201 protein-coding genes, 2 tRNA genes and 4 pseudogenes (2 of these 207 only partly in view) are annotated in these 230,686 nt (G+C 33.7%); 89 read left to right on the top strand and 118 right to left on the bottom strand.

The features are described 5' to 3' along the window. From Anndu_RS13420 to psb27, 3 genes are all read right to left on the bottom strand, one after another. A protein-coding gene (locus Anndu_RS13420; RefSeq protein WP_464101687.1) for an SPFH domain-containing protein crosses the window boundary here: on the bottom strand, positions 1–184 show its beginning. The gene continues 1,271 nt to the left of window position 1, outside the view; only the first 184 of its 1,455 coding nucleotides appear in the window; its start codon is at positions 182–184; its stop codon lies beyond the left edge, outside the window. Positions 185–373: 189 nt separating this feature from the next. Further along, the gene (locus Anndu_RS13415) at positions 374–1,879 is read right to left on the bottom strand and encodes a family 10 glycosylhydrolase (RefSeq protein WP_464101686.1); all 1,506 of its coding nucleotides are present in this window, start codon (positions 1,877–1,879) and stop codon (positions 374–376) included. Between the two features lie 125 nt (positions 1,880–2,004). Then, positions 2,005–2,409, bottom strand: a complete 405-nt coding sequence (gene psb27 / locus Anndu_RS13410) for a photosystem II protein Psb27 (protein ID WP_464101685.1) — start codon at positions 2,407–2,409, stop codon at positions 2,005–2,007. A 159-nt stretch (positions 2,410–2,568) separates the two neighbouring features. On the opposite strand from psb27, the gene Anndu_RS13405 reads away from it, so the two are divergent. Continuing rightward, complete coding sequence (locus Anndu_RS13405; protein WP_464101684.1) at positions 2,569–3,189, top strand: vWA domain-containing protein; 621 nt, start codon at positions 2,569–2,571, stop codon at positions 3,187–3,189. A gap of 133 nt (positions 3,190–3,322) precedes the next feature. After that, on the top strand, positions 3,323–3,910 hold the full coding sequence (locus Anndu_RS13400) for a DUF3038 domain-containing protein (RefSeq protein WP_464101683.1): 588 nt from the start codon (positions 3,323–3,325) through the stop codon (positions 3,908–3,910). A 38-nt stretch (positions 3,911–3,948) separates the two neighbouring features. On the opposite strand, the gene Anndu_RS13395 is transcribed toward Anndu_RS13400, so the two are convergent. From Anndu_RS13395 to Anndu_RS13365, 7 genes and pseudogenes are all read right to left on the bottom strand, one after another. Next, positions 3,949–4,296, bottom strand: a complete 348-nt coding sequence (locus Anndu_RS13395; RefSeq protein ID WP_464101682.1) for a hypothetical protein — start codon at positions 4,294–4,296, stop codon at positions 3,949–3,951. A gap of 75 nt (positions 4,297–4,371) precedes the next feature. After that, complete coding sequence (locus Anndu_RS13390; protein ID WP_464101681.1) at positions 4,372–4,896, bottom strand: hypothetical protein; 525 nt, start codon at positions 4,894–4,896, stop codon at positions 4,372–4,374. A gap of 87 nt (positions 4,897–4,983) precedes the next feature. Then, a complete protein-coding gene (locus Anndu_RS13385; protein WP_464101680.1) occupies positions 4,984–6,705 on the bottom strand; it encodes a DUF3685 domain-containing protein in 1,722 nt (573 codons plus the stop codon). 334 nt (positions 6,706–7,039) lie between these two features. After that, positions 7,040–7,990, bottom strand: coding sequence for a tRNA epoxyqueuosine(34) reductase QueG (gene queG, locus Anndu_RS13380; RefSeq protein WP_464101679.1), 951 nt, complete (start codon positions 7,988–7,990; stop codon positions 7,040–7,042). A gap of 172 nt (positions 7,991–8,162) precedes the next feature. Beyond that, complete coding sequence (locus Anndu_RS13375) at positions 8,163–9,776, bottom strand: CTP synthase (protein ID WP_464101678.1); 1,614 nt, start codon at positions 9,774–9,776, stop codon at positions 8,163–8,165. A gap of 240 nt (positions 9,777–10,016) precedes the next feature. Next, positions 10,017–11,510 carry a WD40 repeat domain-containing protein gene (locus tag Anndu_RS13370; RefSeq protein ID WP_464101677.1) on the bottom strand — a complete coding sequence of 498 codons (1,494 nt, stop codon included), beginning with the start codon at positions 11,508–11,510 and terminating at the stop codon, positions 10,017–10,019. A gap of 22 nt (positions 11,511–11,532) precedes the next feature. Further along, positions 11,533–12,557, bottom strand: a pseudogene (locus Anndu_RS13365) (IS630 family transposase). Between the two features lie 185 nt (positions 12,558–12,742). Here Anndu_RS13365 and Anndu_RS13360 point away from each other — a divergent pair. Next, positions 12,743–13,803: pseudogene (locus tag Anndu_RS13360) on the top strand (IS630 family transposase). A 104-nt stretch (positions 13,804–13,907) separates the two neighbouring features. On the opposite strand, the gene folD reads toward Anndu_RS13360, so the two are convergent. Beyond that, positions 13,908–14,795, bottom strand: a complete 888-nt coding sequence (gene folD, locus Anndu_RS13355) for a bifunctional methylenetetrahydrofolate dehydrogenase/methenyltetrahydrofolate cyclohydrolase FolD (protein ID WP_464101676.1) — start codon at positions 14,793–14,795, stop codon at positions 13,908–13,910. 111 nt (positions 14,796–14,906) lie between these two features. Between folD and Anndu_RS13350 the strand changes: the two genes are divergently transcribed. Next, a complete protein-coding gene (locus Anndu_RS13350; RefSeq protein ID WP_464101675.1) occupies positions 14,907–15,548 on the top strand; it encodes a hypothetical protein in 642 nt (213 codons plus the stop codon). Positions 15,549–15,687: 139 nt separating this feature from the next. Here the strand turns inward: Anndu_RS13350 and Anndu_RS13345 are convergent, their stop codons facing one another. Continuing rightward, positions 15,688–18,384 (bottom strand): TIGR03960 family B12-binding radical SAM protein, encoded by a 2,697-nt coding sequence (locus Anndu_RS13345; protein WP_464101674.1) that lies wholly within the window; start codon positions 18,382–18,384, stop codon positions 15,688–15,690. A 45-nt stretch (positions 18,385–18,429) separates the two neighbouring features. Then, positions 18,430–19,212: an ABC transporter permease gene (locus tag Anndu_RS13340; protein WP_464101673.1), complete on the bottom strand. Its 783-nt coding sequence runs from the start codon at positions 19,210–19,212 to the stop codon at positions 18,430–18,432. A gap of 327 nt (positions 19,213–19,539) precedes the next feature. Between Anndu_RS13340 and Anndu_RS13335 the strand changes: the two genes are divergently transcribed. Together Anndu_RS13335 and Anndu_RS13330 are read left to right on the top strand one after the other, a co-directional pair. Then, complete coding sequence (locus tag Anndu_RS13335; RefSeq protein ID WP_464104099.1) at positions 19,540–20,286, top strand: M15 family metallopeptidase; 747 nt, start codon at positions 19,540–19,542, stop codon at positions 20,284–20,286. Positions 20,287–20,346: 60 nt separating this feature from the next. After that, positions 20,347–21,153 carry an SWIM zinc finger family protein gene (locus Anndu_RS13330; RefSeq protein ID WP_464101672.1) on the top strand — a complete coding sequence of 269 codons (807 nt, stop codon included), beginning with the start codon at positions 20,347–20,349 and terminating at the stop codon, positions 21,151–21,153. A 13-nt stretch (positions 21,154–21,166) separates the two neighbouring features. On the opposite strand, the gene Anndu_RS13325 is transcribed toward Anndu_RS13330, so the two are convergent. Then, positions 21,167–22,120 (bottom strand): formylglycine-generating enzyme family protein, encoded by a 954-nt coding sequence (locus tag Anndu_RS13325; RefSeq protein ID WP_464101671.1) that lies wholly within the window; start codon positions 22,118–22,120, stop codon positions 21,167–21,169. A gap of 249 nt (positions 22,121–22,369) precedes the next feature. Next, the gene (locus tag Anndu_RS13320) at positions 22,370–22,837 is read right to left on the bottom strand and encodes an HAD domain-containing protein (RefSeq protein WP_464101670.1); all 468 of its coding nucleotides are present in this window, start codon (positions 22,835–22,837) and stop codon (positions 22,370–22,372) included. A gap of 193 nt (positions 22,838–23,030) precedes the next feature. Between Anndu_RS13320 and Anndu_RS13315 the strand changes: the two genes are divergently transcribed. Beyond that, positions 23,031–24,536 carry a DEAD/DEAH box helicase gene (locus tag Anndu_RS13315; protein ID WP_464101669.1) on the top strand — a complete coding sequence of 502 codons (1,506 nt, stop codon included), beginning with the start codon at positions 23,031–23,033 and terminating at the stop codon, positions 24,534–24,536. Positions 24,537–24,688: 152 nt separating this feature from the next. Then, a complete protein-coding gene (locus Anndu_RS13310; RefSeq protein WP_464104098.1) occupies positions 24,689–25,516 on the top strand; it encodes an ABC transporter permease in 828 nt (275 codons plus the stop codon). 115 nt (positions 25,517–25,631) lie between these two features. On the opposite strand, the gene Anndu_RS13305 is transcribed toward Anndu_RS13310, so the two are convergent. After that, positions 25,632–26,096, bottom strand: coding sequence for a hypothetical protein (locus tag Anndu_RS13305; protein WP_464101668.1), 465 nt, complete (start codon positions 26,094–26,096; stop codon positions 25,632–25,634). 138 nt (positions 26,097–26,234) lie between these two features. Here Anndu_RS13305 and Anndu_RS13300 point away from each other — a divergent pair, with 138 nt between their 5' ends. Together Anndu_RS13300 and Anndu_RS13295 are read left to right on the top strand one after the other, a co-directional pair. Next, the gene (locus Anndu_RS13300; protein ID WP_464101667.1) at positions 26,235–27,455 is read left to right on the top strand and encodes an SGNH/GDSL hydrolase family protein; all 1,221 of its coding nucleotides are present in this window, start codon (positions 26,235–26,237) and stop codon (positions 27,453–27,455) included. 133 nt (positions 27,456–27,588) lie between these two features. Beyond that, positions 27,589–28,092, top strand: a complete 504-nt coding sequence (locus Anndu_RS13295; protein WP_464101666.1) for a hypothetical protein — start codon at positions 27,589–27,591, stop codon at positions 28,090–28,092. Here the strand turns inward: Anndu_RS13295 and Anndu_RS13290 are convergent. The 3 genes from Anndu_RS13290 to Anndu_RS13280 form a co-directional block, all read right to left on the bottom strand. After that, a complete protein-coding gene (locus Anndu_RS13290; RefSeq protein WP_464101665.1) occupies positions 28,089–29,840 on the bottom strand; it encodes an adenylate/guanylate cyclase domain-containing protein in 1,752 nt (583 codons plus the stop codon). The genes Anndu_RS13295 and Anndu_RS13290 overlap by 4 nt on opposite strands. A 167-nt stretch (positions 29,841–30,007) precedes the next feature. Next, positions 30,008–30,571, bottom strand: a complete 564-nt coding sequence (locus Anndu_RS13285; RefSeq protein WP_464101664.1) for a Uma2 family endonuclease — start codon at positions 30,569–30,571, stop codon at positions 30,008–30,010. 114 nt (positions 30,572–30,685) lie between these two features. After that, positions 30,686–32,362 (bottom strand): HD-GYP domain-containing protein, encoded by a 1,677-nt coding sequence (locus tag Anndu_RS13280; RefSeq protein WP_464101663.1) that lies wholly within the window; start codon positions 32,360–32,362, stop codon positions 30,686–30,688. A 138-nt stretch (positions 32,363–32,500) separates the two neighbouring features. On the opposite strand from Anndu_RS13280, the gene Anndu_RS13275 reads away from it, so the two are divergent. Continuing rightward, positions 32,501–32,815: a YkvA family protein gene (locus tag Anndu_RS13275; RefSeq protein ID WP_464101662.1), complete on the top strand. Its 315-nt coding sequence runs from the start codon at positions 32,501–32,503 to the stop codon at positions 32,813–32,815. 155 nt (positions 32,816–32,970) lie between these two features. Here Anndu_RS13275 and ispD read toward each other — a convergent pair whose 3' ends face one another. Continuing rightward, the gene (gene ispD, locus Anndu_RS13270; RefSeq protein ID WP_464101661.1) at positions 32,971–33,678 is read right to left on the bottom strand and encodes a 2-C-methyl-D-erythritol 4-phosphate cytidylyltransferase; all 708 of its coding nucleotides are present in this window, start codon (positions 33,676–33,678) and stop codon (positions 32,971–32,973) included. A gap of 93 nt (positions 33,679–33,771) precedes the next feature. Here ispD and Anndu_RS13265 point away from each other — a divergent pair, with 93 nt between their 5' ends. From Anndu_RS13265 to Anndu_RS13255, 3 genes are all read left to right on the top strand, one after another. Then, positions 33,772–34,731: a glycosyltransferase family 9 protein gene (locus Anndu_RS13265; RefSeq protein ID WP_464101660.1), complete on the top strand. Its 960-nt coding sequence runs from the start codon at positions 33,772–33,774 to the stop codon at positions 34,729–34,731. Then, positions 34,724–35,311 (top strand): D-glycero-alpha-D-manno-heptose-1,7-bisphosphate 7-phosphatase, encoded by a 588-nt coding sequence (locus Anndu_RS13260; protein WP_464101659.1) that lies wholly within the window; start codon positions 34,724–34,726, stop codon positions 35,309–35,311. The genes Anndu_RS13265 and Anndu_RS13260 overlap by 8 nt, the downstream gene beginning before the upstream one ends. A gap of 183 nt (positions 35,312–35,494) precedes the next feature. Next, positions 35,495–37,015 (top strand): hypothetical protein, encoded by a 1,521-nt coding sequence (locus tag Anndu_RS13255; protein WP_464101658.1) that lies wholly within the window; start codon positions 35,495–35,497, stop codon positions 37,013–37,015. A 10-nt stretch (positions 37,016–37,025) separates the two neighbouring features. On the opposite strand, the gene Anndu_RS13250 is transcribed toward Anndu_RS13255, so the two are convergent. From Anndu_RS13250 to ilvB, 3 genes are all read right to left on the bottom strand, one after another. Then, positions 37,026–39,533: an ATP-binding protein gene (locus Anndu_RS13250; protein WP_464101657.1), complete on the bottom strand. Its 2,508-nt coding sequence runs from the start codon at positions 39,531–39,533 to the stop codon at positions 37,026–37,028. 3 nt (positions 39,534–39,536) lie between these two features. Further along, positions 39,537–39,818, bottom strand: a complete 282-nt coding sequence (locus Anndu_RS13245) for a DUF427 domain-containing protein (protein WP_464101656.1) — start codon at positions 39,816–39,818, stop codon at positions 39,537–39,539. Between the two features lie 105 nt (positions 39,819–39,923). Continuing rightward, positions 39,924–41,786 carry a biosynthetic-type acetolactate synthase large subunit gene (gene ilvB / locus Anndu_RS13240; RefSeq protein ID WP_464101655.1) on the bottom strand — a complete coding sequence of 621 codons (1,863 nt, stop codon included), beginning with the start codon at positions 41,784–41,786 and terminating at the stop codon, positions 39,924–39,926. Positions 41,787–42,461: 675 nt separating this feature from the next. Here ilvB and Anndu_RS13235 point away from each other — a divergent pair. From Anndu_RS13235 to atpC, 6 genes are all read left to right on the top strand, one after another. Then, the gene (locus Anndu_RS13235) at positions 42,462–43,340 is read left to right on the top strand and encodes a DUF928 domain-containing protein (protein ID WP_464101654.1); all 879 of its coding nucleotides are present in this window, start codon (positions 42,462–42,464) and stop codon (positions 43,338–43,340) included. Between the two features lie 204 nt (positions 43,341–43,544). Further along, a complete protein-coding gene (locus Anndu_RS13230; RefSeq protein WP_464101653.1) occupies positions 43,545–44,546 on the top strand; it encodes a DUF928 domain-containing protein in 1,002 nt (333 codons plus the stop codon). Positions 44,547–44,654: 108 nt separating this feature from the next. Continuing rightward, positions 44,655–44,909 carry a glutaredoxin family protein gene (locus tag Anndu_RS13225; protein ID WP_464101652.1) on the top strand — a complete coding sequence of 85 codons (255 nt, stop codon included), beginning with the start codon at positions 44,655–44,657 and terminating at the stop codon, positions 44,907–44,909. Positions 44,910–44,954: 45 nt separating this feature from the next. Further along, positions 44,955–46,151 carry a DNA double-strand break repair nuclease NurA gene (locus Anndu_RS13220; protein ID WP_464101651.1) on the top strand — a complete coding sequence of 399 codons (1,197 nt, stop codon included), beginning with the start codon at positions 44,955–44,957 and terminating at the stop codon, positions 46,149–46,151. A gap of 207 nt (positions 46,152–46,358) precedes the next feature. Next, the gene (gene atpD / locus Anndu_RS13215) at positions 46,359–47,807 is read left to right on the top strand and encodes a F0F1 ATP synthase subunit beta (protein WP_464101650.1); all 1,449 of its coding nucleotides are present in this window, start codon (positions 46,359–46,361) and stop codon (positions 47,805–47,807) included. Between the two features lie 108 nt (positions 47,808–47,915). After that, on the top strand, positions 47,916–48,332 hold the full coding sequence (gene atpC / locus Anndu_RS13210; protein WP_464101649.1) for an ATP synthase F1 subunit epsilon: 417 nt from the start codon (positions 47,916–47,918) through the stop codon (positions 48,330–48,332). A 132-nt stretch (positions 48,333–48,464) separates the two neighbouring features. Here atpC and Anndu_RS13205 read toward each other — a convergent pair whose 3' ends face one another. The 5 genes from Anndu_RS13205 to Anndu_RS13185 form a co-directional block, all read right to left on the bottom strand. Next, positions 48,465–51,650, bottom strand: a complete 3,186-nt coding sequence (locus tag Anndu_RS13205) for a type ISP restriction/modification enzyme (RefSeq protein ID WP_464101648.1) — start codon at positions 51,648–51,650, stop codon at positions 48,465–48,467. A gap of 172 nt (positions 51,651–51,822) precedes the next feature. Beyond that, positions 51,823–52,023 carry a type II toxin-antitoxin system HicB family antitoxin gene (locus Anndu_RS13200; RefSeq protein ID WP_464101647.1) on the bottom strand — a complete coding sequence of 67 codons (201 nt, stop codon included), beginning with the start codon at positions 52,021–52,023 and terminating at the stop codon, positions 51,823–51,825. 139 nt (positions 52,024–52,162) lie between these two features. Beyond that, positions 52,163–52,372: a type II toxin-antitoxin system HicA family toxin gene (locus Anndu_RS13195; protein ID WP_464101646.1), complete on the bottom strand. Its 210-nt coding sequence runs from the start codon at positions 52,370–52,372 to the stop codon at positions 52,163–52,165. Further along, positions 52,369–52,572, bottom strand: a complete 204-nt coding sequence (locus Anndu_RS13190) for a type II toxin-antitoxin system HicB family antitoxin (protein WP_464101645.1) — start codon at positions 52,570–52,572, stop codon at positions 52,369–52,371. Before Anndu_RS13190 ends, Anndu_RS13195 begins: the two co-directional genes overlap by 4 nt. Positions 52,573–52,684: 112 nt before the next feature. Beyond that, positions 52,685–53,428: an RDD family protein gene (locus Anndu_RS13185; RefSeq protein ID WP_464101644.1), complete on the bottom strand. Its 744-nt coding sequence runs from the start codon at positions 53,426–53,428 to the stop codon at positions 52,685–52,687. 69 nt (positions 53,429–53,497) lie between these two features. On the opposite strand from Anndu_RS13185, the pseudogene Anndu_RS13180 reads away from it, so the two are divergent. Together Anndu_RS13180 and Anndu_RS13175 are read left to right on the top strand one after the other, a co-directional pair. Then, positions 53,498–54,303, top strand: a pseudogene (locus Anndu_RS13180) (transposase); the annotation flags it as partial. Between the two features lie 57 nt (positions 54,304–54,360). Then, a complete protein-coding gene (locus Anndu_RS13175) occupies positions 54,361–54,486 on the top strand; it encodes a hypothetical protein (protein ID WP_464104144.1) in 126 nt (41 codons plus the stop codon). Between the two features lie 67 nt (positions 54,487–54,553). Here Anndu_RS13175 and Anndu_RS13170 read toward each other — a convergent pair whose 3' ends face one another. From Anndu_RS13170 to Anndu_RS13155, 4 genes are all read right to left on the bottom strand, one after another. Beyond that, on the bottom strand, positions 54,554–55,021 hold the full coding sequence (locus Anndu_RS13170) for a 4-Cys prefix domain-containing protein (protein WP_464101643.1): 468 nt from the start codon (positions 55,019–55,021) through the stop codon (positions 54,554–54,556). A 63-nt stretch (positions 55,022–55,084) separates the two neighbouring features. Then, the gene (locus tag Anndu_RS13165; RefSeq protein WP_464101642.1) at positions 55,085–55,285 is read right to left on the bottom strand and encodes a hypothetical protein; all 201 of its coding nucleotides are present in this window, start codon (positions 55,283–55,285) and stop codon (positions 55,085–55,087) included. A 33-nt stretch (positions 55,286–55,318) separates the two neighbouring features. After that, complete coding sequence (locus Anndu_RS13160) at positions 55,319–55,606, bottom strand: type II toxin-antitoxin system RelE/ParE family toxin (protein WP_464101641.1); 288 nt, start codon at positions 55,604–55,606, stop codon at positions 55,319–55,321. Continuing rightward, positions 55,606–55,791: a hypothetical protein gene (locus Anndu_RS13155; protein WP_464101640.1), complete on the bottom strand. Its 186-nt coding sequence runs from the start codon at positions 55,789–55,791 to the stop codon at positions 55,606–55,608. Before Anndu_RS13155 ends, Anndu_RS13160 begins: the two co-directional genes overlap by 1 nt. A 291-nt stretch (positions 55,792–56,082) precedes the next feature. Between Anndu_RS13155 and Anndu_RS13150 the strand changes: the two genes are divergently transcribed. The 6 genes from Anndu_RS13150 to Anndu_RS13125 all read left to right on the top strand — a co-directional run bounded on the left by Anndu_RS13150 (position 56,083) and on the right by Anndu_RS13125 (position 62,913). Further along, entirely contained in the window at positions 56,083–60,081 is a 3,999-nt protein-coding gene (locus Anndu_RS13150; protein WP_464101639.1) for a magnesium chelatase subunit H, read from the top strand. An 83-nt stretch (positions 60,082–60,164) separates the two neighbouring features. Beyond that, a complete protein-coding gene (locus tag Anndu_RS13145; RefSeq protein ID WP_464101638.1) occupies positions 60,165–60,419 on the top strand; it encodes a type II toxin-antitoxin system HicA family toxin in 255 nt (84 codons plus the stop codon). Beyond that, positions 60,406–60,660, top strand: coding sequence for a type II toxin-antitoxin system HicB family antitoxin (locus Anndu_RS13140; protein WP_464101637.1), 255 nt, complete (start codon positions 60,406–60,408; stop codon positions 60,658–60,660). The genes Anndu_RS13145 and Anndu_RS13140 overlap by 14 nt, the downstream gene beginning before the upstream one ends. A gap of 15 nt (positions 60,661–60,675) precedes the next feature. After that, entirely contained in the window at positions 60,676–60,897 is a 222-nt protein-coding gene (locus Anndu_RS13135) for a hypothetical protein (protein ID WP_464101636.1), read from the top strand. 75 nt (positions 60,898–60,972) lie between these two features. Next, on the top strand, positions 60,973–61,935 hold the full coding sequence (locus Anndu_RS13130; RefSeq protein WP_464101635.1) for a restriction endonuclease: 963 nt from the start codon (positions 60,973–60,975) through the stop codon (positions 61,933–61,935). Positions 61,936–62,001: 66 nt separating this feature from the next. Beyond that, the gene (locus Anndu_RS13125) at positions 62,002–62,913 is read left to right on the top strand and encodes a hypothetical protein (protein WP_464101634.1); all 912 of its coding nucleotides are present in this window, start codon (positions 62,002–62,004) and stop codon (positions 62,911–62,913) included. Between the two features lie 133 nt (positions 62,914–63,046). Here Anndu_RS13125 and Anndu_RS13120 read toward each other — a convergent pair whose 3' ends face one another. The 6 genes from Anndu_RS13120 to Anndu_RS13095 all read right to left on the bottom strand — a co-directional run bounded on the left by Anndu_RS13120 (position 63,047) and on the right by Anndu_RS13095 (position 64,476). Beyond that, on the bottom strand, positions 63,047–63,259 hold the full coding sequence (locus tag Anndu_RS13120; RefSeq protein WP_464101633.1) for a type II toxin-antitoxin system HicA family toxin: 213 nt from the start codon (positions 63,257–63,259) through the stop codon (positions 63,047–63,049). After that, positions 63,259–63,513: a type II toxin-antitoxin system HicB family antitoxin gene (locus Anndu_RS13115; RefSeq protein WP_464101632.1), complete on the bottom strand. Its 255-nt coding sequence runs from the start codon at positions 63,511–63,513 to the stop codon at positions 63,259–63,261. The genes Anndu_RS13120 and Anndu_RS13115 overlap by 1 nt, the downstream gene beginning before the upstream one ends. A gap of 36 nt (positions 63,514–63,549) precedes the next feature. After that, complete coding sequence (locus tag Anndu_RS13110) at positions 63,550–63,708, bottom strand: type II toxin-antitoxin system HicA family toxin (protein WP_464101631.1); 159 nt, start codon at positions 63,706–63,708, stop codon at positions 63,550–63,552. Positions 63,709–63,719: 11 nt separating this feature from the next. After that, a complete protein-coding gene (locus Anndu_RS13105; protein ID WP_464101630.1) occupies positions 63,720–63,929 on the bottom strand; it encodes a type II toxin-antitoxin system HicB family antitoxin in 210 nt (69 codons plus the stop codon). A gap of 101 nt (positions 63,930–64,030) precedes the next feature. Continuing rightward, positions 64,031–64,222: a type II toxin-antitoxin system HicA family toxin gene (locus Anndu_RS13100; protein WP_464101629.1), complete on the bottom strand. Its 192-nt coding sequence runs from the start codon at positions 64,220–64,222 to the stop codon at positions 64,031–64,033. Beyond that, positions 64,222–64,476 (bottom strand): type II toxin-antitoxin system HicB family antitoxin, encoded by a 255-nt coding sequence (locus Anndu_RS13095; RefSeq protein WP_464101628.1) that lies wholly within the window; start codon positions 64,474–64,476, stop codon positions 64,222–64,224. Before Anndu_RS13095 ends, Anndu_RS13100 begins: the two co-directional genes overlap by 1 nt. Positions 64,477–64,687: 211 nt before the next feature. On the opposite strand from Anndu_RS13095, the gene Anndu_RS13090 reads away from it, so the two are divergent. The 3 genes from Anndu_RS13090 (at position 64,688) to Anndu_RS13080 (ending at position 67,076) form a co-directional block, all read left to right on the top strand. Then, positions 64,688–65,887 carry an argininosuccinate synthase gene (locus tag Anndu_RS13090; protein ID WP_464101627.1) on the top strand — a complete coding sequence of 400 codons (1,200 nt, stop codon included), beginning with the start codon at positions 64,688–64,690 and terminating at the stop codon, positions 65,885–65,887. A gap of 113 nt (positions 65,888–66,000) precedes the next feature. Beyond that, the gene (locus Anndu_RS13085; protein ID WP_464101626.1) at positions 66,001–66,171 is read left to right on the top strand and encodes a hypothetical protein; all 171 of its coding nucleotides are present in this window, start codon (positions 66,001–66,003) and stop codon (positions 66,169–66,171) included. A 95-nt stretch (positions 66,172–66,266) separates the two neighbouring features. Then, positions 66,267–67,076 carry a TlyA family RNA methyltransferase gene (locus tag Anndu_RS13080; protein WP_464101625.1) on the top strand — a complete coding sequence of 270 codons (810 nt, stop codon included), beginning with the start codon at positions 66,267–66,269 and terminating at the stop codon, positions 67,074–67,076. Between the two features lie 3 nt (positions 67,077–67,079). Here Anndu_RS13080 and Anndu_RS13075 read toward each other — a convergent pair whose 3' ends face one another. Beyond that, positions 67,080–67,463 carry an FHA domain-containing protein gene (locus Anndu_RS13075; RefSeq protein WP_464101624.1) on the bottom strand — a complete coding sequence of 128 codons (384 nt, stop codon included), beginning with the start codon at positions 67,461–67,463 and terminating at the stop codon, positions 67,080–67,082. A 462-nt stretch (positions 67,464–67,925) separates the two neighbouring features. Further along, on the bottom strand, positions 67,926–68,972 hold the full coding sequence (locus Anndu_RS13070; protein ID WP_464101623.1) for a cysteine hydrolase family protein: 1,047 nt from the start codon (positions 68,970–68,972) through the stop codon (positions 67,926–67,928). 317 nt (positions 68,973–69,289) lie between these two features. Between Anndu_RS13070 and Anndu_RS13065 the strand changes: the two genes are divergently transcribed. Beyond that, positions 69,290–70,549 (top strand): SufS family cysteine desulfurase, encoded by a 1,260-nt coding sequence (locus Anndu_RS13065; RefSeq protein WP_464101622.1) that lies wholly within the window; start codon positions 69,290–69,292, stop codon positions 70,547–70,549. A gap of 126 nt (positions 70,550–70,675) precedes the next feature. On the opposite strand, the gene trxA is transcribed toward Anndu_RS13065, so the two are convergent. The 7 genes from trxA to Anndu_RS13030 all read right to left on the bottom strand — a co-directional run bounded on the left by trxA (position 70,676) and on the right by Anndu_RS13030 (position 79,125). Further along, positions 70,676–71,011 (bottom strand): thioredoxin, encoded by a 336-nt coding sequence (trxA, locus tag Anndu_RS13060; protein WP_464101621.1) that lies wholly within the window; start codon positions 71,009–71,011, stop codon positions 70,676–70,678. Positions 71,012–71,116: 105 nt separating this feature from the next. Further along, a complete protein-coding gene (locus Anndu_RS13055) occupies positions 71,117–73,522 on the bottom strand; it encodes an endonuclease MutS2 (RefSeq protein ID WP_464101620.1) in 2,406 nt (801 codons plus the stop codon). Positions 73,523–73,622: 100 nt separating this feature from the next. Continuing rightward, positions 73,623–74,168, bottom strand: a complete 546-nt coding sequence (gene rfbC, locus Anndu_RS13050; protein ID WP_464101619.1) for a dTDP-4-dehydrorhamnose 3,5-epimerase — start codon at positions 74,166–74,168, stop codon at positions 73,623–73,625. A gap of 74 nt (positions 74,169–74,242) precedes the next feature. Then, positions 74,243–74,812 carry a molecular chaperone GrpE gene (locus Anndu_RS13045; protein ID WP_464101618.1) on the bottom strand — a complete coding sequence of 190 codons (570 nt, stop codon included), beginning with the start codon at positions 74,810–74,812 and terminating at the stop codon, positions 74,243–74,245. Positions 74,813–74,997: 185 nt separating this feature from the next. Next, on the bottom strand, positions 74,998–77,931 hold the full coding sequence (locus Anndu_RS13040) for a DNA methyltransferase (RefSeq protein ID WP_464101617.1): 2,934 nt from the start codon (positions 77,929–77,931) through the stop codon (positions 74,998–75,000). A 54-nt stretch (positions 77,932–77,985) separates the two neighbouring features. After that, on the bottom strand, positions 77,986–78,198 hold the full coding sequence (locus Anndu_RS13035) for a DUF2997 domain-containing protein (RefSeq protein ID WP_464101616.1): 213 nt from the start codon (positions 78,196–78,198) through the stop codon (positions 77,986–77,988). A gap of 336 nt (positions 78,199–78,534) precedes the next feature. Beyond that, entirely contained in the window at positions 78,535–79,125 is a 591-nt protein-coding gene (locus Anndu_RS13030) for a thylakoid membrane photosystem I accumulation factor (protein ID WP_464101615.1), read from the bottom strand. Between the two features lie 242 nt (positions 79,126–79,367). Between Anndu_RS13030 and purH the strand changes: the two genes are divergently transcribed. Beyond that, positions 79,368–80,906: a bifunctional phosphoribosylaminoimidazolecarboxamide formyltransferase/IMP cyclohydrolase gene (gene purH, locus Anndu_RS13025; protein WP_464101614.1), complete on the top strand. Its 1,539-nt coding sequence runs from the start codon at positions 79,368–79,370 to the stop codon at positions 80,904–80,906. A gap of 187 nt (positions 80,907–81,093) precedes the next feature. Here the strand turns inward: purH and dacB are convergent, their stop codons facing one another. Next, positions 81,094–82,599 carry a D-alanyl-D-alanine carboxypeptidase/D-alanyl-D-alanine endopeptidase gene (gene dacB, locus Anndu_RS13020; RefSeq protein ID WP_464101613.1) on the bottom strand — a complete coding sequence of 502 codons (1,506 nt, stop codon included), beginning with the start codon at positions 82,597–82,599 and terminating at the stop codon, positions 81,094–81,096. 73 nt (positions 82,600–82,672) lie between these two features. Then, entirely contained in the window at positions 82,673–83,539 is an 867-nt protein-coding gene (locus Anndu_RS13015; protein ID WP_464101612.1) for a glycoside hydrolase family 19 protein, read from the bottom strand. Between the two features lie 201 nt (positions 83,540–83,740). Here Anndu_RS13015 and Anndu_RS13010 point away from each other — a divergent pair, with 201 nt between their 5' ends. Both Anndu_RS13010 and gltB read left to right on the top strand, forming a co-directional pair. Further along, positions 83,741–84,475, top strand: a complete 735-nt coding sequence (locus Anndu_RS13010) for a 4'-phosphopantetheinyl transferase family protein (RefSeq protein WP_464101611.1) — start codon at positions 83,741–83,743, stop codon at positions 84,473–84,475. A gap of 195 nt (positions 84,476–84,670) precedes the next feature. Then, the gene (gene gltB, locus Anndu_RS13005; protein ID WP_464101610.1) at positions 84,671–89,254 is read left to right on the top strand and encodes a glutamate synthase large subunit; all 4,584 of its coding nucleotides are present in this window, start codon (positions 84,671–84,673) and stop codon (positions 89,252–89,254) included. Positions 89,255–89,440: 186 nt separating this feature from the next. Here gltB and Anndu_RS13000 read toward each other — a convergent pair whose 3' ends face one another. After that, positions 89,441–90,049, bottom strand: a complete 609-nt coding sequence (locus Anndu_RS13000; protein ID WP_464101609.1) for a DUF6391 domain-containing protein — start codon at positions 90,047–90,049, stop codon at positions 89,441–89,443. Positions 90,050–90,184: 135 nt separating this feature from the next. On the opposite strand from Anndu_RS13000, the gene Anndu_RS12995 reads away from it, so the two are divergent. From Anndu_RS12995 to folP, 3 genes are all read left to right on the top strand, one after another. Next, positions 90,185–92,158, top strand: coding sequence for an N-6 DNA methylase (locus Anndu_RS12995; protein ID WP_464101608.1), 1,974 nt, complete (start codon positions 90,185–90,187; stop codon positions 92,156–92,158). A 74-nt stretch (positions 92,159–92,232) separates the two neighbouring features. Further along, entirely contained in the window at positions 92,233–92,880 is a 648-nt protein-coding gene (locus tag Anndu_RS12990; RefSeq protein ID WP_464101607.1) for a chromophore lyase CpcT/CpeT, read from the top strand. Between the two features lie 47 nt (positions 92,881–92,927). Then, entirely contained in the window at positions 92,928–93,773 is an 846-nt protein-coding gene (gene folP, locus Anndu_RS12985) for a dihydropteroate synthase (protein ID WP_464101606.1), read from the top strand. A gap of 8 nt (positions 93,774–93,781) precedes the next feature. On the opposite strand, the gene Anndu_RS12980 is transcribed toward folP, so the two are convergent. From Anndu_RS12980 to Anndu_RS12970, 3 genes are read right to left on the bottom strand one after another with little or no spacing between them, the layout of a single operon-like run. After that, positions 93,782–94,567, bottom strand: a complete 786-nt coding sequence (locus Anndu_RS12980; RefSeq protein WP_464101605.1) for an MlaE family lipid ABC transporter permease subunit — start codon at positions 94,565–94,567, stop codon at positions 93,782–93,784. A 19-nt stretch (positions 94,568–94,586) separates the two neighbouring features. Continuing rightward, positions 94,587–96,089 carry an ArnT family glycosyltransferase gene (locus tag Anndu_RS12975; RefSeq protein ID WP_464101604.1) on the bottom strand — a complete coding sequence of 501 codons (1,503 nt, stop codon included), beginning with the start codon at positions 96,087–96,089 and terminating at the stop codon, positions 94,587–94,589. A gap of 18 nt (positions 96,090–96,107) precedes the next feature. Then, entirely contained in the window at positions 96,108–96,683 is a 576-nt protein-coding gene (locus Anndu_RS12970; RefSeq protein ID WP_464101603.1) for a Uma2 family endonuclease, read from the bottom strand. 98 nt (positions 96,684–96,781) lie between these two features. Here Anndu_RS12970 and Anndu_RS12965 point away from each other — a divergent pair, with 98 nt between their 5' ends. Both Anndu_RS12965 and Anndu_RS12960 read left to right on the top strand, forming a co-directional pair. Next, the gene (locus Anndu_RS12965) at positions 96,782–97,525 is read left to right on the top strand and encodes a dienelactone hydrolase family protein (protein WP_464101602.1); all 744 of its coding nucleotides are present in this window, start codon (positions 96,782–96,784) and stop codon (positions 97,523–97,525) included. Between the two features lie 90 nt (positions 97,526–97,615). Further along, entirely contained in the window at positions 97,616–98,608 is a 993-nt protein-coding gene (locus tag Anndu_RS12960) for a S1 RNA-binding domain-containing protein (protein WP_464101601.1), read from the top strand. A 45-nt stretch (positions 98,609–98,653) separates the two neighbouring features. Here the strand turns inward: Anndu_RS12960 and murI are convergent, their stop codons facing one another. The 12 genes from murI to map form a co-directional block, all read right to left on the bottom strand. Continuing rightward, a complete protein-coding gene (gene murI / locus Anndu_RS12955) occupies positions 98,654–99,520 on the bottom strand; it encodes a glutamate racemase (RefSeq protein ID WP_464104097.1) in 867 nt (288 codons plus the stop codon). A gap of 116 nt (positions 99,521–99,636) precedes the next feature. Then, positions 99,637–101,502 (bottom strand): N-acetylmuramoyl-L-alanine amidase, encoded by a 1,866-nt coding sequence (locus Anndu_RS12950; RefSeq protein WP_464101600.1) that lies wholly within the window; start codon positions 101,500–101,502, stop codon positions 99,637–99,639. Between the two features lie 209 nt (positions 101,503–101,711). Then, positions 101,712–103,097 carry a cation:proton antiporter gene (locus Anndu_RS12945; RefSeq protein WP_464101599.1) on the bottom strand — a complete coding sequence of 462 codons (1,386 nt, stop codon included), beginning with the start codon at positions 103,095–103,097 and terminating at the stop codon, positions 101,712–101,714. A 90-nt stretch (positions 103,098–103,187) separates the two neighbouring features. Further along, positions 103,188–106,082, bottom strand: coding sequence for a DNA methyltransferase (locus Anndu_RS12940; protein ID WP_464101598.1), 2,895 nt, complete (start codon positions 106,080–106,082; stop codon positions 103,188–103,190). A gap of 147 nt (positions 106,083–106,229) precedes the next feature. After that, on the bottom strand, positions 106,230–107,312 hold the full coding sequence (psbA, locus tag Anndu_RS12935) for a photosystem II q(b) protein (protein ID WP_464101562.1): 1,083 nt from the start codon (positions 107,310–107,312) through the stop codon (positions 106,230–106,232). Positions 107,313–107,454: 142 nt separating this feature from the next. Then, entirely contained in the window at positions 107,455–107,811 is a 357-nt protein-coding gene (locus Anndu_RS12930; protein WP_464101597.1) for an ArsR/SmtB family transcription factor, read from the bottom strand. Between the two features lie 93 nt (positions 107,812–107,904). Beyond that, on the bottom strand, positions 107,905–108,858 hold the full coding sequence (locus tag Anndu_RS12925; protein WP_464101596.1) for an asparaginase: 954 nt from the start codon (positions 108,856–108,858) through the stop codon (positions 107,905–107,907). A gap of 66 nt (positions 108,859–108,924) precedes the next feature. Beyond that, positions 108,925–109,434: a CGLD27 family protein gene (locus Anndu_RS12920; protein ID WP_464101595.1), complete on the bottom strand. Its 510-nt coding sequence runs from the start codon at positions 109,432–109,434 to the stop codon at positions 108,925–108,927. A gap of 283 nt (positions 109,435–109,717) precedes the next feature. Further along, the gene (gene rsfS, locus Anndu_RS12915) at positions 109,718–110,143 is read right to left on the bottom strand and encodes a ribosome silencing factor (protein WP_464101594.1); all 426 of its coding nucleotides are present in this window, start codon (positions 110,141–110,143) and stop codon (positions 109,718–109,720) included. 112 nt (positions 110,144–110,255) lie between these two features. Then, the gene (locus Anndu_RS12910; protein ID WP_464101593.1) at positions 110,256–112,061 is read right to left on the bottom strand and encodes an aspartate kinase; all 1,806 of its coding nucleotides are present in this window, start codon (positions 112,059–112,061) and stop codon (positions 110,256–110,258) included. A gap of 87 nt (positions 112,062–112,148) precedes the next feature. Continuing rightward, a complete protein-coding gene (gene gcvH / locus Anndu_RS12905) occupies positions 112,149–112,544 on the bottom strand; it encodes a glycine cleavage system protein GcvH (RefSeq protein ID WP_464101592.1) in 396 nt (131 codons plus the stop codon). A 134-nt stretch (positions 112,545–112,678) separates the two neighbouring features. After that, a complete protein-coding gene (gene map, locus Anndu_RS12900) occupies positions 112,679–113,452 on the bottom strand; it encodes a type I methionyl aminopeptidase (RefSeq protein WP_464101591.1) in 774 nt (257 codons plus the stop codon). Between the two features lie 260 nt (positions 113,453–113,712). On the opposite strand from map, the gene pyrR reads away from it, so the two are divergent. Then, positions 113,713–114,270 carry a bifunctional pyr operon transcriptional regulator/uracil phosphoribosyltransferase PyrR gene (gene pyrR, locus Anndu_RS12895; RefSeq protein WP_464101590.1) on the top strand — a complete coding sequence of 186 codons (558 nt, stop codon included), beginning with the start codon at positions 113,713–113,715 and terminating at the stop codon, positions 114,268–114,270. A 71-nt stretch (positions 114,271–114,341) separates the two neighbouring features. Here pyrR and Anndu_RS12890 read toward each other — a convergent pair whose 3' ends face one another. The 6 genes from Anndu_RS12890 to Anndu_RS12865 form a co-directional block, all read right to left on the bottom strand. Continuing rightward, positions 114,342–115,640 (bottom strand): agenet domain-containing protein, encoded by a 1,299-nt coding sequence (locus Anndu_RS12890; protein WP_464101589.1) that lies wholly within the window; start codon positions 115,638–115,640, stop codon positions 114,342–114,344. Positions 115,641–116,060: 420 nt separating this feature from the next. Further along, positions 116,061–116,888: a 4-hydroxy-tetrahydrodipicolinate reductase gene (dapB, locus tag Anndu_RS12885; RefSeq protein ID WP_464101588.1), complete on the bottom strand. Its 828-nt coding sequence runs from the start codon at positions 116,886–116,888 to the stop codon at positions 116,061–116,063. 125 nt (positions 116,889–117,013) lie between these two features. Continuing rightward, positions 117,014–118,045, bottom strand: coding sequence for a polysaccharide pyruvyl transferase CsaB (gene csaB, locus Anndu_RS12880; protein ID WP_464101587.1), 1,032 nt, complete (start codon positions 118,043–118,045; stop codon positions 117,014–117,016). A gap of 53 nt (positions 118,046–118,098) precedes the next feature. After that, the gene (locus Anndu_RS12875; RefSeq protein ID WP_464101586.1) at positions 118,099–119,175 is read right to left on the bottom strand and encodes a chemotaxis protein CheW; all 1,077 of its coding nucleotides are present in this window, start codon (positions 119,173–119,175) and stop codon (positions 118,099–118,101) included. Positions 119,176–119,181: 6 nt separating this feature from the next. Beyond that, on the bottom strand, positions 119,182–120,681 hold the full coding sequence (locus Anndu_RS12870; RefSeq protein WP_464101585.1) for a CheR family methyltransferase: 1,500 nt from the start codon (positions 120,679–120,681) through the stop codon (positions 119,182–119,184). A gap of 41 nt (positions 120,682–120,722) precedes the next feature. Continuing rightward, on the bottom strand, positions 120,723–123,128 hold the full coding sequence (locus Anndu_RS12865; protein WP_464101584.1) for an ATP-binding protein: 2,406 nt from the start codon (positions 123,126–123,128) through the stop codon (positions 120,723–120,725). A gap of 207 nt (positions 123,129–123,335) precedes the next feature. Between Anndu_RS12865 and Anndu_RS12860 the strand changes: the two genes are divergently transcribed. From Anndu_RS12860 to Anndu_RS12850, 3 genes are all read left to right on the top strand, one after another. Continuing rightward, entirely contained in the window at positions 123,336–123,701 is a 366-nt protein-coding gene (locus Anndu_RS12860; protein ID WP_464101583.1) for a response regulator, read from the top strand. Between the two features lie 171 nt (positions 123,702–123,872). Then, the gene (pap, locus tag Anndu_RS12855) at positions 123,873–125,351 is read left to right on the top strand and encodes a polyphosphate:AMP phosphotransferase (RefSeq protein ID WP_464101582.1); all 1,479 of its coding nucleotides are present in this window, start codon (positions 123,873–123,875) and stop codon (positions 125,349–125,351) included. A 164-nt stretch (positions 125,352–125,515) separates the two neighbouring features. Further along, positions 125,516–125,719 (top strand): hypothetical protein, encoded by a 204-nt coding sequence (locus Anndu_RS12850; protein ID WP_464101581.1) that lies wholly within the window; start codon positions 125,516–125,518, stop codon positions 125,717–125,719. Between the two features lie 469 nt (positions 125,720–126,188). On the opposite strand, the gene Anndu_RS12845 is transcribed toward Anndu_RS12850, so the two are convergent. Continuing rightward, positions 126,189–128,129: a transglycosylase domain-containing protein gene (locus tag Anndu_RS12845; RefSeq protein ID WP_464101580.1), complete on the bottom strand. Its 1,941-nt coding sequence runs from the start codon at positions 128,127–128,129 to the stop codon at positions 126,189–126,191. A gap of 363 nt (positions 128,130–128,492) precedes the next feature. Between Anndu_RS12845 and clpS the strand changes: the two genes are divergently transcribed. After that, positions 128,493–128,786 (top strand): ATP-dependent Clp protease adapter ClpS, encoded by a 294-nt coding sequence (clpS, locus tag Anndu_RS12840; RefSeq protein WP_464101579.1) that lies wholly within the window; start codon positions 128,493–128,495, stop codon positions 128,784–128,786. A gap of 66 nt (positions 128,787–128,852) precedes the next feature. Here the strand turns inward: clpS and Anndu_RS12835 are convergent, their stop codons facing one another. After that, positions 128,853–129,632 (bottom strand): MinD/ParA family ATP-binding protein, encoded by a 780-nt coding sequence (locus tag Anndu_RS12835; RefSeq protein WP_464101578.1) that lies wholly within the window; start codon positions 129,630–129,632, stop codon positions 128,853–128,855. Between the two features lie 64 nt (positions 129,633–129,696). After that, positions 129,697–130,407 carry a Crp/Fnr family transcriptional regulator gene (locus tag Anndu_RS12830; protein WP_464101577.1) on the bottom strand — a complete coding sequence of 237 codons (711 nt, stop codon included), beginning with the start codon at positions 130,405–130,407 and terminating at the stop codon, positions 129,697–129,699. A gap of 302 nt (positions 130,408–130,709) precedes the next feature. Here Anndu_RS12830 and Anndu_RS12825 point away from each other — a divergent pair, with 302 nt between their 5' ends. Next, entirely contained in the window at positions 130,710–132,299 is a 1,590-nt protein-coding gene (locus Anndu_RS12825) for a YcjF family protein (protein ID WP_464101576.1), read from the top strand. 274 nt (positions 132,300–132,573) lie between these two features. Here the strand turns inward: Anndu_RS12825 and Anndu_RS12820 are convergent, their stop codons facing one another. Beyond that, positions 132,574–133,077 carry a hypothetical protein gene (locus tag Anndu_RS12820; RefSeq protein WP_464101575.1) on the bottom strand — a complete coding sequence of 168 codons (504 nt, stop codon included), beginning with the start codon at positions 133,075–133,077 and terminating at the stop codon, positions 132,574–132,576. A 173-nt stretch (positions 133,078–133,250) separates the two neighbouring features. On the opposite strand from Anndu_RS12820, the gene Anndu_RS12815 reads away from it, so the two are divergent. The 3 genes from Anndu_RS12815 to Anndu_RS12805 are packed head-to-tail and all read left to right on the top strand — an operon-like array spanning position 133,251 to position 134,821. Beyond that, positions 133,251–133,430, top strand: coding sequence for a hypothetical protein (locus Anndu_RS12815; RefSeq protein WP_464101574.1), 180 nt, complete (start codon positions 133,251–133,253; stop codon positions 133,428–133,430). Between the two features lie 37 nt (positions 133,431–133,467). Further along, positions 133,468–133,710 (top strand): hypothetical protein, encoded by a 243-nt coding sequence (locus Anndu_RS12810; protein ID WP_464101573.1) that lies wholly within the window; start codon positions 133,468–133,470, stop codon positions 133,708–133,710. 22 nt (positions 133,711–133,732) lie between these two features. Beyond that, positions 133,733–134,821 (top strand): tetratricopeptide repeat protein, encoded by a 1,089-nt coding sequence (locus tag Anndu_RS12805; protein WP_464101572.1) that lies wholly within the window; start codon positions 133,733–133,735, stop codon positions 134,819–134,821. 110 nt (positions 134,822–134,931) lie between these two features. On the opposite strand, the gene Anndu_RS12800 is transcribed toward Anndu_RS12805, so the two are convergent. From Anndu_RS12800 to hslO, 3 genes are all read right to left on the bottom strand, one after another. Further along, entirely contained in the window at positions 134,932–135,246 is a 315-nt protein-coding gene (locus Anndu_RS12800; protein WP_464101571.1) for a DUF1825 family protein, read from the bottom strand. Between the two features lie 123 nt (positions 135,247–135,369). Then, positions 135,370–136,863, bottom strand: coding sequence for a peptidoglycan-binding domain-containing protein (locus Anndu_RS12795; RefSeq protein ID WP_464101570.1), 1,494 nt, complete (start codon positions 136,861–136,863; stop codon positions 135,370–135,372). 320 nt (positions 136,864–137,183) lie between these two features. After that, on the bottom strand, positions 137,184–138,086 hold the full coding sequence (gene hslO / locus Anndu_RS12790) for an Hsp33 family molecular chaperone HslO (protein ID WP_464101569.1): 903 nt from the start codon (positions 138,084–138,086) through the stop codon (positions 137,184–137,186). Between the two features lie 110 nt (positions 138,087–138,196). Here hslO and Anndu_RS12785 point away from each other — a divergent pair, with 110 nt between their 5' ends. Together Anndu_RS12785 and Anndu_RS12780 are read left to right on the top strand one after the other, a co-directional pair. Continuing rightward, complete coding sequence (locus Anndu_RS12785; RefSeq protein ID WP_464101568.1) at positions 138,197–138,982, top strand: hypothetical protein; 786 nt, start codon at positions 138,197–138,199, stop codon at positions 138,980–138,982. Positions 138,983–139,084: 102 nt separating this feature from the next. Then, complete coding sequence (locus Anndu_RS12780) at positions 139,085–139,873, top strand: hypothetical protein (RefSeq protein WP_464101567.1); 789 nt, start codon at positions 139,085–139,087, stop codon at positions 139,871–139,873. A gap of 209 nt (positions 139,874–140,082) precedes the next feature. On the opposite strand, the gene Anndu_RS12775 is transcribed toward Anndu_RS12780, so the two are convergent. Beyond that, positions 140,083–141,003: a carbohydrate ABC transporter permease gene (locus Anndu_RS12775; RefSeq protein ID WP_464101566.1), complete on the bottom strand. Its 921-nt coding sequence runs from the start codon at positions 141,001–141,003 to the stop codon at positions 140,083–140,085. Positions 141,004–141,384: 381 nt separating this feature from the next. Between Anndu_RS12775 and ndhI the strand changes: the two genes are divergently transcribed. From ndhI to Anndu_RS12755, 4 genes are all read left to right on the top strand, one after another. Further along, positions 141,385–141,978 carry an NAD(P)H-quinone oxidoreductase subunit I gene (gene ndhI / locus Anndu_RS12770; RefSeq protein WP_464101565.1) on the top strand — a complete coding sequence of 198 codons (594 nt, stop codon included), beginning with the start codon at positions 141,385–141,387 and terminating at the stop codon, positions 141,976–141,978. A 105-nt stretch (positions 141,979–142,083) separates the two neighbouring features. After that, positions 142,084–142,674: an NADH-quinone oxidoreductase subunit J gene (locus tag Anndu_RS12765; protein WP_464101564.1), complete on the top strand. Its 591-nt coding sequence runs from the start codon at positions 142,084–142,086 to the stop codon at positions 142,672–142,674. Between the two features lie 65 nt (positions 142,675–142,739). Beyond that, positions 142,740–143,045: an NADH-quinone oxidoreductase subunit NuoK gene (gene nuoK, locus Anndu_RS12760; RefSeq protein ID WP_464104096.1), complete on the top strand. Its 306-nt coding sequence runs from the start codon at positions 142,740–142,742 to the stop codon at positions 143,043–143,045. A 90-nt stretch (positions 143,046–143,135) separates the two neighbouring features. After that, on the top strand, positions 143,136–143,558 hold the full coding sequence (locus Anndu_RS12755) for a 23S rRNA (pseudouridine(1915)-N(3))-methyltransferase RlmH (protein WP_464101563.1): 423 nt from the start codon (positions 143,136–143,138) through the stop codon (positions 143,556–143,558). 89 nt (positions 143,559–143,647) lie between these two features. Here Anndu_RS12755 and psbA (Anndu_RS12750) read toward each other — a convergent pair whose 3' ends face one another. Continuing rightward, positions 143,648–144,730, bottom strand: a complete 1,083-nt coding sequence (psbA, locus tag Anndu_RS12750) for a photosystem II q(b) protein (RefSeq protein WP_464101562.1) — start codon at positions 144,728–144,730, stop codon at positions 143,648–143,650. Between the two features lie 440 nt (positions 144,731–145,170). Between psbA (Anndu_RS12750) and corA the strand changes: the two genes are divergently transcribed. Then, positions 145,171–146,346: a magnesium/cobalt transporter CorA gene (gene corA / locus Anndu_RS12745; protein ID WP_464104095.1), complete on the top strand. Its 1,176-nt coding sequence runs from the start codon at positions 145,171–145,173 to the stop codon at positions 146,344–146,346. A 111-nt stretch (positions 146,347–146,457) separates the two neighbouring features. Here corA and Anndu_RS12740 read toward each other — a convergent pair whose 3' ends face one another. Beyond that, entirely contained in the window at positions 146,458–147,483 is a 1,026-nt protein-coding gene (locus Anndu_RS12740; RefSeq protein ID WP_464104094.1) for a hypothetical protein, read from the bottom strand. Positions 147,484–147,647: 164 nt separating this feature from the next. On the opposite strand from Anndu_RS12740, the gene lexA reads away from it, so the two are divergent. The 3 genes and pseudogenes from lexA to Anndu_RS12725 all read left to right on the top strand — a co-directional run bounded on the left by lexA (position 147,648) and on the right by Anndu_RS12725 (position 149,637). Further along, the gene (gene lexA, locus Anndu_RS12735) at positions 147,648–148,265 is read left to right on the top strand and encodes a transcriptional repressor LexA (protein ID WP_464101561.1); all 618 of its coding nucleotides are present in this window, start codon (positions 147,648–147,650) and stop codon (positions 148,263–148,265) included. Positions 148,266–148,425: 160 nt separating this feature from the next. Then, positions 148,426–148,560, top strand: a complete 135-nt coding sequence (locus Anndu_RS12730) for a hypothetical protein (protein WP_464101560.1) — start codon at positions 148,426–148,428, stop codon at positions 148,558–148,560. Positions 148,561–148,611: 51 nt separating this feature from the next. After that, positions 148,612–149,637 (top strand): annotated as a pseudogene (locus Anndu_RS12725) (IS630 family transposase). A gap of 187 nt (positions 149,638–149,824) precedes the next feature. Here the strand turns inward: Anndu_RS12725 and Anndu_RS12720 are convergent. From Anndu_RS12720 to Anndu_RS12710, 3 genes are all read right to left on the bottom strand, one after another. Next, entirely contained in the window at positions 149,825–150,847 is a 1,023-nt protein-coding gene (locus Anndu_RS12720; RefSeq protein ID WP_464101559.1) for an ABC transporter ATP-binding protein, read from the bottom strand. 110 nt (positions 150,848–150,957) lie between these two features. Further along, positions 150,958–151,653 carry a DevA family ABC transporter ATP-binding protein gene (locus tag Anndu_RS12715; RefSeq protein ID WP_464101558.1) on the bottom strand — a complete coding sequence of 232 codons (696 nt, stop codon included), beginning with the start codon at positions 151,651–151,653 and terminating at the stop codon, positions 150,958–150,960. A 25-nt stretch (positions 151,654–151,678) separates the two neighbouring features. Next, the gene (locus tag Anndu_RS12710; RefSeq protein WP_464101557.1) at positions 151,679–151,969 is read right to left on the bottom strand and encodes a Nif11-like leader peptide family natural product precursor; all 291 of its coding nucleotides are present in this window, start codon (positions 151,967–151,969) and stop codon (positions 151,679–151,681) included. A 73-nt stretch (positions 151,970–152,042) separates the two neighbouring features. On the opposite strand from Anndu_RS12710, the gene Anndu_RS12705 reads away from it, so the two are divergent. Next, a complete protein-coding gene (locus tag Anndu_RS12705; protein WP_464101556.1) occupies positions 152,043–152,441 on the top strand; it encodes a hypothetical protein in 399 nt (132 codons plus the stop codon). Between the two features lie 210 nt (positions 152,442–152,651). Here Anndu_RS12705 and Anndu_RS12700 read toward each other — a convergent pair whose 3' ends face one another. Then, positions 152,652–154,001: a GTP-binding protein gene (locus tag Anndu_RS12700; protein WP_464101555.1), complete on the bottom strand. Its 1,350-nt coding sequence runs from the start codon at positions 153,999–154,001 to the stop codon at positions 152,652–152,654. Between the two features lie 57 nt (positions 154,002–154,058). Between Anndu_RS12700 and Anndu_RS12695 the strand changes: the two genes are divergently transcribed. Further along, a complete protein-coding gene (locus Anndu_RS12695) occupies positions 154,059–154,925 on the top strand; it encodes a lysophospholipid acyltransferase family protein (RefSeq protein WP_464101554.1) in 867 nt (288 codons plus the stop codon). Between the two features lie 58 nt (positions 154,926–154,983). Here Anndu_RS12695 and Anndu_RS12690 read toward each other — a convergent pair whose 3' ends face one another. From Anndu_RS12690 to Anndu_RS12680, 3 genes are all read right to left on the bottom strand, one after another. After that, the gene (locus tag Anndu_RS12690) at positions 154,984–155,439 is read right to left on the bottom strand and encodes an LptA/OstA family protein (protein ID WP_464104093.1); all 456 of its coding nucleotides are present in this window, start codon (positions 155,437–155,439) and stop codon (positions 154,984–154,986) included. A gap of 273 nt (positions 155,440–155,712) precedes the next feature. After that, complete coding sequence (locus Anndu_RS12685) at positions 155,713–156,138, bottom strand: DUF309 domain-containing protein (protein WP_464101553.1); 426 nt, start codon at positions 156,136–156,138, stop codon at positions 155,713–155,715. Between the two features lie 2 nt (positions 156,139–156,140). After that, a complete protein-coding gene (locus tag Anndu_RS12680) occupies positions 156,141–156,491 on the bottom strand; it encodes a ferredoxin-thioredoxin reductase catalytic domain-containing protein (protein ID WP_464101552.1) in 351 nt (116 codons plus the stop codon). A gap of 234 nt (positions 156,492–156,725) precedes the next feature. Between Anndu_RS12680 and Anndu_RS12675 the strand changes: the two genes are divergently transcribed. Next, positions 156,726–157,382 (top strand): ComF family protein, encoded by a 657-nt coding sequence (locus tag Anndu_RS12675; protein WP_464101551.1) that lies wholly within the window; start codon positions 156,726–156,728, stop codon positions 157,380–157,382. A 98-nt stretch (positions 157,383–157,480) separates the two neighbouring features. Here the strand turns inward: Anndu_RS12675 and phoU are convergent, their stop codons facing one another. Beyond that, positions 157,481–158,065 (bottom strand): phosphate signaling complex protein PhoU, encoded by a 585-nt coding sequence (gene phoU / locus Anndu_RS12670; protein WP_464104092.1) that lies wholly within the window; start codon positions 158,063–158,065, stop codon positions 157,481–157,483. 237 nt (positions 158,066–158,302) lie between these two features. Here phoU and argC point away from each other — a divergent pair, with 237 nt between their 5' ends. Then, entirely contained in the window at positions 158,303–159,355 is a 1,053-nt protein-coding gene (gene argC, locus Anndu_RS12665; protein WP_464101550.1) for an N-acetyl-gamma-glutamyl-phosphate reductase, read from the top strand. 58 nt (positions 159,356–159,413) lie between these two features. On the opposite strand, the gene Anndu_RS12660 is transcribed toward argC, so the two are convergent. Continuing rightward, a complete protein-coding gene (locus Anndu_RS12660) occupies positions 159,414–159,818 on the bottom strand; it encodes a hypothetical protein (protein ID WP_464101549.1) in 405 nt (134 codons plus the stop codon). Positions 159,819–160,082: 264 nt separating this feature from the next. Between Anndu_RS12660 and mfd the strand changes: the two genes are divergently transcribed. Further along, positions 160,083–163,691, top strand: a complete 3,609-nt coding sequence (mfd, locus tag Anndu_RS12655; protein ID WP_464101548.1) for a transcription-repair coupling factor — start codon at positions 160,083–160,085, stop codon at positions 163,689–163,691. Between the two features lie 45 nt (positions 163,692–163,736). Here the strand turns inward: mfd and Anndu_RS12650 are convergent, their stop codons facing one another. Continuing rightward, positions 163,737–164,867, bottom strand: a complete 1,131-nt coding sequence (locus Anndu_RS12650; protein ID WP_464101547.1) for a DUF1972 domain-containing protein — start codon at positions 164,865–164,867, stop codon at positions 163,737–163,739. Positions 164,868–164,907: 40 nt separating this feature from the next. Then, complete coding sequence (locus Anndu_RS12645) at positions 164,908–165,642, bottom strand: sugar transferase (RefSeq protein WP_464101546.1); 735 nt, start codon at positions 165,640–165,642, stop codon at positions 164,908–164,910. A 394-nt stretch (positions 165,643–166,036) separates the two neighbouring features. Between Anndu_RS12645 and Anndu_RS12640 the strand changes: the two genes are divergently transcribed. After that, entirely contained in the window at positions 166,037–167,260 is a 1,224-nt protein-coding gene (locus Anndu_RS12640) for a polysaccharide biosynthesis/export family protein (protein WP_464101545.1), read from the top strand. Between the two features lie 84 nt (positions 167,261–167,344). After that, on the top strand, positions 167,345–168,802 hold the full coding sequence (locus Anndu_RS12635) for a GumC family protein (RefSeq protein WP_464101544.1): 1,458 nt from the start codon (positions 167,345–167,347) through the stop codon (positions 168,800–168,802). A gap of 106 nt (positions 168,803–168,908) precedes the next feature. On the opposite strand, the gene Anndu_RS12630 is transcribed toward Anndu_RS12635, so the two are convergent. Beyond that, a complete protein-coding gene (locus Anndu_RS12630; RefSeq protein WP_464101543.1) occupies positions 168,909–170,525 on the bottom strand; it encodes an adenylate/guanylate cyclase domain-containing protein in 1,617 nt (538 codons plus the stop codon). Positions 170,526–170,820: 295 nt separating this feature from the next. On the opposite strand from Anndu_RS12630, the gene Anndu_RS12625 reads away from it, so the two are divergent. Together Anndu_RS12625 and Anndu_RS12620 are read left to right on the top strand one after the other, a co-directional pair. Further along, the gene (locus Anndu_RS12625; protein ID WP_464101542.1) at positions 170,821–171,213 is read left to right on the top strand and encodes a phasin family protein; all 393 of its coding nucleotides are present in this window, start codon (positions 170,821–170,823) and stop codon (positions 171,211–171,213) included. A gap of 6 nt (positions 171,214–171,219) precedes the next feature. Further along, positions 171,220–171,753: a hypothetical protein gene (locus Anndu_RS12620; RefSeq protein WP_464101541.1), complete on the top strand. Its 534-nt coding sequence runs from the start codon at positions 171,220–171,222 to the stop codon at positions 171,751–171,753. A 96-nt stretch (positions 171,754–171,849) separates the two neighbouring features. Here Anndu_RS12620 and Anndu_RS12615 read toward each other — a convergent pair whose 3' ends face one another. Both Anndu_RS12615 and Anndu_RS12610 read right to left on the bottom strand, forming a co-directional pair. Continuing rightward, positions 171,850–172,224 (bottom strand): hypothetical protein, encoded by a 375-nt coding sequence (locus Anndu_RS12615; protein ID WP_464101540.1) that lies wholly within the window; start codon positions 172,222–172,224, stop codon positions 171,850–171,852. A gap of 148 nt (positions 172,225–172,372) precedes the next feature. Next, complete coding sequence (locus Anndu_RS12610) at positions 172,373–174,472, bottom strand: S8 family serine peptidase (RefSeq protein ID WP_464101539.1); 2,100 nt, start codon at positions 174,470–174,472, stop codon at positions 172,373–172,375. A 168-nt stretch (positions 174,473–174,640) separates the two neighbouring features. Here Anndu_RS12610 and Anndu_RS12605 point away from each other — a divergent pair. Beyond that, positions 174,641–174,712: transfer RNA gene (locus tag Anndu_RS12605), tRNA-Gly, on the top strand. 501 nt (positions 174,713–175,213) lie between these two features. Here the strand turns inward: Anndu_RS12605 and hypB are convergent. Then, entirely contained in the window at positions 175,214–176,014 is an 801-nt protein-coding gene (hypB, locus tag Anndu_RS12600) for a hydrogenase nickel incorporation protein HypB (RefSeq protein WP_464101538.1), read from the bottom strand. A gap of 537 nt (positions 176,015–176,551) precedes the next feature. On the opposite strand from hypB, the gene Anndu_RS12595 reads away from it, so the two are divergent. Beyond that, positions 176,552–177,355 carry a type 1 glutamine amidotransferase gene (locus Anndu_RS12595; protein WP_464101537.1) on the top strand — a complete coding sequence of 268 codons (804 nt, stop codon included), beginning with the start codon at positions 176,552–176,554 and terminating at the stop codon, positions 177,353–177,355. 92 nt (positions 177,356–177,447) lie between these two features. Then, positions 177,448–178,440 (top strand): hypothetical protein, encoded by a 993-nt coding sequence (locus tag Anndu_RS12590; RefSeq protein ID WP_464101536.1) that lies wholly within the window; start codon positions 177,448–177,450, stop codon positions 178,438–178,440. A 110-nt stretch (positions 178,441–178,550) separates the two neighbouring features. Here the strand turns inward: Anndu_RS12590 and Anndu_RS12585 are convergent, their stop codons facing one another. Beyond that, entirely contained in the window at positions 178,551–180,776 is a 2,226-nt protein-coding gene (locus Anndu_RS12585; protein ID WP_464101535.1) for a CHAT domain-containing protein, read from the bottom strand. Between the two features lie 285 nt (positions 180,777–181,061). Here Anndu_RS12585 and Anndu_RS12580 point away from each other — a divergent pair, with 285 nt between their 5' ends. Both Anndu_RS12580 and Anndu_RS12575 read left to right on the top strand, forming a co-directional pair. Further along, positions 181,062–181,217, top strand: coding sequence for a PCP reductase family protein (locus Anndu_RS12580; RefSeq protein WP_464101534.1), 156 nt, complete (start codon positions 181,062–181,064; stop codon positions 181,215–181,217). Positions 181,218–181,335: 118 nt separating this feature from the next. After that, entirely contained in the window at positions 181,336–182,682 is a 1,347-nt protein-coding gene (locus Anndu_RS12575; protein WP_464101533.1) for a histidine phosphatase family protein, read from the top strand. A gap of 223 nt (positions 182,683–182,905) precedes the next feature. Here the strand turns inward: Anndu_RS12575 and Anndu_RS12570 are convergent. The 3 genes from Anndu_RS12570 to trmD form a co-directional block, all read right to left on the bottom strand. Further along, a tRNA-Glu gene (locus tag Anndu_RS12570) sits at positions 182,906–182,978 on the bottom strand. 255 nt (positions 182,979–183,233) lie between these two features. Beyond that, a complete protein-coding gene (locus Anndu_RS12565) occupies positions 183,234–183,773 on the bottom strand; it encodes an NYN domain-containing protein (RefSeq protein ID WP_464101532.1) in 540 nt (179 codons plus the stop codon). A gap of 126 nt (positions 183,774–183,899) precedes the next feature. Further along, complete coding sequence (trmD, locus tag Anndu_RS12560) at positions 183,900–184,595, bottom strand: tRNA (guanosine(37)-N1)-methyltransferase TrmD (RefSeq protein WP_464101531.1); 696 nt, start codon at positions 184,593–184,595, stop codon at positions 183,900–183,902. 115 nt (positions 184,596–184,710) lie between these two features. On the opposite strand from trmD, the gene Anndu_RS12555 reads away from it, so the two are divergent. The 4 genes from Anndu_RS12555 (at position 184,711) to Anndu_RS12540 (ending at position 189,726) form a co-directional block, all read left to right on the top strand. Next, positions 184,711–185,580 (top strand): cyanophycinase, encoded by an 870-nt coding sequence (locus Anndu_RS12555; RefSeq protein WP_464101530.1) that lies wholly within the window; start codon positions 184,711–184,713, stop codon positions 185,578–185,580. A 222-nt stretch (positions 185,581–185,802) separates the two neighbouring features. After that, positions 185,803–188,418: a cyanophycin synthetase gene (gene cphA, locus Anndu_RS12550; protein ID WP_464101529.1), complete on the top strand. Its 2,616-nt coding sequence runs from the start codon at positions 185,803–185,805 to the stop codon at positions 188,416–188,418. A 189-nt stretch (positions 188,419–188,607) separates the two neighbouring features. After that, positions 188,608–189,240: a hypothetical protein gene (locus Anndu_RS12545; protein WP_464101528.1), complete on the top strand. Its 633-nt coding sequence runs from the start codon at positions 188,608–188,610 to the stop codon at positions 189,238–189,240. Positions 189,241–189,279: 39 nt separating this feature from the next. Further along, positions 189,280–189,726, top strand: coding sequence for a thiol-disulfide oxidoreductase DCC family protein (locus tag Anndu_RS12540; RefSeq protein WP_464101527.1), 447 nt, complete (start codon positions 189,280–189,282; stop codon positions 189,724–189,726). A 70-nt stretch (positions 189,727–189,796) separates the two neighbouring features. Here Anndu_RS12540 and Anndu_RS12535 read toward each other — a convergent pair whose 3' ends face one another. After that, complete coding sequence (locus Anndu_RS12535) at positions 189,797–193,081, bottom strand: bifunctional diguanylate cyclase/phosphodiesterase (RefSeq protein WP_464101526.1); 3,285 nt, start codon at positions 193,079–193,081, stop codon at positions 189,797–189,799. Positions 193,082–193,176: 95 nt separating this feature from the next. On the opposite strand from Anndu_RS12535, the gene Anndu_RS12530 reads away from it, so the two are divergent. Continuing rightward, positions 193,177–194,865 carry an adenylate/guanylate cyclase domain-containing protein gene (locus tag Anndu_RS12530; protein ID WP_464101525.1) on the top strand — a complete coding sequence of 563 codons (1,689 nt, stop codon included), beginning with the start codon at positions 193,177–193,179 and terminating at the stop codon, positions 194,863–194,865. A gap of 107 nt (positions 194,866–194,972) precedes the next feature. Here Anndu_RS12530 and Anndu_RS12525 read toward each other — a convergent pair whose 3' ends face one another. Then, entirely contained in the window at positions 194,973–196,328 is a 1,356-nt protein-coding gene (locus Anndu_RS12525; protein WP_464101524.1) for an SGNH/GDSL hydrolase family protein, read from the bottom strand. Positions 196,329–196,421: 93 nt separating this feature from the next. Between Anndu_RS12525 and Anndu_RS12520 the strand changes: the two genes are divergently transcribed. Continuing rightward, the gene (locus Anndu_RS12520; RefSeq protein ID WP_464101523.1) at positions 196,422–196,889 is read left to right on the top strand and encodes a low molecular weight protein-tyrosine-phosphatase; all 468 of its coding nucleotides are present in this window, start codon (positions 196,422–196,424) and stop codon (positions 196,887–196,889) included. A gap of 46 nt (positions 196,890–196,935) precedes the next feature. On the opposite strand, the gene Anndu_RS12515 is transcribed toward Anndu_RS12520, so the two are convergent. Next, positions 196,936–197,355, bottom strand: a complete 420-nt coding sequence (locus Anndu_RS12515) for a tetratricopeptide repeat protein (protein ID WP_464101522.1) — start codon at positions 197,353–197,355, stop codon at positions 196,936–196,938. Positions 197,356–197,751: 396 nt separating this feature from the next. Here Anndu_RS12515 and Anndu_RS12510 point away from each other — a divergent pair, with 396 nt between their 5' ends. The 6 genes from Anndu_RS12510 (at position 197,752) to pdhA (ending at position 205,396) form a co-directional block, all read left to right on the top strand. Next, the gene (locus tag Anndu_RS12510; RefSeq protein WP_464101521.1) at positions 197,752–199,467 is read left to right on the top strand and encodes a helicase HerA domain-containing protein; all 1,716 of its coding nucleotides are present in this window, start codon (positions 197,752–197,754) and stop codon (positions 199,465–199,467) included. A 202-nt stretch (positions 199,468–199,669) separates the two neighbouring features. Continuing rightward, complete coding sequence (locus tag Anndu_RS12505; RefSeq protein ID WP_464101520.1) at positions 199,670–200,137, top strand: hypothetical protein; 468 nt, start codon at positions 199,670–199,672, stop codon at positions 200,135–200,137. Between the two features lie 68 nt (positions 200,138–200,205). Next, positions 200,206–200,670, top strand: coding sequence for a hypothetical protein (locus tag Anndu_RS12500; protein ID WP_464101519.1), 465 nt, complete (start codon positions 200,206–200,208; stop codon positions 200,668–200,670). Positions 200,671–200,782: 112 nt separating this feature from the next. Beyond that, complete coding sequence (locus Anndu_RS12495) at positions 200,783–203,062, top strand: phospholipase effector Tle1 domain-containing protein (RefSeq protein ID WP_464101518.1); 2,280 nt, start codon at positions 200,783–200,785, stop codon at positions 203,060–203,062. 148 nt (positions 203,063–203,210) lie between these two features. After that, entirely contained in the window at positions 203,211–204,257 is a 1,047-nt protein-coding gene (gene fni / locus Anndu_RS12490) for a type 2 isopentenyl-diphosphate Delta-isomerase (RefSeq protein ID WP_464104091.1), read from the top strand. A gap of 104 nt (positions 204,258–204,361) precedes the next feature. Further along, positions 204,362–205,396: a pyruvate dehydrogenase (acetyl-transferring) E1 component subunit alpha gene (gene pdhA, locus Anndu_RS12485; RefSeq protein ID WP_464101517.1), complete on the top strand. Its 1,035-nt coding sequence runs from the start codon at positions 204,362–204,364 to the stop codon at positions 205,394–205,396. A gap of 84 nt (positions 205,397–205,480) precedes the next feature. Here the strand turns inward: pdhA and Anndu_RS12480 are convergent, their stop codons facing one another. The 10 genes from Anndu_RS12480 to nifJ all read right to left on the bottom strand — a co-directional run bounded on the left by Anndu_RS12480 (position 205,481) and on the right by nifJ (position 216,058). Further along, positions 205,481–206,491, bottom strand: a complete 1,011-nt coding sequence (locus Anndu_RS12480; protein WP_464101516.1) for a dihydroorotate dehydrogenase-like protein — start codon at positions 206,489–206,491, stop codon at positions 205,481–205,483. Between the two features lie 178 nt (positions 206,492–206,669). Next, positions 206,670–206,840, bottom strand: a complete 171-nt coding sequence (locus Anndu_RS12475; protein WP_464101515.1) for a DUF2281 domain-containing protein — start codon at positions 206,838–206,840, stop codon at positions 206,670–206,672. Between the two features lie 54 nt (positions 206,841–206,894). Continuing rightward, complete coding sequence (locus Anndu_RS12470) at positions 206,895–207,206, bottom strand: hypothetical protein (RefSeq protein ID WP_464101514.1); 312 nt, start codon at positions 207,204–207,206, stop codon at positions 206,895–206,897. Further along, positions 207,181–207,522: a type II toxin-antitoxin system RelE/ParE family toxin gene (locus Anndu_RS12465; RefSeq protein WP_464101513.1), complete on the bottom strand. Its 342-nt coding sequence runs from the start codon at positions 207,520–207,522 to the stop codon at positions 207,181–207,183. Before Anndu_RS12465 ends, Anndu_RS12470 begins: the two co-directional genes overlap by 26 nt. Before the next feature lie 85 nt (positions 207,523–207,607). Next, the gene (locus Anndu_RS12460) at positions 207,608–207,940 is read right to left on the bottom strand and encodes a HigA family addiction module antitoxin (RefSeq protein ID WP_464101512.1); all 333 of its coding nucleotides are present in this window, start codon (positions 207,938–207,940) and stop codon (positions 207,608–207,610) included. 224 nt (positions 207,941–208,164) lie between these two features. After that, positions 208,165–211,356, bottom strand: a complete 3,192-nt coding sequence (locus Anndu_RS12455; RefSeq protein ID WP_464101511.1) for a type ISP restriction/modification enzyme — start codon at positions 211,354–211,356, stop codon at positions 208,165–208,167. 288 nt (positions 211,357–211,644) lie between these two features. After that, a complete protein-coding gene (locus Anndu_RS12450; RefSeq protein ID WP_464101510.1) occupies positions 211,645–211,926 on the bottom strand; it encodes a type II toxin-antitoxin system RelE/ParE family toxin in 282 nt (93 codons plus the stop codon). Then, on the bottom strand, positions 211,923–212,150 hold the full coding sequence (locus tag Anndu_RS12445; protein WP_464101509.1) for a hypothetical protein: 228 nt from the start codon (positions 212,148–212,150) through the stop codon (positions 211,923–211,925). Before Anndu_RS12445 ends, Anndu_RS12450 begins: the two co-directional genes overlap by 4 nt. Before the next feature lie 52 nt (positions 212,151–212,202). Further along, complete coding sequence (gene vapB, locus Anndu_RS12440; RefSeq protein ID WP_464104090.1) at positions 212,203–212,430, bottom strand: type II toxin-antitoxin system VapB family antitoxin; 228 nt, start codon at positions 212,428–212,430, stop codon at positions 212,203–212,205. 79 nt (positions 212,431–212,509) lie between these two features. Beyond that, complete coding sequence (nifJ, locus tag Anndu_RS12435; protein WP_464101508.1) at positions 212,510–216,058, bottom strand: pyruvate:ferredoxin (flavodoxin) oxidoreductase; 3,549 nt, start codon at positions 216,056–216,058, stop codon at positions 212,510–212,512. A gap of 581 nt (positions 216,059–216,639) precedes the next feature. On the opposite strand from nifJ, the gene Anndu_RS12430 reads away from it, so the two are divergent. Both Anndu_RS12430 and Anndu_RS12425 read left to right on the top strand, forming a co-directional pair. Then, positions 216,640–217,518, top strand: a complete 879-nt coding sequence (locus tag Anndu_RS12430) for a mechanosensitive ion channel family protein (RefSeq protein ID WP_464101507.1) — start codon at positions 216,640–216,642, stop codon at positions 217,516–217,518. A gap of 326 nt (positions 217,519–217,844) precedes the next feature. Beyond that, a complete protein-coding gene (locus tag Anndu_RS12425; protein WP_464101506.1) occupies positions 217,845–219,278 on the top strand; it encodes an NF041680 family putative transposase in 1,434 nt (477 codons plus the stop codon). Between the two features lie 50 nt (positions 219,279–219,328). Here the strand turns inward: Anndu_RS12425 and Anndu_RS12420 are convergent, their stop codons facing one another. From Anndu_RS12420 to Anndu_RS12405, 4 genes are all read right to left on the bottom strand, one after another. After that, positions 219,329–219,727 (bottom strand): competence protein CoiA family protein, encoded by a 399-nt coding sequence (locus tag Anndu_RS12420; RefSeq protein ID WP_464101505.1) that lies wholly within the window; start codon positions 219,725–219,727, stop codon positions 219,329–219,331. A gap of 83 nt (positions 219,728–219,810) precedes the next feature. After that, positions 219,811–220,725 carry a hypothetical protein gene (locus Anndu_RS12415; RefSeq protein ID WP_464101504.1) on the bottom strand — a complete coding sequence of 305 codons (915 nt, stop codon included), beginning with the start codon at positions 220,723–220,725 and terminating at the stop codon, positions 219,811–219,813. A 66-nt stretch (positions 220,726–220,791) separates the two neighbouring features. After that, positions 220,792–226,530, bottom strand: a complete 5,739-nt coding sequence (locus tag Anndu_RS12410; protein ID WP_464101503.1) for a translocation/assembly module TamB domain-containing protein — start codon at positions 226,528–226,530, stop codon at positions 220,792–220,794. Between the two features lie 434 nt (positions 226,531–226,964). After that, positions 226,965–228,575, bottom strand: coding sequence for a mechanosensitive ion channel family protein (locus tag Anndu_RS12405; RefSeq protein ID WP_464101502.1), 1,611 nt, complete (start codon positions 228,573–228,575; stop codon positions 226,965–226,967). 259 nt (positions 228,576–228,834) lie between these two features. On the opposite strand from Anndu_RS12405, the gene Anndu_RS12400 reads away from it, so the two are divergent. After that, positions 228,835–229,668 carry a squalene/phytoene synthase family protein gene (locus tag Anndu_RS12400; protein ID WP_464101501.1) on the top strand — a complete coding sequence of 278 codons (834 nt, stop codon included), beginning with the start codon at positions 228,835–228,837 and terminating at the stop codon, positions 229,666–229,668. Positions 229,669–229,784: 116 nt separating this feature from the next. Further along, positions 229,785–230,432 (top strand): response regulator, encoded by a 648-nt coding sequence (locus Anndu_RS12395; RefSeq protein ID WP_464101500.1) that lies wholly within the window; start codon positions 229,785–229,787, stop codon positions 230,430–230,432. Here Anndu_RS12395 and Anndu_RS12390 read toward each other — a convergent pair. After that, positions 230,429–230,686, bottom strand: the end of a protein-coding gene (locus Anndu_RS12390; protein ID WP_464101499.1) for a M48 family metallopeptidase. It continues 549 nt past the right edge of the window; the window shows 258 of its 807 coding nt (coding positions 550–807); its start codon lies off the right edge, out of view — the gene reads right to left on this strand; the stop codon is at positions 230,429–230,431. The genes Anndu_RS12395 and Anndu_RS12390 overlap by 4 nt on opposite strands.

Here is a 230,686-nt window from a genome sequence, read left to right as displayed (position 1 = left end):
GAATAGGAGGAGGGGAAATAATATCATTAGAAACGCCCCCCATCATTTGAAAATTACTTGAAACCATCGGTGCAGGTGCTGATGCTTGGGGGATAGAACGTCTTTTTTGTAATTTATTACTAACTTCTTCCTGTTCCTGTAAAACTTGTTGTAAATAGGTATTTTCGGGAGGTTTTCTTTCCATAAATTTAACCTCATTTTAATTAAAATTAATGGTGATTGATGATTATTTATATCTTAAACAAAAAAGTGGAGATTTTACCAAAAATGAAGTTATTGATCCCATTAGTTAATAATAAGAAGTCGCACAACTATTAAATCCCCGACTTTTCCTATTAGCAATGATTCGATTATTTCCACAAATAATCAATAACTATAAACTACAAAATCTTCTTTGACGATCTAAGTCTGGTTCTTGCCAAGAATAGGCAAAATGACTGATAGAATTAATTTGAGGTAAGGTGCGGCGAATTGAGTCCATTTGATTTTCTAAAGAAGGACGATTATTGACAGATTGACTCCACCCACCAGCTAAGGCCGGAGTGATACTAGCCCCATTTCGAGACATATTAACTACTCGTCTGACTAATTCCACAATACAACCGGAATGGCCACAAACACCGTAAGACATGGGATGATATTCCATATTAACGGGAAAGCGATCCCAAGGTTGTAAACGGGAATCAAAGCCAAGTTGGCCGACCGTTTGATTTCCGTCTGGGAAGAAGACTGCTCCTGTTTGAATACCTTGACGTTGGGCGGGGGTGGAAGCGACCGCTAAAAAGTCAATCACACCTTGGGCGGCATGGGCTACGGTTAGATACCATAGATCCAATTGTAATTTTTGATGTAGTTGTTGAGGGGAGGCCGAATATTCCCATTCTAAAGGTACACGCCCCTGCCACATCGGGATTTGTTCATTGGGATAACCTTCCTGTACACTTAAAATATCTTGGGGGGTGATAAAACCGTTGCGAATATAACGATCGATCAAAGCTCGGCCTTGACGATTTTGCGCCCTTTGATAGAGGGCTTGCCGAGAAGCATTACTATAGATCCATAGGTCTTCAACTTCACTGGCTACGGAGTTTGAGCCTGTTCCCCTTGGATAACGGATATAATCAAATAAAATTCCATCGGGGCGACGTTTAGCCACTTCAGATACTAATCCATAATAATCGCCCCTAGCGATTTCATTATAGGGGTCTACAAAGGCTTGAGAACCATCACTAACGTAGGATAAACTACTTTGCCCTCGGCCGTTAATAGCTAAAACTCCTTGGCGATCCCTTCTTTGACTATAGGCATAACCAAAATTCATGGTAAATAGCCAAGCATAGACTTTTAAACCCCTTTCACGACCTTTTTGAATGGCTTGAGCTAGTAGATCCACATTATTAGCTTTAGGATCATCAATCACAGATCGCCAAGGTGTGGGATTATCATTGGGGGGTAATAGGACTTGACTATCGTAAAAAACCTCAACATATACTTGGTTATAACCTTTATTAATCAATTGATCAAAAATATCATCTAAAGCTCCGGGTTTAACGTCACAGGGGTAAAGACGAAGCCAGATCGCTTGATTTTTTAACCAATTTTGATTACGACAAGTTTGTAAAAGATTACGATGTTCATTGAGTGTATTTTGATAGGCTTGACGTGCTTCGAGATTACCTTGTAAAAAACTTTTGCGTAAATTATTTTTCTGGGTGATTAGATCTTGACTAAAATGACAATAACGATTATCAATAGCGGCTTGGGCGGGATTAAACCAAGCATTTTGAGCGAAAAAAGTTGTTGAAGAAATAAAACCGATCATTGCCCTTCGGCAAAAAGTTTGTAATTTTTTGGTGACAAGATTAGGATTAACTTTCATATTTCGTTATTGGTTATTCGTTATTAGTTATTGTTTATTTGTTATTGGTCACTGGTCATTGGTCATTGGTCACTGGTCATTGGTCACTGGTCACTGGTCATTGGTCACTGATAACTGGTAAAATTTTATAAACCACGTTTAATGGCAATTTCTACCTGTTTAAATTCATCATTCAAGCGATTTTTTAGCTTTTCAGGAATGGGACGACTACCATAAGCGGTATAATATCCGGCCAAGGAATTTAAAGCGGTTTGCATGGTGGTAAAAGAGCGTAAAGTCGCCCGTTTTGTGTCTCGGCGATAGCGAGAAGCATAGTCATTGATCTGTTGATGGGCTAAAGCGGAAATTTCTGCTTTATTTTCAGCATCGGAGGGTAAATTAATGGCTGTAGTTAAAGTTTCAATAACTTTAAGGGTATCATCAGCATAATTACCTGTAATACCTCCGGGAGTAGCAGAACAACCCATTAAGCCGATCATAACGACTAAAACTAAAGCTAAACAACGAGAGAAAAAAGTTTTAAGTGACATACAATTCAATAAACAACTTTGGTGCAATAAATTTAATCCTAACAAGTAATTGTTCAATTAACTATGTCCAAATTTTAAATTAAATTTCAAATTTGGCATTTTTGGGAAATTTTCGTTACCCTCATATTAGTTATAGTTCTTGATGGAGTTTTGAAGATTATGGAAGGAGGCACTCTCTTGCAAGATCGTGATTACACTCTGATTATTGATAAAAGTGGTAGTATGTCGATCGCTGATCAACCAGGTGGGAAAACCCGTTGGGATGCGGCGCAAGAATCAACTCTAGCTTTAGCTCGAAAATGTGAACAGTTTGATCCTGATGGCATTACCATTTATCTATTTTCTGGTCGTTTCAGACGTTATGATAATGTTACCTCTAATAAAGTTTCTCAAATTTATTTAGAAAATGATCCTATGGGGCGCACTGATCTAGCTTCGGTGTTAAAAGATGCTTGTGATGATTATTTTCTTCGTAAAGGGGAGGGTAAAACTAAGTCTAATGGTGAAACTATTTTGGTTATTACTGATGGTGAGCCTGACGATCGCAAAGCGGTGATGCGAGTTATTATTGAAGCGGCCAATAAAATTGAGCGTGATGAGGAGTTAGCTATTTCTCTGATCCAAGTGGGCAATGATAAGACTGCTACTCAATTTTTAAAAGCTCTTGATGATGAACTTCAAGGGGTGGGAGCAAAATTTGATATTGTTGATACTATTACAATTGAAGATATGGAAGAAATGTCTTTAGTTGAAATTTTACTTAATGCGATCAATGATTAGATTTATTCCACAAGTTGAGTAATAAGTAATCGGTAATAAGTAATAAGTAATAATGGGAACTATTCACTTTTAATTACCATCAAATAATCACATATAAAGAATAACAAACAATCAATAATTAATCACAAAAATTATGTATTCAAGTTTAACATTATCTTCTGTTCCTGAATGGGAAGTATTTGCCCTTGATGCGTCACCTAATGTTGAGCAACTTGATAATATTAAGGCTCATTTAGATTTAATCTTATTAGCTTTAGAAGCATTAACGGGTATTACTTCAGAAGAAATGTTACAAGTGGCTACTCAATTAAATTTGGAAAAATTTATCGCTGATCGCATCGGTTTATGGCGTTTACGTCAATCAAATCCTTTGCGCAAAAGTTCGGGCGGACGTAAAAAATTAGATGTGGATGAGGCCAGATCTTTAGTGTTAATTATTTGTACTTTAGCCTATCGTTATCAAGAATTAATCCGTAGGGCTGTGGCTTTATTGGAACAAATGACTCAACAAAATCAAGAGCCTCACCGTAGTGCTTTATTAGGGGATTATTTAGATAATTTTAATAATACTTATTTACAAAGAATGGATGAAGAAAAGAGTCTTTCTAGTCGTCAATTATCCCAATTAGCTTTTAAATTATTAATAGATTTATTATTTTATAGTGATAAAAATGGCCATCGCCGTTTATGGTTAGCTTTAATTGATTATTCTAATAATTAAAGGTCATTTTTCGTTTGTAAAGTATTAATTATTAATTGTTAATTATCTATTGTTAATACACCAGCAAAAATATTTCTCACAGCCCTACAAATTCGGTTAATATCTTCTTTTAATAAGGGTGGCCAAGCAATATTAGTTTTCTCTCCTATTTCAAAAGCTAAACGACTATCAAAAGATAATAAATGTAGGGCATAAACTAATTCTCGATCTAAATGACTGGTGCCGTGTAAGCCGTCAAACACTATTTTTAAGGCTAATAAAATATTGGTTACTTGTCCGGGTATAGGGGCTTTTCCTTGTTTTAAATGATTAAGAAAAGTCTTACTATTTTCTTCTGAAATATCTACTTGAGAAATTAAAAATTTACGCGCTGTTTTATAATCCATACTAATTTAATAATTGATAATTGATAGTTGATAATTTACAAATAACAAATAACTAATAACCAATAACCAATAACATTAAAATCTTAAACCTAAGCCTGTTTGCACGGAAAAAGCCGTACCTCCACCATTGCGGTAGGCATCAAAGGCGACCACTGCATTACCAAATAGTGCTAAGTTACTATTGGGCATCATGTAATCAATGCCGGGTTGTAAGGCAAAAGCGGTCTGATCCCCTGTGGGAGAAGGCCCTCCGTTGGCAAAAGATACCCCAGCGCCCAGATAAAGATCCGTAGTCCAACTAATGGGTACATCGTATGAAATAGTGGGAATAATGGCTGTGCCTTGACCGATCAGGGCTTGAGTGCGAAAAGAAACGGGGGTTTCTAAAAATTTATAACGCAGGGAGATCACTCCTCCTACTTGTTGGCCGTCGCTTTGACTGTCATTGGTGATGCCAAAAGTTGGGCCTACCCCAATATAACTGCCATAAGCGGCTTGTGCTGTGGTTGGTTTGGTTGAATAGTTAAAACTGACTGCGATCGCAGTAGTTGCCAATAATAGATGAAACCAAGAAGATTTAAGTTGGGCTTTGAGTTGCATCGTGGACTCCTCACAGGTCAATAATCAATTTTAATCGCATTATAAACTAAAAGTTTTAAAAATAAAAAAAGAAAATAAAGTAAATTTTTATTTTTTATGATCTTGTAAACTATAGCCCACTCCTTGTAAAATTCCTTTGCCAACTAAGCCGATCCCTTTTCCAATAATTTGGGTTAAAATAAAGACCAAACCTTTACCTAAAAAAGTAATTATTGTCTGTAAAATTGGAGTTATGGCATCTTTAAATTCAAGGATAATTGTTACTAACCAAGGAAAACCTGTTAATTTTTCTAATTCTTTTTGGCGGGGATAATAAATAAAAAGTGATTGAATTTTACACTGATTAAAATAAAAGAATTGATATTTACTTTCAAAAATTGCTTGGGGTTCAATTAATAATTTATGATGGCGATATTGACTGGAAACAATATTTCTAAATTTGGCCATTTCCCTTGATGAATAATAGAGATTTATTAAAAGTTTATCTTTGATTTGTTCCTGTTCAGAAAAGTGATTTAATAATAATTGAATGACCGAATTGGCCAATAAAATAATTAAGTTTTGTAAAATTATTTCTGCTCTTTGATTAGCTTCAAAAGTATTAAAACTATAGGAAATTTGATCAATTAAAATTGATTTTTCTAAAATCCAATAATTCAATAGATCTGAGGTTAAAGGTATTTTATTTAAAAGTTGTTGTTGAATGTTAAAAGTATCTTGAATAATCAAATTTTTTAATTGTTCTTGATTCAAGAGGGGGGCATTTTGTAAAATAAATTCAAAGGTTACTTCTTGCCAAATTTGAGTTAAAATTAATAGATTTTGCTCCGATAATTTTTGACTATCAATTTTCAGTAATTTTAGGGCTTCTAATTTTTGATAAATTTTATTTAAAATTAAATAGATTAAAACTTTTTTTGGTTGACTTTTTAAAATGTCTATTTCTAAAATTAAACCTGTTTGATTAATAATTTCTGAGTCAATTTTAATTAAATTAAAAGTAGTTTCTAAAATGGGTTTAATCTTGGATTTTTGCTCACCTAAATTAATTAAATCAGGAAATATTAACATTGGTTCACTTGAACTATTAATATTAAGAGTTTTAGAATTATTGTTATTAGTTAATTGCTCTTGTTTTACTGATTTTTCTTGATTTAATAATTGTTGAAAGTCTTGGGGAAAAAGATGATTAATTAACCAACGTGCTGTTAATAATTCTCTTTTTCTACCCAATAAAAATTGGTAATTAAAATTGGAAAGATGATCAATTTTTAGTTGAGATTCTATTTCTTGAAGATTAAGATTAACTTCTGTTAAACCAGTTTGATAAAATTTTAATAACCAATTTTGATTGATTATTTTTGGTAAATTTGTCTGATTATTTTTAGATGAATTAAATTGTAAATTAGGCCAATAATTTTCCCCTTGGGTTATTTTACTTAAAATTAAAGTTAATTGATCTAAAGAAATGCCCTTTTGAGAATAACCATTAATGCCGATTTTTTTTGCTTCAAGTAACTGTGGATGAGTAAAATTATTACTCAATAAAAAAACTTTAATTTTGGGGTATTTTTTGGTTATTTGCTGATAATAATTTAAAAATTCTTGTTCTTGACTATGATTAGTTAAAATCAAATCTATAATAATTAAATCGGGTAATTCTTTTTGACAAATTGGCAAAATTTCCGAGATTGAATTAATATTTCCAATCAAATTAAATTGAGAAAAAGCTTTAATTGCTGTGGCAAAACCTAAAGCAAAAATTGGATCGGCATCTAACAATAAAATTTTAATAGCAACTTGATTCATAAATGAAAAACTTAATTAATTTTTATTAACAATTTGGATGTCTAATCAAATATTAGTATCAAGCAAATAAGAATAAGATCTAATTATAAATCAATATTATCTAATGGGAATAAATCTTGATTAACTGTTATTATTTTTAATAATTCTAGCATCATAACATATAGTTTTATTTTTTTTGTATACAATGATAATAATTTTTGGTTATATCTTAACAAAATTTTTCTGATTTTATTAAGGGCTTCAAAAATAGGGAAATTAGTTAAAAAATTATTATTTAATATGATTAAATTTCTTAAGTTTTTAATTAATTTAACTGTCAATTTTCACCGATCAATTATTCATTGATCAAGTTAGCTTGAGCGTTACGTCTCCACATTTGGGGCTTTATTCTTCTTAAGGCCGAAGCCTTAAACTGTTGATCCCATTTTTCTTGGGAAATTTGCGCTAAATCTGTTAATTTTGGAGCAATATTGTCGGGATAGGGGCGAAAGTCTGTGACATCCGTTTCCTGTGCAAAACGCTCATTCCAAGGGCAAACATCCTGACAAATATCACACCCAGCCACCCAGCCCTGTAAATTTTCTTTAATATTCTGAGGTAAATCAGAGCTACGGTTTTCGATTGTATGGTAGGCTATACAGAGGTTAGCATCCACTACGAAGGGTTTAACGATCGCTTGGGTGGGACAAGCCGTAATACAACGATTACAAGTACCACAATGGGAAGTATGGGGGCGATCGGGAGTTAAGTTTAAATTAGTGATAATTTCCCCTAAAAACACCCAACTGCCGTAGTTTCTGGTGATTAAATTGCTATTTTTGCCGATCCAACCTAATCCTGCTCTTTGCGCCCAAACTTTATCCTGTATGGGAGCAGTATCGGCATAATAACGGGTTGTAATCTGAGGATGTTGAGATTCTAACCAGAGGGAAAAAGCTTTTAATTTTTTTGTCATGACTTTATGATAATCCCGCCCCCAACCATAGCGTGAAATTTTACCATATTCAGAGCTATTAGGACGTTGATCGGGAGTATAATAATTTAGAGCTAGGGAAATTATAGAGCTTACATCTTCCATTAACTCATAAATATTTTGTCTTTTTGGGTTTTTCATCCAATCTAAATCTGCATAATAACCTTGATTTAACCAAGTCAGTAAATTTTTATTAGCTAAATCCTCATAATTAATTTCGGCAGAGGCAATTCCTACTAAATGGAAACCAAAATTGAGGGCTTTTTCTTTGATCAAATTAGAGTTAAGGGAAGTAAGATTAAGGCTAGGCATTGAGATTTAAGGTATTAATATTTAATGATAAAAGTTCTAATTGTTTTAATTCTTAAAGTTAATAAATAATCCCCCTTTGCTTTTATTTTAAAGCTTTAGGGGGTAAGGTCTAACAAATTTAGTTTAACAATTGACAATTATTTTACACATTGAATTAAACAATTATTAAATATTAATTATCAATTGTTGATTGATAATTTAAACTGGCTTGAATCAAGCCCACAAATAAAGGATGGGCTTTATTGGGGCGGGAATTAAATTCGGGGTGAAATTGGGTGGCAATAAAGAAAAGATGTCTTTTTAACTCGATAATTTCTACCAATCTACCATCGGGAGATGTGCCACTAATTACATAATCTTTTTCTAAAAAATGATTACGATAAGCATTATTAAACTCATAACGATGGCGGTGACGCTCATAAACTACCTCTTGTTGATAAAGTTGATAGGTGAGGGTGTCCGGTGTTAAACGGCAAGGGTATAAGCCTAAACGCATTGTTCCTCCAAGGTCTACCACGTCTTCCTGTTCAGGTAATAAATTAATCACAGGATTAACTGTATCGGGGACAAATTCGGCACTGTGAGCATTTTCTAACTGTGCTACGTTGCGCGCCCATTCAATAATTGAGCATTGCATCCCTAAACATAACCCTAAAAACGGAAGATTGTGAGTTCGTGCATATTCGATCGCCTTAACTTTGCCATCCACGCCCCGAATACCAAAGCCTCCGGGTACAACTACCCCGCTCACGCCTTGTAAATATTCCGCCGCTCCATTAATCTCGAGATCCTCTGCGTTCACCCATTTTAACTCGATCTCACTCTCACAGGCGATCGCCGCATGGCCGAGGGCTTCCACCACCGATAAATAGGCATCACTTAACTGGATATATTTACCCACGATCGCTATCGTGACTTTATGATGGGGGTTTTTCATTTTGTCGACCAAATTTTGCCACTGACTCAGATTAGGCTCTCTTTGTTCAAGACGTAATAACTCTAAAACTTGGGTGGCTAAACCCTCTTTTTCCAAATTCAGAGGTACTTCATAAATACTACTAGCATCGGCTGAGGTAATTACTGATTCTACCGGAACATCACAAAACTCAGCTAATTTTTCTTTCATTCCTTGTTTTAAGGGCTTTTCACAGCGACAAACTAACACATCCGGTTGAATGCCAATGGATCTAAGCTCTTTAACGGAATGTTGAGTGGGTTTTGTTTTCATTTCTCCGGCCGCCTTGATCCAAGGAATTAAGGTAACGTGCATATATAGCACATTATCGCGCCCCACATCCTTCCTAAATTGACGAATTGCCTCTAAAAAGGGTAAAGACTCAATATCTCCTACCGTTCCACCAATTTCTGTAATGACTACATCAGAGTTTGTATTACGGGCTACTCGTTGTATCCTCTCTTTAATTTCGTTAGTAATGTGAGGAATAACTTGAACCGTAGCACCATCATAAGCGCCCCTACGCTCTTTATTAATCACAGATTGATAGATTAAGCCTGTGGTGACGCTATTTAAACGAGACATGGAAGTATCGGTGAATCTTTCATAATGCCCTAGATCCAAGTCAGTTTCCGCCCCGTCTTCCGTGACGAATACTTCCCCATGTTGAAAAGGGCTTAAAGTGCCGGGATCTACGTTAATATAGGGATCAAGTTTGAGGATCGAGACGGAATAATTACGAGACTTAAATAAACGCCCTAAACTAGCCGCCACAATGCCTTTACCAATACTGGAAACCACACCACCTGTAACAAATACAAATTTACTCATATAATTTAATTTAGTGAACTGACATCATTTTAATCAAACTATCAAATTTAACATTTTTTACCATCAATTAATCTGAAATTTTAACAAGCAGATAGCAAACAAGCACGAAAAACCTTAATCTTTAAGCTCGATCGCACTTCAAACTTCTTTAATATCAATTAAATAATTTTTAATACGAATATAAAAGTAATTATTTTTCCAATTCAGAATAATTAAATTACTGATTTATCATAATCAAACTCACAGAGCTTTAAATTTTTTCCAAATATTAATAATTCCCGGCTGACTTCCAGTAACTAAAAATTGTCCATCTGGACTAAAAATAATTGGGTTTTCTCCTTGTATTATTGTTAATAATTCTAGTGTCGAAATATCCCATAATTTGACTTCTTGAGCGGAGGCTGTGGCTAAAATTTTACCATTAGGATGTAAAGCCATTGATAAAATAGGGGATGAATGGGGTGTAAATGAAAACATTAATTCTCCTGTTTTTAGCTCCCATTTTTTGACGGAATAATCTAAACTACTACTAAATAAAGTTTGATGATCTGGACAAATAACTAAATCTGTAATAGTGGATAAATGTCCTTTAAGATGATAATTTTGATATTGTTTTTTAACTTGCCAAACTATAATTTGATCATCTAAATCACCACTTACTAAATAATTACAATCCCTACTTAAAGCTAAACAAGTAATTCCACTTTGATGCCCTTTTAAAGTAGTAATATGTCTTCTGTTTAATACTTCCCAAACATTAATCATTTGATCTGAACTTCCACTGAATAAATATTTTCCGGTTGGGCTAAATAATAAGGAAGTTATTGAGCCTTGATGACTATGATTAATACGAGGTTTAATAAATGTTTGGGCAAAACTTTTAGTATCTATTTTCCAACAAGAAATATTTTGATCAAAACTGCCTCCCACTAGGAAATTATCTTGTAGATCAAGGGCATAACATCCGCTTTTTAATCCGAAAAATTGAGTGATTTTTTCTCCTGTATAAATATTTCTTAAGGTAATAGTTTGATCATCACAGCCACTAGCTAAAATTTGACCATTTTTATTAAAAGCAAAGGCGTTAATTTTTTGATTATGTCCTTTAAATGTATAGTGATGTTGCCAAGAATTTTGATTAATTATGGTGGGTTTTTGAACAGTTTTAGTAGTGGCTGAATTAACTTGATAGGATTGATTAATTTGGTTTTGTTTTTGCTTAACTTTTAATTTAAGATATTCTAATTCATCTTCTAATTCTAAGTTTTGCCACATCTTATTTTCTTCATATTCTTGAGTTATTTTTCCTAAAAGATAAGCATTTTCATAATAATTTTGTGCGGAATTTCCCACCCCAACCATTTTGGCAATGCCGTACACTCCTAAACCGATGATTCCTCCGGCCATGGCCATTGTTCCCATGCCAATGCCCACGGCCGTGCCTCCCATGCTTAAGCCCATTCCCCCTACTACTGCATAGGTGGCCATTCCACCGATCGCACCTACTCCGGTAAAACCTAAAGCACTATGATCACCATCTTCTATTGCTTTGATCCCACCATAAAGAGCAGATCCAGCGATCGCTCCTGTTCCCATCATCGCACCTAAACCCAAACCCAAACCTCCAAAACCGCCCACAATACCTGCACCGCCTACGGTGGAATAAACCGTTGCACCTACCATTGAGCCACTAAGAGGTAAAATTACACTGTCGGATGTATTTATATTTTTCATAATCTTAAGTTATATAGCAATCCTAAATAGGTTGTGGCAAAATTCCATATTGATAAAGTTTGGGGAAATCAAATATTTGACCATGCGCAAAAAACTTAAATAGCCACTTTACTATTTTAAATGATTTACATAAATGATAGAATTGTCTAATAAAATTTTTCACTTGTAGCCAAATATCTTCTACCGGATTTTGTTCTGGAGCATTAGGGGCAAATTTATGACAAGTAATTAACCATTCTTCTTCCAATAAATCTTGATTTATTATAGTTAAATACTCCCTAAATTCTTTTGAGTCATGATAGGTTGCTCCATCCCAAAATATTGCTAATCTTTTTCCTTTTCTTTTTGATAGTAAATACTTGATAAATTTGATCGTATTTTCTGTATTTCCACTTTCATATTCTTTGACAATAAATTCTTTAGTTTGATAGTCTAATGCCCCATAATAAGTTTGTCGGCTTTTTCATTTTTAATGGGAATTTCTATTCTTTGATCTGTTCTTCCCCAAACATAACCTAAAATGTCTCCCCAAAGTAAATGACATTCATCAATCATAAACACTACAAGCTCTCCACTCTCTATTTCTTCTTTCCAAATCTCTAATTTTTCACTGATTTCTTTTTTTTTAGCTTCGACTAATTCGTCATTTTTAGCCGGATTCTTTTTTGAGTTTTTTCCAACTTATTTTCGCTTCTTTGAGCAAACTATAATAACTTTGATTGGATTTATAAATAATATTATATTCTCGCTCTAAATAAATTTTTAAATCTGATAATCTTAAATATTCTTGCTCTCTTAACCAATTAATAACTTGGTCTTTTCTTCTAGTTTTAATTCACTTTTAGTTCCTTTAAACTGTAATTTCAAGCTTTCTACTCCACAAAAAAGAGCTTGATTTTTCCACATACTAATAAAGCTATGAGAAACTTGTAATAATTCTTTTACTTCATGGTATGATTTTCCTTCTAAAATCATTTTGACAGCTAAAGCCCTTTTTATTTCTTTAGCCTCTTTTGTTTGATTGATAAAATCATTTAACTCAGAAATAATGTTCATTTTTTTTTCCTTGAATTTAGATTATAATTAATATTATATCTGTTATGACCTATTTAGGATTGCTATAGGTAAATAGTTAAGACTTAGTAAGTTTTTTTAAGCTAAATTATAACTTATACCATTTACAAAAAGTAAGTTCAGGGTTAGTATAGGAATAAATTAACAGGAGCAATAGTATGTCAGGAATATCAAAAATAGAAGTAATTGAATCAGCAGATACACTAAAAAATCTCATGAAACAACAAAAAACAGCTTTGAATTTTGCCAAAGTTCAAGCTTTATATCTTTGGAAAATTCAAGTGGCTGAAACGATCAGATACTTAGCGGTAATGATGGGGCGTAGTGAGAGAACAATTTACGAATGGTTTCACTTATATAAGACGGAAGGATTAGACGCATTATTACAAGAACATAATAAAACAGGAAGACCAAAAAAACTAGAGCTAGAAACAGTTGCTCTGGTCAAAAAGAATTAAGTGAGCCTCAAGGATTTAACAGTTACCAAGAAATAAAAATATGGTTATTTACTTGTCAAGATATTGAGATAAGTTATACCACAATACATCAATTAGTGAGATACGAATTAGGGGCAAAATTAAAAGTACCACGTCCTTATCATGAGTATCAAAATGAAGGGGTAATATCCGTATTTAAAGAGTATTTACCCATAAGATTAAAAGGCATAATAGCTCAAATAAAAGAGAAATGGGGTGATACTAAAAATATTTGTTACTGGTGTCAAGATGAAACTAGATTAGGTTTTAGAACAGAATTAGGAAGGAAAATAACTTTAAAAGGAGTCAAACCAGAACAAGAATTACAATGGCATTATGACTATTATTATCTTTATGGATTAATCGAAGTAGAAAATGGCAAAAGTTTTTTCTATGAACTATCTCATTTTAATAGTGAATGCTTTGGTAAATATTTAACAGAATTTAGTAAAGAATATCCCGATGAGGTTCATATAATACAGTTAGATAATGCACCCTGTCATACTGCCAAAAAGTTAGAAGTACCTGAGAATATAATTTTGTTATTTCAACCACCTTATTGTCCAGAAGTAAATCCGATTGAAAGACTGTGGTTATATATCAAACAACAGTTAAAAAATATCTGGTTTAAGAACTTAGATGATGTCAAAAATAAAGTAGCTAATATCTTAAATAATTTACAAGAAGATTTTATCCTGTCTTTAGCAGGTTGGGATTATATTGTTAATGCTTTATCTGTGTAGCTACTTTTTGTAAATGGTATTAATTTAAAGACAAAAAATTTTTATTTGTGCAAAAAAAACACTTCTCTTAATTGAGAAGTATTTTTTTTAGACTTGATTTAGAATTAATTAGATGAAAGTTTTAGTTTATTTTCATAACTTAAAACGGTATTTTGTAATAACATGGCTACGGTCATGGGGCCAACACCTCCGGGTACTGGGGTAATATATTTGGCAATTTTGGCTACGGACTCAAAATGCACATCCCCGACAATTTTTGATTTTCCGTCTGATATTTCAAGACGGTTGATCCCCACATCTATTACCACTGCACCTTTTTTGACCAGATCGGCCGTTATAAATTCCGGTTTTCCCACCGCTCCAATTAAAATATCCGCATTAGCGGTAATTTCGGCTAAGTTTTGAGTGCGAGAATGGGCGATCGTGACGGTGGCATTTCTTTCTAATAACATTAAGGCTAAGGGTTTTCCTACTAAAATACTACGGCCTACAACCACCGCATTTTTCCCTTCCAATTCAATGTTATATTCATCTAATAAAGCCATTACTCCGGCTGGGGTACAACTTCTTAAGCCTTGTTCTGATCGCACTAAATGGCCTAAATTAACGGGGTGTAAACCGTCTGCATCTTTTTCGGGTGCAATTTTATGTAATAAAGCCACAGCATCAAATTGAGGAGGGAGGGGAAGTTGAATTAAAATACCATCTACTTGATCATCATGGTTTAATTGTTCAATTACATTTTCTAATTCTTGTGTGCTAATATCGGCGGGAAAATGTTTTCCAAAAGAAGCAATTCCAACTTTTTTACAGGAATGTTCTTTATTTCTAACATAAACTGCACTAGCTGGATTATCTCCTATCATTAAGACGGCTAAACCCGGAGGCCTGCCTATTTTGGGTTGTAAGGTTGCAATTTTCTCTTTTAATTCTTGCTGAATTTTATGAGCGAGGGCTTTGCCATCTAAAATTTGTGCTGTTTGTTCTAACATAGAATAATCTCAATAAGCGTGATAATTTAATATAATTATAATTGACCATTTGCAGATTACATGATCACAAGTAAGATTGCTATTTCACCAACTATGAATAATTAATTACCAATGATTAAAAAAGTTTTGATTTTTAAATTTAGTTTAGCTTCTTTATTATTCTGTGGAATAATTGGTCTTAATTATTCTACACAAAAGTTACAAAGTTTAACAGTTTTAGCACAAGAAACTATTACCGTAACAAAAATTGATCATATTACTCAAGAAATTTCTCCTAATTCAATTTATTTAACGGGAGAAGTAACGGAAATTGCGCCTTTATTGGGGCAAGGAGCTTATGCGTTAAGGGATCAAAGTGGTATTATTTGGGTATTAACAGAACAAAATTTACCTAATATTGGCGAAATTGTTTTAATTCAAGGTGAAATTCAATATCAAAGTATTCCGGTAGATGGTCAGGATATTGGGGAATTTTATATCAAACAAACTCAAAATTTAGCTCTTAATCAGTATATTGTAGCAATTGCAGAGGATACTACGGTTGTAGAAACTCCCATTACCCCCACTCCCGAAGAAACGGCGGTAGTGCCAACTCCCGTTACCCCCACTCCAGAAGAAACGGCGGTAATACTAACTCCCGTTACCCCCACTCCAGAAGAAACGGCGGTAATACCAACGGCTGATAATATTATTATCGAAAACCCCCAACCTAGAAAATTACCTTTTGAGCCTCAATTTATGCCTCATAAATAGTAAAGTATTTTCAAAGTTGGGGAAAAATGCCATTTTTATAAAGTTATGATCTACATAATTGATCGAGCAAATGCCCCTTAAAAAGGGGCATTTAAGGGAAACTTAAGTTAATCAGAATTGGCTCAAAATGATTGGTTTTTTAATCATTTTTGCTTTGATCTAAAATCAATTTTTCTCGGTGAATATGTACTAAATTAAATTCAAAATTAGTCACTTTATTTAACATATAAACCACATGATCCCCCGTTAATAATGTACCATCATTACGACAACTTCCCACATAACGCAAAATACTTTGATGTTGATCAATCACTTTTTCTAATGATAAAGAAAAGAGGCGATCACACAAATTAACTGCATTAATTTTACCCGATTTTGTTTTCTTTTCTAACAGTATTTCTTGACTATTATTGACTAAATTTAGATAATTTTGCCAGTCTTCAAAATTAGCTTCATCTGTTAGTTTTTCTACCGTAATTAAATATTCGGCTTTATTTAATAATTGGGTGGCCGCCTCACTTTTAACTCCGATTTCTTCTACTTGATAAACAGGTAAATCTTCCGATAATTGTTCTTTTAATCGGGCGGTAAAATCATCAAGATCTAAGCGTTTTCTTAACTCAAAATCAATAATTTCTCCGCTACTGGTAGCCCCCAAACTTAAGGCGTTAGCGATGGAAATACGGGGGCTAGGATGAAAACCATTAGTAAAAGCGATGGGAAGGGAAGCCCTGCGCACAACTCTTTCAAATAATCTGACCAAATCTAAATGACTCACAAACCTCATATCTCCCAACTTACCAAACCAGACTCGGAAACGCTGTACCCTTTCCTGATCTCTGGGAAATTCTCCGGCAAACTGAGGAATGGGAGGTGCAGGATAAACCACATTATGGCCAAAATCGTTGCCACAAACCCCACAGTGGGAACAACCATCAAAAGCACAGTCTGGAATAGTCGCCGCCTCTAATGCCCGTTGTAAGTCGTCTTTGAGCCATTGTTTATCAATACCCGTATTAATGTGATCCCAAGGTAAAGGAGCATCTAAAAGCTCAGAATACTCTGAATTGGTAATAACAGGCATCTTGCCTGTTTGCTCATCAGACACAGCCAAGATGGCTGTTTGATCATCAGACACAGGCAAGATGCCTGTACTACGGGAAACTTGATCAAAAACATTCCATTCTCCCTTTTCTACCTGCCGATATTTCCATGTTAAGTCAGACTCATCAATGGCTTGTTCCCATGCTTTAAAGGCTTTGTCCACACTTTCCCACCATGAGTCCATCCCAGCACCTAACTCCCACGCCCTACGGATCACTTTCGAGAGTCTTCTGTCGCCTCGGCCTAAAAAGTCTTCCATTGCTGATATTCTCACATCAGTATAGTTAACTTTTACCCCTCTTAATTTATAAAATTCCGTTTTTAATAGCTCTTGTTTGCGAATAAACTCATCTGTAGAAACAGAATGCCACTGAAAAGGAGTGTGAGGTTTAGGGGTAAAGTTAGAAATAGTAATATTAAAATCTAATCTTTTACGCCCTTTCATGCGACATTCTTGGCGTAACCATTCAATAGTTTCTACAATTCCTAACACATCTAAATCAGTTTCTCCGGGTAAACCAATCATAAAATAAAGTTTAACTTTTTCCCAACCCTGTTCAACGGCGGTTTTCACCCCTCTTAATAATTCTTCATTGGTTAAACCTTTATTGATCACGTCTCTTAAGCGTTGTGTACCTGCTTCGGGGGCAAAGGTTAAGCCCGTTTTACGGATCCCGCCAATAATATTAGCGATATTTTCGTCAAAACGGTCAACCCTTTGGCTAGGTAAGGAGAGGGAGATATTTTCATCCCTTAAACGGTTGCGGATCTCCATGCCTACGGCCGGCAATGCCAAATAGTCGGAACAACTGAGGGATAGGAGGGAAAACTCATTATAACCTGTGGCTCTCATTCCTTTTTCGATCGCCTCGATCACCTGATCGGGTTCAACGTCCGTGGCCGGGCGGGTTAACATTCCGGGCTGACAGAAACGACACCCCCTTGTACAGCCTCGGCGGATCTCCACTGTCAGGCGATCGTGGACGGTTTGCACATAAGGCACTAAACCGATGGAATAGGCGGGAATAGGGGTGGCTACCCTTCTTAAAATTTGGGGTGGAACGTCTGGATGGTTCGGATGTACTGAGCCATCGGCGGCCATGTCATAAAAACATGGTACATAAACTCCCGGAACTTGTGCTAAATCTAAGAGGATTTCTTCTTTTGTTAAATTATTTTTTTTGCCCTGATCGATAATAAAACCGATTTCAGGGAGTAATTCTTCTCCGTCTCCAAGAGCTATAAAATCAAAAAAATCAGAGTATGGCTCTGGATTAGAGGTTGCAGTTTGACCTCCTGCAAAAATAAAAGGATAATTTCCCTCTTTTCTCTCCTGCCATGTGAGGGGAATCTGAGCTAAATTTAACATTTCTAAAATATTAGTTGCCCCTAATTCATAGCTTAAACTGAATCCTAATATATCAAATTCTTTTAAATCTCTTTTTGATTCTAAGGCAAACAGAGGATTATCTGTTTGTCTTAATTTTTGGGCTAAGTCGGGAGCGGGTAAATAGGTGCGATCGCATAACTGTCTCGGTTGAGCATTGATAATATTATAGAGGATAATGTGACCCAAGTTAGATGCTCCTACCTCATAAACCTCTGGATAGGTTAAAACCCAACGCACATTAGCACTCTCCCAGTCTTTATGCACTGCGCCCACCTCATTACCTAAATAACGGGCGGGTTTAAGAATTTCTGTATTAATTAATTCTTCAATTTTTAATTTCATATTTGTTACTTTTGACTGTTTTTTATTTATTATAGCCTTAAAACTTTAACTTGATGCACTGGTATAATATTTGAGGGCAAATTTCCAAAAATAACTAGAAAAAGTTAATAAACAAAAAGCTAAAATTCCCGATAAGAAAATCGTTAAAAATGAACTTCTCCCCAGTAAAGTTTCCGCAGGAATTGTTGTTAAAAAAGTTACGGGAATAATAAAGGTAAAAAATAACCGATAAACCGCAGGATAAGCGATAATAGGATACCTTCCCGCCTCTAATAATCCTTTTAAAACTTCGGTAATATTATAAATTTTTACAAACCAAATACTGGTTGCTCCCATCATAAACCAAATACTATATAATATAATCACTCCAAAACTAATGGGGATTAAACTGATGAGATAAGAACTTAAAGTAATTTTAAGTTTAATTCCGGCATAAAAAATTAATAAAATGCCAAAAATAATATCAGTAATTCCCCATAAAGAAATAGCCCGAAATGATAACCAAAATTGACTACTAATGGGCTTTAATAAGACAAAATCTAATGTTCCTAATTGTACTTGTCTAACGATCCTACTCAAGTTAGGAATTAAAAAAGTAGCGGATATTCCTTGTAATAAAGTGAATATTCCTAAGACAATTAAAGCCTGTTCCCAACTCCAACCATTGAATTGATAATTGTTATTATAAAATAAAAATAAACCGAAAATACTACCAATTAAATTTAAAATACTGGTTAAAGCGGCGATCGCAAAATTTAACCGATATTCTAACTCCCCTAAAATGGCAGTTTGCCAAAACAAAATTAAAACTTTAAAGTATTTTTGCAAAATTTTTAAATGAAAACTCTTTAATAATTTGACAACAGTTTTAATTATATAGTATTTTTGTTATCAAGTTCGAGAACCAAACATTTAATTAATCTTAAATCATTAAATAAATCAAGATTCAAAAATTAGTATCCTAATTAATTTTTGTAGTTTGACTAATCTTTAAAATGTTGATCATTAAAGCTAAAGAATATGTTAAGATTTAGATTACAATAAAATTAATTATCAATCTAATTTTCATTATCCCATTGATCGGTAGGAGTAATACTTTTGAATAACGAAACCCAATTTGAACCGGAGCTTGAAATTGAGTCTTTAGGGGAAACAATGGATGATCTGCCACAAGCTTTGCGCAGTGGTGTAATTTCCGTCAGAAAAACTAGAAATAATAATCTGCAAAAATCAAAACTGCTATTAGGGAGTTCTTTACTTTTAATTTTAGTTTCGATTATTTCAATTATTTTTATGAATCGCCCTTCTATTTCTTCTCAAGAAAATTCTAATTCTAATAATAATTCAGCTAATATTAACAATAATAATCCTGATAATCAGCAAGAATTATTAGGACATTTAAAATATGAAGAAGCCCCTCAATCAGAGTTAAAAGCGATTTCTTCCGATGGAAATTTTAAATTAAGAGAATCGGCCGCCGATAAATTTTTAGCAATGGAAGAAGCCGCTCGAAAAGACGGAGTAAATTTAACTTTGATTTCTGCTTTTCGCACCGTTGAAGAACAGAATCAACTCTTTTTTAAAGTGAAAGAGCAAAGGGGGCAAGTAGTCACCAAAAGGGCAGAAGTCAGTGCGCCTCCTGGTTACAGTGAGCATCATACAGGCTATGCGGTTGATCTTGGTGATGGTGACGCACCTGCCACCAATTTAAACCAAGATTTTGAAAATACGGAAGCCTTCCAATGGTTAGAAAAAAATGCGTCTAGTTATAGTTTTGAGTTGTCTTTTCCCAAAGGAAATGCCCAAGGAGTCAATTATGAGCCTTGGCATTGGCGTTTTGTGGGAGATCGCCATAGTTTAGAAACTTTTTATCAAGCTAAAAATTTACAAAAATCAAATTAATTTTGTTATTTTTGATTTGTTATGTGAAAGTTATTTAATAATTATTAAAATTAATTTTTTATGGAAAATTATCAAACAGAAAATCGTCAATGGTGGGTAGAAAAATGGTTAGAATTATTAGATTCTTACCGTTTTAAAAAACGCTTAGAAAGAGCTAGAATTTATGCTAGAGAAGGTCATATTTTATCCATTGAATTTGTGGAATCTCAAGTTTTAGCCAAGGTTCAAGGTAGCGATCCCGAACCCTATCAAGTAAAGTTATCATTAGAACATTTTAGCGATGAAGATTGGCAATTTGTGATTGAAAGTTTAAGTAAAAAAGCCATTTTTTCCGCCCAACTTTTAGCAGGGGAAATGCCCGATCAAATTGAAAAAGTTTTTACGCAAAATGGTTTAAATATTTTCCCTTTTACCCTATCAGATATTCGTTCCCGTTGTAGTTGTCCTGATAAAGCTAATCCTTGTAAACATATCGGTGCAATTTATTATCAATTAGCCGATCGTTTTAGTGAGGATCCTTTCATTTTATTTCAGTTAAGAGGACGCACTAAAGAGCAAATTTTATTAGCATTACGTCAATACCGTAGTGAAGTTAAAATTACAGAAGAAAACCCTAAAATTAATCAGGAAATTACCACAGCAAAAAGTCAAGAAGTTAACTTAAATTTAAGAGAATTTTGGCAATATCAAGAAAATCTTGATCCCTCATTAGTAGTAATTTCACCCGCCCCTGAAGCCCAAAAAACTGTTAATATTTTAGGTGCTATTCCCTTACCTTATAAAGAAGCAAAAATAGTGAAACAATACCTTAATCAAGCTTATCAAACTGCTTCTAATTATGGGGTACAATCAGCTTTAAATAGTTAAATTTTGTTCAAGATTAACCGGAACAAACAATGCGAAAACCAACATTTTTAACACAACTATTTCGATTGATTGAACCCCGATAAGCACAACGACAACAATCATTAAAATTACAATATGAGCCACCTCTAATTACTTTCATTTCATTTGTAATCAAAACAATTTTTTCCATTGAAAGTAAGATACCTTCATAATTAGTAATTGCCAAATTCTTTTGCTCATCATCTGACATTTTTTCATGATTAATTTTATAATAATAATCATTATAATCATAATGCCAATCATCTAAACACCATTCCCAAACATTACCAGATAAATCATATAAACCAAAATTGTTAGGTTTTTTTAAGCCCACTGGCTGAGTTTTTTCTCCTGAATTTTCTTGATACCAAGCATAGTTTTCTAACAGACTTTCTTCATTCCCAAAATAATAATTATTAACACAATTTAATTGATTAATTGAACCTTGACAAGCATATTCCCATTGAGTCTCCGATGGTAGGGTATAAAGTTTACTTGTATATTGGGAAATTCTTTGACAAAATTCCATCGCCTGATCCCAGTTTACCATTTCCACAGGGCGATCCCATTGGTTTTTAATAATATCTTGATCCTCGCAAGATCCTTGGGGAATTTTACTTGTAAAATAAGAAGGTTTTGGTTTTAAAGTAAGATTAATTTTTGGTAAATTCGCCACAACTCGCCATTGGGCTTGAGTGATGGGATATTTACTCATAAAAAAGGGGGCAACTGTCACTTGATGTTGGGGTTTTTCCGTCTGTCTGGCTTTTGGATTATGATCGGCGGAACCCATCAAAAATGAGCCTTCGGGGATAGCGATCATTTCAAAATTAGCCCGATCTATTTTTTTGCCAAAACTAAAAAAAGAGGAATTGACAGTTTCAATTTTAAAACTAAAATCATCTGATTGAGAATCAGAATTTTTAGCATATTTATTAATTAAAATCATATTAACTCGCCTCAATAATTTTGTGTGATAATTATATGAGTTAGAATTTTGGCATTTAATGATCAAAACAATTTTTTAAGCCTATTTTAACTAACTTATTCTGATTTATTTTTCCTTAAATGCAAAATTTCCTATCATCATCATAACATATAATATTAATTAATTGTTAAGATCAAAGTCTTAAAATTGAAAAGATTAATGATAATAATTTTTTATTGATTAATCATATTGTTAAAATTAAAATTATGATTAATCCAAATGGTTTAATTTACGCAATAAATCTATTAATTTAGCACCATCAATAAAATGAAAACCTTGATAACAGTCAGTATGAATTAAATTATGGGCGATCGAGGGGGGATAATGTTCTTTAATATCATCAATTGCAATCCATTGGGATTGAGTTAGGTTATGATCTTCAAGATATTGTAAAATTTCTTGATAACGGAAATATTTAACATCAGCATAAAACTCAAGAAAAGGCGTTACTCCTACAATATTTTGGGCAATATCTGGCGAAAATTTTGACTTAATAAAATCAAGATCAAAAATTTCTTTCCATGCGGAAGAAATCACTATTTTATAATAGTTATGAAAGGAACGTAAAGCCATTTCAAAAATAGTAAGACATTTAGGATCTAAAACTGCATAATTTTCAATTGAAATATTACCTTCCTTGACTAAAACTCCATCAATATCTAAAAATATATAAATCATAATGTTTGATTGTTTAAGAAAAATCTTGTAACAATTGACAATGAACAATGAAAAATGGACAATTGACAATTATCTTTACTTAAAAGTAGAAGATTCTGCTAAGGTTAAAATAAATCTTGAGATTAATGTCAAATTATACCTTTTTTTCATCTCATTCAGTCTAAAATCATTTAAAACTTAATTTTAATTTTTCATGAGTAGAACTCCTAAATTAAAATATGATCGAGGTACATTAATTTTACATCCCCCCCCAAAAGGGAAGGCTTGGATCGAATATGCAACGTGGGACGATCGCATCGAAAAATTTAGGATCCCCGCTATTGATTATCCTTTAGTCGTTGAAGCCTTAAAATCCGCCGAGGTGACTTTTATTGATGAGGCTTCAGAGTTTTTTGAGCTTGAGCTTAAGTCCAGTTTTGAGATGACTCCCTATCCTCATCAAGAGGAGGCCTTATTAGCATGGAAACAAGCACAAAGGCAGGGAGTGGTAGTATTGCCCACGGCCGCCGGAAAAACCTATTTAGCACAGTTAGCGATGGAATGCACCCCCCGCACCACCTTAATTTTAGTGCCTACTTTAGACTTAATGCACCAGTGGTATGCCCAAATGAAGGCGGCCTTTCCCGATGTGGAGGTGGGCTTATTAGGAGGAGGATCGAAGGATTTATCCCCTATTTTAGTCTCCACTTATGACAGTGCGGCCATCCATGCCGAGACTTTAGGCAATCGTTATGCCTTCATTGTGTTTGATGAATGTCATCATTTACCAACGGAGTTTTATCGAGTGATTGCTGAATATGCGATCGCTCCTTATCGTCTAGGCTTAACTGCTACTCCTGAACGCACTGACGGCAAACATCGAGAGTTAGAAACCTTGATCGGGAAAGTAGTCTATCGTAAAACGCCAGAATCATTATCTGGTAAAGCTTTAGCCGATCATAAAGTGGTAACAATCAAAGTTAAACTTTCCCCCCATGAACATCAGCGTTATACTGAGGCTATCAAAATTCGCAATAATTTTCTGCGTCAAGCGAGGATTAATTTAGGTAGTTTACAAGGATGGCAAAACTTTATACAAGCTAGTGCCAGAAGTTCAGAAGGGCGTAGAGCGATGTTAGCCCATCGTGAATCTAAAGAAATTTCGGCCTGTACCGATGGAAAATTAAGAGTTTTAACGGAAATTATTACGGAGCATTACCCCGAAGGGATCCTAATTTTCACCAATGATAATGCGACAGTTTACCGAATTTCACAGGAATTTTTAATCCCTGCTATCACCCATCAAACTCCTGTTAAAGAGCGTCATGAAATTTTAACCTACTTTAAAGAAGGAATTTATCGTTTATTAGTGGCCTCCCATGTGTTAAATGAAGGGGTAGACGTGCCTGATGCGAGAATAGCGGTTATTTTATCCGGTACAAGTTCCACAAGGGAATATATCCAGCGTTTGGGCAGGATTTTGCGCAAAGGAAGCACTCAAAATAAACAAGCAATTTTATATGAAATAATTGCAGAAAATACCAGTGAAGAAGGTGTTGCTCAACGGAGAAAAGGCGATGATATGAATTATTTTCAGCCAAAACAAAACAATAAAACACCTGAAAAACAAACACAATTAGAAATATTACCCTCTTATTATTCGGAAAATATTAATTTTCCCAAAGCGGCCGAGGATTGCGCTCCTTGGGGGGAAAATTAAATAATAAGTAATAAATAATAAGTAATAATAGCAATTATTAAAAATTAAGTATTATGTCAATTTATAAAAACCGAAAAAATAGCTTAATTCCCATTAAAAATTTATCTAAAAATTTTGGGCAGGAAATATGGCACAGATTAAAAAAAGATAAAATGGCACTATTAGGAATAATTCTTTTATTATTAATAATAATAAGTGTATTTTTTTTGCCTTTTATTTATCAAGTACCCCCCGATAAAATTGATTTTAGTCAAGCTACTAAAGCCCCCAGTTTACAACATTTATTTGGCACAAATGATCTAGGTCAAGATCAGTTAGCTAGAGTATTATTAGGGGGGAGAATTTCCTTAACAGTTGGCATTACCTCCATGTTAGTAGCGGTTTTGTTAGGTACATTAATCGGGGCGATCGCTGGATTTTTTGGGGGAATAATTGAAGGAATTTTAATGAGAATTACCGATTTATTTTTATCATTACCACAACTGCCCCTTTTATTATTAATTGTTTATTTATTCCGAGATTCTTTAAAAAAATTTGTTGGAATGCAGTCTGGTATTTTTCTATTAATTGTAATTGTAATTGGCAGTTTAAATTGGATGTCAGTGGCTCGTTTAGTTAGGGCAAATTTTTTAAAATTAAAAGAAATGGATTTTGTAGAATCTGCTAGAGCATTGGGGGCATCACCTTGGCGTTTAATCTTAATTCATCTGTTACCGAATGTGTTAGGAATTATCATTGTGGCCGCAACTTTAGCCGTAGGAAATGCCATTATTACCGAGTCAACTTTAAGCTTTTTAGGCCTAGGTTTTCCGCCGGATATTCCCACATGGGGAAGAATGTTATATGATGCTCAAAATTATTTAACTTCTGCCCCCTATTTAGCTATTTTTCCGGGTTTAGGTATCTTTTTAACAGTATTAAGTATTAACTATATTGGTGATGGTTTAAGAGATGCTTTTGATCCAAAAAGTAAAAAATAAACTTTAAAAATAGAGCTTATTAATTAATAGTTGATCATTGATAATTAATAATTGTTAAAAGTAGGGACATAGTAGGGCTATGTCCACACTTTTTAATAATCACAAATAATCACAATTATCGCTCATAAACAAATTCCGTTCCCACTGACATCGGTAAACTCGCCCTACGATAACTGCGCACCTGATCACTGCGTAAAGAAGTGCTAAAAGGGTTGGGCAGATCAGGCACTCTGATCACGGGATCGCTTTGGGTTTGCTGTTGCATCATATCCGTATAAATATGATTAATTAACTCCGCATCCCATGAAATCTCGTTTTCAGGGTAATTTCCTTCAGGGAAACTTTCATAGCCAAAAAAGAAATCAAATTGACGATCGATCATCAAATTTTTAAAATAACGATTAGAGTCGAAATAATATGCGTTTTCTATGACTTGATTATGAGTTTCAAGGGGTATTAACTCTGTTTCTACATACATATTTTGAACGGAAGGGGTTTGCGCGATCGCCATAGAAGTCATACTACTAGCCGCCGCCCCTAAAACGAAGGCAGTCATAAAATTAAGAAATTGCTTAGACATAGTTTTCTTCTTATTAAATACTGTGATGATTTAATGATTTGTCATTATCAATTGTCCATTGTTAAAGGAGAAATACTATCAATTATAATTGAAATAATTAAGATTTTCCTTAATTATGAATCAATTTAATTTAATTGTATGAAAAATTTAAAAAAATTATTATTAATTTTAACAATTTGTTTAGGGCTATCAAATTGTCAGCAACAACAATCAAGGGTTTTTATTGTTAATATGGGAGATTCCTACACTTCAGGAGATGGTAGCAAAAAACAGGGCGAAACATGGCAACAAGTGGCGATCGGGGATACTCCAACCCATCAAACTAGCCAAAGATGTCATCGCACCAAATATAATCGCACCGCCGTGGCCGTAGCAAATCTAAAACAAAATTATCATCATCTTGAATATCTTGATGTATCCTGTAGTGGGGCTACTATTTTTAATGGAATTTTAGGAACTTTTGCCGGCCATCAAATCGAAAAAACACCACAATTAACGATTAAAAATGAAGATAAATTACCCTTAGATTCTCAAATTGATCAAGTCAAAGAACAGTTAATTAATAATTTTAATCCCGATCGAGATCAATTAATTATTGTGTTATCTATAGGCGGTAATGATATAGGTTTTTCTTCAATTATAGCGGCCTGTTCCTTTCAATTTTTAGAGGGATTATTTAAACCTTTAACTAAAGGATGTGAAGAAAATATTAATCTTAAAAATAATTTAAAAACAGGTATTAAAAATAGTACGGCAGTTATCGGTTTAAATTTATTACCGGCCGCCTATGGAAAATTAGCAGAAAAATTAGAACAAGAATTAAACCCCGATCACGTTTTAATTACCCAATATCCCGATCCCACTAGAGACAGTCAAAGTAACTTTTGTGGCGGTTGTAAATCAAATTTAATTAATCAAATTACAGGTCAAAAAAATAATCAAAATGAATGTATAAACGATCAAGATTTTCAATTAAGTAATTTACAATGGGGCAATACAGAATTAATCAAAAGTGCAGGGGATTTTGTGTTTAATTGGGGTACAATTCCCAAACCAGAATTAATTGAATTTTCGTTACAAGCCATGACAAAAAAAGAAATGGAATTTGCCTATTATGAAGTATTAATTCCCCTCAATCAAACTATAAAAAAAGCGGCTGAAGATCATAATTGGATCTTAGTTAGTGGATTAGATCAACTATCAGTTAATCATGGTGTTTGTAGTCAAGAAAGTTGGTTTAATACCTTTGAACAATCATGGCAAAATCAAGATACGATTACAGGGGTTTTACATCCTAATGCAAAAGGTCATGAAGCTTTTAGTAAAATTTTAGAAATGGAACTAAAAAAACTATTATGAGTTGACAATTAATAATTAATAATTAATAATTAATTATTAATTAGTTAATTAAATTTAAAACCTTTTTTTTAGAGGAAAAATTAACAAAAATCAATTTTATTTTATTTATCTTAATACAAAAAAAGTTAATAAAATGTTATATAAATTTCAGGATCAAATTAATAATTTACAAATTCATTTATATCTTACTTTTCCGACACCATATATTATTAACAATTATCAAAAATTGTTACCCCATTGGCAAAAACCCCCAGAACAATTAATTATTTTTTTATTACAAAGTCAATTAGAATTAATAGAAAGTACCGATTTAGTTCAAAGAGAAAAAGACAGATTAAAAACTAAATTTTTTCAATTAGCAATTGATTTTCAACAACAATTTAATGAGAAATTAGAAATTATTTGTCCTCAAACGGGCAAACCAATTAATTCTAATTTTGCTCAAGATAATTTCGATATAATTGCAGTAATTCATCAAGTTTTAGGTATTGAATTTAAAACAACCAATGATCATTGTAAAGTTTTAAATTATAATAATTGGAAAAGTGCCGTTTATCCCTGTTTAATAGTTGCTCAAAATGAAATTATTTTAGATGAAAATAAATTAAATTCTTTCATCAAACTGATCAATAATTAACAACTTAAAGTTCTTTTTTGTGCAGTTTTACGGCCTAATAACCAATAGGTTTTCATCTCACCTTTACCTTTAACTTTAATCATACCACGATGATCTAAATTATATTTATCTTTTAAATGTAAATAGGTACTTTCTGTTACTTGAATTTGGCCAGGCTCTCCCGAAGATTCCATACGGGAAGCCACATTTACCGCATCTCCCCACAGATCATAAATGAATTTTTTAGTGCCAATAACTCCCGCTATAACAACACCCGTATTAATGCCAATTCTAATTTGTACATTCTCACCCCTTTCCGCACGAAAACGGGCTAAAGCAGACTGCATTTCTAAAGCCATTTCCGCCATCGCTTCCGCATGATCTTCCCTTTCAATGGGTAAGCCAGATGCCACCATATAAGCATCACCAATTGTCTTAATTTTTTCTAATCCTAATTGATCGGCCAAAGTATCAAAAGCAGAGAAAATTTCATTTAAAAGATTGACTAATTGAATTGGTTTTAAACGTGAAGAAAGGGGAGTAAAACCAACAATATCAGCAAATAAAATTGTTACTTCATCGAAATTTTCAGCGATAGATTCATGACTTTGTTTTAATTGATTTGCAATGGGTTCTGGCAAAATATTTAAAAGTAATCTTTCCGCTTTTTCCTGTTCTTCTGCAATAATTTTTCTGCCATCTTCAATAATTTCTAACATTTCATTAATCGCTGTTCCCAAATTACTTAATTCATCTTGGCCGCTAACTTCTACTCTTAATGATAAATCACTATTAGCTCCCACTTGTTTAACATCACTACTAAGATTACTTAATCTTAATAAAACCAATCTTTCTAATAATAATAAGGTACTAATACAAAAGATAATACTCACCACTAATAAAGAGCCAAGTAGATAAATTAAACTGGCTTGACCTTGTTTATAAATATCTCTTTTTAAAGTAATTTCTAATAATAAAGCTGGTTCTTTATTAATATCACTAATTAAAGTATAACCTGAGATGCGATCATTATTTAAGGGGCGAGTAATAATGGCCGGTTCTGCTTTAGAATTATGATTTTTTGTTAAATCTTCTAATTGATGTTTAATCATTTTTAAATTAGCATCTAAACTCTTATCATCTAATAAGAAAATATCAAGATCAAGCTTTGTTCTTTTCGCTAATTCTTGTTTTTTAAACTCGTCAAGATACCTCCCCATGACTAAACTACCTTGAATTGGGCCTTTATTTTCTCCAGTTAAAATAGGTTGGGAGGCAATAATTAAAATCTTTTGATCTAATAATAAAATACCACTAACTTCACTATTAACATCTTTATGACTAACTAATAAACCCCCTTTTCTAACCTGTTTTTGTAAGTTTTCAGGAATAGGAATATCTTGCTCTTTATTAATATCAAAACCCCTAGCAAAAATTTGTTTAGTCTGATTATTTAAAATTAAAAAAAAGTTAAGTTTTCGATCAATAAAGGTACTATCAATTAAATTAATAGACTTAAATGGAGGATTTTTACCCTGTACATAATTATAAGTATCATCCCAATGAGACCAATCAGTTACAGTTTCATTTAAGTTATTAACTTCCTCATCTATAGCCTCCCTAACTCGTTGAACATTTCTCTGGGTATCTTCTTCTTCTAAACGGGTAAAACTTCCTAATAAAATAAAAGAAAGGCTCACACTTAATACACTAATTAAGCCTACTAATAAAATGGTAATTAATAATAATGTTTTTTTGCGTAAACTCATTTAGTTCTCCCTAAGCAATTGACAATGAACAATTGACAATAAATAATAATTAAAAATAATTACGGCAGATTAGATCCAAATAAATTATAAATCATGATGAGATATTTTCAATCAATAATTTGCGAAATTTGACTAAAATAATAGTTCAAGACTAAATAAATTGATTTTTAATCTAATAACCAATTAAATAATTGTTGAATTGTTAATTCAAATTTTTCAGCAAAAGAAGGCACAGGAATTTTACGATCGGGCTGATCTAATACTTGTATTTCCTGTTTAGAAAGATAAATAAAAACTGTTTCTTCCTCTGGATCAATTAACCAGCCCATTTGCGTCCCATTTTTGAGACAATGAAGAATATTTTTTATTACTTTTGTTTGATTTTGTTCAGGGGATAAAATTTCAATTGTCCAGTCAGGCGCAATATTAAAACGATTGATGATTTTTCCTGTTTGATCACGGGGTATTTTTTGATTGGTATAAACAGAAACATCTGGCACAATTGATCTTCCGTCAAATGTACACCTTAATTCGGGAAATGATCGAGCAATTTTTTGACTTTTAAGTATACCATTAATGGCGGTGCATAATTCACCTTGAATAACGCTATGTTTTCCTTGGGGCATAGGTTTCTGAATAATTTGATGATTAATAAATTCACTGGCCGGTTTTGTTTCAGGTAGTTCTAAAAACTCCTCTAATGTTAAAGATTTAGTTGATATTTGTAGCATATTTTAATAATTATTTAAAAGTAATTTTGTTATTTGTTATTTGTTATTTGTTATTTGTTATTTGTTATTTGTTATTTGTTATTTGTTAACTTCCCACTTCCCACTTCCCACTTTTTACTGACGACTTTCTAAACCATGACCTAAAGCAGTAAAAACTTGACGATGTTCAAATAATTCTACTAAGTCTTGATTAATTTTATTTTTGTCCGCTTCTTCTTTTAAAATTTTGATCACAATATCCACCGTCAAAGGTTTTTTATAGGGGCGATCGGTGGCCGTCAAAGCATCATAAATATCGGCTACGGTAATCATTTGGGTTTGAATGGGTATTTTTTCCTGAGTTAAGCCTAAAGGATAGCCCGTGCCGTCTAATTTTTCGTGATGACCGTAGGCAATAATGGGTATATCCTCTAAATGTTTCGTCCAAGGAATTTGTTTTAAAAATTCGTAGGAATGAGTCACATGAGACTCGATCGCCAGACGTTCAGCCGCCGTTAAATTGCCCCTTGGTAACATCAACTGTTCCATTTCTTGAGGTGTAACCAAATATTGAGTTTTTCCCTCCAAATCACGGTAAGTATACTGAGAAAGAGTAGTAATTTTTAAGAATAATTCCTCAGATAAAGCCTCAAATTTTTTATTTTGAACTGCTTCAGGCTCATTAAATTCCTCTACAATTTCACGATATTCTTTTAATTGTTCAATAAATTCCCGTAAATCTTGATCCAATTTTGCCAATCTTTGACAATGGGGGCAATTATTAACCTCTTTATGCACATGGGAGGAGTGTTCCATCAAATAACGGAATTTATTTTGAGCGCATTCCATTTCCGCCGTGCGTTGTGCCACCACAAACCGTTGTCTAATCACCTCTAACTGTTCAGGATAAAGCTTTTGTCGTTTATTTAAAATCGCTTCAGGTACGCCAATTTTACCAAAATCATGCAATAAAGAAGCATAGCGAATTTCTTGAATTTGACGCTCATTAAAACGCATTAATCTTAAAGGCCCTTTCTTGACACTATTAACTTCTTGTGCTAAACGTACCGTTAAGGCCGCCACCCTTTCCGAATGTCCAGAGGTGGTGGGATCCCGAGATTCAATCGCTTGGACGGAAGCAGTCACAAAGCCTTCAAATAAATTCTCAATACTCTCTTGTAAATTATTTCTTTCAATGGAGATGGCCGCCTGTGAAGCAAGGGATTTAACAATTCTTTCCTCCCAATCCGTATAACATTTAGTTAATTGAGTCGCATTTTCAGGAGTAATAACATCAGTAAGATTAATTTTACGATTAATTAATTGTAATACGCCAATAATTTCCCCTTCCTGATCTTGCATGGGTAAAACCAAGACTGAGCGAGTACGATAGGAAAAATCTCGATCGAAACTTCGTTCTAATTTATAGGGAAGATGGGGTAATAACTCATAAGCATCTGGAATATTTAAACTTTGCCCAGTTAAAGCTACATATCCGGCTAAACTTTTCGGAGTTAAAGGCACAGCAAACTCCTTAAAAGAAATATTAGGAATAGAATCATTTTGAGCCGCTTTAAATAATAATTTAGACATTGGCTCCTCTTTATCAACTAAATAGACACTTCCCGCATCACTACAAGTAATTTCCCGACTTTTCGATAAAATAAGATTAAGTAACTCACTTAAATCCCTACTACTTGATAAAGCCGTACCAATAGATAATAATTTTTCTAAAAGGTCTGTGGGTTCATTACTATTTTTAATAAACTCAGCATTATCTATAGTTAAAGACTGAGGATTATAAATTGTCATATTAATAATTTTCTAATAAAGGTAATTAATGATTCAAAAATATGCTCTATCCTAATGGTTACTATTGTAATATATCTCTATAGATTTAAGATAAATTAACAAAATTTTACTTTTAAATCCTATCTTACTTAAATATTTATGAAATTCTCAATTAAATCTCTTTATAAGTTATATAGTAGTGCTTTGCGTCATCCTCAATACCGTTGGCTGGTGATTTTTGGTACTTTAATTTATTTTTTAAGTCCGATCGATCTATCACCGGATCTATTTCCCATTGTGGGACAATTTGATGATGTAGTTATTTTAGGTTTATTTTTTACGGAATTATTTAAAGCGGCCATAGAATTTTTCCAAGTAAAAGAAATTCCCGTCACACCAATCAAAAATGATCACGATCCCAATCTTAAAACCATAGATATTGATGCAGTTTCTATCAATGATCAATCAAAATAAAGGTTTTTTGAATAGAGCAATTCTCAATTATTTCTAGCAAATAAAGTTAAAGCTTTTGTTATTTTTAACAAAACTTTAACACTTTTTTTTAAACAAATTAATTAGCTACAATCTATTTAGAATTGCTCTATTTATTACCTATTACTTATTACTGATTACTGATTAGTTGACTTGTGCAAAAAGTCTAATCTTTGTTTTAAAATAAATTCAGCGATCGCCAAATCAACAGGAGTCGTAACTTTTAAATTAGTTTCTTCTCCTTCCACAATTTTGACAGGTAAATTACATTTTTCAAATAAGGCCGCATCGTCCGTTACTTCCCAAGCCAACTTTTTGCCCCGCTCATGGCATTCTTTTAATAAATTAACATTAAAACCTTGGGGAGTCTGTGCCGCCCATAACTTAGAGCGATCAGGCGTATCCACAATTAAACCTTGATCATCCACAATTTTAATCGTATCTTTAACCGCAATGGCCGCAATTAAACCTTGACAAGTATTTAAAGCCTCCCCACAGCGATCGAATAAGTCAGGGGTAGCTAAACACCTTGCCCCATCGTGAATTAACACATTTTGAGCCGATGGGGGTAAAGCCTGTAAACCATTATAAACCGACTCTTGACGGGTTGCCCCCCCTTCAATTAATTTAACAGGTTTAGTCAGGTTTAAATCCCTTAAAATCCCCTCAAAATCAGGAAAATCCGTTAACTGTCCCATGATCCCGATCCATTGGATTTTATGACTAGCATCCGCCGCCAATAACGTCCATGCTAGTAGAGGTTTACCCAATAAAGTTAATAATAATTTGTTGCGATCGCTTCCCATTCGGCGACCCATTCCGGCCGCAGGAATTAATAAATTCATGAAATTAAGGTAAAGTAAACTTAAGCAATAATATTTTAAACTTATTTTCTATTACAATTAAATTTGATCTATCTGGAGTAGAATCTCGTAACCATGCGTATACTGGCACTTGTCCCCGGTGGAATAGGCGACCAAATTTTATTTTTTCCAACCCTTGCTGACCTTAAACAACAATACCCTGACGCTTTAATTGATGTTATGGTAGAACCAAGGTCAAAAGGTGCTTATCGAGTTTGTCCTTACGTTCATGAAGTTTTAGTTTTTGACTATAAAGATCGAAATGGTTTAGCAGATTATCTTAATCTTTTAGGGGTAATCCGAGATCGGGAATATGAAATAGCCATCGCTTTAGGTCAAAGATGGGCTGTAGGGCTGTTATTATGGTTAAATGGTATCCCCAAACGAATCGGTTATCAAACTAATAGTTCTTGGTTTTTCTCTGATACTGTCCCCTTAAATCAAAATCAATATGCGGCGGCCATGTATCATAATCTCCTCAAGGGCTTAAATATTAATACACCTTGTCCCCCCTTAAAGGTGGTTTTACCGAAAAAGGATATTGAATGGGCTGAAGGTACTCAAAAACGCCTTGAAATTAAAGATACTGGTTATATTTTAATTCATGGTGGCTCTAGTAAATTAGCCATTAGAAAGGGCATTGATAAGGTTTATCCGGTGGCCAAATGGCAGGAAATCATTAATGATCTTCAGTCTAAACAGCCTAACTTGCCGATCGTCCTGTTGGAAGGGCCTGAAGATGGACAATGGGTAAGCGAGTTAACCAGTCTTTGCCCTAATCTTAAAACTGTTTCGCCTTCTGATATTGGGAAGTTAGCGGCCATCATTGGGGGTGCTAGTTTAATGTTATGTACGGATAGCGCTCCGATGCACTTATCCGTAGCGGTTGGTACTTATACCATTGCTTTATTTGGCCCCACTTCTGTGCAAAAATTATTACCCCAAAGTGATCAATGTGTGGGTATTCAGTCTCCCACAGGCTCGATCGCTGATATTAAACCTGAAGAAGTGCTATCTCAAGTGTGGCGTGGCTAAAAGAGCAGTATTTTTAGATCGGGACGGTGTACTCAACATTGAAGCCGGATACATCCACAATGTTGAGGATCTACACCTGATCCCCGGTGTGGCAGAAGCCATCAGAAAACTTAATGATCTTAAGATTTTTTGTTGCTTAGTTTCCAATCAATCAGGTCCGGCTAGAAATTATTATCCAGTTTCCCATGTGGAAGCCCTCCACGATCGCCTTCAACATTTATTATTGGCCCAGGGCGGGGCAAAACTTGACGCTTTATATTACTGCCCCTATTTGAGTCAATCCGCTGGAGGTATCAATCCAGAGTTTACCCTGTGGGGTACATGGCGTAAACCTAATACGGGAATGTTAGTGGCGGCCGCATGGGAACATGATTTAGACTTAAAACAAAGTTTTATGGTGGGAGATAAGGCCACCGATGTTGATTTAGCTCATAATGCAGGATTAAAGGGTATTCTAGTTAAAACAGGTTTCGGTGAACAGGTTTTAAAAGGAGATTATCAACATTTTACTCGTCCCGATTATATTGCGGAAAATTTACTAGATGGGGTAAATTGGATTTGTAATATAATTGATTATTAGTTGTTTGTTATTTGTTATTCGTTATTGGTAATAATCTTAAATGTACCTCATGAATGTGAGAAATGCTATCTTACAAAATCAAGATTTAGGATTATAATTTAATCATCAATAACTAATAACCAATAACTAATAACTAATAAGCAATAACTAATAACCAATCACAAGTTTAAAAAGAGTTTTATCGTGAATTTTAGCAATCAACATCTATTTCTCATTGCTGACATTGATCGGGTTTTAGCTTTAACACAAAACCCTGAAGAATTTAGTCATCAAACGCCAAATGTACTGCATAAAGTGCGCTCTTTTTTAGCTGAATATCAAGCTCCCTCTCCCCCTATTTCCAACGAGATCGCCCAACAGATCGCTCAAGTTGTCGTTACAGAAATTGAGGTAAAAAAATCCCAATGGTTACAACCTTTACAGTTAGAAATTAACGAATTAAATCAACGCCGTCAAGAAATTTTAAAGGATATTCGTCAACTAGAAATTCAACGTCAAGAAATGATGTCGGAATTTTTAGAAATTTTAATGGAGCGTTTTAATCAAGTTTTAGAAAATAAAATTAATCGAACTTTAAAAGATGCAACCTATCAATTATTAAGTCAAAATGAAAATTTAGCTAATACGGGAGATCTGCCCTCTTTTGCTGATATTTCTACAACTTATTTAGATCAATTACAACATTTTCAACAGGAATCTGATCAAATTATTCAATCTTTAGATTTAACTTTTAGAACGGTTTTTGATAGTTTAAAACAGGATCTTAATAGTTATGAAATTGCTTTAACTCAAGGTTTACAAAGAATTTATGATTTAGGGGAACAAAGTGAAACCATCGCTCAAGATTATCTTGGTAATATTAATCCTAATTTATCCGAACCTTTCTTACTTGAATCAACGGAAAATTTAAGTAATTTTGAAACAGTATCCCAAGGGAAAAATCAAGATTTAGAAGTAAAAAAAAATCTAAAAATAGCCCCTGATGATCAATGGTTAGAGCCAATTTTAGACACATCTATTTTAAGGGAAGAACCGGAAATTAGACCATTTTTAGAAATAGATCTTAACCATCCTAAATCTTTAGTTGAAACTGCTAATTTTCAGAGTAACTTATCACAAGAAAATCAGTTATTACCATCAGAAGAATTGGAAAAACAATCTGTTATTAATTCTGATTTAACTTTTGCAAAAGAAGTTAATAAGCCTGATAGCACAGTTGAAAGTATTTTATTTGGTGAAAAAGCTTTTGAAAATGAACAACCTTTAAGTTATAAATCTTTAGAAGAAATTTTAGCTCAAGAGTTTTCTTCTAAAGAAAAATTAGAACAAAATACCTCAGAAAATTCTCATCAGAATGAGGCGATTAAATCGGTTAATTCTCTTTCAGAATCGGAAGATATTAGAATTATTGATAGTATTAAATTATTAACTGATTTATTAGAAGAAGGAGCTTTAGATAATATTGAAAATGAAATTAATCTTGATGAAGATCAGGAAAATATTATTGTAGAAAATGAAAATCTTTTGCCTAATACACAACAGGAATCGCTCCAAAATCCAGAAATTGAAAATCAATTAACTCCTGATAAATTACAAAAATTAGCTCAAGATCTAGCCACTTTTGGAGGTGAAGTTCCCCCTCAAGAATCTAATTTAAAAATGCTTGATTTTCCTTCACCTTGGGATGATTTGGAACAGTCATAAATAACAGTTGCTACTCATCCCCCTTATCAATTGTTGAATGGATAATTTCATCAATAAAAATTTTAATTTGTTTCATCATTTCCGCTAATTCTTCCACTAAAATTTCCACATTATTAATATTATTATGATTGGCATTAATTTCAATTTGTTTTGTAATTTCTGGAATATCTTTGACGGCTACGGTGGCCGCAATTCCCCTTAATTTATGTGTCATGTGAGCTAAACTGATTAAATCTTTTTTAGTTAAAGCCATTTTAATTTCTTCAAACATTTGTTGAGAATCTTCGAGAAATGTGGTTAAAAGTAAATTGGTAAAATCTTTATTTCCTGATGTTAATTGTTGTAATCGATCTAAATCAATTAAAGCATAATTATAGAGATTAAATAAGCTTTTTTGATTTTGATTAATGAGGAGATTTTCTAAAGAAATATAGTTTTGTGCTTGATCTATTTCTGGAGTATTTAAACCTAATTTATCAGCCCAATAATTAAGAGTTAAAGCTAAAGTTTTTAATTCAACAGGCTTACTAATATAATCATTCATTCCCACTTTAAAACATTTTTCCCTCGCTTCTTGTAAGACATTAGCTGTTAAAGCCACAACGATTATTTTATTACTTAAATTTTCAAGTTTGCGGATCTGTTTAGTGGTTTCATAACCATCTAAAACGGGCATTAAACAATCCATTAAAATTAAATCATAACTTTGAGTTTTTAAATATTCTAAGGCTTCCTGTCCATTATTAACACAATCGGCCTCAATTTTAAGCACTTTTAATTGATTTAAAATAACTTGTTGATTAATCAATGTATCTTCAACTAATAAAACTTTTAATTTTGATAATTTTTCGAGATTAATCTTATTATCTTGAGATTTTGAAGATACTAAATAATTGGCAATAGTTGAATTTTCAAAAGTTGCGGTAAACCAAAAAGTAGAGCCTTGATTTAATTTACTTGTTACCCCAATTTCCCCATTCATTAATTTAATAATTTGTTGACAAATTGCCAACCCTAAGCCCGTGCCTCCATATTTTCTAGTAGTAGAAGCATCCACTTGGGAAAAAGGCTGAAATAATTTATCAATATCTTTTTGATTAATACCAATTCCCGTATCTTTAACTTCAAATAAGATCTTAATATAATGGGGATAATTTGCCTGATTTTGTGCCTGATCTTCTACTAAAGAAATATTTAAAAAAACCTCTCCTTGCTCAGTAAATTTAATAGCATTGCCCGTTAAATTTAAGAGAATTTGACGTAATCTTAAAGAATCACCCTTTAATAATAAAGGCACATTTTGGGCGATTTGATGTGATAAAGATAAGCCTTTATTTTTCGCTTGAAATGTTAAAATATTAATGACTTCTTTGAGACAAGTTTCTAAATTAAAATCTAAGATTTCTAACTCCATTTCTCTAGCTTCAAGTTTAGAAATATCAAGAATTTCTGAAATAATATGAATTAAAGTTTCACCACTACTTTTTAAAGTATTAACAAATTCTTTTTGTTGACTATTTAAAGGTGTGCGCAATAATAAATCAGTAATGCCAATTACCCCATTAATAGGAGTGCGAATTTCATGACTCATATTAGCTAAAAATGTACTTTTAGTTTGATTAGCTAAATCGGCCGCTTCCTTGGCTTTTTCTAATTCTAAAGTGCGTTGTTTTACCCTTTCTTCTAATTCTTTATTTTTCATTTTTTCCGCTTCTAATTGACTTTCATGCAATAGGATATTTTCAATAGCGGCGGCGGATTGGGATGCTAAAACATTGAATAATTTTAAATCTTGTGCGGTATAAACAATGGGATCACTATGGCCAATATTAATTACACCAATTACTCCATTTTGTGTCATTAAAGGCGCACAAATTAGGGAATAAATATTACTAGCACCCGCAATAAAACGGGAATCATTTTTAACATCATTAATAATTTCTGCCTTGCCAGATTGAAAAATATAACCAGCGATCCCCTCACCAGACTTCATTTTTAAATGTTTTCCTTGATAATGTATCTCCTCTAAACTATCTACTACTTCTAATAATTGATTTTTATGATTAAATAACATTACACAAATACCTGTGGAACGAATCATTTGATGAGATTCATTAATAATTAATGTGGTAATATCTTTTAAGGTTAAACAGTTGGAAATTTTATTAGCAATATCATATAAAAAATTAATTTCTTCATACTTTTCTAATATTTCGATCGCCAAGGCTTTTTTATCAATTTCTCGATTAGCAATACAAGTTAAAACTTGAGCCACTATTTTAACTGTTGATAATCCCTCTACCCAACCAATAATAAATTCTCTGGCTTTAATGGGATATTTGTTTTCAATTGTTTCCGTTAATTCTTGTTGTAATTCTTCTTTAAATAATTCTTTTTTTAAAAAATTACCATCTAGATCCTCAATCACCACATTAGTATTTAAACTGTTAATTAATTGATTAATTACAGTTGCAATATCTTTTTTTTGTAAAAGTTTTTTCAGGGTGATTGAGATCATGGATTAATTAACTTTTACTCCTTTCCAAAAGCCAATATAACCTTCAATTTGTTTGGCTTTTTCTTTAGTTTCAGGGTAATACCAAGCGGCATCTTTATTTTCTTGTCCATCAACCACAATCGTATAATAACTAGCCGTACCTTTCCAACCACAAACGCTATGGGTATCACTTTCTTTAAAATATTCTCGATTGATCGAATCTGGAGGAAAATATTGATTTCCCTCCACCACAATACAGTTATCACTTTGAGCTAAAATTGCTCCATTCCATGTTGCAGTTGTCATTTTTTACTCCTGATTGGTTATTAGTTATTAGTAATAAATTATCAATTACTTATTACTTGTTACTTATCAATTATTACTTATTATTTATTACTTATTATTTATAAATTATGAAAGTTTAGTTCCGCATTCGGGACAGAATTTATTATTAATATTATTCTGCGCTCCACAATTACCACAAGTAATTAAATCTAAACCATGATAGGGTTTATCTTTAGGTAAACCTAACATTTGGGCGTTAGTGCTACCTGGGGCGATCATGGGATAACAATTTTCATCTTTTTTGACGTGAACATCTAAAAGCACTGCCCCTTGATGCGCTAACATCTGAGCGATCGCACCTTCAAGTTCACAGCGATCATTAACCGTAATACCTTTAATGCCAAAAGCCTCTGCTAATTTTTCAAAATTAGGCATTCCTTTTTGCATATTAGAAGCACTATAACGCTCCTCATAAAAGGTTTCCTGCCATTGACGTACCATTCCTTGCCAACCATTGTTAATGATCACAACTTTAATCCCAATATCATACTGAGCGATGGTGGCTAATTCTTGTAAATTCATTTGAAAACTAGCATCACCACTAATACAGATTACCTGTTCATTGGGAAGGGCGGTTTTAGCACCCATAGCGGCAGGAACACCATAACCCATTGTACCCAAACCCGCACTGGAAATCCAACGGCGAGGCCCATTTTTCAAAAATTGAGCCGCCCACATTTGATGTTGTCCCACATCGGTGGTGTAATAAGCATGGGGGGCTTGTTCCCCGATGGCCGCAATCACTTCTTGGGGCGATAATTTTTCTTCAGGATGGGGTACAACTAAGGGATAATCTTCACGCCATTGATTGATGCGTTGTAACCATGCTTTAGTCTGATGGCGATCGGTGGGATAACCTAACTCTCTGGTTTTTTGTAACATCTGTTCTAACACTTGACGCACATCACCCACGATCGGCACATTAGGAATGCGATTTTTGCCCACTTCAGCCGGATCAATATCAATATGAATCACTTTAGCTCTTGAGGCAAATTCATCTAATTTTCCGGTAACTCGATCGTCAAATCTTGCTCCTACGGCGATGAGTAAATCACATTCAGTCACCGCAAAATTAGCATAGGCCGTGCCGTGCATTCCCAACATCCCAACGGAAAGGGGATGATATTCGTCAAAAGCGCCAATTCCCATTAAGGTGGTGGTAACGGGAATTTGGAATAATTCGGCTAATTCTTCAATTTGAGCATGGGCATTAGAGGCGATCGCACCCCCACCAATATATAATAAGGGGCGTTCAGCCTTTTCCATTAAATCTAAAGCGGCGTGGATCTGGCGAATATTACCTTTAACGGTGGGACGATAACCGGGTAAATGAACGGCGCCTGGCTCAACAGGAATATACTCACATTCTTCTAAACCTACATCTTTAGGAATATCAATTAATACAGGCCCGGGACGACCACTAGCGGCAATATGGAAAGCTTCCGCCACCACTCTGGCCATATCGGTAGCATGACGCACAACGTAAGAATGTTTAACAATGGGCAAAGTAATGCCATAAATATCCGTTTCTTGGAACGCATCAGTGCCGATCACATTACGGGGTACTTGACCTGTAATAACCACCATTGGGATGGAGTCCATTTGAGCCGTAGCAATACCCGTGACAAGGTTAGTAGCGCCAGGCCCGGATGTGCCAAAACAAACCCCCACTTTACCTGTGGCTCTAGCATAACCATCGGCCGCATGGGAAGCGCCTTGTTCATGTCGAACCAGAAAATGTTTAATTTCTCCTCTGGCTTCGGCACGATAAACTTCATCATAAATGGGTAAAATTGACCCGCCCGGATAGCCAAAAATATGTTTTACCCCATGACGCACAAGACTATCAATCAGAATATAAGCACCACTACAACGCTTGATGGGGGTAGTTTGGGCGACAGACAGATTTTGAGAAAGACTAGAAACCATAAAATTTACCTAAGAAAGTTACAAAAATATTAGATTTGAAATGAAAGAAATTACGTTTTTAACCTTCTGACAATGATTGTTCATGATCTTGACTGTTGGTTAACTAGGGTAAGTTCTTATTTAATTTAATTGTAAATTTTGTTTTTTCTGATGCAACATCACGATCGAGATAATGATAAGGGATAAATTTTTAGTTTATCGGAAATTGAGATCTATGTCGAGGGGTAAAATCCTTTTTTCAGAAGGAAAAACAAGCTTTTTCCCTCAAAAAAAATCATAATACTATTGCCACTACGTCTGGAAAAATTTTGATCTTTTCTTAACAAATTTGGCTGAAATTGTTACATTTCTACATAAACTGACCATTTTTTGATCAAGGAACTTTATCAGTTAATTAAACGTCACGAGGACAAGAATTGACAGTAAAAACAATGGACAGTAGAAACTAGAGAATAAACTTTATTTAAAAGTAGGGGATTGAACATAAAGATAAATATAGTAATTGTTACTCTTTTAATGGTTCTAATTCTGTTTAATCAAATGTTAATTATTAATTGATCAAACCTGTTAAATATTTGATGTTTTTTATTAATTCTTATTACTTTTTTAGTTTCTCTAGTGGATTTTTCTATTACCATAACTTTGAAGTTTTATTTTTGATCTTAAATTAATTTTATGCTTGATTCTTACCCTCAAAAAATAATTGTTTTAATGGCGATTCTTCTGACTTCAACTACCGCTTTACCAAGTTGGGGTATAACCCAAAGGGGCAATCTTAACTCCGATGGCAAGGTATTATTGGCACAGAAAGAATTTCGGGGTTTTAGTCAACGCTATGGAGTCGCTCCCCGTCGTCGTAGTAAGCCTTTTAGAAGGGGTAGTTGTCTGGCCTCGGAAACTGAAATGACCGCTTTATTTCCGAGGGAAGATGTAATTACAGAGTCTGATAATCAGGAAAATTTAGGTAAAGATCGTACTTGGTTTACGAGTGAAGCCTACCCTACTCTTTATTTTCATATTCCCGAAAATTCTGCTTTAATAGCGGAGGTGGTGATTGAAGACAGCGATCGCAATATTGTTTATTCTGCCCTCGTTTCATTACCCGATCAACAAATCAGCCAAACTAATCCACGCCAACAAGGTTTTATCGGGATTGATTTTAGTCAAAAAGCACAGGAATTAAATATTCCGGCTTTAGAGCCTAATCAAAATTATTTATGGGAAGTACAATTAATTTGTAATAATCTTGATCGCTCTGGTAATCCTCTGGTAACAGGGTGGATTACTCGGATTAATCAGGATGAAAATGAGCGAATTAATCAATTAATTACTCAGGAAAATTCAAGGGGAATTCCTTGGATTTATGCCCAAGAAGGAATCTGGTATTCCACCTTAAATGCTTTAGCTCATAATTATATCATTAATTCTGATACTGAGCAATGGGCAACATTTTTAGACTTTATGGGTTATCATGGAATTGCCAATGATCCTTTGATCGGAATGGGTGAGGTTCAAGAAATTTTTTTAGGAGATTTGCCGGAAGTTGAATTTTAACAAAAAAGTATTAATTAAATTCCTGATTAAAAACTTACTATTTTTCGCTAAAATCTCACAATAATGATCTTGTTTTCAACTACAATTTAATGATAAGTTCTAAGTTAAGGGAACAATCATTTGTCTATTTAATCTATATAGATAAGTTTTGATTTTAAATGTTTATGGAGATTTTATTTAACTATTAATGGACGGTAAAAAATTATGAAATCAACAAAAAAATTATCATTTTTGGCTTTGGGATTTTCCTCGTTTTTAATAATTGGTAATGGCCTTCCAATTTTAGCGGCCAATACTTTAAATCAAAAACCAAATAATAATCTTAATGGGTCAGAAATTTCAACGGATCAAACTTTATTAGCACAATTTAATTTTAATGGAGTTTATGGATCAACTTCTAATCGCCGTACCACAGGATTTAGACGAGGCGGATGTTTTAATGCAAATCAACAAGTAGTAGCAATTCTTCCTTCTGAAAAAAATAAAGTTTCTAATTCCCCTTCGGTTGATGTAGAATCAGTTGAAATTCAAGATGATCAAGAAAATCCACTTGTTAATATTGAAAAACAAGAAGAATCTAATCAAATTGAAGAAAATAATGCTTCGGAAAATAAACCAGAAGATACTGCTCCAGCTTGGTTTACTGCTTCTGAATATCCTACAGTTTATTTTTATTTACCTGAAAATTGGGCAAATAAAGCCAGATTTGTTTTATATGATGAGGAAAAAGAAGTTGTTTATTCTGCTAGTATAGATTTACCCGGAGAAGCAACCCAAGAATCACCTCGTGGGGCTGGAGTGGTTGAAGTTGATCTTAATTCTCAAGCGGATCAAATTTCGCCTTTAGTAGCAGGAAATAATTATTTATGGGAAATAGAAATTGTCTGTAGTGATATTGATTATTCTGGGAATCCTTTGATTAATGGTTGGATTCAAAAAATTGATGATGATAGTTTGAATGCTTTAAATCAAGACTTAGAAAATGTGACAGATTCTGCTCAAAAAAATCAGATTTATGCACAAAAAGGACTTTGGTATGATTTAGTTTCTAATATTTATCATAATTATAATGCTAATGATTGGGAATTGATCTTAAATGAAGTGGGATCGGCTGATATTTTGAATGGTCAAATTTTAGGTTCAGCTACGATTACTCAAACGGCTGAGGGTGATATTCTTCCCCTGATGGAAAACCTTGATGAATAATTAAGTTTGATTCCATCAATCCCCCTTTAAAGGGGGATTTCTAGTTTATTTACTATTAGGAATAAACTCAATTAATCTAAGTTGTTAATAATTATATTTACTAAAAAAATGGATTTAATTTTATATACCAAACCCGGATGTCATCTGTGTGAAGGATTACAGGAGAAATTAGAACAAATTACTGCTTTCAAAGTAGAATTAGAGTTAAGAGATATTACCACTAATGAAAATTGGTTTAATCTCTATCAGTATGAAGTGCCTGTATTGTTTTGGAAAAATCAAGATCGAGAAGTTGCGATCGCGCGGCCTTCACCCCGTGCCACCGTAACACAATTGGAAAAAATATTAGTTAATCTTAAGTAACAGGCTTAAATGGCTATTTAAAGATTTTTAAAGTACAAAAAAACTATGCTTGATTTGGCTAAGTTAGCTCAACAAATACCCGAAATGGGGCAACATTTTAATCAAGAGGCGATCGCTTCTCATCAGCGTTTAGAAAAGGCTCAACTTTTACTCTCCCAAAGTCAGGAAAGATTAGATCGTTTAAAACGCCTACAGGAAGACTGGAGCGATCGCTTTATCTTTGCGGCGGCTATTCCCGTTGAAGACTTAGACACAGCCATAAAAATTGAGCCTCCCCCCCAAAGCCATACGGTTTTTGCCACCGATGGCTCACAAATTGCTCCTTCCCACCATGAAATTGCCTACTGTTATTTAATCAATATAGGCAGAATTATGTTACATTATGGTCAGAGTTTACATCCTTTATTAGATACTTTACCAGAGGTTTTTTACCGTCCAGAAGACTTATATATCTCAAAACAATGGGGTATTCGTACAGAAGAATGGATGGGTTATCGGCGGGGAGTTTCTGAGGTGGAGAGTTTAGCCGATATGGCTTGTCGTTGGGTTTTACCCCCCGGAAGTCATGCACATACCCCCAACTTAGCTTTAATGGATGGCTCATTAATTTATTGGTTTTTAGAGGGTTTACCCTCAGAAGCAAAGGAGAAAATTTTACCGCCGATTCTCCAAGCATGGGAGAAAATGCAACAAACAAACATCCCTTATGTAGGTTATTTGAGTGCGCCCCGTAGTGTAGAGGCCGTTAATTTTTTACGTCTTCAGGCTTGTCCTTATAATTTTCCTAATTGTGTGGTAGAATGCTCACAACAAGAGCATAAAACCCCATGTCAGGTGATTGATCCCTTAAGGGATGCAACTTTATGGGGAATGTTCTTACAACCCGGACAGCGTGGGGCTTTGTGGAAAAGTTCTTCCCATATTTTAAATTTATATCCAGACACTCAAAAAGTTTATTTTTGTTATATTAATGTTGGTACGGAGATCGCAAGGGTAGAATTTCCAGCGTGGTTAGTGGAAAATAAAGCTTTATTTAATCAGTCTTTAAGTATTATTTTAGGACAAGTTAATAAGGGTTATGGTTATCCCGTTGCTTTATCAGAGGCACACAACCAAGCGGTTATTAGGGGAGGCGATCGCCGCAGATTTTTTGCATTTTTAGAACAAGAAATGATCAAAGCAGGTTTAAAAAATGTGGCTATTTCCTATAAAGAAAGTAGAAAAAGAGGCAGTATTGCTTAACTATCAATACAATAAGGGTTTTTTTAAAAAAATTATTGGCATCCTAGTCAGATCAAATTGGCATTTTTCAGAAATTTAACGAATTACTTTAGATCTAGATCATTAAGATGAGGTCAATTAATGATAATCTAAGAATTGGCAATTTTTACAAAAACTTAACATTTAGCTTAAGCTATATAATACAAAAAAACCAATAAACAATAAATTATGGTAGCGACAACAGAAAAAACCAGCGTTGGTAAAATTACTCAAATTATCGGGCCTGTAATTGATGCTCAGTTTGCTAGTGGTAAACTACCCCGCATCTATAATGCTTTAAAAGTTGAAGGCACTAACGCCGCCGGCCAAAAAGTAGCTGTAACTTGTGAAGTTCAACAACTTTTAGGTGACAACCAAGTTCGTGCCGTTGCGATGAGTAGCACTGATGGTTTAGTGCGTGGCATGGATGTTATTGATACTGGTGCGCCCATCAGTGTACCCGTAGGTAAAGCTACTTTAGGTCGTATTTTTAATATTTTAGGTGAGCCTGTAGACGAAAAAGGGCCTGTTAATGTTACTGAAACTTTCCCTATTCACCGTCCCGCTCCTAAATTAATTGATCTTGAAACTGCTCCTAAAGTTTTTGAAACTGGGATCAAAGTTGTTGACTTATTAACTCCTTACCGTCAAGGTGGCAAAATCGGTTTATTCGGTGGTGCTGGTGTTGGTAAAACCGTTATTATGATGGAATTAATCAACAACATCGCTATTCAACACGGTGGTGTATCTGTGTTCGGTGGTGTGGGTGAGCGTACCCGTGAGGGTAATGACCTTTACAATGAAATGATCGAGTCTAAAGTTATTAACCCTGATAACCCTGAAGAATCGAAAATTGCTCTAGTTTATGGTCAGATGAACGAACCCCCCGGAGCTAGAATGCGGGTAGGTTTATCTGCTTTAACCATGGCGGAATATTTCCGTGATGTGAATAAGCAAGACGTATTATTGTTTATTGATAATATTTTCCGTTTCGTTCAAGCGGGTTCTGAGGTATCGGCACTTTTAGGTCGTATGCCTTCTGCGGTAGGTTATCAGCCTACTTTAGGTACTGACGTGGGTGATCTTCAAGAGCGTATTACCTCTACTAAAGAGGGTTCTATCACCTCTATTCAAGCGGTATATGTACCTGCGGACGATTTAACTGACCCCGCTCCTGCTACTACCTTTGCTCACTTAGATGGTACTACCGTATTATCTCGTAACTTAGCGGCTAAAGGTATTTATCCTGCGGTTGATCCTTTAGATTCTACCAGTACCATGTTACAGCCTAGCATTGTAGGTGAAGAACATTACGGTGTGGCTCGTGCGGTTCAATCTACTTTACAACGCTATAAAGAGCTTCAAGATATTATTGCCATCTTAGGTTTAGATGAATTATCTGAAGAAGATCGTTTAGTGGTAGACCGTGCGCGTAAGATCGAGCGTTTCTTATCTCAACCTTTCTTCGTAGCTGAAGTGTTCACTGGTAGCCCCGGTAAATATGTATCTTTAAAAGATACTATTTCTGGTTTCCAAAAAATCTTAGGTGGTGAGTTAGATCATTTACCTGAACAAGCTTTCTACATGGTAGGAAATATTGACGAGGCGATCGCTAAAGGCGAAAAACTCAAAGGCTAAAAACAGTTAACAGTTACCAGTTACCAGTTACCAGTGAATAGTAATAACTAAACACTGATAGCTGATAGCTCAAAAATTAACCATTAAAATTAAAACAATAGATCTAAAATGACTTTAACTGTGCGTGTAATAGCCCCAGATAAAATTGTCTGGGATGATCAGGCAGAAGAAATTATTTTGCCCAGTGCCACAGGTCAACTAGGTATTTTAACTAACCACGCTCCTTTATTAACTGCTCTTGGTATGGGTGTAATGCGCATTAGAGACGGCAAAAATTGGAAGGCGATCGCCCTGTTAGGGGGTTTTGCTGAGGTGGAAAATAACGAGGTTAAAATCTTAGTTAATGGTGCTGAACTTGGCGATAATATTGATAAAGCTGAAGCTAGTACGGCTTTTGAGGAAGCTCAAAGAAAATTAGATGCGGCCAACCAAAGCGGCGATCGACAAAAACAAATTCAAGCTGAAAATGCTTTCAAAAGAGCAAGAGTACGTTATCAGGCCGCAGGTGGCGTAGTTAACCTTTAAGAAGAATAATCATCTTATTTGATTAATAACAATGGGTTTTAACCTGTTGTTATTTTTTTAGGTGTTGCTGAATAAAGTATCAGCAATTTTCATTTCAACAAATGATCTTCTAAAGCATTAAATTAAATAAATTTATAGAATAGGAAAATGAGGAATAATCTCATCAATTTCTGTCATAATTGTTATTGTTTCTTTTAAAATTACAATTATTTTTTGATAGTAAATCAAATCTTGTTGTGATAAAAGTTTTTGCTCACTTTTTCGATCTTTTAACCATTTATCTAATACTTGATAACCTCCAATTTTAAATAGCCAAACTTCTTCAGAAATACCCTGAATATAACAATTTTTATTAATAGTTAATTTTTCTTCTTTAGCATTATATTTAATTTGAGTAATTAAAGTTTCTGGATCACCTTGATAAGTTGTGATTAAATTATCTAATTTTGGCGATTTCATTAAATGTAAATTAACTAAGTCTTCCCCTTTTTTAGCTAAATTATTAAATAATTGATCATCACTGGTTAAGGGAATACGAGGAAAATCTATCTTTAAAAATTCGGCATATCTTTCTCGATAATTTGATGAATGTAAAACACCATAAATATAATAAAATATTTTTTCAGGTATGGGTAAATAACCTAACTTTTCGGTTATTGCTGTTAAAAATTCAGCCGAAAAATTAGCATTTTTTTCTTTAATTAAATTACTTTGTCCATTTTCTGTATTAGGATAAGTATAAAGAGGAAAAAATGTATCTATACTTTGATTATCAGAACGAATAACTCCATTACTAATAATGTATTGACTAATGAAAAAATAATTAAAATCACTCATAGGGGGGGCTTTTCTAACAGTAATTAATCCTAAATTATCACCTAATAACATATTTCTCATAACCTCATTTCTAGGCATACAAAGAAAACCTCTTGAATTACCTGTATAGTAAGTATATCTAAGATCAAAAGGACGATATAAAATAGGTTTAATTAAATCCTGATTAATTTTATTTTCAATAAAACTATCTTTAATATCTTTTTGTGCCAAAGTAACTTTCCAATCTCTTGTATCTTGTCTTAAATTATATTTTTCTCTTGCTTCTTTTTCAGATAAAGAAACAAAATCATTAACAGTTTTTTCAACATCTTCATGAGAATTTTTAATGGTTAAATTATCCCTTGCTGTAACAATACCTACAGAATTAACAGGCATAATTTCAGTTATTTTCCAATAATTATTATATTCATCTCTTAAATTATTATTTTGAGGAATAAATAAATAAAAAGGAGAAATAGGCTCAACTTTTTGCCATTCTATCTGATGAAAATTAGCTGTATTTAAAAAGTTATATTTAGCCTCTCTTTTACCCCAAACATCATAATAAAAAATACCTTTTTCGGGAATTTGATAATCATAATTAAACTGTTGAATAAACTTTAAACTTTCTGGATTATGATCTTTAATGCCAATTAAAATTGACACGCCTTGCTGAATATCAAAGACATTTTCATCCTTACTACCATCAGGAGAAACTTCTTTTTTCTTCGCATTTCCATGTAAATTAATAATATAAATACGGCTGAAACTTGTCATTAAACTTTGACGCATTCCTCGAAAAGTTGGATTATCCAAATAACCATGATTAGTAATAAAAGCCACAATTCCTAAATCAATTTGCTCAAGTTTTTGTTGAGCAAAACGAATAAATTTTACATAATCATCTTGTAACCATTTAGTATTTTTTTCCTCTAAAGATAAACCATCAACTTGATAATATTCTCTCACATCAATCCAACTATTTTTATTAGCAGAATGCCCCGCATAGGGAGGATTACCTAAAATCACTAAAATTGGAGTTTCATTTTTAATTTTAGCCGCCTCATTTCCTTCCTGTGCAATATATTCCCCTAATAAATATTCACTCTTTTTAATACCTTGATCTAAAGTATTAGTTAAAAAGATATTTAATCTTTCATTTTCCGTAAATTTATAACCTAAATTTTCTAATAATAACTGTAATTTTAAATGAGCAATTGTATAGGGAGTCATTAATAATTCAAACCCATATAATCTATTTAAAACTTTACGATCTTTTAAATATTTATCCCAATTTTGTTTCCATTGTTGTTCACTATATTGAGAATAATTATTACAAATTTGTTTAATTACTTGATACAAAAAAGTCCCTGTACCCGTTGCAGGATCAAGAATATCAATATTTCTACCTGCTAAACCATCTTGAACATCGAAATCATGATCTAAAATATCATTAACAACTTTTACCATAAAAATTACTACAGGTTCAGGAGTATAATAAACACCTCTACCCTTTCTTAAAGAAACTTCATAACTTGCTAAAAATGTTTCATAAAAATGAACTACAATATCTTCTTTTCCTCTATTTTGACCAAAATTTTCCAAGATATGATCCATATCAACTTGAGCAAAAAGTTCGATTAAATTATCAATTGCCCAGTCAATTTGACTATCAATATCTTTTCTAATTATGATATTAAAAACCCCTTGCAAAAAGGGAATTTTATTACTAATATAAAAACTAGCATTTTGACGATTAAATTGTGATTGATCTTGATTTAAAGAGTGATTTATAGGCAAGATGCCTGTACTACTGAGGGTATTTTGAGCATGATAAAATCTAGCTGTAAACAAACCATAAGCAATGGTTTGAGCATACATATCAGCAAAATTATGATAATCAAGATCAGGTAATAATAAATCCGTAAAAACTGATTTTAATTGAGTTAATTCTCCCGTTTCATCTTCTGATTTTAACCCCTCGGTGATCGCATATTTAATAGATTTAGTATAAATTGCCATTTGTTGAGCAAGATCTAAATAATTATTAATAGTTTTCCCTTGAAAATTAACAAAATTATTAATTAAATTTGTTAATTTTGTAAGATCTTGATCAACAACAATTTGATTATTATTAAATTCTCCTAAAATTGCATTAAAATATAACTTTCCATCCCTATATAAACGAAATTCTAAGAAATTAGTTAAAATTAAATTTTGAGCGATCGCCGAATCAAAATATCGTTGTAATTGTTCAGAACTTTCAATTTTATCTAAATTTTCACCGATTTTTTTGGCTTCAATATAACCAATTAAATTATCATTTCTTCTCACCGTAAAATCTGGGATTCCTGCTTTATTTCCTTTTTCTTCAATTACAGCATTAATCCCAGTGGATGGAAGGGCATTATCAATTAATTTTTTTAGTGCAGAATAGTGACTTCTTTCACTACCTTTTGTTAAATTTTGTTTAAGTTCTTGTGAGTAATATTCAAAATTCATTTATTTAAGTTAAAGTCAATTAATTTAAAATTACAATTTTATTTTACCTTAAAAATAATTTAACTATCAACAAATCCGTAGGGAATGACAAAATTAAATTTAATCATTCCCTACAATTTTAACAATTAAAATAAATCATTTTCTGTTAAATTAGCTTTTTTCATAAGACTTTTTAAAATTCCAAAATTAAAGATTTTTGATCTAAGTTTTCTTCAGGAATACTCATCGCATCAAGCCAACCCTCTATCGCTTCTTTTAACATTTCTGTTAATTCTTCTAAAGTTTCAGCTTGAGTAAAACATCCGGGTAAAGCAGGAACTTCCGCCCAATAACCGCCTTCTTCAGCCTCATGTATAATTGCTTGTATTTTCATAATCACTTAATATTTAAAATTACAATTTTATTTTACCTTAAAAATAATTTAACTATCAATAAATCTGTAGGGCATGACTTCTTTAACTTATATTCTAAACCATTAAATTCAATTTAATTATGCCCTACAATTTTAATAATTAAAGTAAATCATTTTCCGTTAAATTAGCATCTTTCATAATACTTTTTAGTGTACCAATTGGTAAATCTCTATTACTATGAACAGGAATAGATAAAATTACATCTGATCCCTCCTTTTCAAAAATGTGATGACTTCCGACAATTCGAGACAATATCCAACCATGTTTTTTTACTATTTTACAGAGGTTTTTTCCTGAGATTGATTTCATAACGCTAATTCAAGTTCTTTAATATTATTAGCTTCTATATTTTTGCGTTCATTGGCTACTTCTAACCAACCTTCAGCCGCTTCTGTGATCATGGTGATCGCTTCCTCATAAGTTTCACCCCAAGAATGACAGCCCGGAAAAGCCGGAACACTTGCACACCAAACATCTTCTTCTTGCCAAACTATTACTTTAATTTTCATAATCACTTAATATTTAAAATTACATTTTTATTGTACCTTAAAAATTATTTAACCATCAACATTATAGGGTGTACCAATGAATTAAATCATAAATTTCATTGATCAATTATTGTTAAGTTTTTCTAACAACGATAGTATTTGACATTTTATCATGTAAAGAGCGTTTATCTTTCGTAAACCAAATAGGAATAAAATTAATTAATCCTATTCCCCATAATATAGATAAAACAAAAAAGATAACAAATAAAATGAATTTCCATGTGCTTTGCCAAAATCCAATTTTACAACCTTGTAAGTTAGTAACTTTTATTTTTAAAGCTCTTTGTCCTAAAGTTGATTGATATTTTGAGATTTGATTTAATACAACATATAAACATGGTAAACTGAAAAAACAAATAAGAGATAAAATAATAACTACCAAAATAATAGGATCAGGCTCAGAACTTGAACTAATAATGCCAGAAAGGTAAGGATTAAAAAAGATCATACCAACAAACATAGAGAAAGCAAAGAAAAATAAACAATCAATAAGCAAAGCTAAAAAGCGTCTCCATAGAGGTGCAGGTTGAAGTGAATTTGAGGTAGAAGCTTTAACTTGTGATGTTTTGTTATATTGATAATTAACTGGAGTAGTAGGTGTAGTTTGTTTATAAGAATTTGGTTGAGAAGATTGATTTTTATTAGAATAAGAAGAATCTGTTTTTTGATTAATTTGAGATAATTTTGTTAATATTTCATCTACAGTTTGAGGACGATTACCCGGAAAAGGTTTCATTAAATCATCAATTAAATCCAGTAATTTTGCTGAAATTCTTTGAGCATCTTGTCGCCAAATTAATTCCCCTGTATTAGACATCTCTATAATATAATAGAAATAAAAAAATTAAGCTATCATCAACAAAAATTTTAAGGAGAAATAGCCAAAATGAGTAATTATACTTGGCAATATATTCAAGATCACAAACAAGCAACTAAAAGATTATTGGGAATTAATTATGAACAATTAGAACTGCTAATCGCACATCTTTTGATCTTGGAGAAACAAGCAAAAGAAGAATCCGAAAAACAAAAAACTAGAATTATCAATTCCGGTGGTGGTAGAGAGAGTAAACTTTCAAAAGAAAACCAGATTATTTTGACTTTAATTTATTTAAGACATCACCTGAGTTTTCAACTATTAGGTATCGTCTTTCAAGTAAGTGAATCAACGGCGAATAATTTGTTTGATTATTGGCAAAAAATTATGAGAGAAGCTTTGCCATGCTCTTTACTAGAACAAGTAAAAAAGTCCCCAGAAAAAATAGAAGAAATGTTGGAAAAGTTGAAGGAAAATGAATTGTTAGTAGATAGTGAAGAACAGCCAAGACAGAGACCTTTAGACTATGAAGAACAGAAAAAATATTATAGTGGAAAAAAATGTGAACATACTTTTAAAAATCAATTAATTAGTCTTCCAAAAGGCCGAGATATTGTGGATGTGGTGGCGGGAAAACCAGGGCCTTCAAGTGATATTAACATTTGTCGTCAAAATCTCAAGAAGTTTGGGATGGATCAAAGGTTTAAAGGGGATAAAGCTTATGTGGGAGAGCCACAAATTATCACCCCAAAGAAAAAACCGAAAAAAGGAGTATTAACTCAGGAAGAAAAAAAGAAAATAAAAAGATTTCATCGGTTAGAATATTTATAGAACATTTAATTAGAATCATAAAAATATGGCGAGTAGCAAGAGAAAGATTTAGATTAAGAAAAGATAAATATCAGTCAGTATTTTTAACAGTTTGTGGGTTAGTGAGATTAAGAATTGAGAGTTTAGTTTTAGAAATAGTGAAATCATCGTCATCAAATGAAGTAATTGATGTTTTAATTAGTCATACTTTTGGGACGAAATTAGATTTAGAGGAAATTTTGACGTGAAATTAACTTTACAGGGATTGATTGCTGAGTGCTGATTAAAGATGAAACTGTTACCATATAAGCTTTATCAGTTATTGGAGATGTCTAATATATCTAATACTTGTTTTAACCATTGTAGGGCGGCACGTTCAGAAATTGGCTCATAGTTTTGATGTTGTAAATATTCCTCTAAATTCATTCCTTCAATTTTTTCCATAACTAAACAATGTAATGGAAAAGCATAACCTTTTGGTTGATAAGTAAAATAACCATCTTGATCCACATGAGGAATACCCTGATGATTGAGTTGTTGAAGCACAGTTGCTTCTTGTTTAAATAATTCGATCGCATGGGGTTGGGTATAATGTAAAACCTTGAGAACTTTTTTTACACCACAATCATCTATTTCATAAGTTTTACCAAAACCACCACCACCTAAGAATTTGATCACCCGATAAACGTCTTGTAATAATAATTTTGAACCGCAAGATTGACAGAATAAAGGTAATCCTACATTTTGCGGTTGAGAACAATTAGGGTTAATACATAGACTCATAATTTCTATAGGAAAAAAATTTTTTGATTAATTTAATGAGTCATTTTAGCATCAAAAAATATATTATCTGACAGTTCTTTCCTCCCTAGAAGGAATAATATTATCAGTTAAAGTGTATTGATTTTGTTCACACCACTTCAATAAATTATCAATTTTTTCTTTTTTTGATACTTTAATATCTACGGATGAAAAATGCAAAAATCCGATCAAAGATTGAGCCTGTTTTAATTCTTGATCATTGTCAACTTCAATAATTAATCTCATTTTGATTCCTCTTTGAAAAAATAGTGATTAGTTTTAATCTATAGAGTCAAGTTTTTGAGAACCATGAATAACCGCAATAATATCAATTTGCTCTGATTTTATATGATAAATAATGCGATAAGAGCCTTCGATAACTTCTCTAATTTGAGTTGTTTCAAATTCGGGTACAATTCTACCAGATAAAGGAAATTTAGCAATTTGTTCAGAACGATTAGTTAATTTTTCAATAATTCTCTGGGCATATTGAGTAGATTGTGACCCAATATAATTATAAATTGAAGATAAATGATTTACGGCTGTTTCTGTCCAAAAAACTTTCATTATTTTAATCCAAATTTAGCTCTAACTTCTTCCACAGAAATAACATTCCCTGCTTCGCTATCTTTTAATCCTGACTCAATTGCTTGTCTAACATATATTTGATACATTAGATCATCCCAAGTAGAATTATCAGGTAAATTATCAATTAATTTTTGTGCTTCTTGTTTAAGATTTTGGGTTTTCATAGCTTTATTTTCTTTGTTTAAAGAATAAATACTGAAATTATAGCAAACAAATTTATCTATCCAATAAATTATAGCAAAAACAAGTTTTTACTGCACAACCTTAATATTTTGTCAACCCCTCAAACTGTAAAGAAATCTAAACCCACGTTAGGAGTAAATACTTAACAATTTTGAGATAAAATCCCTCAATCTTGATCCCTAAGTTGCTAAAATTATTTAAAATATCCTATTTAAGCTATTTAATAGCAACCTTTAGCAATCATCTATTTATAACTTGAGGAGAAACTCGATTTGTTTACAAATGTAAAATCTGCCATCCGTCATATCGCCCCCGATGAAATCAACGGACGGGCTTTAATGAAGGTGGTCTATGTGGTGTTAGAATCACAGTATCAAAGTGCGATCTCTAGTGCCGTACGCATGATCAATAATAACCATCCTAACCTTGCGATCGAGATTAGTGGTTATTTAATTGAGGAGTTGAGAGACCCTGAGAACTATAATCAGTTTAAGCAGGATCTATCTGTGGCTAATATCTTCATCGCTTCTTTAATTTTTATTGAAGACTTAGCTGATAAAGTGGTTGATGCTGTTGCACCCTATAAGGATCAGCTTGATGTGGCGGTGGTTTTCCCTTCCATGCCCCAAGTGATGCGCCTTAATAAAATGGGTACTTTTAGCATGGCTCAGTTAGGGCAGTCTAAGAGTATGATCGGCGATTTCATGAAGAAACGCAAGAAAAACTCTAGCGCTGGTTTCCAAGATGCTATGTTAAAGCTTTTGCGCACCCTTCCCAGTGTTTTAAAATATCTCCCCGTAGATAAGGCTCAAGATGCGCGCAATTTCATGTTAAGTTTTCAATATTGGTTAGGTGGCTCTCCCGAAAACCTTGAAAACTTTTTCTTGATGTTGGCTGATAAATATGTCTTTCAAGGTAAAGACTTACATCAAGGGGAAAATGTGCAATATGCCGAGCCGGTAGTCTATCCTGATATGGGTATTTGGCATCCTTTAGCCCCTAAAATGTTTGAGGATATTAAGGAATATTTGACATGGTATAATAACCGTGAAGATATTAGTGAAGATTTAAAGGATCCCCTTGCTCCCTGTGTGGGGTTGGTATTACAACGCACTCACCTTGTAACTGGTGATGATGCCCATTATGTGGCGATGTTACAGGAGTTAGAATATCGTGGTGCTAAGGTGATACCTGTATTCGCTGGTGGCTTAGATTTTTCTAAACCTGTGGATGCCTATTTCTGGGATAATACGGTTAAAGGTATTGAACCGATCCCCTTAGTTGATACCATCATCTCATTAACTGGTTTTGCGTTGGTGGGAGGCCCCGCAAGACAGGATCATCCCAAGGCGATCGAGTCGTTAAAACGGTTAAACCGCCCCTATATGGTGGCTTTACCTCTAGTTTTCCAAACTACGGAAGAATGGGAAGAAAGTGATCTCGGTTTACACCCCATTCAGGTGGCTTTACAAATAGCTATCCCTGAGTTAGACGGCGCGATCGAGCCGATTATTTTATCAGGGCGTGATGGTGCTACAGGAAGATCGATCACCCTACAGGATCGGGTAGAAGCGATCGCCACCAGAGCGTTAAAATGGTCAAACCTACGCAAAAAACCCAAACTTGACAAGAAAGTTGCTATCACGATCTTTAGTTTCCCCCCAGACAAAGGTAATATCGGTACAGCCGCCTATTTAGACGTATTTGGCTCAATCTTTGAGGTATTAAAAGCCTTAAAAGGTAATGGTTACGATGTGGAAGAATTGCCGGAAAATGCGCAAGAATTGATGAATTTAGTGATTCATGATGCACAGGCGCAATATGCTTCCCCTGAGTTAAATATTGCCTATCGCATGAGTGTGCCTGAATATGAGCGTTTAACCCCATATTACGAGAAATTAAAAGAAAATTGGGGTGATCCCCCCGGCCATCTCAATACCGATGGACAAAATTTATTAATCTATGGGAAACAGTTTGGTAATGTGTTCATTGGGGTACAACCTACCTTCGGTTATGAGGGTGATCCCATGCGCCTCTTATTCTCCCGCTCTGCCTCACCTCATCACGGTTTTGCCGCTTTCTATACCTATTTAGAAAAAATTTGGGGCGCTGATGCGGTATTACATTTTGGCACACATGGATCATTAGAGTTTATGCCGGGTAAACAAATGGGTATGTCTGGCGACTGTTACCCCGATAGTTTAATCGGTAATATTCCCAACCTATATTACTATGCGGCCAATAACCCTAGTGAAGCCACTATTGCCAAACGCCGTAGTTATGCGGAAACAATATCATATCTTACCCCTCCGGCGGAAAATGCAGGTTTATATAAGGGTTTGAAAGAGTTAAGCGAGTTGATCGGCTCCTATCAAACCTTAAAAGATAGTGGGCGCGGTATTCAGATCGTTGATACCATTATGGATCAAGCCCGGCTCTGTAACTTAGACAAGGATATTGAGTTTCCTCAAACCCCTGCTAAAGACTTGAGCAAAGATGAGCGGGATAATATCGTTGGTTTAGTTTACCGTAAATTAATGGAAATTGAATCTCGTTTATTACCCTGTGGGCTTCATGTCATCGGTAAACCCCCCAGTGCAGAAGAAGCGATCGCCACCTTAGTTAATATTGCCTCTTTAGATCGGGAAGATGAAGGTTTATTATCCTTACCCCGTATTATTGCCAATAGCGTCTATCGTGATATTAACGAAATTTACGCTAATAGTGATAAAGGAGTCTTAAAAGACGTTGAACTTTTACAGAATATTACTTTAGCTTGTCGTGAGGCCGTATCAGCTTTAGTGAAAGAACAAGTTAACGCTGAAGGGCGAGTTAACTTAGTTTCTAAGCTTAACTTCTTCAATATCGGGAAAAAAGCACCTTGGGTAGAAAAACTCCATGAGTTAGGCTACAAAAATGTTGACACAGACTCTTTAAAAACCCTCTTTGAATATCTGGAATATTGTTTAGAGCAAGTTTGTGCCGATCAGGAGTTAGGAGGCTTATTAAAGGCTTTAGAGGGTGAATATATTTTACCCGGCCCGGGCGGTGATCCCATTCGTAACCCCAACGTATTACCCACAGGTAAGAATATTCACGCTTTAGATCCCCAATCTATTCCCACGATGGCGGCCGTACAATCTGCTAAAATCGTGGTAGATCGCCTCTTAGAGCGTCAAAAATTAGATAACGGCGGTAAATATCCTGAGACGATCGCCTGTGTTTTATGGGGTACAGACAATATTAAGACATACGGTGAGTCTTTAGCTCAGATTATGTGGATGGTAGGTGCAAAGCCCGTTCCAGACGCATTAGGACGAGTTAATAAACTTGAACTAATCCCCTTAAGCGAATTAGGTCGCCCCCGTATTGACGTTGTAGTGAACTGTTCCGGCGTATTCCGTGATCTATTCATTAACCAGATGAACTTATTAGATCAAGCGGTGAAAATGGCCGCCGAAGCCGATGAACCCTTAGAAATGAACTTTGTGAGGAAACACGCCTTAGAACAGGCTGAGGAATTAGGGATCAATCTCCGTCAGGCTGCCACCCGTGTCTTTTCCAATGCTTCAGGTAGCTATTCCAGTAATGTGAATTTAGCAGTGGAAAATAGCAGTTGGGAAGAAGAAAGAGAATTACAGGATATGTATTTAAACCGTAAATCTTTTGCATTTAACTCAGATAATCCCGGAGTAATGGACGAAAATCGAGCAATATTTGAGAAATCCTTAAAAACCGCCGATGTTACCTTCCAAAACTTAGATTCCTCTGAAATCAGTTTAACAGACGTATCCCACTATTTCGACTCCGATCCCACCAAAGTGGTTGCATCCTTGCGCGATGACGGTAAAAAACCCACCGCCTTTATTGCCGATACCACAACCGCTAATGCACAGGTGCGCACCCTATCGGAAACAGTGCGTTTAGATGCGCGAACCAAACTATTAAACCCCAAATGGTATGAAGGGATGCTATCACACGGTTATGAGGGAGTGCGGGAGATTTCCAAACGCCTTGTTAACACAATGGGCTGGAGTGCCACTGCTGACGCTGTGGACAACTGGGTTTATGAGGATACTAACGACACCTTTATTAACGATCCTGAGATGTGTAAACGGTTAATGGACTTAAACCCCAATTCTTTCCGCCGTTTAGTAGGCACATTATTAGAGGTTAATGGGCGTGGATATTGGGAGACTTCCCAAGACAATATCGATCGTTTACAACAGTTATATCAAGAAGTGGAGGATCGTATTGAAGGAATTGAGTAATTAATTTTAAAAGTCGGGGATTTTTATTTATTAATAAATCTTCGACTTTTTCTATTAACTAATTTCCATATTTCTAAATTAAAATGGGTAAAATAGATAAATTAGTCAAAAAATTATTATTACGTCCTCCTGAAATAAAGTTTGATGATATTCGCTATGTTTTAATAGAATTTGGCTATCAAGAAATTCGATCTAAAGGTAGCCATCACTCTTTTAAAAATGAACAAGGCGAAGTTATTATTATTCCGAAAAAGGGTGGTCAAAAAGTCAAAAGAACTTATATTGAAGAATTAATTAGATTATTAGACTTGGAGCATTGGCAAAATGACACAAAATAAACAATTAGAACGTCCCTCTTTAGAATATTATCTTTCCCTTAAATATCCAATGTCTGTATATCCAGAGGCAGAAGGTGGTTATACAATTATAATTCCTGATTTGCCCGGATGTATGAGTCAAGGGGAAACTTTAGAGGAAGCAATGAATAATATTAATGAAGCTAGAGAATTATGGTTAGAAACGGTTTATTTAAACAATAAAAAGGAAATTCCTTTACCATCAAAATTAATTAACACTTAACATAAGGTTAAATTTATGACACAAGAACAATTTACCCCAGATATTGAGAAAATTAAAGCTACTTCTGCTAAAGTTAAAGCTCTTTGTGAGAGAATGGATGCAGAAATTTTAATTTTAGATGATATTATTGCTCAATTAGATGAACAAAATCGAGCTTCTCCTTTATATCTTTATCGTTTAAATAAAGCGAAAAGATTATTAAATTATAAACCTTTTTTATTAGAAGAAAAGGTTTAACTTTTTACATATACAAACTCTAATTCATTTAAAACAAGAAAACAAAATAATTCTAATTCAAAATTTTTATTAATTATGTATAGTCAAGTTTATCATTATCCCCCCGATTTATTGAATCTCCTTATAGACACAATTCCTAAACTTTGTAAAAGTAAGAAAGATGTTATTGTCTTTTTTTCAAGTGCTGGAGTGAAACAAAGATTTCTAAAAGATATTGATGAAAAAGTTGAGAAAAATAAAGAGAGTATAAACAAGTATGAAATTGCTAGAACAATATTAATTAGACTTAATGAAGCTGGTGATGTTGCTCTTACTGAAAGGAGAGAAATCATTAAACGAGTTGTTGAGTTTGAAGATTTTTCAAGATGCTGGTCTAATGATCAAATACAGGCTATGGGATTAGTAGCTAAAGTTAGAGAATTAGTAAATAAAAAAGATTATTTTACAAGATTACAACAAATTAATCAATCAAAAATTGAAGAAGAAAATAAAAAACGTCAAAAAGAAGAAGAAGAAAGAATAAAATATCTCCAACAAAAAAGGCAAATAAGACAAAAGCTAAAATGTGATTTGATTGATCTTTATAAAGAAAATAATCCCCAAAAAAGAGGAAAAGTATTAGAAGGAATATTAAATCGTTTTTTTGAAAGTGAAAGAATTTTACTAAGAGAATCTTTTACAATAAAAGGTGACAATAATGAGGGTATAATTCAACAAATTGATGGTGCAATTGAAGTTAATACTGATCTGTATCTGGTTGAAATGAAATGGTTGAAAGAACCGTTAAGTCCTTCGGATATAGCACAACATATAATGCGACTTTTTGAAAGATCTGATGTTAGAGGTATTTTTATTTCAGAATCAGGGTACACTGATGCAGCAATTATTAATATACAGAAAGCACTTAATCAAAAAATTATTGTACTTTTCACTTTAAAAGAAATAATTTTTTTATTAGAAAGTGAAAATACATTTGAATCTCTCTTGAAATCTAAGGTTGATGTTATTCAGCTTGAAGGAAAATTGATATATGATTGATCTTTGATATAAAAATCAATTTCTTGAGTTTCCAAATCATTTATAACATAAAATTAAGGAATAATTATGACTGGAGATGTTATCTTTTTTGTGTTCAGTGGAATACTTGCTCTTTATGCTATTACAATCTTATTGAGCAATTGTTTTAATTGCTTCGAGAACAAAAGTATTATTGGTACGATGAAAAATAAATACAAAAAACAAAATTGTCAAATACAAATATCTCTAATCAATGAGAAGAAAGAATTTTTATTTTTTACTATTGAAGAAAAAAACTTAATTCAATTACAAGGATATGATAATAATAATAAACTCATAGTTATTAATTTTGATTGTGAAAAAGAAATATTAAATTTTTTGTCACAAAAACTCCCAGAACAAATGAATCATTTTTCTTGGCAATTAAACCTTATCAAGACTTTAAGTAACCAAATAAGAACTAATACTAATATTGTTGGTACTTCTCTAAAAGAACAATTTTATTCTATAGATAATTTATGTTGGAAAATAATTAGGTTAATTGAAAAAGATTTTTATCTGAAAAATACTATAATTAATAAAGAAATAACTTCATCAATTATTAAATTTTCCGATAAAGCTCTAATTAGCTTTTATTATATTTCAATTCATGGTAATAATGTTAATTTGATTAATGAAATCAAAGCTGAACTAAATAGAGTTGAACATTTATTACAAATAACACAAAATCCTAATGAAAAAGAACATTTATTATTTTTAAATAAAACTCACATGATGAGATTAGAAGAACAATTACAAATCAATGAAAATTTAGGTATTCTTAATAGGGAATTAGAATTATTAAATGTCAATTTAATATATATGATTGAAAAAATAACGGCTTCAATTTCTCAGTATAATTTGAATAAAAGACCTAATTTATTTATTTATGATGAAATTTTATCATCTTTTAAACTTCCACTAATGGATCAATTATTTACATCACAATCTAAATTATAATGGTGGGCAATGAATATCATTGATAAATGAAAATCAAAATTTAACCCACTTGCCCACCCTACAGATTTTTTTATGTGTAGGTTTTTAGGGGCGATCGCTTTTTAAGGAAGGGATGTTTTCGGGGCGATCGCTCTTATAAATTATTAAACTGTTGCCAATCAAGACCAAGTTGACGGATAATTTGTCTTAAAGTACCTAATTTTAAATCTTTATTACCCCAGTCGGGAATTGGCACAACTACATTATTATGAGGATTATACCATTTACGATGTGAACCCCCACCCTTGCGAGGAATTTCTTGACAACCCATTTGTTTTAGTTTTTTAACTACTTCTTTATATTTCACTATACACCGATGGGAATTAAACTTTCTGTCCACATAATTGTCTGATCACCAATGGGTTGTAAAATTGAAGGTAAAGGCTGATTTAAGTCTTGATAAGCTTCAATTAATGCTGATAAAGCATCAGATACATTAGGAATTATATCTTCTAAACTATCAGCTTCAGTAATTAAATTAGGTAACAATGGACAAGTAATGGTATAGCCGCCTTCGGGTTGAGGTTCTAAGATTAATGGTATTTTATAAATATTTTGCATTGTAGTTATTAACAAATTTATGTCAATTTTATTTTATCACTGTTTACAAATATGAATAGGTACAACAGTAGAGCGTTTTGTTTCTGGATTAAATAATTTTAAATGTGAGCCTGTTTGTGTTACTTCAACAAAACCAAAACTTTGAAGTTGTTTGATTACTTGTTTTGCTGTTAAACGTGGTGATTTTGGCGACATAAATCTTTATTTTATAAAGTTAATTCTACAACTTCTGATTGATTTTTTTGATTAAGAAATTCATCAGGAATAGGCTCAAGCATTAAATTAATAGCATCTTTTAAATATTCAATTGCCTCTTGTTTTGTCTCACCAAAAGACGAAACAAAATTTAATTCTGGACAAGTAGCCGAATAACTTTGTGCTTCTTCATCCCATTCAATAATTGCTCTAATAATCATAATTCGATTTTACCTAAACAAAAATAAATTATCTTTTTTCTTATTATATATCTTAAAGGGAGTTTTAGGGGCGATCGCTCTTATAAATTATTAAACTCCTGTCAATCAAGACCAAGTTGACGGATAATTTGTCTTAAAGTACCTAATTTTAAATCTTTATTACCCCAGTCGGGAATTGGCACAACTACATTATTTTGAGGATTATACCATTTACGATGTGAACCCCCACCCTTGCGAGGAATTTCTTGACAACCCATTTGTTTTAGTTTTTTAACTACTTCTTTATATTTCACTATACACCGATGGGAATTAAACTTTCTGTCCACATAATTGTCTGATCACCAATGGGTTGTAAAATTGAAGGTAAAGGCTGATTTAAGTCTTGATAAGCTTCAATTAATGCCTCTAGGGCATCAGATACATTAGGAATTATATCTTCTAAACTATCAGCTTCAGTAATTAAATTAGGTAACAATGGACAAGTAATGGTATAGCCGCCTTCGGGTTGAGGTTCTAAGATTAATGGTATTTTATAAATATTTTGCATTGTAGTTATTAACAAATTTATGTCAATTTTATTTTATCACTGTTTACAAAAGTGATCGCTTTTTAAGGGGGATTGAGGGGGATCATAGTAGGGAGACAATGCCCACCCAACAAAGTCATTAAATTTTGATTTTGTATCAATAAGATCCTTCTTGATCCACATAAACCGCTAAAATAACGGATTAGTTGTTTTTTTATAGGAAATTATATCTATGGGTCGTGCTAAAAAAGTTGTCTTAGCCTATTCCGGTGGTGTTGATACCTCCGTTTGTATTCCCTATCTTAAAGAAGAATGGGGCGTAGAAGAAGTTATTACCCTCGCCGCCGATCTGGGGCAAGGTGAAGAACTTAAACCTATTCAAGAAAAAGCCCTTAACTCCGGCGCAGTGGAGTCTTTAGTGGTAGATGGCAAAGAAGCCTTTGTGACTCAGTTCGCTTTTCCCGCTATTCAAGCCAATGCCCTCTATGAAAACCGTTATCCCCTTTTAACCGCCCTTGCTCGTCCTTTAATTGCTAAAATGTTAGTGGAAGCGGCCGAAAAATATGGTGCTGATGCGGTAGCACACGGATGTACCGGAAAAGGTAACGATCAGGTGCGTTTTGATGTGGGTATTATGGCTCTTAATCCTCACTTAAAAGTCCTCGCTCCGGCACGGGAATGGGGCATGAGTCGGGAAGAAACCATCGCCTACGGTGAAAAATTTGGTATTCCCTCCCCCGTTAAAAAATCCTCTCCCTACAGTATCGATCGCAATCTTTTAGGCCGTAGTATTGAGGCAGGTATCCTTGAGGATCCAATGGCTGAACCCCCTGAAGAAGTATTCGTTTTAACCCGTGCGATCGCTGATACTCCTGACGAACCGGAATATATTGAAATCGGTTTTGAAAAGGGTGTACCCGTAAGCTTAAACGGAAATGCCCTTGATCCTGTTACCCTTATTACCCAATTAAATGAGACAGTAGGAAAACATGGGATCGGCCGCATTGATATGATTGAAAACAGAGTAGTTGGGATTAAATCAAGAGAAATTTATGAGTCCCCCGCTTTATTAGTTTTAATTGATGCCCACCGTGATCTGGAAAGTTTAACCTTAACAGGAGATTTAACTCAGTATAAACGAGGAATTGAAGAAACTTACAGCCATTTAATTTATAAAGGTTTATGGTATTCTCCCTTAAAAGAAGCTTTAGACGCTTTTATTAAAACTACCCAAGAGCAAGTAAGCGGAGTAGTAAGGGTTAAACTCTTTAAAGGTAGTGCTAAAGTAGTAGGCAGACGCTCTGAAAACTCAATTTATGCGGCCGATTTAGCTACTTATGGTGCAGATGATCAGTTTGATCATAAAGCGGCCGAAGGCTTCATTTATATTTGGGGTTTACCTACCAAAGTTTGGAGTTTAAAACACCGTTAACAGTAATCAGTTATCAGTAATCAGTTATCAGTAATCAGTGACAAGTAGTACAGGCATCCTGCCTGTTACCAGTTAGCTAATAACCAATAACCAATAACCAATAACAAAAATTTATGGAAAAAACACAATTAAAAGAAAGAATAAAATTAATTACTAATAAGCGTGAATCTTTAGTAAAATTATTAGATAAACCCGATCTAGGTTCATTAAAAACTGATGTAGTTCAAGCATTAGAAGAACTGGATGAATTAATTGAAGAATTTAATTTAACTTTTTCTGATTAAAATATTAACAATAAAATGTTAGATCAAAAGTCGGGGATTTTTAAAATACCCGACTTTTAAAACCTAAGATTAATTAGTATAATTAAAATTATTAAATGCCCAAACAACGTCTTGATAAATTATTAGTTGAATTAAATTATTGTACTACCCGTCAACAGGCGCAAAAAGTGATCAGGGCGGGGGAAGTTAAAGTTAACGATCGCATTTTTGATAAACCCGGCACCGAAGTTGATCTGACTGCAAAAATTGAAGTTAAAGAAAAACCCCCTTATGTCTCTCGTGGCGGTGAAAAGCTCAAAAAAGCCCTAGATACCTTTCAAATTAGCTTAGAAGGGCGTATCTGCCTCGATGGTGGCATTTCTACGGGGGGGTTCACCGATTGTTTATTACAACATGGGGCTAGTTTAGTTTATGGGGTAGATGTGGGTTATGGTCAAGTAGACTGGAAAATTCGCACGGATCCCCGTGTAATTTTGAAAGAAAGAACTAATTTTCGTTATTTAAAACCTGAAGATCTCTATGGTGAAAACGCCTATCCCACTTTAGGAGTAATGGATCTATCTTTTATTTCTTTAACTAAAGTATTAGAAAATCTTTGGTTATTATTAGCTGATCCCAGAGAAGTTATTTTATTAGTAAAACCTCAATTTGAAGTAGGCCGATCGCTAGTAGGGAAAAATGGAGTGGTGAAAAACCCTCAACATCAGGCACAAGCAATTTTTCAAGTATTAGAAAAAGCCCAAACTCTGGGCTGGAATTTTCAAGGTTTAACCCCTTCTCCCATCAAAGGGCCGGCGGGTAACACGGAATTTTTATTATGGTTAAGCCTTGATCCCACCAAAACTTTAATAACCTTAGACGGCATTACACAGTTGACAATAAACTGTTACCAAATGTCAAATTAGTAATTAAGTAATTAAAGTATCTTTAGAGCGATCGCCACTTCTTAAAGTGGAAGATCGTCTTTGACTACCATCATCATTTTCTTCAGTTGAACCTAAATTAATTTGAATTTTAGGCCCAGAACTAGCCAGACGGATAATCATACCATCTTGAGCTTCCAGTTGAGTTATTTTTTTACCATTAATATAAGTGCCATTCGCCCCTAAGTTAACTACTTCCCAAGTAGAACCATTAGGTCTAATTTCCACATGGTGACGGGAAACAACTGCACTGTAGAGAACAACCTCATTGTCAGTTGAACGTCCGATCCGAATAGGGGATGTGGGTTCAAAAGTCCAATGTTGAACGGGAACTGATTGGAGGGGATGTAAAAGAGTTAATGTAATCACCGATTTTTAATTATTAAAAGGGATTATTTTGTTTATAATGTCCCTGTGTTTGGGGAAGTCCATTGATAAGTATTATACTTTACACAAGCAATTATTATCAATTTCAATTTGATTTGTCAACTAAAGTGTTAGACTTTTAAAATGCTTACTGCGAAAAAAAGCCGTCTCACCCATAACAAAAGAGCTTTGTTAGACATCACATTATTGAAATGTCTTTTAGTATATTTTAAGATCAATTGATTTAATCGTCAAATCAATAGACTTCTTGAAAAAGTAAAAATAATTAAGAACATCAATTATACTTACTATTTCCTATTCTGTGACCATTAAATTAAGATTTAATTAATTTTAAAAATTAATAACAAATTAAATTCAATCAATTATTTAACAGTTTTCGTGAATTATTCTTACTTTTCCCTTTCCCCTTTTTCCTGATTTTTGCTAAAAGTTTGATCATGAAAATTAAATTTTTAAATCAGGAAAATCGGCGATCGCTGTGGAAGATTGAACAATGTGCATTCCCGCCTTAGCAAAGCGTTCAAAAGTCTCATTAGCCTGTTCGGTAAAATCAATAATTCCGGGGACAACCACCGCCGAAGTACAATCTTCTAATAAATAAACTTTTCGCGCTAAAGCCGGATCAACTGCCATAATTTCTGTTAATAAATCATCGATCGTCCATGCTACACAATGACTTTTCGCTTGTCCTGCAATGATCACCCCATCAAAATCTAATAGTCTTTGAATAAAACGGGTATTTTTTTGGGCGATGGGATGGCCTCCAGCCCCTTCTAAAACTTCTGGGCGTAACACGGAATAGTTCTCCGTGAGGGGATTTCCCCCTTTAATCTCAAAATTAGTCTGACTGTGACGAGCGATATTATGGACAAAAATCGCCTCCTCTACCGAGGATACTAAACTATGGCCGATCCCCCCTAACATGGCATGATAAGGCCAAATAGTTAATAAATATTTCCCGTTTTCAATCAGTTTTTTAGCATAATGTAAAGCGTGTTGTTGTAGACCAATATAATTACCTTTAGCCACACTATAGGCGATTGCCGGATTAACTTTCCAGATTCCCCTTTGAATTTCCTCTAAACTAATCATCGTATGGGGTAAGGGATTTTCCCCCCCATCATTGATCCAAAATAAAGGATGAAAAATTTGCATGGCCGTGTGGGTGTCCATTGTGGGGGCAATTTCTGTAATTACGTTTAAATTACGATAAATAAACTCACATAAACGGATATTATCATCAATTGCACCCGTACCCGATCGCCCCCCGACAAATAGCTCAAAATCCGGCAAACAGAAGGTATTTTGCACATCAATGACCATTAAACAAATGCGGGTTTTATCACTGGCGGCCGGTTTTATTTGCCATTTTTTCGCCCAATTGTGAGCGTCTGATGCCCTGTCTTGATAGGGTACTCGCCAAAGCTGTTTAACTTTATGAGGCTCGAAAAAACTCGGAATTGGCAATTGTTTTACTGTTGTAGTGTTCATGATTACTCCTTGCTTATTGGCATAGTGTTTAACCTACACTTATAGTATAGTGTTAATTTTACACAATGTCAAGGGAGGCCATGGCTTTAATCAATTGTCAACTGATCATGTTATCTATAATGAAAATGTTGGCATTGATCATTAATTAATTTCAAAAATAATCAGGGTATGACATTTTGAAAATCAATTATTTCTATCCTAAATTAAAGGTGTTATGCTCTATAATATTCAATTTTTGAACAAATTTACAATCAAAATGCTAGATAATCAATTATAATAAATGATTATTGAATTTTAATTTTTTAATAACTAAAATTATGCTAACCACAGAAAAAACGATCGCCGATCAAGTTCGCTCTGATTTTCCGATTTTAAATCAAAAAATTCATGGTAAATCTTTAATTTATTTTGATAGTGCGGCCAGTTCTCAAAAACCCACTTTTGTCTTAGATAAATTAAAGTATTATTATGAACATGATCATGCCAATGTTCATAGGGGAATCCATACTTTAAGTAACAGGGCAACAGAAGGTTATGAGGGGGCTAGAGATAAAATTGCTCAATTTATTAATGCTCGTTTTAGGGAGGAAATTGTCTATACGAGAAATGCCTCAGAAGCTATTAATTTAGTGGCTAATACTTATGGTGTTCAAAACTTAAAAGAAGGGGATGAAATTATCTTATCAGTAATGGAACATCATAGTAATATTGTACCTTGGCAAATGATCGCCCAAAAAACGGGAGCGATTATTAAATATGTGGGTTTAACACAAGAAGAAACCTTTAATTTTGAGGAGTATAAATCCTTACTTTCTGAACAAACAAAGTTAGTTTCGATTGTTCATGTTTCTAATATGTTAGGTAATATTAATCCAGTTGAAGATATTATTAAATTGGCACATCAAAAGGGGGCAAAAGTATTAATTGATGCTTGTCAAAGTGCGCCCCATTTACCTATTAATGTACAAGAAATGAATTGTGATTGGTTAGTTGCTTCTGGTCATAAAATGTGCGCCCCCACTGGCATTGGTTTTTTATACGGAAAAAAAGAAATTTTAGAGCAAATGCCCCCCTTTTTAGGTGGTGGTGAAATGATTGATGAAGTATTTTTAGATCACTTTACATACGGTGAATTACCTCATAAATTTGAAGCGGGAACTCCGGCGATTGGTGAGGCGATCGCCCTTGGTGCGGCCATAGATTATTTAACTAATATTGGGATGGATAAAATTCATCAATATGAGGAACAATTAACGGCTTATTTATATGAAAAATTAACTAAAATTGAAAACTTAAAAATCTACGGAATTAAACCTGATAAAGAAGGAAAAGGAAGATCGGCCTTAGCCGCTTTTAATGTTAATAATATTCATGGTAATGACTTAGCAACCTTATTAGATCAAGAAGGTATTGCTATCCGTTCAGGCCATCATTGTACCCAACCTTTACACCGTTATTTTAATGTTTCGGGTAGTGCAAGGGCAAGTTTATATTTTTATAATACTTTTGCTGAAATTGATCGTTTTATTGAAGTTTTACGAGAAACAATTGACTTTTTCACCTCCATGATGGACTAATTTTGAAGTAATAAATAAATTTTGTTTAAAGTACGATGTTAGCACAAAGGGCGCTTAAGTTTTAAACTTAAACGCCCTTTGTTAATATGGGAAATAAAAATACTAACTTTAGAAAGAAATATTTTTCTAAAGTTTTGGTGAGACAACTTTGTCTAAAGTTGTGGCTAATGTGCTTTTAGGAACGGCACCAACTACCATATCCACCTTCTCCCCATCTTTAAAAATCATTAAAGTGGGAATACTGCGGATCCCGTATTTACTAGCCGTCAGTGGGTTTTCGTCAGTATTCAACTTGACTACTTTTAACTGTTCTCCGTATTGTTGAGCGATTTCTTCAACAACAGGAGCGACCATACGGCATGGCCCACACCAAGGCGCCCAAAAATCCACTAAGACAGGAATCGGACATTCTAAAACATCTACCTGAAAACTAGAATCTGTAACTGAGGCGGTTGCTGACATTGATCTAAAATCCTTTTACTACTAATAAGTTACTGTTTAATCATACATTATGAAATCTAGCATAACAAAAATTGACACCTTAAAATAAAAATTTTTGTTTCAATTTTATTTTAAATAGGCGATCGTTACACCAGCCCCCCCTTCATTTTGGGGAGCAATCTCAAATTTTTCAATCTGAGTATGGCTTTTAAGGTAGTTATGCACCCCTTCTTTCAGTTTGCCAGTACCTTTGCCATGAATGATCCATAAGACGTTTAAACCCTTTAAAATAGCGTTAGAAATAGCCTCATCAATTTTCATTTCCCCATCTGTTACCCTTGCCCCCCTCAAGTCAAGGGTATTTTGGGAAGTTCTCACCGTAATTTTTTCTTTTGTGACCGGAGTTTGAGGCTGATTTTTAAGGGGATTTTGAGTTTTTGCTTTTGATTTAGCTTCAACTTTTTTCCCATCTAAAGATTCAATTTCTGTTACTTCAATATTCATTTTCATTAAACCAAATCTTACCATTAGATCCCCAGTTTCTTCATTAATTTCTAATACTTCGGCCGTTTGTCCTAAACGGGGAATTTTAATTTTTTCCCCCACTTTGGGATAATAAGTTGGTTTAGCTTTTTTTGGTTCAATTTTAGGCAAATTTCTGTCAGCAATTTGATTTAATTTATTAGTAGCTTTTTGGGCATTTTGTGCCGTTTTAACTCCTCTTTGTAAATCTCGAATCACTTGAGCTACCTCTGATTTAGCCTGATTAATTGCTGAAATTACCGCCTGTTCTTGAGAAATTTTTAACTCCGTTTCCCTTGCTTGTAAAGATTGAGCTTTAGCCGAAACTTCCGCATAAAATTTTTCAGTTTCTTGTAATAATTGACGCGCTTCTTCTGCTTTTCTTTCCTGTTCCTTTCTTTGAGCTTCTAATCCTGCAATTACCTCATTAACATCCTCTGAATAATTCCCAACTTTTGTTTTAGCATTTTCAATAATTTCTAATTGTAATCCTAATCTTTGGGCAATACTCAAAGCATTCGATCGCCCCGGTATCCCCCATAATAGGCGGTAAGTTGGCTTTAAAGATTGATCATCAAATTCAACGGAAGCATTTTCAAATCGTGGATCCTGATATTTTAAAGCCTTTAACTCCCCATAGTGGGTAGTGGCAATGGTTAAATGGGCATGATCCGCCAAATATTTTAACAGAGCAATAGCCAAAGCACTACCCTCAGCCGGATCCGTACCTGCTCCCACCTCATCTAATAAAACTAAGGATTTATCCTCACATTGCATCAGAGCATCAATAATCCTGATAATCCTACTAATATGACCAGAAAAAGTAGACAAACTTTGTTCTAAGGATTGTTCATCCCCAATATCGGCTAAAACCTGCTCAAACCAAGGTATTTCCACGGGAACTTTAGCAGGAATAAACAAACCTACCTTGGCCATCAGGGAAACTAAACCCAGAGTTTTCAGAGTCACGGTTTTTCCTCCGGTATTAGGCCCCGTAATAGCCACCACTTTAATCTGAGGATTCACCGTAACATCAATCGGGACAACTTCTGAGCCTTGTTCATGGTGATGTTGCCATAATAACAAAGGATGTTTTAATTGACGGAGGGTTATTTGTTCCTGTTCATCAATGAAACGGGGAGCATTTCCCCCTAACCAAAAACTATAACGGGCTTTAGCGGTGGCTAAATCTAATTGGGTAGCAATCGCCAATAATTGTTCTATATCTTCGTAAACATTAGCAATTTTTTCGCTTAATGCTCCTAAAATCTTTTCTTCTTCTCTTTTGGCTTGACTCAGATATTGGCGTAATTGATTACCTTGTTGTATGATTGATTTTGGTTCAATATACAAAGTTGATCCCGTACTAGATAGATCATGCACAATGCCCGGAATTTGGTCTTTTTGGGGGGCTTTAACAGGGATCACAAAGCGATCGCCCCGTTGGGTAATAACTGGCTCTTGGATCGCCCCGCCTTGACGTTGGATAATGCCCTGAAGTATCTTATAAATGTTGTCCCTTAAGCCTTTGATTTTGCCCCGCAATTGACTCAATAACTCACTAGCTCGATCGCAAATTTCCCCTCGATCGTCAATACAATGGTGAATTTCCTGTTCTAACTCAGGATAAGTGCGTAATTGAGAAATAATATCTAATAAAGTTGGAATATCCTCATATTCTTCAATTTGTCTTCTTAATTTGCGCATTCCAGACAGAGTAGTCGCAATTTCTAATAACTCTTTACCTGATAAAATACCGCCTATTCTAGCCCTTTCTAAACTATCACCAATATCATAAATACCATCAAAATTAAGACCACTTTCTAAACGCTGTTCTAATAAATAAATTTCTTCAGTTTGTTTTAATAAAAATAAACTTTCAGCTTGAGTTTTAGGAATAGTTAAATTAGTAGAAGCAATAACACCTAATTTAGTGGCCGCAAAAGTTGATAAATGGCGACAAAGACGAGACCATTCTAATAATTCTAAAGTTGTATTTTGTATTTCCATGTTTAAGTTTAACTTAATTTTGATTAAAATTGACTTTCTTATAAAGCTCTTTTCATTTCAGATTGATCTTCTAACTTAAGATATTCTTCAAGAGTTTAATTTAGGGAAAAAGATCCGCATCTTTTAATAATTTTCCAGCTTGATCTTTAGGGGATAAAATTGGTTGTGTTTCTAAATTCCAATTAATATTAAGTTCGGGATCATTCCAGATAATACAGCGATCTCCTTGGGGATAGTAATAATCAGTGGTTTTATATAAAAATTCGGCGGTTTCTGATAATACTAAAAAACCATGAGCAAAACAGGGAGGGATCCATAATTGGCGTTTATTTTCTGCACTTAATTCTACCGTTGTCCACTGTTTAAAAGTAGGGGAAGATTGACGAAGATCTACGGCTACATCTAGGACTTTACCTTGGGTAACTCTCACTAATTTACCTTGGGGATGTTCAATTTGATAATGTAAACCCCTTAAGACATTTTGAATTGATTTAGAGTGATTATCTTGCACAAAATTTAAAGTTACTCCTGTTTTTTCTTCAAATAATTGTTGATTAAAACTTTCAAAGAAAAACCCTCGATCGTCACCAAAAACTTTTGGCTCAATGATTAAAACATCTGGAATTTTTGTTCGTATAATATTCATAATTAAGATTGACTGATTTTAGTTAATTTAATTTAATTTATTTAGGTTTAATATTAAAGTATTTTAACCAGTTTTTAAATAAGATTGATGGGTAAATTTTTACTAACTTTAGCTGGAACTAAAATTAGTTCTTGATTTTTATAGCCCACAAAGCGAATATAAACTTTTTCTCCCTGTTTAATTTCATCATTATCAGGTTGATGAAATTGAGGATCAAAACTTACTTTTTCCCAAGGTTTACCAATGGTTTCTAAACCCCAATTTTTAATTAAATTATCTAATGAAGTAAATAAAGAAATTAAATTTTTAGCAGGTAAATCTGTTTTTTGTTCAGCCATTTTTGTGGCGGTGGGATAGTTAATTAATAAACTATTAATTAATTCAAATGTTTCAGTTTGAAAGTCTTGTTTTAATTGTTGTGATTGTTGTTTTAATTCTAATTTTAATTGTTGACATTGTTGTTTTAAATTAGCAATTTCTTGATTTTTTTCTCGTTCTAGTTGGGTTAATTTTTGATTATTTAATGTTTGATTTGATGGTATTTTTGTCTTACTTTTACCATCGGAATATAAACTAAATAAAAATAGGGTTACTCCTAACCAAAGTAAAATTGCAAAGAGAAAATCGTTAAAATTGTTAATCATAATTAGTAAAATCAGAGTAGTAAAAAATTGTCAAATATTAATATACCCCAAACCCTGAAGGGTTGGGCTATCGAAACAAAGTCTGCCTACGCAGACTTTATTCTAGCCTGTGGTGACAGGCTTTGTTTTTGTAGCATTAAGGCCTTAGCCTTAATCAAATCTAATTCGATCTAAACATTTTTTAATTATTTCATTTTAACACAATCATTAGTAATAAACAATTGTTGATAATTAGTAATAGTTAAATTTTCCGTTTCTGGTGATTGAATTAAATCAAATGGGGGTAAACCGGGGGGAATTACTATTTCTCCTTTACTTTCTTTTTCTGCTACTTCTAAGTTAAGATTGAGCAAAAATTCTAAAATATTTTGATCTTTTTTGATGCCATAAGTTAACTTGACTGCTTCATTTAATTCTGTTTGTGCATCAATCAATTTTTTAACAGTTTTACTGTTATTATTTGCTTCTATTTGTTGATAAAGTTCCCTTAAACTCCATTGATTTTCTGTCATGGCTTGAAGTCGTATTTTTCTTAATTCTACCGCCTTACTTGCCACTAATGCAATATTATTAAATGTGGGCTGTTGGGGAAAGGGAAATGTATCAAAAACTGTGCTAGAAGTGTAACGAAAACCACTTCCTAAAGTTGAACATCTTTGGGTAAACCATAACCAATGAATATTAGATTGTAATATACCAAAAGAATAATCATCAGCTAAACAAAATACTTGAACAACATCACTAGGTCTAATGTTACTATTTATAAATTCAAATATAGATCTTTTAGCTACTCTACTACAACCAATATAACGAGGTAAAGCAGTAATTTTTTCTATTAATTCTTGACGAGCATAAGAAAGTAACCACCATTTATTTAAAAAGTTTTGATGATGACGATTAACTTTAGCTTTTTTATTTTTCTTTGTCGCTTCATTATTTCTTTCTAATTCTTGTTGAGCGGCCTCTTTTCTAGTAGGTAAAACTAAATTTTTAATATGTTTAAATAAAACATGATATTGTTTAGCTGAATCTTCATCTAAGGGGTGAAAATCAATGACATATCTTTGGGGTAAAGGAGGAAAATTTGCTAATAAATCATTACCCGTTAAATAAGGAAAAAGTACCTTATTTAAAATTTTTTGAGGCTTAGATAAAGCAATTATTTCTTCCGTTTCATCAGGTTTTAATAAAAAACCTTCATGACCATGGGTTTGACCTTGATAACATAAATTAGCATTGATATTAGTTTGAATTATTTTAGCACCACTAACATCAATTTCCGCCGAAAGAGACGAATTAATATAATCTAATTCTAACTTTTCCCAAGGACTATTAATATTATCTCCTAACTGAGTATAGAGTATTTTTTGACCATTAAAATCCCCTTTGACCCAGTTAACAATTGATACATTTACCACCGCATCACCCGACCAAACTTGTTTAGAAACTGCCTCTGTAATCGTACCATTATTATTAACAATAAAATCTAAACCTCCTTGACGGGAATTAGTTTGACTGATGGTATTTGTTCCTATTAAACCCGCCCTACCATTGAGGGGTAAATTTTCATGGGCTTTACGAAACCAATACACACAATAATCAGCTAAACCAGAAACTTCAGGATATTGATTTCTCACTTTATTAACATAGTCTCGCCCTAATTCCTGTTGCATTTTATTTTTTGATTGAAAGGGGGGATTGCCTATAATTGCATCGGCTTTTTCCCAGTCACAAAATAAAGCATCATCATGAATAATATTACAATCTAAAGTATCTAAAGGTAAATATTGTTCATCGTGTAAACCTAATTTATCTATGGCAACTTTACGAGCAATAATCATTGTCACCCTTGCTAATTCTACTGCAAAATCATTAAAATCAATCCCGTAAAATTGCATCGGACTGACAAACTTATCTTTTTTAGTAATCTTAAAATCTGGAAATTGAGCTAATTTATCTAATAATAATTGTTCATTTTGCTTTAACTCTTGATAGGCCATGTATAAAAAATTACCTGAGCCACAAGCCGGATCTAAAACCTTATAATTAACAATTTCATCTCTTAAGATTAATAATTCTGCCAAACTATCAGCAGATTCGATCTTTTTCTCCCAAAAATTACTAATTGTCGGCCGTACAATTTTCATAATATCTGTTTCTGAAGTGTAGTGAATACCCATTTCATGACGTAATTTATCATCTACAGTGCTTTGAAAAATACTACCAAAAATCGCTGGCCGAATTTGACTCCAATCTGCTTCGGCGGCCTTTTCTAATAGGTTTAATTCTGACCATGTTAACTCAATTTCTGGTAATTTGGCAAATAAACCTCCATTAAAATAATCAACACCTTTAAACTTACCATAAGGGGTAATTCCTTTCTTATTCATCTGATAGAATAAACCTGCTGAAATTAAATCATAACTGCTTTCTTTTCCTTCCTTACAAACTTTAATAATATTAGTAAAAAGCTCAAGGGGTAACATCCCTTTATATTGGGCAAACATGGTAATAACACATTGTAAAATAAACCTTTGCACATCTAATTTACTAAAGCCATTTTTCTTACTTCTTTGCTCAAGAGAAATATATAAATCACTCATTCGAGTAGCGATAGTTTTAGTAAGCGCAACTTGCTCATTTCTAAACTGAGGAATTACGGCGGAAAATTCCATAAAAGCAAACTTTTCAATTTGACTTTCTAACTCAGTTAATTTAATTTTTTCTAAAGGAGTATCAACTTGAATACTAAAATCATAAATCCAAAATTCATCAAAATTACATAAAATTACAAACTTAGGATGGGGATAAATATTGATATAATAATCCCATGATTGGGCGTAATGTTTATTAAGATTTTCCCCTCTTGATTTCATTTCAATTAAGATTGAAGGTAGCCTTTGACGATCCCAATAAAGATCCGCATAACCAATATTTCCCGCACGACTAGCTTTAGCAACAGGTAACTCAAAAGTTGCTCCCACTTCTAGCACCCCTTGATGTCCAAAAAGTTGAAAAAATTTAGTCAAAAAAGTTTGTGACTCTTGCCTTTCTTTTCCTTTAATATGTTGATCACAAAACTCAAGAAATTGATAAATTGCTTCACGTTTTACTTTCATAATTCAATTTGATTGATGTTCACCAATAACCAATAACTAATAACCAATAACTAATTAAAATTGACTTAAAGATTGGGTTTCTTCAATGAAATTTTGCTCATTATTTTCATAATATTCGGGTAATAATTCTTGTTTTTCAATATTACCTAAAGCCTTTTCAATTTCGGCGGTTGTTTGGGTACAAGTTTTACCTTGGCCATTGATAACTTTTTCGGTAATTTTACCATCTTTACCGATATAATATTCAACTCTTTGATATTCACTCATGATTTTTAACTTAAATTTTTTAAATGTTAAATGTTTACAATTGATGTTTTGCCCTCACCCCAGCCCCTCTCCCACAGGGAGAGGGGAGTGTTTTTTCTAAGATTAAATAATCTTAAATAATCTTAAATCAATTATGTTTAAATAGTTTCCCTCTTTCTAATAAAAAGAAGGGTTAGGTGATGGCGGAAAATTAAAATTTAGGTTCTACCGAATAAAATGATTTCATTAAGGCTAAAGCCTTATGCTACAAAAACGAAGCCTGTCTGCACAGGCTTTGTTTATATAGGGCAAAAATGTTTATAGTTTTACATAGTAAGTTCGGTAGAAAATCAAAATTTATTTCTTTTCTTCAACTAATTCTGAATTAAATTCATTAAATGTTTTTAACTTTAATTCTACAGATTCAGAGCGCGGAAGTAAATTAAAAACTTCCCTAAATTTATCATCAATTTGTTCAAAATTAGCTTGACCAGTTTGATCAAAAATGACTTTTCCTTTTTGATCTAAAAGCACAGTTTGAGGGATTAAACCTTTATAATAATAGCCTACCTCATCTTTATTATACTTGGATTTTTGCTCAATTGAATCAACAGCTACCGGAACAATATTGGCCGCTCTGCCATAAAATTCTTGAAGTCGAGAAATAACAATTGAATATTGTTTACAATCACTACTATCATCAACATAATAGACTAATAAAGTGGGCATTTCCCTTGCTAAAGATTCTTTTAAACTTAAACGGGGCGGTACAAGTGAGCCATTTCCCGCATAAAGAATGAAGATATTACCATCATAAGTATCATCATTAATACTGGCAAAAACAGGGTTATTTGTTACGAGGAAAAAGCTACTTATTACCGTTAATAATAATAAGCAAAAACTTTTAATTAATTTATGAGAAGATTGAAAATTAAGGTTTAATTTCACAGGTTTAAATTAGATTTAGATCAAATAAATGTTTACTTAAAAAAATTAGGTTTAAAACCTAATTAATTAATTTAATTAATTGTCAATTGTTAACTGTCAATTAATTAACTGCATTAAGCCATTATAGCAATGATTAACAATTTATAAAACTAAATCTTAATTTAATCATTCTCAAATTAACAAAAAAATGTATGATAGATTTGATTGAATCAAAATTTTAGCTTAAAGGAGCAATTTTAAACATGAAACGTCTAGCTTTACTCAGTGTATCTGATAAAACGGGCATTGTGGATTTAGCCCGTCAATTAGTTGATCAATTTAATTTTGAGTTGCTTAGTAGTGGTGGCACGGCGAAAACTCTCAAAGATGCGGGTATTCCTGTGCAAAAAGTGAGCGAATACACCGGATCACCGGAAATTTTAGGGGGGCGGGTGAAAACTCTCCATCCTAAAATTCACGGCGGTATCCTCGCTAGACGTGATTTAGAGCAGGATTTAACGGATTTAACTAATAATAATATTCGTCCTTTAGATTTAGTAGTAGTTAATCTTTATCCCTTTGAAGAAACCATTGCTAAAGAGGGTGTAACTTTAGCTGATGCGGTGGAAAATATTGATATTGGAGGCCCTGCTATGTTACGGGCAAGTGCTAAAAATTTCGCCCATGTAACGGTTATTTCTAATCCTAAATATTATGATCTTTACTTACAGGAATTAAAAGAAAATAATGGAGAAACTTCTTTAAAATTCCGTCAAAAAATGGCCGGTGAAACTTTTGCTTTAACCAATAGTTATGATCAGGCGATCGCTAATTATTTAATGAGTTTAGAAGATGAACAACCGAGTCGTTTTAGTATTTCTGGCCAATTAATGCAAGAATTACGCTATGGTGAAAACCCCCATCAAAGTGCTTCTTGGTATTATACCGGAACAAAAAAAAGCGGTTGGGCTACGGCCGAAAAATTACAAGGTAAGGAGTTAAGCTATAATAATTTAGTTGATTTAGAGTCAGCTAGACGTATTATTTCTGAATTTTCCTCTGATCAACCAGCGGCCGCTATTTTAAAACATACAAATCCCTGCGGTGTAGCCATCGGAAACACTCTGATTAATGCTTATGAAAAAGCTTTTAATGCTGATTCTACCTCTGCTTTTGGGGGAATTGTGGCCTTAAATCAAAAAATTGATGATGAGACAGCAAAAGCTTTAACTAAAACCTTTTTAGAATGTGTGGTCGCCCCCGGATGTGAGGATTCTGCCAGAGAAATTTTAACCAAAAAAGCCAATGTGAGGGTGTTATTATTCCCTGAGTTAACCAAAGGGGAAGCCCAAACGGTGAAAATTATTGCAGGAGGCTTTTTAACTCAGGCCAGTGATGATCTACAGGAAAATACGGAGCAATGGCAAGTGGTGACGGAAAAACAGCCCACGGCCGAACAGTTAGCGGAATTATTATTTGCGTGGAAGGTGTGTAAGCACGTTAAGTCTAATGCCATTGTGGTGACGAAGGATCGGGCTACTTTGGGTGTGGGTGCAGGGCAGATGAACCGAGTTGGCTCAACCAAAATTGCCTTAGATCAGGCCGCAGATCAGGCTCAGGGAGCTTATTTAGCCAGTGATGGCTTTTTCCCCTTTGATGATACCGTCAGAATTGCCTCACAATCCGGTATAATTGCGATCGTTCAGCCGGGGGGATCCATTAAGGATAAAGACTCGATCAAGGCGGCCAATGAGTTAGGTTTAATTATGGTGTTAACAGGGAGTCGTCATTTTTTACATTAAACTTCTTTGCACAAGTCAAAAAAAAAGGGAAAAGTAATAAAAATTGATCAAAACTATTAAATAATTGATTAAATTTGATTTTTTTATTACTTTCCTAAAAGGGCTATTAATTAAAGATTAATTCTTAGTTTGATCGGGGTAGGGTATTTTAAAAGTTGGGGGCAAAATTGTTGCACCCTCAACTATTTTAGGGGGAATTATGTTGAGTTAAATGACAATTTTTAGTTTGGGAAAATAACAACGCAATTTGATCAATTCCCTCTCGTAAAATTGCAATATTTTGATTAGAATTATTGACAATAATACTAAATACTAAATCTTCTCCTGTTTGGGTTTTTAAATACCCTGATAATGCAGAAGTACCGGAGGCTGTTCCTGTTTTTGCTCTTAAATTATTAGTTAAATAACTATTAGTAAATCTATTTTTTAATGTGCCAGTAACTCCGGCGATCGGTAAAGAATTTTTATAAACTTGATCAAGGGGACTTTTTGAGATTAATTCTAAGAGATTAACTAAGGTTTGTGGAGTTACTAAATCATGACGGGATAAGCCTGAACCATCTATTAAATCATAACTTTTTGGTGCAATTCCTAATTGATTTAAGGTTTCTATTAAAATGCTCAAACTATCATCATTAATAATCTGATTATCTTCAAAATAAGATTGGATTCCTAATAATTGAAACAGTGCTTGAGCATATAAATTATTACTTTCTTGATTAGTTTTAAAAACTAATTGTGATAATGGTTCAGATTGAATCGTCATTAATAATTTTTCATTTGCTAAATTAGAACTAATGGAATTATTGAGTATAGTTTGATTGACTTTAATCTGATTTTGTTTGAGTAAATTATTTAAACTATCTAAGAAATATTGACTGGGATTAAGAATAGCTAAACGGTAACTATCTTCAGGTGAATTAATGGGAATTTGACCTGTTATTTCTAAAGTATTTGTGCCAAAAATTCCCTTAAGATTAATATAATAGTTACTATTTTCTTGCGAAGTGGTAGCACTATTAATAATATTCCATTGATTTTGAGCGAGAGGATCAGACCAATTTAAGCGAATTTTTTCCCCTAAATTTTGAGGTGAAATCGTTAACTTTACCACATTTTCATTTAAAATTAAATGATTAACATTAACGGCATAATAATAAAATAAATCTCCCCATTCCCAAGTAGAATTAATCCCTAAATTTTGATGATAATTTTCTTCAACTATTAATTGATCTATGTGATTAATATTTTCGGCTTTTAATTTGTCTGCTATTAGTTGTAAACTTTGACTATTTAAACTTGGATCACCTTGGCCAACTATCCTTAAAATAGTAAGATTATCCCGATTTTTTGAAATAAAAATTGGGGTTTGAAAACGATAATTTTCACCAAATTTTAATAAAACGGCCGCCGTTGTTAAAAGTTTAACATTAGAGGCGGGATAAAAATATTTTTCCCCATTTAAACTATAAATTAAATCATCTGAATTTAATTTTTTAACCACAATTCCCCAACTTGCTCTTTGATAGGGGGGAAGGTTAATTATTTGATTAATTTCTCGATCGAGATCATCGTAACAAATTTGATTAATAGTTAAATTAGAATCAGTTTGAGCGACTATTTTGTGTTGATCAAATAGAGAAAAATTAACTATAAAAATTAAAGATAAACTGAGATATTTTTTTATTTTCATAGATTAAATTAAGTTAAAAATAGATTCAGTAGAGGTCAACGGCCGTTGACCTCCATCATGAGATTAAATAATTTTACCCAGGTAAGATGTTTCTTCCCTTGTTAAAAGCCTCTTTAAAAGCGTCTAAGCCGTGACTTCCACCGTTAACGGCTCGTCTGGCTAAAGCTAAATCATTAACGGCGATCGCATTTCTAATGGCCGATTCTTTATTTTTGAGAAAACGAGCTAAAATTTTGGCGGCAACGAGGGATTCATTAGCTAATTGAGGATTATTAATCAAATCAACTCCTATTTGTCTTCCTATTCTATCGTAATTATCTCGCCCTGTTAATTGAACAAAGCCCCGCCCTTTAAAGTTTGCACCATCGGGACGACCACGATTACCTAAAACCGTTCTATTATCATATTTATTGAAGGGATGTTGGCCCGGATCCGTATTATATTTCGATTGAAACTCACTAATCGGCATAAAACCCGCCGTTTCTGCTCGGATGGTGGACAAGGCCATATTGATCATGGTTTTATCCCCTAAGCCTAACTCCCTCAAAGCCAAGAGGACGTTGGGAAGGTGGGTGGCAATATTACTGCGTGAAGCCCCCGGAAACATCGGTGCGACTAGACCGGCCGTAATAGTGGCGGTGGGGCTAACAATGGTAGTATTAGAGGGGGAAGCAAAATCTAACAATCTTTGGGCAAAAGTTCTGCCAAATTGTCCAGTTTGCATACAATTAATCAGTACAGCCTCACAAAATAGGGATAAAGCGGCTCTGGTTTTTTCCCCCAAGTCCCCATCAACACTGGATGTTCCCTTACTATCTCGATCGGGAAGATAGCCCCCATTAACCAGAATTTGTTGAATTTGGGCTACTAATTGTGGGTCACTTTTTAATTGGTCAAAACTTAGAACCGTATTTGTTCTGACAATATCTTCTAATCTCATTTTTTGATCTCTACTTTTTAAGAAATATACTCTTAATCTTAAAAGAAAAAATTTAATTACTTTAATTTTTTTAGAAAAAAATAAGATTTCTGTTATCTTTATTCAAATTAATTTACAATTTGTAATATGATCTAAAATCTAATTTAGATCGTGACTTTTGCCCCTTAAAGACAGAACATTTATTCTTTATTATTTTTGATTATGAATTATTGGCATAAACCACCGGAATTTTTAACTTTAAATGAACAAGAAATACATCTTTGGCGTACTAATTTAGCTCTATCTTTTAAGGAAATTCAATTCTTAAAACAATATTTATCTTCTGATGAAATTATCAGGAGCGATCGCTTTAAATTTGATCTGCATCGTCATCGTTATATTGTCAGTAGAGCAGTTTTAAGAATTATTTTAGGAAAATACTTAAAACTTGAGCCATCCAAGTTAAAATTTCAATATAATAGTAAAGGAAAACCCCAAATAAATCCCGATCAAAATCAGATTCAATTACAATTTAATCATTCCCATTCTGAAGACATAAGTTTATATGGAATTACCACAAAATATCCGATTGGTATTGATATAGAATATAGGCGTTCAATAGCTGATTTAGAACAGATTGCTCACCGTTTTTTTACCCCTAGAGAATGTCAATTATTAGCTAAATTTCCCCCATCAGAAAAAATTAATATTTTCTTTCAATTATGGACAGGAAAAGAAGCTTATTTAAAATGTACAGGGGAAGGAATAGCCGGAGGTTTAGATAAATTTGAAATAAGATTTAATCATAATCAATCAATCGGTTTATCAGGAATCAATGATAATTTATCTCAAATTTATCAATGGTTTTTTCGGTCTTTTCTGACACAAGAAAATTATCAAAGTACGGTAATAGTTAATAGTGAAAAGCAATTTAGATTAAACTATTTTGAGTATTAATTATCAAGTTTGACCGATCTTACCAGTGGAGAAATACCTCTACTTTTAAGAAAAAACTTTGCTCTACACATAGCAAAAAAATCAAAAAAGGAATAATATTATACAACACAGTTATAGAATAAAAGAGACAATTGAGGAATCATCAACTTGTTTCTATCAGTGCGAACACAGTTAAAACTATATCAACGTATCTCCATGAATCAAAATACATTACCAAAAAAACAGGGTTTATATGATCCCGCTTTTGAGCATGATGCTTGTGGTGTGGGCTTTATTGTCCATCAAAAAGGACAAAAATCCCATGATATTGTGCAAAATGCTTTAACGATATTAGTTAACCTCGATCATCGTGGTGCTTGTGGCTGTGAACCAAATACGGGAGACGGTGCAGGTATTTTAATGCAAGTTCCCCATAAATTTTTACAAAAAGTCGCTTCTGCTGAAAATATCACCTTACCCGAGGCCGGGCAATATGGGGTGGCGATGGTGTTTTGTTCCCCGAATGAAGCCACCCGAAAAGAGCGTTTTGCTGAGTTTGAAAAAATTGTGACAGAGGAAGGTTGTAAGGTTTTAGGGTGGCGCAAAGTTCCCACTAATAACGAACCTTTGGGCGATACGGCTAAAGCCTCTGAACCTAATGTTTATCAGGTTTTTATTGAAAAAAGTGCTAATATCACCGATGATCTGGCTTTCGATCGCAAGTTATTTATTATTCGTAAACGAAGCGGGGCAAACTTCCGTAAACAAGACCCTTTCTGGTATATTCCCAGTATTTCTTGCCGTACTTTAATTTATAAGGGGATGTTAACCCCTCTGCAAGTGGGGCAATATTACCCCGATCTGCAAGACCCAGACCTTGAAAGTGCTTTGGCTCTAGTGCATTCCCGTTTTAGTACCAATACTTTCCCCAGTTGGGAACGCTCTCACCCTTACCGCTATATCGCCCATAACGGTGAGATCAATACTTTAAGGGGTAATATTAACTGGATGTATGCCCGTCAAGCCCTATTCGAGTCTGAGTTATTCGGCGATGATCTCAAAAAAGTTCAGCCCGTTATTAACCCCAATGGTAGTGACTCCAGTATTTTTGACAATGCTTTAGAAATTTTAACCCTGTCTGGGCGCTCTTTACCCGAAGCGGTCATGATGATGATACCTGAGCCTTGGACTGGTCATGAGTCCATGAGTCCAGAGAAAAAGGCTTTTTATCAATATCACTCCTGTGTGATGGAGCCTTGGGATGGGCCTGCCTCCATCGCCTTTACCGATGGGACGATGATGGGGGCGATCTTAGATCGTAATGGTTTACGTCCTTCCCGATATTACGTTACCAAAGATGATCTGGTGATCATGGCGTCTGAGGCGGGAGTTTTACCCGTAGCGCCGGAAAATGTAGCCTTTAAAGGGCGTTTAGAACCGGGTAAAATGTTCTTAGTTGATATGGAACAGGGTAGAATTATCGCAGATGAGGAAATTAAGCAAAAAATCGCTACTTCTAAGCCCTATCAAACTTGGTTAGATCAAAATTTAGTCAATATTGATCAACTGCCTGAAAGTGATACGGTGGCTAAGTCTGACAAAGATACCTTAGTTAACCGTCAAAGTGCCTTCGGCTATACCTTTGAAGATGTGAGAATGTTACTTGCTCCCATGGCTCAAAATGGTGTGGAGGCCGTTGGCGCAATGGGTACGGATACGCCTTTAGCGGTATTGTCCGATCGCCCCAAATTATTATATGATTATTTTCAACAATTATTCGCACAGGTTACAAATCCTCCCATTGATTCTATCAGGGAAGCGATTATTACCTCTGCTACAACTACGATTGGCTCTGAAAGAAATTTATTAAAACCTGAGCCAGAAAGTTGTCATTTAATTGAATTAAACAGTCCTATTTTAACTAATGAACAGTTAGCTAAATTAAAAAGCGTAAATAATAACGGTTTTAAATCAGTAACAATTCCCATTTTATTTAATCCTCAAGAGGGGGTTAAAGGTTTAGAAGCCGTGATGCAGAGTATTTTTACTCAGGCTGATCGCGCGATCGCTGATGGTGTGAATATTCTGATTTTATCCGATCGTGATCTCAATGGAGATCAAGCACCGATCCCCGCCTTACTAGCTGTCTCAGGTTTACATCACCATTTGATCCGCACAGGTACACGCACTAAAGTGGGTTTAGTGTTAGAGTCAGGAGAACCCCGTGAAGTCCATCACCACGCCGTTTTAATCGGTTATGGTTGCGGTGCGATCAACCCCTATTTAGTCTATGAAACCATAGACTCCATGATTGAGCAGAAATTACTCTTAAATATTGACTCAAAAACTGCTTATAAAAACTATATTAAAGCAGTGACAAAAGGAGTAATTAAGATTGCTTCTAAGATTGGTATTTCTACCATTCAGAGTTATCGAGGCGCTCAAATTTTCGAGGCCATCGGTTTAAATCAGAATGTAATTAATCAATATTTCACTTGGACGGCTTCTCGCCTTGAAGGTGTAGACCTTGATGTGATTACCCAAGAAGCGATTTTAAGACATCATAATGGTTTTCCCGATCGCTCTGTAAAAGTTCCCGTGTTAGATGTGGGGGGTGAATATCAATGGCGTAAAGAAGGTGAGCGTCACCTCTTTAGCCCTGAAACTATCCACACTTTACAACAGGCTACATGGAACAATGATTATGAGTTATATAAGAAGTATGCAAACTTAGTCAATGACCAAACGAAAGAGCATTATACTTTAAGAGGCTTATTAGAGTTTAAAGAGCGTACTCCCATCCCCATTGAAGAAGTCGAGCCGATTGAGAGTATTATGAAGCGCTTTAAAACTGGGGCGATGAGTTATGGCTCTATTTCTAAAGAGGCTCATGAGGCTTTAGCCATTGCCATGAACCGTATTGGCGGAAAATCTAATACAGGTGAAGGTGGAGAGGATCCGGAGCGTTTCACATGGACTAACGAACAGGGCGACTCTAAAAATAGTGCCATTAAACAGGTGGCTTCTGGGCGTTTCGGGGTGACAACCCAATATCTATCCCAAGCTAAGGAAATTCAAATTAAAATGGCTCAAGGGGCTAAACCGGGGGAAGGTGGACAACTTCCGGGCTTAAAAGTCTATCCTTGGATCGCTAAAGTGCGCCATTCAACTCCCGGAGTGGGTTTAATCTCACCTCCGCCCCACCATGATATTTACTCGATCGAAGACTTAGCGGAGTTGATCCATGACCTCAAAAATGCTAACCGCAAGGCTCGAATTAATGTTAAATTAGTGTCTGAGGTGGGTGTAGGCACGATCGCCACTGGAGTAGCCAAAGCACACGCCGATGTGATCTTAATATCGGGTTTTGATGGTGGTACAGGTGCATCACCCCAAACCTCGATCAAACACGCAGGTTTACCTTGGGAGTTAGGTTTAGCGGAAACCCATCAAACCCTTGTGTTAAACAACTTGCGCAGTCGGGTAGTGGTTGAAACCGATGGCCAGATGAAAACAGGGCGAGATGTGGTGATCGCCGCCTTACTTGGTGCAGAGGAATATGGCTTCTCCACCGCTCCCCTCGTGACTTTAGGCTGTATCATGATGCGGGTATGTCATAAAAATACTTGCCCCGTTGGTATTGCCACCCAAAACCCCGCCTTACGGGATAAATTTACCGGAGATCCCGCCTATACGGTTAATTTCATGCGTTTTATCGCGCAAGAAATACGGGAGATCATGGCTGAGTTAGGCTTCCGCAGTATCAATGAAATGATCGGCCGCACCGATATTTTAGAGTCAAGAAAAGCGATCGATCACTGGAAAGCCAAAGGTTTAGACTTTTCTAAGATTTTATATCAGCCTGAAGTGGGCGAAAATGTAGGCCGATATTGCCAAATGGCTCAAGATCACGGCTTAGAAAAATCCTTAGATATTACTACCCTCTTAGATCTGTGTCAACCTGCGATCGCCAAGGGCGAAAAAGTCAAAGCCACCCTACCCATTCAAAATATTAACCGTGTGGTGGGTACAATTTTAGGGAATGAAATTGTGAAAAAACACTGGGAAGGCTTACCAGAAGACACGATCCACCTCCATTTCCAAGGTAGTGCCGGCCAAAGTTTTGGCGCATTTATTCCCAAAGGAGTCACATTAGAGTTAGAAGGTGACGGTAATGACTACGTTGGAAAAGGCTTAAGCGGCGGTAAAATTATCGTTTATCCTGATCAAAAAGCCACCTTTAAAGCCCAAGAAAATATCATTATTGGTAACGTAGCCTTATATGGTGCTACCAGTGGCGAGGCTTACTTTAACGGTATTGCAGGGGAGCGTTTTGGTGTGCGTAACTCAGGTGTAAGTGCCGTTGTGGAAGCGGTTGGCGATCACGGTTGTGAATATATGACTGGTGGTAAAGTGGTGATATTGGGATCAACTGGCCGAAACTTTGGCGCGGGAATGAGTGGCGGTGTGGCCTATATTCTCGATGAAAAAGGAGATTTTGCCACTAAATTTAATGCGGAAATGGCCGACTTAGAAAAGTTAGCAGATCCGGAAGAAATTGCTGATCTTAAACAGTTAATTTCTAACCATGCTAACTATACAGGTAGTGAAAAAGCGAAAACAATTTTAAATAATTGGGAGCAATATTTACCCCAATTTGTGAAAGTAATGCCTCGTGATTATAAACGGGTATTACAAGCAATTAAAAACGCTTTAGAGAAAGGTTTAAGCGGTGATGAAGCCTTAAGTGATGCTTTTGAACAAAACGCTAAAGACTTAGCCAGAATAGGCGGAAGTTAAGTTTTAATTCATAGTTAATCTTTAAAATTCGGGGTTAATTTTTATAAACTCACCCCAAAACCCTCTCACTACGAGAGGGTTTTTTTTGTAGATTTTCACTATTTTTTACTGGGTTAAATAATCTCTTGAAAAAATGATTAAATGTCAATGATCAACTATTAATTAATAATCAAAGTAAAGTAATAGTTAATCTTGCCATTTTAACTCGACAAAATGAGCAGTTTTTCCCCATAGATCCGCACTTTGACTAATCTTGACAATTTCTAAATTAAAAGGAATACTGGTTGTAATATATTTTTGTGCTAATTTGCCGACTTCCGGCGCAATTTCTAAAGCAGTAACTCCGGCTAAACTAACCACAGCAAGTTGAGTTAAAGGATTTTTTGGGGCGATCAAAGAAGTTCCAGCCATCATCCCCGTAGCTAATAACAAAGTTACGGTAAGATTAGTGCCACAATGGGGATGAAGGGCTAAACTCCACTCCCCACCTTTTAAACGAGTCAAAGCCTGATCCACAGCTTGACGCAAATGTTGAAAATCTAAATCTCCATATAAATAAAAGCCTTTTTCCGTAGAAATTCCTCCGATATTATTCATATAAGAATTACCCATTTTTTCCCCTAAAATCCACACCGTAGCGTGTTCTAATCCATGAACTTGACGGATCATTAATAACTCTTTTAATCCCGGAATAAAACCAATTTGCGTTAATAAATCACGATCTTGAGTAGATACGGGGTTAAAAAAATCAAAATCCCAAAAATTACCAGTTGCCGAAGTATTACTATTAGTCATTGTTTTATGATGATTAATCTTTTATTTCCACTTTAGCAAGTTTTTGCAAAGTCGGGGGTATAATTATTTAAAATTACCTCAGTTTTAAGGAGATTTTTTCTTAATTTTTGATTGATTAATCTTAAAATTAACTCTATGAATTTATTATCACAATTAACACTTTTTCAAGAAGAAAATTTACTAAAATTATTTTCACAAATCCATAATTATATTTATAGTAATGATGGACTTTCACCACAACAAACCTTAGAAGAAATAGTTAAAATTTTATTTATTAAAATCTTTGCTGAAAATTCTAATTATGATCATTTATTTTACATTTCAGATCAAGAATTAACTAACTTAAATCATGATCAAAAAAACTTAGATTTTCTTCAAAATCTTAATCATTTATTTACTCAAACTAAACAAATTTATCCCGATCTATTTGAAAATAATGAGCAAATTCGTCTGTCATTAATAACTTTAGGTTTTATCGTTCATCAGTTACAAAATATTAAATTTTTAGATAATAGACAGGATGCCAAAGGCCTCGCCTTTCAAAAGTTTTTATCCCATCAAGAAAAAGATGGGAGAGGTCAATTTTTTACCCCCGATCCTATCATTAATTTTTGTGTAGAAATGCTCCAACCAAAATTAAATCAAACGATTATTGATCCTGCTTGTGGCAGTGGTGGCTTTTTAATTTCTGCTTTTAATTATCTTAAAAATAATTATACAAAAGTTAACATTCAAGATATTATTAATAATTTATATGGGATAGATATTAATAAAAATATTGCCAGAATTGCCAAAATGAAACTATTATTAGAAGTTAATGTTAACAATAATATTTTTTGTTTTAATACCTTAGAAAAGCTCGAAAATCTTTTAAAATTACAGCCACAAGGCTTTGATCTGGTATTAACTAATCCTCCTTTTGGCACGGTGGGCAAAATTAAAAATAATCAAATTTTACAACAATTTGATTTAGGTTATAAGTGGTTAAAAATAGGGGATCAATATCAAAAATCGAATCAAATTATTAATAGCCAAACAGTAGAAATTTTATTTATCGAAACTTGTTTAAAATTATTAAAAGAAGGGGGTAAAATGGCCATCGTTTTACCTAATGGAATTTTAGAAAATCCCTCTTTAGCCTATTTAAGATTTTATCTTAAACAAAAAGCTAAAATATTGGCTATTATTAATTTACCACAGGAAACTTTTATTCCTTTTGGTACGGGGATCAAAACATCTTTATTATTTTTAGAAAAAGAAACTTTCAAGAAAAATAATAATTATCAAATATTCTTTAGCAAAATCAAAAAAATAGGCTATCAAGGCAATAAAAATGCTACTCCTATTTATCAAAAAAATGAATCAGGCCAAATTATTAAAGATTCTACGGGTAAAGCCATTATAGATCAAGATTTTAGTTTAGTGATTGATGATTATTATAGATTTTTAGAAACTAAGACGGTTAAAAATAATAATTCATTTAACCTTAATTTTACCGAATTAAATGGCCGTTTTGATTATGATTTTTATAGCCCCGAAAATCGAATTTTAATAACAAACAATGGTCAAAAATCGGTTAAACTTTCCGAGATTTGCCAAATCATTAAAACTAAAAGTAATCAACTTAAAAATCCTAATTTAATGGTTAAATATATCGAACTTTCTGATATTAATACCTCAAATTTTGAAATTATTAATAGTACCAATTATTTAGTTCATCAATTACCCAGTCGGGCTAGTTATGAATTAAAAACAGGGGATCTGATCATAGCGATCGCAGGTAATTCTGTGGGTACAAAAAAACAAGCAACTGCCTTAGTAACCTCAGAATTTAATGGTGCAATTTGCTCAAATGGTTTGCGAATTTTAAGAAATTTTACCATAGATATTTATTTTATTTTATACTTTTTTAAAACCGATCAATTTTTAAAGCAAATGTTTAAATATCGCACTGGATCAGCCATTCCTAATATTTGTGATCATGATTTAAACAATATTATTATTTATTTACCAAATGATGATAAAATTAAAGAAATTAGTCAAAAAATGAAACGAGTTTTTGAATTGAGAAACTTAGCAAAAGAAGAATTAAATAATATTAATTACTAAGTAATAAGAGTATAGTATAAGATTAAAAATTATTAGCAATTTGTAATCAAATTTAATTATTTTTTCTCTCAAATATGAACAAAATCTTAAGAAAATTGTGGATAATTCCTTTGACGATCGCCATTTTTCCCATTGTGTCTACCAGCGCACAGGAAATTGATCCTCAAGTTAATGATATTATTAATCATTTAGTGGGCAGAATGGATACCAGCGCCCAAAATTTAGCCAATCCCTCCGCCCCTAATGTGCGGATGACAACCTGTGTGGTTGAAGTTTCGGGAATTGAAAATGAAGTTAATTCTATTTATTTATACCAAGAACAGGCTTTAAGTAATCAGTTAAATCAACCTTATCGTCAGCGTTTTTTAGAGATTAGGCCTGTTGCAACGGAGGAAAAAGTCGAATCTACCGCTTTTAAGCCGATTAATCCTCAAAAATGGGTTAATTTGTGCGATCGCCCCGAAACTCAACGCAATGTTAATTCATTTGATCTAGGGGAAGCCGTTTGTACGGTTTCTTTGAGGCCTTTAATGACGATTTACATTGGAGAAACTCCGCCAGAAGGCTGTCCCACCAATGTTAGGGGGGCAGTAAGAATTACAAATACGGTGATTTTACATTCTCAAGGGATGGATACATTCGATCGAGGTTTTGATGCCCAAGGAAATCAAGTTTGGGGGGCGGAAAATCAAGGTTATCAATTTCGTTGGATCACACAATAATCATTTTAGAATTTAGTTTTTTATCATAAAAAATAGATCAATTAAACATGACAAAATTACCATTAAAAATTAATCAAACTGAATTTAATTGGGGTCAAAAAACCTATTTAATGGGTATATTAAATATCACTCCTGATAGTTTTAGTGATGGGGGACAATTTAATAATATAGATAAAGCCTTAAATCAAGCTCAATTAATGACAGAAAATGGGGCTGATTTAATTGATATTGGCGGACAATCAACTCGCCCCGCAAGTAAGCAAATTTCCCTTGAAGAAGAATTAAATCGAGTGATTCCAATTATCAAAATTTTACGTCAACAATTATCTATTCCCATTTCTATTGATACCACTAGGGCGATCGTAGCACAAAAAGCGATCGAGGCCGGAGCAAATATTGTTAATGATATTTCCGCCGGAATATTTGATCCTGATATGTTAAAAACCGTTGCCCAACTAGATGTTCCCTATATTTTAATGCACATTAAAGGCACACCTGAAACTATGCAAAATTTAACTCAATATGATGATTTAATCGGGGAAATTTATCAATTTTTTGTAACAAGAATTAATCTAGCCATAGAAACAGGAATTAAACAAGATCATTTAATAATTGATCCGGGGATTGGTTTCGCTAAAAATTTTCAACAAAATCTGGAAATTTTACGAAATTTATCAACTTTTCAATCATTAAATCTTCCCATTTTATTGGGGGCTTCCCGTAAAAGTTTTATCGGTCAAATTTTAAATAAAAATAATCCCCAAGAGCGCATTTGGGGAACGGCCAGTGCCTGTTGTGGGGCGATCGCATCGGGGGTAGATATTTTAAGAGTCCATGATGTGCCTCAAATGTATGATGTTTGTCGAGTAGCCGATCAAATTTGGCGAAATTAATAGGTAAATTAACTAACCGTAATACTACCCGTACCCTGAAACATTATCCAAGATAAAAAGAAATTAGTGATAAAAATGGCTAATAATGCAGTTACCACCGCCGTAGTTGTGGACTGGCCAACACCTTTCGCGCCTCCAGTGGTAGTTAAACCCCAACTACAACCAATAATAGCAATTAAAGCCCCAAAAACCACCGATTTTATCATGGCACTAAAAACATCCCATAATTCTAAAAAATTGCGAATTGAATTTAAAAACACAATTTGAGGAATACTATATAAATTAGTTGCAATTAATAAGCCTCCTAATAATCCCATAATTAAGCCTAAAACCGTTAATAAAGGTAACATGGTACAACAGGCAATTAAACGGGGGATCACTAAATAATCAATGGGATCAGTTTTGAGCATATAGAGGGCATCTAACTGCTCTGTCACTCGCATTGTACCAATTTCGGCGGCAAAAGCCGAACCCACTCTCCCGGCCAAAACTACCGCCGTTAAAACTGGTGCTAGTTCTCTGGCTAAAGATAAAGCTAAAACGCCACCTACGGCACTGGTAGCCCCAAAATAAATAAATTCCCTTGCCACTTGAATGGTAAAAACCATGCCCACAAAACTAGATGTTATTAAAGCAATTAAAAGGGAGGCCGGGCCTACTACCGTCATCTGTTCAAGGGTATTACGAGTATTAATTTTGTGAGGACTTAAATGTAATACGACTTGACCGCCCAAAAAAATGGCTTCAATTAAACGATTAACCCAAAGTTGTAAACTATTTTTAGTTTTAGTCATTATAACTCCAAAAAAAAGATTATTTTAAATTTTGAATTAAATAATGTTGTGTTTTTTCATCTTCATAAATTTTACGATAATGGGTATCAAGATAGGGTTTAATTAATTCTATAATAACCGGAAATCTGGCGATTAAAATTTGTTCAGGTTGGTATTTTTCTAAAACATTTAATAAAATTTCTTGATTAATATTGCCTGAAATTAATCTTTTAGCAGGAAAAACGGCAATTTCAGGGGGAATTTTTAGGTTACTATAAAAACCATACATGGCAATGTCAGTAAATAACCAATTAGTTTGATTTTGATAAGCATTAATTCTTTGAAGATTAATCAATCTGGGTTGAGATTCTCTAATTAATAAATTATTATTCCAGTTAATTACTCCTAATTTTACAGGTATTACGATTAAACTAAATATAACAGTAAAAGCGATCAATTTATTTTTAAATATTTGATAAATTTTGAATTGATGATTTTTGAGTAAAATAATAATTTCTTTAAGGCCATAACTACCTAACCATAATAAAGGCACGGATATTAAAATTAAATAATGATACCAAACAGGTTTATGATTAAGTAATAATAAAGTAATGCTAATTAACCACAATAAAGGTAATAAATATAAATGATTATCTTTGATTTTGCGAAAATTAAAATTAATAAATTTAAGGCTAACAATAGTTAATAATAAAAAATCTAAATTTTGTAAATAGATTAAGGTTACATTTTGCAAACTATTATAATTATGATAAGCTTTCTTTAAATCACCAGAAATATGAAATAAAAATATTTTTTGTAAATCTAAAGATTTAGTTAACAAACCAATTATAATAAAACTTATAGTTAAGGGAATTACAAAGGCAAAAATTGAGCTTATTTTTTGTTTTAAATTAGGTATTATTAAAAATAAATAAAGAATGATTACAGGTACTAAAAAAATAGTAATCATTTTTAATTGTAGAGAAATTCCTAAACTAATTCCCGTTAAACTTAATAAAATCAAGTTAATATTATTACCTTGATTTATTTCATTTTTTTTAGTAAATAAAACCAGAAAATAAATAGCTAAAATTGCTAAAGTTAAACAAGGGATGGCCTGCATTACAGAAACACTTAATCTTAAAAAATTAACGGAAATTATTAATAAAAAAGTGCTAATAACTGCGATCAAATTGCCAACAGATAATTTAATAATTTGACTAAAACACCAAACTAACAAAGTAGCAAATATTAAAGTAAAAACTCTGGCTGTGATAATAGAAAAACCGAAAATTTGAAGATATTTACCAACAAGAATATTAAATAAAAGGGGTTGAGGATCCCAAAAATCGTGATTAAATAATAAATTTTGACTAAATAAACTGGCTTTTGCTAATTCTATTCCTTCATCTGTATCAAAATAAAATATTTGATCAATGGGCATTAAAATTAAGGCAAATGTAATAAAAAAGATTGGTATAATTAAATTAAATATATAAAAATCTTTGTGTTTGTCAACTAAAATTGAGTTAATAAATTTCATGTTATAAATTTTATCAAATTAAATACTTAACCAATCAAATATTTCTTTAGCTGTTAATTGCCAATTTTCTAAATTTTCTAAATTTTCTAAAACTGGTAAAATTTCATCGTCTGTTTTAATATCAGGTAATTGATCCGGTTTAAAAATCATCACAGACTCATCTTGAGGATCAATTAACCAACTGATTTTTGTACCTTGTTTTAAACAGAAAATTATTTTTTTTATTACTTTGTTAGTTGACTGTTCAGGTGATAAAATTTCAATAATCCAATCAGGTTGAATATTAAATTTATTGGCAATTTTCCCCGTTTCTGTTTTAGGAAGACGATCATAATTAAATACCGCAATATCAGGTACTATTGAACACCCCCTAAATGTACAACGTAATTCTGGTAAAGCATAGACTAATTTTTTAGCTTTACCTTTTTGATTGATAGCAGATGCTAATTCAATTTGTAATGTACTATGTTCTCCTTGGGGCATAATTTTTGGTTCAATTTCTCCATTAATATATTCAGAATAGGGTTTAGTTTCAGGAAGTTCTAAAAATTCCTCTAATGTTATTTTTTTTTGATGATAATTAACAGCAACCATGAGCTAATACTCCAATAATTTAATTGATTTTATGATAAGATTATTCCTTAACTAAAGTTAACGATTATTATAAAATAAATTGCCAATTTTTAATCCTTATGTCAGAATCTTCAATTAAAACTCAAAAGGTTCAATTTTTCAGTGGCGATGTTAAGATTGATGCTTATTTAGCAACGCCCGATCGCCAAGGTATTTTTCCCGCCGTGATCGTTATTCAAGAAATTTTTGGAGTTAACTCCCATATTAGAGACGTGACGGAAAGAATAGCGAAAGAAGGTTATGTGGCGATCTCCCCGGCCATTTATCAAAGACTCGCCCCCGACTTTGAAACAGGCTACACTCCTGAGAGCATCGAAATAGGCCGACAATACAAAAATCAAACCAAAGCCACCGAATTATTACAGGATCTTCAAGGCTGTATAGATTATCTTTATAGCCTACCAGAAGTGAGTAAAACGGGCGTGGGCAGTATGGGCTTTTGTTTTGGCGGCCATGTGGCCTATTTGGGGGCAACCTTACCAGATATTAAAGCCACCGCCTCCTTTTATGGAGCAGGTATTACCAACTGGTGTCCGGGGGAAACTAGCCCCACTATTGAAAGAACAAATCAAATTAAAGGCACAATTTACACCTTTTTTGGCATGGAAGATGCTAGTATTCCCATAGAACAAGTAGACCAGATAGAAGAAACTTTACAAAAGTATAAAATTGATCATAAAGTTTTTCGTTATCAAGAAGCCGATCATGGCTTCTTTTGTGACCAAAGAAACAGTTATAATAAAAATTCAGCTATGGATGCTTGGAAAAAAGTGTTAACACTATTCAAAGACAGATTAAACTAGAAAAGAGATCTATTTTGATCTAGTCTCAGAATAAAAATTTCAAGCTTGATCACATAGCTCACTAACCATTTTAATCTTGTTAATAAATTTATGAATCCAGAAGCAACCCGTTCCGAAAAACAAAATCTTTCTTTTTCCTCTGATGATTTTGCCAAAGCCTTAGATAATCATGATTATCAATTTGATAAGGGACAAGTAGTTAAAGGGAAAGTCTTTAAATATGAGTCTGATGGGGCTTATGTTGACTTTGGGGGGAAAGCACCAGGGTTTATCCCGAATGATGAAGTGTCAGTAGGACGGGTGGCTGATATCAGCCAAATTTTACCCCTAGATGAAGAACTAGAATTTTTAGTCATTAGTTACCCTGACTCCGATGGACAACTCAAACTTTCCCGCCGTCTTTTAGAAATTAAGAAAACTTGGGATCAACTGGCAGAAACGGCTGAACAAGGTAAAGCCGTACAGTTTCGAGTCACTGGTATTAATAAAGGTGGTGTTTTAGGCGAAGTAGAAGGTTTAAGAGGTTTTATCCCTCGATCGCACCTAGCACAACAAAACAATATGGACTCATTAATGGGTCAACTTTTAACAGCAACCTTTTTAGAAGTAGATCGGGAACGCAAAAGACTGGTTTTATCACAAAGGGAAGCCTCCCGTGCTGATGCCATCCGGGATCTACAATTAGGTGCTTTAATGGAAGGAAAAGTCGTTAACTTTAAACAATATGGCGTATTTATAGATATTGAAGGTTTAACAGGCCTACTCCATATTAAAGAAATTAGTGATAAAACCATTACTTCACTACCAAATGTGTTCCAGATCGGACAATTAATTAAAGTAATGGTCATTAATATTGATGAATATAAAAACCGTATTTCTCTGTCCACTAAAATTTTAGAAAATTACCCCGGCGAATTATTAGAAAACTTTAGTGAGGTTATGACTAATGCCGAGGAAAGGGCGGAAAAAGTCAGGGAAAAACTCTTAAGCGGTGAATATTTCGCTAAACAGAAAAAAGAAGAAAAAACCCCTGTTTCTGTTGATTCACAATCCACTGAAACCTCTGAAACTACGGAATCTTAATGATCCCACACCTCCCCCTGCCCTCAAGGGCAGAGGGTTTTTCTCTTAATTATGAATTGAAATTTGAGAAAAAGCAGATAAATCAACCTTTTCAACCTGAGGCATTCTCCCTAACCATTGTTTAGATAACTGGGCAAATTGTTCCGGTGAACCACTCACACAGAAACGAGTGGGGAAGGGGGTTGAAGTATTTTTTAAACCCATCGCTTCTAATTCTTTTTCCGCCGCTTCCACCACAAAAGTGGCCGGATCAATAAACTTCACAAAGGAAGGTAAAATTGCCTTTAACACATGGGCAATATGACGATAATGGGTACAACCATAAACTAATGTATCAATATTAGCCTCCATTAAAGGGGTTAAATATTGTTTCGCTACCTCATAAGTATAAACATCATGAAGACGATTTTGCTCAATTAAAGGCACAAACTCAGGACATCCAATCTGCCAAACGGGGATCTGGGGATTAATTTCGGCGATCGCCTTGCCATAGGCGTTACTTTTGGCCGTGGCAGGGGTGGAAATAATCCCGATCCGGCGGCCATGTTGGAGCGCACCTCTCGCACCGGGTAAAATTAATCCTAAAATGGGAATTTTAAATTCCCGTTGTACTTGTTCTAAAGCTAAGGCCGAACTGGTATTACAGGCCATGATAACCATTTTCACCCCTTGATCAATCATCCAAGGGATAATTTCGCGCACAAATTGTAAAATTTCCTCGGCGCAACGATTACCATAAGGGAGTCTAGCCGTATCCCCAAAATATAAAATAGACTCATTGGGTAGTTGGCGGTAAAGTTCCCTTAACACGGTTAACCCCCCTACACCACTGTCAAAAACGCCGATGGGAAGACGTTGTTGATCTTGATCGGCCGAAGCTCGAGAAGATAAATCAGATTGGGAAAAATACAGGTTTTTCAATATTAATTACCGATGTACTAAAGATTTTTTATAAAAAGCAAAAATTTAATTAGCATTATATAGTAAATATACTTAGATTGAGACCAAGGACGAAGGCCAAAGGACTGTTAAAGTCCACTTTGTTGGATATATTCTAAAATGCCAAGGGCGATGGCCTCGGCCATTTGTTGACGAAAAGTAGGATTAGCTAAATTGGGGGCATCATCCCTACCTGTGACAAAACCTGTTTCCACCAAGACTGAGGGCATATTAGAATTACGCAAAACGTAAAATCGTGCGGTGCGTACCCCCCGATCCCTAATATTGATCCGTCTGAGAATGCTATTATGAATCATTTGGGCTAATCTCTGGCCACTTTGATAATAATAGGTTTCCACTCCGTTAACTTCAGGGCGACTCATGCTGATGGCATTAGCATGGATACTGACAAATAAATCCGCCCCAGCCCGATTGGCCATGGTGGTTCTACCGTCTAAACTGACGAAAAAATCACTATCACGGGTTAAACTTACTTGGATGCCCTGTTGTTCTAAGTATTGTTTAACCATGATCGAAATTGGCAGAATTACATCTTTTTCCTGAAGGCCACCTATGCCGATCGCCCCTGGATCCTGTCCGCCATGGCCAGGATCAATCATGACTAATACTCTACTTTGAGAAGGATCCCGAGGTGGGAAGGTAAGGGGGGGAACGGTATTATCACTGGGATTGATGGGGGGCGTTGTATCGCCATTAATGGGCAGTGGCACATCAATGGAAATTTGAGAAGGAAAGTTTATTATATTATCGGTACTTTGACGTAATTGTAAGGCCAAAGTTTGTCCCGTAGGTTGACTGAGGGTTTCAATCTGAGTACCCTGTACGGGTTGTACTAAAATTAAAACTGTTTGAGCGTCTTCCTGTCTTAAACGGACTCTGGTAATTAGATTATTTCCATTGAGATCAGGCCCTCTGAGTTGACTGCCTAGTTGGGCATTGCGCACCCTAATTTCATAAACTCCCGAACTATTATTCCATTGGCCAAAGCCTTGAATAGAGCGATCGGCGGTGATTAATAATTGATTATTATTGACGAAATCAATACTATTAATGGTGGCTAAACCTGAGGAAGTTGTGCTGGTGGTGGTAGAGACGGTAATTGAGATGGGATTATTAGGATTATTACCTTGATCTGAATTACCGAATCCCCCCTTTGGGAATAGAACTAAATCCCCCCCACGAGTGAATTGACCTAGCCAGTCTGGACTGTCAGGATTAACTTTTAAACTAATTAAGGCGATCGCCGGAGAACGGGAAGTTTGACTAAAGGTAATTTCTTCCACTCCATAACTATTTAAAATATCAGTTGGCGTGGCTAAAAGATTCTCCGATAAGGTAATATTGGTTAATTCCACATCAATGCGACTACGATCCCGACTACGGCGAATATTTAACTCTCCATTATTTTGGTTATTTAATCGGATAAATAACCCATTTTGAGTTAGCTGTAAATCTGAAGATTCATTATTAGAACTACTTGGAGGATTAGGTTCGGGATTATTATTGGTTGGTGGCTCATTATTTGGAGTGGTATTTTGTGCCGAAATTAGTTCAGGGTTAGGAAGATCCACTGTCCATTGAGTGGGACTTGTGCCTCTGACTCTGACTTGATTAGGATCAAGGGTATAACCGGAGGCTAATTCCACCACAATGCGAGTCGTATTTTCATCAAATTGAGCCACCCTAACTTCTCTAATCATACTACCCACTGATTGATTCACTCTGGGACGGCCAAGTTGAGTGCCGGGTAAATCAATCACTAAACGGGTGGGATTAGGTACAAGCATCGCCCTTGGCTGTACCCCTTCATTGGTTGAAAAGGTTAAACGATTGGATGAAGGGTTAAAATTCCAATTGGTTAACTGACCTGCTTCAGCGGCCGAAGCATATAAAAAGAAACTAAATGCACTAAGCAAAAACCAACGTAATTTCACAAATTTTACTCCCAATAACAAAATTTAATTAATAATATTGACGATTGACAATTGAACATATTTAAGCACAAAGACGTAGCAATTTTACTCAAGTTTCCTTTTTCCTTTGACTATGACTGAGCAGAGGGTTTTAATGTTCAAAATTTAGATAATCTGTGGAATAGGCACACTTTGACAGGCTAGGCGACAAGCCCATCCCACATTTTAGTTTAATTCGCTTCTGAAGTAGTTTTTACCGGAGATTTTTCTCTTTCAAAGACGATTCTTAATAGGGGCGGTGCCACAAATGTGGTTAAAATTACCATCATAATAATAGCGGCTGTGGTAGATTCGGATAAGACTCCACTACTAGCCCCCACTCCGGCAAAAACCAAGCCTACTTCCCCTCTGGGGATCATGCCCACACCAATGGCTAATTTATTTAATTCTGGTTGATTAAAGAGGGTAAAACCTGTTATTACTTTACCGATAATTGCTACCACAACTAAAAAGGCGGCAATAATTAAACCTTCTCTATTACTAGGAATAGCAGGGTTTAACACGCTTAAATCGGTTTTAGCTCCCACACACACAAAGAAGATCGGGACAAATAGATCCGCAACGGGTATAATTTGTTTTTCTAATTCATGGCGTTTTTCCGTTTCTGCTAAGACTAAGCCGGCCGCAAATGATCCTAAAATTGCTTCTAAATGAATTATATTGGCAATATAAGCGAGGATAAAAGCAAAAATGATCGCTGTTAAAAGTAATTCTCCTCTGGTTTTCATTTGCTTAACTAAGGCCATTAAATAACCGCCTAAAAAGCGGCCAATTAAGATAACTCCCACTAAAAAGGTAGTGGCGCTAATAATTAAAAAGAGAATATTACTAATTTGAATTTCCCCTGTTTTAGCTAAGGAAGCTACTACTGCTAAAACAATAATTCCTAAAATATCATCTAAAACGGCCGCGCCGATGATAATTTGGCCTTCTTTGGTGCTTATTCTGCCTATTTCGGCTAATACTTTGGCGGTAATGCCGATACTGGTGGCAGTTAAGGCCGCCCCTGCAAAAATGGCCGGGATCGCCCCAATATGAAAGAAATAAATTAGGCCTAATGTTCCCATGGTAAAGGGTGCGACTACTCCCACTATCGCCACGATCGCCGCCTGTGGGCCTACTCTGATTAAATCCTGTAATTCTGATTCTAAACCGATTTCAAATAATAAAATTACTACCCCTAATTCTGATAAAACTTCAATCACCTCACTTTGAGAGGCAAAAATTGATTGAGTGGTTTCGGGGGAAATATGGGCGGTATTGGCTAATAATTGCATCAGTAAGGAATTATCAGCGATCGCGCCACTTTCGGGAAAAACTAACAGATGTAAGACTGACACACCTACCACGACACCCCCTACTAACTCCCCTAAAACTGGGGGAAAATTGAGGCGTACACATATTTCGCCACCTAACTTACTGGCAAAATAAACAACGACTAAACTTAATAATACTGCTGAGAGAATTAAAGAGCCTTCTTCTGCCTTGGTTTCTGTTACAGCCAGAAGCACTGATGACGGATTAAGATTAGAAGTAATAATTGAATTAAAACTCATTTTTAGATCTAGTTTAAAATTATTATTTTAACTTGATTTTGACTAATTGTTAAATTTTTATTAATTTGTGTTGGGGTTATTGCCTAATGGTCAATTGATTAAGGGATCCCAACATCCTATAATTTTCTCACCTTTGGCTTCTTTTTGGGCTAATTCTAAGTTTAATTCTAATAGTTTGGCTAAGAGATCATCTTCTTCTTTAAAACCATAAGCTTCCATCACTAATTGATCTAATTCTTGATGTAATTTGTATAATTGACTGCTTTTTTCTTCAAAAAATTTGTTATAAAGTTGGGTAATTCCCCATTGTTTTTTCTCCATTTGTTCACTGCGATATTGATGTAATTTAATCATTGTTTGTCTAATTTTTTTGATTATTTCTGATGGGTTTTTATCCCCCCAACCCCCCTTTGTAAGGGGGGGCAGGGGGGGATCAAACTGCGGAAATGGGAAGGTTTCAAAACAAGTTGTATTAGTATATCTTGTACGATCTTCTAAAGTTGAACTTTGAGCTTTTACCCAAATTCGATGAATTTTTGAAGTTAAAATTCCTAAGATATAAAAATCATCAGATGCTATCACCATATTAGCTTCACAGGGTAATATTGAAATATCTACAGGCTGAAAAATAGTATATTTAACAATCTTTGGAATAGCAAAATAATAAGATAAACCAATTAAGGCTTTTTTCATTGCTGGTCTACTTCTGCCATGTTTCCACCAATTTTCACGGCGTAATTTTTCTTTATTTTGATCTCTTTCTGGTTTAACTTTTTCTCTAACTCTTTCAAAGGGTAATTCATATTCAGAAGCATCCTCAATAGATAGATCATTAAAATCAATAACCCAGTCTTTTTGTTGATATAAATTAATTAAACTTTTGCCATCAAGCATCGGTTTTAAAACTTCTTTATTTTTAGTATCTTTTTTGATCCAATCTTGTGCTTCTTCTTCTGTAATTATAAATCCTTTACCAGACAATTCACAAGCTTGAAAAGAAAAGTTTTTATTTGCTTTTAAAATCTCAGCATTATTAACAGCAATTTCAGTTTTTAAAGAGGTAGAAATGCTTGTAACTTCTTGATCATCTAAAAATAATTTATCAGGTTTTTCTTTAGAAAAATTAACAATACTAACATGAACATTAGCATCTCCTGACCATATTTGAGTAGATACTGCTTCATAAATAAAACCACCATTTTCTACTATATAATCTAAACTTGCTTGACGACTAACATTTTGAGAAATAGAATTACTAGCAACTAAACCAACCTTTCCTTTTTCCTTTAAATTATCAATTGCTTTTCTAAACCAAAAAACACAAAAATCAGGTTGACCTTTAACATCTTTAAATTTTTGATATAATTTTTCTGCATAATCATTCCCTAATTCTTTGCGTAATTTTTTACCTCCTAAAAAGGGAGGATTACCGATAATTGCGTCGGCTTCAATCCAATCAGAAAATAAAGCATCTTGACATTTAATATTATGATCTAAACTATCTAAAGGTAAGGGATTTTCAGTTAAATTTAACTTATCGATCGCCACCTTTCTAGCAATCATTAAAGTTACCTTTGCTAATTCTACCGCAAAAGGATTAATGTCCATCCCATAAAATTGAGCAGGGGTAACGATCGCCATAGATAACTGTTGACTTTCCCCCTTACTTTTTTCCTTAATCTTATTAAATAATAACTGTTCAATGCGCTTTAATTCCTGATAGGCAACATATAAAAAATTACCACTCCCACAAGCCGGATCAAGTACCTTATAATTAGCTAATTCTAATTTTAATTGTTCTAACTCTTTTAAACTATTTGCTTGATTGATTTTATCTTCCCAAAAACGGCTGATAGTCGGGCGTACAATTTTCATAATATCCGCTTCAGAAGTGTAGTGCATACCATAGGCGTGACGCTCATCACTATTACTTGAACCCTCAAAAATATTACCAAAAATTGCCGGCCTCACCTTGCTCCAATCTTGACGGGAAGCCACATCTAAAATTTCTAATTCCTTTTTATTAAGCTCGATCGGGTGAATTTCAGAGAATAAACCACCGTTAAAATAATCAACCCCTTCATATTTACCTGCGGGGGTTTTTCCTAACATATTCATCTCCCGAAATAGACCCCCTATTATATCATAGGAACTGCTACCATTTAAACATTCTTGCACACAGGAAACGAAAAGATCACGGGGTAATAAACCTCGATCTTCAGCGAACATTGCTAACACACATTGTAAGATAAAACGCTGGGCGATTAGGGTTTGATCCCCCCAACCCCCCTTAAAAAGGGGGGCTTTTTGATTAAGATTTTCTCCCTTTTCTAAAGGTGGCAAGGTGGGATCATTATCTATAGAAACTAAGGCTTTTTCTACGCTATCCTCCCCCCTTTTTAAGGGGGGCAGGGGGGGATCATTATCTTTTTTTGAAAGACTTAATCTTTTCACCAACATTTGATATAATTCACCCATTCTTTTACCCGCCTTTTCTGTTACTTCCGCCTGATTATTTTTAAATACCGGAGTGCGGTTTCCTAACTCCATAAAAGCGAAAGCACCAAGCCTATTTTTTAACTCAGTTACTGTTACAATATCTACAGGTTCATCTAATTGAATATTAAAATCAAAAATCCAAAATTCATCAAAATTACATAACAACACATAACGGGGGCGATCGGGAACTAATCTTGTCCAATATTCAAAAGCTTGGGGATAATGTTTATTAAGATCCTCCCCTCTTTTTTTCATTTCAATTAATAATTTAGGTTTCCAAACTAGATCAGCAAAACCAGTTTTTCCCTTTTGACTACCTTTTTTAATAGCTTCCTCATACTTAGCCCCCGCCTCTAAAGCCCCATCATAACCAAAAGCCTGAAAAAAGCGATCGAGAAAAATTTGAGCCTCTTTGCGCTCCTTGCCCGTAATATGTTGCTGACAAAAATTAATAAAATTGTCTATTTTTTCGAGATTAATAGTCATAAAAAAATTACATCTTTTCTCAAATTTGGGGTTACAATTTTTATTTTATCAGTTATTTTGAACATCAGAAAAATAAACAAACACAAAAAGCACCCCTAAAAATAGGAGTGCTTTTTGTTAATATTCAATTGTTAAATCAAGCAATGATTAACCATTGATCGCAGGAGCAGTTAATGCTACAGGTGCAGACTCTCCAGAAGCTAAGTCTAAGGGGAAGTTGTGTGCATTTCTTTCGTGCATTACTTCAAAACCTAAGTTTGCTCTGTTTAAAATGTCCGCCCAAGTGTTGATTACACGACCTTGAGAGTCCATGATAGACTGGTTGAAGTTAAATCCGTTTAAGTTGAATGCCATGGTGCTTACACCTAAAGCAGTGAACCAAATACAGATTACAGGCCATGCTCCTAAGAAGAAGTGTAAAGAACGGCTATTGTTGAAAGAAGCATATTGGAAGATTAAACGTCCAAAGTATCCGTGAGCCGCTACGATGTTGTAGGTTTCTTCTTCTTGACCGAATTTGTAACCGTAGTTTTGAGATTCAACTTCGGTGGTTTCACGAACTAAAGAAGAAGTTACTAGAGAACCGTGCATTGCACTGAATAAGCTTCCGCCAAATACACCAGCTACGCCTAACATATGGAAGGGGTGCATTAAGATGTTGTGTTCTGCTTGGAAAACGATCATGAAGTTGAAAGTTCCAGAGATACCTAAAGGCATACCATCAGAGAAAGAACCTTGACCTAAAGGATATACTAAGAATACTGCAGTTGCCGCCGCTACAGGAGCAGAGTAAGCAACACAAATCCAAGGACGCATACCTAAACGGTAGGATAATTCCCACTGACGACCCATGTAGCAGAAAATTCCAATTAAGAAATGGAAAATTACTAACTGGTAAGGGCCACCATTGTAAAGCCACTCATCTAAAGAAGCCGCTTCCCAAATAGGATAGAAGTGTAAACCGATCGCATTAGAGCTAGGAATTACAGCACCGGAAATAATGTTGTTTCCGTATAATAAAGAACCCGCTACAGGCTCACGAATCCCGTCAATATCAACAGGAGGAGCGGCGATAAATGCAATAATGAAGCAAGTGGTCGCTGTTAGTAAGCAGGGGATCATTAAGGTACCGAACCAACCTACATATAAACGGTTGTTGGTGCTGGTGATCCAATTACAAAACTGTTCCCAAGAAGAAACGCTTTCACGTTGACGTAAAGTAGTTGTCATGGTTATAATTGCCTATTTATTAAGTTTTCGAGGTACGAATGAATAAATGATGTTGTTACTCGATGTTTTTATTATGACACATAGGTAAAGATTTGTAAAGACTTTTTTATAAAATTTTTATATTTTTTTTGAAAAAATAGATTTAACTGTCAAAGGCTAAGTCGTCAAAGTATTGTACCTGCTGAACTATACGCTCTTTGACCTGACCACAAACTAATTCGCATAAATCAAAAATAATCGGATCTGCTATTTCGTAGTAAACACTCACTCCTATGGGTTGTCTTCTTAACAATCCCGCTTGAGTTAACACTTTGAGGTGTTTTGATAAATTAGCCTGACCTAAACCTGTGACTTCACCGATTTCTTTGACATTCATTTGTCCCGAACTTCTGAGGGTATCTAAAATAGTTAAACGACTGACCTCAGAGAGGACTTTAAAATATTCTGCAACGGAATTTAATAATTCCGGTGAACTTGAGCTAACGGAAAACTTAGGCATATCAATAGGATAAAATTTGAGTTTATAACGATAAAGTTATATATACTCTAATCTAAAATTGACAATTTTTACCAATTTTTTGTTATTTATTCCTTAGATCATTTGTAATTCTCCGATTACTTCTAAGCGTTGATAATTATTGATATTGAGGAATTTTTCCGCTAAAGTTTCCGCTACACTGGGGGTAATCCAGCCCATTTGTTTTAAAAGTTGAATAGCGGTGGCATATTTGGCACGTTTAGCCCCATCTATCACTTTGATGGCCATTCCCATGCGATCGCCAATTTTCGCAATACATTGTACACCCTCAGCCCCCGATTTACTGACTAATTCACCTTCGGTTAACTGCATTAATTCTGTATCAAATGCTCCATCCCCTGCGATCATACGGGGATAATAACTCATTGCCCTCACAATGCGTTCTAAATCTAAGGAATCTCCTGAGGCCAAATGGGCGTATAAAGTGGCGATCTGTCTCAGTTGCATGAGATAAGTGGGAGCGCCACAATCATCTTTAGCCATGATAAATTCATCAGAGGGCATTTTTAATAATTCAGCGATTTTTTGTAAAATTAATTTTTGAACAGGATTACTACGATGTAAGTAGGTATCTAAAGGCCAATTTTGTTTTTGACAGACGGCCAACATTCCGGCGTGTTTACCAGAACAGTTATGTTGTAAGGGATTGGGCTTGGCCTCGCTAGTGGGACATTGTAAATAACTAGCATCAAGATCCGCTTTCCAGAGAATATTAAAAACTTGGCGTGACTGTTCCACCGTGCCTTGATGGGAACTGCACATAATAGCGAGATCCTTATCAGTTAATTCAAAATGCTGAAGTGTTCCCGTACTGGTAACAGCTAGGGCTTGAAATGGTTTAAGGGATGAGCGGATAAAGCTTGATGTTTCAGGATTTCCGGCCGCTAATAAAATTCGACCTTTATCATCACAGATTGTAGCTTGTACTTGATGAATTGACTCAATAATTCCTTGTCTGAGCAGATGAACTTCAATTGCAGGTGTTGTTTTACGGTTTCCCCTAGTCATAAATTTATCAATTAATATGTCAATTATTTATTATATAATTCATTGGTCATTTGTTATTGATTATGATCAAATAAGTTGGCTCAAGCTAGTTATTAATAATGATAAAATAATTATTAAGATTAAAAAAGTTTTTTTGAGACGTTGAGAAATTGGATTAATTTTTTGTTCAATAATTAATTGATCTCGTCTGATCATATCCTCGGTTTTTTGCCACCGTTGTCCATCATACCAGCCTGATTTTTCAAAAAGAATTGTTGATTCTTGAAGGCGATCGCCGATATAACGCCATCCTAAATAATGTTGAATGATAATCAAACTGGTAATAATCAAACTAACAATCATTAAAGATAGACTGAACAAAAGGGGATATTTTTGAGGAGAAAAAAGAGCATAAATTAAAGGGCTAAAAATTAAACTTATCCAAAAATTAGCCCAAATTAACTTTTTAAAATAGCTAATTAAATCTAAAGTAGCCCAACTAAAAAACCAAGAATCTTTCAGTTGTTCATATTCATAAATAGGTTGTTGTTCAAGGGGAACAGGACAAGTTTTTGACTTAAAATAAGGCTCTTTCATCAATGGTAAATTTTAATCTTGATCTCTTTTTAATTATTAGTTAATTCTTAAACAATTGACAATAGACTCCTTGCAAAAGTCGGGTAAAAGTTATAAAAATTGATCAAGACTATTCAAGAATTGACTGTATTTTCTTTTATTATTACTTTCGCAAGAGTTCTCATAAATATTAGATAGTAAAAAATGATTTTTCCTTAAAAATAGAGCATTAAAAATACAAAATTTTTTTTATTTTTATCCTTCAAAAAGCAAGTTTTACTAGCTATTAAATCATAGTCAATCTTTAATTATCAACTGTCAATTGATAACGAATTTGTTGAGCGTGTCCCCAAAAAGACTCAATTTTATAATAATCCCGATCTTGGGGTAACATAATATGAACAATTACATCACCATAATCTAATAAAATCCAAGTTCCCTCTGATTGTCCTTCCACTCTTAAGGGAGATCGGCCATATTTTTCTTTAACTAGGTCTTCGATCGAATGATAAATTGCTCTAACTTGAGTGCGAGAAAATCCGGTAATAATCACAAAATAATCAGCTAAATAGGAAACTTCCGCCACATTAAGTAATAAAATATCATCTCCTTTTTTATTGTCTGCCCCCTCAGCAATGGTTAAAGCAAGTTCTTCACTGGTAAATTGAGCGCAAAAAGTAGGGTTATTAATAGTTAAGTCGGGTAAAATTGTTTCTTGTTGATAGGTCATTTGAATACTTTAGGAAAGTAAGGCATTAAAAAGATTAATTATTTTAATTATATAACATTTTTCAAGTAGATTTAAGATTCGTAGGGGTTAACGGCCATTAACCCCTAAAAATTTATTTTCCCTCTACATTAATTTGGGTTTCTCCCCCTAAGTCAAAGGCTTCATGAACAACTTTTAAAGCAGTTTCCCCTTGATCCTGTGCCACCACACAGCTAATTTTAATTTCCGAAGTGGCGATCATTTGAATATTAATTTTATGTTTGGCTAGGGCTTCAAAAAATTTGGCCGCAACTCCGGGTTGGCCGATCATTCCTGCCCCCACAATGCTAACTTTTGCAATGTTGGGATCTACTAAAATTTCCCCATCTATTAACAAAGGCTCAATTTCCTCTAAAACCGTTTTGGCTGTGATGGCATCATCTTGAGCCACCGTAAAAGCTAGATCACGGGTAGCAATGCCATTAACCACCCGACAGCGTTGGGATTGAATGATCATATCCACACTAATATTTTTCTGGGCTAATAAACTAAAAATTTTCGCCGCCATCCCAGGGCTATCGGGAATATGCCGAATGGCTAAACGGGCTTGATCCGGATCTAAAGCCACCCCACGCACGGCCGGATGATGGGAGTTAACCCCTTTTTGACTGGATACGGGAGAATTATCAATTTCAAAAGCTTGACATAAAGCGGCGATCGCCGTTTCCATTTGCGCTTGTTCGATCACACAACTAACTTTAACTTCTGAGGTGGAAATCATCTCTAAATTAACATTAGCATCGGCCAAAGTTTGGAACATTTTGGCCGCAATGCCCGGTCTACCAATCATTCCTGCCCCTTCAATGCTAACTTTAGCAATCTTTTGATCCACGATCACTTCCGCCTGATCACTATTGGCATCTTGACGTAAAATCGGTGCGATCGCCTCGGCCACGGCTTGGGCTTGGTTTAAAGTACCTTTAGCAACGGTAAAGGCAATATCATTAGTATTTTCTTCATGGATAGACTGGATAATTAAATCCACATCTAAGCTTTGACGGGCGATCTCCCCAAATAAACGGGAAGCTACCCCCGGATAGTCAGGCACTCTTAATAAAGCCACTTTGGCCTGATCAAGATCAAATTCAACCGCATCAACCGCTTTAGTAATTTCTAAGCCTTCAATAGATAAGGGTTTAGCCGGAGGAGTTAGAACAATTGTACCGGGTTCATCTGTCCAACTAGAACGCACCACCAAAGAAACACCGTAATTTTTAGCAATTTCCACCGCGCGCGGATGTAAAACTTTAGCCCCTAAACTAGCCAATTCTAACATTTCTTCCGAGGTAATTTCTCCCATTAACTGGGCTTGAGGCACAAGACGGGGATCGGTGCTTAAAATTCCGGGTACATCGGTATAAATTTCACATTTACCAGCACCAAGGGCGGCACTCAAGGCTACGGCGGAAGTATCGGATCCCCCACGCCCCAAAGTGGTAATTTCTAAATCTTCTTTATTACTAACTCCTTGAAAACCTGCTACTACAACCACTTCCCCCTGATCAAGATGTTTTTTGAGGCGATCGGTTTTAATTTCTAAAATACGGGCGCGACTATATTCAGCTTCCGTCACAATGCCAACTTGAGCGCCCGTTAAAGAAATGGCACTTTGACCTATTTCTTGTAATGCCATACTCATTAAAGAAATAGTCACCTGTTCTCCAGTTGATAGTAACATATCCATTTCCCGCCGACTGGGATTAGTCGAAATGGCATTGGCCAGATCAACAAGGGTATCAGTGGTTTTACCCATAGCTGAAACCACCACCACCACCTGATTACCCTCTTTGACGGTGTTGACTATTCTTTGTGCTACTTTTTGAATGCGCTCTACTGTGCCAACGGATGTTCCACCATATTTTTGAACGATTAGTGCCATAATATTTTTCAGTAATAATTAATAGTTATTCAACAATTGACAATGAACAAATAACACAATTATCAATTGTCCATTGTCAATTGTCAATTAATCTTCTTCCCATTGGACTAAGCCTTCATATTGATCAGCAGTTAATGTTTCCGCTAAAGATGCTTCGGGATCATCCATTCTGACTTTTAAAAACCAACCGTCACCGTAGGGATCTTCGCAGATCAGATCTGGAGAATCCATCGCTGCGTCATTTCGCTCGATCACCGTACCAGAAACCGGAGAAATTAAGCTTTCAACCGCTTTAACTGATTCGATCGTGCCAAAATTATCTCCACTTTTGATCGCATCGCCAACTTCAGGTAATTCGACAAACACAATATCTCCCAGTTGATCTAAAGCAAAAGAACTTAGGCCGATGGTAGCGATTTCACCCTCTAAGCGTACATATTCATGGGTATCAAGATATCTCAAATCCTGTGGATAATTAAGCATTTCCATTAATTTTTCCTTATTTATAAGTAAAATATTTAATCTTAAATTTAATCTTACTGAATAATTGTTAATTTTTGATCAATTGGGTTAAGATTTGATCAAAACAAAAAAAGACTTAGTTTTATTTTTAACAATTAATCACTTAAAGTTAAAATTTCTACGCCTTCATGTGTTACGGCAATGGTATGTTCAAATTGAGCGGAAAGTTTACGATCTTTTGTTACGGCCGTCCAGCCATCATCTAACATTTCAGCTTCATAAGTGCCTTCATTAATCATTGGTTCAATGGTAAAAACCATGCCCGGCCGTATTTTTTTACCCGTACCTTTTTCTCCAAAATGGGGGACTTGGGGCGCAGTATGGAAAACTCGGTTAATGCCATGGCCGACAAAATCCCTAACTACGGAAAAACCATAACCTTCGGCGTGTTCTTGAATGGCCGCTCCAATATCTCCGATGCGGCCATTGGGTTTGACGGCTTCAATCCCTCTATATAAACATTCTTGTGTGATTTTAACTAATTTTTGCGCGATCGCTGATGTTTCTCCCACGAAAAAGGTACGGGAGGTATCACCATGATAGCCGTCCACAATGGGAGTTACATCAATATTAATAATATCACCCTCCTTCAAAATAACTTTAGGGCTTGGAATACCATGACAAATTACTTCATTAATACTGGTGCAAATGGATTTAGGAAAGTGATTTTTCCCTACTTTATAACCTAAAGGTGCGCTAACCGCTCCATGAGCTTTAGTCCATTTTTCGGCTTCATCATTTAATTCTTGGGTGGTAACTCCGGGTTGTACCATTGGCGCAAGATGATCTAATAATTGGGAAGCTAAACGTCCGGCTTGACGCATTTTGTCAATTTCTCGTTTTGAGAGTAGGGTGATTCGATCTGACATAGATTAGAATAATCTTTGATTGATAAAGTATATTTATAATTAATTTTACCAGTAAGAGGCAACAGATAAATTAAAACCTAATTAATTATTAATTATCAATTAATATTATGGATGCGCAAACATTTTTAAAACAATATTCTGTTCATAAACGTCAATTTCCTTGGATTAATTTAATTAATGTCAATTTAACAGAGGCTTAATCTTTAGTGGCATAATAGAATTATTATTTTAATCAATTTTTATTAACATAAAGTCAAGAAATGTCAAATCAAGTTATTGAAATTTTGTCAGCCGAAGAAATCCGTAGAATGATTAATCGTTTGGCTTCTCAAGTGATTGAAAAAGTACAAGATTTATCTAAATTAGTTTTAATTGGTATTCATACTAGGGGTTTTCCTTTGGCTAAATTAATTGCCAGTCAAATTGAACTTTTAGAAGGCATAAAAGTACCTGTGGGAGCATTAGATATTACTTTTTATCGAGATGATTTAGATCAGATTGCAACACGCACTCCTCATCAGACTAATATTCCTTTAGATTTAACTGGTAAAGTGGTTATTTTAGTGGATGATGTTATCTATAAAGGAAGAACGATCCGAGCGGCCTTAAATGCAGTCAGCGATCATGGACGACCTCAAGTTATTCGTCTTTTAGTATTAGTTGATCGTGGTCATCGGGAGTTACCAATTCGGCCTGATTTTACTGGCAAAAAATTGCCCACCGCACAGGAAGAAAATGTGAAATTTTATATTCAAGAAATTGACGCAAAAGATTGTGTTGAATTAATCCCCCGTCAATTTACTGAAACTACTTTTTGACGGAAAAATTGTTTACCTTTACCCCCTACCCCTCTCCCACAGGGAGAGAGGAGGCTTTTTACTAATATTAATTAATCTTCAATACAAATACGTTGCCAAGCTACCCATTCAGTTTCTTCATCATCATCTTCATCATCATAAAATTCTTCGTCAGTATATTCAACTAAATAGGTATCACCGTCAATTTCTAAAATTTCTGCTTCATACCATTCCCCATCACTATATAAAACTTCCACTTCATCCCCTACCTCATATTTACTTCTGGCTACCCTGATATTTTTACTCTTAATCCACTCATCTTCACTCGGATCATTATCATAAAGATAACGTACTAAATACAAATCTCCTTGGATTTCTCGAATGGTGACAGCATACCAATAGTCTTCACTTAAGGCTTCTGCCTGATCTCCTACTTTAAATGCACCACTACCGCCTTGAGCAGAGGGAGAGGAAGCGTCAGCAGTGGGCTGAGGTTCATTTTTGACGGCTTCATAAGCTTTTAAAATTAAACTTCTGGCCACAGTTTGAATGCCCGTATGTTCATAATAATTAGTAGTTTGATCAATAAAAGCGGCCACAAAATCTAAATTATCATCTACTACTTGAATAAAACTACCTATTTTTTGAAAAATCGCATTAGGTGTTACTCCAGTTTTGCTAATTAACCCATTCATCCAAGTTTGAACTGCGTTAAAACTTTGGGTAATAAAACCAAATTTACTACTGTTATTATCACCGGGTAAACTATTACTAATTGAGTTAAAAATGGCGTTATCTTTAACTAAAGAATCATCTCCTCCATCAATAATTGAATGAATTTTAGTCAAAAAATCAGGGCCTAAAGGTAATAGGCCATCTAAACAAACTAAAGCACCCATTCTTAACAAAGAAGCATCGGTATAATTATTAGTTAAAGACTCAACAAAAGCTTGGGGATTAGGTTCGGGCATTCCATTAATTTTACAAAAAGCAATAATTTCAATCACTACTTTTAATAATAAATCAATAGTTTGAGTCGTGTCAGCTTTAGGGGTAATGTTATTCAAAAAAGAAAGAAATGCTATTTTTTCTCCTACTTTATTCGCTAAGGCCGCAGTCGCCATAGCAGTATCAGCTTTATCTACTATTCGATAGAGAGAAACAGCACTTTTATAACCGTTTTTATCATCTTCATAAAGTGCCAACGCTTTTTCTTTAATCCGTTGAATTTTAGCAGGATCATGTTCTCCTGTAACTACTCGAATTGTTTGATCAAAACCAATCGTATTTGTCCATTGTCCGGGAGCAACAAAATCTAATGCTTTGAGAACTTTAACTGTAATGTTATCGCTAGGAAGTTGGTCAACAAGTTGAATAATTGATTGAGTCATAATTAATTAATGTTGAGATTTGTTAATAATTTGTTAGGTTTAGAATTGATTGTTGGTAGATTCAAAAAGTTTTTTATTTTTTAAATACAACTAAGGGTAGATGATCAATTTAATTATTATAAATCAATTTTTCATTTTTCAAGAAAATGTAACATTTTGTTAATTATAAATAATTACATATTTTCCTATTAATTGTTGAGGTTTTAAACTTAATTAACTAATGGTCAATTATTAATTGTCAACGCATAAATTAGTTTTTACCCAAAAAATTAACGTTTTTTTTATTACTTTTATAATATGTCTAATTTGTTAAACTTAAATTTAACTTCAATTTTAATTTTAATTTTCTTTTTATCCTGACTTTTTTAAGAAGTTTAATCACCCCTCTGCCTACTCAAGAGAGGGGTTTAGGGAGGGTGGTTAAATAATTTTTTCTAAACCATAAACCAAATTTTGTAACTCGGTAATTTTTCTAATACATAATAAAACTCCGGGCATATAACAGGTGCGATCGCTGGTATCATGGCGCAAAGTATAAATTTCCCCCATAGAGCCAAAAATCACCTCTTGATGAGCAATTAACCCAGGTAATCTAATACTATGGATCCTGATATTATCATCCCCTAGACAGCCCCTCGCCCCCGTTAAATGCTCTTTTTCCTCCACTAAAGGCTGATTATAAGTTTTACCCAGATTAGCTAACATTTGAGCGGTTTTAATGGCTGTACCGCTTGGTGCGTCTGCTTTTTGATTATGATGTAATTCAATAATCTCCACATTGTCAAAATATTTTGAGGCTTGGATCGCCGCCTGTTGTAATAACACCATGCCAATGGAAAAATTAGGAATAATTAATACTCCCGTACTAGCTTTTTGGGCAAATTCCCCCAGATCATTAATTTGATCATTGCTTAAGCCTGTTGTGCCTACCACTGGCCGCACACCGTAGGCGATGGCCGCACGCACATTTTCGTAGACGCTACTAGGATGGGTAAAATCAACCATTACCCCTTGGATTTTCTCTTGAGTAGCCAAAACAAGGGTACTTTGGAGATCATTGACGATCGGCACTTCCACCGCCCCACAACCGGCCACTTCTCCCGCATCTTGCCCTAATAAAGCTGGATTTTTGTCCACCGCGCCCACTAAAATCATGTCAGAAGCCCCTGCAACGGCTTTGATCACTTCACGCCCCATTTTGCCACCTGCGCCGTTGACGACTACAGGTATTTTATTTTCATTGCTCATTTTTTTTAGTAATATTGTTTAAATTATCATTCAAAATTATATATCCTGCATTCCGCACTTGAAAACGTAGCATATAAGTAATATCAATAATATTCAGCTTAGTCAAAAAGTTGGATGCTCCCTTTTTAAGTAGTTAATAATTGTTGATGTAATAAAGCTTGATCAATGATTGATTGTAATTTTAAATCGCTTAAAATTTGGGGTTTTTCATAATAGTTTAACCATGTTTCATAAATAATGTTAGCATCATCGGGTATTTGCGCTAATTCCCAACCAAATAAATCCAATTCTTTCATTAATTGACTAACTTTTGGATCATAACTTAAGGGAAAACAAGCACATTGATGAGCTAAAGCCATAATTAGACTATGATAGCGCATTCCAATGGTAAAATCTACTTGTTTAAATATGCCTTTTAACTGTCTTGGATCGGTTATATTTAATATTTGGTAATTATGTTCTAATTGAGATGCAATTATCTGAGCGATCGCTCCATCTTGAGACTTTTGAAAAGGTAATAATAAAATAAAACTATCCGTAGTTTTTTGTAATAATTTTAAAGCGGAAATAAGTAAATTTAATTTATTATTTGTTAATAAAGGATGGGGGCGTAAATTAACAGCAATAATTGGCTTTTTAATATTAGTTAAATCATCAATATTTGTTTCTGTTAAAGCCCAAACCGGATCGGGGGCTACAAGGGGAGAAAAACCCCAATTTTTAAGCATTTGTGCTGAAGAATTATCCCTGACACTAATTTTTTCACAGCCTAATAATACTGTTTTCGTTAACCAACGGGCAAAAGAGGTTTTTAAAGGACCTATTCCTTGACTCCAAGCAATAGTTTTTAAGCCATTTTTTTGAGCATAGGCCATCAATCCGGCGTAATAAATAGGGCTAGTAAAACTCGTTACATCCTGCATTAAACTCCCACCACCCCAAATAAAATAATCGGCTTTTTTGATGGCTTCATTAATCGCAAAAGCATCTTTTCTATTAATAGTTAATACTTGATAAGTTTGGCTAGTTTCTGTTGGATTACCTGATAAAACAATGGGTTGAATATTAGGGGGTAACATTTGTAATAAGGATAATAATAAAGCCTCATCTCCGGCATTTCCTAATCCATAATAACCGCATAAAATTGCTTTTTTCATAATTAATTTTTTTCGTTGTTGATTATTTGTTATTGGTTACTGATGACTGAAATTTAGATAGATTCATCTACCGTTAAACCTCCTTTTAAAAAGATTTTTGGTAAATTTAAAATACTCATCATTTTACCATGATTATAATTAGCCGCACCCAATAAATATTCATCATTAATTGAATGAATGGCCGTAGGTACGGATGTAATTTCGGCGGGATTTAAAAACATCACATCACAAACTTGTTTAACCATTAATCCTGCTACAATTCCTTCAACATTTACCACAATTGCCTTTGGATTGTCACTGATTCCTCCTAAGTTTAAATTTAATAACTCCCGAATATCAATTAAAGTTAAAATTTCTCCTCTTAAATTCATATTTCCAATAATATGAGGTGGACAACAAGGGATTGGAGTTACTTTTTTTATATCAGTAAATTCCTGTACAATATTAAGATCAATTCCAAAAAATTCATCGTTTAACATGATTACCGCTAAGGGTTTTAAGCCTGTTAAATCTTCACTTTCTACTGATAGTCTTAAATTTTCGGCTCGTTGATGGAAAATTGCTTTTTCTTCGGCCGTTGCATGGGGACAAAAAACTCTTTTTTCTGATAATTTATCTAAATTAAAATTATCAATTAATACCTCATTTTTTTCGGTTAAATTATCAGTAGAAATTGCACTTTGTACATAAGTAATTAATTTATCTACTTCTAATAAAAAGATAATATCATCGTCATATTTAGCTACTCCTTGAAGAAAAATATTCTTTTTGCCTTGATAATTTGCTTTGACATAATCTCGCCCATAATTAAGATCAGAAGTAATATTTTCACTTGTTAAATTTCTAACTTCATGAACTTGATTAACAATAATCCCAATGGTAAAATTACCAACTTTTAAAACTATCACACTATCTGTTAATTGATAATCTTGTGAATGAAAACCAAAACGCAAATTAAGATCCATAATTGGCAAAATTTGACCTCTTAAATTTACGACTCCTACTATATCTAAAGGTGATTCTGGAATGGTAGTTAATTCAGGTAAGAAAAAGATTTCTTCTACTACAAAAGTATCAATTCCATAGAGAGATTGATTTAAAGTAAATGTTAAATAAGGATGATTTTTCATAATGTTTTAAGCTCCCAATAATGATAATTCTTTTTCAATTTGTAAACAAAGTTCGGTAGATGTTAAATGATGCCCTTCTATGGGGAGACTAGGCTTCATTTTTTTGAGAATTGATAGGGCAGTTTGATACATTTTTTTACTTTTTTCTAAGTTAGATTCTTGACGATAAAGATAGGCCATTCCTAAATAGGCAGTAATGGCACTATTATCTAAATAAATAATCTTTTTAAAATAGGTTTTAGCCGATTCAATATCTTGAGTTTCCTCGGCTATTTCTGCTAATAAATAATAAACTTTAAGATAAAATGGGTCAAGATTAATTATTTTTTGACAATATTTTTTGGCTTCATGATATTGTGCCATATTTGCTAATATTTTGGCTTTTAAATAATAACCTTTTAATGATTTTGAGTTAATTTTGAGGGCTTGATCTACCATTTTCAGGGATAGGGTATATTGTTTATGATTAAACTGTTCTTGTGCTAAATTTAATAAATTTGATTCTGATAATTTAGATAAATTAGGATCGCTTGTTTGGGAATTAAAGGTTGGATTTGTTTTTGGGATTTTAGGTTCTATTGTAGGAGAATTAACTTCAAGATTAACGGGGTTTAATGGATAATTAGGTAAAGGGTAATTGTCAGTTTTAAAAATAGTTTCTGGCTTTTGATAAACAATTGATTCTTGAAAAATTTTTGTTTCCAAATCGCTTAAATTTTGTCCATATAATTCAGCATGACCTGTTAATAAATAGCCTAAATTATTTAAAGTTTTAATAAATTTTTCTAAAATTAATCCAATGGTTTCTTTACTAAAATAAATAAAAACATTGCGACAAATAATTAAATCAAAATTGTTAATTAAACCGTGTGTTTGAGGAAAATAATCGGTTTTTAAATTTAAAATTTCAAATTGGGTCATGTGACGAATATTAGCATTAATTTGATAATTATGATTAATTTTATGGAAGTATTTTTTAATAATTTTTTCATCTAAACTACGAAAAGACCAAGGGCTATAGATCCCTTGTTTCGCTTTTTCAATTGCATTTTGATTTAAGTCTGTGGCTAATAAATTAAGATTCCATTGATCAATATCTTCAATTAATTCTTGTAATAAAATAGCTAAAGAATAGGGTTCTTCTCCAGTGGAACATCCCGCGCTCCAAATTCTGAGATGTTTCTGGGCTTTTTTGCGTTTAATTAAATCAGGTAATAGGTGATTTTTGAGGAGTAAAAATTGACCTTGATCCCGAAAAAAATAACTTTCAGTATTAGTAATAATTGTGGCTAATTCTTTCCATTCATTTTGACTGATAAAGTCCAATTTATTTAATAAATAATAATATTCTTCGGCTGAATTGAGATGGAGAATTTTAAGACGATCTTGAATTTTTTTGACAAAACTTTCTTCTTCAGACATTCTAATTTTTAAGCCTGTCTGTTTTTCAATTAAATTGATTAATATTTGTTTAATTTGTTCGGGGATAGGGGGGGGGTTAAACACTCTTTTAAATTCTCCTTCAAAATGTTTTTATTTATTAGTAATTATTCTTCACTTTGGGTCAGGAAAGGAATAGAAATAACAAATTCTGTTCCCTGTCCCATTTGAGAAAAACATTCAATATTACCTTTATGGCGATCGACAATAATTTGATAACTAATAGATAAGCCTAAACCTGTTCCTTTACCAACGGGTTTAGTTGTAAAAAATGGGTCAAAAATGTGTTTTAAATTTTCTGGTTCAATTCCTTCTCCATTATCTTTAATTTTTATAATGACATATTTTTCAGAATTATTTTTAATTTCAATACTACTAGAAATGATCATACAAGGTTTGGGATGATTTTGCATAGCATCAATACTATTGCTAATAATATTCATAAAGACTTGATTTAATTGCCCTGGATAACATTCAATTTTAGGAATTTCTTGATAATTTTTAATAATTTCGATCGCAGGTTGATCGGCTTTAGCTTTTAAACGATTTTGTAAAATTAATAAAGTGCTGTCAATGCCTTCATGAATATCCGCAAATTTCATATCAGCTTCATCTAAACGGGAAAAATTGCGTAAAGATAAAACAATTTCCCTAATTCTATTCGCTCCAACCTGCATAGAAACAACCGTTTTTGGTAAATCTTCCATGATAAATTCTAAATCTATTTCTTCTTCTAATTGTTGAATTTCTGTATCATTTTCCGGTATTTTTGAACGATAAATTTCTACCAATTGTAATAAATCAAAAATATATTCATTTGTATAGTTTAAATTCCCCGTAATAAAGTTAACTGGATTATTAATTTCATGGGCAATTCCTGCTACCATTTGCCCTAAAGAAGACATTTTTTCTGTTTGAATTAATTGGGTTTGTGCCTGTTTTAATTCATGTAAAGCTAACTGTAATTGTTGGGCTTGAGTTTGGGCGGCCAAAGCGGTGGCACTGGCTTGAGCAAAGGCTTCAGCCTGATCAATTGCTAAAGCTAATTGATCCACTACTCCCTGTAATAATTCTATTTCTAAAGCATTCCATTGTCTAGCTGACTGAGAACTACAAGCGATCGCCCCCAAATTTTCAGAACGAGTTTTTAAAGGAATTAATAAAATTGCTTTTAACTTTAAATCAGACATTAATTGAATAAATTTTTCTTGTTTTTCCCCCCGCTCAAAAGGTAATAAATCATGGTCAATATTATCAATTCTAATATTATGTAATTGTTCAATTTTTTCACCGATAATTTCTAATTGTTCAGGGGAACATTGACTAATTGGTTTAATTTCTGGTTTTTCAAGTCTTGATTCATGGGAGATCATCACACTATTTAATCCCCCCTGACTCCAACACCATAAATAATAACAATAATCTACATCTAATAAACTGCGAATTTCACTCACGGCATTTTTTAAAATAGTATCTAAATCTAAAGAATTACGAATTTCATTAGCTAACTTAAATAATAAAGCTTCCCTTCTTGATAATAAAGCAGTTTTAATTTTAGCTCGATCGATAGCCAAAGCTATCATTTGAGCGATCGCTTTTAAAGAATGATCTAATTCTATACTAACAGGAATAGGAAACCATAAAGCAAAAATTCCAATCAATTCTTGATCTATAATTAAAGGATAACCCTGAAAATAAATCAAAGATTGCTCCCCATCAACTGATAATAAATTATCATCCCTTTCCATCATTAAAGACTGCAAACCTTCAGCAAAATTTACCTCAAATTGAGATAATAAACTCCATTTTAAAAAATTAGAATTTAACTTAAGATTAGATAAAAATTGACCAGTTTGAGCCAATAAACCTACCAAAGAATGTTCTAAAGATAAATAACGAAGATTAAAAATATTTTGTCCATTTTCCCCATTAGATTCTAAATTAACCTTAGTAGGTAATAACTCAGGATAATTTTCCTTAAAATCACAACTAATAGACATCCCTTGTAATTCTAATTGTTTTAATTGATGACTATAAATCCAAATTCCACTTAATAAAATATCCAATTGTGAAACTAATATCTCAATACATTTTTGTAAACTAATTTCCAGTTGATTTTCCTGAGCCAAAATAGTTGTTATTTTAGGAAAAAGTTTCATTAATTTTTCAAAATATTGAGATTGTTCAAGATCACGAAAAAAAATAAAAACACCCTCACCCCAAGGAGAAATTTCCACCCCCCACCACTTTTGTTTTTGAGGATCAAAAACTTCAAAACAACTTTGCTCCCCCTCCTTGATCACCCGCCGTGACTCTTGTTGTAAAACTCCATCTTCCTCCTGCCATAAAGTACAAACTTTCGAGATCAACTGTCCTAATAATGGCTCTTGAGATGGCAAAAAAAGCTCCTGAGCCTTCTGATTAAAATAAATAACACGCCACTGTTGATCCAAGGCAAAACAGATTTGGGTGGTGTGATCTAAAAAATTAAATTCTGTCAGTTGAATCACCATTCTTGTTTTTTCCTCACAATTTGCCTTGAAATTTGCGATCGTAATGATTTAAGAATAAAATCCTACCCTTATCTTATCTCTAATTATCTCCTTTTGTAAAAGTCTTATGGCCTGATTTTTTTTGATAATATGATAAAATGGATAAAAAACAATCAATTCCTGATCTTGATCATCTTGAATCTTGACTAATCTATAATCTTTAACCTAATGGACAAGCCTACAATTTTAGCCGTTGATGATAGCAAAATTATGCAAGTTGAAATCAAACGAGCTTTAGAAAATAAATATCATGTGTTAGTTGCCGACAATGCCGTTGATGCTTTGTCCATTATTTATCATCAAAAGATTACCGCTTTATTATTAGATGTTTCAATGCCGGGAGTTGATGGCTTAGAATTATGTCGCACCGTGCGCAACCTTCCCCAATTTCATAGTTTACCCATCATCATGTTAACGGCTAGAGATGGCGCTTTTGATAAAGTTCAAGGGCGACTGGCCGGGGCTACGGAATATTTAACCAAACCTTTTGAGGAAGCAAATTTAATTGAAGTAATTAGTAAATTTGTACTATAAAATCCCGTGATCAACAGGGAACAGGCAACGGGAAAAAGTGACCAATAACCTTTAGTTTAACAATTGTCAATTGATCAGTTTCTTGATTTTTCGTTAAGTTTCCAATTAGATCAGATGATTGTCTCTACAATATTAATCAATCAATAATTATATAATTAGTAATTTGAAATTATGTTAGATACTCTAGATCTGGATTTATCTTTAGATAAAGAAACCTATCAGAACCAAATTGAAGATTTAATGAGTCAGTTGCGATCGCTACAAAATGCCTGTTGGCAACATCATTTACCCGTAACTGTCGTTTTAGAAGGCTGGGCGGCCGCCGGAAAAGGGGCTTTAGTCAAAAAAATGACTAACTACATGGATCCTCGTGGCTTTGCCGTTTTACCCATTTTAGAGCCATCCCCACGGGAAGAAAAATTCCCTTTTTTATGGCGTTTTTGGCATAAACTCCCCCCCAGAGGTAGTCTCGGTTTCTTTTATCATAGTTGGTATACCCATGTTTTAGAAGATCGACTTTTTGAAAAGGTATCTCCGGCGGATGTTCCCTTATTTATGCGAGAAATTAATGCTTTTGAGCGTCATTTAGTGGAAGATGGCATGGCGATCGCTAAATTTTGGATCCATTTATCCCGTAAAGAATTAAAAAAACGTCTGAAAAAATCGGCGGCCGATGAGTTAGAAGCATGGCGAGTACGTCCCGAAGACTGGCAACAGGAAAAGCGTTATGATGAATATTGTGCTTTGGCTGAAGATATGTTGATTTATACTAGCACGGGCGCAGCTCCTTGGATTTTAGTGGAAGGTAATTGTCAGCGTTGGGCTAGAGTTAAGGTATTATCCCAATTAGTGGCCACCATTGTGGAGGCTTTAGATAAACGTAAAATTAAACTGCCTACCCCCGATCTGCCTCCCCAACAAGAATTATTACCCAGCGAACCGGATTTTTTGGCCAAAGTTGATCTTAGTTTAAAATTAGAACCAGACGACTATAAAGAAAGACTACGCAACGCCCAATTAGAATTAAGAAAATTACAGTTAAAAATACATCAAAATAACTTACCCGTTTTACTTTTATTTGAAGGGTGGGATGCGGCCGGAAAAGGTGGCGCGATCAAGCGTTTAACCGATATTTTAGACCCCCGTAGTTATAAAGTAAATGCTTTTGCCGCCCCCACCCATGAAGAACATCAATATCATTATCTTTGGCGTTTTTCTCGTCATTTACCCGGTCAAGGCACGATCGGTATTTTTGATCGCAGTTGGTATGGTAGAGTTTTAGTGGAAAGAATTGAAGGCTTTGCTTCTGAAATAGAGTGGAGACGTTCCTATCAAGAAATTAATGAATTTGAATCTCAATTAACTCGCAAAGGTTACGTTTTAGTTAAATTTTGGTTACATATTAGCCCAGAAGAACAACTGGCAAGGTTTGAGAGTCGCAAAAATAACCAATTTAAAGATTATAAATTAACCGATGAAGATTGGCGCAACCGTGACCGATGGCCGTTATATTATGTGGCGGTTAATCAAATGATCGCCCGAACTAGCACCCCATCAGCCCCTTGGTCAATTGTACCCGCCAATGATAAATATTATGCAAGGGTTTTTGTGATTGAAACGGTGATTAATGCCATTAAGGCCGCCCTTTAACCTTAACTTGTATCCCTGAGTCAAGTAATCAGTAATTATTATCAATTATGATTTTCTAGGTATAAATGCTTACAGAAATTGGCAAAAAAAGGATCATGATTGGAGAAACCTCATTATTTTAATTATCTTGTAAATCTTTAATTGTTGTTAGGAGGACTTTAATTGTGTTAAATACTACTGGAGTTGGTCAAATGACATGGAAACCCAATAATGTTAATCTTGGGATTTTACATCTGAGGAATCATCCTTTAGAGCCTTGGCGGCCTTATACTGATTTTCCTGAACATCTTAAGCCCGATCCCCTTGGTTTTTCTCCGGGCTATGTAACATTTGTTCATCTTTTAAAGAAAAAATGGCAACATATCTAGTAATTTTTTTGATTTTGTGCTAAATATAGAAAGAGAATTTGTCATTCGTCATTTGTTCATTGTCATTTGATCGAGATCTAGGCGATCAGATTAAAATTTAGGAGTTATTTTTACTTTTCTTTGTTAAATCTGTAACTAGATCAAGATTGATTAGATAAACTTCCGATTTTGTTAAAATTTCGGAAGTTTATTTTTTTGATTTAATGGAAAAAGATTATAGATTTTTTTATTTTCAGAAGCTAAAAATTGTATTTTAAATTGTTAAAATTATGAGCAAGAGTAATTAGTAATTCTCAAAAAATAATCATTGCAAAAGCTTGTCAAGTTTAATTAATAAGAATAAGCCAATTATTTGAGAAGAATAACTTTTAATTTTACCTCTGAAAAAATGGGGTTTTTTATTATTAGCTAAAATTTGAGTTGAGTTTGCGGTAATTTCTTCATAAGCTTTATAAGTTATTGGAGATGTCTATTGTGTTTTAGGACGTGGAAATTGGGAGGGCGCTGGAAACTGTTGGACAGGTTCATTTTTTAAATAGTGATTCATATAATCACGCCAGATCGGGGCGGCCAGCCCCCCTCCCGTAGCTCCACTACCAATCCTACGATTAAAATTATCATTGCCGATCCACACCGCTACGGATAATTGTGGCACATACCCCACAAACCACACATCTTTTTCCGAGTCGGTAGTACCCGTTTTACCGGCCGCAGGACGGCCAATATTCGCCGCTTTAGCCGTACCTTCATTAATTACACCCTGTAAAACTGAAGTTAAAGAAGCTGTAGCCCAAGGATCTAAAACTAATTTAGGAGGGGCAGTATTATCTAATAACACATTGCCCTCACTATCGGTCACCCTTACCATCACAGTGGGATCAGAATACCAGCCATTACTAGCAAAAGTGGCATAAGCCCCGGCCATTTCCAAGGGGGTAACACCGATCGCACCTAAAGGCAAAGAAACAACAGGTTGTAAAGGACTTTTAATCCCTAAAGTGCGACAGTTAGCAATGACTTTATCTAAACCCACACTTTTACCCAACTTAATAGCCGGAACATTAAGAGATTTAATTAAAGCACCACGCAAAGACACAGGGCCAGAAAAACTACCACCATAGTTTTTTGGGCTATAATAACCGCTACCATCACGATAACTAACCGGACTATCATTAATCACACTATAGGGGGTATATTTCCCACTAGCAAAAGCCGTATAATAAACAAAAGGTTTAAAAGAAGAACCGGGCTGACGACGGGCTTGAGCCGCGCGATTAAATTGACTTTTCTGATAATCAACCGAGCCTACCAAAGCCTTGACAAAATGGGTGCGAGGATCTACGGCCGCTAAAGCCATTTGATCGGGATAATAACCCCTTGCTTTAACCTTCTGATGACTTCGGCGCAGAAAATCCTGCGCATATTTTTGTTCATTATAATCAACCGTAGTTTGAATTTGCATCCCCCCACGCACAACCGTATCTTCACCAAATCTTTCTTTTAACTCAGATACCACAGCCTCAGTGATCACCGGAAGGGAGCTACCTTGCCACGCCGTAGGTTTAGCTACCAATAGTTTTTGTTGATAGGCTTTTTTCCCTTCTTCTGGGGTGATCCAACCTAAAGAAACTAAGCGATCCAAAACTACTTTTTGCCGTTGTTTGGTTTCATCGTAATTGATAAAAGGACTATATTCTTCAGGTGCTTGAATTAAACCGGCCATGACGGAGGCCTCAGCTAAATCTAAATCTTTAGCATCTTTATCAAAATAGGTTTCCGCCGCCGTTTGAACACCATAATTATTATGACCCCAATAGATATTATTGAGGTACATTTCTAAAATTTCATCCTTGGTAAAAATTTGCTCAACTCTTACGGATAAAACGGCCTCTGCCAATTTACGATTATAAGATTTTTCCTGAGAAAGAAACAGGTTTTTGACTAACTGCATCGTTAAAGTAGATGCACCTTCTTTGACTCCTCCACTTTTATAGTTAATGACGATCGCCCTACCCACACTATAGGGATTAACCCCTTGATGATAATAAAAATGACTATCTTCAATGGCGATCACCGCCATTTTGAGATGGGGAGAAATTTGGTCTAAAGTAACATTTTTACGATTTTCTTCACCATGAAGACTAGCTAAAAGTTTACCTTTAATGTCATAAACGAATGAAGTCTCACTGGGAACAAAATTGCGTAAAACTCTCACGTCAGGAAGATTACGAAAACTCACTGCTAATCCTACCAGTCCTCCTGCTACGATCGAACTACCTAGCATGGTAAAGCCCAAAACCGTGCCACCAGCAACTTTAGCTATTCCTGCTATAAATTGCTTGAGGGATTGTAGTTGGGGTTGGTTTTTTTCTTTGCGGGAATCTCGCCGAATGGTGCTACTAGACGACACAGCTATTCACTTTCCTCTCTTAAAATATAAGGTTTAATTTATAAATTTAATAAATTTTGATTAATATAGGTGTTTGACCAGTGACCAGTTAATAGTTAAATTGGCTGTTTTCTGGTTAAATTTGGCTAACTTAAATTTTACGGAATTGATCAATTTTATTGTAATGTAGTTTTTTACTATTTTAGCTTTTTTTTAGCAAAATTAATAACATAACTTTGAATTTATGTTAACATAGTCTTTAAAATATTAGGTCTGCTGGTCTTTAATTTAGGATAGCGATCGCTTACACTACAATTGTTAAATTTTCCATTTACTTAAATAAAATTTAAGCTAATCTTTTAGAAAAAAGGACTCAGAATAATTATGTCTACTCAAACCATTGAAAAACCTTCTGTTTCTAATTCTACTGTGCGTAAGCCGGCCCCTCGTTATCGGGTCATGTTGCATAATGATGATTTTAATACGATGGAATATGTGGTGCAAACTTTGATGACAACGGTGGGGGGTTTGACTCAGGCTCAAGCCATTAATATTATGATGGAAGCTCATACTAATGGGATCGCTTTAGTTATCACCTGTGCTTTAGAACCTGCTGAATTTTATTGTGAAACTTTAAATAATCATGGGTTAAGTAGCACCATTGAACCAGATGAATAAGCCCCAAACCTTGAAGGCTTGGGCTACATAGACAATGACCAATGACTAATGACTAATAACAATTAATTATTCGATAAATTCAACAATTCTTTTGACTTCTTTTGTAAAAGGATGATCGGGAAAACGTAAACAAAAGAGGCTATGACTGGCTAATCTAACTATATCTTTAGATAGGGGTAAAACTCCTGCTACGGGGATTTTGTACTTAACTGTTACTTCTTCTTTTAATTCATCAAAATCAAAATCATCTAATACTTTATTAACCACTAAAAACATATTAGGAACTTCTAATTCTTGTGCTACTTCAATTGTAACGGCCGTTCCCTGATAATCTTGATAATCAGGACGCATAATAATTAAAGCCGTATCAGAAAGCCCGATGGAAACTAAAGTTTCTTCATTTAAGCCCGGATGGGTGTCTATTAATAAATAATCTAATTCTAAACGCTCAATTAATTGATCAAAACCATCTTTGAGCATTTCCACGTCATAACCTTCACTTAAAATTTGAGCTATTTCTCCGGCTTTAATACTAGAAGGAATTAAATAAATTGCTCCTAAATTTTCCCCTTGATGATTAGTTAATTGTAATTCTTTGAGGATTTGGGGGCTAACATCATAAGCGGTTTTTTCTACGTTACAATAACCCCATAAATAATCGTTGAGGGTGTATTCTACCGCTTGTTCATCTAATTCAAACAAAACATGAATCCCTGGAGATTGAATATCAGTATCAATAATGCCAACTCTATTACCTTTGAGGGCAATTAAAGAGGCAATATTAGCGGTTAAATTAGATTTTCCCGTGCCACCACGAAAAGAGTGAATTGAAATGGTTTTAGTCATTGTTAAATCAGTTATTTGTTATTTGTTATTTGTTAGAAATTAATTAATAATTAATAATTAATAATTATCCATTATCAAGTCTTTTAAGTGCTTTAACCTTTTTGCGTAACTGTTGAAAATAGGCAGTTTTAGTAATTTCTTCAACTTGACGAGCTTTGCGACTTTCATCAATTTCAATACAAAGCTTTTGTTTTAATTCATTTTGACGCGCCCTAAGAGCTTCCATTTTTTTTGATAACATATCTCCCACATCAGAGCCAGAATAATCTCCTTGAGTTTGTAAACGTTCTAAAAGTTCTAATAAGGCTTCATTTTGAGCTAAAACATTAACCACTTCTTGGGTAATTTTTTGCAGTCGATCGGCCAATGTTTTGGCAATGGGTAAACAAAGTTTACTTCCCGTACTATCATCCTGTTCTAGGATACGATAAAAAGCCTCTCTTGTGAGCATAAAAATTTGACAGGGCGAGACTGTGCGCACTGTACCTGTGCGGGGAACATCTAATAACATTCCGATCTCACCTAATACAATGCCTTGACCTACTAGCCCTAAACGGTGTAGTTTACTACCGGATTGACATTTGACTATTTCTGCCTCACCTTCTAAGAGGATTAAAAGAGTATTACTTTCATCACCTTCGGAAAGCAAAACAGTCCCAGTATCTACTTGTACCACCATTCCAGCCTTGGCTATCATTTCTATTTCTGTTTGAGAAAAATCTTGAAATAGCCTTGCCTGTTTTAGTTTCTGGTAAATTTCATTAATTTGTTTCACTGTTTTGAGTCAGAATTTTTGATCTCATCAAAATCCTAGCAAATTTGGGTCAAAAATGATAGTGATAAGTTAATCTAATGGGATCGTAAGTTATAAAAACAAGCTATTTGTGTTAAAGTGGCTTAATTTTTTAACATTTTAATGATAAATTAATATTAACAGCTTGTAGATTATGAAACTTATATTTAAAGGTGGCATAATCAAAAATAAGTTGTAGGAAAATGCTATCTTTTAAATATTAGAATCAAGACTAATTTTGATTATTTCGTAACAAGTTTATTAATTATCAAATCTCCATTATTATGCCCCTTCCTCGCCTCTTAATCTTAATTACAGGTTTAACAATTATTTTGGGAATGACGATCTGGTTAGTCACTTCTCTTTATCGTCTTTATATCCAAATTTCTTTTACAGCCCCCTTACTTGCCAATTTATTACTGTTATTAATTCTCACACTTTTAGGGTTATTAATTGCGGCCTTTATCTATTATCTTAATTTATCATCCTATCAACCGCCCCGCAAAACTAGCCAATATCAAAAAATTGCCGCCCGTCTGCCCCAACAAAAAACTGAGGCGGCGGAAGAAACTTTAAAAGCTATCCGTAAACAATTAACTCAGATCCAAGATGAAGTGGCAAAAGAGGCTTTATTACAGCGATCGCGCGAAATAGAAGCCAGTTTAATGAGGGGGGAGTTGAGGGTGGTAGTTTTTGGCACGGGATCTTCAGGGAAAACCTCCTTAGTTAATGCGCTGATTGGGAGGATGTTGGGGGATGTTTCTCCTACCATTGGCACTACCAAAGTGGGAGAAACTTACCGCTTAAACCTCAGAAAAGTTAATCGTGATATTTTAATTACCGATACTCCGGGTATTTTAGAGGCAGGGGAGGCTGGAAGTCAAAGGGGAGAAGTGGCTAGGCAGTTGGCGACAGAGGCGGATCTATTGTTATTTGTGGTGGATAATGATTTAAGGGAGTCAGAATATGAGCCTTTAGAGGCTTTAGCTCAGATTGGGAAGCGCTCAATTTTAGTTTTTAATAAGACTGATCTTTATACGGAAGAAGATGTGGAAGTAATCACTGCCCGTTTACGCACAAGGGTTAAGGATTTTATTTTAGCGAGTGATGTGGTGGCTATTTGTGCTTTTCCTCAGCCCGTACCTCTGAAAAATGGCACAATGGTGCAACCTGAACCAGAAATTATGGTATTAATTAAAAGATTAGCAGAAGTTTTACGCTCAGAAGGTGAAGATTTAATTGCAGATAATATCCTATTACAATCACAGCGTTTAGGAGTAGAAGCTAGACAAACTATAGATTTAGAAAGAAAAAGGGAGGCGGATCAAATTATCGATCGCTATCAATGGATCGGGGCGGGTGTGATCGCCTGTACACCCCTTCCTGTCTTGGATATGTTGGCCACGGCGGCGGTAAATGCTCAAATGGTGGTGGAAATTGGTAAAGTTTATGGTTGTGAATTAAACAGCGATCGTGGGAAAGAATTAGCCTTATCTTTAGGTAAAACTTTAGTTAGTTTAGGAGTTGTTAAGGGAGCAGTTCAATTATTAGCAGGAGTTTTACAGTTAAATATTACAACTTTAATCGTAGGAAAAGCGATTCAGGGGGTAACGGCCGCTTATTTAACTCGCATTGCGGGAAAAAGTTTTATTGAATATTTCCGCCATGATCAGGATTGGGGTGACGGAGGTATTACGGAAGTAGTACAAAGACAATTTCAATTAAGTAAAAAAGATGAATTTGTGAAGGCATTTGTTAAGGATGCGATCGCTAAAGTTGTACAACCTTTAAGCAGTAAAATTGAGTTAGAAACTGAAGAAATAGAGGAATATAATGAATGGGAAAACTATGTTAAATCAAATGATGATTGGTAATAATAAAAAATCAACATCAAAAAATAGATAATTACTGTTGATTCTAATTCAAATTCAGTAATTCTTCCTCAATATGAAGATAAAGCTTATGTTGAGCAAATTCATCTAATAGCTGTGGGTAGAATCCTAATTTAATATGGTTTAATTGATCAGTTTAAATTTGATTCTATTTTAACAAAAATAGCAAGTTAAATATTTAATACTTATTAATCCTAAAGTAAAACCCAAAAAGTCGGGCATTTTCAAAATCCCAGATTTTTATTAAATCTATCTTTTAATCCAATTCTTCTATTTCCACAGTTTTAACTAATTCTAAATTAATTTCTAAAATTTCAGCAATATCCTCATCACTTAAACCTTTTGCTTTTAACTTTTGAATTTTAGTTATTTTTTTACTCTTTCGGCGACGAGTAGTTTTTAAGTTATTTTTATGAGAATTATTATTAGATTCATCTTGACCAAAATTAACACAACCAATAACATGACCATTAACAGTTTTTTCACCTAAAGATAAATTAAAATTTCCCTTTCTTTCTAAAACAGATTGAAGATTATATTTACTAACTGGTTCATCAAAAATATTAGATAATAATTGTAAAACTTCATAACCTATATCTTTAATATGACCTTCACTTTTGCCATTATGATCAGCAATATCCGCATATTTTTGATGATTTAAAGCTCCTTCAATTACTTTTCTTTGTAGATCATTAAGATGTTTTCCCGTTTTATTAAAGATCGTTTCATCTATAAAATCTAACACTTCTTTAATGTCCATTGATTTAACAATTATTAAAAATAAATTGATAATATTATAACCGACTTTTTCCGCTTTTATTTTTAAGACAAATAATTTAATATTCAAAAAAATACTAATAGATTAGGTTAAAGAATAATTAAGTCTTGTCTTTAGTATTAATTTTATTTTGTATAAAATTTAGGAGATTAATTATGAGTGCTAACAAAATTGGTGAAGTTACTACCCCTACAAATGCGACTTTTTATGTTTTTTGGGATCAGAGTAGCGGTGAAGTAACAGTTGGTAATGAATCGGCAGGTCAAGCTTCAAATCAAGCTGAGGCGATGAAAAAAGCTAATTACTACGCAACTACCAGAAAGATTATGAATTAATCAACAGTTTAAATTTCTTGCTCAATAAAACATTTCTATGGTCACAATTCGTTTGATCCAGTTTTCCAATGGTAAACCCGCTCCGGGTGAAAAAGTTTACATCAGTCGTCATAGCTCTGGCTTTTTAGATGTTGGTGGTGTGTTTGGCACTGAGCTAACGAATAAAGATGGTGAAGTGCTTTTTTCTAAGCTTGATTTACCAGCTAAAGGAGAAGTTTTTGTCAATGGTCATAAAGTCCATGATGGCGAACTTAAACAGGTTATGACTTTTAAAATTTAGTGAAAATTTAGGAGGTTTCTATATGCACCCAATGGTGGAAAAAGCACACGAGGCGATCGCTAGTTTTACCAAAGCGATTGAGATCGATCCTAATAATGCTATTGCATTTTCCCTTCGGTCATTGACTAACTTTCAGGCAGGAAATGATGAAGAAGCTTTGGCAGACTGTAATAGAGCGATTAAACTTGAACCTAATATAGCAGGACATTATCGAATAAAAGCAGACTGTTTAATTTCTCTTAAGCGATATTCAGAAGCCTTAGTGTGTTTTCAACAAGTTCTCAAACTTGAGCCAAACGATACTCAATCACAAGAAAAAATAAATATTTTATTAAATGCGATGAACAAAGAACCTCTTTTATCATCACCTCTTTTATCATCTTTATATCAGTTAAAAAGACAAATCGATCAAGAATTTCAACCATTTGAAGAAGATAGAACAGCCGGAATACTTGATTCTAAAAGAAAAGAGACTGTTGACATTATGGGACCAATTTGTAAACAAAGCACGTCATTAGTAGAGAATATCTCCACTAATGATTTACCCCTTGAAGCACGGATGCTTTATTCCTATATTCAAGCAGTAGGACGTGGTTGTAATAGTGTTCACTGTTACGTAGACGAAGATCGTTCTTCAGAAATGCGTAGAGCGTCAAAAGATTGTTTTAATCAAGCAGAAAAAATTGCTGAAAATAGAGAAGACTTAGAGATGTTAAAAGACATCAACTCGAAGCGTGGAGCATTAATGTTTGCTTTTTATAAAACATGGAATGTCAAAGATTTTCTTGATGTTGCTTCACAGTCTTATCAATGGTTAGATCTACACCCAGAAACAACAAATTCTCAGGAAAAGCAACTAATACAAGAGCGTTTAACGAAGATTAAAACTGCTCTTTCATCTAATCAAAATTCTCATGTTTCTAGTTCACAATCATCTAACTTAGATTATGTCGAAGAATCTAATTTTAAAGAAAAACCGAGACTGGAAATTTCACCACGTTGGATGTTAGGAATCGGAGCTTTCGGGATTGTTCTGCTATTCTCTGGACAGTGGTTGATCGGATTAATCTGTATTATCGTAGCATTTTTTATGTGGCGAGTAGCATTTTAGCTTGTATAGCGTTACGGATTAATATTAGGACATTAATCTTGGGGTTCAAAAGTCGAGGGGGGATTTGTTAAATCCCCGACTTTTTGTTCCAATATTAGTAAGTTTAAATATCACTTAATTTCTGTTTTCATGCGCTCTAAAGTGGCCTCCATTTGATCAAACATTTGTTGGGGAGTAATGCCAAACTGATTAAGTTGGGTTTTTAACTGTTGAACAGTCATTTGAGCCATAAAATCTTCCGATAGTTCAAAGCGTTTCATAAAAATTTTATAACGATCCATTAAAGCTTCCATTTGCTCAATAAAAAGGATTTTTCCTTCTCGATCAAATTTGCCATAATCACCACCAAGAGTGGTTAAGGCCTGATAATCGTCAAATAATTTTTTAGCTTCGTGTTGAACTACTTCTGAATCAAAAAATCCCATTTTTTTATATTGGTTAATTAATTTAAAGGTTTAAAATATAAAGTTTTAATTGTTCTTAAGTTAAAGAAACATATCTTTAATTTTAAACGAGGAAAAATATCAAGTAAAATACGGAAAACCGTATTATCTTGATACTGTTGTTTCAGTGATACCATAAGCTAATCTAGCTTGAGCCAAGGCTTTTTTGGTTTCCGTATTCATCACTCCATTGATTGGGCCTTGATATAACCCTGCGATTTGTAAACGTCTTTGTACCATTTGAATTTCTGGTTCGGAAGGATTCTGTGAAAGTGCAAAGGGCATGATGATAGTACCAGATTGACCACCTTGACTGGTGGGTGAATATTGTTCTTTTAATTTTTCATTTAATGCGATTTGAGTCGTTAGATCAAAAACACCTGTGGTGGGTATTTTTTGTTCAGCTTGAAATTTCTTTAAAGCACTAACCGTATTAGGGCCTAAGGCACCATCTATCTTACCTTGATAATATTTTAAGTCTTGTAATTTTTTTTGCAAAATTGCGATTTGTTCAGCATTAAAACCCGATGTACTCAAGCGATCTTCATTCTTATCACCCTTAATTTTAGAACTCAATAAGGCTTGACTTTTCATGCCCATGATCCCATCAACTTCTAACCCATTTTGACTTTGAAATTTTTTGACCGCTTCTTGTGTTAAATTGCCAAATGTTCCGGTAATAGGCCCACTATAAACTTTTGCTTGTGTTAAGTGTTCTTGTAATAATCTAACTTGTTCCCCCTCATCTCCAAGTTTCAAAACTGATGGTTTAGACACTTCAGTATCAACAATATTTTGTAATTGAGTGTTAATTGATGCTTGTGTTTTTTGGTCAACAACTCCATTAACAATTAAATTATTTTTGGTTTGAAATTTTTTAACGGCTTCCTCTGTCAAATTGCCAAAATAACGAGTGATTGGCCCATCATAATAGCGAATTTTTTTGAGTTTTTCTTGTAACATTGCTACATTTTGGCCGGTCATTTCTTTTTTTAGAACCTTTGGATCACTTGTAGGTGCATTTTTCAAACTTGCTTGAATAGCATCTTGAGTTGTTTTGCCAACCACGCCGTCAGGGGTAAGATTATTGGCTTTTTGAAAAGCAATTACAGCCTCTTTTGTTACAGCACCAAAATAACCAGTGATCTCTGTTTTAAAAAAATTAAGTTTTTTGAGGTTTTCTTGTAGAACTTTTACTTCATCGCCTTGGGAATTTTGTTTTAAAACTGAACTTTTATTTTCACTTTTTTGCTCTGATTCTTGGTCAGATTTTTTATTCAAATCGTCAATTTGTTGTGCAATTTTAGCTTGGGTAGTCGCACCCACAACGCCATCAGGGTTAAGATTATTGGCTTTTTGGAAAGCCATTACTGCTTCTTGAGTTTTTTGTCCAAAAAATCCTGTGGCTTGATCTTCGTTAAAAAATTTGAGAACTTTTAATTGTGTCTGTAATTTTTGAACTTCTTGCCCTTGAGAACCAAGTTTAAGTAGATTTGAATTGGTTTGAGCAGGGGTAGTATTATTATTAGTTTCGGTTTCGATCGCATGAACTATTTGATCATTAGTGATTAACCCTAAGACAACCATAACTGTAAACAATAAAAACTTACTACTTTGGGAAATTAAAGTAGATTTAGACAGTAACTGAGTGAGCTTAGAAGTAAATTTAGAGCTTTGAAATTGTAAATAAGACGAGTGAGTTAGAGTTTTCATAGTTCAACAAAAGTCAATTGATTGATATTAATTCAAAAATAAAAATAATTTGCGAAACTTGGCTAGGAGTATACAGAGTATTATATAGCAAGAAGTATACTTGACAAGTGAAAATTTAAGAAAAAGTAACAAGTGAGAATCAAAAATTTAAAAAATGGATGGTTGATCAAAACCATTCATTTTTGTTTTGGATTGTAATCTTAATCTTAAGAGACCGATTCAACTTGTAAAGTATCTAATAATTGAATTAAATCATGTTTAGTTAACTGATAGACTTCGCCACAGAAATGACAAGTGCCTTGCGCACCTTCATCTTTTTCAATCATATCTTTAATTTCTGCTTCTCCTAATAATTTTAAAGCCCCTAATAGTCTTTCTCCAGAACATTTACAATTAAATCGAAGCATTTGAACTTCGGGGAAGATATTTAAGTTTAAATCGCCTAAAAGTTCTTCAAAGATTTCAGGTAAGCTTTTTCCAGCTTCTAATAGGGGGGTAAAACCTGATAGTTTACTAACTCTACTTTCTAATAATGCCACTAAACTTTCATCACGGGCGGCTTTGGGCATAATCTGCAATAATAAACCGCCTGATGCTACCACCCCTTGAGAGTCAACTAAAACCCCTACTAATAAAGCGGAAGGGGTTTGTTCCGAGTTCACTAAATAATTGGCAATATCATCGCCAATTTCCCCTGAAGTTAAGCCAACTGTACTAGAATAGGGATAACCATAACCCACATCGCGCACCACATAAACATAACCATCTTGGCTGATCGCACCGCCAACGTCTAATTTTCCTTTATGATTGAGGGGTAACTCAACTGAGGGATTTTCCACATATCCCCTCACCGTGCCATCTAAACCTGCATCAACCAATAAACCACCTAAAGGCCCATTACCTTTAATGCGAATATTAACCCGTGATCCCTCTTTTTTCATGCTAGAAACCAGTAATAAACCCGAGGCCATCGCCCTACCCAAAGCGGCCGTAGCCACACAGGAAAGGTTATGATTACGTCTTGCTTCTTCCGTTAAGCGGGTGGTAATGACTCCTACGGCACGGATGCCACCATCGGCGGCCGTTGCACGAATTAATTGATCTGCCATGATTTTGTTATATTTCTTAATAAACGATATGTTTATTATAATCGTTTTGTTTAAGCTCTCAACTTCACCCCCTAACTGCCTCCTCCCTTACTGGCTTTATTTCTAATCAGATGTGTCATCATTTAATTATTACAAAATCATTATTTAAACTGTGTCAAGTCCATTTAGAAAATGGGGTTTTATTATGGCAAAATCAACATAATTTAAACCAAAGTCTGGTTACTAAAACTAAATTAAACTTATTAAGAATTATTCATGATAATCAAATTTTTTATCAAAGTTCAATCCCTTTATTTTTAACTAATTATTATCGGATTAATCCTGTTAAAATTGCCGAGGAATTATATTTAATTTTTCAAGGGCAAAATCAATTATTTTTTAAGGTTAAAATTAAAGATTCTCAATTATTATTTTATCCTAGTAACTTTTTAATTGCTAACTATTTAGAAAATTTAACTAACCATTCTTATTTTAAGATCTATTTTGCTGATTATTCTCAGCTTAAAAATCAATCAATTATTGCTTTTAAATATTTAAAAGATCGTTGTGATCAATTGTTAAATTTAGCACAGGAAACTAAATTAATTTCATCATCTCAAGAGTATAATTTATTAAGAGAAGGTCAATTAATTTTTACCGATCCAGCAGAATTAGAATTAATTGAAAAGTTAATTATGATTATTGATTCACCAGATCAATTAAAAAAAATTGATGCACATAAAATCTTAAAATCATTAGGTCAATCATGGTTAAATTTTCACGCTAAATGTCAAATCTGGGGACACTTAAGCCCTAATAATCTTAATTTAGTTCAAGGCCGTTTAAAATTAATTGCTTTAACTCAATTTGTTTTTCAATGGTTTTTACAAAATCATGATTCAACAATTGACAATTGACAAAATCTTCAGCTTGATTTATTTTTAATATTACAAAATGATCATAATCAGTTACAATAAAAAAAGTCTTTCAAAAATTTCAAACGAGTTCAATTTTTTGATTTGGAAACTATTACTACTTCAAAACCAGTTCAGCCCCGTGAAGAAACTCCGATTTCTTCCAAAAAACAGCCGATTCCCCCTCCATCTCATCCGAGACAATACCGCGCGATCGGCTTGATTCAAGGTCAATATACGCCGTTAAACGATCAGCCCCTCACAAAAGGAAAACTGATGACTAATGACGGTACAACTATTGATGCAGTCATTTTAGGCAAGGTCATTAGTTTGATTAAAAATCATGTGGACTTTTCCCAGTCCTATTTGTGGGTAGTTTATCCTCGCACTCGGCCGGAAAGCGATCACTTACATACTCAGATTGTTGGGATTTGGCAACCTCAAATTCAAGATAGTTTAGAATCAAATTCAGAGGGTAATCTGCAATTAATCAAGAATAAATCAGGTTATTTTTCGATTAGAGGAGAGGTTGTTCATTATAATGAAGAAGAAAAAAAGGTAGTTGTCAAAATTAGACAAGCTCCAAAAATTGAAGGTGAAAAACCAAAATTTTTTAAATTGGAGTTATTAGGACAACTTAAAGATAAAATTGTTGGTTATTTTTGGGATTTTGAAGTTCAACTTAAAGGTAAAACTTTTTTGATTGAAACTGCTACTAATATGGGAAGAATATTACCCCAGAAAAAACAATTTAATAAGTTAAAAAATAAACAAGATTTTAAGGTTAAAAAAGCAGAAAATAGTGATCATTCTATTAATAATAAGGGTGGTGTAACTAATTCTAAATTATCTTCTAAAGTTAATCCTCTTGAACGTCCAAAAAGAAAAATTTAGTCAATAAAAAAGTCGGGTATAAAAAACCCGATTTTTTTTATTTTAATTGATTTATTTAGATTAAAATAATAAACCTGTGATCAGAGTAGTAAAAAAACAAAATTTAATCACTTTTTTAATAGTTTTGATAAATTATTATAACTTTTTCTTTTCTTCTTTTCTTTCACTTGTGCAAAAAGTTTAATCATTAACTTAATCATTTTTAAAAATTAAGAAGAAGAACGATAAGATAAATGTAAATTTAATAAAGATAAGCCTAATATTCCTAAAAATAACACTAAACCGATTGCACAAGCATAATTAAAATTAAAATATTGAAAAGCTTGTTCATAAATATAATAAACTACAGTTTTAGAACTATTATTAGGCCCGCCTTGAGTCATTATATAAACTTCTTCAAATACTTTTGTTGCTGAAATTGAAGAAATAACAGCGACTAAAGATAAATATGGTTTCATTAAGGGAAATGTAATATCTAAATGTTTTTTCCAACCATCAGATCCATCTAAAGCGGCCGCTTCATAAAGTTCCGATGAAATTGCTTGTAAACCTGCCAAATAGATTACCATATAATAACCTAAGCCCTTCCAAATTGTTACTAACATCACACTAAATATAGCTAAATTAGGATTAGTTAACCAAGGTATTTTCCCGCCCCATTCTATGGGTAAAAAATGAGTTAAATGGAAATTTTGTATAATTTGATTGAATAAACCATTAGAATTATATAATCCTTTCCATGCTATTCCTGCCACTACCATCGAAATAATAACGGGGGTATAAAAAGCGGCACGAAACCAAGAAATTCCTTTTAATTTTTGGTTAACCAAAATGGCTAAAATTAAGGGAAATATAACTAAAATTGGCACAACTCCTGTTAAATAAAATAAAGTATTTTTAATAGTTTTCCAGAAAATGGGATCTGTCCATAATTTTTGAAAATTAGCCCATCCCACCCAAATAGGAATGTCGGTTAAATTATTTTGATAACGGGTAAAACTTAAAGAAAATGCTTGAAAAGCAGGATAAAAAACTGTTAAACTGAGAATAATTAAGGCAGGAAGTAAAAATAAATAAGGCGTTAAAATTTGCAAATAATAATTAAATTGACGCTGATTAAAATTAGCCATAACGATTATTAATAATTCTGTTTGATTACTAGCTATTTTAACAAAAAATAGCAATTCTAAATAGTTTGTAGCAAATTAATTATTTGTCAAAAAAATGCTAAAGCTTTGTTAGGAATAACAAATAACAATATTCTTAAATTTGACGAAAATCAAAACTATTTTTAAGGTATTTTTGCTTGATAGCATTGTCCACTGTCCATTGTCAATTGTCAATTGTTGAAGATAACCATAGATCTAATAAATAAGTAATTATTAAATAATTTTTTTCATTTTTAAGCTAAATGGCAAAAATAACGGTACAATAGTCAAAAAAAAGACTTTTCTAGTCAAATTGCCTAAAATCTAAAATTTATTAAAACTCGTCATTATCAAACTGTCATCATGTTTAAATTTCTTAAACAAGTACAAGAGTACGCAAAAGAAACTGTCCAAGCGGCGAAATATATTGGGCAAGGTCTATCCGTCACTTTTGACCATATGCAACGCCGTCCGATCACGGTACAATATCCTTATGAAAAATTGATCCCCTCTGAGCGCTATCGAGGCAGAATACATTATGAGTTTGATAAATGTATTTCTTGTGAGGTTTGTGTAAGAGTTTGTCCTATTAATCTCCCTGTTGTGGACTGGGAATTTGATAAAACCTCGAAAAAGAAAAAATTAAAACATTATAGTATTGATTTTGGAGTCTGTATTTTCTGCGGTAATTGTGTGGAATATTGTCCTACCAACTGTTTATCCATGACAGAAGAATATGAATTAGCTACTTATGATCGCCATGAATTGAACTATGATAACCTAGCTTTAGGACGTTTACCCTACAAAGTGACTCAGGATCCGATGGTAACACCATTAAGAGAATTAAATTATTTACCTAAAGGTGTGATGGAGCCTCATGATCTACCTAAAGGTAGTCAAAGAGCCGGAAAATATCCCGAAGATATTATTAAAGAATCTGGCACTAATAATAATTAAGAAAAATTATTAGTGATCAATCAAAAATTGACAATGAACAATAGACAATTTCAAATAATAGTTAAAACTTTGTAATTTTGATTAATTAAGGAGCAAAAAATTACTGTGCATTTAGCAGAAGGAGTACAATTTATCAGCTTTGCTATTCTAGCTGGAATGATGATTATTACAGCTTTAGGAGTAGTATTATTATCTAATATTGTTTATTCCGCTTTCCTCTTAGGCGGAGTTTTTATTAGTGTTTCAGGCTTATATCTTTTAATGAATGCTGACTTTGTTTCAGCCGCACAAATCTTAATTTATGTAGGGGCAATTAATGTTTTAATTTTATTTGCCATTATGTTAGTAAATAAACAGGAAGACTTTACTCCCATCAAAGGTAGAATACTTCGTCAAGGTGCTACAGCCGTTGTTTGTGTGGGTATTTTTGCACTTTTAGGTACAATGATTTTAATTACACCTTGGGATATTCCTACCATCACACAGGGCGCAATTGAAAATACATTAGTTGAAATTGGTAAACATTTCTTTAGTGATTATTTATTACCTTTTGAGTTAGCTTCAGTTTTATTATTAATGGCAATGGTAGGAGCAATTGTGTTAGCTCGGCGTGATTTTATCCCCGAAATTACCCCTAAAGATGCTACGATTAAAACCAGTTTAACTTTGCCAGAAAGACCTAGAGATATTAATTAATAATTAGTTATTTCTTATTGGTTATTTCTTATTTATTCAAAATTATTGAAAGGATTTTTATGGAGATACAATTACAATATATTTTATTATTAGCGGCGGCTTTATTTTGTATTGGAATTTATGGTTTAATTACTAGCCGTAATGCAGTGAGAGTTTTAATGTCAATTGAATTATTACTTAATTCAGTTAATCTTAATTTAATGGGATTTTCTAATTATTTAGATCCCAGTGGCATTAAAGGGCAAGTTTTTACCGTTTTTGTAATTACCGTAGCGGCGGCGGAAGCGGCCGTTGGTTTAGCAATTATTCTGGCTATTTATCGTAATCGTAATACCATTGATATGGAACAATTTAATTTACTTAAATGGTAATTATTAATTGATAATTGACAATTGATAACTGATAATTAGTAGGGTGGGCAATGCCCACCCTACTCTATTAAATTTTTGTCTATAAATATTATGAAAATTAAAATTATTGCCGTTGGTAAAGTGAAAAAAAATTGGATTGATACGGGTATTAAAGAATATTTAAAACGCCTAAATAATTTAGAAATTATTGAAATTAAAGACAGTAATAAAGATCAAGAAGCCCACAAAATTATTAGTTTAATTAAACCAAATGAAAAATTAATTGTTTTATCAGAAGAAGGCCAATTATTCACATCAATTCAACTAGCAAATTTAATCGAAAATGAACATTTTTTCTCCTTTGTTTTTGCGATCGGAAGTGCAGAAGGTATCTCAGACAAATTAAAACAATCAGCCCATCAAATTTTAAGTTTATCAAAAATGACTTTTCCCCATGAAATCGCTAGATTATTATTAGTTGAACAAATCTATCGAGCAAATACAATTATTAATAATCAAAAATATCATAAATAATTGACTATTGTCTAATCCAAAACAACAAAAAGCACCCCTGAAAATAGGAGTGCTTTTTGTTAATATTCAATTGTTAAATCAAGCAATGATTAACCATTGATCGCAGGAGCAGTTAATGCTACAGGTGCAGACTCTCCAGAAGCTAAGTCTAAGGGGAAGTTGTGTGCATTTCTTTCGTGCATTACTTCAAAACCTAAGTTTGCTCTGTTTAAAATGTCTGCCCAAGTGTTGATTACACGACCTTGAGAGTCCATGATAGACTGGTTGAAGTTAAATCCGTTTAAGTTGAATGCCATGGTGCTTACACCTAAAGCAGTAAACCAAATACAGATTACAGGCCATGCTCCTAAGAAGAAGTGTAAAGAACGGCTATTGTTGAAAGAAGCATATTGGAAGATTAAACGTCCAAAGTATCCGTGAGCCGCTACGATGTTGTAGGTTTCTTCTTCTTGACCGAATTTGTAACCGTAGTTTTGAGATTCAACTTCGGTGGTTTCACGAACTAAAGAAGAAGTTACTAGAGAACCGTGCATTGCACTGAATAAGCTTCCGCCAAATACACCAGCTACGCCTAACATATGGAAGGGGTGCATTAAGATGTTGTGTTCTGCTTGGAAAACGATCATGAAGTTGAAAGTTCCAGAGATACCTAAAGGCATACCATCAGAGAAAGAACCTTGACCTAAAGGATATACTAAGAATACTGCAGTTGCCGCCGCTACAGGAGCAGAGTAAGCAACACAGATCCAAGGACGCATACCTAAACGGTAGGATAATTCCCACTGACGACCCATGTAGCAGAAAATTCCAATTAAGAAATGGAAAATTACTAACTGGTAAGGGCCACCATTGTAAAGCCACTCATCTAAAGAAGCCGCTTCCCAAATAGGATAGAAGTGTAAACCGATCGCATTAGAGCTAGGAATTACAGCACCGGAAATAATGTTGTTTCCGTATAATAAAGAACCCGCTACAGGCTCACGAATCCCGTCAATATCAACAGGAGGAGCGGCGATAAATGCAATAATGAAGCAAGTGGTCGCTGTTAGTAAGCAGGGGATCATTAAGGTACCGAACCAACCTACATATAAACGGTTGTTGGTGCTGGTGATCCAATTACAAAACTGTTCCCAAGAGGAAACGCTTTCGCGCTGACGTAAAGTAGTTGTCATGGTTTTATGATTGCAATTTGATTAAGTTTTCTAGGTACGATTGTTCGGAAAACCGAACTTGTTTTTTATGATGTTTTTACTATAGCAGGTAGTTTTAAGTTTTGTAAAGGGTTTTAAGAATAAAGTTATTTATAGATTTGATAAGTTTTACTTATCAAATGCCTTTTATATATTTAAGGTATAAGGGGGGGATTTGTTACAAAAATTAATAAAATCAAATAAAAAATACCTCAAAGGTTAAGCTAAAATAAGCAAAATTCGACAATTAACAATTGACTATAATGTTTTGATTTTTCATATATAAATTAATCATTAATTATTAAGAATAAAAATTATTTTTTATGAATAAGAAAAAAAATAATCATTCCGTTTTATCTTGGCTTAATCAATTATTTTTTCAGAAAAATAGTTTTCAAGAAAAAAAAATCAATCAATCAAAAATGAAAATTAATTTTAATTATCATTCTCACAATCAATTTTTAGAAAATCAAGGAAGAAATAAAGAAAATGAAGATACTTTATTTCAATTTTATTATGATGATCAAGGGGATACCCCCGGAACAATTGATATTGAAAAAGACGCTCCGGTAACTCAATTAGAATTAATTGATTATAATGAGGATAATTTAATATTTTTAACTCCTTTAACCGCAGGGGAATGTCAACAATATTTAGACTCTCAATCTGTTTCATGGCTAGATGTTTCAGGCTTAGGAAGTGAAGATATTTTAAAAGAAGTAGGTCAAGTATTTAATCTTCATCCTTTAGTTTTAGAAGATGTGGTTAATGTACCTCAACGGCCAAAAATTGAAGAATATACTGATCAATTATTGGTAATTATGCAGATGGTAATGAATAAGGAAAATGGTCAAGGCTTTTTTTTAGAACAAGTTAGTTTTGTGCTAGGAAAATATTATTTATTAACCATTCAAGAAGAACCTAATTTTGATTGTTTTAATAAAGTAAGGGAAAGAATACATAATAAAAAAGGCACTATTCGCTCAAAAAATGCCGATTATTTAGCTTATGCTTTATGGGATGCGGTTATTGATGGTTATTTTCCGGTGTTAGAGTCTTATGGAGAAAGAATTGAGGAATTAGAAGATCAGGTTGTGTTAATTCCTACTAATAATACTTTACAACAAATTTATCAAATTAAAAGGGAACTTTTGGCACTCAGAAGGGCGATCTGGCCGCAAAGAGATGCGTTAAATAGTTTATTAAGGGATGATTGTGATTTAATCAGTGATGATGTGAGAATTTATTTAAAAGATTGTTATGATCATATTGTGCAAATTATTGATATTATTGAAACTTATCGAGAATTAGCATCAGGTTTAATGGATGTTTATTTATCAGCAGTTAGTAATAAAATGAATGAAATTATGAAACTTTTAACCGTAATTTCTAGCATTTTTATTCCTTTAACTTTTGTGGCGGGAATTTATGGCATGAATTTTAATACTGATTCTCCTTGGAATATGCCAGAATTAAATTGGTATTTAGGTTATCCTTTTTTCTGGTTAATAATAGTTATTATTGCAATTAGTTTATTCATTTTCTTTTGGAAAAAAGGTTGGTTTGAAAATACTTCTGATCTACAAATTGATCCTTAATTAAACTTCTTGCAAAAGTCAAATAATCAGTAATAAGAATTGATAAAGTTTTTATCAATTAACAATTCACAATCAGTTAATATTTATTACTTTTGCAAGATGGCTATACTTTTAATTATCAGTCATAATTTTTAAGCGCACTTGTTGCTCCCCAGCATCATCTAATTGCACCTCAATTACATCATTTGTTAACACTTCTAAAGCACTCAATAAGCCCCTTAAATGGGGGTTACTTGCCCCTGTATCCACATAAAGGCGATCAGCTAAACCTCCGATTCTTTTCCATGTAGTAAATAATTTACCCACAATTTGTTCTAATTGGGTAGCCTGTTTTAACAGATCGGCCGCCGTACTTAAACATTCTAACCGTAAGGCTTCTTCTAAAGCCATTTCTAGGTCAATATTAGCCGATCGCAAGGTTTGCACTTGGGCGGCCGCATCTAAATATTTAGCCAAACTTTTGGCCTCAGAAGTAACTAACTTAACCGTATCTATATCAGGAGTTTCACTGATTTCTTTTTGAATTTCTAAAATATGAGAATTAGGTAATTTCTCCATTTCCTTGACTAAAGGCGCAAGGTAACGGGGCGGAATACTACCATCAGAAGCCTTTTCCTTCACTTCATCCGGTAATAACTCTGAACTCATGGCCGTCCACTCATCAGCCAGTTGTTTAACTTCCTTGCGGGTAATGTGATCCCCTTTCATGGCCGCCGAACTTACTAATTTTTGCACTTCAGGAGCGGATTTTGCCGTTTCCACAAATGCTCTTTTGCTAAAATTATTAATACTACTGGGATCTAACTGACCCTCCGCTAATAGAGTATCCGCACTATTGGCCAATTGAATTAAATTATAAGCTTGACTTTTGGTAATTTCCCGATTTTTAAGCCAGTGGAGAAAACCAGTTCCTCTGCCGTCTCCGCCCTTTTTTTCCCGATCCCGAATAACTCTTAAAACACGCCCACGCCAAATATCCGTCTGTAAGTCAAAGCGCTCACATTCTTTCCAGACTTGATCTAAGCGTTGTTGAAAATCATAATCATGAATTTCCTCATCTTCGGGATCGGGTAATTCAAATTTTAAATCTATAGAAGATTCTAATGCGGCAATGATTTCTTCATCACTAGGGGACATTTCATTCATAAAGCAGATCTATCTTTAATTGATGGGCTTGATCATTATATCAGTTCATTCACTTCAAAAAAGTTAAATCTTTTTAATTATTTTTTAGTACGACTGTTCTTAAATAAGTATATACTAAAGTCATTAATTTATATTATCATCAAAAATGACAAAATATGGAAAGTTTAACTCCCGCTCAAAAACAATTATATGATTGGCTAGTAGAGTATATTCGCACCACTCAACACGCTCCTTCCATCCGTCAAATGATGGAAGCCATGAATTTAAGATCCCCTGCCCCCGTGCAAAGTCGCTTAGATCATTTACGCAAAAAGGGTTATATTGATTGGTCTAATGGTAAAGCAAGAACCCTACGCATTTTAAAACCTTCTTTAATTCAAGGGATTGAAGTTTTAGGCACAATTGCGGCCGGAGGCTTAGTTGAGCCTTTTACGGATGAAACGGCCGAAACTAGAGAGCGTTTTAATTTAAGTCAGATTTTACAGCACCCTAATTGTTTTGTCTTGCGTGTGACTGGAGATAGTATGATTGAAGACCATATTACGGACGGTGACATGGTGATCATGCGATCGCCCCAAGGTGATGAAGCAATCAAAGATGGTGAAATTGTAGCGGCCAGAGTCGAAGGTTTAGGCACGACTTTAAAACATTTTTATCAGGGCGATCAAAAAATTATTTTAAAGGCTTCTAATCCTAAATATGATCCCATTGAAGTTTTACAGGATCAAATCCAAATCCAAGGTATTTTAATGGGTGTTTGGCGGGGATATTAAATGAATTAATAATGGATAGGGTGGGTATTACTCACCCTGCAAACTCTCTTTTATTATATTTTGTAAGATTAATTAATGTTAAGTTTCTGATTTTACAGAAAGCAATAATTGGATAATTAAAGCAGATATTTTGCCTGAATTGATGATAAGGAGAATAAAAATGGATAAATTTGATTTAGATTTAAGCAAAGTTTCCGAAAATCATCGTCTTGCCTTTTATGGTGCTTTATTTGCGATCGCTTCTGTTGATGGCAACATTGAAAAAGAAGATATAGCAATCCTAAATAGGTCATAACAGATATAATATTAATTATAATCTAAATTCAAGGAAAAAAAAATGAACATTATTTCTGAGTTAAATGATTTTATCAATCAAACAAAAGAGGCTAAAGAAATAAAAAGGGCTTTAGCTGTCAAAATGATTTTAGAAGGAAAATCATACCATGAAGTAAAAGAATTATTACAAGTTTCTCATAGCTTTATTAGTATGTGGAAAAATCAAGCTCTTTTTTGTGGAGTAGAAAGCTTGAAATTACAGTTTAAAGGAACTAAAAGTGAATTAAAACCAGAAGAAAAAGACCAAGTTATTAATTGGTTAAGAGAGCAAGAATATTTAAGATTATCAGATTTAAAAATTTATTTAGAGCGAGAATATAATATTATTTATAAATCCAATCAAAGTTATTATAGTTTGCTCAAAGAAGCGAAAATAAGTTGGAAAAAACTCAAAAAAGAATCCGGCTAAAAATGACGAATTAGTCGAAGCTAAAAAAAAAGAAATCAGTGAAAAATTAGAGATTTGGAAAAAGAAATAGAGAGTGGAGAGCTTGTAGTGTTTATGATTGATGAATGTCATTTACTTTGGGGAGACATTTTAGGTTATGTTTGGGGAAGAACAGATCAAAGAATAGAAATTCCCATTAAAAATGAAAAAAGCCGACAAACTTATTATGGGGCATTAGACTATCAAACTAAAGAATTTATTGTCAAAGAATATGAAAGTGGAAATACAGAAAATACGATCAAATTTATCAAGTATTTACTATCAAAAAGAAAAGGAAAAAGATTAGCAATATTTTGGGATGGAGCAACCTATCATGACTCAAAAGAATTTAGGGAGTATTTAACTATAATAAATCAAGATTTATTGGAAGAAGAATGGTTAATTACTTGTCATAAATTTGCCCCTAATGCTCCAGAACAAAATCCGGTAGAAGATATTTGGCTACAAGTGAAAAATTTTATTAGACAATTCTATCATTTATGTAAATCATTTAAAATAGTAAAGTGGCTATTTAAGTTTTTTGCGCATGGTCAAATATTTGATTTCCCCAAACTTTATCAATATGGAATTTTGCCACAACCTATTTAGGATTGCTATAGTTGACGATTAAATTCTTTTTCATAATTCATATTCTATTCTCCAATTTTTTCTTTATTGTACTTTCATGATCCCACTTTCCCAAGAGGTCTATTGAGTATCTCATCGCATTAGTAAAAATTACAAATAATTCCCCTCTCTTTGTTAATGAGAGGGGTAGAATCTGAATAAAAATAAATTATTTCATCGCTTCTTTTTTCTCTTTTTTTAAGTCTCTTGTTCCTACGGCCGCTAACTCGGCATCCATTAAAGTTTTACCTGTTGCGGCTAAATAAACATCATCTAAACTGGGGCGCGATTGACTCATACTAAAAATAGAAAATCCTTTCAGATTTAAAGCATTTTCGATTTGACTTAGGGGATTACTTTGGGGTTTAACAATCAAATTTAAAGAGTTACCTTGGGCTTGATTAATGATAATTTCTTCGATAAAAGATAGGGGTTCTAAAATCATTTTTGCCTGTTCTACTTCCTCTAAGGGAGAAAACTCTTTAATTCTTAAGGTAATACGATCGCCGCCGACTTTATCCTTCAATTGTGAGGGTGTACCCTGATCAATGATCACTCCTTGATCAATAATAGCCAAGCGATCGGCTAAAGCGTCTATTTCTTCTAAATAATGGCTGGTGATTAGAACAGTTGTACCAGCTTCTTTTAATTGACGTAAAAAATTCCAAACAATGAAACGACTTTCAATGTCTAAGCCTACGGTAGGCTCGTCTAAGACTAACACATCAGGGCGATGTAACAAACCGGCCGCCAGATCAAGACGTTTGCGAATACCCCCCGAATAAGTCCCCGTTTTTTGCTCACTGTAGGGCTGTAAACCCAGTAAAATCAATAATTCTTCAATTCTTTGCTGTGCCACTTGTTTGGGAAGATGATACAGATCCGCTTGAAGTTGTAACATTTCCCTACCCGTGAGAATTTTATCTAAAGCCACCTCTTGAGCTACATAACCTAAGCGTTTTCGGGCTTTTTGGGGTTGATCTAAAACAGAGAGGCCGCATACTTCAATTTTACCAGAATCAGGCTTAGTTAAACTACATAAACACCGAATAGTAGTAGTTTTTCCTGCTCCATTAGGGCCTAAGACTCCGAAAATTTCGCCTTTTTCTACAGTTAAATTAATATTTTTAACTGCTTGGATTTTTCCGTAGGATTTTTGTAAATTTTGAATAGAAATAGCGGGAATATTCATTGAGATAATGATTTATTTTTGATGGTTTAAAATGTGTTTGTTATGATTTATTTGTTATTGCTTATTTATCAATTATTAATTATTCATTATCAATTGTCAATTATCAATTATCAATTAATTAAAATTCCATCTTCTAATTCTAAGATGCGATCAGCCACATCTAAAATGCGATTATCATGGGTAACAATTAAAATTGTACAGCCTTGTTTTTTAGCTAATTGATACATTATATCAACCACTGCATGACCTGATTTACTATCTAAAGCGGCGGTGGGTTCATCGGCTAAAACCATCTTTGGATGACTGACTAAAGCCCTTGCAATAGCGACTCTTTGCTTCTGTCCTCCTGATAGGTTATGGGGGTAATAATTGATGCGATCATTTAAGCCAACGGCCTCTAACATTTCAATTGATTTTTGTTGAATTTCTTGAGGGGAAAATTCAGGATGAAGTTCTAAAGAAAGTTGAACATTTTGTTTAGCAGTAAGAGAATTTAATAAGTTATGAGCCTGAAAAATATAACCAATATTTCGGCGAATTTGTACTAATTTATTTTTTCCTGCACCAAGTAATTCTTGATCAAATACTTTTAAACTGCCACAATGGGGCGATCTCAATGCTCCCATTAAAGTTAATAAAGTGGTTTTGCCCGATCCTGAAGGCCCTTTTAAAATAACAACTTCACCCTCTTTTAATGTTAAATTAATATTATATAAAACTTGTTTTTTGAGATAGCCCGATCCAAAAAAATAATCCAAATTTTTAATCGAAACTACTGTTTTTGTCGCTGTTTGTGTGATTAACATATCTGATATTTTTTTTATTTATAAACTAATTTAATTTTTTTAATTTATGCCAAAGATCATCATTTTTCCCCCTAGCCCAACGCAAATTTTTCATAAAATTACGAATAGATGAATTTTGAGAAGTTGAACTTTCTTTTTGATTTCCTACCATTTGATTTTTCAATTCTTCTAAGGTAAAATTATAACCTTTATTTTGAGCGATCGCAAAGGCAATATTAGTAAATTCATCAACATTTTTAGCTTGACTAATTTGTTTTTGAATTTCCTGATCACTAATGATTAATTCTAAAAAATTTTCCAGACTATGATCACTCATAATTTAATATCCTATTATTAACAAATAAATTAAAATTTAATTATTTTTCAATTTAGCACAAAATAAACACAAAATGTTAAGAACCGCTTTAATTTATCATTTTCCTTCAATTGCCGATCAATTTGAGCCTCATTTTGATTGGTTGATTGAATTAAAACCCCAATCTAATCCTAATCAAAAAAATATCATGACATGGAGACTTTTGCAAAGAATTGATTTATTAAATCAAGGGGAACAATGTCAAGGCTTATTAATTAATCCTCATCGTGCCTATTATTTAGAATTAAATCAAACTCAATTATTATCAGAAAATAGAGGTATTGTTAAACCAATTATAACAGGTAAAATTATTATGATCAAACAAAATGATCAAGAAATTAATTTAAAAATTAACTGGTTAAACAGCGAACAATTATTAAACATTAATTTACTTAATCAAGTGATTATTTGTCATTCAAAAATTGATAATTAAAGAATTTTAGCACTTTTTTTTATTAATTAATTTGTGACACCATCAATTATAAAAAAATAGATAATTACTAATAAAAATTAGTTCAATTGATTGACTTTATCTTGACCTTAAAATTAATTTCAAACCCAGTCAATATTTTGAGGGTAAAATGTGAGTAATTAACCCACTTTGACCCCCCCAGTTTAAAGGGATAGTCTCAAAAAATGACAACTAAAATAAATCATTTTTTAAGCGATAAATAATCGTATTACTATCAATCTGATCAAGAATTTCTTTAATTACAATACTAGCCCCTAAATCCCCCCAAGTACAACCTTTTTCTAAATATTCTTGAGTAATTTTGCCCACTAAATAAGCCCCATATCCAGCTAAAACTGCTTGACTTAAAATCGTACTTCCATAAGTAGTTAAAGCCGTTGGATTTTCAAACATTCCTATCATGCCTGAAGCGGTTTTCATCATCCCTAAAATTAAACTCCCAAAAATTTCTCCTATTAATAAACTACCCGAACTAATTAAGATTTTTTGCCATAATTTTCCCGCTTCATAACTGGTAATAGGAAGGCCGTATAATTGAGCTAAAGATCTAATTAAATTCAAATCAGCAAACATTCCACCAATTAGATCTAAAATTGCAATAGGATTAATTGCTACGATTAAAGCCTTATATTTAGCATAACGCCAAATTAATTCTTCTGCTTCAGTTTGACGCAATTTAATCGTAGTTTGCGCTATATTTTCTTGGGCTTTTTTCCCTTGAAAAAGCGCATTTAAAGCCAATAAAGATCGCCCCTCCCTCGTCAAAATTGTTAACAATAATTCCCTTAATTCACTAATATTAGGCTCAGGATTTTCAAAAGTTTGAGTTACCCTACCATCTTCCCATTCAATGCGCATGGGGAAAGCTTGAGGAGCGGCGGAAATTCTAACAATTTCTTGAGCAGAAACAGTTAAAGGAAACCCTTTTTGATTGAATTTTAAATGCAATTCTTGTAGATGGTGATAAATCTTTTTAACATCGGTATCAGGATAAAGATCAATCTTATTAAAAACTAAAATTAAAGGTTTATGATTTTGTTGTAATTGATAGATTGCATCGTATTCAGTGCGGGTTAAATCACCGGAAATAATAAACAAAATTAAATCAACTTGTTGCGCTATCTCTTGCGCCATTTGTGTTCTAATTTCTCCCTCAATTTCATCTAACCCCGGTGTATCTATTAACTCAATTTGTAGTTGACTATGGGGAATTTGCCAACGCACCGATCGAGGATATTTTGTAATACCATGAATCGCCCCAGTTTCTAAAATATTTTGTCCAATTAAAGCATTAATAACCGCCGATTTACCTTTACTAACTAAGCCAAAAGTAGCAATTTTGATCACATTTTGATCTAACTTTTCTAAAGCAAATTTTAATATTTGTAAATCATTTTTGACGGCCGCTTGTAACTCAATATTAGGGGTATGTTTCCCATGTCTTTGAAAACGAGAATACCAAGAAATTGCCTGTTGAAGACTGGCACGAGCTAAGTTAAAATGAGTTTGTTCTGATTTCATAAATATTTTAATAATTTTGTTATATCATTATTATCAAATCAATCATAGGTAATAATAATGCTTGGCAATTTTTTACCCCATTATAACCCCCAATTAGTACAACCTCCTTATGATGGTTGGTGTTTAAATGGTAAAAATCCCCAGAAAATTAAAGAATTAATGCCAATTTGGGAAATTTTTTACCGTTATTATTTTCGAGTTACTAGCGATGGTTGGCAATATGTTGATCCAACTCAAAAATCCCTTTTAGTAGGCTCACATAACGGCGGATTAGCCTCTCCTGATATGGTGATGATGATCTATGACTGGTTTTCTCATTTTGGCTTAGATCATCCCGTTTACGGCTTAATGCACCCTCTGATCTGGGAAGTTTACCCTGAAATGGCAAGAATGGCGGTGGAAGTGGGCGCAGTGAAAGCACATCCTAAAATGGCCATGGCCGCTTTTCAAAACAATGCTAACGTCTTAGTCTATCCGGGGGGAGCGCAGGATGTTTTTAGACCCCATTCTGAGCGCAATAAGATTAATTTCGCAGGAAGAAAAGGATTTATTAAGTTAGCACTAAAAGAAAATGTGCCGATTACTCCGATTATTTCCTACGGTGCGCACGATACTTTAATTGTTTTAGCTGACTTTTATCCTCAGATTAAACAGTTATTAGAAACCTTTAATCTTCCTTGGATTATGAATAAAGATCCGATTGTTTTTCCCGTTTATTTAGGTTTACCTTGGGTGATCGGCATTGGGCCTTTATTTAATATTCCTTTACCTAGTAAAATTCATCTGAGGATTTGTCCTCCTATTGTCTTTGAAAAGTACGGCCGTCAAGCTTCTTGCGATCGCAATTATGTTAATTATTGTTACGATTTAGTTACTAATAAAATGCAAAAAGAATTAGATCAATTAGTTCAAGAATTTGAATAATTTAGTTATAAAATGCTAACTATCAGCAGTGTTTTTCTGCTGATCAATAATTATCAATTTATAAATCAGGTTGATTTTCCAAGGGAATAGACGGAATAGAGGGAGTAGAAGGAGGTTGAGGAGTAGAATTATTACTATTATTAGGAGTATTAGCCTCAGCATCTTCTATTAAATAAACAGATTCAACTTGATTATTACTTTGGGGGGTGGCCACAAAACGCCCTTCATCTATTAAATAGGTGATACTTTCGGCACGGATAGTATTCCCATTTTGTAAGACAAGAACATCCCCCGTCAAAATTAAACGCCGTTCCCTACTAAAATATTGAGCCTGGGCGGAAGTGGCTTGAATGCCCCTGACTGGGTAATAAAGCCTCACATTCCCCCTAGCCGTAACTACTCCGGTTTCTGAGTTTGCTTCTTGAATATCCGATAAAACCGTTAAAGGCTGGCCGTTACTTTGGGCTTCAACTTTTTGATTAAAAGAAGATAGCGCGATCGCTGTGGTTAACATTATCAGTAAAGTCAGAAAAATAGTTAATTTTTGTTGAAATTTATCGAAAAAATTAGTTAAATTAGTATATTTTTTTTTCATAAAAAGCACAATTTTAATGATTATTCGTTAATTGTTATTCGTTATTCATCACAACACTTTAACTAAAAAAAATAATTGATTTGCCACAAGTAATTTAGGATTGCTATAGTTAAAATATGGTTACGAATAAAGAATAACAATTAAGACTAACTTTAACAAAAAAAGTTTCTTTAATCAATTAATTTTAAATTATTAAACCTTAATAATGAAGGGTAACTGACAAGAAAAATCAACTTTTAGATCATCTAAATTATCCGTAGAAATCAAACCTAAATAATGAGCTAACAAAGCCACCTGATCAGGATTAATTTGTTGTAAAGTTGTCAAAAGTGCTAAACTTTCTTCAATTAAAAGCTCTAAATTAATGTTAAATTCAGTTGATTCATAATAACTTAAACGCTTAATTCCTTCACCTAATAAAATTACAGCACCTTGCCAATTAAGATTACTTAAATGATAACAAGCCACAGCAATTTGTAAAATACCCTGATAAAATTTTTTGTGTGACTCCGGCGCTTCTAGCCACACCGCTTCTAGGGTGTCATGACAAGCATAAAACTGACGTTGATTAAACTGTGCGACACCCTGCCAAAATTCGTGCGGTGGTTGATCGCTCATAATTAAGCCATACTTGCTTTTATTTCTTTAATGTAGTCCAGAGAAATTTCTTGCTCAGTTCCGGCAAAATCATTATTGGAAGGAAGAAACAACATACAATGACATTCCTGCCTTTCACGCATGGGAACACAAGGACAATTCCAGAAAGTATTTTTTACTTCTTCCTCTTTATCCTCATAATGACGACAGGGACATAAAGGAGAACCTAATTCTTCTTTGTGACGTGCTAGACCTTCGATCACTACGGCGGTGACGGAAAGATCGCTACAAAAGTAAGTTCCGGTACGTTTTGCATATTGTTCGGCAAAATTTTTCATTGCCTCAAGGGTTTTGTCTGATTCTTTAATTGACATTTTTATCAACTCAATTTTGATCTTAATTAATGGTTGCCATTGTATTATAAAGTTTTAAGATCAAAATAGTCAAATTACTTCACTAAATGCTTTTATGATTGGTCATACTCATTAAATTATTCAATGATCACTATAAGTATTTTAACTTAAAATAAGGCAAGATTGAGATTAATAATTATAATCTTATTAATTAAGAATTAATCATTGTCAACCCTCAACTGATAATTATTATTTATGTTAAAAAGTTTCTTAGATTTATTTTTGAAAGTTAATTGTCCCTTATGTGAACGTCCGGCCGAACAACAATTATGTATTTACTGTGAAAAACAGTTAAAACAATTAAGTTTTTCTAATGCAGAAAGTGGGTGGCATGGTGAACTTCCCACCTTGATCTGGGGCAATTATAATGGACTTTTAAAAAGAGCGATCGCCAATTTAAAATATGATGGAAAAGTTAATTTAGGAGAAATATTTGGTTATTGGCTAGGGGAAAAATGGTTAAATTCTGCCTTAAGTAAACAATATCAAAAATTAATAGTTGTTCCCATTCCTTTACATCAAGAAAAATTAAAATCAAGGGGTTTTAATCAATCAGAAATAATGGCTAAAAGTTTTTGTGATCTTACTAAGTTTACCTTAAAAGCCAATGGTTTAAAAAGAGTTAAAAATACTGCGGCCTTATTTGGTTTAAATGTGGAAGAAAGACAAAAAGAAATCAAAGATTCTTTAATTTTAGGCAAAGATTTTGAAAAAAAATTACCCACACAACCAATTTTATTATTAGATGATATTTATACCACAGGTACAACGGTTAAAGAAGCCAAAAAAGCCTTAGAAAAACATCATCTTAAGGTCATAGGAGTAATTGCTTTAGCCTCAAGTAAACATTAAATCAAATTTATGATCCTCTGCGCTAAAGCCACTTAAAATTTTTAATTCTAATCTGGTTTTTTACTTATTACTTATTATTTATTATTTATTACTTAAAATTAAGCTCGATGGCCGGTAATAATATAAGAAACTCTTTGAGCAATATTAGTAGCATGATCAGCCATTCTTTCTAAACTACGAATGACTAAAGCTAAAATAATAATCGGCTCAACCATGCCAATAATATTTTGTTGATGAGCCAATTGACGATAAACTCGATCGTAAGCCTCATCTACCGTATCATCCAAGCGTTTAACCCTTTCTCCTGAAGTTACATCAAATTCAGCCAAACCAACTAAACTTTCCGCTAACATAATTTGAGCATGGGTGGACATTTCTTCAATTTCACCCATACACTGATGGGGAGTATAGGAAAATAAAGTGATCGCCATTTCCGATAGATCTTGAGCATAATCTCCAATGCGCTCTAAGTCACGAACTAACTGCATAAAAGCACTTAAAATGCGAATATCTTGAGCTACGGGTGAATGGAGAGTAATAAACATCGTACAATCGTTCTCAATTTGACGATAATATTGATCTATTTGCCGATCTAAAGGGCTAATTTTTTTGATAACTTCTAAATTACGAGCAAATAAAGATTGATGACTCAGACGGAAAGACTCCTCTACTAATGTTCCCATGCGTAGGACATCTTGTTCTAGGCGTTGTAAACAGCGCTCAAAGTGAGAACGTTTAGAATTAGGTTTTTCTATAATCACTGCTATAAAATTAAAATGTAAAAAAGATTCTATTTTAGTTATATTTCAGTAATAGCAGAAAAAAATTAACAATACTTTAAGTTTTGAGAAATTAGCATTTAATATTAAAATTCAGCCAAGATCCTATTTTGTAATTTTCTCATCCCAATTTTTAAATCTATGGAAACAGAACGCATCCCAGTGGGCATTATTGGTGCTTCCGGCTATGGTGGAGTACAATTGGTTAAATTATTAAGCGAACATCCCAAGGTCGAAATTACCTATCTTGGAGGTGATAGTAGTGCTGGTCAGGATTATAAGGTTTTATATCCCCATTTACAATCGGTCAATTTAACCATTGAAAAAATAGATCTAGAGGTGATCGCTTCCCGTTGTCAAGTGGTATTTTTAGCCTTACCCAATGGCTTGGCTTGTGATCTTGCTCCCCGTCTTTTAGAAAAGGGCTGTAAAGTGCTTGATTTATCTGCTGACTACCGTTTTACTAATTTAGATGTTTATACTCAATGGTATCAGAAACAGCGCACCGATCTCCAATTAGCTTCCACGGCTGTGTATGGTTTACCTGAATTATACCGTCAAAAAATCCAAGAATCTAATTTAATTGGTTGTGCCGGATGTTATTGTACGGCCAGTTTATTAGCACTTGCGCCTTTAATGAAACAAGGTTTAATCATACCTGAAACGGCGATCATTGATGCTAAGTCAGGCACATCGGGCGGAGGCCGACAAGCTAAAATTAATTTATTATTAGCCGAGGCCGATAGTTCTATTTGTGCCTATGGAGTGGCTTCCCACCGTCATACACCCGAGATCGAACAAGTTTGTAGTGATCTAGCCGGAAGTGAAGTTTTAGTGCAGTTTACCCCCCATTTAATGCCAATGGTAAGGGGTATTTTAGCTACTGTTTATGCCACCCTAAGGGATCCGGGCTTAGTGAGGGAAGATTTAATTACCATTTATAATGCTTTTTATCGTTCTTCTCCCTTTGTCAAAATATTACCCGGTGGAGTTTATCCCCAAAGTAAATGGGCTTGTGGGACGAATCTTTGTTATATTGGCATTGAAGTGGATCCCCGTACCGATCGAGTGATTGTAATGTCAGCGATCGATAACTTAATCAAAGGCCAATCAGGTCAGGCCGTACAATGTTTAAATATTATGATGGGATGGGAGGAAACTTTAGGACTACCTCAATTAAGTTTTTATCCGTAAAATTAGATTTTTAAATACCATTGTAGGGGTTAACGGGTGTTGACCCCTACTAAATAAATTAATATTCAATAAATTTAAGATCAATATAATCAGGATAAACAATTACTTGGATCAAAGGATCACCATAAAGAATAGCCTCACTTTCAACAGGGCTAAAAATTTGATCATTTAAGGTTCTTTCTAAAGAAGCCCGATTATTAGTATTATCATATAATTGATCCCATTCATCTTGCCAGTCTTGAATACCATAGACATGAAAATTAGCCCGATCTTGACGTATAATTGCCCCAATCGTCCACAGTCTTACACCTTCAGTATTATAATGATCGGCTTGACTTAAACGGGCTGTATAATGTTCAATTAGTTGAGCATTAACAGAAGTAGCAACGGCAGAAGATAATAATAAAATTAAACTTGTTAACCAGAAAGTTTTTTTAGTTAATAATTGAAATAGGTTTTTCATAATACCTCCTCAACAATTGAATCACAATTGTTCAAATTAAGGCTTAAAACTTTTCCTTATCTTTATTATAACTTAGATTAAATTATTATTGGATTTTAAAAGTGGAGGTTTTAACAAATCCCCGACTTTTGTTATCCTAATATTAGTTTGTAGTGCCATATAAGCTTAAAATGTTGACTAATAGAAGTTAATAAAGATAAAATCCATTATCATTAAATTTTTGTTAATTATTTTATTTGCTACTCATTTCTTATTACTTATATCATGACCTTTTCTTCTGTAATTCGTAATCTTTCCCGTTCACCTTTAACTAATGAACTGTTAATAAAATTAAATAAACAGAAAAAACTCTATTTAAACGGTATTGCTAGACTGCCAAAAGGCCTCGTTTCTTCTAGTTTAGCTCAATCTCAATCACAAAATTTATTAGTTATCTGTGCCACCATTGAAGAAGCAGGACGTTGGGCGGCTCAATTAGAGATGATGGGCTGGAAACAGGTTTTTTTCTATCCCACTAGCGAATCATCGCCCTACGAGTCTTATAACCCTGAATCAGAGATGATTTGGGGACAGATGCAGACCATTTCAGTTATCAGTAATCAGTTACCAGTGACCAGTAGTACAGGCATCCTGCCTGTTACCGATCAAAAAACTAACACAGGCAAGATGCCTGTACCACAGGAAAATAATAACTCCCCCCTTTCTAAGGGGGGTAGGGGGGGATCATTGGCGATCGTCACAACTCAGAAAGCTCTACAACCCCATTTACCGCCCCCTGAAATTTTCCAAAAACAGTGTTTAACTATTAGTTTAAACATGAGTTTAAAGTCTAAAGAATTAGATCAAAAATTGGCTATGTTAGGCTATGAAAGAGTTAATTTAGTGGAAGTAGAAGGCCAGTGGAGTAGAAGGGGTGATATTGTTGATATATTTCCCGTTTCGGCGGAACTTCCGGTGCGCTTAGAATGGTTTGGTGATGAGTTAGAAAAGTTAAGGGAATTTGACCCTGCAACTCAACGATCTTTAGATAATATTCCTAGTTTAACCTTAACCCCTACTAGCTTTTCTAATCTGATTTTAGAAGGGTTAAAACAGGCTAATCAATTAGATTTAGTCACCTCAGATAGTAAAAATATAGAAGATATTTTAGATCATCAAAAACAAGGTATTTATAGATTTTTAGGAGTAGCATTTAATCAAGTCGCTTCAATTTTAGATTATTTACCAGACCATACTTTAATTGCCATTGATGAAGTAGAACAATGTGCCTCCCATAGTAATTTATGGGTAGAATATGCGCAGGAACAATGGCAAAATTTAAACCAAGAAATTAAACCAAAATTAAAAGCAGATTTACCTAAATTACATTACTTATTTAGTGAAAGTTTAAGCCTAATTCATGAAAATTTTACCCCGATCTTTTTATCAGAAATTGTGGAAGAAAATGAAAATAAAAGTGAATCAATTAATCTTTCTAGTCGCTCTTTACCTACTACCCCCCATCAATTTGCAAAATTAGCTGAAATCTTAAGAGGTAAACGGGAAATTTACAACGGCATGACCTTAGAAAAGTATCAAATTTGGTTAATTTCTGCCCAACCTTCTCGCTCAGTTTCCTTACTTCAAGAACATGATTGTGCGGCTCAATTTATCCCCAATCCTAAAGATTTTACCGCCATTGAACGCTTACATATTCAAAGCACGGCCGTAGCTTTAAAATATTCTGGTTTAGCGGAATTAGAAGGCTTTATTTTACCCACTTATCGAATTGTAATTGTTACCGATCGAGAGTTTTTTGGCCAACATACTTTAGCCACTCCCACCTACGTCAGAAAGCGCAGTCGTGCCGCTTCTAAACAGGTTGATTTAGATAAGTTAAGACCGGGTGATTATGTGGTACATAAAAGTCATGGCGTGGGTAAATTTTTAAAATTAGAACCATTAGAAAATCGGGAATATTTAGTAATAAAATATGAAGATGGTTTATTAAGAATTCCGGCCGATTCTGTGGAAACTTTATCTCGTTATCGTCACACCGAAAATAAACCACCAACCTTAAATAAAATGACTGGTCAAGTGTGGAAAAATGCGAAAAATAAAGTTAGAAAAACTATCAAAAAATTAGCAGTTGATTTAATCAATTTATATGCTAAAAGAGCTAAAGAAATTGGTTATTCTTACCCGCCAGATACCCCTTGGCAGTTAGAATTAGAAGATTCTTTTCCCTATCAAGCGACTCCAGATCAATTAAAGGCTGTACAGGACGTAAAAAGGGATATGGAAAATGAACGACCAATGGATCGTTTAGTCTGTGGTGATGTGGGTTTTGGTAAAACAGAAGTGGCAATTAGAGCTATTTTTAAAGCCGTTACTTCCGGTCATAAACAAGTAGTATTTCTTGCCCCCACAACTATCTTAACTCAGCAACATTATCACACTTTAAAAGAGCGTTTTGCACCCTATCCCATCAATATTGGTTTATTAAATCGTTTTCGTACCCAGTCGGAACAAAAAGATATTTTAAAACGCCTACAAACGGGAGAATTAGATATAGTAGTTGGCACTCAACAACTATTAGGAAAAGAGGTCAAATTTAAGGACTTGGGCTTATTAGTAATAGATGAAGAACAACGCTTTGGTGTTAATCAAAAAGAAAAGATTAAAAGTTTTAAAACTCATGTTGATGTTTTGACTCTTTCAGCAACACCAATTCCCCGCACTTTATATATGTCTTTATCTGGCATTCGTGAGATGAGTTTAATTACCACTCCCCCCCCGTCAAGAAGGCCGATTAAAACTTACCTATCTCCCTATAATTTAGAAGTAATTAGAACGGCAATTCGTAACGAATTAGATCGGGGAGGGCAGGTGTTTTATATCGTGCCAAGAATTGAAGGAATTGAAAAAATTTGTGAAAATTTGCGCAATATGATCCCCAGTGCCAGAATAGCGGTCGCTCATGGGCAAATGGCGGAATCTGAGTTAGAGGCTACCATGTTAGCCTTTAATAATGGTGAGGCTGATCTCTTAATTTGTACTACTATTGTAGAATCAGGTTTAGATATTCCGAGGGTAAATACGATTATTATAGAGGATTCTCATAAATTCGGTTTAGCTCAACTGTATCAATTAAGAGGACGGGTAGGGCGATCGGGTATTCAGGCTCATGCTTGGTTGTTATATCCTAGTAAGGGAGAATTATCTGAGTTAGCGAATAAAAGATTAAGAGCTATTCAAGAGTTTAGTCAGTTAGGATCGGGTTATCAATTAGCCACAAGGGACATGGAAATCAGAGGAGTTGGTAATTTATTAGGAGCGCAACAGTCAGGACAAATGATGACAATTGGATTTGAATTGTATATGGAAATGTTACAAGAGGCAATTCAAGAAATACAAGGGCAAGAAATTCCCAAAGTAGATGAAACGAAAATTGATTTAAAATTAACTGCGTTTATTCCGAATACTTATATTAATGATCCTGAGCAAAAAATGGACGCTTATCGCCTAATTGCTAATGCTAATTCCGTGAAAGAATTGAAACAAATTGAGGAAGAATGGTGCGATCGTTATGGAAAATTACCCCAACCTGTGGAACAATTATTTAAAATAGTTGAATTAAAACAATTAGCAAAATCTCTCGGTTTTTCTCGTATTAAACCCGATGGAAGTCAACATATTTCCTTAGAAACTCCAATGGAAGAACCCGCTTTTAAATTGTTAAAAGAAAACCTACCAGATCATATTAAAAATCGTTTTGTTTATGTCAAGAAAAAAGTGACAGTTAAGGGTTTAGGAGTCTTAAAACCAATCAAACAATTAGAAAATTTAATTGAATGGTTAGGCAAAATGCAAGGAGCTTTACCCCAAAATTAATCATCAATCTAATTGATTTTAAATTTGATGAAAAGCCCCTAATTACTAAATAAATTTTAATAATAATTCCTCATAAGCCGAAACGTCACGAGTGCCATAAAATTCCTCTTGATGACGTTTAAAACTTCCTTCTTTCATTAATTTTAATTCTGCCTCATTATTTAACAATAAATCTAACTTTTCTAAACATTCTTGTTCATCTTTAAAATAATGTGCCTGATCGGCGGCCACCCATTTATTAAAAGCATTATCATGTGCTAAAACCGCCGATTGACAAGCTAAAGCCTCCACTAACGAGGGATTAGTTCCCCCTACAGAATGACCATGAATGTATAATTGACAATAAAATCTTAAGGCATTTGTAACTTCCGGTTCATACACAGCCCCAATAAATAAAACTTCATCACTAGCAGTTTCCATGACCTTTTGATGATAGGGATTTTCGTTAGGTTTATAATTACCTAAAATCACTAATTTAACATTTCTTTTCTTACTAGAAAAAGCTGAAACTATCTCCAAAATATTATTTTCTGGTTCAGGTCTAGCAATAATAATTGCATATTGATTAGGCTTTAAATTATAACGTTCTAATAAACTAAGATCCGCATTTTCAACTAATTCTGCACCGTAGGGAATAACTGTTATTTTATCAGCCTTAACTCTAGTAGTTAAATGATTTTGAATTTCAGGATGATCAGCTATTAAATGATTACCCAACCAACTGCCACACCATTCATTAAGATATAACCATATTTTTTGGGGTAATTTCCATTTTTGTCTGCGCCATTCAATGCCATCCATATTAATAATATTAATTAAATTTTTAAGGCGATATTGTAAACAAAAAATAGCCGTATTATAACCAAGGGTAAGAATTAAATTTTGCTCTTTATTTTGACTAATTTCTTGAGCCGCATGGGAAACGGATTTCCAATCAAAGAAAATAGAGGATAACGCACCATAATCCGGGGCAGGAATATGAACTAGGCGTATATCCTCATAAGCAGACTCATAAATTTTAGGGGTGTCACTATCTTGACAATAAACTGTTACTGACCAATTTTTTTGCGTTAAATAAAGAGCAAGTCTTTGAGCAAAAGTTTCAAAACCACCGTATTTTGAAGGGATACCTCGACAACCGAGAATTGATAATTTTGGTTTTTTTCCGTTAATCATAACAGTTTTTAATTCGATTTGTTTCGATCGTTAACTGTTATTAACAAGCACCTTTACGAGCTACAACAACAGCAACGGTTTTCAAAATTAATTTTACATCATAAAGTAAAGTCCATTTTTTTTGATAAGCTAAATCCATTTTTACAATTTCTTCAAAGTCTAACACTGTAGAACGTCCGTTGGCCTGCCATTCGCCAGTAATACCGGGTTTAACTCTTAATCTGGCTTTGTGATGGGGTTTGTATTGCACAACTTCATCAACCGTAGGAGGGCGAGTACCAACTAAACTCATATCACCTTTTAACACATTCCAAAATTGAGGAAATTCATCTAAACTGGTTTTGCGTAAGAATTTACCTAATTTGGTAATGCGAGGATCGTTTTCATTTTTGAAGATTAAACCACTAGCTTCATTTTTAACGAATTTTTTGAATTTGTGGGCATCTTTAACCATAGATCTGAACTTCCAAATGCGGAAAGTTTTACCATTTAAACCACAACGAATCTGACTAAAAAATAACGGGCCAGGATCCATAATTTTCATAGCGATAAAAATGGGAATAGCCACAAAACCAGTAATCACTAATCCAACTAATGCTCCCATAATGTCTAAAAAGCGTTTACCTTTGCTAGAGATAGAAGGATGAGACTGCTGTGCTATTTTTTCCTGATTGGGTTGCGTGATGTTGGTAGACTCAACACAAGTATCTGTGAAAGCAAAACCAATCCGATTGTTAAGATTAAGTATTTCTAATGCCTGAGTTTGGAAGTTCATAATGATTTACCCCGAATACTTTTTTTATTTCTGTACTTCACACAATAAGAAACAATTATGAAATTTCCGTGTAGTTTCAAAAATTTTTTGTATTTTCTTAAATCGCCAATTGTGGAGAAATTGTGTAAACCTTAAAGAGCTTCTCTATCAATACTTTAAGCCTGTTATTACACATTTTGTCTGTTTGTGCTATAGATTAATTTAACCCTGTTTCAATTTTAAATCAAATAACAAACTTAACTGTTTAGTTATATACTTATAAGAAAATTATCACGATTTAAGTAATTTTAATCACAAAAATGTAAAATATTGATTAAAATAACAGACAAACTGAAAAAAGTGAAATTTTTTCTTTAAAAAAATATTATTTTAATTTTGTTGAATAAAAATGATCATGAAAAAAATCAATTATCCAGTAATAACTTTAGGAATGATGTTAATTTTAACATCAAAACCTTATGGTGTTATGGCAAATATTCCTACTTTTTCAGATTCAGAAGATACGGAACAATTAAACAATATGAATCTTGATCTTCCTATCAATAATGCTCCTGTTGATTCTAATAATTTAGAAATTAACAATTCTTCAAATCTCCAAATTCAAAATTACAATTTAATTACTGGATTAGCTTTATCTCCGGGGGATTTAATTAAAATAACTATTCCAGGGATCGGAGGTGAGCTATTTACTGGAGATTATGAAGTTAACCTTTATGGTTATTTAGAAATACCATTTATTGACCCTTTATATGTAGTAGGTTTAGATGCTCAACAAATTAAAAATCAACTAACAACAATTCTATTAGAAAAACAATTTTTTAAACCAGAATTATTTAAAATTAGTGTACAAGTTTTGCAATTTTCGCCCATTCAAGTAACAGTAACAGGTGAAGTTTTTAGCCCAGGCCGAATTACTATTAATCAACAAACTCAAACTACAACTATTTACGGAGATCCTGCTATTCCAGGGGATAATCCTTTACAAAGATATTTAACAATAGCTTTAAAAAATGTAGGAGGAATTAAACCCACAGCCGATCTTGAAAAAATCCAAATTATTAGAAATGGACAACCTTATAAAACTGTTGATTTAACTGGTTTATTTACGGGAAAACAGATCGAAGATATACCTTTAATAGCAGGAGATTATATTATTGTACCCTCAAGCAATAATTTTCAAAATCAATTAGTGCGTCCTTCTCCTATTACTCCTGATCAAGTTCCCCTTTATATTTCCAATTTAACAGATCCTGGTAGTGGTAGGTCGGTGAGTATTTCAGCACAAACTCAAAACACAAGTTTTGAATATGGTACGAGATTTTCCCAAGCCTTAATTTCAGCCCAGTGTGTAGGGGGTAATTTTCGTAATGAAAATAGAAAGGTTTTATTAATCCGAACGAACTTAGAAACAGGAGAATCGAAAGCTTCTCAATATTCGATTGAACAAATTTTTAAACAACCATCTTCTGAAGTCAATCCTGATGAAATTAATCCTTTTCTGATGCCAAAGGATAGTATTGTTTGTTATGATTCAGAGTTAGTTAATACCGAAACCTTATTTAATTTAATTGGCTCTTTTCTCAGTCCTTTTACTACAATTTTTAGCATATTTAATTGATGATTAATTAAGTCATTGATTATTCATTAATCATTATGTTCTACTTAATACTTTATTCATATCTTTTATTTTTTACTTAACTTTATGATGACCAATTCTGATAACAAAATTACAAATTTATCACAATCTAAGTCGTCTAAATATCAAAAAATACCTTCATTGTTTGGTTATTTTATTGTTGGTATTCTTGGTAATAGTTTAGTTTGGACGGCGGCGATCGCTTATCTTAAATATACACCCAAAGTTTATAGCTGTGAATGGAGTGTTACCATTATGGAACAAAGTAATAACTCTCCTAATGTTAGTATTCCGGGAGTAGGACAAGCTTCAGAAGCGGAAATTGCTCAACCAAATTATAAAGGTGATCCACGTTTTGACTATCTTTATTTATTTACTCGTCCTAATATTATTGAAGCGGCGGCCAAAAAACTTAATATTTCAGTTAAAGAATTTGGTGAACCCTTTGTGGAACTACCAGAAGATAGTGCTTTAATGTTATTTACAATTAAAGGATCAACTCCTCAATTAGCACAGAAAAAATCTCAAGTTTTATATGAAATTATTAGTCAACATATTAATAATTTAAGAAAAAAAGAAATTGAACGTAAAGAACAACAAACAACTAATGAATTAAAAACAGTTAGAGAAAAATTTGAAGAAGCACAAAAAAAATTGGCTAATTATCAAGCAACTACTATTTTTAAATCAGATGAACAATTAACAGGATTATCTAGTAATATTGAATCATTACGGATGAAAAAATTAGATTTAGCTTCACAGGAAGAAGCTTTAAATCAAAAAATTTTACAATTATCAAAAGATGTAGAAATTCCGCAAAATAATGTAGATACTTATGCCTTACAAGCGGATAAAGTTTATCAGGAATATTTTAATAAATATGGTGTAGTTAGTAGTAAATTTACCGAATTATCTTCCCAATTGGGTTATCAACATCCTGCCGTTTTAGATGCCAAAAGTGAATTAGATCAAACAGTAGCCGTCCTAAAACAAAGAGCTTCTTTAATTTTAGATAGACAAATTAGTTTACAAGAATTAATTAGTTTATCTACTGCTTATTTAGATCCTCAAACTGGAATTATTAGGGGTCAATTTTTTCAAGATTTAGTTAATACTAAAGCCGAACAAAAAGCGATTATTGCTCAAAAAGAAGAGTTAGAAAGACAAATTAATGAATTAGAAAATCGCCTGAAAATTATGGTAGAAGAACAAAGAGTAGTTAATCAGCTTAAAGTTGACGTAGAATTAACAAAAGCTCTTTTAACATCAACTTCAGCCAAATTAGAATTGGGTACGGCAGAAAATGTTTATGTGTTCTATCCCCCATTTGAATTAATTGTACCGCCTAGTCTTCCCGATCCGGAAAAACCCACCGCACCCATTAAAAAAGTAGGTTTTGCGGGAGGTTTAGCAGGTTCATTTTTAATAACTACTGGCCTAATCTTACTGTGGTGGGAAAAAAACAATTATGAAAAGGTTTCTAATACTTACGAACAACTATCTATCTTTGAGGAGATGGATTAGATTTTTTGAGAAAATTAATAGAAAATCCGGTTTTAGATACACTCTTTAAATTTCATAAAACAGATAATTTTATAAGTTGATTTTCCAACCGAATTTCGTATTACTATTAATGCCGTTGAGTTTGATAAATCATAATGGGGCGATCGATCCCTTTAAAACGCCCCTCCCCAATGGGTAAAAAATGCTCTTTATGGGTTAAACGCTGATAGGTAGCATCGCTGATAATACATTCTCCGGGGGCGCAAACTGATTCCATCCGTGACGCAAGGTTAACTGTCGCTCCTAATACGGTATAATCTACCCTTTGAGAACTTCCCACATCTCCCACAACCGCCTTACCGCTATTAATCGCAATTCTTAATTGTAGCGGTTCTTCCCATAATTTTTGTTCGTTTAATTGATCTAAACGGGCTAACATCCCTAAGGCCGCCTGTGCCGCGCGATCGGCATGATCGGGTTGAGCTTCGGGCGCTCCAAAAAAGGCCATGATACAATCACCGATATATTTATCTAAGGTACCACCAGCATCAAAAACTGATTTAATCATTTCTTCAAATAAACAGTTTAATAAATGGGCTATTTCTTGGGGTGATAATTTTTCTGAAAGGGCGGTAAAACCCACAATATCGGCAAATACAATGCTAATATCCCTTTCTACGGGGATAATACGCCCATTATCTAATACCCCTTGAGCGATTAAATGTTGTACTACCGTTGGAGAGTGGTATCTTTCTAATTTATGGCGGATATTGGCCTCATCCTGTAATTTATTACTTAAGAGCCATCTTTGCACACTGGAAGCCACTAAATTAGCTAAAGTGGAGAAAAAACTTAAATCATCATCATCAAGGGGATCGGAATGTTGTAAACGTAAACGAGCATCGGCATATAATACCCCTACCACATTATTTTGATCCCATAAAGGCACGGCTAAAGCACCCCTGATCCCCTGCATTAAAATACTATCTTCTTTGCCAAAATCCGCATCAGTTTGCGCGTCTACTAATTTTATAGAGACTTTTTCATCAAATACTTTTTGACAAATACTTTGACTGATCCAACTTATATCTTTAACTTCGGGGATACTATGGGGAGAAGTTTTAGATCCTGCATTAATTAATTTTAATTTACCATTTTCCTCCACATCTACTAATAAAGCTAATCTTTCAATACTTTTTAACTCTTGAAAAACTACTTTTTGTACTTGGGAAAAAATCGCTTCGATCGACTCGGCCGAGTTTAAACCTTTGGCTATTTCTACTAAATATTGAAGGCGAAAAATGGCTGTTTGATGGGTAGTTAAGGGATCACTAATATCATTAGCTTGGATCCATTGTTGTTGTAATTCTTCCGCATTTCTTAAGATGGTTTTACCCTCTTTCATTGTACCTAAAGAAGTCATTTTGGCCGTGATCGGGATATTTAAGATCACCGCCATGAAGGTATTACCGATCTGGATCACATCGCCATTGCGCAAACTTTGAGGTGATTTAATTTGAAATTGATTTAAAATTGTGCCATTGGTACTTTGTAGATCTTCAACGATCCATTGTTCAGCCTCATTTTTGATTAAACGAGCATGATGACGGGAGACTTCAGAAAAGGGCAGACAAAGATCGCACTCTGGAAGACGACCAATAATAAATTCAGGTTTCGTAACATTGATGATCCGATTAGAATTGTCATTTTCTTCGAGATGAAGTCTTAATTTTAACTCGCTCATGAACGCTTAATCTCAATTAAATAAATGTTTTTCAACAAAGGATAATAATAAAATTACTAACTTAATTATAAAAGTGAATAGCTTAATTGTTGTGATCTAAGTGGTCAAGATTTGATCTTAATCATTTCAAGATTAGCTTTTTCTTTTAACAATTCTAACTGATTTATTTCAGGGTAAAAAAAGCTTTTTTCCCAAGTTGGTCATTTCTGCTTAAATTTCAAATCAAAATACTATATGTTAGAATAGACCAATAACTTATATCAAAATTGATCAATGATCAGGAGTTTAAGTCTTTATGGGTAGTTTTGGTGGAATCATCCAAAAAGCTTTTTATTTAGGTGTAGGGGCGGCCTCTCTGGCGGCCGAAAAGGCGGTTGAAACGGCGGCCGAAATCAAAAAACAGGCGGCTAAATTAGCTGAGGAAATGGTAGAAAGAGGCGAAATGAATGCGGAAGAAGCGCGTAAATTTGTAGATGAAATGGTCAAAAATGCCCAAATCAAAACGCCTGAGTCTTCTGAGTCGGAAAAATCAAAAGAGCCTAGACGTATCGAAATTTTAGATGATCAAGATGATCTTAATTCTAACAATCAAAATTCCAGTCAATCTAATCAGACTAATGTTGATAATTTACGTCAACAAGTTCAATCTTTGCAGGAAGAATTAAATCGTTTACAAAATCAAGGTTAATGATTGATGATGGAAGAATGGGAAAAATATTGGCAAAATTTGCTCGATCAGGCCACCAAAGAGGTTGGCCATTTTTGTCAACAAATGGTTGATCAGGTTGAAAAAGTTGGTCAAGAAACGATCGAAACTGTAGAGCTATTGGCTGAGGAATTTCTTGATTTAATTGACTTAGAACTTGAAAATTTGAGTCTATTTCTTGATGATTTAGTTAATGAAGAATTTGATGATAATGATCAAGATCATGAAGAAAATTCTAATATTTATTGGTCTAATCTTAGGGCTGATCAATCATTAAATAATCAGGATGAAATTAGTCAAGAAACTAATATAAATAATTTAGAAGATTCCCTAAATAGTTTAAATAGTTTAGATAGTTTTGAGATTTATCATACTCCTAAAATTGAGCCTTGTGCTGGGTTTCATCCAGCGTGTATTGGTTGTAAAAATTATCATGGTCATGTTTATGGACGTAATTTGCTAGTATGTGGAATGCACCCTTACGGTTGGGATGATGATAATTGTCCTGATTTTTCTAGTTAGAATTTTTCTTTTTTCGATAGATTAAATAAACAAAAAGAAAACCTGCGTGGGCAGGTTTTACTTATGTAGGAAAGGGTTTTAATCCCTTACTTTTTATTAATTACTATATTTTCCTAATTGATAAACTCCTCCTAAAATACAGCCCATCATTCCTAAACTAATTGTCCAACTTTTTCCTAATCCTAAATCTAGGCCATAGTTTAATAAACTTCCTAAAATTATAAAGGGAATGATACTCATAATGGCCGCAAAAAAAGTATTTTGAGCGTCTCTTGTTTTTCGGCTTTTTTCATATTCTTCTTGTGTTAAATATAAGGAGCGATCGGCAAAATTTAACCATCGAGTAAATTGATTAATAATCCATTCTTTTAAAGATGATAAAGTAATATAACAAGCTAATGACCATAAACAACTTCCGGCGATCATTATTTTATTAAATTCAATTGTAAAAGGTAAAAATTCACTTAACATAATTTTAGTTTATAAATTGTTTAATGTAGTAAATAAAAAATAACATTTGTCAATCAGTTTTAGTTGACTAAATCATTTAAAAATTAATCATTTATTAATTGTCAATTGTCCATTGACAATTGTCCATTGTCAATTGTCAATTGATAATCTATATTTTAAATTCTAATTCCCAATATTTTAAAATACCCCTATCTTCTTTAGCATAATCTACAATCCATAAATACCATATTCCTTCAATTGGTTGTTTTAATAATTGTTTTAAAGATGGAGTATTAGCTAAATTATACTCTTGATCTAAACTCGTTTTTGTGCCTAAACTTCTATTTTGTAATAACACAATTTGATCTTGAGGGCTTCTTAAACTAATTTCTAAATCTCCTAAAAATTCATGGTCAATTTTAACCCTAATTTTTACATCTTTAATTGTACCATTTTCCGTAATTAAAATTTGACTTAAAATTCCCGTTGGTTCATCATCGGGAATACTTAATTTAGTCTCATTTTTATTAGTAATTAACCTTGTAATTACTTCTTTTTTGAGCCTTTGTTGCGCTAGTTCAACTGCTTTTTGAGCATTAACTTTTCCATATCCAAACCATAAAGAATGACCATGATTATTATATGTTCCCATTCTCATTCCTAACTGGGGATCCGGATCTAAATCTATTATTTTATCCGCACTTTCTTGTAAAATTTCCTTAACTTCTTGGGCGGTTAAATCAGGATTAATTGTTAAAATTAAACCCGCTAACCCCGCCACGATCGCACAAGCGCCGGATGTACCTCCAAAATCATGGGTAAAATTTCCGGGATCATAACCTAATTTTCCCAATTGATCCGTAGTAAAAACTCCTAATCCTCTTAAATTAGCGGTGATTTCCGGTGCAGTAGGAATTAAACCCGTTTGCTCAAACCACATCATCGGCTTACCGTTGTTACTAGGCGCACAAACGGAGATTTCTTCTCCCCAGTTGCTATAGGCCGCCTTTTTATTTAAACTGGTACAAGCTGAAACGGCGATCGCATCGGGATGGGTAGCAAAACCGTTCAACCATTGGATTCTGCCCTTTAACAAATTACCCTCCCAACCTCGCTCATAAATTGTACCATTGATCGGACGATTGGCATTACCGGCCGCAAACACCACCACACAACCTTTTCCCCCCCTTCCCTGAGTAGCCAAACGATGTAAAGCTAAATTTTGACGCAAAGAAAGGGGAAATTTTGCCGCCGCAACTCCCCAACTACAGGATAAAACACTAGCCCCCTTTTCCAAAGCATAGTTAAATAAATCTTCGATCGACTGATCATCTAAATAACCGTTAGTGCGTAGGGGCATAAAAGCACAACGGGGGGCTACTCCCATGATCCCCCTGCCATTTTCCTCGGCCAAAACGATTCCTGCGCAAGCCGTGCCATGACTTTCTTGATGTTGATCGGGCAAAGGCCAAAAATCTTGATCGGCAAAATCCTTGGGGTGAACGATTTTTCCCGCCCCTTGAAAATCTGGATGTTGTAAATCGAAACCATCATCAGCGATCGCAATGATTACCGAGCGATCGCCCTTAGTTAACGCCCAAGCCCCCTCGATCTTAATATGAGAATTTACGGCCAACTCTTTCCCCCCTCGATGGTGTAAATACCATTGCAGAGGGAAAAAACTATCTTGAGGATAGGATAAAGACTCTCGCCCACTGATCACATTGGCTTCAGCCGTGATCACTTCCGATAAACTCATTAAAAAATTAGCGATTTTAATAGGATTTTGAGATGATTGTTTACTTAATTGATAGATAAAAGTATTATTAATTCCAGTTAAAGGTTTAATTAATTCTAGTTGAAAATCATTGATAATTGTAGTAATTTGAGCTTGGCTCACATGAGAGTAAAATTGAATAGTAATCTGATTAGTTAGATAAATAATTGTCTCAGGATTATCCTTAACTTGATAGACATGGGAAACAAAAGCAATACCCTCACAAGCCCTTGCGATCATCATGGCCGAATCGAGATCTTCGGGATCAACCGTTACTTCTTCAAATAATAAAGCCTTGCCTTCCCCATCTTTACAAGGAATCTGCCGATGGGCAAAAGTAAGGATTTGTGAAGGTAAATGAGCATTAGGAGAAGTTAAACAAACAGTAAAACGATCCTCGACTTTTTTTAAGCCTAACTCCTGTCCACCTCTTTGTAAAATTAAACCTAGATGAGCTTCTGAGATTGAAGGGGTTAAATTTTCCACATCCATAAATTTACATCTTCATTATGATCGCAAGATTATCTATCTTAAGTTAATCACAAATTGATAGCTCTGTCTTAATCTTTTGAATAATTCCCACAATCAAAAAAATTTTTAGCAAAAACCTTGACAAAATCAAAAAACTATGAGATATTAATATTCGTGGAAAACACAAATGCGGGTATAGCTCAGTGGTAGAGCGCAACCTTGCCAAGGTTGATGTCGCGCGTTCGAATCGCGTTACCCGCTTTTAAAACTGGATTCTTAAGATTAATTTTAATTAATCAATATATACTTAAAAACTATATTTTTTGAGTATGATTTTAAGTATAATTCTTAAATATATTTAAAAATCCCATCTGTGATAGGGATAATAATTTCTATGATTTGGATAAATAATAAAAAAAGCCCCAGAGAAACTGCTCTGAGGAAAACTTAGGGTGCATCTACCATTACTTATTACTTTTTGATGATTCTTTAATCAGGAAAATTTTAGAAAATTTTGATCTATCTGAATTAAGTTAGGGCATAATGGAAATTAATAATATTTTAGGGGTGTGTCTGCCATCTGTACTTTTAGATTAAATCGGTTGATCTTGATCCGTAAAAAGTAAAAATCCCCAGAGTTTTAAGTCTCTGAGGCAAAAACCAGGGTGCATCTACCATTTCTTACTTCTCTTTAAGAATCATTTAATCAGGATAAATTTAGAAAAATTTTTCAGTTTAAAAGAAGACAACTACAATTAAAGCCTAGACAGGGGCTAAATTTTTGGTATTAGTTAAATATTCTTTTTTGATTAAATCATACCATGATTCTAAACCCATATTTTTACGAGCGCTAACCTCTAAAATTTTAGCTTGAGGGGCTACTTTTTGAATATTAATTAGGGCTTTGTTTCGATCAAATTCTACCGCTTCAGCCAGATCTATTTTAGTAATAATTACCAGATCTGCGGTTTTAAACATTGTCGGATATTTCAAAGGTTTATCTTCACCTTCAGTAACAGAAAATAAGACTATACGACAATTTTCTCCTAAGTCGTAAGACGCAGGGCAAACTAAATTACCCACATTTTCAATAATTAATAAATCTAATTGATCTAAATTTAATTGATCGGCCGCTTTTGCTACCATATCTGCTTCTAAATGACAGACACTTCCGGTAGTTATTTGAATGGCACGAGTGCCTGTTTCTCTTAATCTTTGGGCATCGTTATCTGTTTCTAAGTCTCCTACAATAACCCCTGCTTTAATTTCATTTTTTAAGTCTGTTAACATTCTTTGAATTAATGTAGTTTTACCTGCTCCTGGGGATGATAAAATATTAACAACAAATAATTTTTTTTCTGTAAACAATTGCCTATTTTGTTGGGCTAGTTTTTCATTTTTTTGTAAGATAGATTGGGCTATTTCTAAAGTAATTGTTTGAGGGTGAAAATGTTGATGATCATGATCGTGATCATGGTGGTGATGGTGGTGATCATGATGGTGGTGATGATGATCATGATTTTTTACTTGCCCAATAACACTACATCCACAGTCTTGACACATAATAATTGACTCCTGATTTAGTTATTCAATAATAATATTATTATTTTTATTATAAGATAAATTTAATTTAGAGAGCATCTAATTTTTAATACAAGTGTATGGGAGATTCCCCTTGAGATGGTGCTAATTTTAATTTAAACTAATTTTACCTCTAAAGGTGGTCAATTATGAAATCTAATAATTAAGCTTTGAAATAATAGGTTAATTGGGGAAATTCAAGGGCATCAATTTAATAATTATAATTTTACATTTTGAAAAGTTTTTGTTATAACTTCATAAGTTAATTTTATATTTAAAAAATTAGTTTGATGATGGTTTGACAATGTTTGTAGGAGTTAAAATTATTGATAAATTTATTAATTTTATGGGGTATTTTTGGACTTAAAACAGTTCAGCATAGCCCATTACTTTTTGTCTAAAGTTTAATTGTTAGCTATTAGTTATCCATTAACAATTGACAATTGACAATGAATAATTGATAATAAAAAAAGTCATTGTCTATTATTAATCTTTATTTTGAAAATAATCTATTCAAAAATGACTTTAGAAACAAAAGAGTTAAAAATTGGTTGGTTATATCCCACTTTGATGAGTACCTACGGCGATCGAGGTAATGTTATTACGATTCAAAAACGCTGTCAATGGCGTAATATCCCCGTTTCTGTCATTCCCCTTGAACAAACAACCGATGCGCAATTATTTCGCCAAGTTGATCTTATTGTGGGGGGGGGTGCGCAAGATCGTCAACAGGAAATTGTGATGCGCGACTTACAAGGAGCTAAGGCTGAAGCCTTTAAAGCTAAAATTGAAGGGGGTACACCGGGGGTTTTTACCTGTGGATCACCCCAATTATTAGGGCATTATTATGAACCCGCTTTGGGGCAAAAAATCGAGGGTTTGGGCATTTTAGACTTGGTGAGCAAACATCCGGGCATTAAAGCTCACCGTTGTATTGGGAACGTAGTATTTGAAGTTACGGCTTCACCCTTGGCTGAAGATTTAAAATTTATGTTAGGAAAATCGCCGATCGTGGTAGGATTTGAGAATCATGGGGGGCGTACCTATTTGGGCAAAGTTGAGCCTTTAGGCAAGGTGATCAAAGGTTATGGTAATAATGGAGAAGACGGTTGGGAAGGTGCTTTCTATCATAATGCGATCGCTACCTATTCCCATGGCCCCTTATTGCCGAAAAATCCTTTTTTAGCTGACTGGCTAATTCAAAAGGCATGGCAACAAAAATATCAAGAGACAATTTCTTTAACAAAACTTGATGATACTGTTGCATTTCAAGCCCGTCAAGGGATGTTTCGGAAATTAGAATTAAATAAGATTAACCTTTAAACTTTTTATGTAAAATAAATATTTGAATTTTTAAAAACCTAAAAAGTTTGATTTAAGATTAGTTTAGATTATTTAAAATTATTGTATTAAAAATGACTGAAAATTTATTTGAAGATAATCAGAAAGGACTGTTACTTTTCATTTTACCTTTAGCGGTAGCAATTATGTTTGTTTATCAGTTTTGGTATATCATTGTAGCAATCTTAATTTTAAGTTTAATTTGGCAAATTTGGCAGAATTATCAATGGAAACAATGGAGTTTACAAATTAATCCTTTTTTCAATGAATTAATTATCGAAAATCAAGGCCGTTTAACACCATTAGATCTATCGGTAAAAGCTAATTTAAGTGCTAGATCTGCACAAAATTTTCTCGATCGCAAAGCGCAAGAATATGGCGCACAAAAAAAAGTTTTTCAAGATCAATTAATTTATTATTTCTTGACAGCAAATGTTTTACAAAGTATTTTTGAAGATAGTGAACCTTTATCTTTAGGTGCTACTATTGCAAAAGCAGAAATTTTAACTAATTTTGATGATGATTTTGTTGATGATTATGAAGAAGAAGATCAAGATTATGATCAAGAAGATTTAACAGATGAAACTGATTTAGATCAAGAAGATCAAGAATTAGGAATTTTAAGTTTAGGTTCAGTTTTAGATGAAATAGATGAAGATGAAAATGAAATAATTGAAACGACAACTCACCATGAAATGTCTATTCAAGAAATGGCTAAATTAGTTGAAGTAAAAGAAGATTCCCCTTTACCTCCAGAGTTACAAGAAGATGAATTACGGGAAACTTCTATTAAAAATGTAGCTCAATTAGTTGAATTAGATCAGCCTGAAAATATTAATCAAAATGTGAATCAAACTGTTCAGAAACCAGTTAATTATCAAAGCTTAAGACTTAAACAAAATGAATTAGCAAAACGTCTGGATATTCATTATAATACCATCGGAAAACGTAAATCCGATCCTGATTTTCCCCAGTGGACACAAAGGCGAGATCCTGAAGGTATTGCATGGGAATATTTACCCAAAATTAGACTTTTTGCCCCCGTTGTAATCAGTGATAAATTATAGCCTAAACCCTGAAGGATCGCGCTATACAAACAAAGTCTGTCTTCACAGGCTTTGTTTATATAGCATATTAATGAAATCTTGATAAAATGACCAATAACATAATAATAAAATCATTGAGATTTTATCTCTAAAAAAGATTGCCAATCATTAATCGCACTTTCAAACCAAATCCAATTTTCAGGGGTGGCTAAAGCTTCTGGTTTAAATTTTAAAGCATCATTTTTGATTACTTTTTCCCGATAATTTATAGCCTGATTAATTAAGTCTTCTTTCTTTTTTCCCGAATAATTTTTGGCTGATTTTTTTAATCCTAAAGCTAACCCGGCCAAGGTATTTAAACTATCTTGATTTAAAGTTTGATCAGCATTAAGATTAATTAAATCTAATGCTTTAAACCATAAATTATTAGCTCTTTCTAATTGATTTTCCGCATAATAAGCAAAGGCTAAAGCATTATAATATTTGATCTGATCGGGATTTTCTTTCACTGCTAACTCCCAATAGCGTCTTGCATCATCTAAGCTATAATCTGAGTTTTTATCCCAATAATATTGCCACGCTAACCTCCCAAATAAAAAGTTAACTTCTGGATCGTTTAACTGGGTGGGATCAACTTGAGTTAAGGCTGACTTGGCATGACTCAATGAGCCATTATCTAAGAGTTTTTGCACCGCTAAACACCCCTGTTCTAAATTTTGTTCACTAAATTTTTCAATGGCGATCGCCGTGACATTTGACAAATCAACCTCATCTAAATTAAGAGGTTGATCTGTATTTTGATTTGATTGTATCTGATTTTTAAGATTATTATTTGTATTTATATACCATAATGAGACAAAAACACCGATAATTAAGGTTAGGCATCCTATTGTCAAAACTTTAATATTACGATAATATTGTTTTAAATTGCTAACTTTAAGGGGATTTAATGGCTTAATTGTTGATAAATCATTAACTGGTGAAGGTTCTTTTTTCTCTATTTTTATTTCGTGATCCTTTTCTTGCTTAATTTCCTCTAAAATACTCTTAACAATCATCTTATCAGAAGGCTCAATAGATGGTTGGGATATAACTTTAGACTCAGGTAAATCTTCCCAAAATTGCTCATCTTCCTCTACAGAATAATACCAAGCAGGATCCCGATCATGAGATTTTTCCGTATTAATTAACACTCCATTAAACTCAGGATGTAGATATAACACTGGTAAAGCCCAATATAGTTGATTTGAACCATAGGCGGAAATTAAACCCTGTCTGGCACGGGATAAACTCAGATCGATCGGCAAACCTAAATTGAGATTGCGATAAACTAAACGACTGAAAGTTAAGGCCACCTGATCAGGGATACGCCCCACCATCGCCAAAACAGCCGGAATGCCCCGTTTAACTAGGGCATAAGTTAAATTTGCCTCTTGGCCAAACTCTCCCTGTATTTCTATGTGCGCACTGCGACAAGAATTAAATACCGCCAACTGAATTTTATTATTAGCTAATAAACCTGCTAAGTCTTCTCCTGAAAGACTTTCAGTTAAGCCAGTCATTTGATTTACTAAATAAATATCGCCCCCCGTATTACTAATATCACTATGGCCGGCGTAATGAAAAACTTGATAATTTCCCCGCTCTAAAGTTTGAGTTAATTCTTCTCGGCCGGGATTTTCTAATATTTTTAAAATGATTTTTTGATCGCAATTTGTTTGGGGATTTAATTCCATTTCTAAATGTTTAACTTCCTCTTTTAAAGCTAATTTTTCCTGATCATTTGGTGAAGAAATAACCATTAAAATTTCTAAAGGTTGATTAGGCTCTGGAACTTTAATTAAATCCTTATTTTTGACAAATTTATGATAGTGATAGCGGGAAAAAGCCACTTCTGTACCTGTAACTAAAGGCCGGAAAATATCCGTACCAGTAGGATGAATCACTTCCCAAGGTATTATTAATAAAGGTTCATGTTTTAAAGCTAAACGTAAGCGTAAAATTTTTTTTTGACTTTGGGCTAAACTTTGAGCCGTGATTAAACTTTCCCTAATTGTCCCAAAAAATAACGCCGAATAAAGTTTTTGACCAAAAGTAATTAAAGACTGATGAGAATTAATAATTTCCTGATCGGTTTTTTTCGGAAAAAATAAAGAAGATTTTGAATTTCTATCTTGACTTTTTAATAATAATAAAATAGGATCATTCATTAAAGTTTGCGCTTCTTCTAGCCATTGCTCAATATTCCATACTTGCCTTTCCTCTGCTAAAGGCACATAAGGCTCAACTTTTTCCGTGCGGATCAAATATTCCTGATCTTGAAGATGGGTAACGGATAATACAAATTCATGAATCATAGTGGCTCAAACCATAAAGAAAAGAGGTTAATCTTACTATAATAACATTATTCCCTATTTCCTATTCCCTAATTAATTTTATCAATTAATCATTGATTAATAATGGTCAAATAATGATATTCTATAAATGGCAATTATCCCATCGGATAGTTTAACAATTGAGAATAGATCATAAGAAATAAACAATTAATATTTATTTTTGAGATTTATTATTAACCATTTAAAGTTAATTAATTATCAATTATCCATTGTCACCTATCTATTATAAATTATCAATTATTACTTATGAATTGGACAAGTTCAGCCGAAGCAAAATTAAAAGAAATTCCCTTTTTTGTGCGGCCAGCCGCCCGTAAAAAAATTGAAAAATTTGCTCAAGAAATGGGTCAAGACACCGTGACTGAAGAAATTTATCAACAGGCTAAAGCTAAATTTAATTAGTTATTATTTATTAGTTATTAGTTATTAGTAAAATTATTGTTAACTGTCAATTTTTACAATTAACGAATAACAAATAACACATAACAAAATATTAAAAATATTATTGGAGGAATAAAAATTGACAACTCGTGTAATTATTGTCAGACATGGACAAAGCACCTTTAATGCACTTAAAATGATTCAAGGCCGTTGTGATGAGTCTGTCATCACCGAAAAAGGTATTAAAGATGCGCAAATAGTCGGCCAAACTTTAAGTAAAATTAATTTTTCTGCCATCTATTGTAGCCCTTTACAAAGAGCAAGAAAAACAGCCGAAATAATCAGAGAAAATTTAGAAAATCCACCAAATTTACAACCTTTAGAACAATTATTAGAAATTGATTTACCACTGTGGGAAAAACGTAAAAAAGCAGAGGTAAAAGTTGAATTTGCACAGGAATATCAGATTTGGCATGAAAATCCTGAACAATTCAAAATGATTTTGCAAACACCCCAAGGAGCAAAAGAACATTATCCCATTTTAGCCTTATATCAACAGGCTCAAGAATTTTGGCAAACAATTCTTGAGCAACATAACGGACAAACGATTTTAGTAGTGGCTCATAATGGGATTAATCGTTGTTTAATTATGAGTGCCGTAGGCGTTCCCCCTAGCCATTATCAAGCCATACAACAATCTAATTGTTGTATTAATGTGTTAAATTTCAGTGGAAAATATGGCGATCCCGTTCAAATTGAATCATTAAATCAAACTTCCCATCTAGGGGATGCTATCCCTTCCTATCGCCCCAGTCATCAAGGAATTAGGTTATTATTAGTGCGTCATGGTGAAACTCAATGGAATCGAGAATCAAGATTTCAGGGAATTAGGGATATTCCTCTTAATGAAAATGGAAAATTACAAGCTCAAAAAGCCTCTGATTTTTTAAAAGAAGTAGACTTACATTTTGCCGTAACTAGCCCCATGTTACGCCCCAAAGAAACGGCGGAAATTATCTTAAAACATCATCCTAATCTTACTTTAACAGAGGATATAGAGTTAACAGAAATTTGTCACGGCCTATGGGAAGGTAAGTTAGAATCAGAAATTGAAGAACATTTCCCCGGAATGTTACAACAGTGGAAAGATGCCCCTGAAACCGTACAAATGCCTGAAGGTGAGAATTTACAACAAGTTTGGGATCGGGCGATCACCGCTTGGCATCAAATTGTTAAAAAATATAGTGAGCAAAAACCGAATCAAGTTGGTTTAGTAGTAGCCCATGATGCGATTAATAAAGTAATATTATGTTATTTACTAGGTTTAAAACCCGCTAACATTTGGAGTATTAAACAGGGAAATTGTGCTGTAACAGTGATTGATTATCCTAAAGGAGCAGAGGATATTGCCGTTGTACAAGCTCTTAATATTACCAGTCATTTAAGTGGCGGAATTTTTGATCAAACAGCGGCCGGAGCATTATAAAAGCTAGGCTCAATAGACAGTGAGCAATAACCTTTTATTGCCCACTGTCTACCCTTAACACATTTTAAGCAGAGATTAATACTTAAAAAAACCTTAAAAAATGCTCAAAATAATAGATGACGAGAATTTTATAATCTCGTCATCAGTTTAATATAGAGTTTCAGTATAAACTTGTTAAAGTTAAGTTATTCAGACTATTGAATTTATAAAAATTAACTTTTCATACCCCCAAGGGAATTCGAATCCCTGTCGCCTCCGTGAAAGGGAGGTGTCCTAGGCCTCTAGACGATGGGGGCTAGGTTATTGAACTTAAACTTTAATCAAATTAACTAAATCAAATTAGACTATTAAAAATTACAATTAAACTAATTAAATTTTATTTAGTTAATGTAATTTTAGCAATTTAACTTTAGCTTATAGCTCTCAGTGCCTTGGTTTTTAACTTTCGCTTTTGCCCTCCGCACAGTTATATAATATAGCGAAGTTTATTTAATTTGTCAACACTTTTTTCAAAAAATTTTCAAAAAATTTTTTCCTTAGTTTTGAAAACACTATTTAATCATCTGCTGAAGCAACTTCTGGGACTTTTCATCAAGGGAATTAAATAAAAAACGTCCTTTTGATTTTCTTTGTGTTTTGTGGTTGCGATGTTCCCTTTTTACCGTTGTTTCTACTTCACTCTTAAGACGTTGTGCCGATAGCCATTCCGCACCATAGCCCATCACTGTCAATTTTTGGGCATTATCCGAGGTAGCCACAATTAATCTTGAGACAGTTTCTGAGTGACGATGTTGAAAACTAGCCGAAAATTTCTCAATATAACTATCAGCAGTTTGAGCAAATCCCGTATACTGTACGGATAGGGAAGGGGTGTGATATTCCCGATAAGCCGGATTTTTTTGATAATGGGCATCAAAGACTATTTCAGTCTGAAATTCTTTTAGCACGGTATAACCAATTAAGGTTTCCACTAATTCTTGTCTAGCGAACTCTAGGCCATGGCGATCCCTTGTTTTTTTCAAGTTCGTCCATGCGCCAATAATGTTATAGCCATCCACGAGAAGGAAAGCTTGGGGTAAAAAGGAAGCCATTGTTTTGTATTATGTCTCACTACAATAAGATTAAAAATTTGTCAACAGATTCCTTCTATTTTAACTAATGTTACGATTTTTTTTAATTTTTTTTAAGATTTGTCAGGGGTTAAAGACTTTTACCTTTTAGCGATCAAATTGATCTTTAATTTTCTCCCATAGATCTGGGCGGCGATCGCGCGTTTTGTTGATTTGTTGTTCTTGACGCCATTGGGCGATTTTTTGATGATTACCGGATCTTAAAACGGGGGGAACTTCCCAATCACGAAACACCGCCGGCCGTGTATATTGGGGATAATCTAATAAATCAGTTTCAAAACTTTCGGCCTTTAAAGATTCCTGTTTACCTACTGTACCGGGTAAAAGACGCACTACCCCATTAATTAAAGCTAAAGCGGGGATCTCACCACAGGTTAAGACAAAATCCCCTAACGACACCTCTCGATCAACTAAATTTAAAACTCTTTCATCCACACCTTCATAATGTCCACAGATAACAATTAATTGTTCTCTTTCTTGAGATAATTGTTTAAATAAACTTTGATTCATGGGTTGCCCTTGGGGAGTCATGAATAAAACCTCGCTTTTGGGCAGACGAGAAATAGACTCAACGGCCGCAAAAATAGGTTCAGGCTTAAGAAGCATTCCCACCCCCCCTCCATAGGGTTCATCATCTACTCGATGGTGTTTATCTGTTGTAAAATCACGGGGATTAATTAAATTAACTTGGGCGATTTGATTCTGTAAAGCCCGACCTAATAAACTTGTTTTTAAAGGAGATGTAAAAAAATCTGGAAACAAAGTAATAATGTTTATTTGCACAATCTTATCTAATTCAAAATTCAAAATTCAAAATTCACAATCATAAACCGTCAGGCACTGATTACTGTTATATTTATTTACCATAAAACACTTTAGATCGAAAAATAAAATACCAATGACCAATAGTATCTTGCAAATTATACCCCAATCCCAAGAAATAACCATGCCTCAACCGACAAAAACCGCTATTTTAGTGATTGGCGGTGCTGAAGATAAAGTTCATGGCAAAGAAATTTTACATACCTTTTGGGAACGCTCCGGAGGTACAGAGGCGATTATTGGTATTATTCCTTCCGCTTCCAGAGAACCCACTTTAATCGGTGAGCGTTACCATCGCATTTTTGAAGAAATGGGGGCTAAAGAGTTGAAAGTAATTGATATTAGGGATCGCACCCAAGGAGAAGATCCCTATTATCAGGAGTTTGTGGAAAGATGTACCAGTATTTTTATGACAGGGGGTGATCAACTGCGTTTATGTGGTTTACTCGCTGATACCCCCATTATGAATCGAGTTTTAGAAAGGGTGCGTTTAGGTGAAATATCTATTGCCGGAACGAGTGCAGGGGCGGCCGTGATGGGTTATAACATGATTGCTGGTGGTGGCAGTGGGGAGTCTCCCAATCGTTCTTTAGTTGATCTGGCTACGGGTTTTGGCATTATTCCTGAAGTGGTGGTGGATCAACATTTTCATAATCGCAATCGTACCGCTAGACTGTTAAGTGCGATCGCCGCCTATCCTAATCATTTAGGCATTGGGATTGATGAAGATACTTGCGCAATGTTTGAAAGGGATGGTTGGGTTGAGGTCATCGGCAAGGGAACGGTTATTTTTATTAATACTAAAAGCATGACTTATACTAATCAATCTTTAGTTAATTCCACTGAACCTTTAAGTCTTCATAATTTACAAGTGAGCGTTCTTTGTCATGGCGATCGCTATCATTTACATAAACATGAGACTATTCCTGGAAAACCCGTTCCCTAAAATCAATTTTTAAAATTTTATTATTATTATTTATTCTCTTTTCCCACTTCCCACTTTCCTATTTTAATAATTTGTTCATCACGAACAGTCAATAAACCCTGACAAGAGACAATACTTATTTAATTAATAATAAAAAATTGACAATTAGTAATTGACAATTTTTTATTTTTGATAACTACCCACTGCTAACCCATAACTAGAATAACTGTTAAAGAGCTAAATATGAGAATTTTAAAAACCCTAACCCTTAGAGGCCCTAACTATTGGAGTATCCGCCGTCAAAAATTAATCGTGATGAGATTAGATTTAGAGGATGTGGCCGAGCGCCCCTCTAATGAAATTCCCGGATTTTATGAAGGCTTGGAAAAAACTCTGCCCAGTCTCTATGAACATTTTTGCTCCAGAGATCATCGTGGCGGCTTTTTTGAAAGGGTCAAAGAAGGCACTTACATGGGACATATTATTGAACACGTTGCCCTAGAATTACAAGAATTAGCCGGAATGCCTGTGGGCTTCGGCCGTACCCGTCAAACTTCCGAACATGGTGTTTATAATGTCGTGTTTGAATATGTGGATGAACAGGCGGGACGTTATGCAGGAAGGGCGGCGGTGCGTTTATGTCAATCTATTATTGACACGGGTAGTTATTCCCTCCAAGAGTTAGAACAAGATCTGGCGGATCTCAAGGATCTGCGTTCTAACTCCGCTTTAGGGCCTAGCACGGAAGCCATCGTCAAAGAAGCCGAAACCCGTCAAATCCCTTGGACTCTCCTCAGTGCTAGATCCATGTTACAACTGGGTTATGGTGTTTATCAAAAAAGAATCCAAGCTACTTTAACCGATCATTCGGGTATTTTAGGAGTAGAATTGGCCTGTGATAAGGAAGGGACAAAAACCATTCTCCGAGATGCGGGAATACCTGTTCCCAGAGGTACGGTTATTCAATATTTAGATGATTTGGAGGAAGCGATCAATGAGGTGGGAGGTTATCCCATCGTGGTTAAACCCTTAGACGGTAATCATGGACGGGGGATCACCATTGATGTTAATAGTTGGGTAGAGGCCGAAGAAGCTTACGATCTAGCTAGTGCGGCCTCGAAAACTCGCTCTGTGATTATTGAACGCTATTATAAAGGTAGTGATCATCGGGTTTTAGTGATTAATGGGAAATTAGTAGCGGTAGCAGAACGGATCCCTGCCCATGTCAAGGGTGATGGCCGCTCTACCATTGAACAATTAATTGATATTACCAATCGGGATCCTAATCGGGGAGATGGTCATGATAATGTGTTAACCCGTATAACCATCGATCGCACCGCTAGTGTGGTTTTACAGCGTCAAGGTTTTACTTTAAATACCGTGCTGAACAAGGGCGAAATTGCCTATTTAAGAGCTACGGCTAATTTAAGTACCGGAGGGATCGCAGTCGATCGCACCGATGATATACACCCCGAAAATATTTGGCTTTGTCAAAGGGTAGCCAAAATTATCGGTTTGGATATTGCGGGAATAGATGTGGTAACTCCTGATATTACTAAACCCTTAAGAGAGGTGGACGGTGTGATCGTGGAAGTTAACGCCGCTCCCGGTTTTCGGATGCACGTTGCGCCCAGTGTGGGTTTACCCCGTAATGTGTGCGCCCCTGTGTTAGATATGTTATTCCCCCCCCAAACTCCCTGTCGTATTCCGATCATTGCCATTACCGGAACAAACGGTAAAACCACCACCACCCGTTTAAGCGCTCACATTCAACGTCAAACGGGTAAAACCGTTGGTTATACTACCACCGATGCTATTTATATTAATGAATATGTGGTAGAAAAGGGTGATAATACCGGCCCTCAAAGTGCGAAAGTGATATTACAGGATCCCACAGTAGAAGTAGCAGTATTAGAGACAGCTAGAGGGGGGATTTTAAGGGCAGGATTAGCTTTTGATCATTGTGATATTGGGATTGTGTTAAATGTGGCGGCGGATCACCTTGGATTGGGTGATATTGATACCATTGAACAAATGGCTAAAGTTAAAAGTGTGGTGGCTGAAGTGGTGAAAGAGGGCGGTTATACGATTTTAAATGCGGATGATCCCCTTGTGGTGGCCATGGCCAAACAAACCAAGGGTAAAGTGGCTTATTTTTCCATGAATCCTGACAATCCCATTTTAATTGATCATTTAAGAAGGGATGGTTTAGCGGCCATCTATGAAAATGGCTATTTGTCTATTGTGGAGGGTGAATGGACTTTACGCATTGAGGAAGCCACTAAAATTCCCATCACTATGGGCGCTAAAGCCCCTTTTATGATCGCTAATGCCTTGGCCGCCTGTTTAGGAGCATTTGCGCAAGGCGTGGATATTGAGATGATCCGTCAAGGGGTGCGCACCTTTAAACCAACGGTGGATCAAGCTCCCGGCCGGATGAATTTATTTGATTTAGGCTCATATCATGCTTTAGTAGATTATGCCCACAACCCTGCTGGATATATGGCTGTGGGGGATTTTGTGCGTAACTGGGAAGGGGAAAAAGTTGGAGTGATAGGAGGGCCGGGCGATCGGCGTGATGAGGATTTAATTTTATTAGGTCAACTTTCGGCTCAAATTTTCGATTACATTATTGTGAAAGAAGATAATGATAAAAGGGGCAGGGCTGAAGGGGAAGTGGCTAATTTAATTATTAAAGGTATTACCCAAGAAAATCCTCAGAAACATTATGAAATGATTTTAGATGAAACTAAAGCCCTCAATTTTGGTTTAGATAAGGTTAAAGATGGGGGGTTAGTGGTGATTTTCCCTGAAAGTGTGAGTCGTTCCATTAGTATTATTGAAGGGAGAAAATCTTAATTATCACATAGAAAAAGAACCGACGACTTGCCGTGTTTCGTCTCGGTTCTTTTTCTAAAGTTTGCTCCTCACACAATAGTTACTATAGATCACTTTTGATTTTTTGTCACTAGATCTGATTAAAATTTAATTGATTAGGCTCAATTTAGTATAATTATATTATTGAGTCGCCTTCTATTTTTAATTTTTATGTTAAAAAATTTTATTTTAATTAGTTTAAATTTTTTGTTAATTACTGCTTGTTTTAGCTGTAATAAAAGTTCAGAAACTAACATTAAGATCAAGCTAAAACCCCCTGAAAATGGGTGGAAAATAGTACAAGGGGAAAAGATTGCTTTGGCTTTACCTGAAAATTTTGAAGGTGGAAATCCCCCTAGAGAACTTAAGTTGTTAACGGCAAAATTAAAAAGTCTTGATTGTGTCAGCCAACAAACAACGGAAAAATTAGAACAAAATGCTAATTCTTTATCTTTAATTGCCTTTTTACCGCAATGTGAATCTGGTCATTTAGTAACAAGTATTAATGTTATTTCTCACAAAGTTAAATCAGAAATTAGTTTAGATCAATATTTAACTAATGAAGTTAATAAACTACGGGACAATACTAATATTATTCAACGGGAAATTATTGAACAGAATCAACAATTGATCGGTAAAATTATTACTGAAACTAAATTAGAGCAAACTACTTTAAAACAATTATTTTATATTGTCCCAAATTCTCAGAATTATTGGATTATTACCTATAGTTCTTCAATGGATAAATTTGCCGAAAATTTGCCAATTTTTGAAAATAGTTTTAAAACTTTGCAATTTTTATAAACTTTTTAATTTTTTAGTTCTATCTATTTTTAAGGAAAAATGAAAACAAATTCAACTAATTTACCCCCTTGGAAAATCGAATTATTATATGATGGAGATTGCCCTTTATGTGTCAAAGAAGTTAATTTTTTACGTCAAAAAGATCGAGGTAGGGGTTTAGTTAATTTTGTCAATATTGCCGATCTTAATTATAATCCTAATGACCATCAGGGCATTGATTATGAAAGGGCGATGGGACGGATTCATGCTATTGTGAATACGGGAGAAATTATTAAAGATGTGGCGGTTTTTCGGGTGACTTATCAAATTTTAGGGATGGGGTGGCTCTATGCTATTACGAGAATTAAATTGATGGAAAATATCGCTAATTTTATTTACGGAATTTGGGCTAATTTACGTTTAAAATTAACGGGAAGACCTGATTTAGATACCCTTGTCAAATTACGTCAAGAATGTATTAAAAATGGTCAATGTAAAATTAATTAATTCAGTTTAAAAAGGCCAAAAGGAACAAAAATAAAATAATTGTTCCTTCTTTTTAATCCTTGATTTTTAATTAGAGATAATTGTCCATTGGTGAATTATAACTTGAATTATTATTGTTTAATAAAGTTAAAAAATCAGAGGAAATTAAAGGTTTACTAAAATAATAACCTTGGCCATAATCGCAATTTTCTGCTTGTAAAAATCTTAATTGGGCTTCACTTTCAATTCCTTCTGCTACTACTTTTAATTTTAAGCCATGTGCCATTGTAATAATACTTTTTACCAAGGCGATGGCATCGGCATCATATGGAATATCACGAATAAAAGATTTATCAATTTTTAACACTTTAAACGGAAATTTTTGTAAATAACTTAAAGAAGAATAACCTGTGCCGAAATCATCCATTGACACGGTAAAATTACGTTGATGAAGTTGTATTAATAAATCTTTTGCTCCCGGCACATCTTCTAATAGTAATTGTTCGGTAATTTCTAACTCTAAATATCGGGGATCAATTTGATTTTTTTTCACAATATTAGTGATCATTTCTAATAAATTTGTTTCCCTAAATTGACGTGGAGATAAATTAACGGCTATTTTTAAAAGGTGGCCTTCTTGATGCCATAATGACACTTGATGACAGACTTTTTCTAATAGCCATTCCCCTAGATCTATAATGATCCCAGTTTCTTCAGCAATGGGGATAAATTCAATGGGAGAAACTAAACCTAAATAAAAATTATGCCATCTCATTAAGGCTTCTGCGCCAATTATTTTTTCTGTTTTCAAATTAATTAAAGGTTGATAAGCAATATAAATTTCTTCTTTTTTTAAGGCATTTCTTAAGTGATTTTCTCTTAACATTCTTCTTTTTGCTTGTTCATTTAAAATTGAAGTAAAAAATTGAAAATTATTTCTACCTTGTCTTTTTGCTGAATACATAGCCATGTCTGCATTTTGCATTAAAATTTCTAAATCTTGGCTATCATTTGGATAAATTGTAATACCAATACTCGCAGAAACAAAGATTTCTTCACCTTGTAAAATAAAGGCTTTTTGCAATCTATTAAGAATTTTTTTAGCGATCGATTCAGATTGACTAGGGCTATCTAAATTAGAAATAATAATTAAAAATTCATCTCCACCTAAACGGGAAATAGTATCAGTTTTTCTTAGACAATTACTTAATCTTTTCGCCGCTAAAATTAATAATTGATCTCCATATTTATGCCCTAAAGTATCATTAATAATTTTAAAATGATCTAAATCTAAAAACATCACCGCAATATATTTATTATTTCTTTGCGCCCAAGCGATGGCCTGTTGTAAACGATCCATTCCTAAAGTTCGATTAGGTAAATCAGTTAAAGGATCAAAATTAGCTTGATGGGTTAATAATTCTTCTGCTTTTTTCCTTTGAGTAATATCTTCTTTAACTGCCACAAAATGAGTAATTTGATCAAACTCATCTTTTAAGGGAGAAATTGAGGCAAATTCCCAATAACATTCGCCATTTTTCTTCTTATTATGAAATTCGCCATGCCATTCTTTCCCCTCTATTAATGTTTCCCATAATTGACGATATTCACTGTCTGAAGTGTAACCAGATTTAAGGATTCTGGTGTTTTTTCCTATTACTTCAGCCTGAGTATATCCAGTAACATTTTCAAATTTTGGATTAACATATTGAATATTTCCTTGCGCATCAGTGATGACAATTGAAGCTGGACTTTGTTCACAAGCTTGATAAAGAATTTTTAATTTTTCCTCGGCTTTTTTTCGTTCCGTAATATCAACTAAAGAAGCCAAAAATGCAGTTTTAGATTCCCAAATAATTTCTACAACTCTCATTTGAGCAATAATTAATTCCCCATTTTTATGGGGAATTGCTACTTCAGTAGATTCCCCCGTAACTAAGGGTAAACCAACTAAATTCCCCAATAATTCTTCAGCTTTTTTACCAAAAAGTAATTCTGCGGCCGGATTAACAAATAAAACTTTTCCTTCTTCACTAATCACCACTAACCCATTAACATTTGTATTAATAATTGTTTTTAATCTCGCTTCACTTTCTCTTAATTCAATTTCCGATTTTTTGCGCTCGGTAATATCTTGAATAATTCCCATCATTCTAATAGCTTCATGCTCATTATTAGCAGTAATAAAAGATTGCTGATGTAGCCATTTTATCTCATTATTTTTCGTCATAATCCGAAAATCAATCGAAAAATTACGACAATTTTTAATTGCCTCATTTTCCTGTTGTTTAAAATGCTCTAGATCTAAGGGATAGATCTTATTTAAAAACTGTTGTCGATCAGGTTGAAAATTAAGGGGATTTTCTTCTAAAATAATATAAATTTCCCTTGACCAATAAAGTTTATTTGTTTTTAAATCCCATGTCCAATTACCAAAATGAGCGATATGTTGTATCTCTCTTAATCTTTCTTGATTTTCCTCAATATCTTTTTTTATTTCCAAAAATTCAGTAATATCATTACAAATTACCACTGTTCCTAAAAATTTTTCGCTGACATCTAACATTTTTTTTAACTTAATTTCAAAATATTTATTGCCCTGATTAGTATTAATTTGTAACTCAAATTTCTCCTCATTGTTCTCACTTTTGTTAAAATGAATTATTTGATTAGTTAACCAAGCTAATTCAATTTTTTTAGCTGATAAAGCATAATAAAAAGACCCTGAAATATCTAAATCAGTGAATAATAAGGCCGCTTTTTCATTAAAATTGATAATTTGATTATCTTGATCTAAAAGAAAAATCGCCTGATTAATACTTTCAAAAACCGTTAAATATTTATTCTTTTCATTAGTTAATAAGCGATTTTTATTTTGTAATTCTGTTAATTTATGATCTTCACTTAAACTAATCCATTCCGTACAAAAGCCTAATTCAATTCTATCAAAAAAACGATTAATAAATAACTCAAATTCTTTAATTTGTTGTGATTGAAATTGACCTAATTCTAGCAAATCCATATAGGATTGACGGTAATATTTCATTAATCCTAAAAATAAATTTAAACTAACACCACGACTGCGATGGCGTTGGGCTTCTATAATACCAAAAGAAGCGATAGGATCATCATGATAATTGGCTTCGGGGTCTAATTCTAATGTGTTAGAATGGTCTTTTATTGCCTTCATTAATGGCTCTGATAAACCACAAATTGAAACTCGCCAAGCTTCTGCTAAAGTAGATGTATATTTGGTGTATTTTCGTTCTTTTGCATACTCTAAAATGCGGTACATCAACCAATCTTCATGACTTGCAATTAAATCATAAAGAAGTTGTAAGTTTTGAGAGGGGGGGTGTTGAGAAAATTGATTCATTCTTAATATTTTTTTGAAAAATTAACAATTAACCTGACTTTTAGAGAATATTAAAGAATATATTACCATCATATAGAATATTATTTCATCCATTTATGAAGATTCGTAAAAAAACATTGTTGTTAATTAGTTTAACTTTAACCAGTTTAATAACGGTTATTTTAACCAGTGTTTCAACAATTTTATTAAGAAGTTTTCGGGATTTAGAAATAGAAAATACTAAAGAAAATTTAGCAAGGGTGGATGAATTTATTAATGAAGAATTATCAAAATTAAATTTAACTTCTAAAGATTGGGCAGAGTGGGATGATACTTATTTTTTTGTTCAATCACCCCATTTTAATTATATTGAAAAAAATCTTTATGAAGATATTTTTGATAATCTAAGAATAAATTTATTTCTATTATACAATCAAAGGGATCAAAATCTTATTAAATTGTCTTATAATTTGGAGACTGGTAAATTTACTAATTTTTCTCCTAATTTATTAGAAGCATTAAGTAATCAAGATCAATTATTAAATTTTAATGATCTTCAAGGGCAAACAAAAGGGTTTTTATTAGTAGATGATCAATTATATTTAATTGTAGCTCGTCCCATTTTAACCAGTGAACAAAAAGGGCCTAGTGCGGGTATTTTAATGATGGGGCGTTTAATTAATCAGGAGAGAATAAAGGAAATTGAAGAAAAAACTAAATTATCAGTTAAGCTCATTAAAATTAATGATTTATCGCTTGATTTAAAACATATTTATCAAAATTTAATTAATCATCAAAATACTAATCAAATTATCATTAAAGCCATTAATCAAAAGGAAATAGCAGGTTATTTATTAATTAGAGATATTACTAATCAACCCATCAGTTTATTAGACGTGAAATTAGATCGTAAAATTTATCAACAGGGAAAAAAGTCAGTCATTTTTTTAATTTTATCTTTGTTAATTGTTGGTTTAGTTTTTATAATTTTAATATTAATCTTACTTGATAAATTAATTATTAATCGTCTTTTAAATATCGATCATGATTTAAAACATATTGGTCAAACAAATAATCTTTCTTTACGAGTAAAAATTATCGGTCAAGATGAATTGGCTAATTTTGCAACAACGATTAATTGGATGTTAGATGAATTGGAAAAAGAAAAGGAAAAAACAGAAAACTTATTATTAAATATTTTACCTGAATCTATTGCTATTAAATTAAAAGAAAATAATCATATTATTGCTGAAGATTATGAAAATGTGACGATTTTATTTGCTGATTTAGTGGGTTTTACTAATTTAGCAGGGCGTTTATCTCCTTTAGAATTAGTAGAATTTCTTAATAATATTTTCTCTAATTTTGACTATGTAGCAGATCAGTTAGGATTGGAAAAAATTAAGACGATTGGTGATGCTTATATGGTGGCTTGTGGCTTACCAAAAATAAGGAATGATCATGCCGAAGCTATTGCAAAAATGGCGTTAGAAATGAATAAAATTATTAATGAAATTTCCATTTCTTATGGTGAAAAATTTGAAATTAGAATTGGGATCAATACGGGTAGAGTGATAGCAGGAGTAATTGGCACAAAAAAATTTATTTATGATCTATGGGGAGATGCGGTAAATATTGCTTCTCGCATGGAATCTTCAGGAGAAGGTGGTAAAATTCAAGTAACAGAAACTACCTATCAATTATTAAAAGATAAATATATTTTTTCAAAAAGAGGCATGATTGAGATTAAAGGGAAAGGTGAAATGTTAACTTATTGGTTAGAAGATATTAATAATACTAATTAATTTTAAACTGGGTTTTAAAAAAACCTCTACTTTTTTGTAGAGGTTTAATGATCACAAAAAAAATGTTTTTGCTCTTTTTGGCGATTTAAAAATTAATTAATAATTAACTATAAATCGAAATTTTTAGGAATAATTTGCATTTTTTTCAAATTAAGAATAGAAAAATAGATCTGTTCGGCCATTTGTTCATTGGCATCGGCTGTTAAATGAATGGCATCTACAAAACTTTTGGCCGGAAATTTATCATTAAGATTATAGAAATTAAGGAATTTAACATTACCCGGAAAAGCTTTTTCTAATTGTTTTCCTGCCTTAACAAATTTAGGATAATTTGATTTGATTTTACTTAAATAAACATCTCCTAATTCTTTCGTAATTGCAATTTCTTCAGGGGAAAGTTTGGCCTTTCCAGTAATTTCTGGTTGTATGGCAATTACTACAGGAATTTTAAAACTTGAAGCAAAACGAATTAATTGTTTTTCATGTTCTTGCCAACGCTTTAATCTTAAATTAACTTCTTCTTCTGTTTTTGGTAGAAAATCAGTTAAAGATTTAACATCAGATTCAATGACAAGGGTTTTTTGTGCTACGTTTGTTTCAGGTTTAAAAATGTATAATTGAGATGCTTTTAACAAGTAGAAATCTTTAAAAAAGTTTTGAATTGAATGATTTAAAGATGCACGAAAATGTTTAGAAGCATCTGTCATAAATTCATCTAATTTAGGAATAGTGGCCGCACTTTTAGAACTAGGTAACATCAAGTCTCCATAGCCATCTAAGACAATAATTAAATCAGGTTTATAGGGGGAAATTTCTAACATTAACAATGCCAATTGATTACCTGAAGTATAACCAGGTACGGCCGCATTAATTACTCGATATTGACCTTGTTTAATTTTTGGTTTTTTGGCTAAAGCTTTGACCCTTGAAGATGGATAAAAAGGAAATTCATCAGGATAGTAATTATCTGGATTTTTTCTTTGATCATTAACTCGATTGTTGAGTAATTTTTCTAAATTATAACTAATAGTATCTTGATTACTTTTATTACCTTGACCAAAAGCAGTAGAACCCCCGATGATAAAAATTCTAATTTCATCTTTTGGTTTGGCTAAAGGTAGATCCTGATCGTCTCGAAAACCTTGACTATTAATTTTCCAATAATTATTAATTTGTTTGGGTAACAGTTGATAACCTACGGCTAAACTTGGCTGTGCTTCTAACTTGCCTCGATCGGATAAACCATCAATCGGTTTTTGCACGGGGGAAAGAAATTTAAGACGATAGGAAGTAACTTCAGGAGGCTCTCCTTGATAAGTAGATAACTCTTTATCAATAAAAACCCTTAAGAGTATTTCCGCCATGAGAATGACTAACACACAACCAAAAATAAGCCAAAAGGGAGAAAGATATTTACGGGATTTTTCCCTACTGGAATAATACTTCCGGCGAAATTTAAACATTTAATTATTTCCTCAAATCAAAAATAATGATAAATTAATCTTTAATGTAATTGTGTAATCTTGATTAATTAAAATTTATCTTAACTTGTTACGATGCCATACAAATTATTATTTGTCTGTTTAGGGAATATTTGTCGCTCTCCTTCGGCGGAAAATATTATGAATCATTTATTAGCACAAAAGGGCTTAACTGAGCAAATTATTTGTGACTCGGCGGGAACTTCAAGTTATCATATCGGTTCAGCCCCCGATCCCCGTATGACTAAAGCGGCGGCTAAACGTGGGATCAAAATGACGGGTAAAGCCAGACAATTTGAAAAAGCGGATTTTGAAAATTTTGATTTAATTTTAGCAATGGATCGTTATAATTATCGAGATATTTTAAAGTTAGATCCTCAAAATTTATATCAAAATAAAGTTGAATTAATGTGTAATTATGCCTCTCAATTTTTAGATCGGGATGTACCCGATCCCTATTATGGCGGGGCTGATGGTTTTGATTATGTAATTGATTTATTGTTAAATTGTTGTGACAATCTTTTAGAATCAATTGATATTTAGTCGTTAGTCATTAGTCATTTGTTAATTATCAATTATCTATTATCAATTATTCAGTTAACCATTTTTTAATTCTTTGTAAATTTTTCCAGTCAGGTTTTCTGGTTAAACCATCTTCAATACTTTCTAAAACTTCTTTAGAACTATCTTGATCTACTAACATAATTTGTTGAGCGATCTCAATATGTTCCCTAACTCCTTTTACCCCAGAGTCTAATTTTGCTAATGCTAAATTAACTTGGGCTTGGGGATCTTGGCCATGAAGTTTGACACTTTTTTTGGCCGCTTCTAAGGCTTTTTTGGGGTTATTCTCTAATAAATATAACCATGCCAAACAAGTCCATGCTACCGGACTTTTTGGGGTGCGATCGCAAACTTCTTTAAAAGTGGGAAGTAAAGTGGAGATAGCTTCCCCATTACGGTATCTTTCTAAACCATCTTTAAAGAGGTTTTCAACAGTTTCACTCATTCGATTTTCACTCAATTAGAATTTTTCCTAAGCAATTATAATACTTTTGTTGACAATTTAATCAGTACCTCAGCCACAATTTTTAATTAATTCATCTTCCTTGAAAATTCTCTCTAAAATTTGAGAAGTTAAACCCCTTTCGATCGCTTTAAGATTAATTTAAGATTAAAATTACAACTTAAATCAAAATTTTGTAAATAGGGTAATCATACTTAAATTTTAATATTAATAATTAAATTACATACATAATAGACAATGACAATTGTTTTTGATTAAAATGAAAAAATAATTTATAATAAGAGGTTCAAGAAGATCATTTTTAGTTTCTTTAAAGTTTTAAAAGAGCGTTGCATTACAATTATTATATTAACCAACAAGTTTTAAAATTTAAACAATATGACAGCAGAAAAACCGTTAGGCTCAATTATTCAAGGTTCATTAAATAAAGGCTTAGAAGTGAGATTATATCCTGATATTTCCGTTGAAGAAATGCGCGTAGGTAAATTTCTTGTGGTACAGGGTATAAAATCTCGTTTCTTTTGTTTATTAACTGATGTTTCTTTAGGCACTTCTAGTGAAAGAATTATTGTTAATCCCCCTAGTCCTAATGATGATTTTTTAAAAGAAATTTTAGCAGGAAGTGGCACTTATGGCACGATCGAACTTGCCCCGATGTTAATGTTTACCCCTAAAGATGAAAATAAATTTTATAGTCAATTAAAACCAGAAAAATCTAATCATAAACTAGCATCTTTTGAAGCCCAAAGTAATGCGGAGGTTGAATTATTACCTGTTAAAACCATCCCTAGTCATTTTAGTGAAGTATTTGAAGCGAGTGAACAAGATTTTCGCATGGTTTTTGGTTGGGAAACGGATCCAACTCGCCTTAATTTTTCCGTTGGTCAACCGCTTGATATGGATGTACCAATTTGTTTAAATTTACAAAGATTTGTAGAGCGCAGTAATGGTATTTTTGGGAAATCTGGGACGGGTAAATCTTTCCTAACTCGCCTTTTAATTTCGGGAATTATTAAGAAGAATGCCGGAGTTAATTTAATGTTTGATATGCACTCCGAATATGGTTGGGAAGCGGTAAGTGAAGGTAAACAATTTAGTACGGTTAAAGGTTTAAAACAGTTATTCCCCGGCCAAGTAGAAATTTATACTTTAGACCCCCAATCTACTAAAAGAAGGGGCGTAAAAAACGCCCATGAGTTATATTTAGGCTATAATCAGATCGAAATTGAAGATTTAAAATTAGTGGCTTCAGAATTAGGTTTATCCGATGCGAGTATAGATAATGCTAATATTTTAAGGGGGGAATATAAAGATAGTTGGATTCAACAATTAATTTATATGAGTAATGAAGATATTAGCCTATTTTGTGAAGAAAAACAAGGTAATAAAAGTTCAATTATGGCCTTACAAAGAAAGTTAATTAGATTACAAAATTTAAAATATTTAAAAGAGAGATCAAACCATGATTATATTCAAGAAATAATCCAATGTTTAGAAGCCAAAAAGCACGTTGTAATTGAGTTTGGTACTCAATCTAATATGTTATCTTATATGTTAGCTACTAATATGATAACAAGGCGAATTCATAAAACCTATGTGCAAAAAGCAGAGCAATTTTTACAGACAAAAAACCCTTCACATAGGCCTACTCCTTTAGTAATTACGATTGAGGAAGCTCACCGTTTTCTTGATTCTAGTATTGTTCATCAAACTATTTTTGGAACAATTGCGAGGGAAATGAGGAAATATTTTGTAACTTTATTAATTGTTGATCAGCGTCCCTCTGGTATTGATAATGAGGTTATGTCTCAAGTCGGTACCAGAATCACCTGTTTATTAAACGATGAAAAGGACATAGATGCCATATTTACGGGGGTTTCAGGGGCTGGAGGCTTAAGATCGGTTTTAGCAAAATTAGATTCTAAACAACAGGCTTTAGTGTTAGGTCATGCCGTGCCAATGCCCGTTGTAGTGAGGACTAGACCTTATGATCGCCAATTTTATGAGGAAATCGGAGAAACAGATTGGAGTGATCGACCAGATTCTGAGGTTTTTGAGGTTGCTGAGGTAGCCATGGCTGATTTAGGATTTTAGTTTAGTTTCAAATTTTTCAAATTTAAGATCAAAATTGATCCTATGACAATAAGTTTTATGAAGCAAATTTTAATTTTTATTGGTCAAAGTTACTTAGAATGTTAATATCATTGTGGACAGTTAAAATTATTTAAAGTGTTTTTGATAGCTTTCAGTCGAAGCCTAAAAAGCAAATAAAAACTAAATCTTAAAAAGTTAAATTATGTCAGAAAACAATAATGCCTCGAAACAAACGAGCTTTTTACCTAACGATCTTTTACAACAAATAAGTAAATTAGGGATCGGTTTGGATGAAGTTGCGGAAAAACTGGCCTCTCTGGGGTTGCCAGGGATTCTCCTTATCACTATGGCCTCAGCCTCCGGCAGTTCGACTCCCGTGATTGCCGCTTTGGCCACCTTAGGCGGCCCGTTAGGGATTTTGGGAGGGGTAGGAGTTTTAGGCTTAATGACTGTAGTAGGCGATAGCATCTCAACTTATGGGATTGAAGCTCTCTTAAGTGCTATTTATCAAGAGCGCAGTAAAAAAGAAAGTTCATCAAGTCTGTTGACAGAAATTGATAGTTTACCGATCGCTGAGATTTTAAAACAAAACTTAAAGAAAATTGTCAATAAATCCGCCGAATCAGAAGTTGATGAATCCCCTAAAGTGATTGAAATTATCGAAGACTAAGGCTTAATCATAATTTTCTGTTTTAATTATGTTTAAATTTGCAACTTTTTAATTAATTCAAGAGTGTAATGACCCAACTAATCCAACCGGAAAAATTTAAGAATATTTTGCCTGAAGAAATATCTAAACAACTGAAGGATTTAGGAGTTTCTCCAGAGGATTTAGTCCAGCAATTTGTTTCCCTTGACTTGTCATTGGATGAAGTCTTTAAAAAGGCGGCCGCCTTGGGTGTTCCCGGTTTTGTGCTGGTGGTAATTTTATCCTATTTTGGCAGTGTGCCACTGGTGAACCCTTTAGTCACCTCTTTAGCCGGCCCCATCGGCGTGATCAGTGATTCTCTAGCGGGTTTCGCAGTTGAGTTTGCATTGGTAAATTTCTATCTGGAACGTCTCAAAAAGGGTTCTTTAGATGATCTACTTGCGGAAATTGACATTTTGCCCTTTACTGACACTTTAAAAATTAAAGTAAAAGATCGTCTAGCAAACGAACCAATTCCTAAAATTGAAAGAATAATTACCATTGTTCAAGATTAAATTTTGAAAGTTTAATTTTAGTCTTAACATTAACCTTAAAACTTCTATTTTTTTCCTACTTTCTTTTTTTGCACAAAACCTTATTTGTTAACCCATTTGGAGTTATCTCTCGATGATTGATCAAGACCAAGAATATGTCCTAAAATTTGATGGAAATAATGATTATCTGGAATTAATGCCTAATTTTTCTGGATTTGAAACCGGAATTACTATTGAATTTTTAGCAAAGGGATATAATGGATTAACTCAAAAAGCCACCATTATTGAAGGTTATAATAGTGAAAATCAACAAATTTTTAAGATTAATTTACCCTATTATAAACAAGGAATTGGTGGTAATGTCTCTTGGCAAATTGGCAATGATCAAGGAATAGATATTCTTGAAAAAAAAGTCAAATCAAGAGAATATAGAATTTGGACTTATTGGACATTTGTGAAAGATTTTGCTCAGGCAAAAATGTATATTTATCACAATGGAAAACTGTGGCATCAAAGCGACTGTGAATACTGTTCAATGAGGGAGCTAAAAAGAATTGTCATTGGATCTTCTGAGGGCAAATCTCAATTTTGGAAAGGTCATCTTTCCGAATTTCGGATTTGGAATAAAATTTGTCAAGAAGAAGAAATTAGGGAATCTCGAAATGACCGATTGACGGGGAATGAATTAGGATTATCTGTTTATTTACCTCTCAATGGTGATGTAAACGATTATAGTGGAAATGGCAATCATGCCACTATTTATAGTGCCAGTTGGCTAGAAAGGAAAATACCGATGAAAGTTGAACAATTACCCGACAAAAGTATTAGAAATTTAGCGATTTCTGAAGCTGAAAATGCCCTCGATGACACTGATAATTTACCAGTTTCTGAGGGTGAGGATTTACCAGAGGAAACTGAAGAATTAGAAACTTTAGAGGTTTCTGAGGCTGAAGATTTACCAGAAGAAACTGAAGAACCAGAAAGTTTAGAGGTTTCTGAGGGTGAAGATTTACCAGAAGAAACTGAAGAATTAGAAAGTTTAGAGGTTTCTGAGGGTGAAGATTTAACAGAGGAAACTGAAGAATCAGAAAGTTTAGAGGTTTCTGAGGGTGAAGATTTAACAGAGGAAACTGAAGAATCAGAAAGTTTAGAGGTTTGCGAGGGTGAAGATTTACCAGAGGAAATTGAAGAATCAGAAAGTTTAGAGGTTTCTGAGGGTGAAGATTTACCAGAAGAAATTGAAGAATCGAATTATTCAATTCCTTTATCCCCTGAAATAACAACCTCCTCAGCTACCCAAGCCGTTAATGGTAGCGTACCTCCGAAAAAAAGATTAGTGATTTGTTGCGATGGAACATGGAATGATTTAAGTAATTCCTATCCTACTAATGTGATGAAATTTGCACGACTTATCAAATATATAACACAGGATAACACCTCTCAACTGGTTTTTTATCTACCCGGTTTAGGCACAACGGATAATTTGTTAGAAAAATTAGGCGGTGGTGCTTTTGGGTGGGGAATTGATCAAACGATTCAAGAGGCTTATCGCTTATTATGTATGAATTATGATGCCACCGCTCAAGATGAAATCTACTTATTAGGGTTTAGTCGAGGGGCTTATATTGTGCGTTGTCTAGCCGGAATGATTTATAATTGTGGACTCTTAAGACGCTCAAAAATAGGCGAAATTCCTAAAGCTTATGAGTTTTATCGTAACCATAAAATCAGTCCTAATGATCCTGAATTACAACAATTCCGCCAAGATAATTCTAAAAAAATAGAAACGGAAACACAAAAAAGTTATTTAAGTTATCGTGTTCCGATTAAAATGCTCGGTTGTTGGGATACGGTGGGGGCTTTAGGTGTGCCGGATCTGATTACTTGGCTACCCCTTGAGAAATTTTTTAATCGAAAATATGCTTTTTACGATGCCAGTTTAAGCCCGATCATTGAAAATGCTTTTCAGGCGATCGCCATTGATGAAAAACGCAGATCTTTTATTTCCACACCCATGATCCCTAGTCAAAAAAATTGCGATCAAAAAGTAGAAGAAGTTTGGTTTGCGGGAACACATGGCTGTATTGGTGGTGGGACAAAAGAATATCAAGGATTGTCCGATTACACCTTACAATGGATGGTTAATAAAGCGAAAAAATTGGGCTTAGAGTTTGATTCAACCGAAAATGGTCAAGAGGAATTTCAAATTAAACTTGATCCAACTATTCCTTTTGATAATAGTGTAACGGGAATTTATACGATCGGAGGAGAAGAATGGAGACCGATTGACACTTCTAATGTTTTTGTCCATTATAGTGTGGTGGAAAGACTTAAAGCCCTCCCTCAATATCGCCCTGAAAATCTTAAACCTTTGTTAAATAATTTATTAAATTCTGAAGAAAATCAAACATAAGAAAAGATTTTATTTAACAATTAACAATAACTGTCTCTAAAAGAGTCAGTTATTGTTATAAATAAGACAAAAATATTGAATAAAAAACAGGGCAAAAATACAACATTTTTCCTTTTTAGGACTGTTATAATTAAAGCTTAATATTATGATGACTCGCTCCCTCCCTAACCCTACCCCGATTGAAAATCGTAAAACAGAGCATTTACGAGTTTGTTTAGAAAAAGATGTAGAATTTAAAGAAATTACTAGCGGTTTTGAAAAATACCGCTTTGAACACTGCTGTCTGCCTGAGCTTGATCGTGGTGAGATTGACCTTAGCACCACCTTTTTAGGAAAGTCATTGAAAGCGCCTATTTTGATTTCTTCCATGACCGGTGGCACATCCCTCGCCCATTTAGTCAATACCAGACTGGCAACGGTGGCTCAACGCTACGGTTTAGCTATGGGCATTGGCTCTCAACGCATTGCCCTAGAACAGCCTGAAGTCGCCCCTACTTTTGCGGTGCGACATTTAGCGCCTGATATTCTTCTTTTTGCAAATTTGGGGGCGGTTCAGTTAAATTATGGTTATGGTTGGCAAGAATGTTTAAAATTGGTGGAGTTATTGGAAGCTGATGTGCTGATTCTTCATCTCAATCCCTTACAGGAATGGGTACAGTCTAAGGGCGATAAGAATTTTAAGGGTTTATTAACAAAAATTGAGCAAATTTGCTTAAAATTGCCCGTTCCTGTGGTGGTGAAAGAGGTGGGCAATGGCATTTCCGCCAAAATGGCTCAAAAGTTGATTGAAGTAGGTGTGGCGGCCATTGATGTTGCCGGAGCGGGGGGGACATCTTGGGCGAAAGTTGAAAGTCAACGGGCGAATGATCAAAAACAACAACATCTTGGGGAAATTTTTGCAGATTGGGGAATCCCTACGGCCGAGTGTATTACCTCAATCCGAGAGATCAATTCTGGTATTCCTTTAATTGCGTCTGGAGGCTTAAAAAATGGTTTAGATATTGCAAAAGCGATCGCTTTAGGGGCTGATTTAGGGGGGTTAGCCCGTCCATTTTTAAAAGCGGCCGTTGAATCGGAAACGGCCATTGATGAAGTCATAAATTTGTTAATCGCCGAACTAGAAATTATTTTATTTTGTACGGGTAATGCCAACTTAGTGGATCTGAAAAGATCGGGAGTTTTGAAAAAATGCTAAAGTATTCTATTATTGGGCTGACACAAGTGTAGGTAGTTCACATGATAGAATGAAGCAGAGGCTCAAGTAGCCCATTTTTTTAGTGAATTTTTAAATTTAAAATTATGTACAAAGAACGCACTTTACCGAAATTTGATCACTCTCAAGTTACAATCACCCGAGAAGAAGGTTTAACCATTTATGAAGATATGGTTTTAGGACGTTTATTTGAAGATAAATGTGCTGAAATGTATTATCGTGGCAAAATGTTTGGTTTTGTTCATTTATACAATGGTCAGGAAGCGGTTTCTTCTGGTATTATCAAATCCTTGAGAGCGGGTGAAGACTATGTTTGTAGTACCTATCGAGATCACGTCCATGCTTTAAGTAGTGGTGTTACCCCTAGAGAAGTGATGGCGGAGTTATTTGGTAAGTCTACGGGCTGTAGTAAAGGCAGGGGTGGCTCTATGCACTTGTTTTCCGCTCGTCAAAATTTTTTAGGGGGTTATGCTTTCGTGGCTGAGGGTATCCCTGTGGCCATGGGGGCGGCCTTTCAAACTAAATATTTAAGAGATGCTTTAGGCAAAGCTGAAGCCGATCAGGTTAGTGTTTGTTTCTTTGGTGATGGTGCTTCTAATAATGGGCAGTTTTTTGAATGTTTAAATATGTCTGCTTTATGGAAGTTACCTATTATCTATGTTGTGGAAAATAATAAATGGGCCATCGGCATGGCTCATGAAAGGGCAACTTCTCAGCCTGAAGTTTACAAAAAAGCGAGTGTTTTTGAAATGGCCGGGGTTGAAGTTGACGGGATGGATGTGTTAGCGGTGCGTCAAGTGGCTCAAGAGGCGATCGCCCGTGCCAGAGCGGGAGAAGGCCCAACTTTGATCGAGGCTTTAACCTATCGTTTTCGTGGTCACTCTTTAGCGGATCCCGATGAGATGAGATCCCCTGATGAAAAAGAATTTTGGGGTGTCAGGGATCCTATCGGTAAACTGGCAAAATATTTATTAGAGCAAAATCTTGTCACAGAAGGCGACTTAGAAGAAGTTAAACAAAAAGTTCAAGCTACGGTTGATGATGCGATCAAATTCGCGCAAGAAAGTCCTGAGCCTGATCCTAGTGAACTTTATCGTTTTGTTTTTGCTGAGGATGAGTAGTTAATTTTTTTTATTGTTACTATAGAGGGATATAGCATTGCTATATCCCTCTATAATAATTAGGGTTTATTTATACAAAATTACCTAAACAAAACTATGTTCAGGGTGAAAAGTTTGCAGAGCTTTCATATATTGAACTCGCTCAAATTGACTTTCATCTGGACAATTAATCTGAGACATTGACCCTTGCATCTGTTTAATAGACTCATATTCATGCTCCTCCATCCAGTGTACCATCTCTTTTTCCAAATCTCTTAAATAATGCACCCCATGACGGAGTAAGGCACTCACAATTAAAGTCACATTAGCCCCGGCCATCATCATTTTCAGCACATCATGACCTTTATTAATGCCACTGGTGGCGGCAAAATCTACGTTTAATCTTCCATATAAGAGGGCGATCCACCGCATCGGAAGCCTCATATCTTGGGGACTACTTAAGAGTACGTTAGATGTTACCTCTAATTCCTCTATATCAATATCCGGTTGATAAAAACGGTTAAATAAGACTAAACCATCCGCTCCCGCCTCTGTCAAGCGTTTGGCCATGTTGGCCATATTGCTAAAATAGGGACTAATTTTAATGGCTACGGGTATTTTAACGGCTTGTTTCACCGCTTTTAAAATATCTATATACATCTGTTCCACTTCCGCCCCAGTTTGATCAAAATTAGTGGGAATTTGATAGATATTAAGCTCGATCGCATCGGCTCCGGCTTGTTCAATATTCTGAGCATAATCAGTCCATCCACCAATACTATCACCGTTTAAACTCGCAATAATTGGAATATTAACTAATTCTTTTGCTTTTTGAATATGATATAAATAAGAGTTTGCTCCGACATGGAAAATTTCTGGCTCAGGAAAATAGGTTAAAGCTTCAGCAAAACTCTGAGTACCATATTCTAAATGATGATGTAAAGCGAGTCTTTCTTGTTTAATTTGCTCCTCAAAAAGTGAGTGTAAAACGATTCCGGCCGCACCATAATCTTCTATTGTTTTAATATGATCGAGATCTTCGCTTAAGGGGGCGGCCGCACCCACCACTAAGGGAGATTTTAATTTTAAGCCCAGATAAGTTGTACTTAAGTCCATGATTTTTTGTCCTTTTTTTGTATGTTTTAAAAACGATTAATTGTTGATTAAATAACTCTATAACTGATATTTTGTTTGTTTCTAAATATTAGCTTTTATTTTACTTTAAAAGCAGTTTAATTTTTCCTCCTTTAATTTTTAAGTGGGATGGGGAGGAATTTTTCTGTTAATTTTTAATTTAATTTTTATCATTATTAGCCCCTCTTTTTTTTGATTTTTGTTGTTGTTCTTCAATTTGATTTTCCTGAAGATAACGATTAAGTAAATATTCAGAATAATGGAGAATTTCTACCTGTAAATTTTCAGGTAGTTTGTTTAAATTTTCTAAAATATTATCTTTAATAAGCATTTTTGAGTCCTCTGTTTTTTAATAATTTTGCTTTAATATTAATTGTTAAATAATTTATTTAACATTAATATTTATTTGTAATCCTAACGCATTTAGTAATTCGATAAATGTGTAAATTTCAGCACAATTATCTTCTTTTAAAATTGTCATTAGTTGGTCATAAATTTTGTTAGTTTGAGTAGGGAATTGATGATTTTTTTCATAGACTTCCTTAATATTTTGTAAAACTTTTAATAATAATTTTGGATCATCACTTCCTTCCTCTAAAACCACTTCAATATAACCTGCAACTTCTTCTATATCTTGCAGTGATTCGATTAAATAATCATGATAATTATTGCTAGTTTGTGTTTTGACGAGTACCATAATTTCTCCAATATTTTTGAGCTAATTTTATATCTTTTTTTTGAGAACTTTTATCCCCTCCACAAAGAAGAAGAATAATAGTTAAACCTACTTGTCCAAAATAAATTCGATAACCACCTCCATAGTCAATTCTTAATTCAAATACACCCTCCCCAACTACTTTAAAATCCCCTAAATTTCCTTGTTCAACTCGATCTAATCTTAATTTAATTTTTAGTCTAGTTTTTCTATCTTGAAATGAATCCAACCACTCAGCAAATGGCACTTTGCCATCTTCTGTTATATATTGTTTAATTTGTCTTGGTTGTACTTCCATAGAATAGTTATTTTTATTTTAAATTAAAAGTTTTGAGTTGACAATATTTTATGATCATTTTTACCTATTTTCATAATTTTAGTTTTTATTTTAATAATTGATATTGTTGAATTTTTGCTAATTGATTAGCGTCATTTTGTTGAGCATAATATAAATCCCATCTTAATTGTAAGTTTAACCAAAAATCAGGTGACATCCCGAAAAATTTAGCTAATCTTAACGCAATACTAGGATCAATTGCTCTTTTTTTATTAACAATTTCTTTAATTTTTTCAATGGGCAAAAAGAGAGCTTCTGCTAATTGATTTTCTGTAATTTTCATCGGCTCTAAAAATTCTGTTAACAGCATTTCTCCCGGATGAGTTGGAATGCGTCCAGCGAAGCTGATCCCTGTGGGATCGCTAGGAATACGAACCATAATTTTACCTCCTTTATTTTAGTTCAATTTATTGAACGGTTTTTATTAGCTTTGAAATTGATTTCAAAGCGGGTTTATTTTACCTTTTAAATTGAATTATAAAATTAATCCTAATGAGTAATTATCTCGCCTTGAAATGAATTTCAAGGCTAATAGCTGTCGTTATCTAAAGATAACTTAAACTAATTTTTAAGATTAATTAATTTTGTTTATTTAACTATCAACTATCCGCTATTAACTACCTCCATTTCTTTAATAATTTTCATCGTTTCCACACTAACAGTCGTTACCCGCATTAATAGATCAATAACTTTTTCTTTATAGTCGGCAAAACGATAATTATTAAATTTTTCGGCTATAGTTGGATCTTTAGGTTTTTTCTCTTTATATTGATCTAAAATCCATTCTAAGGCCGATCTATTTCCTAATAAATATTCCCAAGTTTCGGGGGGAATACCTGTTAAAATTGTTTCTTCATCTATTATTATTTGATTTTTGATTTTATCTGCTTTTAATTTAGGTTTAATTACCTTTTGTTTGTCATCTGGTAGGGGCGAACGGCCGTTCGCCCCTACATTAATTATCTTCAAGGGATAAGGTTTAATTGTTTCATAATTTAAGTGTAATTCCATTAATTTTTTACCCCAAGAAACCCACTTCAAAAAGTCATTATAAAAGGGGATTCTTGGAAATTCTCTCTTTAAATTTAATTCATATTTCTTTCGATATTCAGGATTATGTAACACTGCATAAACATAATAAAATATGTCTTCTTTGGTGATTAATTCTCCTGTGGCACAGGCATCTTGCCTGTGAATATTTTTAACTGTAGATTTAGATTTTTTCTGATTTGATTTTACTAACAGGCTAGAAGCCTGTTCCACAGTGTTATTATTATAATATTCCCTAAATTTTTCTAATGCCCAATCTGTAATATTTTCTTGTCTTTTTCCTTCTTTATCATAACTATATAATGGTAAACATTGAGTAGGATCTGTTACAAATAATCCTAAATCAGTAATATTTTTACTAGCAATTGCTGAAAATGGTAATCTATCTCCTGCTACAAAATTAATATATTTATTATCAATATCAAGTGAGTTGTCTTTTTGATTAAAAAATAGAATTTGTGAGCCTTTTATATCAATAGTAATATATCCAAAATAAACATATTTTACTACAAAAGGTCTATAATAAGCCTTTTTTAAATCTGCTCTGTCAAAAATACCTATTTTTCCTTTTCTTAATTTATCTCTTTTAATCATTTTACTCCATTTTATCAAATTTCTTTCAGCAAGGAATTGATCTACAATAGGATTAGATTCTTGTTTAATATCTTGATAATTATTATCTTTTTTATATTGAATCCATCTATTAACTTCATAATTATATTCTTCAATAAAAAAATTACTTTTATTTTCTAAATTTTTTAAATCAAAATCATATACCCATTCATCTCGATTCGTTACAAAACCATTAGAATATAAATTAAAAATAGTTTGATCATTTTTCTTACTCGCTACGGGAATTAAGTTATTAAAATCATTATCTGTTAGATTAAGCCAATTAAATTTTTCATCAGGAATAATACGCTCAAAATTAAGACTATCAAAATTAGTTTTAACTAAAAAATCAAGTTTTTCTTGTCCAGAATTACAATTTTCAGGTGCAAAATACATGATTTGACAAGGTAATTTATTTTTATTAGTTTTAGATTTTGTTTTAATTAGAAAAGTAATACAAATTCCAATCATAATATTAAAAACACTACCTGTTTTATCGCCTGATCTTATATCACCTCCTAAATCTATTATATAAATATAATCAAATTCATTAGTTACACTTTTTCTAAAACCATCAAATCCTTTAGCTTTAAGAAAAGAAGAATTAGTTATAAAAGCAATAATTCCATTTTCATTTAAACGATCACTAGCCCATCTAAAAAAACGAGAATACATATCATAAACTTTCATTTTTTGAGCATTACTTTCCTTGACATAAGTAGCTTTAATTCTCTTATCTATAGATTCATATTCACGATTTTTATTATTATCATTTTCATTTTGTTGATTAGCATTATAGGGAGGATTCCCAATAATTACGGAGATTTTCTTATCATTTTGACGCTTAATTCTTACGGTATTTTCTAACGACATCGCAAACAGATCCATCTGTTTACCCTCAAAAGAAGTATGATCTAAAGTATCCACAAAACAAATATTATGAAACTCTAAATATTCCTGCATTTTCTGTTGATAAGTATACTCAATATTTAAGTTAGCAATGTAATAGGGTAAAATGGAAACCTCATTACAATGAATCTCATTTTGATACTTATATTTTAACTTATTTTCGGGTAAATATTCGATTAATTCAGTGATAAAAGTACCCGTGCCAGTAGCAGGATCAAGAATTTCCACATCAGGATCAGCTAATAACTTATTAAAATGTTTATGTAATAGAAAATCAGTGCTTTCTATCATAAACTTTACAATTTCATTGGGAGTATAAACAATTCCCAACCTATCAGCAGATTTAGGATTATAAGCCTTATAAAAATTCTCATAAATCACCTTTAAAAACTGTTGTTTATCATGGTGATTATTAATTTGACTAGCTTTAGTTTTAATAACTTTATAATAACTTTGAATACTACTTAATAAATTTTTGCGATCAGCGCCCTTTAAAAAACTATTAATTAAATCAGTTAATTGACTAGCAATATTATTATCACGATGGAAAGAAACCTCCTCAAAAATAGTTAAAAATATATCCTCAGTTAAAATATGTTGAATCATCATTTCCCTAACATCTTCAACAGTGATATTAGGATTAATTGAATCTTGACAAAGATTAAGAAATAAATCTCTTTTAGTAATAAAATTTTGATTATTATTTGAAGCTAAATCAATCTTTTCCCGTAAAGTATTAATAATAGTAGGTAAATCATCTTTAAACTTATTAATAGCCTGATAAAACTCCTCAACTTCAGGGCGTTGATATTCAATAAATTCCTTTAAAATTCGATCTAAAGCGTCAACATCTTGCATCGAAACGCGCATTTTTTCCTTACCCGCTTGAATTAAAATAGCGGTGATCGAATCTTCAAATAAAATATTATCATTAGGGTAGCCTTTTTTAAATTTCTTCTCAATTTCTGCGTCTAAATTATCATCTTCATCCTTACTTTCCCAATAACCCCAATCCAATTGTAAAGCATCTTTGATCGTGCCATCTGGGGTAATTCTTTGATTTTTATAGGGTAATTCAGGGATTAATAAAAAATTACGACTTTGACAATAACAATTTAATAAATTTTGAAAAGCGACTCTAATAGTGGTTTCTTTTTTTGTACCACCATAACGGATAATTTTAGCTACTTCATTGTGATATTGGGAGATTAATAATTTAGACATAATTTTAAAGTTGAAAATTGAAATTAGATTAAGATAATTCGGGAATTTTAAATAAGTTGAAAATTAAAATATCAGTTTTAAATATTGATACCGCCTTGAAATAAATTTCAAGGCTAATAGATGACGTTCAATAAATTGAACTAAAATAAGATTAAAATTCAATAATAAATATAAAAATAAGTTCAATTTATTGAACGATTTTAAGTTAGCTTTGAAATTCATTTCAAAGCGGTTAATTGAATAAATTGTTAAGTTATAATTAAGCATTTTTATTAATCCATTAAAAATTTAATAAACATCATCATGAGAACCTAAAGTAAGTAAATTAATAACCAGATCATCGCTGTCAAAATCTTTGACAATTTCAAAGATTATTCTATTACTATAATCAATTGAACATGACCAACAATTTTTTAAATCTCCTTTTAATTTATGGGTTTTTAAACTAGGATCAGTATGATCATCCGTTAGCTTTTCTAAAGTAGTTTCAATATCAGACTTAATTTGAGGATTTTGACGAATTAATCGCTTAAAATCTCTGATAAATCTTTTACTCCAAAATAACTTCATTCTTCTTCTAACTCCGCCATTAAATCAGCTACTGTTCCTGTTTTTACATCTCCTTTAATAAAAGCTTCACGAGATTCATTAATTGCCTCTAATAATTCTTGTTTTCGCTTTTCTTTGAGACGATTTTCAATAATTAAAATTAACTTTTTTTGTTCTTGATCTGTTAATTTTTCAACAATTTTAACCGTATCTTCTAAAGTTAATTTTTCAAGATTTTGTAACATAAAATTAGCTCCTTTTTTTATAAATTATTATAATATAGATATTTGATTTATATTACATATACTCCGCTAAATCTTCTAAAGGTTCATCAAAATCATCTGACATAATAATTTGACCTGCCCAACTACCATAACCGTGTTTTCTTTCCTCATCTTCATTTTCGATTACAGAAGAATTAGAAATAACCGTTTCATTTGGTAACTGATTTTGAGTTTGTTTTGTGATTAACATTTCTACAAAATCTTGTACTAATTGCTGATAATCACTAGAAAGATTTTTAATCTTTTCTAATAATGTTTAAATGTAGGGTGAGCATTGCCCACCTTACATTTACAAAAAATAACTGGTAACTGCTAACTGATTATTGTTGATCCGCATTAGAAGCACTTTGATGACTCAAATATTCATAAGTGCGCCAACGGTTGTCAACATCCTGTTGATACTCTTTTAATAACCGTTTCGCATCTTCCGGTTTACTTGCTTTTAACATACGGAAGCGGTTTTCTTGATATACTGAGTCGGCAATGCCTTTTTTCGGAGCGTGACTGTCTAAAATCAGAGGATTCTTACCTTGCTCTTTAAGCTCTGGATTATAGCGGTAAAGCAACCAGCGTCCACTTTCTACCACTTCTTTTTGATGGCTCATGGCGGTATTCATATTAATACCGTGCGCAATACAGTGGGAATAGGCGATAATTATGGACGGCCCGTCATAAGCTTCAGCCTCTAAAAAGACTCTTAAAGTATGCTCATCCCTTGCCCCCATTGCCACAGAAGCCACATAAACATTACCGTAAGTCATGGCGATCATGCCTAAGTCTTTCTTGGGTGCGGGTTTACCACCGGCCGCAAATTTGGCAACAGCCCCTCGTGGCGTGGCTTTTGAGGATTGACCGCCCGTGTTGGAATAAACCTCAGTATCCATTACGAGGATATTGACGTTACGCCCACTGGCGATCACATGATCTAAACCACCAAAACCAATATCATACGCCCAACCGTCACCGCCAACGATCCAGACTGTTTTCTTGACTAAATAATCCGCTAAACTTAACATCCGTTTGGCTTCAGGTGTATTAATTTGACCTAATTTAGCTTTTAATTCCTCTACTCTTTCCCGTTGTTCCCAAATATCAGCCTCTGTTTTTTGTGAGGACGAGAGTAAAGCAGTGACTAAATTATCACCAACTAAACCGCCTAATTTTTGTAATAATTCCACTGCCATTTGAGCCTGTTTATCAATGGAAATACGAAAACCTAAGCCAAATTCAGCGTTATCTTCAAATAAACTGTTACTCCATGCAATACCCCGCCCCTGTGCGTTTTTGGTGTAGGGGGTAGTGGGTAAGTTTCCGCCGTAAATAGAGGAACAGCCCGTTGCATTAGCTAAAATGGTGCGATCGCCGAATAATTGGGAAATCAGCTTAATATAGGGAGTTTCGCCACAACCCGCACAAGCGCCGGAAAACTCAAATAAAGGCTCTTGTAACTGTTGCTGTTTGATCTGATTTAATTTTAATTTGGTGCGATCGGGTAGGGGAATATTTAAGAAAAAGTCCCAATTATCCCGCTCTTGTTCCCGTAATGGCAGTTGTTCCTCCATATTAATCGCTTTTTTAGAGGGCATAGATTTATTTTTAGCCGGACAAATATCTACACATATTCCACAACCCGTACAATCTTCCGGCGCAACTTGGATTGTAAATTTTTCTCCTGCAAAGTCTTTATCACGGGTATTTATAGATTTAAAGGTGCTAGGAGCATTATTTAACTCTGATTCCTCATAAGTTTTAGCACGGATCACCGCATGGGGGCAAACCATCACACATTTACCGCACTGCACACAAACATCGGGATCCCAAACGGGGATAGCTTGGGCAATATTGCGTTTTTCCCATTTTGATGTGCCTGTGGGATAAGTGCCATCACAGGGTAAAACGCTTACGGGTAGCTGATCTCCCTCTTTAATGAGCATTTTGGCCTGTACTTCCCGCATAAATTGGGGTGCGAGGGGAGAAACTGCCGGAGGTTTACTAATTTTACTCGAAGGTGCGCCAAGGGTAATTTCAAAGAGATTATCGAGGGTATTATCTACGGCTTTTAAGTTCATATTGACTACTTCAGGGCCTTTTTTACCGTAGGTTTTCTTAATACTATCTTTAATTTTGGCGATGGCTTCATCTTTGGGTAAAACACCGGATAAAGCAAAGAAACATACTTGCATAATGGTATTAACACGCCCTGCCATGCCACTTTCACGGGCTACTTTATTAGCATTGATAGCGTAAACTTTTAACTGTTTTCTGACAATTTGCTCCTGTACTTCAAGGGGTAATTGATCCCAAACTTCTTCTTTTTCGTAAGGGGTATTTAATAAGAATACTGCTCCATTTTTAGCCTCTTTTAAAACGTCTAATTTTTCAAGGAATAACCATTGATGACAACCAACAAAATTGGCTTGGGAAATAAGGTAAGTTGAACGAATTTTATTAGGCCCAAAACGTAAGTGAGAAACTGTTACTGCTCCTGATTTTTTCGAGTCATAAACGAAATATCCTTGAGCATAATTATCGGTTTCTTCACCAATAATTTTAATGGAGTTTTTATTAGCACCAACCGTACCATCGGAGCCAAGTCCATAAAATACCGATCTGACAACGCTATCAGGCTCGGTGCTAAAGGTAGGATCACAAGTTAAAGAAGTGAAACTTACATCATCGTTAATGCCCACTGTAAAGTGATTTTTAGGTTTTTCTAAACTTAAGTTATCAAAAATCGCTTTTACCATTGATGGATCAAATTCTTTCGATGATAAACCATAACGGCCACCCACTACTTTAGGCATATTTCCTGACCAAAATTCATTCAAAGCAGAAATTACATCTAAGTATAAAGGTTCACCACCTGAGCCTGGTTCTTTAGTGCGATCTAAAACTGCTATTTTTTCTACCGTTTTTGGTAAAGCTTGGACTAATTTTTCCCCTGCTAAAGGACGATATAAACGAACTTTTAAAACCCCTATTTTTTCCCCTGTTGCTGTTAAAAAATCTACGGTTTCATGGACTGTTTCAGCACCAGACCCCATAATAATAATTACTCTTTGCGCATTAGGATCCCCTTCATATTCGTATAATTGATAATTACGCCCCGTTAACTCTCCAAATTTTTCCATTGTTTTTTCTACAATACCCACACAAGCCTCATAATAGGGGTTAACGCTTTCTCTACCTTGGAAATAAACATCAGGGTTTTGGGCTGTACCTCTTAACACTGGGCGATCGGGGGTTAAAGCTCTGGCGCGATGCTCTAAAATTAAATCATCATTGATTAAAGCTCTTAAAACTTCATCCTCTAAAAGCTCAATTTTTTGGACTTCGTGGGAAGTGCGAAAACCGTCAAAAAAGTGAATAAAAGGCACTCTAGCCTCTAAAGTGGTGGCATGGGCGATCAGGGCTAGATCGTGGGCTTCTTGCACAGAATTACTACATAACAGCCCAAAACCCGTACTACGCACCGACATTACATCACTGTGATCCCCAAAAATGGATAAACCTTGAGCCGCTAGGGATCGCGCCGCCACATGGATCACCGCCGAAGTCAACTCCCCTGCAATTTTATAGAGGTTGGGGATCATCAATAATAGCCCTTGGGAAGCGGTGAAAGTGGTAGTTAAAGAGCCAGTTTGTAACGCACCATGCACCGCCCCAGCCGCACCGCCTTCACTCTGCATTTCCACCACCGAGGGAACAGTACCCCAGAGGTTAGAATGACCTTGAGAAGCCCACTCATCAGCCCATTCACCCATCGGAGAGGCTGGGGTAATGGGATAAATACAGATCACCTCATTTAATTTATAGGCAATTTTGGCAACGGCTTCATTTGCATCTAAAGTTTTGTAATTTTTACTCATAGGAAATTTTCTTCTACTCCTAAAATTAATTGGTTGATTTTTGAGGTTTAATTTTGTCTTTTTGTAGGGTCAACTTAGGTTTAAAGTTAAGTTAAAAAATGACAAAAAATTGTTATGATCAAATAGACAATTAACCAATTATTAAGTTAATTATTTTTGAGAAAAATCTATTAATTGATTACTGTCTATTGTTAACTATCAATTATGTTTTGGTGGTTGATTTTCTGTAGAATTTCTCATAAACTAGATGATTTTTAAGATTAAACAAGGTTTCTGTTGCCAATCTATCTTAAGATTAAATTAAGAACAAGAAACTTTATTATTTGATCATCATTGTATCGGATCAAGAGGTTTTGAACACTGAAAATTATCAAATTTAATCACAATGTTACATTTGTTTACTTTAGAAGTTTTTAATTTTGGGAATGTAACAAATATCTTAATATTTCTTGATTTATGTTTATATTACGTTTTAATATTTATTAAGAAAAATATATTAAAGTTAAATATTCCTTGACAATACAATTTTTAGATTTATGATTAAGGGCATTCAATACATTCGACTTTAAAATATTAAAAAAATGATAAATTTTAGCTATTTCTTTTTACAAGCTCCCCCTCCTATTCCCACAGAAATACCCAGAAATATTGATCAACTTCAGAATTTTATTACTAATATTGTTAGCTATCTTTCTGGCTTTTTATTTCAATTAGTTGGTGCAATTTTACTCTGGTTAGTAGGAAGATGGTTAATTAATTTTGTGATGGGCTTGATCCGCAAAGCTATTAAAAAACAAAATTTTGATCCCACTCTCCTCACCTATATTACTAATACGATTACCGTTGTCCTTCAAATCCTCTTAATTATCGCTATTTTAGGAGTATTTGGCATTGAAACTACCTCCTTTGCGGCCTTATTAGCCGCCGCAGGTGTGGCGATCGGGGCGGCTTGGAGTGGTTTATTAGCTAATTTTGCGGCTGGGGCTTTTTTAATGGTTTTCCGTCCTTTCCATCAGGGAGATTTTATTTCCGCCGCCGGAGTAACAGGCACAGTCAAGGAAATTGGCTTATTTGTAACTTCTATTGATACAATGGATAATGTGCGTCATTATATAGGAAATAATACTATTTTCTCAGGAAATATTCAGAATTACACTGCTAATCCTTACCGCAGAGTAGAATTAATTGCTCAATTAAATCACAATGTTAACCCTCAAGATGCGATCGCGCGGTTAAAAGACAAAATTGCTCAAATTCCCAACGTAGAAACGGATCCAGCCCCTGAAATTGATATATTAGAATTTAATTTAGCGGGAACAGTTTTAGCGGTGCGCCCTTATTGCAATAATGATCATTATTGGCAGGTTTATTTTGATACAAATAAAACCATTAGTGAGACTTTTTCAGAAGCAGGTTATCCTGCCCCCGATCAAATTTTAAAAGTCAATCAAACCGCTTAATTGTTGTTAATATAAATCCGTAGGGTGGGCAAAGTTAATTAATTAAATTTTAAAAAGCTTTACCCACTTTACAACTTTTAATGATTAAGATTTAAGGGAAATTTCCTTTTTTATTAAAATTTAATCTGCTACTACTTATACTTGGACTTTGGACAAAAAATTAGATTTAATGAAGCTCACATCAGACCGAAAAAATTAAAATAAGATATTTATATTAAGAGAAATTGAATATTGTCTAATAGCATAATGTCAAATAATAAACTTTCTTTCTCAACAAGTTTGTTCTATAGATTAGAATAAATAGATAGTTTATTATTCAAAATAATATGAAAATCAAAAATAAAAATTACCAAGAAGTTGAACAATTTATTCAAGGTCGTCAACGATTATATCAAAGTCTTGGTTTAAGAAAAGATGCCTTGATGAATTTACTCGATGCTCTTAGTAGTAATCAAGATGCTAAAACAGTCGTGGAATTAAGTTTAAATCCTCTATTTAAACATAAATACCAAAGTATTTATCGAGCAATTGCTGATTTTAATAAAGCGGGAAAAAAGAAATCACAAATCACAAATAAAGCCGAAATATCTAAGATTATTTTAGAGAGTATTCCTCAAAATAATCAGCGAAAGTTTCATCTATTTGGCATTGATGTAACCCCTAATTCACGCCAGTTTTCTCCTACTGTATCTGATAAAACGTTTATTCATCAACCTAACAGTATTAAAGGCAATAAACCCATCAATATTGGTCATGCTTATTCTTGGCTTTTTTACTTACCTGAAAAAATATCTAATTGTGATGCTTCTTGGACAATTCCTTTATCAGTTCAACGAGTAAAAAGCGATGAAAAAGATGTTTCTGTTGCTCATAAACAGATTAATAAAGTTTTGACAGATTCATTATTATTTAAGATAATTCTATCAGTTATTGTCGTAGATTGTCTTTATAGTCAAAAAGATTTTATTGGCAAACAAGTTCTTAATCAAGATCGACTTGTTGTCACCAGAGTTAAAAGTAATCGTGTTTTTTTTCGTCCTTTTGTCAAAGATTCTTCTGAGTTAAAAAGTGGACATCCACGTTGGTATGGTGATAAATTTGATTTAAAAGATTCAACTTCTTGGCATCCCCCTGATGATTTAATTCAAACTAATTTTACTACGAAACGTGGTAAATTATTAAATGTCAAAATTAAGGGTTGGAATAATATGTTAATGAAGGGAACAAAGGAACATAAATTGCATGATTATCCCTTTACATTATTGGAAATTACTGTTACTGATCAAGAAGGTAATTCTATTTGGAAACCAATGTGGTTAATTGCCATTGGTAAACGCCGTAACGAATTAACTTTGCTTGAAATTTATCAATCTTATCGTCAACGTTTTGACTTGGAACACTTTTTTCGATTTGGCAAACAAAGATTATTAATGAACGACTATTTAACCTCTCATACAAGTTATGAAGAAAACTGGATGAACCTAATTTTAATTGCTTATATTCAATTGTGGAATGCAAGGAATTTAGCTGTTTGCTTACCCCGCCCTTGGGAGAAATATTTGCCTAATTTTCGTGAGAGTAAGATTACCCCAGTGCTGGTTCAGAGAGACTTTTATAGAATTATTAGCACCATTGAGATCAATTCTAATTTTCCCAAACCCCGTGGTTATTCTTCTGGACGGAAAAAAGGTGAAATACAAGTGAAAAGACCACGTTATCAGGTTATAAAAAAGAATCAAAAATGTCAACAAAATAGCTAAATTGCTGTTAGAAACGACTGTTAATTAATCTTTTTTCCCCTAAAATTATTTTAGGTTAGTTTTACTTTGTCTATTTTTTTATCTTCTATTTTAACCTCTACCAATTTCTTTTTGTCCAAAGTCCAATCAATATCTAAATGCCAATTATATTCTTTTAAATAAGCAGATAAGTGATTTTTTAAATAATTTAAAGTTGCTTCAACCGCTAAAGTATGATGTATTTTGTCAGAAATGTTTCTATATTTTTCATTTAGAGGACAAGGTTTATCACTCGGAACATGATAGAAATGAGTTTTTGTTCCTGATATTAAACTTCCCCTTGCGGACATTTTTGCTCCACAATGAGGACAAATTAAATTAGGATGTTTGGCTCTTATTTCAGCACCATTTTTATAATTAAATGCGACAACAATACAATTTTTATCTTTATCTTTAGCTTTAAAAGGCATTTTAATCACTCCTTATTAATTTTTTACATTATTACTTATCATTATAAATGATACACCATTACGTTATTTATGGCAAATACAACTTAATAATAATCCTGTTTTTCTATCACCCCTACTAAAGATTGTAAATCAAAATCTTGATCTTTTCCACTTAAACAAATACCCGAACTAATGACTGTTAAATCATCTTTACTAATAGCACAAGAATGTAGATCACCCTCACTGGTACGCCATTCTACTAACCAAAAATCTCCTCGATCGCTGAAATTTTCTAAACTACCTCCACCCTGTTTTAAGGCATTGTCTAAACGCTCATCTGGTCTTTGTAAAATATTTTTATTTTCCCTTCTTTTTTGTGCGTTAGAAATCTTTTTTTCTCCTTTAATTTTCGCTCTAATTTCCCTTTGTTGTTTGCCCGTTGCTGTTTGTTGCCATGCTAGATCATAAGTTTTTAACATTTCGGGAGTTAAACCGGAAAATTGTAAGTGATCGGGTAAAGTTTCTAATTTTAATTGTTCAGATAATTTAAGCATTGGTTCAATTTCGGCCTTGCGATCAATGTCTTCAAACCAGAAATTAAGCCCATCAAAACGAGCAATAATTGTTTCAAAAATACTCCCTTCTGTTACTAAATGAATTACCACAGGTTTAACAGTTTTAAAACGCTGTTGCATATCAGATTCATTAACAGGATAAGCTAACCAACTTTGCCCCTGTAAATGATAAGCTAATCTTAAACGTAAAGGTTTTAATAACTCTAAATAATGGCAAATTTGAGGAAAACTAGGCTGATCAATTAATTGGGCAAGTTTATGATTAATTGGCTGAAAAATACCCCACCCTTCAAAATTTTTCGGTTGAGTTTTAAAGGTATAAATAATTTTAGCTACAGAAGTTTTAACGCAACTATTAGCCACACAGGGAGCAATAAATTGAGTTTTTGTTAATAAATTTTCCTGTGTTGATAATTGTTGTAAAAGTTTTTTAAGATTAGACATTAATCATAATTGATAATTAATAATTGATAATTAATAATAGATTATTGATAATAACAAATAATAAAATTAAAATCTAATTTCATATTCAAAGGCCGCTCGACTATCTCCAGAAAAATCAGTTGATCCCCTCAAAATCAAATTATCATCTAAACGGTAACGTAAACCAAATTGGGCCGGTTGTTCAGTGGTCAAAATTTTCAAAGCCGACACCGATAACTGCTCTGTTACATCTACACTGGCTTCGGCCGCTAAACCAAGGGTAGTATTGCGCCCTTTGTCGTCTAAAATTGAAGTGGGAAAAAGCCGAAACTCCGTTAACCCTAAAGCCTGTCCGATGCTATCCTGAACCGTTCCCAAAATGGCAGAACCCGCTAGGTTAGCCAGTCCTAACGATGGATCGTCCTGCCCTAATGTATTGACAAACCCCCCCCCTAACAAAGCAACAATTTCAGTTTGACTACGGGAAGGATTACTTCTGAAAGTTAAACTATCCGTTAATTGAGAGGCAAATCCGTTAACTTCAGCTTCTATTCTGATAGTTTGTAACTGTCCAAAATTGGTGACCGGAATATCATTAACCTCTGATGAGAAGGGGTCTTCTGGCAAAGGGCTGGAAGTTGTCTCAGCAACAGAAGTGGCTAGGCGTAAGTTCAAATAAGGATCTAAGCCGCGCTCAGGATAAAATTGAGCGATCTGTTTATGTCCTCCGGCTAAACCAAGTTGAGTGGTAAAAAGGTTAACTTGACCACGTTTTAAGCGAATAATACCTTTCGGTTGAGGACTGTGCAATGTGCCTTTAACAATTAAATTTCCCTCAGCTAAAAAATTAAGGATCGGCGGACGGGTAATTTGGATGTTTTCCCCTAAATACAATTCTAACTGATCAAGTTTAGTTGTGGCTCTTAAATTTTCATCTTCATTTTCACTTTTATTCTGATTATTTTCTTCTTGATTTGGTAAGAGGATTCTGCCGTTAAAAAGCTCTAAAAATCCGCTTAACATAGGTGATTGTGTATTTCCCCTGATTGTGACTTGTCCTTTTACGTCTCCTTCATAAATTCTTTTTAAATCAACACTTAAATTATCTAAAACTACTGTTAAAGGATTATCTTGAGGTTGGGAATTAGTAAGGGGTAAATCACCTGATATTATGATTTTTCCTCCTCCAAATTCACCTATTATTTCATCAACTTTAAGAGTATCAAAATCAAAATTAATTTTCCCCGTCACTCCAGTTAAGTTGTCTTCGGGTAAAACATCGGCCGCAAGGGTGGCATTATTAAGATTAATCACCCCAACCGCAGTGGTTAAAGTAGGTTTCTGCCGTTGAGGCTCTAAAAATCCAGAAATATTGAGATTAACCTCACCTTGCCCATCTAGCCATTTAATTTTATTTTTTGTGAGGATATTGAGTAAAGCGAGGTTTTGATTTTTCAGATTGAACGCTAAGTTAATTTCGTTAGTGTCAGGGGCGATGGAAGCAAAGGGGAGTTGATAGGGGATATAACCTTGAATGGTAAGGGGTTCAGCCCCTTCACTTAAAATACTATTCAATGAAAAGTTGAGTTTAGCATCTTTGTAGTTAAAAAGTCCACTGGTAGATTCTACGGGAGTTTGATTAATGGTAGCGTCAACTATTGTCATACTGCCTAGTGCGGTGGGATTATTGCTATTACCAGAAAAGTTAGCTTTGCCATTTAAGATACCAGTAAAGCCAATTTGTTGAGGGAAATTAATAAAATTTTTGAGGGAAGAAAGGGGTAAATTATTAACAGTTATTTCTCCTGATTGAGTAGCACCGCCCACTGTCCCATTAAAATTAATTATTGTTTTATCGCTTTGAATAATCAGGGGGACAATTTGAAAAATTCCGTTATTATATTGTCCCTTAATTTTGATTTGATCAGCGATAAAGTTTCCCCATTGCCAAGAAGTTTGCGTCATTTCTCCTCTTTCATTTATTTGTTTTTCTCCACTTATTTCAAAGTTAGATTTTAGTCCATCGTTACTATCACTTTGAGCGGTAATAATAGCATCAAATTTTCCTGTTAATTCTCTTAATTTGGGTAGTTTAAAGTTTTCTTGTTCTTGTTCTTTTTGTTTTTGTTGAAATGCTTGAATTTCACTAAAACGCCGTAATTGATCAATAATTAAACCATCGGGAACACCTACGGAAAAGAGAGGATTACAGGTAGGATTACAGATATTAGGTGAGTTATTATTAATAAATAAATCTTTAGCCGTGCCATATTCGGGAGATTGTAAAGTTAAACCAAGATCCTTTATTTCAAAGATTTGTAAAGCCATTAATAGTTCTTGTATGTCACCTTTTTTAATTTGACTATTAAGATTAAATTGGGTTTTATTATTGTTATTTGACACTGATAAATCAAATTGATAAACACTTTGATTTTTAATAAAAGTGCTGTTATTAAGAGTTAATAAACTATTTTGATAATTAAGATCAAGATTAAAAGAATCCCCTCTAATTCTACCAACAACTGGTTGATCAATTTTAACATTACCAGTGATAGTTTTATTATTATTATAAAATTCTAAATTAGATGAGACTTGACCAGCTAAATTTTGGGCTAATAAAGTAGGAGGAATTAAGCGTTGAACAATGGGGGGAAAGTCACGTTGTAAACAATCATTTTTTTGACATAATGTTATAATATTACGCAAACTTTCTAAGGGAAATTGATTAATATTCAACACTAAATGATCCTGTTGATTAGTTAATTTTGCCAAAATTTGATCCCGTTTAATCGTAGCAGAAATAGGTTGAAAATCCGGATCGGTTTTAAAACTAATTTGATCGCCCTCAGAAGTAAGATTAAAGTCTGTTCCCTCTTGTTTATTAATTGTAATTGATCCCTGTAAAATTGGATCAAATTTAAGGGAATCTAAGGCAAAATTAGTTAAGTTTAGATCACCTAAAAATTCGGGGTTTATTCCTGTTCCTTTGACTTGACCATTAAAATTAATTAACCCGTCCAAATTAAGAGGAATATTATAGGCGGTTTTTATCTCAAAATTATCTAAATTAAAGTTGTTAGCTGTAACCTGTAAATTAATATTTTCTATTGCTTTTATTTGCCCTAAAAATTGTGTATTAATATCTACAAAACCCCTAGAAGTTATCCCATTTGTGCTTAATTTTCCTAAATTTAAGCGTTGACCATCCCAGTTAAACACACTATTTAAAGAAATGGCCTGATTCTTGATTATATTATTAAAATTAAGATTTCCTTGTGCATTAAAGGCATTTAAAGTTAGTTTGTTTAAATTTCCTGATAATAAGATCATCCCTGTAATTGTTCCCGGAAATTGAGATGAAAAAGAAGATAAAAACAGATTTTGAGGATTAAATTTAGCATTAAAATCTCCTTTTTTAATAGAAAAATTAGGAATATTAACCAAGCCTCCGGGGAATGTTACCCTTCCTAAGCCCGATCCACTCAAACTTTCAAGGGTAAAATTTTCTAATTTACCACTTAAATTAACTTGACTATTAATAATAGGTGAAAGTCGTTGAGGAATTTGCTCATTTAATTGTTTAACTTTAATATTTTTCAATATAGCGTTAGTTTGCCAATAACCTTGAGCAAATTTAAAATAATTAGTTTGAATGATACCATCGCCTAAGTTAATTATTCCTTGAACTTCTCCTGTTAATTGGTTTAATTTTACCTGATCAATTCTTCCTAAAATATTCAAATTTCCGCTAAAAAAACTATTAAGGGGAATTGCTAACTGGGGGTAAATTTTGCGCAAGGGGAAACCATAAAGATTAGTATTAATTTTAAACTTTTGATCGGCAATATTTAAACTATTAATGTCTAAATTTTGGCCGTTAAAATTAATTGTACCTTTCCCTGATGTTTGGAACTGTGCCAGATTAAAATTTGGCAATTTACCTGTTAAAAATAATAAACCATTAACTATTTTTTTTTCCCTTAAATTATCATCTTGCAATTGTAAATTTTGAATTTTAAGATTAGATGTCCATTGACCTCGATTAAATTGTAAATTTTGAATTTCAAAATTAGCTTTTTCATTAGCAATAATTACGTTACCTTGACCCTGTAAAGTAGATAAAGCAAATGATTCTAATGTTCCAGTTAAATTTAATCCTCCGATTATTTGGCTATTTTTTAAATAAATTGATAAATTATTTTGTTGCTTTAATTGCTTTAAAAAATCATCTAAATCTAAATTAACTGCATTAATTAAACCTTGCCAAAACCCATTTTGATTTAATTGAATTTTTAAATTATTAAAGGTAAATAAACTTTTGCCGATCTTAATATTCCCATCGCCTAAAGCCAAAGTATTTTTTAAGCTTTTAAAATTACCAATTACTTTAAATCTAGCCTGATTAATTATAGCTGATTTTACAGATAATTTCTTTTGATAAATAGACGCAATTTGATTAGCTGAAATATCACTTAAAGCCACATCAAATAATAAATCTTGTTGAGGTAAAATAATTTGTCCTTGTCCCACCATTTTACCCCCAAAAGTAGGTATAGCCACAAAAGATTGAATTAACAAAGAACCTTTAAAAAAAGTTAAATTACCAGTTAACGATTTAAACCTAATCTTATCAATTAATAAATTTTGTTTACTAATAACTTCTGCGGTTAAAAGTGGTTGTGTAAATTTGCCTGTAACTTTCAAATTTGCCTGTAATTCTCCCTCAATCTTAATAGAAGGTTTAGGAATTTTTAAAGTAGTAATTAAGTCTTTAATTAAAATTGGTTCTGTTTGGACATTTAAAAATAAGCCCTGTTCTAAATCAATTATTCCTGAAACTAGCCCTTTTCCTTGACCATATTGACTTTTTACTTGTAATAATTTAATTTGTCTGCCTTGAAAAATTATGTTACCATTACTATTAATAAAAGGGTGAGCTAATTGTTTAATTTTACCAGTAACTTGATGAAGATTAATTAAACCATATAATTGAATTTTTTGATTAGATTTGATTTTAATTTGTACGTTAGAATCAATCGTCCCCTGTGTCAAATCTAAAGGTATTGGTAAAAGAGGAGCAATCATAGCAATATCTAAATCTTTTCCTGATATTTGTAAATCAGTTTCTTGCTTATCTGTCAAGGCTTTACCTTGAATTTGATAGCTTTTTTTCTGATTTAATGTTCCTCCTAAATTAAATTCAATTTTTTGATAATTGTTACTTAAATAAGTAAAAGCTCTAGGTATATTTGTTTGAATAGGTGTTAACAACTTATTCTTATTTCTTGGTACAAGAGTTAACCTTGCATTTTGTAATTCTATTTGATTAACTTTTACTTCAAAATTCCCTGTTTGTGTCTTTTTTAAACGAGTAACTACCCACCTCAAGTCCCGATCTTGCTCGATATAAATATTAGGATTAATTAAGTTAATATTAATATTTAAAATTGGTTTTTCTCTCTCCTGAAATGGATTAATAAAATCCCATAAATTAAAAGAAACTTGTATTTTATCTAATTTTAACCAATCTGTATCTGTACTGGTAGCTGGTAATTCTGTATTACCAAAATAGATGGAATTGAGGCCAAAGCCCTCCACTTTCCCTAAGTTGAGAGGGCGATCTAAGGCATTCGTTAAATTTTTCTCAACAAGGGGCGCAAGTTGGCGTTGAATAAAATACCATGCGATCGCCGCACTACTGCCCACGCCGATCAATAAAGTTACCCCTATCCAAATTAAAAATTTCCGCCATCTATTGACTTTTGACGGCTTTTCTAATAATTGAATTTCACCAGAATTATTGTTATCATTGGGGGATTGAGTCATAATAATCAGAATAAAAATTAATCGGTTATTTTTCAATATATTATACCAATTTGATCAAAATATTATTAACTCAATATCATCCCAAATTCATCTTAAAAAAGGGGAATTGTGCAGTTAATTTTTTGGTCAATATTTTAATTATATTAACATTTTTAGGGCTATTTGTGGTGTTTTTTTCTTTTGAAAAAAATTTTTATGTTAAGTAATGTTTTCTTAACATAAAATTTTAATTAGTACATGAATATTAATAAATCTTCTAATAATCGCTTATTTTTCAGATAAAGATCGCCCTTAAATAAAAACTTTTCGATCTAATAATAATATCAATTATTGGCCGTTTGAGAGATTTTTGAACGAAATAATCTCTCAAATTAGTTGATAATAATTCTAAAAATCATAAAGTTAAGTTATTAATTTTCATAGGCTATTTTTGATTATTTTTGATGTAAAAAAACTTCTTTCGGAATAACAGGAATAGGGATATTTTCTTGATCAAAAGCTATTTTAATTCTCCGGCGAAATTCTCTGGAAACTTCCCATTGTTTTAAGGGTTCAGTTTTAATTAAAACTTTAATAATCATGCCTAAATCACTAAAATTTTCTATCCCTAACACGGCAGGTTTTTCTAAAATTTTATCTTTCCATTCTACATCATTACTCATGTGATTAGCAACGGTTTTAATTACTCCTAAAACTTGATCAATATCCGCATTATAGGCTACGGTAATATTGAGATCAGCCCTCGCCCAATGACTTGATAAATTGGCAACAATGCGCACTTCACTATTAGGAATTGTGATTAATTTTCCTTCACTATCTCTAATTTGAGTAATGCGTAAATTGATATATTCAACTAAGCCTTTATATGTGCCAATATTAATCATATCTCCTACGGCATATTGATCTTCTAAGATAATGCAAAAACCATTAATTGCATCTTTAATTAAATTTTGAGATGCAAAAGATATGGCTAAACCAATGATCCCCGCCCCTGCTAAAAGGGGTGTAATATTAATATTAATAGCCGCTAATCCTACGGATGTTCCAATAATAATCCATGTGGCGGTAATAATACCTCGAATTACAACAGAAATGGTATTAATTCGCAATTGTAAACGGCGATTTCCCTCTGGAGAAATTAAACTATTTAGGGCAAGAACCGAATTAAATTGAGCAATTAAACCGTAACTAAGTCTAATTAAAAGATAGGTAAATACGGCTACTATTCCTAATCTTAGGGGATATTGTAATAAGACAATTGCTAAAAGTTGAATCATTCTGGTATAGGGAAATAATCCTAAAATGATAATTGTTCCCCCACCAATTAAAAGGGTTTCTAATAATTGGAAAATTCTTAATTGAACTTCTTTAAAATTCCAAATTTTTCTTTTAATTAATAATTCGGAAATAACCTGATTATTGTCGCTAGTTATGGATTGATTTGGCTTAATTTCCGGTTGTGTTTGCTTTAAAAATTTGAGAATTTTTCTAATTAATAATGTACAAAGAATAATAATTAAAATTATTCCTGATGCTAGGAGCATTTGATGGGTTAAAAATCCCTTTGTTCTTTCATTTTTTGCCTGTTGTAAACGACTGTGTAAAACTTCAATTAATTGATCGGCTCTGGCTTCTAAATTTACTCCTTTTAACTGGGCATCGGCCGCCGTAATTGTTAATAAACGGATGGGGGATTGATCATTAATGCTCATGAAAAGATTAACGGTTGAACCTTCAATTTTTTTGGTAATATTTAACTGGTTAATCTCTGCTCTGAGGTAATTTTTACTAAAATTATCTAAACGGTTTTGAATTTGAGAAATGCGCTCTAATGATTCTTTATCTCCGGTAGATAATTCAAAAATACATCTACCATCTAAATAGATACAAGCAGAATTAACTAAAGTTTTACTATGGGGAATAAGGGGATTATTAGGCAGATTAAGACTAGGAATTACTTGGCTATTAATCGGTTTAATCCATAAATTAGTGATTAAAATTAAGCTAGTAATTAAAGTTAGCAATAAATATTTGAATTTAAACATAAGAAAAAAATCATTTAACAGTTGATAGTGGACAGTAAAATTTCCTAAGATGTTTAATCGGGAAAAATTTTAAATTTTTTCCTTTTTTAGCTTGTTTTAAACCTAATTAATCAATTGTCAATTGTCCATTGTCAACTGTCAACTGATCAAGATACTTTACAGAAAATTGTCAACAGGATTATAATTTGAAACGGCTGATTCTAAAATTAAGTCAGTCGTTATTTCAATTATTAACTGTTATTTTGGATTAAAAATTAGAATGAATTTGCGTAAAGATGCCTTAGAAATACTCAAAGAAACCAGTCGGACTTTTTATATTCCGATTTCCCGTTTACCCGATCAACTTAGGGATGCGGTGGCTTCTGCTTATTTATGTATGAGGGCGATTGATGAAATTGAGGATCACCCTAAAATTCCTTTAGAAATTAAAGCACAACTTTTACGCAAGATTAGTCTTTCTTTACAGTCAGCCTCAGATCAAACTACCGTTGAAAATCTGAAAATTGACTGGGATGGCCATGAGTCAGAGTTAGATGAAGTTAGTTTAAGGGTAGTGGAATGGGCTTTACTCGCCCCTGAGACGATTTCAGCCCGAATCTGGGATGCTACGGCGGCCATGTCCGATCGCATGGCCGACTGGGCTTTAAAAAATTGGCAAATTAACACCAAAAAAGACTTAGATAGTTATACTTTCAGTGTGGCAGGGGCTGTGGGTTTATTATTATCAGACTTGTGGGCATGGCATGATCAAACCCAAACCAATCGTCTACAGGCCATCGGCTTTGGCCGAGGGCTACAGGCTGTCAATATCGCCCGAAATCATCAAGAAGACTTAGAAAGGGGAGTTAATTTTTATCCCAAAGGTTGGAATGATGCCATGATCAGAGAATATGCGCGTCAAAACTTAGCTTTAGCTGATTTATATACCAAATCACTACCCAAAGGCCCAGCCTTAGATTTTTGCAAAATCCCCCTAATTTTAGCACATGGCACGTTAAAAGTATTATCCCTTGGGCAAGAAAAACTCAGTCGTAGTGATGTGATTAAACTGATTGAAAAAGCCAGTCAAGATGATTTATCGTTTATTAACTAAAAGAATAAAAAAAACCTACTTAAAGATAGATTACTTTAATGATAAGCTTAAAAATAAGGCTTTTATTTTCATTTCATCACATTCTTGAAAAGCATTTTTAGGCTTTTTTTCTGTCTATGGCGTTATTAATTTTAATTGCAGATGATGATCCCGGTATTCGACTCACAGTGAGCGATTATCTGGAGTTGAGTGGGTATTGTGTTATTTGCGCCGCTAATGGAAGGGAAGCCCTCTCTTTATTTGATCAATATCATCCTAATTTATTAATATCAGATATTAAAATGCCAATGATAGACGGTTATCAGTTAGTTAAATTAATTCGCAAAAAACCGGAATTTCGCCTTGTGCCAGTCATTTTTTTAACAGAAAGAAATTCAACTGAAGCTCGAATTAAAGGTTATACTTCTGGTTGTGATTTATATTTACCTAAGCCTTTTGCGATGGAAGAATTAGGGGCAATTATTCGTAGTTTATTAGATCGTTCACAAGTAATTCAATCTGAATGGAGATTATCTCAACAAAAAGATCAAATTGATTCTTTTGAAAAATCAAAATTATTATTAGAAAAATTGAATTTAACCCCAAGGGAAACAGAAGTTTTAAGTTTATTAAGTCAAGGTTTATCAAATATTGAAATTGGGGAAAAACTATTTTTAAGTCCGCGCACAGTGGAAAAATATGTTAGTAGTTTATTGAAAAAAACTAACTTAAATAATCGTAAAGAATTATTAAGGTTTTCTTTAGAAAATCAATTATTTAATTAATAATTTTGGATCATTAAACTGTCAGGAAGGGGAGTTTTTTCCCCTATTTGATAACCTTCTTTTTTAATTAATTCTTGTAGTTGTTTAACTCGTTTTTGGGGAGCGGGATGAGTAGATAAAATTGGCCAATTGAGCGCTTCTTTTTCAATTAATTTTTCAAAAAAATCCGTTGATCCGGCTACTTGTCCATAGGTTTGATTTAATAATGATAAACCAAATTGATCCGCTTTAGTTTCTTGTGATTGGGAAAATTG

Source organism: Annamia dubia NIES-4383 (genome assembly GCF_055394725.1).
This window is presented reverse-complemented; position numbering and strand designations above follow the sequence as displayed.

Bases quoted from the DNA above. Each gene is read 5' to 3' on its own strand.
- Anndu_RS13310 (WP_464104098.1), top strand. From the start codon at position 24,689: ATGGCACTATTAGGAATAATTCTTTTATTATTAATAATAATAAGTGTA.
- Anndu_RS12400 (WP_464101501.1), top strand. From the start codon at position 228,835: ATGAATTTGCGTAAAGATGCCTTAGAAATACTCAAAGAAACCAGTCGG.
- Anndu_RS12415 (WP_464101504.1), bottom strand. From the start codon at position 220,725: ATGTCTAATCTTAAAAAACTTTTACAACAATTATCAACACAGGAAAAT.
- Anndu_RS12675 (WP_464101551.1), top strand. From the start codon at position 156,726: ATGTTAAAAAGTTTCTTAGATTTATTTTTGAAAGTTAATTGTCCCTTA.
- Anndu_RS12755 (WP_464101563.1), top strand. From the start codon at position 143,136: ATGAAAATTAAAATTATTGCCGTTGGTAAAGTGAAAAAAAATTGGATT.
- lexA (WP_464101561.1), top strand. From the start codon at position 147,648: ATGGAAAGTTTAACTCCCGCTCAAAAACAATTATATGATTGGCTAGTA.
- Anndu_RS12455 (WP_464101511.1), bottom strand. From the start codon at position 211,356: ATGTCTAAATTATTAATCTCCCAATATCACAATGAAGTAGCTAAAATT.
- hslO (WP_464101569.1), bottom strand. From the start codon at position 138,086: ATGGCAGATCAATTAATTCGTGCAACGGCCGCCGATGGTGGCATCCGT.
- Anndu_RS12405 (WP_464101502.1), bottom strand. From the start codon at position 228,575: ATGTTTAAATTCAAATATTTATTGCTAACTTTAATTACTAGCTTAATT.
- Anndu_RS12815 (WP_464101574.1), top strand. From the start codon at position 133,251: ATGAGTGCTAACAAAATTGGTGAAGTTACTACCCCTACAAATGCGACT.
- Anndu_RS12730 (WP_464101560.1), top strand. From the start codon at position 148,426: ATGGATAAATTTGATTTAGATTTAAGCAAAGTTTCCGAAAATCATCGT.
- Anndu_RS13200 (WP_464101647.1), bottom strand. From the start codon at position 52,023: ATGAAAATACAAGCAATTATACATGAGGCTGAAGAAGGCGGTTATTGG.
- Anndu_RS13400 (WP_464101683.1), top strand. From the start codon at position 3,323: ATGTATTCAAGTTTAACATTATCTTCTGTTCCTGAATGGGAAGTATTT.
- Anndu_RS12930 (WP_464101597.1), bottom strand. From the start codon at position 107,811: ATGCCTAAGTTTTCCGTTAGCTCAAGTTCACCGGAATTATTAAATTCC.
- Anndu_RS13235 (WP_464101654.1), top strand. From the start codon at position 42,462: ATGCTTGATTCTTACCCTCAAAAAATAATTGTTTTAATGGCGATTCTT.
- Anndu_RS13395 (WP_464101682.1), bottom strand. From the start codon at position 4,296: ATGGATTATAAAACAGCGCGTAAATTTTTAATTTCTCAAGTAGATATT.
- Anndu_RS12525 (WP_464101524.1), bottom strand. From the start codon at position 196,328: ATGTTTAAATTTCGCCGGAAGTATTATTCCAGTAGGGAAAAATCCCGT.
- Anndu_RS13335 (WP_464104099.1), top strand. From the start codon at position 19,540: ATGGATGATCTGCCACAAGCTTTGCGCAGTGGTGTAATTTCCGTCAGA.
- Anndu_RS12685 (WP_464101553.1), bottom strand. From the start codon at position 156,138: ATGAGCGATCAACCACCGCACGAATTTTGGCAGGGTGTCGCACAGTTT.
- Anndu_RS12800 (WP_464101571.1), bottom strand. From the start codon at position 135,246: ATGGGATTTTTTGATTCAGAAGTAGTTCAACACGAAGCTAAAAAATTA.
- Anndu_RS12495 (WP_464101518.1), top strand. From the start codon at position 200,783: ATGATTGATCAAGACCAAGAATATGTCCTAAAATTTGATGGAAATAAT.
- Anndu_RS12705 (WP_464101556.1), top strand. From the start codon at position 152,043: ATGTTAAGAACCGCTTTAATTTATCATTTTCCTTCAATTGCCGATCAA.
- Anndu_RS13280 (WP_464101663.1), bottom strand. From the start codon at position 32,362: ATGACAATTTATAATCCTCAGTCTTTAACTATAGATAATGCTGAGTTT.
- rfbC (WP_464101619.1), bottom strand. From the start codon at position 74,168: ATGAATATTATACGAACAAAAATTCCAGATGTTTTAATCATTGAGCCA.
- Anndu_RS12990 (WP_464101607.1), top strand. From the start codon at position 92,233: ATGAACAAAATCTTAAGAAAATTGTGGATAATTCCTTTGACGATCGCC.
- cphA (WP_464101529.1), top strand. From the start codon at position 185,803: ATGAGAATTTTAAAAACCCTAACCCTTAGAGGCCCTAACTATTGGAGT.
- Anndu_RS13070 (WP_464101623.1), bottom strand. From the start codon at position 68,972: ATGAACACTACAACAGTAAAACAATTGCCAATTCCGAGTTTTTTCGAG.
- Anndu_RS13370 (WP_464101677.1), bottom strand. From the start codon at position 11,510: ATGAAAAATATAAATACATCCGACAGTGTAATTTTACCTCTTAGTGGC.
- psb27 (WP_464101685.1), bottom strand. From the start codon at position 2,409: ATGTCACTTAAAACTTTTTTCTCTCGTTGTTTAGCTTTAGTTTTAGTC.
- Anndu_RS12450 (WP_464101510.1), bottom strand. From the start codon at position 211,926: ATGAAGTTATTTTGGAGTAAAAGATTTATCAGAGATTTTAAGCGATTA.
- argC (WP_464101550.1), top strand. From the start codon at position 158,303: ATGGAAACAGAACGCATCCCAGTGGGCATTATTGGTGCTTCCGGCTAT.
- Anndu_RS12825 (WP_464101576.1), top strand. From the start codon at position 130,710: ATGCCCCTTCCTCGCCTCTTAATCTTAATTACAGGTTTAACAATTATT.
- Anndu_RS13350 (WP_464101675.1), top strand. From the start codon at position 14,907: ATGATTAAAAAAGTTTTGATTTTTAAATTTAGTTTAGCTTCTTTATTA.
- Anndu_RS13095 (WP_464101628.1), bottom strand. From the start codon at position 64,476: ATGCAAAATATTTATAAAATACCATTAATCTTAGAACCTCAACCCGAA.
- Anndu_RS13015 (WP_464101612.1), bottom strand. From the start codon at position 83,539: ATGAGATTAGAAGATATTGTCAGAACAAATACGGTTCTAAGTTTTGAC.
- Anndu_RS12740 (WP_464104094.1), bottom strand. From the start codon at position 147,483: ATGTCCCCTAGTGATGAAGAAATCATTGCCGCATTAGAATCTTCTATA.
- Anndu_RS13385 (WP_464101680.1), bottom strand. From the start codon at position 6,705: ATGAATCAAGTTGCTATTAAAATTTTATTGTTAGATGCCGATCCAATT.
- Anndu_RS12970 (WP_464101603.1), bottom strand. From the start codon at position 96,683: ATGGTTGCTGTTAATTATCATCAAAAAAAAATAACATTAGAGGAATTT.
- ispD (WP_464101661.1), bottom strand. From the start codon at position 33,678: ATGAATTTATTAATTCCTGCGGCCGGAATGGGTCGCCGAATGGGAAGC.
- Anndu_RS12630 (WP_464101543.1), bottom strand. From the start codon at position 170,525: ATGAGCGAGTTAAAATTAAGACTTCATCTCGAAGAAAATGACAATTCT.
- Anndu_RS13230 (WP_464101653.1), top strand. From the start codon at position 43,545: ATGAAATCAACAAAAAAATTATCATTTTTGGCTTTGGGATTTTCCTCG.
- Anndu_RS12505 (WP_464101520.1), top strand. From the start codon at position 199,670: ATGTCAGAAAACAATAATGCCTCGAAACAAACGAGCTTTTTACCTAAC.
- Anndu_RS12590 (WP_464101536.1), top strand. From the start codon at position 177,448: ATGACTGAAAATTTATTTGAAGATAATCAGAAAGGACTGTTACTTTTC.
- Anndu_RS13320 (WP_464101670.1), bottom strand. From the start codon at position 22,837: ATGATTTATATATTTTTAGATATTGATGGAGTTTTAGTCAAGGAAGGT.
- Anndu_RS13315 (WP_464101669.1), top strand. From the start codon at position 23,031: ATGAGTAGAACTCCTAAATTAAAATATGATCGAGGTACATTAATTTTA.
- Anndu_RS12695 (WP_464101554.1), top strand. From the start codon at position 154,059: ATGCTTGGCAATTTTTTACCCCATTATAACCCCCAATTAGTACAACCT.
- gltB (WP_464101610.1), top strand. From the start codon at position 84,671: ATGAATCAAAATACATTACCAAAAAAACAGGGTTTATATGATCCCGCT.
- Anndu_RS13205 (WP_464101648.1), bottom strand. From the start codon at position 51,650: ATGAATTTTGAATATTACTCACAAGAACTTAAACAAAATTTAACAAAA.
- ilvB (WP_464101655.1), bottom strand. From the start codon at position 41,786: ATGGTTTCTAGTCTTTCTCAAAATCTGTCTGTCGCCCAAACTACCCCC.
- Anndu_RS12615 (WP_464101540.1), bottom strand. From the start codon at position 172,224: ATGTTAAGTGAATTTTTACCTTTTACAATTGAATTTAATAAAATAATG.
- atpD (WP_464101650.1), top strand. From the start codon at position 46,359: ATGGTAGCGACAACAGAAAAAACCAGCGTTGGTAAAATTACTCAAATT.
- clpS (WP_464101579.1), top strand. From the start codon at position 128,493: ATGTCTACTCAAACCATTGAAAAACCTTCTGTTTCTAATTCTACTGTG.
- Anndu_RS12595 (WP_464101537.1), top strand. From the start codon at position 176,552: ATGACTTTAGAAACAAAAGAGTTAAAAATTGGTTGGTTATATCCCACT.
- Anndu_RS13135 (WP_464101636.1), top strand. From the start codon at position 60,676: ATGACACAAGAACAATTTACCCCAGATATTGAGAAAATTAAAGCTACT.
- Anndu_RS12940 (WP_464101598.1), bottom strand. From the start codon at position 106,082: ATGACTATTAATCTCGAAAAAATAGACAATTTTATTAATTTTTGTCAG.
- Anndu_RS13300 (WP_464101667.1), top strand. From the start codon at position 26,235: ATGAAAAATTTAAAAAAATTATTATTAATTTTAACAATTTGTTTAGGG.
- Anndu_RS13220 (WP_464101651.1), top strand. From the start codon at position 44,955: ATGCTTGATTTGGCTAAGTTAGCTCAACAAATACCCGAAATGGGGCAA.
- Anndu_RS12720 (WP_464101559.1), bottom strand. From the start codon at position 150,847: ATGAATATTCCCGCTATTTCTATTCAAAATTTACAAAAATCCTACGGA.
- Anndu_RS12530 (WP_464101525.1), top strand. From the start codon at position 193,177: ATGAAGATTCGTAAAAAAACATTGTTGTTAATTAGTTTAACTTTAACC.
- dacB (WP_464101613.1), bottom strand. From the start codon at position 82,599: ATGAAAATAAAAAAATATCTCAGTTTATCTTTAATTTTTATAGTTAAT.
- Anndu_RS12980 (WP_464101605.1), bottom strand. From the start codon at position 94,567: ATGACTAAAACTAAAAATAGTTTACAACTTTGGGTTAATCGTTTAATT.
- dapB (WP_464101588.1), bottom strand. From the start codon at position 116,888: ATGAGCAATGAAAATAAAATACCTGTAGTCGTCAACGGCGCAGGTGGC.
- pyrR (WP_464101590.1), top strand. From the start codon at position 113,713: ATGTCAAATCAAGTTATTGAAATTTTGTCAGCCGAAGAAATCCGTAGA.
- Anndu_RS12515 (WP_464101522.1), bottom strand. From the start codon at position 197,355: ATGAGTGAAACTGTTGAAAACCTCTTTAAAGATGGTTTAGAAAGATAC.
- map (WP_464101591.1), bottom strand. From the start codon at position 113,452: ATGTCAGATCGAATCACCCTACTCTCAAAACGAGAAATTGACAAAATG.
- Anndu_RS12430 (WP_464101507.1), top strand. From the start codon at position 216,640: ATGATAAATTTTAGCTATTTCTTTTTACAAGCTCCCCCTCCTATTCCC.
- fni (WP_464104091.1), top strand. From the start codon at position 203,211: ATGACTCGCTCCCTCCCTAACCCTACCCCGATTGAAAATCGTAAAACA.
- Anndu_RS13275 (WP_464101662.1), top strand. From the start codon at position 32,501: ATGAAATTCTCAATTAAATCTCTTTATAAGTTATATAGTAGTGCTTTG.
- Anndu_RS13325 (WP_464101671.1), bottom strand. From the start codon at position 22,120: ATGATTTTAATTAATAAATATGCTAAAAATTCTGATTCTCAATCAGAT.
- Anndu_RS12410 (WP_464101503.1), bottom strand. From the start codon at position 226,530: ATGACTCAATCCCCCAATGATAACAATAATTCTGGTGAAATTCAATTA.
- Anndu_RS13105 (WP_464101630.1), bottom strand. From the start codon at position 63,929: ATGATTATTAGAGCAATTATTGAATGGGATGAAGAAGCACAAAGTTAT.
- Anndu_RS13010 (WP_464101611.1), top strand. From the start codon at position 83,741: ATGAATTATTGGCATAAACCACCGGAATTTTTAACTTTAAATGAACAA.
- Anndu_RS12710 (WP_464101557.1), bottom strand. From the start codon at position 151,969: ATGAGTGATCATAGTCTGGAAAATTTTTTAGAATTAATCATTAGTGAT.
- Anndu_RS12910 (WP_464101593.1), bottom strand. From the start codon at position 112,061: ATGGCACTAATCGTTCAAAAATATGGTGGAACATCCGTTGGCACAGTA.
- psbA (WP_464101562.1), bottom strand. From the start codon at position 107,312: ATGACAACTACTTTACGTCAACGTGAAAGCGTTTCTTCTTGGGAACAG.
- Anndu_RS12890 (WP_464101589.1), bottom strand. From the start codon at position 115,640: ATGACTCAATCAATTATTCAACTTGTTGACCAACTTCCTAGCGATAAC.
- Anndu_RS13415 (WP_464101686.1), bottom strand. From the start codon at position 1,879: ATGAAAGTTAATCCTAATCTTGTCACCAAAAAATTACAAACTTTTTGC.
- Anndu_RS13330 (WP_464101672.1), top strand. From the start codon at position 20,347: ATGGAAAATTATCAAACAGAAAATCGTCAATGGTGGGTAGAAAAATGG.
- Anndu_RS12975 (WP_464101604.1), bottom strand. From the start codon at position 96,089: ATGAAATTTATTAACTCAATTTTAGTTGACAAACACAAAGATTTTTAT.
- Anndu_RS12625 (WP_464101542.1), top strand. From the start codon at position 170,821: ATGGGTAGTTTTGGTGGAATCATCCAAAAAGCTTTTTATTTAGGTGTA.
- Anndu_RS12810 (WP_464101573.1), top strand. From the start codon at position 133,468: ATGGTCACAATTCGTTTGATCCAGTTTTCCAATGGTAAACCCGCTCCG.
- Anndu_RS12620 (WP_464101541.1), top strand. From the start codon at position 171,220: ATGATGGAAGAATGGGAAAAATATTGGCAAAATTTGCTCGATCAGGCC.
- Anndu_RS13000 (WP_464101609.1), bottom strand. From the start codon at position 90,049: ATGACTAATAGTAATACTTCGGCAACTGGTAATTTTTGGGATTTTGAT.
- ndhI (WP_464101565.1), top strand. From the start codon at position 141,385: ATGTTTAAATTTCTTAAACAAGTACAAGAGTACGCAAAAGAAACTGTC.
- Anndu_RS13080 (WP_464101625.1), top strand. From the start codon at position 66,267: ATGCCCAAACAACGTCTTGATAAATTATTAGTTGAATTAAATTATTGT.
- csaB (WP_464101587.1), bottom strand. From the start codon at position 118,045: ATGAAAAAAGCAATTTTATGCGGTTATTATGGATTAGGAAATGCCGGA.
- Anndu_RS12395 (WP_464101500.1), top strand. From the start codon at position 229,785: ATGGCGTTATTAATTTTAATTGCAGATGATGATCCCGGTATTCGACTC.
- Anndu_RS13405 (WP_464101684.1), top strand. From the start codon at position 2,569: ATGGAAGGAGGCACTCTCTTGCAAGATCGTGATTACACTCTGATTATT.
- Anndu_RS13225 (WP_464101652.1), top strand. From the start codon at position 44,655: ATGGATTTAATTTTATATACCAAACCCGGATGTCATCTGTGTGAAGGA.
- Anndu_RS12785 (WP_464101568.1), top strand. From the start codon at position 138,197: ATGTGTCATCATTTAATTATTACAAAATCATTATTTAAACTGTGTCAA.
- Anndu_RS13090 (WP_464101627.1), top strand. From the start codon at position 64,688: ATGGGTCGTGCTAAAAAAGTTGTCTTAGCCTATTCCGGTGGTGTTGAT.
- folP (WP_464101606.1), top strand. From the start codon at position 92,928: ATGACAAAATTACCATTAAAAATTAATCAAACTGAATTTAATTGGGGT.
- Anndu_RS12690 (WP_464104093.1), bottom strand. From the start codon at position 155,439: ATGTTAACCACAGCGATCGCGCTATCTTCTTTTAATCAAAAAGTTGAA.
- Anndu_RS12700 (WP_464101555.1), bottom strand. From the start codon at position 154,001: ATGAAATCAGAACAAACTCATTTTAACTTAGCTCGTGCCAGTCTTCAA.
- Anndu_RS12860 (WP_464101583.1), top strand. From the start codon at position 123,336: ATGGACAAGCCTACAATTTTAGCCGTTGATGATAGCAAAATTATGCAA.
- Anndu_RS13055 (WP_464101620.1), bottom strand. From the start codon at position 73,522: ATGGAAATACAAAATACAACTTTAGAATTATTAGAATGGTCTCGTCTT.
- Anndu_RS12535 (WP_464101526.1), bottom strand. From the start codon at position 193,081: ATGAATCAATTTTCTCAACACCCCCCCTCTCAAAACTTACAACTTCTT.
- Anndu_RS12660 (WP_464101549.1), bottom strand. From the start codon at position 159,818: ATGAAAAACCTATTTCAATTATTAACTAAAAAAACTTTCTGGTTAACA.
- psbA (WP_464101562.1), bottom strand. From the start codon at position 144,730: ATGACAACTACTTTACGTCAGCGCGAAAGCGTTTCCTCTTGGGAACAG.
- pap (WP_464101582.1), top strand. From the start codon at position 123,873: ATGTTAGATACTCTAGATCTGGATTTATCTTTAGATAAAGAAACCTAT.
- hypB (WP_464101538.1), bottom strand. From the start codon at position 176,014: ATGTGTCAAGACTGTGGATGTAGTGTTATTGGGCAAGTAAAAAATCAT.
- Anndu_RS13285 (WP_464101664.1), bottom strand. From the start codon at position 30,571: ATGCTACAAATATCAACTAAATCTTTAACATTAGAGGAGTTTTTAGAA.
- Anndu_RS12520 (WP_464101523.1), top strand. From the start codon at position 196,422: ATGCCATACAAATTATTATTTGTCTGTTTAGGGAATATTTGTCGCTCT.
- Anndu_RS13190 (WP_464101645.1), bottom strand. From the start codon at position 52,572: ATGAAAATTAAAGTAATAGTTTGGCAAGAAGAAGATGTTTGGTGTGCA.
- Anndu_RS13185 (WP_464101644.1), bottom strand. From the start codon at position 53,428: ATGTCTAATACAGGGGAATTAATTTGGCGACAAGATGCTCAAAGAATT.
- Anndu_RS12480 (WP_464101516.1), bottom strand. From the start codon at position 206,491: ATGGACTTAAGTACAACTTATCTGGGCTTAAAATTAAAATCTCCCTTA.
- nifJ (WP_464101508.1), bottom strand. From the start codon at position 216,058: ATGAGTAAAAATTACAAAACTTTAGATGCAAATGAAGCCGTTGCCAAA.
- trxA (WP_464101621.1), bottom strand. From the start codon at position 71,011: ATGTCAGCAACCGCCTCAGTTACAGATTCTAGTTTTCAGGTAGATGTT.
- Anndu_RS13195 (WP_464101646.1), bottom strand. From the start codon at position 52,372: ATGAAATCAATCTCAGGAAAAAACCTCTGTAAAATAGTAAAAAAACAT.
- Anndu_RS12420 (WP_464101505.1), bottom strand. From the start codon at position 219,727: ATGCCTTTTAAAGCTAAAGATAAAGATAAAAATTGTATTGTTGTCGCA.
- Anndu_RS12715 (WP_464101558.1), bottom strand. From the start codon at position 151,653: ATGTTAATCACACAAACAGCGACAAAAACAGTAGTTTCGATTAAAAAT.
- Anndu_RS13345 (WP_464101674.1), bottom strand. From the start codon at position 18,384: ATGAAATTAAAAATTGAAGAATTAATTAATACAGAAATTCTTAAACCC.
- purH (WP_464101614.1), top strand. From the start codon at position 79,368: ATGAAACGTCTAGCTTTACTCAGTGTATCTGATAAAACGGGCATTGTG.
- Anndu_RS13110 (WP_464101631.1), bottom strand. From the start codon at position 63,708: ATGTCGCCAAAATCACCACGTTTAACAGCAAAACAAGTAATCAAACAA.
- Anndu_RS12585 (WP_464101535.1), bottom strand. From the start codon at position 180,776: ATGATTCATGAATTTGTATTATCCGTTACCCATCTTCAAGATCAGGAA.
- Anndu_RS12775 (WP_464101566.1), bottom strand. From the start codon at position 141,003: ATGGCTAATTTTAATCAGCGTCAATTTAATTATTATTTGCAAATTTTA.
- Anndu_RS12820 (WP_464101575.1), bottom strand. From the start codon at position 133,077: ATGGACATTAAAGAAGTGTTAGATTTTATAGATGAAACGATCTTTAAT.
- Anndu_RS13140 (WP_464101637.1), top strand. From the start codon at position 60,406: ATGACACAAAATAAACAATTAGAACGTCCCTCTTTAGAATATTATCTT.
- Anndu_RS13165 (WP_464101642.1), bottom strand. From the start codon at position 55,285: ATGAGATTAATTATTGAAGTTGACAATGATCAAGAATTAAAACAGGCT.
- Anndu_RS13130 (WP_464101635.1), top strand. From the start codon at position 60,973: ATGTATAGTCAAGTTTATCATTATCCCCCCGATTTATTGAATCTCCTT.
- Anndu_RS12920 (WP_464101595.1), bottom strand. From the start codon at position 109,434: ATGAAAGAGCCTTATTTTAAGTCAAAAACTTGTCCTGTTCCCCTTGAA.
- gcvH (WP_464101592.1), bottom strand. From the start codon at position 112,544: ATGCTTAATTATCCACAGGATTTGAGATATCTTGATACCCATGAATAT.
- Anndu_RS13045 (WP_464101618.1), bottom strand. From the start codon at position 74,812: ATGATTAACAATTTTAACGATTTTCTCTTTGCAATTTTACTTTGGTTA.
- Anndu_RS12645 (WP_464101546.1), bottom strand. From the start codon at position 165,642: ATGAACTTCCAAACTCAGGCATTAGAAATACTTAATCTTAACAATCGG.
- Anndu_RS13040 (WP_464101617.1), bottom strand. From the start codon at position 77,931: ATGAAAGTAAAACGTGAAGCAATTTATCAATTTCTTGAGTTTTGTGAT.
- Anndu_RS12925 (WP_464101596.1), bottom strand. From the start codon at position 108,858: ATGACTAGGGGAAACCGTAAAACAACACCTGCAATTGAAGTTCATCTG.
- Anndu_RS12875 (WP_464101586.1), bottom strand. From the start codon at position 119,175: ATGAAAAATCATCCTTATTTAACATTTACTTTAAATCAATCTCTCTAT.
- Anndu_RS12945 (WP_464101599.1), bottom strand. From the start codon at position 103,097: ATGAGTTTTAATTCAATTATTACTTCTAATCTTAATCCGTCATCAGTG.
- Anndu_RS13290 (WP_464101665.1), bottom strand. From the start codon at position 29,840: ATGAGTTTACGCAAAAAAACATTATTATTAATTACCATTTTATTAGTA.
- Anndu_RS12500 (WP_464101519.1), top strand. From the start codon at position 200,206: ATGACCCAACTAATCCAACCGGAAAAATTTAAGAATATTTTGCCTGAA.
- pdhA (WP_464101517.1), top strand. From the start codon at position 204,362: ATGTACAAAGAACGCACTTTACCGAAATTTGATCACTCTCAAGTTACA.
- corA (WP_464104095.1), top strand. From the start codon at position 145,171: ATGAAAATTAATTTTAATTATCATTCTCACAATCAATTTTTAGAAAAT.
- Anndu_RS12610 (WP_464101539.1), bottom strand. From the start codon at position 174,472: ATGGATGTGGAAAATTTAACCCCTTCAATCTCAGAAGCTCATCTAGGT.
- phoU (WP_464104092.1), bottom strand. From the start codon at position 158,065: ATGGGAACATTAGTAGAGGAGTCTTTCCGTCTGAGTCATCAATCTTTA.
- Anndu_RS12425 (WP_464101506.1), top strand. From the start codon at position 217,845: ATGAAAATCAAAAATAAAAATTACCAAGAAGTTGAACAATTTATTCAA.
- Anndu_RS12995 (WP_464101608.1), top strand. From the start codon at position 90,185: ATGAATTTATTATCACAATTAACACTTTTTCAAGAAGAAAATTTACTA.
- atpC (WP_464101649.1), top strand. From the start codon at position 47,916: ATGACTTTAACTGTGCGTGTAATAGCCCCAGATAAAATTGTCTGGGAT.
- Anndu_RS12805 (WP_464101572.1), top strand. From the start codon at position 133,733: ATGCACCCAATGGTGGAAAAAGCACACGAGGCGATCGCTAGTTTTACC.
- mfd (WP_464101548.1), top strand. From the start codon at position 160,083: ATGACCTTTTCTTCTGTAATTCGTAATCTTTCCCGTTCACCTTTAACT.
- Anndu_RS12960 (WP_464101601.1), top strand. From the start codon at position 97,616: ATGAATCCAGAAGCAACCCGTTCCGAAAAACAAAATCTTTCTTTTTCC.
- Anndu_RS13390 (WP_464101681.1), bottom strand. From the start codon at position 4,896: ATGCAACTCAAAGCCCAACTTAAATCTTCTTGGTTTCATCTATTATTG.
- Anndu_RS13065 (WP_464101622.1), top strand. From the start codon at position 69,290: ATGCTAACCACAGAAAAAACGATCGCCGATCAAGTTCGCTCTGATTTT.
- Anndu_RS13145 (WP_464101638.1), top strand. From the start codon at position 60,165: ATGGGTAAAATAGATAAATTAGTCAAAAAATTATTATTACGTCCTCCT.
- Anndu_RS12580 (WP_464101534.1), top strand. From the start codon at position 181,062: ATGAATTGGACAAGTTCAGCCGAAGCAAAATTAAAAGAAATTCCCTTT.
- Anndu_RS12510 (WP_464101521.1), top strand. From the start codon at position 197,752: ATGACAGCAGAAAAACCGTTAGGCTCAATTATTCAAGGTTCATTAAAT.
- Anndu_RS12650 (WP_464101547.1), bottom strand. From the start codon at position 164,867: ATGATTAACGGAAAAAAACCAAAATTATCAATTCTCGGTTGTCGAGGT.
- Anndu_RS12470 (WP_464101514.1), bottom strand. From the start codon at position 207,206: ATGGTACTCGTCAAAACACAAACTAGCAATAATTATCATGATTATTTA.
- Anndu_RS13155 (WP_464101640.1), bottom strand. From the start codon at position 55,791: ATGAAAACCCAAAATCTTAAACAAGAAGCACAAAAATTAATTGATAAT.
- Anndu_RS12635 (WP_464101544.1), top strand. From the start codon at position 167,345: ATGATGACCAATTCTGATAACAAAATTACAAATTTATCACAATCTAAG.
- Anndu_RS12555 (WP_464101530.1), top strand. From the start codon at position 184,711: ATGACCAATAGTATCTTGCAAATTATACCCCAATCCCAAGAAATAACC.
- Anndu_RS12835 (WP_464101578.1), bottom strand. From the start codon at position 129,632: ATGACTAAAACCATTTCAATTCACTCTTTTCGTGGTGGCACGGGAAAA.
- Anndu_RS13305 (WP_464101668.1), bottom strand. From the start codon at position 26,096: ATGTCTAAGCAATTTCTTAATTTTATGACTGCCTTCGTTTTAGGGGCG.
- Anndu_RS13160 (WP_464101641.1), bottom strand. From the start codon at position 55,606: ATGAAAGTTTTTTGGACAGAAACAGCCGTAAATCATTTATCTTCAATT.
- Anndu_RS12565 (WP_464101532.1), bottom strand. From the start codon at position 183,773: ATGGCTTCCTTTTTACCCCAAGCTTTCCTTCTCGTGGATGGCTATAAC.
- Anndu_RS13250 (WP_464101657.1), bottom strand. From the start codon at position 39,533: ATGATCTCAATCACCCTGAAAAAACTTTTACAAAAAAAAGATATTGCA.
- Anndu_RS12545 (WP_464101528.1), top strand. From the start codon at position 188,608: ATGTTAAAAAATTTTATTTTAATTAGTTTAAATTTTTTGTTAATTACT.
- Anndu_RS12540 (WP_464101527.1), top strand. From the start codon at position 189,280: ATGAAAACAAATTCAACTAATTTACCCCCTTGGAAAATCGAATTATTA.
- Anndu_RS13085 (WP_464101626.1), top strand. From the start codon at position 66,001: ATGGAAAAAACACAATTAAAAGAAAGAATAAAATTAATTACTAATAAG.
- Anndu_RS13125 (WP_464101634.1), top strand. From the start codon at position 62,002: ATGACTGGAGATGTTATCTTTTTTGTGTTCAGTGGAATACTTGCTCTT.
- Anndu_RS13035 (WP_464101616.1), bottom strand. From the start codon at position 78,198: ATGAGTGAATATCAAAGAGTTGAATATTATATCGGTAAAGATGGTAAA.
- Anndu_RS13170 (WP_464101643.1), bottom strand. From the start codon at position 55,021: ATGAGTCTATGTATTAACCCTAATTGTTCTCAACCGCAAAATGTAGGA.
- Anndu_RS12965 (WP_464101602.1), top strand. From the start codon at position 96,782: ATGTCAGAATCTTCAATTAAAACTCAAAAGGTTCAATTTTTCAGTGGC.
- Anndu_RS12460 (WP_464101512.1), bottom strand. From the start codon at position 207,940: ATGGTTCGTATTCCTAGCGATCCCACAGGGATCAGCTTCGCTGGACGC.
- Anndu_RS13245 (WP_464101656.1), bottom strand. From the start codon at position 39,818: ATGACAACTGCAACATGGAATGGAGCAATTTTAGCTCAAAGTGATAAC.
- Anndu_RS13375 (WP_464101678.1), bottom strand. From the start codon at position 9,776: ATGAGTAAATTTGTATTTGTTACAGGTGGTGTGGTTTCCAGTATTGGT.
- Anndu_RS12680 (WP_464101552.1), bottom strand. From the start codon at position 156,491: ATGTCAATTAAAGAATCAGACAAAACCCTTGAGGCAATGAAAAATTTT.
- queG (WP_464101679.1), bottom strand. From the start codon at position 7,990: ATGCCTAGCCTTAATCTTACTTCCCTTAACTCTAATTTGATCAAAGAA.
- Anndu_RS12445 (WP_464101509.1), bottom strand. From the start codon at position 212,150: ATGTTACAAAATCTTGAAAAATTAACTTTAGAAGATACGGTTAAAATT.
- Anndu_RS12475 (WP_464101515.1), bottom strand. From the start codon at position 206,840: ATGCTTATTAAAGATAATATTTTAGAAAATTTAAACAAACTACCTGAA.
- Anndu_RS12640 (WP_464101545.1), top strand. From the start codon at position 166,037: ATGAAAAAAATCAATTATCCAGTAATAACTTTAGGAATGATGTTAATT.
- Anndu_RS13265 (WP_464101660.1), top strand. From the start codon at position 33,772: ATGCGTATACTGGCACTTGTCCCCGGTGGAATAGGCGACCAAATTTTA.
- folD (WP_464101676.1), bottom strand. From the start codon at position 14,795: ATGTTAGAACAAACAGCACAAATTTTAGATGGCAAAGCCCTCGCTCAT.
- Anndu_RS13115 (WP_464101632.1), bottom strand. From the start codon at position 63,513: ATGCAAAATATTTATAAAATACCATTAATCTTAGAACCTCAACCCGAA.
- Anndu_RS13295 (WP_464101666.1), top strand. From the start codon at position 27,589: ATGTTATATAAATTTCAGGATCAAATTAATAATTTACAAATTCATTTA.
- rsfS (WP_464101594.1), bottom strand. From the start codon at position 110,143: ATGACCTATCAACAAGAAACAATTTTACCCGACTTAACTATTAATAAC.
- Anndu_RS12465 (WP_464101513.1), bottom strand. From the start codon at position 207,522: ATGGAAGTACAACCAAGACAAATTAAACAATATATAACAGAAGATGGC.
- Anndu_RS12865 (WP_464101584.1), bottom strand. From the start codon at position 123,128: ATGGTGATTCAACTGACAGAATTTAATTTTTTAGATCACACCACCCAA.